This window comes from Microvirga zambiensis WSM3693 (genome assembly GCF_016735695.1).
In the GTDB taxonomy this organism is placed as follows: domain Bacteria; phylum Pseudomonadota; class Alphaproteobacteria; order Rhizobiales; family Beijerinckiaceae; genus Microvirga; species Microvirga zambiensis.
The window spans coordinates 1-186,353 of sequence record NZ_JAERQD010000008.1 but is presented as its reverse complement, the minus strand read 5'-3'; the positions used below and the strand labels follow the sequence as shown (position 1 = coordinate 186,353).

The window sequence follows — 186,353 nt, the reverse complement described above, 5'->3', positions numbered from 1 at the left end:
TGACCTCCATCGAATCTTCGCAAATCCGACGGAATCACAGGGGCTTGAGGCCACTCAACCTTTTTCAGTCAGCCTCTTAGAGATGCTCTTACCGTGAGTTAGAAGAGCATTCGGTGTTGAAAAGCACGTCTCGTGATCTGAACACGATAAACGATGCCCTTGAGGCGGCTTGGACTCGTAACGCTTGAGAAGTCGGCAAAGCATGCGAACGAATGAACATTGACTGTATAAGAATTATGATTGTCGTGTCAGCGGTAAATATCGATAGTTATTATTTCAAAGAATACAAAATAGAAATCTTCTAAAATATGGTAATTTTGATTGTAATAATTAAAAACTAGAGTATTTGACTCGCAGATAAAGGCTCTGATAGGCGGAAAAACATCGTTCTTGTTTTCAAAGGTTATCCGCCGTGCAGCGTCCCCTTGCATTATTGGCATCGACAGCTCTTGTCCTCATCTCCAGTGAAGCGCTCGCGCAATCGAACGAGACGCGAGCCATTCAGCTGGAAGAGGTGACGGTCGAGGGAAGCCAGAACACTCAGACGGGACCGATCACGGCGGACCGCTATGTCGCGACCTCGATCCAGAGTGCGACCAAGACGGATACGCCCATTCTCGAGACGCCGCGGTCGATTTCAGTCATCACGCAGGAGCAGTTGGAGGATCGCAAGCCGCAAACATTGCTGGATGCGGTGGCCTACACGCCGGGGACGCGTGTCGGCAGCTACGGATTCGATCCGCGCTACGACGCGTTCACGATCCGCGGCATCGATGTGACCTATACCGGCGTGTTCCGCGACGGGCTGCGACAGGTCAACAGCCCGAACGGTCTTTTCAGACTGGAGCCCTACGGTCTTGAAGGGATCACGATCCTGAGGGGCCCGGCCTCTTCGATCTACGGGGCGAGCAGCACCGGCGGCATCGTCGACCTGATCTCGAAGCGCCCGACCTTCCTGCCCTTCAGGGAGGTCGAGGTGCAGACTGGATCCTATGGACGCATCCAGGGCAGTTTCGATCTCTCAGGGTCTGCCAACGCGGACAACATGCTGTTCTATCGCCTGACCGGCCTGGTGCGTGATGCCGGAACCGAGATCAGTGCTGTTCCGGACGACCGCGTCTTCATCGCGCCGGCCATCACCTGGAAGCCGACCGATGCGACGACCCTGACGATCCTCGGCGAGTATATGGACTCGACCACGGGTGGCACGGCGGCCTATCTCAACAACTATGCGACGGATGCTGCCGGCAATCCGACTAGCCTGTCGATCGGCGCCACCCGGGTCTTCGCCGGCGACAAGCGCTACAACGATTTCCGCCAGCAGCAGGGCCGCATCGGCTACGAGTTCGAGCACCGCTTCAACGACATGTTCACCCTGCGCCAGCGCACCCGCTTCTCGGCGCTCGGCACCAATCAGGAATATGTCTATGGCGGTTCCGGTCTGACCCGCGAGAACAATTGGGGAGTCGTGAGCGATACCTATCTCGAGAGCCGCGTAAGAACGGGTCCGGTCGATCATACGATCCTGACAGGCTTGGATGTCAGCCGTCTGAGCTATGTCTCCAAGCAGGGCTTCGACGCCGCGATTCCCGTGGGATTGGACCCGGTCCTCTCCTATCGCGAGGACCAGACGCAGACGCTCACGGGCATTTACATTCAGGATCAGCTCAAGTGGCAGAACTGGCGCCTGACCCTTGGCGGGCGCCATGATTGGCTGACGAGCGAATTCAACAGCGCCGGGTTCGCGTTCGACCAAGACGACACCAAGTTCACAGGGCGTGCGGCTCTCGGGTATGTGACCGATTTCGGCCTTGCTCCCTATGTGAGCTGGGGCACGTCCTTCACGCCCAATCCCGGTACCGTGCTGAACGGCGGCGTTGCGCAGCCGACGACGGGCGAGCAGGTCGAGGTCGGCGTGAAATACGATCTGCCCGGCTACAACGCGTCGATCCGGGCCGCGGTCTTCGATATCCGGCAGGAAAATGCGGTCGTGTATCAGGTCGTCGACGGCCTCAACCAGCAGGTTCAGCTCGATCTTCGATCGCGCGGTTTCGAGCTCGAAGGCGTCGCCTCGCTGACGGACGGGCTCAATGTCCTGGCGTCCTATTCCTACACCGACGCCCGTATCCTGCAGCTGACGCCGGAAACCGAGGGCAACCGCCTGACGAGCGTGCCCCAGCACATGGCTTCGCTCTGGCTCGACTACACAGTTCAGGATGGGCCGGCGAGGGGGCTCGGCATTGCAGGCGGTGTCCGCTATGTCGGCGCCAGCTTCGGCGACAACCTCAATCGGCCCATCATCGAGAACGATCCGCGCGCCTATCTCGACGCCGCGATCCGCTATGACCTCGAGAATATCAATCCTAGCCTCAAGGGCTTCCGTTTCCAGGTCAATGCCACGAACCTGCTCGATGAGGACGGTCAGGTCTGCACATCCAACTACTGCTACTTCGACGAAGGCCGCAAGGTCATCGCGAGCCTGCGGTACAGGTGGTAGCGATGGCCGCCGCGAAGGCGCGGATCGGGCGGGGTCTCGGTTCGCCGCTCGCCATCGTCCTGTCGATAGGCGGATTGTATGTCGGACAGAGCATCGTCGGAGGCGTGACATTCACTGCGCTTCCGAGTGTTCTCCGTGATCGGGGCCTGCCTCTCGATCAGATCGGACTGACCTATCTCGCGGTTCTGCCGTGGGTTTTGAAGTTCCTCTGGGCGCCGATGATCGAGCGCTATCGCCTGCCGGAGACTGGGCCGAGCCGTTCACGCTCCATCGTCTTCGTCGGCGGGCTGATTACGGCCATTTGCTTCGTTCTGGCCGCCGGCATCGGTCCGACGAGCTTCGTGTCGCTCATGGCGATCTTCATCGTGGTCGCATTCGCCGCCTCCACCGTGGACATCGCCTGCGATGGCCATGCGGTCGAGAGCCTGTCCGAACGATACCACGGCTGGGGCAATGCCGCTCAGGTGGGCGGGGCCTATCTCGGATCCGCCATCGGCTCCGGGCTATTCCTCGTGCTCGTCGCCAGGATCGACTGGGCGCAGGCGATGATCGTCATGGCGATCATGCTGGTGCTGCTGGGGCTGCCCTTCGTCCGGTCGCCACCGGTCACACCCAAATCCGCGCGCCTGCACAAGCCGTCGCTGCGCGACGCGCTGAACCGCAGCGTGATGCGCAAGGGGCTGGCGCTGTCCGCTCTCTACGCGCTGTCGCAGAAATGGGGCCTGGTGATGCTCGGGCCGTTCCTTGTGGATTCCGGCCTCGACCTGAATTCGCTGGGGATCGTCAACGGAGCCGGCGGCATGATCGTCGGCTTCGGCTGCGCTCTTCTGGGCGGAGCCCTTGTCCGCCTTTGGGGCGCACGGCTGGTCATAGTTCTTTCCCTTGGGCTGCAGGCGATGGCACTGGCAGGGCTGGCGGCGGCGGCGTGGGCCGGAGGAACATCCCAGTGGCTTCTGCTCGCCCTGGCCCTGGCGAGTTCCTCCGCCATTCTGGCCCTCGGCTTCGTGGCGCTCTATGCCCAGTTCATGGGGCTTTCGGACCCGCGCCAGGCTGGCATCGATTTCACCCTCCTGCAATGCATGGATGCGCTCGTCAGCATGATCGGCGGCATCGGTGCGGGCTGGATCGCCCAGAATTTCGGCTACGGCGCCTATTTCGGCCTGGCTGCTTCGCTCATCGTTCTTGCCGCTGCTCCGATCGCCACGCTGAGCCGAGGTGTTTCAGCACCGATCGCTGGGAGGGCGGATGCGCAGCGCCCGCAGCCCCTGCCGCAGCACTCGTGAGCGGGCCGGCTCAGATCTTCCCCCAGGGATGTTCCAGCTACATAATCGGTTTCATCACGGCGTCATAGAAACGCCGCTAGAGACGCTGCGCAGGAGGAATGTCCATGAATTATCTGGCAATATTGGGAGCGGCGGCACTTGGCCTTCCGCTGGCGGCCGGGTCGTCCGTCGCTCAGGAGAAGACGCTGACCGGTGAGCGCACCCTGGTCGTCGCCCATCGTGGGGCGAGCGGCTATCTCCCGGAACATACGCTCGAGGCCTATGCGATGGCGATCGAAATGGGGGCCGACTTCATCGAGCCGGATCTCGTCGTGACCAAGGACGGTGTCCTGATCGCCCGGCACGAGCCGATGCTGAGCGGCACGACAGACGTGGCGAACCGGCCTGAGTTTGCCTCCCGCAAGACCACCCGCAAGGTCGATGGCGTGGAGACGACCGATTGGTTCTCCGGCGATTTCACCCTCGCCGAGATCAAGCAGCTTCGTGCCAAGCAGGCGATGGCGGATCGCGACCAATCGAAGAACGGACAGTTCCAGATCCCGACTCTTCAGGAAGTGGTCGATCTCGCCAAGAAGGAAGCTGCTGCAAGGGGCAGGGTCATCGGCATCGCCCCAGAGACCAAGCACTCGACTTTCCATGCCGCCATCGGATTGCCCATCGAGGACCGGCTGGTCACGCTGCTGAAAGAGGCCGGCTGGGGCGGTGCCTCAGCGCCGGTCGTGATTCAGAGCTTCGAGGTGGCGAACCTGAAATACCTGAACACGCGGATCGACGTGAAGCTCGCCCAGCTCCTCGATGCGGAGGACGTGGACAAGGACGGCAACATCGTCCTCTCGGCACCTTACGCCCAGCCTTACGATTTCGTGGTCGTCGGTGACAAGCGCACCTACAGGGATCTGCTGTCGAAGGAGGGGTTGACGGAGGTCCGCTCCTATGCCGACATCCTGGCTCCCTGGAAGCCGTATATCCTACCGACCAAGCAGCTCGACGCGAACGGCGACGGAAAGCCGGACGATCTCAACGGCGATGGCAAGACGGATGAGCAGGACCGCGTTCTTGCCGCACCGACATCCGTGGTGAAGGATGCCCATGCAGCCGGCCTTCAGGTCTTCACCTGGACCTTCCGCAATGAGCCGAAGCGCCTGGCCTCGTCCTTCAAGGGCGACCCTGCTGCCGAATACAAGGCGTTCTATGCGCTCGGAGTGGACGGATTGTTCAGCGACTTCCCCGATACGGCCGTCAAGGCGCGCTGAAGCGATACATTGTTGCTGACGATTATGTGAGACCCGGCGGAGGAGACTCCGCCGGGGTTTCATTGCAATCGGGATGGGCGGAGGTTAAATATTCCGCTCTAGTCTTGGAAATCCACCTTTAATTTCTGCCGGCATTTGCTCAGATACCGCCAAGCGGTGGCTGGGCTGCGATTGAAAACGAGCCTGATCCAGATTGCTTATGGACGCGGCCTCTGAAAGTCCCCTGGAACCCGACGATGGCCGTTGTCACGTTCAGTAACGCTATGCCATTTGGCCTTCGGCTGCGGGATTTTTTCAAGGGCGTTATTGGCAACGTCGACGAACGTACGGAGGATGGTCGACAGACGGCGACCTTCAGCGTCCAGGCCGGCAACCTTCGGTATGACTCATTCTACGAGGGGGTGGCTGTTTCCGAAGCGGGCGGGCAGGTCTCTTACCTGCGCTTCAGCTCGCAGAATACGTCTTGGCTGACCTATGGTGAACAGGGTGGCGCCATTCTCTTCACCTTTGACAATCTAGAGATGTTCCACCAGCTCGGCGATGCGGCTGCAATTGCTATCATGAAAGGCGACGATCGCCTTACCGGCTCCTCTCATGGCGACTACATGGAGGGGTATGCCGGGAATGACACGCTCGATGGTGGGGACGGGGCCGATACGCTCGACGGTGGGTCGGGCAATGACACGTATTTCGTCGACAACATGGACGACCGTGTAATCGAGGCTCCGGGCGGCGGCCACGACGTGGTGTGGACGAGCGCCAGCTTCGCAATGGCGGCGGGTGCCGAGATCGAGGAACTCAAAGCCGTCGCAAATGCCAGTGCTCTGTCTCTGACAGGCAATGAATTCAACAATCGCATCGAAGGCACCTCGGGCAATGACACGCTCGATGGCAAGGGCGGCGTCGATATGCTGATCGGCGGGGCGGGCGACGATCTCTACATCGTCGACAACGCATCCGACTTGGTCTGGGAAGAAGCCGGGCAGGGCTATGATACGGTCATCGCCAGTGCGTCCTACGCGCTGGGTGCGAATGTCGAGGTGCTGAAGGCCGCAGGGGGGACCTTCGCCATCAACCTGGTCGGGAATGCGCTGGCGAACGAGATCTTCGGCAACCTGGGTGCCAATGAGATCCATGGGCTCGACGGCAATGACAGCCTCTACGGCGACGGCGGGAACGACCGGATCTTCGGCGGCGGCGGGCAGGATCTTCTCTATGGCGGAATCGGAAACGATTTTCTGAGCGGGGATGACGACAACGACAGGCTCTATGGCGATGTCGGAAACGATACGCTCGATGGTGGCGCCGGCAACGATCTTCTCTATGGCGGAACGGGAAATAACCGGCTCATGGGCCAGAGCGGGAACGACACTCTCTATGGTGGAGCGAATGCCGAGACCCTCCAGGGCGGCGACGGCAACGATACGCTCTACGGCGATGCCGGCAACGATTATCTCGACGGCGGCGCAGGCAAGGACACCCTGTATGGTGGCTGGGGAAAGGACTCGTTCGTCTTCAAGAATGCGCTGAATGCGAAGACCAATGTCGATACGATCAAGGACTTCAACGTCAAGGACGATACGATCCGGCTGGAGAACAGCATCTTCAAGAAACTGGGGAAGGCGGGAAAGCTGAACCCGGATTTCTTCACAATCGGCAGCAAGGCGCAGGATGGGAACGACTATCTCATCTACAACAAGAAGAACGGCTATCTGTCTTATGATGCCGACGGGTCGGGGACGAAATACAAGGCGATCCTGTTCTTCAAGCTGAAATCCGGTCTCGCGCTGACCGATAAGGATTTCTACGTCATTTAGCCTATCGCCTACGGCGAATTGCCGAAGCTACTGGCAGACATCGACCCAGTCGGCCCCGACGAGATCCGCCATGCGCTTCGGATCGATGCGCACGGCCGCATGGATCGAGCCCGCCGCCGGCACGACCTCTTCGAAGGCCTTCAGGGAGATGTCGCAATAAACAGGCAGGGGCGTCGCCAGGCCGAAGGGGCAGACCCCACCCACCGGATGGCCCGTCAGGGCGAGGACCTGCTGCGCATCGAGCATCGAGGCCTTGCCGCCGAAAGTGGACTTAACCTTGCGGTTGTCGAGCCGCGCGGTGCCGCTCGTAACTACGAGGAAATTGCGCTCGCCGACACGTGGTGACAAGGTCTTGGCGATCTTCTCGGGCTCGACGCCATGCGCTTCCGCCGCCTGGGTCACGGTGGCGGTGCTGGTCTGCATCTCGATGATCTCGATATCCGGGGCTTTCCGAGCCAGAAACGCGCGGACGGATTCAAGGCTCATGGCCAATGGACTCCCTTAGGTCGATGAAACGCATGATGCAGTGAGCATCCCATGCAAGACGATGCCCCGTGATAGCTCCTATCCCGCGGTCATTGCAAACCGGTTGCTAGCGGTCGCTCTCCGGATAGTCAGCTCCCCGGCTTGTCTCGGCCCAGGCGTCGATCTCGGCAAGCGTCTCGTTCAGCTTTTCCCGAATTCCATCGAGCGCAATGGCGCCCAGCACGAGATGCTTCGGCGGATCTTGCGCCTCCACCGCCTTGACGATCGCCTCCGCGGCCCGCACGGGATCGCCCGGCTGCTGACCGCTGTAGTTCGCCGTCGTTTCAAGCCGCGCGCCGACCGTGTCCCGGTAATCCGCGATCGTCGGGCGTCGCTGCTGCAGGGAACGGCCGGCCCAATCGGTGCGGAACGGTCCGGGCTCGACGCAGGTCACCTTGATGCCGAGCGGCGCAACCTCCTTGGCCAAGGCGTCGGACAACCCTTCGACGGCGTGCTTGGTGGCGGCATAATAGCCGGAGCCCGGGTAGCCGATGAAACCTGCCTGGGATGAAATGTTGACGATATGCCCGCGGCGGCGGGCCCGCATGCCCGGAAGCACCGCGCGCGTCATGGCCGCAAGGCCGAAGACATTGGTGTCGAACTGCGCCCTGATCTCCGCATCATCGCCTTCCTCGATGGAGGCCTGATAGCCGTAGCCGGCGTTATTCACGAGCACGTCGATGGCACCGAAGCGATCTTCCGCCTGCTTGACGGCCTTGGCGATCTGGTCTTGCTTCGTGACGTCGAGCGCGAGGGCGAGGGCCTTGTCTTCGTATCCCTGCGCCAGATCCTGAACCCGGCCGACATCGCGCGCGGTCACCACGGCACGCCAGCCGCGCTTCAGCACGATCTGCGCGAGTTCCCGCCCGAATCCGGTCGAGCAACCAGTGATGAACCAGACGGCGTTGTCGTTGAGCGGCATGGAGCTCTCCCCTTCAGGCGGCTTCGGAACGGGTGGGATATAGGCGGATCCTCAAGGGAGGGAATAGCCATCGCGAGGTGCAGTTTCGGGTGAAAGGGCCGAGATCCGGCCCTTTCACGTATTCACCTCACTTCGCGCCTGCCTGCGGACGCATGACGCCTTTCTCATCCCGGCGCAGAGGCGCGGTCTGCTTCGGCAGAGGGGCTCCCGGTGCATCTGCCACCGTCACACCCTGAGACCAGTCGGCGGGCGCAATGGCGATGTAGCGGGCATAGCCCCCCGTGCCGCCGAGCGGCTTGGCGAAGCCGATGGAGATGAGGGCGCCGGCCTCCGGCACCTTGTCGAGATTGGCGACGCCCTCGGCCTGGGTGTAGTGGTTGTGCAGAAGCCAGGCTTCGCCTTCCAGCGTCGGCGTCGTATCCGTGTCGAGGGGCTCGTGCCCATGGAACAGGATCTTGCGCTCGAGGTGCAGGAACTTGAGCGCGTCGAGGCTGACGCCCGGATGCGGCTTCGATGCGAAGCGGGATGTATCGTTCCAGCCTTTGTACCAATCCGAGCGGACCATCACGACGGCGCCTTCCGGGATCCGCCCGTTCCGGCTTTCCCAATCCCGTATATCCTGAACGCTCATGTGATAGCCCGGATCGGCCGCTACCTTATCCTGGATCGGGATCACCACGAGCGGACGGACGGCGTAGGTGGGCGGAAGATCGCTGATCGTAGCCCCATATTCGTCCCAATGCGCGGGCGGATCGAGCTGCGTGCCGTATTGGTCCGTCGTAAGCGCGTAGCTCGTCGCGACGAACCCGTGCTTGGCATAGGTGTATTCATCGCCCTTCTGAACATAGCCCGGGATATCGGCGCCGGCCGTCGTGGCCTTGAATTCCGCGTGCCCGAAGCCCGGCCAGACCGGTTGGACAGGCGCGAAGGCATGGGTCAGGTCGATATGCTTCGCGCCTTTGATACTTTGTTCATAGATGGACCAGAGCCCCGGCGGCTGCTGTGCGGGCTGTTGTGCCAGTGTGGCCGAAAAAACGAGAGTGCTTGTGAGGAAGACTGCTGATGAGATGGCTTTCGAGATCACGATAGGCTCTCCCTTGATAAGCCACGCGATCATCCATCCGGGAGCCCTCCAGTTCAATGCCCTCTTCGCACCACGGCTGCCTCGTTGTTAGGCATTGCGGAAGTCGATCAGCGGTTCGTCATAGATCGCGGTGAGAAGCCTGCCGTCGTCTTTGACGACGCCGCGATACATGCCGGAGCAGTTGAAGGGCAGGGAAACATGGCCCGCATGATCGACGGCGATGATGCCACCGGAACCGCCCGCCGGCGCCAGCATGTCGATCACCACGGCCCGCGCGGCGTCGTCCAGGGTCTGGCCGGCATAGCGCATGCGGGAGGCGATCTCATGGGCGGCGGCATAGCGGATGAAGATTTCGCCGTGGCCAGTGGCGGAGACCGCGCAGGTCTCATTGTCTGCCCAGGTTCCCGCGCCGATCACCGGGCTGTCGCCGACGCGCCCCGGGGCCTTTGCGGTCATGCCACCGGTCGAGGTCGCTGCCGCCAGATTACCGTTCCGGTCGCGGGCGACCGCTCCGACCGTGCCGTGCTTGCGCGACTCGTCGAGGTCCTCGTCGCCGCCCTGGCGCATGGCCAGCGTCTCCTGCAGTGCCTGCCAGCGCTGCTCGGTGAAGAAATAGGACGGCTCAGCGAAGGCGAGCCCCTGCCGGCGGCAGAATTCCATGGCGCTCTCGCCTATCAGCAGAACGTGGCCGGAATGTTCCATGACGGCGCGCGCGGCGAGAACCGGATTACGCGGCCCGCAGATGCCGGCGACGGCACCTGCGGAGCGGTCGCTGCCATCCATGACGGCGGCATCCATCTCCTGCTTGCCCGCGGAGGTGTAGACGGCGCCGCGGCCGGCATTGAAGAGAGGTTCGTCCTCGAGCGCCATCACGGCGGCGGAAACCGCATCGAGCGCGCTGCCGCCGTCGGCGAGAATGACCCGCCCGGCATCAAGGGAGCGCCGCAGTCCGGCATGGTAGGCGGCCTCCCGCTCCGGCGTCATCTTGCTGCGCAGGATCGTGCCGGCGCCGCCGTGAATGGCCAAAGCGAATTCGCTGCCTGAAGTGTTTGAGTCGGTCATAGGTTATGCGTCCGAGAGTGGGGAGTTCAAAACATCGAGAAGAGCAGGGCGGCTATGTCCGTTGCGGCCGGTCATGGAACCTGCGGCGACGAGTGCATCGAGGACGGCTTCCTGCGTCGCATCGGCCATGGCCTCGAACAGGTGATCGATCCGGCTCTCATTGAGGATGCGGCAGCCGACGATATCTGCCATCTCATCATGTGCGATCACATTGGCGGTGGTAAAGCCGAGCGCGATATCGCCGCTGCCGTGGCCCCAGAACGACCCCAGTCGCGCGAGTCCGACGCCCGAGCGGCGGATGATGCGCTTGAGCTGCCTGTCGCTGAGCGGAATATCTGTTGCCGCAATGATGATGATCGAGCCCTTTTCGGGATCGCTCCGCTCGGCCTGCTTCCTGAACGGTGCGACAATTCTGCCGTCGGGCAAACGCAGGTCGCCCGCGCGGCCGAAATTGGAGAGGACGAGCACACCGAGATGATAACTCTTGTCGTCGAGTTCCAGCCTCCGCGACGACGTCCCGATGCCACCCTTGAAGCCGAACGTGCTCATGCCGCATCCGGCGCCGACCGCGCCGACATCGAATCGGGATGCGGCAGCAGCGATCGCCGCGCGGGCGTGGTCTTCGGTCACGGACAGCGCCTGGATATCGTTCAAGTAGCCGTCGTTGCACTCGAACACCAGCGGGTTCACGGTGGCCGTCTCGCGGCCGATATCCGGATTGTGTTCGATGGCGTGACGCACCAGGGCGGTGCAGCAGGTGCCGACCGACAGGGTGTTGGTCAGGAGAATCGGCGTCTCGATCGTGCCGAGTTCCTCGACCTGCACGAGACCCACACTCTTGCCGAAGCCGTTCAGAACGTGAACCGCGGCAACGGGCTTCTCGCGATAGAGATTGCCTTCGTGCGGGATCACGGCGGTCACGCCCGTGCGAACCTCCCCCTCGATCAGGGTGCGGTGGCCGACGCGCACGCCCGGCACATCGGCGATGCTGTTGAGCTCGCCTGCGGTCAGTGCGCCACAGGCAAGGCCGGCATCCCGAGCGCGGGCAGGGCGCGTCATCAGGCGCACTCCGCCTTCACGAAGGCTGCAATCTCCGCATGAGTGGCGATCCAAATATCCGAGCGCCGCGCGAATTCCTCCAGCAGCTTCTCGAGGATCCAGATCCGTGAACGGTAGCCGGTCACATGCGGATGCATGGTGAGCAGGAAGAGACCGCCTTCCTCGTAAGCCCGCTCGAATTCGCGGAGGAAGATGTCGAAGACTGCCGTTGGCGGCGTGTGCGGCCGCAGGCCGTTGAAGCGGTGCATGTTGAAATACACCGCATCGTCGCGGATCCACTCGACGGGGAGTTCGACGATGCCGGTCGGCTCGCCTTTCTCGACCAGCTCATAAGGATCGTCATCGGCCATGAGGGATGAATCGTAGAGGAGGCCGAGTTCGCGCTCGATCCGAAGGGTGGTGGGGCTGAAATCCCATGAGGGCGTGCGCAGACCCACCGGTCGGACGCCCGTGATCTTCTCCAGAGTATCGGCCGAGCGGAACATCAGGTCGCGCTCGATTTCATAGGGCAGTTGGCTGTTGAGCTCGTGGATCCAGCCATGGATGCCGACCTCATGCCCCTCCGCGACGACGCGGCGCTGTTCATCCGGGTAGAGGAGTGCAGCAACGGCCGGTACGAAAAAGGTTGCCTTGGCGTCGTATTTGGCGAGCGCGCTCAGGATGCGCGGCACGCCCTGGCGGTTGCCGTACTGGCCCTGGGACATGCGCCCGATGGATTTTCCGCCGTCGCGAAGCTCGTTCGTCTCATGGTCAGCGTCGAAGGACAGGGCAACGGCGCAGCGGGCGCCGTTCTTCCACTTGCCCGGCTTCATCGATCGCCCCGCGCGGACGTGATCCACTTTGCTCCGCCACGTCTGCTCGTCCCAGGTCCAGGGCTGGCTGCTCATTTCGTCCATGGTGCTCTAAATTCCTTGTCTCAAATCGTATCGGGGTCGCAATCAGGAACGCCCGCCGTCGGCGGAGATGATCTGGCCGGATATCCAGCCTGCCGCGTCCGAAGCCAGAAACATCACGGCATTCGCGATATCCTGCGGATGTCCGAGCCGCCGCGTGTGAATGCTTTCCACCAGACGCGCCTGACCTTCCGGTCCATAGCTCTCCCATTGCCGTTGGGTGGCGGGGTTGGAGAGCACGAAGCCGGGAGCCACGCTGTTGACGGTCACCCCGAATGGGCCAAGCTCGAAGCTGAGCTGCTTGGTCAGTCCGACAAGCGCATGCTTCGAGGCGGTATAGGCCTGGATACCGGTCAGGCTCGGTCGGAGACCGGCGCCGGACGAGATGTTGACGATACGGCCGAATTTCTGGCGCTTCATATGCGGTGCTGCGGCTTGCGAGCACCAGAAGGCGCCGTGCACATTCGCTTCGAAGAGCACGAGCCAGTCCTGCTCGCTCACCTCCTCAACGGGCTTCGCCACCTGCCCGCGAACGCCGCCGGCGCAATTGACGAGGATGTCGATGCCGCCGATGTTTTCCGCCATCTCGTCGAAGATACGGCCGACTTCGGCACGATCCGCAAGATCGAGCGTACGGGTTGCCTTCGCACCCGCTTCCGCAGCCACACGCAGACCGGCCTCGTCCATGTCGAGCGCCCACACATGGGCGCCCTCTGCCGCGAGGGACTGGACGATGGTGCGGCCGATCCCCTGCGCCGCTCCAGTCACCGCAACGCGGCGGTTGGTGAAGTCGAGTTTCATAGCTTCAACATCTCGTCGAGTGTAGACCAGGACTGTTCGCGCCGCCCGTCCTCGATGTCGTGGATCAGGGCGACCATCCTGTCGATGGCGGGCGTCGGGATTCCGGCCTCCTTGCCTAGGGTGCCGATGATCGCAATCTGTGCATCGACCTCGGTCTTGCGCTTGCGCACCGCAAGATCGCGCCAGATGCCGGAATGGGTCTTGGCGGTATGCCGATTGAACTCCGCCATGTCGGCGACCGAGCGGCGCGCCGCTGCCTCATCCGCTCCTGGCATGAAAGCATCCGGGTCGAAGCCGTTGAAGCCGAGAGGCTTTACGCCGCGCGCCTTCGCCACCGCCATCACCTCCTGACCGAGACGATGATAGACCGGAAAGTGGCGCTCGGAGGCGAGGTTCTCGGACATGGACGCGTTGGTCAGCGCCGTTGCGAAGAGCAGCGAGCCGTATCCGAGCTTGCCCCAGAGATAGCCCCAGATGTTGTCGGTGAGCACCGCCTTCGGCTCGAAGATCGACAGCAGGCGATGATAGTCGCGCACCGCGTCGGTAGCCTTTCCGTCGAGGCCGCCGACGGCCACCGCCGCCCGGTTGCCGAAGAGGATGCGTCCCGGCTCCAGCCAATCCGCGCCGAAATTGACGAAGCAGCCTACAGTCCGGTCGTTGCCGACTTCCTCTGCGATGACGATCTCGTTGAGGCCGTTCTGCGCAGAGAGAACGGTGCCGTTCTCCGCGAGATACGGCTTCAACGCGCGCACTGCATCGCGGGTATGATGAGCCTTGACGGCGAGGATGATGCGCTTGAAACGGCCTGTGACCTCGCCCGGCAACGCAGCCTTCACCGACTGGCGGAAAGTCTCGACGGGTCCTTCGATGAGGAGGCCATCCTTCTTCATGGCCTCCACATGCGGCTCGACGATATCGACGAGGAGCACGTCCTCGCCGGCGCGGGCGAGATAGGCGCCGAGCGTGCCGCCGATGGCGCCGGCGCCCCAGATCAGAATCGTGTTCTCGTTCATCACCAGGTCTCGATCAGCGCGCGGGTTTCGTCGATGGCCACCGACCAGATGGCGTTCATGTCCTCGTCGGAACGCTGGAAATAGCCGCCGAAATTGCCCTCCTGCAGAATCTCGCGGACGCCCTCAGGGTCGAATGTCCGCATGCGCTCGAGGTCAACCATCGGCTTCTGGTGAGAAGGTTGCTCGATGCCGGGCAGGCGGGTCCAGGGGAAGTTCTCCATCCAGGAGGCGTGAGAAGCAACCGGGTCGATCTGCTTCACCTTCTCGAAGGTTTTTGGTGCATTCCACCAATTGTGGAATTTCACCCGGCAGTCCGGATTCGCGCCCATCCACTCGATCGCGGCCGTCTGGCCCGGCGTGTTTCCGCCATGGCCGTTGACGAAGAGGATTCGGCGGAAGCCCGTGCGCTTCAGGGAGTCGAGAATGTCGGTGATGATCCGCAGATAGGTGTCCGCCTTCAGCGAGATCGTGCCCGGATAGGCCATGAAGTAGGGTGTGATGCCGTAGGCCTGAACGGGGAATACCGGAACGCCTGTCGGTGCCGCCGCCTCCGAGGCCACGCGCTCCGCCAGGATGCTGTCGACGGACAGGCTTAAGTAGGCGTGCTGCTCCGTGCAGCCGAGCGGAACGACGGCGCGATCATCCGTCTTCAGGTATTGTTCCACCTGAAGCCAGTTCATCTCACTGATTTTCATGAAGATATTTCCTCTTGCGAAACGATGGATGAGCGCAGGCGCTCGATGACCGGGAGCAGCGTGGCGCGGATCGCATGCGGATCGGGCACGTAGCGGAATTCCATGGCCTGCCGATCCGGCGGCAGAAGTTTCTTGACGGTCGCCTCTGCGCCGCTGGCATAGATCGCCACATCGACCTGAGACAGGAACGCCGCGAGATCGGGCGCGGTGATCAGGCGCACATCGACCTCCGACACGTGAGGCGCAAAGCGCAGCACACCCGGTTTCATCAGGGCCGTGAATTCGGGAAAGATCGAGATGATTCCCACCCGCGCCATCGGATCGATCATCGCCAGCTGCGCACGGGTTTCTTCGGAGGGAATGAAGCTCATTCCCACGACGGGAATGCCGCTCGGGACGAGGTGTTCGACCTCGCCACGGCGATGCGCGAGCGTCACACAGATATCGCAGGGGAGGGGAAAGGATTCTCCCGCGTGCAGCGCATCGACGGTCGTGACGACGATGGTGTCGTCGGAGCCGATATATTCCTGGATTCGATTGGCATATTGCTGCGTCGTCTCGACGAAATTGCCAACCATAACGAGGCGCAGGGGCCGCGTCGGCGTCGGGCCGCGTGCGGCGCGGGCATTCACGAGCGATGAGACGACCGACGGCGCAAGCCCGAGCTGCTCGGCTTCGTTGAAGAGCGTCTCGATCCGACGCTGGATCTTTCGAATCGCGTTGGAGCGCAGCCCATCGCTGTTGTGTCCATCGCCCACATAGGTGCCCGCACCCGGCTTCGCCTCGATGAGCCCGGCCTCGCGCAGTTCCCGGTAGACGGTCGCCACGGTCATATGCGCCACGCCGGCGCGCTCCGCGAGTTCGCGGACCGACGGCAGGCGTTGTCCGGTCGGCAATTCGCCAAGCGCAATTCCGAACTCGATCAGACCGCGCAGCTGCGTGCCGAGCGGCACGGGAAGAGTGCGGTCCAGCGCCCCTGCAAGGCCTGCGAGGATGCGCTCGTCAGGCGTCTGTTCCGTGCCGCTATAACGGATGCCTTCATAAGTGTCAGGAGATGGTTGGGGTTTGGGCACAGCGCTGTTGACTTTTCTTTGCCGGGTGACCTACCGTTCTAATCGATAAGAACACCTTGGACGAAAAGCCAGGGTCTTAGCAAGAGGGGAAGTGAAGTGAAACAAAACTTCAAGCTTGGTGGATCGCTCGTTGCAGCTCTCGTCCTCGGAACCGTCCTTGGCGGCTCGGTTTCGGCACAGACCCTGACCATGGGATTGCGCGCCGGTCCCGATTCCATCGATCCGCATTGGTCGACCCTGGGCAGCCAGGCGGAGGCCCTGCGCCACATCTTCGATACGCTCGTCATGTCCGACGAGAACCTGGGGCTGAAGCCCGGCCTCGCCACCTCCTGGAAGCCGATCGACGAAACCACCTGGGAGTTCAAGATCCGCGAGGGCGTGAAATTCCACGACGGCTCCGAGCTGACCGCCGAGGACGTGAAGTTCTCGATCGATCGCATCCCGGTCGTCACCGGCCCGATGAGCATGACGATCTACACGAAGCAGGTGGCGGAGACGAAGGTCGCCGACAAGTACACCCTGCACGTGAAGACCAAGGCTCCGGCTCCGACCCTGCCGAACGATTTCATCCGTCTCTTCGTGGTGTCGAAGAATGTCGGCATGGAAGCCCGCAACGAGCAGTTCAACTCCGGCAAGGCCGCCATCGGCACCGGCCCTTACAAGTTCGTGTCCTGGGAGCCCAAGGGCGATCTGGTCCTTGAGCGCAACGACAGCTACTGGGGTGCGAAGCAGCCCTGGCAGAAGGTGATCCGCAAGGAGATCCCGAGCGATCCGGCCCGCATGGCCGCGTTGAAGTCCGGCCAGGTCGACCTCGTCAACTACGTGCCCGCGACCGATTACGCCGCAATGCAGAAGGACAAGTCGGTCGACACCTTCGTCGCCGACTCGGTCTACTTCCTGAACCTCACGCCGAATGTGAAGGAAACCCTTCCGCGGAAGGTGAAGGTCGACGGCAAGGAAATCGATGCCAACCCGCTGCGCGACCCGAAGGTGCGCGAGGCCATGGATCTCGCCATCGACCGCAAGACGCTCGTTCGCGTCGTGCTCGAGGGTCTGGGCCGTCCGGCGAACCAGCTGATGCCGTCTAATTTCTTCGGTGGCAACAAGAACCTGCCGGAGCGCCCCTACGATCTCGCAAAGGCCAAGCAGCTTCTCGCCGATGCGGGCTATCCTAAGGGCTTCGAGATCGACTTCCACTGCACCAACAACCGCCTGCCGGGCGATGGCGCGGTGTGCGAGGCGCTCTCGCAGATGTGGGCTCGAGCCGGCCTGAAGGTGAATGCGAACGCCCTCAACGGCACCGTGTTCTTCCCCGCGCAGCAGAAGGGCGAGTTCTCCCTGTGGATGAGCGGCTGGGGTACGCTGACGGGCGAGGCGAGCTACACCTATGGATCGCTGGTGCACACCGCTGATCCGCAGCTCGGCCTCGGCGCCTTCAACAAGCAGGGCTACTCCAATCCGGAAGTGGACAAGCTGCTCCAGGAAGGCGCACGCACCATGGACGACACGAAGCGCCGCGCTCTGTTCGAGAAGGTGACTGAGGTTTCCATGAACGACCGCGCGCTGATCCCGACGGTTCAGATCCAGACCGTCTGGGCTGCGAAGAAGGGCGCAATCACCATCCCGCCGCGCGTCGACCAGGAGACTCTGGCCTACGAGATCAAGCCGAAGAGCTGATCGTTATGAACACGCCGGGCAATGCTGCTCGGCTCATCCGGAGGGAAAGCGATTTCCCTCCGGATGCTTTGATTGAAGAGACTTGCGGAGGTGGGGCGTTCGTGCCCTATGCCTCCATACGCAGCATCCTGCACGAGACAGCATGATCGGTTTTCTTATTCAGCGTGTCCTGCAGGCGCTCATGGTCGTGATCGCCATGTCGATCATCGTGTTCCTGGGCGTCTATGCCATCGGCAATCCGATCGACGTGATGATCGATCCCGCATCAGATCAGGCCCTGCGCGAAGCTTTGATCCACCGCTATGGCCTCGACCGTCCCCTGTACGAACAGTACTTCGTGTTCATGAACAACATGTTGCACGGGGATCTCGGCGAGTCCTTCATCTATCGCCTTCCCGTGCTGAGCCTGATCTGGTCGCGCTTCCCGGCAACCCTGGAGCTGGCGCTCACGGCCATGATGATCGCGACTTGCGTCGGCATCCCGCTTGGCCTGTGGTCCGGCTACAAGCCGGAATCGCTTTCGGCCAAGGCCATCATGGCCTTTTCCGTCCTCGGCTTCAGCGTGCCCAGCTTCTGGGTCGGCCTGCTCCTCATCATGACCTTCGCGGTCGAGCTCGGCTGGCTGCCCTCGGGCGGGCGCGGGCCGACCACCCAGGTGCTCGGCATGAACCTGTCGATCACCTCGCTCGAAGGCTGGAGCTACATCATCTTGCCGGCCTTCAACCTGGCCCTGTTCAAGCTCGGTCTCCTCATCCGCCTGACGCGGGCAGGCACGGTCGAGGTGATGAGCTCGGACTATGTGCGCTTCGCCCGCGCTCAGGGGCTGTCCGAGAGCAAGGTCGTCGGGCTCCACGTTCTGAAGAACATCTCCATCCCCATCGTTACGGTCTTTGGACTCGAGCTCGGCTCCACGCTCGCGTTCGCCGTGGTGACGGAAACCGTCTTCAACTGGCCGGGGATGGGCAAGCTCATCATCGATTCAATTACGGTGCTCGACCGTCCCGTGATGGTCGCTTACCTGATCCTCGTGGTGTTCCTCTTCGTTCTGATCAATCTCGTCGTCGATCTGGTCTACGGCCAGCTCGATCCGCGCATTCGCGTAAAGGCTGCGTCATGAGCAGTTCGCCCGCTCTCTCCCTGCCGACCGAGACGCGTTGGACCCGGTTCGCCAATTTCTGGGCGGATTACCGGCAGAGCCCGGTTGCCGTGGCTGCCCTGATCGTCGTGGTCGTCATCGTTCTCATGGCGCTGCTGGCGCCGCTGGTGGCGCCGCAGGACCCATACAATCAGGGAGCGCTCGACCTGTTCGATGCCCGGCTCGAGCCCGGCGAGGTCGGCTCAGGCGGCTATGTCCATTGGCTCGGCACCGATGCCGCCGGACGGGACCTGTTCTCCGCCATTCTTTACGGTCTTCGCACGAGCCTGATCGTCGGCGTCATGGCCGGCACCCTGGCGCTCGTGCTGGGAACCACGGTCGGCCTGATCGCTGCCTATTACGGCGGACGGGTCGAGGCGATCATCATGCGCATCATCGATCTGCAGCTCTCGCTGCCGGCGATCCTGCTCGCACTGGTCCTCGTTGCCATGCTGGGGCAGGGGCTGATGCAGCTCGTGGCAGCGCTGGTCGCGGCGCAATACGCCTATTTCGCCCGCACCACCCACGGCGCGGCAAGCGCCGAGCGACGCAAGGACTATATCGAGGCCGCTCTCTCGACGCCGCTGCCGGCCCGGCACGTGCTGTTCCGCCACCTTTTGCCGAACGCGCTGCCGCCGCTGATCGTGGTGGCGACGGTGCAGGTGGCGAATTCCATCGCGCTCGAGGCGACGCTGTCGTTCCTCGGTCTCGGACTTCCCATCACCCAGCCCTCGCTGGGCTCGCTGATCTCGAACGGCTTCCAGTTCCTCCTGTCGGGCCGCTACTGGATCTCGATCTATCCCGGCATCGCTCTCATGCTGACCGTCGTCGCCATCAATCTCGTCGGCGACCAAGTGCGCAATGTTCTGAACCCGAGGCGCAGCCGATGAGCGATGTCGTTCTCCGCGTCAAGGATCTCCAGACCCAGTTTCAGACCAGAGCCGGCGTTCTGAAGGCCGTCGACGGCGTCAGCTTCGAAGTCGGTCGCGGCCGCATCCTCGGGCTCGTCGGCGAGTCCGGTTCCGGCAAGAGCGTGACCGGTTACTCGATCCTCGGCCTGATCGAGCCGCCCGGCAGGATCGCCGGCGGTGAGGTGGTCCTCAAGGGCAAGGATCTCACTCGCCTGAGGGGTGAGGCCATGCGCCAGGTCCGCGGCGCTCAGATCGCGATGGTCTTCCAGGACCCGATGATGACCCTGAACCCGGTTCTCAAGATCGGGACGCAGATGATCGCGGCCGTGCGGGCGCATGACAAGGTGTCCCGCAAGGCAGCCCGCGCCAGGGCGCGCGATGCGCTCGCCAAGGTGGGCATTCCGAGTCCCGAGGAGCGGCTCGATGCCTATCCGCATCAGCTCTCCGGCGGCATGCGTCAGCGCGTGGCGATCGCCATCGCGCTCCTGCACAGTCCTGCCGTCATCATCGCCGACGAGCCGACCACGGCGCTCGACGTCTCGATCCAGGGCCAGATCCTCGCCGAGGTGCGGCGTCTCGCGGACGAGACCGGCACCGCATTCGTGTGGGTGACGCACGATCTGGCGGTGGTCTCGAGCCTCGCCGACGACATCTGTGTCATGTATGCGGGCAGGGTGGTGGAAAGCGGCCCGGCGACTGATGTGATCGCGTCGCCGCGCCATCCCTACACCGCGGGGCTTCTTGCCTCCGTGCCGGCCGAGCACGAGCCCGGGACGAAGCTTCCGCAGGTGCCGGGATCGACTCCGTCGCTCGCCAATCTTCCGCCCGGCTGCGCCTTCGCGCCGCGGTGCTTCAAGGCAGGCCCCGCCTGTACGACCACGCCGCCGGTGCAGCAATTCGAAGACGGCCGCACCGCCCTTTGCCATTACCCGATCGAGCCTGTTTCATGCCAGCCGCTCTCCTCGACATCGACCACGTATCGAAGCGCTTCGTAAAGCACCCCAACCTGGGCGAGCGCGTTGCCGGTCTTCTCGGTGCAGGCCCTAAGACCGAGATCGTTCGCGCGGTGACGGATGTCAGCCTCAACGTCGCCAAGGGCGAGGTCGTCGGCCTCGTCGGCGAATCCGGCTGCGGAAAGTCGACGCTCGGCCGAATGATCGCCGGCATCTACACGCCGAGCGACGGCAAGATCCTGTTCGACAAGGTGCCTGTGGCCAAGGAGCAGGGCCGGCGCACGCAAAAGCTCACGACCCGCGTTCAGATGATCCACCAGGATCCTTTCGCGAGCCTCAACCCGCGCATTCGCATCGGCGATACGGTTGCCGAGGGGCCAGTGGCGCACAGGATCGTCAAGCCGCGCGAGGCGGATTCCTATGTGGCGGATCTGCTCGGCCGCGTCGGGCTCGACCCGACCTATCGCCGCCGCTTCCCGCATCAGTTCTCCGGCGGTCAGCGGCAGCGCATCGCGATCGCGCGCGCCCTCGCGATGAAGCCGGATCTCCTGGTTCTGGACGAGCCGGTTGCTTCCCTCGACGTGTCGATCCAGGCGCAGGTGCTCAACCTGTTCATGGATCTGCGCCGTGATCTCGACCTGACCGGCATCTTCATCAGCCACGATCTCGGCGTGGTGCGCCACGTTTCGGACCGTGTTGCGATCATGTATCTCGGCCGCATCGTGGAGCTGGCGCCGACGGCGGAGCTCTATGCCGCGCCCAACCATCCCTATACCCGTGCGCTCTTCGAAAGCGTTCCGAGGGTCGGCGTGGGAAAGAAGAACTTCCGCCCCATCGCGGGAGAGATCCCGTCGCCGCTCCATCCGCCGAGCGGATGCCATTTCCACCCCCGCTGCCCCTTCGCCGGCCCGCGCTGCAAGCGCGAGGCGCCGCCTTTGACGGCCATCGGACCCGGACGTTTCTCCGCTTGCCATCTCAACACCGGCGGCACGGATTGATCTGAAAGCCTCGACACAATGACCCAGCAAGCTTCTCTCGCCGCGCTCCATGAGCGCATCGCCGCCGTCAACGACGTCCTGAACGCCACGTCGTTGCTGACATGGGATTCGCGCACGATGATGCCGGCCGGCGGGGCTGAAACCCGCGGCCAGCAGATCGCAACCCTGACCCGTATTGCGCGCGATCTCCTGCTTGCGCCCGAGACCGAAAAGGCTCTCGTCGAGGCTGAACGGGCGGTCGAGGGGCTGGCAGCCGATGCCGCCGAGAGACGCATGGTCGAGCAGACGCGTTATGCGGTCGAGCACCATCGGCGCGTGCCGGCATCGCTCATCCAGGAGCGCGCCTCGCTTCGCACGGTTGCGCAGGCGGCCTGGATCGAGGGGCGCTCGAAGAGCGACTTCTCGATTTTCGCCCCGCATCTGGAAAAGACCGTCAAGCTCTCACGCTCCTACGCCAATTGCATCGGCTGGACCGAGCATCCTTATGACGCCATGGTGTCGATCTACGAGCCCGGCGAGACGGCGGCGAGCCTCAAGGCGTTGTTCTCCGAGCTGCGGAACGGGCTGCTACCGATCCTCGATGCGGCGCGGTCCCAGCCTCGGCCTCGCTCGGACTTCCTGTTCCGCGACTACCCGGAGGAAGGACAGCGCGCCTTCGGTCTGACTCTCGCCGAAAAGCTCGGATACGATTTCAAGCGCGGGCGCCTCGACACGACGGTTCATCCCTTTGAGGTGTCGTTTACCCGCAATGACGTGCGCATCACCACCCGCTACAACCGGAATTACCTGCCGGCGTCGATGTTCGGCACGGCCCACGAGGTCGGGCATGCGCTCTATGAACAGGGCGTCGACCCCGCCTATACCCGCACGACGCTCGCGACCGATCTCGTCGGCCTCTATGCGGTCGGCGGAACCAGCTTCGGCGCTCATGAATCCCAGTCGCGTCTCTGGGAGAACCATGTGGTCCGCAGCCTGACATTCTGGCAGCGCCACTTCTCCGACCTGCAGCGCCACTTCCCGGATCAGCTCGGCGATGTGACCGCAGAGGAATTCTACCGCGCCGTGACCCGGGTCGAGCCGGGCTTCATCCGCGTCGAGGCTGACGAGCTCACCTATGATTTCCACATCATGCTGCGCGCAGAGATCGAATGCGCACTCATGGACGGTTCGCTTCCCGTGTCGGATCTGCCGGAGGCGTGGAACGCCGCGATCCGGCGTGACCTCGGACTGACCGTTCCGAACGATGCGCAGGGCGTCCTGCAGGACGTGCATTGGTCGACCGGCTATATCGGCTCCTTCCCGACCTACACCATCGGCAATGTCATGGGTGCACAGGTAATGGAGACGCTGCGCCGGCAGAACCCTTCACTCGATCCTGCGATAGAGGCGGGGAATTACGCGGCTTTGGCCGATGAGCTGCGCACGAAGATCTGGCAACACGGACGCCGTTTCACGCGGGAAGAGCTGCTCGTCCGTGAGACGGGCCGGGGCCTCGATCCGGCGCCTTATCTTGCCTATCTGCGCGGCAAATACGCCTGAGATTGTCGTGCGACCCAGGAACTCGGCCGCAGGGGTAAATCCCCCGCGGCTTTTCAATGGTCGACATTGTCGCCCGTATGGCCGGCGCGCCAATAGGCGACGACCTGGTGCTCGGATGTGGGAATCCTCCACTCCTTGCGCAGCAGCTTCTTCAGACAGCGGCAGCTGGTCTGCTCGCAGCCGGCCCAGATGAAGCGTCGGCGCTCGTCCGACGGCAGGGCTATGCCGCGGATGGCATCCTCGATAAGTGTCGTTGTTCCTGCCGGCGCGCCTTTCCGATGGATCCAGCGGATGTCGACAGCGGCGGAGGACCGAAGCGGCTGTTCCTCGGTCTCATCCGCGACCTCCAGCAGCACTGTCGCTTTGCACTCTGCCGGCAGCTCCGCCAGGATGCGGCTGATGGCAGGAAGCGCGGTCTCGTCGCCAGCAAAAAGATACCAGTCAGCCTCAGGAAGTTCGCCGCCACCGGGTCCCATGACGCCGACGATATCTCCGGGCGAAGCCTGCCGTGCCCAGGTGGAGCCCGGCGTGTCGTCGCCCGCGTGAACGACGAAGTCGATAGCGATTTCGCCGCGCTCCACGTCGATCTCGCGGATCGTGTAGACGCGCATGACCGGCCGGTCCTCGCCCTTCGGCCAAACTGGCCGTCCATCTTCTCCCGTGACCGGCCATTGCGGAACAATTCCGGGCTTCGGCGGAAATAGCAAGCGCACATGCATGCCGCCGACGGCGAAGCGCGCGAGATCTGCTCCCTTCAGCCTGACCCGGCGCATGCGCGGCGTAATGTTTTGCGCGCCCACGACGCGCATTTCCCGGAAATAGGGAAGCGGCGCGCCGGCAGCGCCGTCACCCGACCATGAGATGCGCGGCGTTTCGCCGTCGGCAAAGGCCAGGATGTGCTCGGCAAGACTCAATTTGACATAGGCGAGGTTGGTTGCATCGGATCCTTCGGCACGAAGGTAAAGGCCGTCCCGATCCGCCTCCATCGATGCCGTTCCATAGGCGAACTCCAAGCGCGCTGAGCGCTTGGAGCGGTCGACGCTGCCATGCTCGATGAAATGCTCGCAGAGTTTGTCCATCATCTGCACGGGGCCTGCGAGAGAAACCCTGGCTTCGGCACGAAGGAGTGAGGTCATGGCGTGTTCCATCAGAGAGATCGCATCCGTTATCGGTTTCGGTGCAGGAGCCAGACCAGATACGGTCCGCCGATGAGCGATGCGAAGAGACCCAAGGGGAGTTGATAGGGGAAGGTGACGATCCTTGAGAGCCAATCGGCACCCGTCATCAAGCCGGCGCCGATCAGGATTGAGGCGAGCAGATGCTGCCGCACCTGTCCGAAGCCGAGGAGCCGCGCCATGTGCGGAGCGACGAGCCCTACGAGGCTCAATGGGCCGACGACGAGCGAGGCCGCCGCCGTCAAGCCTGCTGCAAAAAGGATGAGAATCGTTTGGCTTGCCCTAAGCGGCAGTCCTAGCGCGCGGGCCTGCCCGCTTCCGAGCGGCAGCACCGCCAGCCAGCGCGTGAGAAGGGGCAGGAGTCCGAGCAGCACCATGGCGACGGCGAGCACGATCCACGCTTCCGTCCAACCGACTTGGCTGGTCGAGCCGCTGATCCAGGCTAGAAGCTGGAAGGCGCGCGCGTCGCCGGTGATCATCGCGGCGTTGACCAGCGCATTGCAGAACGCGCCGGCGGCGAGGCCTCCGAGAAGGAGCCTCTCCGAATTATCCTCCTGGCGCTGGGCGATTGCGAGGAGGGCTACCAGGACCACCGCGACGCCCGCTGTCGCCCCTAAGAGGCGCTCCCCCATGCCCGGTGCGGAGAGGGCGAAGAGAAGCGCCGCCAGGCCGACACCCGCTCCGGCGCTGACGCCCAGCACTTCCGGGCTCGCGATTGGATTGCCGGTCATCCGCTGAAGGATCGTCCCGGCGGCGGCCAGCATGGCGCCGGCTGCGGCGGCGGTAAGGATGCGAGGTGCGCGGAAGGGGAGAAGCGCGTCGAGAAGCGAACCGGCGGCTAGGCTCCAACCATCTGGCCCCCGACCGATGATGAGAGCCAGGGCGATTGTAATCAGAGCAAGCAGTAAAAGCGTGATGAGCGGAAGGACAGGCCGGGTAATCCGCCGTTCCGATGCGGGCGGCAGAGAGGCCGGGGAGCGGCGGAGAAACCTGAGGCGCGGAAGAAGATAGAGAAGCAGCGGTCCTCCGAGCAGCGCCGTCGCCGCGCCCGTCGGGACCATTTCGGCGGAGCCGCCGGCTGCGAGCTGCACGAGACCGTCCGTCAGCCAGAGAAGAACCGCTCCGATCAGAGGAGCGGCAATGAGGGTGTCTTTCTGCCCGCGGGCGCCGAATAGACGCGCGAAGGTCGGGGCCGCCAAGCCGATGAAGCCGATGATGCCGATCTCCGCCGTGACCGTCGTCGCAAGCCATACGGCAATTGCGAGAGCGAGCAGGCGCAGCCAGAGAAGGTTGACGCCAAGGCTCTTCGCACTCGCGTCGTCGAGGCTGACGATCGCGAGCGGTCTGGCCAGAAGGAAGGCTGCAACGAGCGATAGGGCGAGCGTGGTCGCGATGGCCTGCACATGGTCCCAGCCCTGCTGCGTCAGCGAACCGCTGCCCCAGATCAGAAGCGACATCATGTACTCGCCGTTCGCCAGGATCAGCGTCGCGCTCAACGCCATGGCGATCAGGGAAACGACCATGCCTGCGAGAACGACCGTGACCGGCTCGAGCCCGCGCTTCCAGGCAAGAGCCAGGAGGAGGGCGACCACTCCGAGGCCGCCGGCCAGGGCGACGACCTCGCGCGACGTATCCATGAGCGCCGGCGCAAACAAGGTCGCGGTTGTCATGGCGAGCTGCGCGCCGGAGGCGATGCCGAGAGTGGACGGATCGGCGATGGGGTTGCGCAGCACCTGCTGCAACAGGGCTCCCGACAATCCGAGTGCTGCACCGGCGAGGAGGGCGACGGCTGCGCGGGGGAGAACGCTGTTGAACAGGAGAATGCGGTTGAGATCGAAGCCCTGAGCGCCGGACAGCGGGAGCAGGTTCAAAACCTGATACGCACAAAGGCCGAGCGCCATCGCGACCGCAAGGATCCCTGCCCAGGTCGACGGGCGTTGGGTCAGCGCATCAACCATGGATGGGTTTCCCGTTGCCGGAAAAAGCTTCCGTCAGAAGCCGCGCGAAGCGACGCGCTGCGGGAAGAGCGCCGAAGGGATTGACCGGGGCGATCACCGAGACACGTCCCTCGCGCACCGAAGGAAGTGCTCGCCACAAGGGGCTTTGTGCCAGGGTGCTCTGCGCATCCGAAGGAATTGGCGAGACGATGGCGATGGATGCTTCGGGCACTTCCGCCAATGCTTCCAGGGGAACGGGTGCCGCTGCCGCGTAGCTCGTCGGCTTCGACCAGGCATTGGTGAAACCGAGACGCGTGAGCACGTCTCCGAACATGCTGTCGGCGCCGAAGGCGCGGAAATGGCGCGCATCGCCGAGATTGATCAGGTAGACCGGCCGCGCATTCCGCTCGGACAATGTTCGGCGTGCCGTTTCGATTTCGGTCAACGACGCGTCCACATAAGCACTGGCGGGTTCCGCTCTGCCGAGACGCTCGCCGAGTGCCTTCGTCACCTCTTCGGCTGCGGCATAGGGAGGTCGCCCCGGCTCGTAGATCGTGTAGGAGGCAACGGAGGCGATCCGCTCGAGATTGCCGCGCGCCCATGCAAACCACGGCGAGCTGACGATCAGATCGGGATTTGCAAGCTGCAGCATCTCGAAGTTCGGAGAGCCGCGAAGGCCGAGATCGGCAACCTGCGGCGGGACCGACGGCTCGATGGAGATTTTTCGAAACTGCACGAGCTCCGTCGCGGCGACAGGCACCACGTTCAAGGCAAGCAGCGTCTCGAACATCGCCCAGTCGACGACGGCGACCCGATCATATCGATCGGCTTGCGCCTTGCCGATAAAGGTCAGGCTGAGCCCCGCGCCGAGGAGGCTACGCCGGGTCATAGCGAATGCATTGCTTCGATCGGTGGGATGCATCGGCGTATGGCTAACTTGGGGGATGGCCTGCGTTGTTGTGGTATCTTGCTTCGAATACTTGCAAAATAATCGAAAATACTTTTGCGTCGAGCGGTCTTTGCGGCGTCGGTGGGTCGGGCTTTCCGGTTTGGAGCTCGCTCAGGAGTGATCCCAAGCGACACCCGGAATGCGATGTGGTGATGACCGGCAAACTCATCGGCGTCAATGATTATCTTAAAAAATATCTATGATCGTAATAGGTTGGAAAGATTCAAAAGAGCGGTGCTGATCCCTGCACTTTGCGAATACCATCATTGTGCCGCACGCATCTCAACGCCTCTCATCTCCGAAAAGTGGCTTTCCGGTGACACCAAGATAGATATGTCAACTGCCCATGAATTACAGAATAACGCTCGGAAGGCAGATATTATAAGGCAAAATCGCCTCATTATAATCATTACAAAGTGTAGTTTAGAGTAGTTTGAAAACATAAATCTTGCCTCATCTGAGGCAAGCCCATACTCAGAAAATCAAGCAGCGATCAGCTGATAGAGCACGCACGTAGAGCCCCTGCGCCCCGTGCGGCGGATGCCTGAGGACACCATGAATCGTCGTTATGTTTTGAGTATGGGCGTGAGCCTCGTTTCCCTCACCTTGATGGTCGCATCGAGCGGACATGCCTGGGCTCAAACGCAACCTGCTAGCGGAGAGATCGCCCTTGAGACGGTGACCGTCGAAGGGCAGGGCGGATCGGGGATCGGCCCCGTCAACGGCTATGTGCCCAACCGCACGACGACAGGTTCGAAGACCGACACGCCTATCGAGGAGATCCCGCAATCGGTCTCCGTTATCGGCCGCGAAGAGATCGAGGACCGTCAGGCGCAGAAGGTCGACGAAGCCCTGCGTTATACGGCCGGCGTCTTCGCGCAGCCCTATGGCCTGGATTCCGACACAGACTGGTTCTTCATCCGCGGCTTCGATGCCGGACAGACAGGCGTTTTCCTCAACAATCTGCCGCTCTATCAATATGGCTTTGGCGGATTTTACATCGACCCGTTCGTCCTCGAGCGCATCGAGGTGCTCAAAGGACCGTCTGCCGCTCTGTATGGCGGCTCGTCCATCGGCGGTCTCGTCAATCTCATCAGCAAGCGTCCGACGACGGAGCCGCTGCGCTATGTCGAAACCGGGATCAACTCCTGGGGCAACGCCTATGCGGCCTTCGATTTCGGCGGCGCGATCGACAAGGACAAGATGTGGTCCTACCGCCTGACCGGAAAAGTCTCCGGCGGCGGATGGGAGACGGAGATCGCTGACGATTTCCGTGGCGTGATCGCACCTGCTTTCACCTTCCGACCCACCGCCGATACCTCGCTGACCGTGCTGGCCTCCTACCAGCACATGGATCTCATGCATACCGGCGGCTTCCTGCCCTATATCGGCACGGTCGTGCCGGCATCGTTCGGCCGTATCGACCGCCGCTTCTATTACAGCGAGCCTGACATCGATCTCTATCGGCGCGATCAGACCATGATCGGCTACGAGTTCGAGCACGCTCTCAACGACATCTGGACGATCCGGCAGAACTTCCGCTACGCCTATGTGGATTCCAGGGAGCGCGGCCCCTATCCCTACGGCTATCTCGATCCGGTGACCGGGTTCCCGGTCGCCACACCCACGGGGCCGAACAATCTCCTTTATCGCATCGGCTTCCAGCACCACACAGTGGTGAACACGGCGTCTCTGGACAATCAGGCCGAAGCGAAGTTCGACACCGGGCCGCTCAGCCACAAGCTGCTGCTCGGCCTGGACTACAAGTACTACAACATCGATCACATCCAGGAATCCGGCGGCGGCACGCCGCTCAGCGCCACCAACCCGATCTATGGCACGCCGCAGGGCCCGACCGTCCCGTATCTCGACCAGAACCTGACCATGAACCAGGTCGGCTTCTACGCTCAGGATCAGATCCGCTATGATAGCTGGATCGTGACCCTGAATGGGCGCTACGACTACGTGACGACGGAGAGCACCGACAAGGTCGGCAATGCCAATTTTGACGACACCGCGGGAGAGTTCAGCGGCCGTTTCGGTCTGGGCTACGAGTTCGCCAACGGCATGACGCCCTATGTTGCCGTGTCCCGGTCGTTCAATCCCGTTATCGGATCCACTTTCAATGGAGATTCGTTCGCCCCCGAGATTGGGGAACAATACGAAGTCGGCATCAAGTACAAGCCGACCGGGTTCGACGCATTGATCACGGCGTCGCTGTTCGACCTGACGAGGCAGAACACCCTGGCGACCGATCCGATCAATCCCTTCTTCAATGTGCAACTCGGCGAAGTCCGCTCGCGCGGCTTCGAACTCGAAGGGCAGGCCAACATCACCGAAGGCCTGAAGGCCATCGCCGCCTTTACGGCCTATGACATCGAGGTCACCAAGGACACCAATCCGCTGCTGATCGGCAAGCGCCCCAACGTGGTGCCGGAGATCCTCGCTTCCGGATGGCTCGACTACACGGTTCAGGATGGTCCCTTGAGAGGGCTCGGCTTCGGTGCGGGTGTTCGCTATATCGGCTTCTCCTATGCCGACAACCTGAATACCCTTAAGGTGCCGGCCGCAACCGTGTTCGATGCCGGCATCCGCTATACGCGCGACAACTTCACCGTAGCGCTCAACGTCAACAATCTGTTCGACAACGAATACGTTTCGTCCTGCAACACGCAATATACCTGCAATTACGGCGCTGGCCGCGTCGCGACGCTGAAGGCGAGCTACAAATGGTGACTGGAAGGGCGCCGTCTCAGGACGACGCCACCATCACTATATCGAAGACCATGACAATCGTTCTCAGCCCTGCCAGCGCTCCCCTGTTCGACCTGACGGATGTCAGCTTTGCAATCCCGGAACGCACGCTGCTTCAGCCGCTCAGCCTGTCCCTGCCTGCAGGGCGGGTGATTGGTCTGATCGGCCATAACGGCTCCGGCAAGTCGACGCTGATCAAGCTGCTGGCGCGCCAGCAGCCTGCGACCGGCGGTACCATTGCCTTCGAGGGAAAGGCGCTGCCCGATTGGGGCGACAGGCCTTTCGCCAGACGGGTTGCCTATCTCCCGCAGCAGACGCCTCCCGCCTCGGGCATGCTCGTCAGGGAGCTTGTGGCGCTGGGCCGGTATCCCTGGCATGGACCGCTCGGTCGTGTCAGCGCGACCGACCGGGAGAAGGTGGCGGAGGCGATGGCGCTCGCCGATGTGGAGTCCTTCGCCGACCGCCTCGTCGATACGCTCTCGGGCGGCGAGCGGCAAAGGGTGTGGCTCGCCATGCTGGTTGCGCAGGATGCCGAGTTCCTGCTGCTCGACGAGCCGATCTCCGCTCTCGACATCACCCATCAGGTGGAGGTTCTCGCGCTCGTCCAGCGTCTGTCGCGGGAACGCGGGCTCGGCGTGGTCGTCGTTCTGCATGACGTCAACATGGCCGCGCGCTTCTGCGACGAAATCCTTGCGCTCCAGCAGGGGCGGCTGATCGCCCGCGGGACGCCTGAGGAGATTATGACCTCGAGCCGCCTCGAGGCGATTTACGGCATCGCCATGGACGTCATTCCCCATCCCGTCACCGGCCAGCCCGTCAGCTTCGTCCGCTGAGCCTGTGCCCAACCTCCTGCTTGCCGTCTCAGGCGGCGGGCAGTACCTAGTTCCGCCATGCGCTCCCTGCTCAAACGATTTTCCGCCTATTACCAGCCGCATCGCGGGCTGTTCGTGCTGGATTTTTCCTGCGCGGTCGCCTCCGGCCTGCTCGAGCTCGGCTTTCCCATCGCCGTCAAGCTGTTCATCGACACCCTGCTGCCGACCGGGCAATGGGGGCTGATCGCCGTTTGCTCGGCTCTGCTGCTCGTCATTTACGTGCTCAATGCCGGCCTGATGGCGACGGTGACATATTGGGGGCACATGCTCGGGATCAACATCGAGACCGAGATGCGGCGCAAGGCCTTCGATCACCTGCAGAAGCTCTCCTTCGGTTTCTTCGACAACCAGAAGACGGGGCATCTGGTGGCGCGGCTCACCAAGGATCTGGAGGAGATCGGCGAGGTTGCGCACCACGGACCGGAAGATCTCTTCATCGCAGTGATGACGCTGTTCGGCGCCTTTATTCTCATGTTCACGGTCAATGTGAAGCTCGCCATGATCACGGCTCTCGTAGTGCCGCTCACGGCATGGCTGACCACCCGCTACGGCGGGCGCATGACGCGCAACTGGCAGGCGCTCTACGGCCGGGTCGGCGATTTCAATGCGCGCATCGAGGAAAATGTGGGCGGCATCCGGGTCGTCCAGGCCTTCGCCAACGAGGACCATGAACGGCGTCTCTTCGCCGTCGACAATCAGAGCTATCGCAGGACGAAGCTTGAGGCCTACAAGATCATGGCGGCCTCGACCTCGCTCAGCTATCTCAGCATGCGCCTGATCCAGATGGTGGTCATGGTGGCCGGCAGCTATCTGGTGCTCAAGGGCGAGCTCACCGCGGGCGGCTTCGTCGGCTTCCTGCTCCTCGTCGGCGTGTTCTTCCGCCCCATCGAGAAGATCAACTCGGTGATCGAGACCTATCCGAAGGGCATCGCCGGGTTCAAACGTTACCTCACCTTCCTCGATACCCGCCCCGACATCGCCGACCGCCCGGGCGCAAAGGAGGTCGGCAAGCTCAACGGCGACATCGCGTACCGGAATGTCCGCTTCGGCTATACGCCGGGGCGTGACGTGCTCAACGGCCTCGACCTGAAGATCCGGGCCGGCGAGACGGTGGCTTTCGTCGGCCCCTCGGGCGCGGGAAAGACCACGATCTGCTCGCTCTTGCCCCGGTTCTACGAGGTTGACAGCGGCTCAATCACGATCGACGGCATCGACATCCGGGACATGACGCTGCGTTCGCTGCGCAATCAGATCGGCATCGTGCAGCAGGACGTCTTCCTGTTCGCGGGCACGATCCGCGAGAACATCGCCTATGGCCGGCTCGAAGCGACGGAGGCGGAAATCGTGGATGCCGCCCGCAGGGCGCGGCTCGATCAAGTGATCGCATCGCTACCGGCAGGGCTCGATACGGTCATCGGCGAGCGCGGCGTGAAGCTCTCCGGCGGCCAAAAGCAGCGCCTCGCCATCGCGCGCATCTTCCTCAAGAACCCGCCGATCCTCATCCTCGACGAGGCCACCTCGGCCCTCGACACCGAAACCGAGAGGGCGATCCAGCAGGCTCTCGCCGAACTGTCGAAGGGGCGTACGACGCTCGTGATCGCCCACCGCCTCGCCACCATCGTCAATGCCGACCGGATCGCCGTCATCGATCACGGTGTCATCGTGGAGCAGGGCAATCACGGAGAACTTCTGGCGCACGAGGGAAGCTATCGTCGTCTGAGCGAGGCGCAGTTCAGGTGATCTAGCGGCCTGCCGCCTCGGCCCAGAATCCCAGGCTGCGGGCGTTGACGGGAGTGCCGGCCGCGTCGTGAAGCGCGAGGATCGCCTCGTGAAAGCGTCGGGCTTCGTCAGGGCCAAGCAGCAGTCTCAGACTGTGGATGATCCGCGTGATGCGCAGATGGTTGTGATCGAAGCCCGTGAGCCACCAGCGCGTGCTTTCGTAAAACCGGAGCATGCGTTCGGCGGCTTTCGTCAACATTTCCCGCGCCTGCGGGTCATTTCGAATGGCCTCGATCTCGGCCGCACTCAGGACCGGGGATTGGGGCTGGGCGGCGCTGCGGGTCTGCAGGGGGAACAGCCACTGGATATAATCGTGGACCTCTTCCAGCCTGTCGTCGGAGAGGCCGAGCACGTCGCTCGCAAAACGTCCTTGGCCGTCACGTCCGGTGCCGGCGAGATAGGCATGGAGAGGTCCGGCTGTCATGTCGCTGCCTCCGGTCTGTCTTGACCAGCCTGAGGCGCATCGATGGCCTAAGTGAGGACGCTTACGAAAAACCTCGCGCAGACGAGGAGCAGGAAGATGCCGAAGGCGACTTCGAGCCGGCGCTTGGAGAGGCGATGCGCCAGGCGGGCTCCGACGGGCGCCATCCAGGTGCTGGTGGGAATGAACAGCACGAAGCCGAGAAGCGATACATAGCCCAGCGCGAGCGGCGGCTGGAAGGCGAGCACGTTCGGATAATCGGCCATATGCGGCCAGCCGGCATAGATATAGCCGAGCGCTCCGGGGATCGAGATCAGGATGCCGAGGCCGGATGAGGTGGCTACCGCCTGGTGGATCGGGCGGTTGTAGAAGGTCATGAACAGGTTCGAGAGCTGTCCGCCGCCGATGCCCATGAGCGCCGAGAGGATGCCGATGAGCCAGCCATAGGCGATCATGATCGGCTTTGCCGGCATGTCGAGACCGAGGCGCCAGCTGTCCTTGCCGAAGAGCAGGCGGATCGCGGAGACGCCCGCGACGATCACGAAGACCCATTTGAACAGGTCCGCAGGCGCATAACGCGCGATGACGCTGCCGATGGCGACACCGAGCACCACCGGCACGGCCCAGACGCGCAGGATCGTCATGTCCACGGCGCCCTTGGCCTTGTGCGCGGAGAAGGAGCGTAGGGAAGTCGGGATGATGATGGCGAGCGATGTGCCGACGCAGAGCGGCATGCGCACCTCCTCGGGAACCTCGAGGATCCGGAAGAGCTCGTAGAGGATCGGCACGGCTACGGCACCGCCGCCGACGCCGAACACGCCGGCGAGCAGGCCGGTGAGCGCTCCGGCCGCCAAGAGGGCGACCACGAGCCAGGCCAGATCGAACAGGGGGATGCCAAACATCGAAAAAAATCCATCAATCGTCAGCAAGGGGCCGTAGGATCTTTTGGATCCTGCGGCAAGGGGGCTTGCTGCAGGGCAGTGATTCAGTTTTGCTTCCGCTCCGTCATTCCGGGTCGCCGCAGGCGAGCCCGGAACCTATAACCGCTAACGCTGTAGAATAAGGCGGTGAGCATTCAGCCCTCTTCTGTCTCGTGAGCGTTTATGGGTTCCGGGTTCCGCTGCGCGGTCCCGGAATGACGGCGTGCCACTACCTGCTGCAGGGCAGCCCTACACAGAGGCGCTGCCGGCAAGCCGCTCCTGGTATTCGCGCGCTCTCTGGTCGATCCAGGACCGGTCGGTGATGCCGCCCGGATTGGCCCTCGTCGCCATCGCGTCCATGAAAGCCAGGAAGCGCTCATGGGCGACGCCGTAGAGCCGGTGCAGCTCCTCGAGCGGCTCGGGATGATCGTCCACGCGCAGATCAAGGATGGGGTAGGGCTCGTCGCGCCAGATCTTGATCGCCGCGGATTGCTTGCCGCGCTTGTCGCCGCCCTCGGCCTGTCCCGCATCGAGCGCCGACATGAGGCGGTCGGCGAAGGGCAGATCCGAGCGACGCTTATAAGTGTCGAGGGTCGCCTGGATCACCGCAGGCCCCGCCAGCATATTGCCGGCAACGGACACGCCTTCATCCGTGAGATGGCCGCACCAGTCGATGCAGTCGCGTCCCGTATGGGCGGCCGTGCGGCCGTCCCGGTCGATCACATGGAGCTGGCGCGAGTCCCTGCCGGGATCGCCGGCAATGAGCACCGCAACGATCTCCTCGGCGCTGCGCCCCTCGGCCAGGAACCTGATGCCGTCCGTGCCGTAGAGCGGATTGACGAGCGCCTGGGTGGCGAGCGCACCGATGCGCGCCGCGCCGTGGGGGCAGAGCGCGCCCACGGCGAAGAACTTGGTGGTGACCGCGACGCCGAAGGCGCCGGTGCTAGGATCCTTGGCGATGATCGACCAGGTCATGCCATCCTCCTCAGCGCCCGGCCGCGTAAGCCTGCATCAGGCGCGGGGTCGCCGCGCCATGCAGCAGCCCGTCCTTGTCACGGCTTGCCGCCACCAGACGGCCGACCGTCCAGGCCGGTGCAACCTCGACCTCGTGGCCGCGGGCGCGCAGATCGTCGAGCACCTCGGCGCCGTAGGTTTCCTCGGCCATCAGATGCCCCGGCTTCTGCTCGCGCGGATAGAACGAGGAGGGGAAATGCGCCGTGTGCGACATCGGCTGATCGATGGCTTCCTGCAGGTTCAGGCCATGATGGGCATGGCGCAGGAAGAGCAGCAGCTGCCATTGCTCCTGCTGGTCGCCGCCGGGCGAACCGAAGACCATGTAGGGCTCGCCATCCTTCTCCGCCAAGGTCGGCGTGAGCGTCGTGCGCGGGCGCTTGCCCGGCGCGAGGCTCGCAGGCAGGTTCTCCTCGAGCCAGAACATCTGCGCCCGCGAGTTGAGCATGAAGCCGAGCTCCGGAATGACGGGCGAGGATTGCAGCCAGCCGCCCGACGGCATCGCCGCGATCATGTTGCCGAAGCGGTCGACCGCGTCGATATGGACCGTGTCGCCGCGGCGCGCCGAGCGCATGGAGGCAAGCGTCGGCTCGCCGCCCGAAACCTTCTTGTCGGTGGTCGAGAGATCGCGCAAAGCCTTCAGGGTGCGCTCCACCTGATCCTCGTAGCCCTCGACGCGGCCGGGGCGCAGCTCGCGCGATGCCTTTTCGGTGATGAGCTTGCGGCGCTCGTCGTTATAGGCATCCGAGAGCAGGGTCTTCATCGGCACGTCGATGAAGTCCGTATCGCCGTAATAGGCCTCGCGGTCGGCGAAGGCGAGCTTCATGGCTTCGACCACCGTGTGGACGAACTGGCCGCTCGTCGGGCCCATGGCCGCGAGATCGAAGCCTTTCAGGAGCGCCAGCGTCTGCAGGAACACGGGGCCCTGGCCCCAGGGCCTGATCTTGTTCACGCGGTAGTTATGATACTCGTAGGTCTGCGGCGCGTCGTAGGTCGCCTGCCACTTCGCCATGTCGTCGCCGGTCAGCACGCCGCGGTGGCGCGAACCGCTCTGGTCCATGGCCTCGGTCTTGCGCACGAAGGCGTCGATGGCCTCCGCAACGAAGCCCTTGTAGAAGGCGTTGCGCGCGCCCTCGATCTGCGCCTCGCGGTCGCTGCCCTTCGCCTCCGCCTCGCGGATGACGCGCTTCCAGGTATCGGCGAGCTGCGGGTTGCGGAAGAGCTGACGGGGCTTCGGCACCTCGCCACCGGGCAGGAACACGGATGCGGAGGTCGGCCATTCGGTTTCGAAGAATTCCTTCAGGCCCTTGATCGTGTCCGACACGCGCGGCAGCAGCGGGTGGCCGTGCTCGGCATAGTAGATGGCGGGCTCCAGCACCTCTCTCAGGGAGAGCAGGCCGTGGTCGCGCAGAAGCAGCATCCAGGCATCGAAGGCGCCGGGCACGACGGTGGCGAGCATGCCGTTGCCGGGGATCAGCTTGAGGCCTTCGCTCTTGTAATGTGCGATGGTGGCGCCCTTCGGCGCGGTGCCCTGGCCGCAGAGCACTTCCACCTTCCTGGTTTTGGCCGAATAGAAGACGGCCGGAACCTCGCCGGACGGGCCGACCAGATGCGGTTCGACCACCTGCAGCACGAAGCCGGAAGCGACGCAGGCGTCGAAGGCATTGCCGCCTTTTTCCAGCATCGCCATGCCCGCCGCGGTGGCGAGCCAATGGGTCGAGGTGACGATGCCGAAGGTGCCGAGGATCTCGGGCCGTGTCGTAAACATGAATCTGTTTCCAGTTTTGGCGTGTAATTACTGTTCGCGAGGATCGAGCGCGTCGCGCAGGCCGTCGCCGAGGAGGTTGAAGCCGAGCACGATCAGGAAAATCGCGGAGCCCGGGAAGATCGACATCCAAGGCGCCTGATCCATGAAGTTCTTGGCCGTGTTCAGCATGGAACCCCAGGACGGGTTCGGCGGCTGCTGGCCGAGGCCGAGGAAGGACAGGCTCGCCTCGGCGATGATTGCGGCTGCGATGGTAAGGGTGCCTTGCACTAGGATCGGCGGCAGCACGTTCGGCAGAACGTAGCGCAGCATGATCCAGAAATCCGGCAGGCCGATGGCCCGCGCACCCTCGACATAATCCTCCGCCTTCACCGTCAGCACCTGGCCGCGGGTGAGGCGGATGAAGATCGGCATGGCGGAGAGACCGATGGCGATCATCGCATTGGTGAGGCTGGGGCCCAGGAAGGCCGCCAGCGCAATGGCGAAGATGAGGAACGGGATCGCCAGCATGGCATCCGTGGCGCGGGAGATCGCGGCATCGATCCAGCCGCCGAAATAGCCGGCCACGAGGCCGAACGGCACGCCGAGCACGATGGCGATAGTGACCGAGACCACGCCCGCCATGATGGAGGCGCGTGCGCCCCAGAGCATGCGGGAGAAAAGATCACGCCCGAGTTCGTCGGTGCCAAACCAGAACAGGGCCGAGGGCGCCTTGCGGATTGCGGTGAAGCTCGGCTTGATCGGATCGTAGGGCGCGAAGTAAGGGCCGATGAGAGCGACGAGAACGAAGAACAGGACGATGGCGGCGCCAAGCACGGCGCTCTTGTTCTTCAGGAATTTCGCGAGGACGCGGCTGCGCTTCTTCGGCAGGGCGACCTCATCGGCGACAATGGCTGTGGCGGTCATGACGCGTTCCTCAGACGGGGATTGACGAGGACGTAGAGCACGTCGGCCACGAGGTTCATGAAGATGAACCCAACGGCCGTGCAGAGCACGACGCCCTGCACCACGGCATAGTCACGGTTGAACACCGCATCCACGATGAGCTTGCCGAATCCCGGGATGGTGAAGATCTGCTCGGTGAGCACCGCGCCGGCGAGAAGCTCGCCGAAGAGCAGCGTGGACAGCGTCACGATAGGAATGAGCGCGTTGCGCAGGGCATGCTTCAGGATGACCTTGCGCGACAGGAGGCCCTTGGCGCGGGCGGTGCGGATATAGTCCGAGCGCATCACGCCGAGCATGGCGCTGCGGGTGTGGCGCATCAGGCTCGCTGCCAGACCCGTGCCGAGCACGAAAGCCGGCATGAGCATGGTCTTGATGTTCAGCCACAGGTCTTCCGTCGGCGGCACGTAACCGGAGGCGGGAAGGAGACCCCAGCGGACCGATACCAGCATGATGAGCATGATGCCGAGCCAAAAATTGGGAATCGACAGGCCCGAGAGGGCGATCACGTTGGCAGTGTAGTCGACGGCCGTTCCCTTTTTCACCGCCGAGACGATGCCGGTGGGAATGCCGATGGCAAGCGCGACGATCATGGCCATGATGGCCAGTTCGATGGTCACGGGCAGCTTGCTGAGAATGAGATCGAGCACCGGGATGTCGGTGCGAAGCGATATGCCGAGATTGCCGGTCAGTGCCGAGCCGATCCAGGCGAAATACTGAACCGGAATCGGATCGTCCAGGCGGTACTTCTCACGCAGATAGGCAAGAACCTGCGGGTCGCGCTCCTCGCCCGCCATGGTCAGCACCGGATCGCCGGGCAGAAGCTTCTGCAGGGCGAAGACCAGAAGCGACACGATGATCAGCGTCGGAATGGCAATCAGTATTCGTCGTCCGATGTAGCGCAGCATCAGCTCATGGAACCCGTATCGAGGAGAGGGCGTGCCCGGCGAAAGTCGCCGGGCACGCGGTACTTGGTTTTCTTAGGAAGCGAACTTCACGCCCTTCAGGCGGATCATGCCGTCCGGATAGGGCTTGAAGCCCTGCATTTTCTTCGAAAGGACGAAGGGCCAGGGCTGGTAGTAGGTGTAGATGATCGGCAGGTCCTGCTTCAGGATTTCCTGCGCAGAATCGTAGAGCTGCTTGCGCTTGGCCTCGTCGTTGGTGCTGCGGGCCTCGTTCAGCAGCTTGTCCACGTCCGCGTTGCAGTAGCGACCGTCATTGAGGGCGCCCTTGCAGGTTGCGAAGGCATGGATGTTGCCGTCGGGATCGACGCGGCCCGACCATCCGATGATGTTGGCCTGGAAGTTGCCGGCCTGCGCCTCCTTCTGCATGGCGGCGAACTCGGTCGGCCGCAGCGTGATCTCGAAGCCCGCCTCGGCCGCCATGGCCTGGATGATCTCGGCGATCTGCTGGGTCGTGGTGCTGGTGCCGAAGGTGATCTCGAACTTCACCTTCTCGGCGCCTGCTTCCTTCAGGAGCTGCTTGGCCTTTGCCACGTCGCGCTTGTTGGCGGCGAATTTCGGATTGTTATAGGGGCTCGCAGCCGGGAAAGGCTGGCCGGCCGGCGGGTAGATGCCGGCGCCCACCACCTCGTTGATCACATCGCGGTCGATGGACAGCTCGAGCGCCTGACGAACGCGCTTGTCCTGGCCGAGCGGCGTCTTCGCCTTGTCGCCGTTGTTGGTGTTGATGGTGATGCCCTGATAACCGATGCCCGTGACGGGCGCGAAGACCAGGTTGGTGTCGCTCTTCGCGGCGGGAACGTCGCTCGGAGCGAGGCGCTCGAGCATGTCGAGGTTGCCCGATTTGACGTTCGCGAGGCGAACGGTCGTGTCCGGAATGGGCTGGAAGACGATGCGGTCGAAGTTGAAGTTCTTCGCGTCCCAGTGCTCCTTGAAGCGCTCGAGCACGATGCGGTCGTTCTGCACACGCTCGACGAACTTGTAGGGGCCGGAGCAGACCGGCTTCTGGCCGAAATCGGCGGAGGCCATGGCCTTGGGCGACATGATCATGCCGGCGCGGTCGGAGAGCTGCGACAGCAGGGTCGCGTCCGGCTGCGTGAGATTGACCTTCACCGTCAGGTCGTCGACCACGTCGACGCTAGCGACCGATGTCAGCTCGCTCTTGCGCAACGAATCCGGCAGGGTGCGGGCGCGGTCGAGATTGGCCTTCACCGCGGCGGCATCCATCTTCTCGCCGTCGTGGAACGTGACGCCCGGGCGCAGCTTGAAGGTCAGCGACTTGCCGTCGTCGGCCCAGCTCCACTCGGTGGCGAGTTCGGGCGTGAACTTCAGGTCGGGAGTGATGTCGACGAGCTTGTTGCACAGCGAGGTGAACACGATGCGGCCGACGAAGGTGCGGGCGCGGTGCGGATCGAGCACATCCGGGTCTTCGTTCAGACCGATGCGCAGGGTTTGCGCCGAGGCCGCGGTGCTCATCATGAGTCCGGCAGCCGCAGCAAGGAGCAGTCTCTTCTTCATTTCGTAGTCCTCCAATCTTCCTCTGGGTATCGTCCTCTGAGTTCAGGGGCTCGTCGCGACGGGCTTATCCTGCCGTTCGCGCCAAGTTCGGTAGAGCGCCAGGCGCTTGGCGAGCGCCGCGCTTGGGGGCGGAGCGCTGATGGAACCGGCTCCCGCTCCCTGGATCTCGCGCCAGAAATGGCAGGCTACCTGACGCCCGTCAGGCGCCGTCTCCAGCCCAGGGTGCTGTTCCTTGCAGAGCGCACGCGCATGGGGGCAGCGGGTGTGGAAGCGGCAGCCGGAGGGCGGAGCGGCCGGGCTCGGCACGTCGCCCTGCAGCAGCGCCTTCGGCTGGCGGTTCGATGGGCTCGGAACGGGAATCGCCGCAAGCAGCGCCTGCGTATAGGGATGCAGCGGGTTGTCGAACAGCGCGTCCGTATCGGACAGTTCAACGATCTCGCCCAGATACATGACGGCGACGCGGTCGCTCATGTGGCGGATGACGGCAAGATCGTGTGCCACGATCACGAGGGTGAGGCCAAAGCGGTCCTTGAGATCCTCGAGCAGGTTGATGATCTGCGCCTGGATCGACACGTCGAGGGCAGAGACCGGCTCGTCGCCGATGATCAGCTTTGGGTCGCCCGCCAGCGCCCTGGCGATGCCGATGCGCTGGCGCTGGCCGCCGGAGAACTCGTGCGGATACCGGTCGGAATGCGTCGGAAGAAGGCCGACGGTCCGCATGAGATCCGCCACGCGCTCGCGCTTCTCCCGTCCGGATGCGAGATTGTGCAGCCAGATCGGCTCGGCGATGATGTCGCCCACATTCATGCGCGGATTGAGCGACGCGTAGGGGTCCTGGAAGATGATCTGCAATTCACGGCGCAGCCTGCGCAGCTCGTTCTTGTTGAGCGACAGGATCGAGCGGCCTTCATAGCGCACGTCGCCGCCGGTCGGCTCGATGAGCCGCAGCAGCAGCCGGCCCAGGGTGGACTTGCCGCAGCCGGATTCGCCGACGACGGCGAAGGTCTCACCGCGGTTGACCCCGAGGGACACTCCATCGACCGCCCGTACGATCGTCGGAGAGGACAGAAGCCCGCCACCGCCGAAATGCTTCTTCAGGTCGACGCCTTCGAGGATGATGTCGTTTGCTGGCATCACGCTCATCACGCGGCTCCACGGTGAAGTTCGAGAGGGGCGTACCAGCACCGCGCCTTATGGCCCGGTTTGATCTCGGCAAGCGGCGGCGGATCGTTCGCGCAATGAGCGTCGGAGAACGGGCAGCGCGGCGTGAAGCGGCACCCCTTCGGCATCAGCTCTGCCGGAGGAACCGTGCCGCGGATCGTGGCGAGACGACCCTGCCGGCGGCCGAGCGAGGGGACGGAGCCCATGAGGCCGATGGTGTAGGGGTGCTGCGGATCCTCGAAGATGGCTTCGACCGGGCCGCTCTCCACCACACGGCCGGCATACATCACCGCTACTTCGTCGGCGACTTCGGCGACCACGCCGAGATCGTGGGTGATGAGGATCATCGCCGTGCCGGTCTCTTCCTGGAGACGGCGGATGAGCATGAGAATTTGCGCCTGGATTGTGACATCGAGCGCGGTCGTCGGCTCGTCGGCGATCAGGAGCTGCGGGTCGTTGGCGAGCGCCATGGCGATCATGACGCGCTGGCGCATGCCGCCCGACATTTCATGCGGATAGGCGCGCAGACGCTTCTCAGGCGCCGGAATGCGCACCTTCTTCAACATGTCGAGCGCCCGCTCCCAGGCCTCGGCCTTCGAGACCTTGCGGTGCCGCGCAATGCCCTCGGCGATCTGGTCGCCGATGGTGAAGGCCGGGTTGAGCGAGGTCATGGGCTCCTGGAAGATCATGGCCAACCGGTCGCCGCGAAGGTCCGCGCGGTCGCGTTCGGTGAGCGTCAGCAGGTCCCTGCCGTCGAAGTGAGCCGAGCCTGCCACGATCCGCGCCGGCGGCGTCGGCAGAAGACCCATGAGCGCAAGCGAGGTCACGCTCTTGCCGCAGCCGGATTCGCCGACGATGCAGAGCGTCTTGCCCTTGCTCACGGAGAACGACACGTCGTCGACGACGTTGATGCCCTTCGGCGCGCCGTCGAAGCGGACCGACAGTCCCTGGACGCTGAGCAGCGGCTTCTCCGCGACCGGTGAGGCTTTGCTCAGATCGTGAATCTCAGTTGTCGGCTGGCGTGCCGCCTCACGTCCCATGGCGAAGTCTATCCTTGTTATTTGTTGTCACGGGTTCCGGTGGAACGGCTCTGTCGATGCTGTCGGGCAGGGGGCTGGTCATGACCGTGAGAAGGCCGTCCCGCACGAGTTCGAGATGCTCGCGCATCGCCTGTTCCGCCGCATGGGCCTCACGCTGAGCGATGGCGGCGATGACGCGGCGGTGCTGCTCCACATAGATCTGCTGGCGCTCGCCCGAACGCGCCCGCTCGCGCAGGAGGCGCCAGGTCGTGTCCTGCCGGATACGGTCGACGATATCGAAGATCGCAAGCAGAAGGGAATTGCCTGCCGCTTCCGCGATGGTGCGGTGCAGGGCACTGTCCCAGAGCTCGCGTCCGTCGGCATCGGACGTTGCCGCTGTCTTTTCCGCCAGGAGCAGGAGGCGCTCGATATCGCCGTTCGAGGCGCGCATGGCGGCGAGCCGGGCGAGGGCCGGTTCGATTTCCAGCCGCACATCCATCACCTCGAGCGGGTGGGTGCGCTTCGTCAGGTCCGCCAGATCGGTCGGGGTGTGGGCGGGGCGAGAGCCGAGGAAGGTGCCTTTGCCCTGCTGCCGCCAGATCCGGCCTTCCGCCTCCATCACCTCCAGCGCCCGCCGCAGGGCACGCCGGCCGATACCGATCCGGGTCGCCAGCTCGCGCTCGGGCGGCAGCCGCTGCCCGGCGTCGAACGAGCTGTCGTCCAGAAGAGCCCGCAGACGCCCGAGGGCGAGGTTGGAGCTATCCGTCAATGGATCGGGATCGGACATGAAATCCAAGTGCTGCGAACCAATGTTGCTGATGAAGCGCCTTTCGCGACCTCTTCTTGCAGTGTCGAGGTCGTTGGCGAAAGGAAGCTAGCCCAATTGCGAACCAATTTGCAACTGGTTCGCTGGTGGTTCGGTAGTCATCCCCTGTCAAATCCTTGACCAGTCGGGCCGAATTGACTGCCGCCGCGCTTTGCCAGCCGAAGGACTGTTGCCTAAAATTTACGCAGCAGACTGCCTGCCCAATCGGTGGCCGCGAAGGCGGATTATTTGGCCCGAAACTTGCTTCTCCATGCAGAGCCCTGGACCTCTAGAGCAGTGAGAGCTTTCAAGACCTTGTCCAAAGACAGCCAATCCGGTCAGCGGCCTCTTCGCGTTGCGATCATCGAGGAAAACGGCATCAGGGCGGCGATCCTCGTCGACGGATTGAGGGAGGCCGGGATCCTGGACGTGGAGGTCATCGAGACGATGACCAACATGCTCCGGCGCCTGAGCACCATCGACCCGGACGTGATCATCATCGGCATCGAGAACCCGAGCCGGGACGTGCTGGAACAGATGTTCCAGGTCTCGAAGCTCGTCTCGCGCCCGGTTGCGATGTTCGTGGACCGCTCGGACGGATCGATGATCCAGGCGGCGGTCGAGGCGGGCGTGTCGGCTTATGTGGTCGACGGCCTGCGCAAGGAACGGGTGAAGGCGATCGTCGACATGGCGGTGAGCCGGTTCAACGCCTTCGACCGCCTGCAGCGCGAATTGCTGGAAGCCAGAAGCGAGCTGGCCTCCCGCAAGATCGTCGAGCGCGCGAAGGGCATCCTCATGAGAACGCGGCAGCTCTCGGAGGAGGAGGCCTACGCGCTTCTCCGCCAGACCGCCATGAACGAGAAACGGAAGCTGGTCGATATTGCGCAGAGCGTGGTGACGGCCGCTTCCCTTCTGGAGAAGTAAGGACGTGTGGGGAATAACGGATATGAGCGGGGATCCCGTGAGCCGGGCGGGGTCCGTGGACGATACGCCGTCGACGACAAAGGGGCGCCGGGCTCCGGAGCGCCTGGTGCGCGTCGGATTCATTCCGCTCGTCGACATGGCGGTGCTCGTGGCCGCCGCCGAGCAGGGCTTTGCCGAACGCGAAGGCATCCGCCTGCAGCTGATGAAGGACGTATCGTGGTCCAATATCCGCGACCGGCTGGCCTTTCGCCAGTTCGACGTCGCGCACATGCTGAGCCCGATGCCGGTGGCGTCGCAGCTTCATCTCGGCTCCAATCCCTATCCATGCTTCACGCCCTTCGCCCTCGGGCGCGGCGGCAACGCGATCACGCTCTCGCTCGATCTCTATCGCGAGATGCAGGCTTTGGCGGGGCTCGACGGCTCGGAAGGAGCGCTTGCGAACGCGCTGGCCCTGAAGCAGGTGGTCGAGCACAGGCGGCAGGCCGGGAAGAAGCCCCTTGTCTTTGCCATGACCTATCCGTTCTCCTCGCACAATTACGAGTTCCGGTTCTGGCTCGCGGCAGCCGGCATCAATCCCGACACCGATGTCACCATGACGGTCGTGCCGCCGCCCCTCACGGTGGATGCGATGACCGCACGGGCCATCGATGGCTTTTGCGTCAACGCTCCCTGGAACATCATCGCCGTCGAGAAGGGCATCGGGCGCATGGTGGCGACCAAGGCCGATATCTGGCCGTCGGCGCCCGAGAAGGTGCTCGGCGTCAGTCCGGAATGGGCCGATGAAAACCCCGAGACTCTGTCGCGTCTCGTCGTGGCGCTCGATGCGGCGGCGCGCTGGTGCGATGCCCGCGAGAACCATGCCGCGCTGGCGGACATGATGTCCGCTCCCGCCTATCTCGGCGTTCCGTCGGGCCTGATCCTGCAGCTGTTTTCCGGACAGCTCACCGTCGATCCGGACGGGCGCGTGCGGCACGTGGAAAACTACCTGCGGTTCTCCGGGCAGAGCGCGAACTTCCCGTGGATCAGTCAGGCGCTCTGGATCTACAGCCAGATGGTGCGATGGGGCCAGGTTGCCTACAGCGAAGCCGGCCTTGCACAGGTGAAGGCTGCATACCGCCCCGATCTCTATCGACGGATCCTGGCGAGTTCAGGCGCGTCCGTACCGCTCCACGACAGCAAGGTCGAGGGTTTGGACGAGACATTCATCGACGGCCGCAGCTTCTCACCCGACGATATTCAGGACTATGTGGACGGATTCTCGATCCGGGCGGCAGCAAATGCCGCGGTCGACGAATAGGCATTGCAGCGCACACAAGTAAGGCGCAGTGCACAAATTATGACCTTGAGCAGAATATAGGCAGTCTATACCTTTTCTAAGTGAGAGACGGATCGGACAAGGAGGTCTGCGCCACTCTCGAACGACAGGCCGGTCAACGATGACGGGCCGTTGCCTCTCTGAAGAGGCGTTCCCGACAACGACGTCGCTGGATCAGCTGTTTCCGCTCATGTGCGGCATTCAGTTCATCTCGCGGCGTTTTTTGCGTTTCAGGCCGGACCGCATGGTCCGGCAACGGGTGATCCGTGTCTGTTCGAGCGCTGCGCTCCGGGCGGATCCGCCCGACCAGGTTTCAACCGGTCTCGTCCGCGAAAGCGCGACGACAGGAACAGGGGAAGCACGATGCAGACACCGAAGATCACTCGTCGAGACGCGCTCCGCGGTGCCAGCGCCGCCTTGACGCTCGCCGCCGTGAAGTCGGCCTTTCCCGGCGGTGCATTCGCGCAGAGTGCTGAGCCCGAAACGAAGACGGTCAAACTCGGCTACATTGCACTCACCGATGCGGCGGCTCTGATCGTCGCCAAGGAAAAGGGCTTCTTCGCCAAGCATGGCTTGCCGGATGCGGAGGTGCTGAAGCAGGCCTCCTGGGGCGCGACACGCGATAATCTCGTGCTCGGCTCTGAGGCGAATGGCATCGACGGCGCGCATATCCTGACGCCGATGCCCTACCTGATCTCGACCGGAAAGGTGACTCAGGGCAGCGTGCCGACGCCGATGTATATTCTCGCGCGCTTGAACCTAGACGCGCAGGCGATCTCCGTCGCCGCCGAATATAACGGCTTGAAGCTCGGCCTCGATTCATCGCCTCTCAAGGACGCTTTCGCGAAGAAGCGCGCCGCCGGCGGCGATCCGAAGGTCGCGATGACGTTCCCCGGCGGCACGCACGATCTCTGGATCCGCTACTGGCTCGCTTCCGGCGGCATCGATCCCGACAAGGACGTGTCCACCATCGTGGTGCCGCCGCCGCAGATGGTCGCCAACATGAAGGTCGGCACCATGGATGCGTTCTGCGTCGGCGAGCCTTGGAATGCGCAGCTCATCAACCAGAAGCTCGGATACACCGCCGCCAACACCTACGAGATCTGGAACAAGCACCCCGAGAAGGCACTGGGGCTTCGCGCCGCCTGGGTCGACAAGCATCCGAAGGCGGCGAAGGCGCTGCTGATGGCCGTGATGGAGGCGCAGGCCTGGTGCGACAAGCTCGAGAACCGCGAGGAGATGTGCAAGATCGTCGGCACCCGCGCCTGGTTCAACGTGCCCGTCACCGACATCCTGCCGCGCCAGAAGGGCGAATACGATTACGGCATCGACGGCAAGGTCGTGAAGGACTCGCCCGGAATCATGAAGTTCTGGCGCGACCATGCCTCCTTCCCGTTCAAGTCGCACGACCTCTGGTTCATCACCGAGAACATCCGCTGGGGCAAGTTCGAGACGAACACCGACGCCAAGGCGCTCGTCGACAAGGTCAACCGCGCCGATCTCTGGCGCGAGGCGGCCAAGACCCTGGGCGTCGCCGCAAGCGACATCCCGGCGAGCGACAGCCGCGGCAAGGAGACCTTCTTCGACGGCAAGGTGTTCGATCCGGACAATCCGCAGACCTATCTCGCCAGCCTGCCCATCAAGCGCATCGCGTAATTGTCGGAGAACAGGCTCATGGTTCATTCCGCCCGCGTCCTCGCCCTCCCGAATCCCAAGATTCCAGCGCCAACCCGGCAGACCGCGCTGCATCCGCTCGTGCCGAAGCCCGTCAGCGTTCTCTCCCGAGTCGTTCGGCTTGGAACCAGCGTCGCCACGCAGGTCGCGCCGCCGGTTCTGACCATCGCCCTCCTGCTGCTGCTCTGGCAGATGCTGGCGTCGAGCCCGACCTCGGCGCTGCCGAGCCCGCTCAAGGTGATCGACGACAGCTGGGAGATCATCGTCGACCCGTTCAAGGTCGGAAACGGTATCGATCAGGGCCTTTTCTGGCACGTATCGGCCTCCCTTATCCGCGTCGGCTACGGCTATATCCTCGCCGCCATCGTCGGCATCGGGTTCGGTGTGCTGCTCGGACAGTCGACGCTCGCCATGCGCGGTCTCGACCCGGTGTTCCAGGTGCTGCGCACGATCCCGCCGCTCGCCTGGCTGCCGCTCTCGCTGGCGGCTTTCCGCGACGGCCAGCCCTCGGCGATCTTCGTGATCTTCATCACGAGCGTGTGGCCGATCCTGATCAACACCTCGGTCGGCATCCGCAATATCCCGCAGGATTATCGCAACGTCGCCAAGGTCCTGCGCCTGTCGCCCATCGAGTTCTTCACCCGCATCATGGTGCCGGCGACCGTGCCGCACATGTTCACCGGCCTTCGCATCGGCATCGGCCTGTCCTGGCTGGCCATCGTCGCGGCGGAGATGCTGATCGGCGGCGTCGGCATCGGCTTCTTCATCTGGGATGCGTGGAACTCGTCGCTCATCTCCGACATCATCGTGGCCCTGGTCTATGTGGGTGTCGTCGGCTTCCTGCTCGACCGCTCCATCGCCGCCATCGGCCATCTGCTCACCCGCGGCACCGCTGCGCAATAGGGAGGACGGCACCATGGCCTATCTCAAGATCGACCACGTCGGCATCTCCTTCCAGCGCGCAGGCGCAACGACGGAAGTGCTGCGGGACGTGAACCTCTCCATCGAAAAGGGCGAATACGTCTCGATCATCGGCCATTCCGGCTGCGGTAAGTCCACGGTGCTCAACATCGTGGCAGGCCTCCTGCCGCCGAGCCAGGGCGGCGTGCTCCTGGAGGGCAGGGCGGTGGAAGGGCCGGGGCCGGACCGCGCGGTCGTTTTCCAGAACCACTCGCTCCTGCCCTGGCTGACCGTGCGCGAAAACGTGGAGCTTGCGGTCAACAAGGTCTTTCGCGGCAGGAAGTCGAAGGCGGAGCGTCGCGACTGGACGCGGCACAACCTCGAACTCGTTCACATGGCCCATGCGGAGAACAAGCGGCCGCATGAGATTTCCGGCGGCATGAAGCAGCGCGTCGGCATCGCGCGGGCTCTGGCGATGGAGCCCAAGATCCTGCTGCTCGACGAGCCCTTCGGCGCCCTCGACGCGCTCACCCGCGCCCACCTTCAGGATCAGGTCATGGAGATCCACAGCCGCCTCGGCAACACCATCATCATGATCACCCACGACGTGGACGAGGCGGTCCTCCTCTCCGATCGCATCGTCATGATGACGAACGGGCCCGCCGCCACCATCGGCGAGGACATGCATGTCGCCCTCGAGCGCCCGCGCAGGCGCCTCGAGCTGGTCGGCAATTCCACCTACAACGATGCCCGTGCCGCCGTGCTGGAGTTTCTCTATGCACGCCACCGGGCTCCGACACTCGCAGCGTAAGGAGAGTGACGATGCCCAGAAAGCTTGTCGTCATCGGCAACGGCATGGCCGCCGGCCGCGTCCTGGAGGAGCTGTTCGAGCGCGCTCCCGGCGAATACGAGGTCACGATCTTCGGCGCCGAGCCGCGGGTGAACTACAACCGCATCATGCTCTCGCCGGTGCTCTCGGGCGAGAAGGCCTATGAGGATATCCTCATCCACGACGATGCCTGGTACGAGACGCACGGCATCACGCTCCATCGCGGCAGGCAGGTCGTCGCGATCGACCGCTCCGCCAAGCGCGTCGTCGCGGCGGACGGCACCGTCGCGGACTACGATCAGCTCCTCGTCGCCACAGGTTCCGTGCCCTTCGTCGTGCCGATCCCCGGGGCGACGCTTCCGGGCGTCGTCACCTACCGCGATCTCGACGACGTCAACAGGATGCTCGAAGCGGCCGGGAAGGGCGGGCACGCCGTCGTCATCGGCGGCGGCCTGCTCGGGCTCGAGGCGGCGGCCGGCCTTAAGGCGCAGGGAATGGAGGTCACGGTTCTCCACCTCATGCCGACCCTGATGGAGCGCCAACTCGATCCGTCCTCGGGCTACCTGCTGCAGAAGGCTTTCGAGGATCGCGGGATCGCGGTGCGCTGCAAGGCGAACACCCATGCGATCCTCGGCGACACGCATGTGACCGGCGTCCGGCTCGATGACGGCACCGAGCTTGCAGCCGACATCGTCGTGATGGCCGTCGGAATCCGCCCGAATGCTGTTCTCGCCAAAGATTCGGGCCTCGAGACCAACCGCGGCGTGCTCGTCGGCGACGACATGCGCACCAGCGACCCGGATGTGTTCTCGGTCGGCGAATGCGTCGAGCATCGCGGGCTCTGCTACGGCCTCGTCGCGCCGCTCTACGAGATGGCGAAGGTGGTGGCAGCCCAGCTCGCCGGCGACGAGACGGCGGCCTATGCCGGCTCGGTCACGGCGACCAAGCTGAAGGTGACCGGCATCGACCTGTTCTCCGCCGGCGATTTCGGCGAGGCGAAGGACCGGCAGGACATCGTCCTGCGCGATGCGGCGCGCGGCGTCTACAAGCGCCTCGTGCTCAAGGAGAACCGCATCGTCGGCGCCGTCCTCTACGGCGAGACGGGCGACGGGTCCTGGTTCTTCGATCTTCTGCGCAAGGAGGCGGATGTCTCGGAATTGCGCGATACCCTGATTTTCGGCCAGTCCTATGTCGGGGGTGCTCCCCTGGACCCTATGGCGGCCGTTGCAGCCTTGCCGGATGATGCGGAAATCTGCGGCTGCAACGGCGTCTGCAAGGGCAAGATCGTCCAGGCGATCACCGACAAGGGCCTGGGCTCGCTCGCCGAGGTGAGGGCGCATACCAAGGCCTCCGCCTCCTGCGGCACCTGTACCGGTCTCGTCGAACAGGTGATGGCCCTGACCCTCGGCGACAAGTTCGCCAAGTCGGCGGTCGAGCCCATGTGCGGCTGCACCGATCTCGGTCACGACGACGTGCGCCGGCTCATCCGTGCGGCGGAGCTGAAATCGATCCCGGCCGTGATGCAGGAGCTGGGATGGAAGAGCTCCTGCGGCTGCGCCAAGTGCCGTCCCGCCCTGAACTATTACCTGCTCTGCGACTGGCCGGAGGAATACGAGGACGATGGCCGTTCGCGCTTCGTCAACGAGCGCATCCACGCCAACATCCAGAAGGACGGCACCTATTCGGTGGTGCCGCGCATGTGGGGCGGCCTCACCAACCCGCGGGAGCTGCGCGCCATCGCGGATGTGGCGGAGCGCTACAACATCCCGACCGTGAAGGTCACCGGCGGCCAGCGCATCGATCTGCTCGGCGTGCGCAAGGAGGATCTGCCGGCGGTCTGGGCCGATCTCAACGATGCGGGCATGGTCTCGGGCCATGCCTATGCCAAGGGCCTGCGCACGGTGAAGACCTGCGTCGGCACGGATTGGTGCCGCTTCGGGACGCAGGATTCCACCGGCCTCGGGGTGAAGATCGAGAAGTTCATGTGGGGCTCCTGGACCCCGGCGAAGGTGAAGATGGGCGTCTCCGGCTGCCCGCGGAACTGCGCGGAATCGACATGCAAGGATGTGGGCGTGATCTGCGTCGATTCCGGCTACGAGATCCACTTCGCGGGAGCCGCCGGTCTTCACATCAAGGGCACGCAGCTGCTCTGCAAGGTGCCTGAGGAGGACGAGTGCATCGAGGTCATCGCGGCCCTGACGCAGCTCTATCGCGAGCAGGGCCATTACCTCGAGCGGATGTACAAATGGGCCGACCGGATCGGCGTCGATTCCATTCGCGCAAGCGTGGTGGACGACCTGGAGAAGCGGCGGGCCCTCTATGAGCGCTTCGTCATCTCCCAGCGCAATGCGCAGGTCGATCCCTGGGCCGAGCGGGTGGCCGGCCGCGACGCGCACGAGTTCAGGCCGATGGCGAATTTCACCCTGGCGGAGGCCGCGGAATGAGCGAGTGGATCGATATCGGCGCGGTGGAGGACGTTCCGGTTCTCGGATCGCGCGTCGTGCAGGCGCCCGGCGGCGACATCGCGGTCTTCAAGGCGGCGGATGGCACGCTGTTTGCCCTGCGCGACCGCTGCCCGCACAAGGGCGGTCCCCTGTCGCAAGGCATCGTGCATGGCCACTCTGTGACATGCCCGCTGCACAATTGGGTGATCAGCCTTGCGACCGGCGAGGCGCAAGGGGCGGATCATGGCTGCACCAACAAGATCCCTCTTCGCATCGAAGCTTCTCGCATCCTGCTCGCGGCTTCGGCGCTCATGGCGCGGGCCGCCTGAGGAGGGGGGATGGCGAGCGGCAACCCGACCCGGACCACATGCCCCTATTGCGGCGTCGGCTGCGGCGTGGTGGCGACGCCGCAGGACGACGGCTCGGTTGCAATCAAAGGGGATGAGCGGCATCCGGCCAATGTCGGCCGCCTCTGCTCAAAAGGTTCCGCGCTCGGTGAGACGCTCGGCCTCAACGACCGGCTGACGCATCCCGAAATCGACGGACGCCGCGCGTCCTGGAACGAGGCGCTCGATCTGGTCGCCGCGCGATTTGTCGAGACCATCGCCGAGCATGGACCTGAATCGGTCGCCCTTTACGGCTCGGGCCAGCTCCTCACCGAGGATTACTACGTCGCCAACAAGCTGATGAAAGGCTTCATCGGCGCAGCGAACATCGACACGAATTCGCGCCTCTGCATGGCCTCGTCCGTGGCGGGCCACATCCGCGCCTTCGGATCCGACACGGTGCCGGGGACTTACGAGGATCTTGAGGAGGCCGATCTCGTCGTGCTCGTTGGCTCCAACATGACTTGGTGCCATCCCGTGCTGTTCCAGCGGCTGCTTGCGGCGCGCGAGCGGCGCGGCACGAAGATCGTGGTCATCGATCCCAGACGCACGGTGACGGCGGAGGCAGCGGACCTCCATCTGGCGGTCGCTCCCAATTCGGATGTGGCGCTCTTCGCCGGCCTGCTCGATCATCTCGACCGAATGGGGCTATGCGACAGCGCCTATGTTGACACCCACACCTCTGGGCTCGACGCTGCTCTGCAGGCTGCGCGCGAATGCGGCTTTCCCGGAGCGCTGAACGCCACCCGCCTGCCGGCGGAGCAGCTGCGCGAGTTCTATACCCTGTGGAGCCGTTCCGAGCGCGTGGTGACGGCCTATTCCCAAGGCGTGAACCAATCGGTCACCGGCACCGACAAGGTCAATGCGATCATCAACTGCCACATGCTCACCGGCCGCATCGGCCGGCCCGGCATGGGGCCGTTCTCGCTCACCGGGCAGCCGAACGCCATGGGTGGGCGCGAGGTCGGCGGGCTGGCGAACATGCTCGCAGCCCATCTCGACATCAACAGCGCAAGCCACCGCGCGTTGGTTCGCTCGTTCTGGAACAGCCCGCGCATTGCCGAAAAACCCGGCCTGAAGGCGGTCGATCTCTTCCGCGCCGTCGGCGAGGGCCAGGTCAAGGCGATCTGGATCATGGGCACCAACCCGGCGGATTCGCTGCCGGATGCCGATGCGGTTCAGGAGGCCTTGCGCCGCTGCCCGTTCGTGGTGGTGAGCGACGTGGTACGCACCGATACGACGCGTCATGCGCATGTGCTCCTGCCGGCGGCAGCCTGGGCGGAGAAGAGCGGCACGGTGACCAATTCCGAGCGCCGCATCTCGCGCCAGCGCTCATTCCTCAAGCCTCCGGGCGAGGCTAGGCCAGACTGGCGCATCATCTGCGATGTCGCCGCCCGCATGGGTTTTGCCGACGCCTTCGACTATCAATCGCCCGCCGAGATTTTTCGCGAGCACGCCGCTCTCTCGGGCCTCGCCAATGACGGAAGGCGCGACTTCGACATCTCCGCCTGCGCCGATCTGAGCGAGAAGGCATACGATGTGCTCGAGCCGTTCCAGTGGCCGCGCCGGTCGGGCGAGGCGCTCGATGCCGGTACGACCCGCTTCTTCGCCGAGGGCGGCTTCTATACCCCCGACAGGCGAGGGCGGTTCGTTCCGACGCCGCTTGCAGTTCAATCCGTTTCGTCCGACTTCCCACTGGTGCTCAATACAGGCCGCATCCGCGACCAGTGGCACACCATGACGCGCACGGCGAAGACGCCGCGTCTCATGAGCCATTACGCGGAAAGTTTTTGCGAGATCCACTCCGACGATGCCGAGGACGCGGGCATTGCGCCCGCCACCCTGGTGCGCATCGTCACGCCGCAGGGTACGGCGCTCGTGCGCGCTCTCGTGACCGAGCGCCAGCAGAAGGGCAGCATCTTCGCTCCCATGCATTGGACCGACCAGCAGACCGGCAAGGGACGTATCGGCTCCGCCGTTCTTGCCGCCGTCGATCCCATCTCCGGTCAGCCAGCTCTCAAATCCTCCTGCGCGCGCATCGAACCTTTTGAGGCTGCCTGGTACGGATTCGCGGTGCTGCGCAACAAGCCCGAGATCATCCATGCTGATTACTGGGCAATCGCCCGCGCCGAGGGCGGATGGCGCGTCGAGCTTGCCGGCAGTGAGCCGGTCGAGGATTGGACAATCTATGCGACCGACCTGATCCGCAGCGGCGAGGGAACCGAGACCCTGTCGTATATGGATCAGGATCAGGCGAGCTTCCGCCTCGCGACCTTTTCCGGCGACACGCTCGTCGGCGCTCTCTTCATCGCGCCGCAGCCTGTGGCCGTATCGCGGACCTGGGCGGTCGAGCACCTGAAGGCTGACGCGATCACCGGAGCCGAGCGCCTGCGCCTGCTGAGCGGACGGCCCGGCCTCGACCAGCCGGATCCTGGCCCCATCGTCTGCGCCTGCTTTTCCGTCGGCGCGAACCAGATCGCGGCGGCTGTCGAGCATGGCTCTACGAGCGTGGAAGCCGTCGGCGCCGCTTTGCGCGCCGGCACGAATTGCGGCTCCTGCCGCGTTGAAATCAGGAGGTTGATCGATGCTGCAGCCCTTAAGAAAGCCGTCTGAGACTGAGCCGGCACGGCTCGGCCGCCTCGCCAAGCTGCCGGTCTTCTTCGATCTGAAAGGGCGCCGCGCGGTGCTGGTCGGCGGATCGGCGGGAGCTGCCTGGAAGGCGGAGCTTCTTGCTGCTGCCGGCGCCGATGTCGAGATCTACGCCGAAGAGCCATCGCCGGAAATGGAAACCCTGCTGGCGCGCGGCGCTGCGGACGGCTCGCTTACGCTGCACCGTTCGGCATGGTCGGCGGAAATCCTGAAAGGCGCTGCTCTCGCCGTTGCCGACATTGACGACGAGGAGGAGGCCGAAGCCTTTGCGGCTGCAGCGCATGATGCCGGCGTGCCGGTGAACGTGGTCGACAAGCCGGCCGTCTGCGATTTCCAGTTCGGCTCCGTGGTCAATCGCTCGCCCGTGGTGATCGGCATTTCGACCGACGGCGCCGCGCCCGTTCTCGGGCAGGCGATCCGGCGCAAGATTGAGACCTTGCTGCATCCCTCCGTCGCATCCTGGGCCAGCTTCGCCAAACACATGCGCGAGCGCGTGATGCAGCATCTGCCGCAGGGCATGGCGCGGCGCATTTTCTGGGAGCGCTTTTCCGACCTTGCGTTCCGTGGCAAGGCGCCGGAGGCCTACGGCAACACGACGGAGACGGTGCTGGAGCGCATCGCCCGGCAAACGGGAGAGAAGGTCGGGCGCGTCACCCTCGTCGGTGCCGGTCCCGGGGATGCGGAGCTGCTGACCCTGAAGGCGATGCGGGCCCTCCAATCCGCGGACGTGATACTCTTCGACGATCTCGTCTCCGAGGATGTTCTCGAACTCGCCCGCCGCGAGGCGAAGCGTATGATGGTCGGCAAGCGGGGAGGGCGCGCCTCCTGCGCGCAAGGTGACATCAACGAGCTGATGACGCGCCTCGCCTTGCAGGGCAAGCAGGTGGTGCGGCTCAAGTCCGGCGATCCGATGATTTTTGGGCGGGCAGGCGAGGAAATCGAGCATCTGGAGAAGGCAGGAATCCCCGTCGACATCGTGCCCGGCATCACCGCCGGCATAGCGCTAGCCTCGGTGCTCGGCACGTCGCTCACTCACCGCAATCTGGCGCAATCCGTCCGGTTCGTGACGGGCTGCGCGAAGACAGGGCAACTGCCGAGCGGTCTCGACTGGCAGGGGCTCGCCGACCCGAACACGACGACGATCTTCTACATGGCCGGCGGTACGGCAGGCTCCATCGCCGAGCGTCTGATCGCGGCCGGAAGCCCTGCCTCCCTGCCGGCAGTGATGGTGTCGGATGTCTCACGAGGCGACGAGCGCTGGGCCGGTTCCATCGCCGATCTCGGTTGGGCGAGCGAACGGCGCGACGCGACGAAGCCCGTCATCATCGGGGTCGGCCAGGTCTTCGGACGCGTCGCACAGGCAACGGACCGGGAGCTTAAGCCCTGGGTGCGGCTGAGTGCCGAAGCCTGACGGATCGGTGAGGGAACGAACATGCTGGAAGGTCGCCGCGTCGCCGTCCCCGAGAGCCGCGAGCTCGATCTCTTCACACGGATGCTCGAACGCAATGGTGCCGTCGCGATCCGCTGCCCGCTGGTGTCGATCCACGATGCGGAGGACGCAGCACCCGTCGAGGAATGGCTTACCCGGCTCGTCGCCGGCGAGCATGACATCCTGGTTCTCTATACGGGCGAAGGACTGACGCGGCTGCTGGGCTTTGCCGAGCGCAAAGGCATCGAGGCCGACGTCGTCGCGGCCTTGAGCAGGACCTTCATCGTCGCCCGCGGCCCGAAACCGGCAAAAGTCCTGCGCGGCATCGGGCTGGTTCCGAACCTGATGGCCGAGGCTCCTACCACGGCCGGGTTGATGCAGACTTTGTCCACCCTCAATCTCGAAGGAAAGCGGATCGGCGTGCAGCTCTATCCTGGCGGCGAGGAAGTACTGTCGGAGTTTCTGCGTGACGCCGGAGCGCAGGAGGATGCGATCCTGTGCTACCGCTATGCCTCCGATGAGGAGGACGAGCATGTGTTGCACTTCATCGCGACCCTCGTCTCCGGTGAGGTAGATCTCATCGCCTTCACCAGCACGGCCCAGGTGCGGCGGCTGCAGGAGGTCGCGCGGCGCTTCGGCAGGCAAGCGGAGCTCGATGCCGCGATGCAGCGGATCCTGGTCGCCGCTGTCGGCCCCGTCACGGCGGAAGCGGTCGAGAAAGCGGGCTGGCCCGTCGGTGCCATGCCGGAGGACAGCTTTCACCTGAAGCCGCTGGTAACCGCATCGGGCCGGAAACTGGCGAAGGCCTCGGACGTCAGCCCTCCCGCCTGATACCGTCTCCGGCCCTCAACAGCGCGCGGAGCCCTTCGCGATAGGTGGGATAGCGAAGCATTACGCCGAGATCCGTCTTGAGGCGCGTATTCCGGACGCGCTTGTTGTCCGCGTAGAAGGAGCGCGCCATGGGTGTCATCTCGGCCTCGTCGAAGGGAATTTCCGGCGGCGGCTCGCGCCCCAGAAGTTCCGCCCCGTAGGCGATCACGTCCTGCGGCGGCCCCGGCTCGTCATCGGCGACGTTATAGATCGCGTTTTGGCTGGGACGATCGATCGATGCCATCAGAACCTGTGCGATATCTTCCGTATGGATGCGGTTGAACACCTGACCCGGCTTGACGATGCGCCTGGCCGTGCCGTCCGCAACCTTCGCGAGCGCATTGCGGCCCGGGCCGTAGATGCCTGCGAGCCGAAAGACTTTTACGGCGATTGCTTTACGCTCGCCCAGATCCAGCCATTGCCGCTCGGCCGCGATGCGCTGGCGGGAGCGGAGCGTTGCCGGGTTGGGCGGCGTGTCCTCGTCGACCCACCCGCCGTTTGCATTGCCGTAGACGCCGACCGTCGACAGATAACCGACCCAGCGCAGGCGAGGCACTGCGGCGACCGCCTCGGCAAACCGATCCAGCACAGGATCTGTCTCGCCCGGCGGAATCGAAACCAGAAGCGAATCCGCCTCCGCGAGATCGTGGAGGATGCGAGGATCGTGGCCTGTCGCGTCGAATCGATATGCATCGATCCCCGTCGCGGAAATCTCCTCTGCCTTTTCAGGTGAGCGAACCGTCCCCGCGATCCTGGTGAACCTGTCACGGTAGAGTCCGATGAACTGCCGGGCGGAATAGCCGAGACCGAAGACGAAAAGCTTCATGACACAAAGTAACGCTGATCTGTTGAATTGCTGCGGAAAGCTACCGACATCCTCTTGAGGCGGCAACCGCGCGCAACGTGGGCTCTCAACGTTGCAAGCAGCGCTTGCATCGCTTCGGGTTGATCCCGCGAGGGCAGTTGGGCCATAACCTGTGGCCGAGAAGGCCGGATCCGATCGGTCGAGCGACATGTGCTCTCGAAGGTTCCCGGCACGGAGGCGATCCATGGTGCTGACCAACCTGGACATGGTCGAGTTGGTGGCGTTCCGGCACAAGCTCCACCGCATGCCAGAATTGTCCCGCGAGGAAGCGCAGACCGCGCAGGAGATCCGCGCGATGCTGGCGACCACCAATCCGGACCGGCTCATCACCGGCCTCGGCGGTCACGGCATCGCCGCCGTCTATGAGGGCGCTCAGCCCGGACCGACCGTGATGATCCGCGCCGAGCTCGACGGGCTGCCGATCGAGGAAATTTCCGAGATTCCCTATCGCTCCGCCGTGCCTGGCAAGGGACATCTCTGCGGTCATGACGGGCACATGACCATCCTGACCGGGCTGGCTCGGATCCTCGGCCGCCAGCGTCCGCAAAGCGGGCGGATCGTGCTGCTGTTCCAGCCGGCGGAGGAGGATGGATCGGGGGCCGCCGCCGTCGTCGCCGATCCGCGATTTCGCGAACTGACGCCGGATTTCGCCTTCGCCCTCCACAATCTTCCCGGTCTGGCGCTCGGCAAGGTGGCCCTGGCGGAAGGGCCGGTCAATTGCGCATCCCGCGGCATGCGCATCGTGCTCGATGGAAAAACCGCCCACGCCTCGATGCCGGAGACCGGGGTCTCGCCCATGAGCGTGGTCGCGGAATTGATGCCCGCGCTCACCTCGCTCGGACGAGGCGGGCCCCTCGACGACGATTTCGCCATGGTGACCGTCACCCATGCGAAGATCGGCGAGCCCGCCTTCGGCGTCGCTCCCGGACGCGCGGAGATCTGGGCGACCCTGCGCACGCTGACCGATGAGACCATGGAAGAGTTGTGTGCGGGTGCCGAGCATCTCGTCCTGAGTGCGGCAAGACGGAAAGGCTTAAGCGTCGAGATTTCCCACGACGACATCTTTCAGCATTGCGAGAACGCGCCGGAGGCCGTCGCGCATCTGCGCCGGGCGCTCGATGCCGAGGGAATAGCCCATGATCGCGGCGATCTTCCCATGCGCGCCTCTGAGGATTTCGGCCGCTTTGGCCAGAGAGCGCCCGCCGCCATGTTCTTCCTGGGCGCAGGCGAACACCATCCGAACCTGCACAATCCGGATTACGACTTCCCCGACGATCTCATCGGGATCGGCACGCGGGTCTTCATGCGCACGATCAGGAATCTGTTGGGCTAGTTTTCCCTCATCGTCTCTTTATTGGTACGATATATATTTGCTATACATTGCGCCCGTACCGCTTGGGCAGGCCCGCAGACGTCCGCCTGGGCATTTGGGGCTTCAGGCCCAGGCACCAGGGGGGCGTCAAATGGCTTTCACCGTTTATCGCGGCGGCAGCGAGATCCAGGTCAATACCGTCGTCGAAGGCGACCAAACCTATCCCAGCGTCACGACCCTGGCGGATGGCGGATGGATCACCGCGTGGAGCGGGCCGGATGGCGACGGTACCGGCATCTTCATCCAGCGCTTCAACGCCGCGGGCGAGCGCGTCCTCGACAACATCCAGGTGAACACGCAAACGGCCAGCGATCAATACTCGCCGGTGATCGCCGCCTTGCCGTATGGCGGCTGGGTCGTGGCCTGGCATGACACGAGCGACGATGCCTTGCACCTGCAGCGCTTCAGCGATGGAGGGTCTCCCGTCGGGGCGGAACGCACGATTGCGGGCGTTCTCGCCGGCGATCAGAACATATCGATCACCGGGCTCCCCGACAATTCCTGGGTGGTCACCTGGTCGAGCACGACCAGGGAGATCATGCAGCAGCGGTTCAACGACGGAGGTCAGGTGACAGCGGCCACACTCGTTTATCGCAGCCCGGCCACCGACGAGGACTATTCGAGCGTTTCCGCCCTGAAGGGCGCCGTCGAGGGAGAAGTGGCCGGGTGGGTCGTCGTCTGGAGCAGCAGCCGCGACAACGTATCTTATATCGGAGCCCAGACATTCAACGCCAACGGGGCTGCGGTCGGACGGCCCTTCCGCGTGGGACCGGAGGACGGCCGGCAGCATATCCAGCCCAAGGTCGCGGCGCTTGCCGATGGCGGCTGGGTGGTGACCTGGCAGGTGGCCGCGTCCGAAACCGGAAACGACCTCTACCAGCAGGTCTTCAACGGCAACGGAACCCAGCGCACCTTGGCGGCCCTGGTGTCCCACGTGATGGCCGGCGATCAGCACGAACCGAGCGTGACCGCCCTGGCCGACGGCGGCTGGGTCGTCAGCTTCACCTCCGTCGAGGGGATCGTGCAGCGACACTACGATCCTCTCGGCCGGACAATCGGGCCCGACGTCGTGGTAGCGGCTGGGCCGGGCAATCAACGCGCCGGCGTCACCGCCCTGCCGGACAATCGAGGATGGGTCGTCACCTGGGAAAACCAGGACGAGCCGAATTCGGCCGGCATCGCCCAGCGCGTCTTTTCCAAGGCTGGCGATATGACCCTCACCGCGGCGCAGGAGATCGCCGTCGGCACCGACGAGGACGATCTCCTGCTGGTCGAGCCGGGCGGCCTGTCGCGCGACATCGTGACCGGGAACCTCGGCACCGACACGCTCCAGATGGAAGGTGCGGGCCAGCTCGACCTGTCCGACGCCGGCAGCCTTTCCGGCATCGAGCGTCTGATCGGAAGCGATGGCAACGATACCATCCTGGCCGATGCCGACCGTCTCGCGGATGTCACCTTCATCGACGGCGGCCTCGGGACCAACACGCTCGTGCTGAACAGCAACGCGATGCCCTACGAACTCTCGCGGACGACGATCGCGAATTTCAGCCGGATCAACCTCGGCGCGAGGGCCGTCAATGTCCTCGTCGCCGACGCCCAAACGGCGCTTCTCATCCACACCGCCCAGCAGGGCACCATGGTCGAAGTGACGTCGGGCAGCTTCGAACTGGACGAGCGCCTGCAGCTCTTCCGGCAGGGTGTCGACTTCATCGTCGTCGGCAACGAGCGCTACGAGGCCGCTCCGCCCGACATCGGGGGGCTCAACGGCGACCGGGTGACGGTCGCGGGCGGCCATGCGGTCCGCCTCGATCGCGACGGCGATGCGGTGCTGCTCGATTCCGTCGGGCGCTTCGACACGCTGACCGTAGCGATCACGAACCGCGTTGCCGAGGATTCTCTCGGCATCGACGTCGCGAACGGTTCGCCGGTGACCCTGTCGAACGGCCTTGAGATCGACAGCGTGGTTTCCGTGAACGGAACGCGGATCGGCACCATCACCGCCGGCGGTTCCGGCGCGGCCGGATTGGCGGTCGCCTTCGACGATGCCGCCACGATGGCACAGGTGCAGGCGCTCCTTCGGGTGCTCACCTATGCCAACGGCAACCCGGGATCCGTCACGCAGGGAACGCGGGACATCGCGATCACGCTCGCCAACGACGCCGGCCGGGCGAGCACGGTGAATGTGGAAGTCGCCGTTGTGAACGCGCCGCCGGAATTCACGCTCGCCGCCACCTCACTGTCCGGCTTCGACACCGCCCGGCTCTCGCTCTTCGCCGGCGCCGCCGTGAGCGACGACACCCAGGCGATCACGTTGACCGTCAAACTCGACGATAAGGCCAAAGGCGTGCTGATCCCCGGCAGGGGCGGCAGCTACGAGGCCGCGACGGGGGAGTTCACCTTCAGCGGCAGCGCTGCCGAGGTCACGCAGGCGCTTGCCGCGCTGCAATTCGACCCGCGCGATCGCAGCGATCCGGTCGGCTCTGTGGAGCGGACGACCTTCACGGTCACGATCGACGACGGGACGACGGAGGTTGCCAAGACCCTGACGGTCGATACCCGCACCGCCAACCGCACCCCGGCCGTGCCGGATCTCGTCGGCAGCGGCGTGAAGGAGCTGTCCGATCCCGGCACTCCGGTCGGCAAGCTTTCGGCGGGCGATCCCAATGGCGGCGACACGCTCACCTATTCGCTGATCGGCGCGCCGCAGGGCGTGTTCGCGATCAGCGGCGATCAGCTCGTCGTGCAGAACGGCATCGGGCTCGATTACGAGCAGACCCGCTCATACACCTTCACCATCCGCGCCACCGATGCCGGCGGCCTCTTCAACGACCGCGTCGTCACGGTGAATGTCGAGGACGTCAACCCGGAGCGCACCGCCGGCAGCGGCCTCGACGACCGCATCGTCGGCGGCAGCGCGGCGGACGTGCTCTCCGGCGGGGCCGGCGCCGACATCCTCGCGGGCCGTCTCGGCAAGGACATTCTGCGCGGCGATGGCGGCCGCGACGTCTTCGTGTTCGACACCAGGCCCAACAAGAAGACGAATGTCGACACGATCAAGGATTTCTCGGTCAAGGACGATTCGATCTGGCTCGACAACGCGGTCTTCAAGACGATCGGCAAGGGCACGCCGGAGATGCCGGTGAAGATGAAGGCCGGCTTCTTCCATGCCGGCAAGGCGGCCCATGACCGCGACGACCGCATCATCTACGACAAGGCGACCGGAAAGCTCTTCTACGACGAGGACGGCACGGGCCGCAAAGCGCAGGTCGAGATCGCGCTCCTGAAGAAGAACCTCAAGATGACGGCAGCGGATTTCTTTGTGATCTGAGAGGCGCGCGCAACAGGACGAGCGATTGCCGCTGCACCTGCCACGTCATGGCCGGGCCTGTCCCGGCCATCCCGATCAGGAAAAGCGCAGCGCTTCATGTATCGGGATCACCGGCACGAGGCCGGTGATGACGGCGAAAGCGTTACGAAGCAGGGCGCTCTGGCCGGGAACGACACTCTTTCATGTCACCTCTTACGTCTCCGCCTCCCCGGATTAGATCCGGGGATCGGTGCCGGCGATCCCGACGAGATCATCGCGGACGCCAAGCGTTGGATTCGACCCAACAGATGGCCTTACTGTGCCTTCTTCAAAACATAGATGGAAAAAGGAGCGACCGCTGTCTCGTTAAGCCACTCGCACTGATAGGGATCTTCAGGCTGAGCCAACGGCCGTCGTGTCTCAACCAATCGGAGTGGTGTTTCTGCGAAGGTCTCACGGTAGGATTCGTCCGTCCACAAGTAGTCCTCGACCACGCGATCATCACCCAGGTCCTTGATGACGACCCGGACGACATCGCCACTCCGAGCGATCCTGTTCTCAGGAAAGCTCTTCGTGGACCATGACACCCACTCATGGAGATAAAATTCCGGCGATGCCGCAATAAGGATTTTAGTGCCACCGTGCTTCAACACGCGACTGATCTCCCTGAGCGTTCTCACCTTTTCTTCCTTTGTCGGGATACTATCGAACGGCATCGACGAGAGAACCAAGTCAAAAGATCCATTCGGGAACGCGCCAAGATCGCACTCGTCGATCGTCCGGTAGTCGCCGTGAGGGTCTGCCTCTATCGCTTTGACGATCATCTCCTCGGCGATATCGACCCCGACGGTCGAGAATCCATGCTCGCGCAGAAATCGGGTCGAGCGACCCGTTCCGCATCCGAAGTCGAGAGCAGCGCCCGTTACACCATATGTGCTGAATATTTGAGGCAGATCGCGGTATGCGAGGTAGTAGGAATTTATGATGCCGACCTTGCTGTAAGCATCAGCACGCTCAACATCGCGGTAAGGATCGCGTTGGTTCATTGAACTGCTCCCGTATAGGTCGTCCAGGGTGGAGTTCGTGGCGCCATGCTCGCTGTCTATGGAGATGAAGTCCAAGGCTGGTGTCGCTTTGGGCAGCCTCGCCAGATCGAGAGGCGGAATGATACCATGCACCCGTACTGCAGCGCTAACGGGCGCTCCGTCCAATGGCGGCCCATGGCAGGTGGAGGAGCGCAGCCGGCCAATCCCGGCGTCATCCCCGGCGAGCGAAGCGAGGGAAGGGGGAGCCATGGTGCCGAGAATGACACTGTCCTTCATGCCACCCTGAGCCGTCATGCCCGCGCTTGTCGCGGGTATCCACGTCTTCTGCAGCGTAGTGGTTCTCTAGACGTGGGTGGCCGGGACAAGCCCGGCCATGACGGAGAGGGTGGGATTCGAACCTGCTTCTCTAAAGCGGAAGGCTGCGCAGCGCCGACACCGCCTGCATCACGCCCCGGAGTTCCGCGAGGCCGCGCAGACGTCCGATGGCCGGGTAGCCTGGATGGGTCGGCTTGCCCACGTCGTCGAGCAGCTCGTGGCCGTGGTCGGGACGCATCGGGATGCGCCAATGCTTCTCGCCCGCATCCTTGCGGCGCTTCTGCTCCTCGAGCAGGGCGGTGACGAGGGCGACCATGTCCGTGTCGCCGCCGAGATGGTCGGCTTCCATGAAGGAGCCGTCCGGATCCTTCGCCACGTTGCGCAGATGGGCAAACCAGATCCGGTCCGCGAAGCGCTTGGCGATGGCGGGAACATCGTTGACAGGGTTGGCTCCGAGCGAGCCGCTGCACAGGGTGACCCCGTTCGAGCGCGAGGGGACCGCATCGAGGATGAAGGAGAGATCGTCCGCGTTCGAGACGATGCGCGGCAGGCCCATCAGCGGGCGCGGCGGATCGTCGGGATGGATGCACATGCGGATCCCGACCTCGTCCGCGGTCGGGATCACTTCGCGCAGGAAGCGGACGAGGTTTTCGCGCAAAGCCGCCGCATCGATGCCACGGTAGCGGTCGAGCATGGCGCGAAGGCCCGGCACGTCGTAGCGATCATAGGCGCCCGGGAGCCCTGCCATGATGTTGGACAAGAGCTTGCGCCGGTCTCCTTCCGACGAACGCGTGTACCAATCCTTGGCTCTCGCCAGGACATCGGCGGAATAGTCGGCCTCAGCGCCCGGACGCTGCAGCATGTGACAGTCGAAGGCCGCGAATTCATGCAGGTTGAAGCGCAGGGCCGTGGCGCCGCCGGGCAGCGGATGGGCGAGCTCGGTCCGGGTCCAGTCGACCACCGGCATGAAGTTGTAGCAGATCGTCGTGACGCCGCATTGCGCGAGGTTGCGCATGGACTGGCGGTAATTGTCGAACAGAGGCTTGAGGTCGCCTTCTCCGATCTTGATGCGCTCGTGGATCGGCAGGCTCTCGACGACACTCCAGCGCAGGCCGAGGGAGGCATCGGCGGCGATCATGCCTTTGCGCTTCTCGATTTCCTCCACGCTCCAGATCACGCCGTACGGGATCTGGTGCAGGGCGGTGACGATCCCCGTCGCGCCGGTCTGGCGGATATGGGAGAGCTGGACGACATCGTCCGGACCGAACCAACGCCAAGTCTGTTCCATGGAATTGCCTTATCGAAGAAAGCCGAACGCAGTCGTCGGCGGGGCGAAAATTTTCATCGAAGTCACGCGCTGAGCACCTCGGGAAGGGCGTTGGCCTCGGGCTCGAACAGATCCGGATATTGTGCGGCAAGCTCCGGCAGGGTGCGCAGGATCTCGCTGAGATGCTGATGCATGGCCTTTTCCGCGGCAGCCGGATCCGATCTCTTGATGGCGTCGACGATCGTCGCGTGCTGCGCCACGATGAGATGGCGCGGCGTCGCCTGCTTCACGTCGAGATAGCGGACCCGGTCCATCTGCGGCTTCACATCCTCGATCATGCTCCAGGCGGATGGCCGCCCGGCCGTCTCGGCCAGGAGACGGTGAAACTCCTCGTCGAGGGCCATGAAATCGTCGGTGGACATGTTCCGCTGGCCGCGGCGCTGGCGGGCGAGGCTGGCATTGAGCTCCGCCAGCATCACCGGCGTCGCCTTCAGCGCCGCCTCGCGCACGACCGCGCATTCGACCGCCTCGCGGATGAAGCGCGCATCCTCGACGGCGGATCGCGAGATCTTGACGACCTGGGTGCCGCGCTGCGGCAGAACCCGCACCAATCCCGCTTCGCTCAGCTTGATCAGCGCCTCTCGCACCGGCGAGCGGCTGACGCCGAATCGCTGCGCCAGATCCTGCTCGGAAAGCATTTCTCCGGGAGAAAACCGCATGCTGACAATGGCTTGGCGAAGGGCGCGGGTCACCTGCCGGGCCATGGGCTCCCGGCCGAGATCGAGTTTTGCGAGGGATGGTCTATCCGTCATAAGTGGCACACTACCATACTAGTAGACCATTGCAAAGGAGCGAAGATCGGCATAAGGTTCGGCTTGTCAGGTGCTCGAAACCGGCCCGGATAAGGGTTTGGGCGAGGCCTAAGGGAGTGCGCCATGCTGATCCATCCGGACCGGCTGTTTCCTGCAGAGCCCGCTGCCCGCGAGGTGGCGCACAGGCTCTATGCAGACATCCGCGATCTGCCGATCATCTCGCCGCATGGCCATACCGATCCGCGCTGGTTCGCCGAGGATGCGCCGTTCTCGGATCCGGCGACGCTGTTCGTCATTCCCGACCATTACATTTTCCGCATGCTCTACAGCCAGGGCGTGCGGCTCGAGGATCTCGGCATCCATACGAAAGAGGGCGGCATCGTCGAGCGCGATGCGCGCGCGATCTGGCGTCGCTTCGCGGCGAACTACCATCTCTTTCGCGGCACGCCGACACGGATGTGGCTCGACCACACCTTCGCGACCCTTTTCGGCTTCACGGAGCGGCTCTCGGCGGCCAACGCCGACGAGTATTACGACAGGATCGACGCCGCTTTGCGCACGCCGGAATTCCGCCCGCGCGCGCTGTTCGAGCGCTTCCGCATCGAGGCCATCGCCACCACGGAGAGCCCGCTCGATCCGCTGAAATCTCACGAGGCCATCCGCCAATCGGGCTGGAACGGGCGCGTGGTCACGGCCTATCGTCCCGATCCGGTCGTCGATCCGGAATTCGAAGGCTTTCGCGACAATCTCGCGCGCTTCGGTGAGATCACGGGTTGCGATACCTCGACCTGGAGCGGCTATCTCGATGCGCACCGCAAGCGGCGCGCCTTCTTCCGCGAATACGGCGCCACCTCCACAGACCACGGCCATCCGACGGCAAGGACCGCGGATCTTTCGCCGGCCGCCGCCGAGGCTTTGTTCCGCCGCGTGTCGACGGGCGATGCGGGGCCGGAGGATGCGGAGATGTTCCGCGCCCAGATGCTGACCGAGATGGCGCGGATGAGCGTCGAGGACGGCATGGTGATGCAGCTCCATCCCGGCTCGTTCCGCAACCATAACCAGGCACTCTTCCGCCGCTTCGGCCGCGACATGGGCGCGGATATTCCGCTGCGCACGGATTACGTGCGCGGCCTCAAGCCCTTGCTTGACCGCTTCGGCAACGAGCCGAACTTCACCTTCATCCTCTTCACCCTCGACGAGACGAGCTATTCGCGCGAGCTCGCGCCGCTCGCAGGCCATTATCCGGCGCTCAAGCTCGGCCCGGCCTGGTGGTTCTTCGATGCGCCGGAGGGCATGCGCCGCTTCCGCGAGCTGACGACGGAGACGGCCGGCTTCTACAACACCGTCGGCTTCAACGACGACACGCGGGCCTATCTCTCCATCCCGGCGCGGCACGACATGGCCCGGCGGGTGGACTGCGCCTATCTCGCCGACCTCGTGGTCACCCATCGCCTCGACGAGGACGAGGCGCACGAGGTTGCGCACGATCTTGCCTATCGCCTCGCCAAAGAGGCCTACAAGCTGTGAGACCGGACGCGGCCAACGATGAGCCGCGTCGCACAGAACGGGAGGAAGACATGACGAACCTGATCACCAGACGGACCTTCGTCGGTGGCGCCGCAGGTGCCGCCGGCGTTGCGGCCCTTGGCGGGACGAGCTTTGCGCAGGCGACCCTGCCGACGAGCCCCGTCACGCTCAACATCATCGACGTCGCCGGCAACCTGGCGCTGACGCAGAAGGCCATCGAGAACTACCGCAAGGCGAAGCCGAACCTGGTCTCGCGCATCACCTTCACCAAGGCGACGGCGCCGGAGCTCGCCGGCAAGATCAAGGCGCAGCAGGATGCGGGCCGCGTCGACATCGACCTCGTGCTCACCGGCACCGACGCACTCTCCGCCGGCATCGAGCAGAAGCTCTGGGTCGACCTGATCCCCGGTCACGCAGGATCGCTGCCGAAGCTCGACGAGATCTATCAGCCGGCCGCCGCCAAGATGCAGGGCCTCGCCAAAGGCCAGGGCGTCGTCGTCACCTATTATCCGTCGGGCCCGCTGCTCGAATACATGCCCGACAAGGTCAAGACCGTCCCGACCACGGCGGAAGAGCTGCTCGCCTACACCAAGGCCAATCCGGGCCGCTTCCTCTATGCGCGCCCTGCCAATTCCGGGCCCGGCCGCACCTTCATCATGGGCCTGCCCTACATCCTCGGCGACAGCAACCCGCAGGATCCCGCCAAGGGCTGGGACAAGACCTGGGCCTATCTGAAGGAGCTCGGGCAGAACGTCGAGTACTACCCGTCCGGCACCGGCGCGGTGATGAAGGAGCTCGGCGAAGGCTCGCGGGACATGACCGTGTCGACCACTGGCTGGGACATCAACCCGCGCGTTCTCGGCGTCGTGCCGAAGGAGGCGAAGGTGGCGGCGCTCAAGGGCTTCCACTGGGTGGCGGACGCTCACTACATGTGCGTGCCCAAGGGCCTGCCGAACGAGAAGGTCGCGGTGCTGCTCGACCTCATGAACTTCCTGCTCACCAAGGAGCAGCAGGCCTACACCTACGATGAAGGCTACTTCTATCCGGGTCCGGCCGTGAAGGGCGTCACCCTCGACATGGCGCCGCCGGAGAGCCAGGCCGCGATCAAGGAATTCGGCCGTCCCGAATACGAGAAGTGGATCGCCGATAATCCGATCGAACTGCCGCTCCAGCCCGAGCAGATGGTCGTCGCCTTCCGCCTGTGGGACGAGCAGGTCGGCGGCGCCAAGCGCAAGTAACAAGCGCAGTTAAGAACCAAGGACCCGCGATGACCATTGCCCTTTCCCAATTCGACGAAGTCCGGCTCGATCGCGTGAGCCGCGATTTCGGGGCACTCAATGCCCTGCGCGACGTGTCCCTGTCCATCCGGCGTGGCGAGTTCATCGCCCTGCTCGGACCCTCGGGCTGCGGCAAGTCGACGACATTGAACTGCATCGCGGGTCTTCTTCCCGTCACGGGCGGAGCGATCTGGCTCGACAAGAGCCGGGTCGATACGCTCCGTCCCGAGGAGCGCGGGTTCGGCATGGTGTTTCAGAACTATGCGCTCTTTCCCCATCTCAACGTTCGCCAGAACATCGGCTTCGGCCTGAAGATGCGCGGGCGTCCCAAGGCCGAGATCGACCGCAAGGTCGACGAGGCCCTGAACCTCGTCCGCCTGCGCGGACAGGAGAACAAGCTGCCGGGCCAGCTCTCCGGCGGCCAGCAGCAGCGCGTGGCCATCGCCCGCGCCATCGTCATCGAGCCGCCGCTGGTGCTGATGGACGAGCCGCTCTCCAATCTGGATGCCAAGCTGCGTCTCGAGATGCGCGCGGAGATCCGCCGCATCCATAACGAGCTCGGCGCGACCACGATCTACGTGACGCACGACCAGGACGAGGCCCTGTCGCTTGCCGACCGCATCGTCGTCCTGCGAGACGGCGTCATCCGGCAGGTCGGCACGCCGAAGGAGCTCTACGAAGCGCCGGCACATTTCGACGTTGCCGACTTCATGGGCTTCCGCAACAAGCTGAAAGGGCAGGTCGTCGCCCTGGAAGGTGACCGCGCCGTTCTGGACGTGGAGGGCGCGCGGATCAGCGGCGTCGCTCGCGAGCGCGTCACGGTCGGGTCGACGGCCTATGCTGCGATCCGCTCGGACGACCTCGTGGTCGGGGAGGCGGGTTCCAATGGCATCGCCGCGACAGTCGACACCATCGAGTATCGCGGCCGCGAGTTCGTCGGGACGGCGCACTCCGCCGGCGGGCTCGACTTCGTGTTCCGCTCCCATCACCCGGTAGAGCCCGGTTCGAAGATCCATCTGCAGGCGGATGACGAGCGCGTTCTCGTCTTCGCGGAGCCGGTCCAGGGGAGGCATTGATGGACGCTGTCGCCCCGGCCCCGGCGGTCGAGCACGGCCCAAGCCTGCGCCAGCGCATGGCGGCCAGAGGCTTCGATGCCGTTACCCTGCTCATCGTTCCCGCAGCCATCTTCACGCTGCTGCTGTTCGTGTACCCGTTCGCCTTCGGCTTCGTCCTGTCCTTCGAGCCGAAGGCCGGCGGCGATTGGCTCGCGAATTACAGACGGTTCTTCTCGGACCCGTTTCTCTACAAGACGATCGCGAACACGCTCTGGCTCGCCATTCCCGTTACGCTCCTTAACCTGCTTCTCGCGGTGCCGATCGCATTCCGCGTGCGCCTCATGCGGCGCCAGCGGCTTTTGACCACGATCCTCGTGCTGCCGATCACGCTCGGCACCGTTCTCGTGGCCGAGGGCCTGTTGAACTATCTCGGGCCGCAGGGCTGGTTCAACCGCACCTTGCTCACCTTCGGCCTTATTTCTCAGCCCTTGAAGCTCGTTCACAATTACTGGGGCGTCTTCGCTTCGCTCGTGATCACCGGCTTCCCGTTCACCTTCCTGCTGACCCTCTCCTACGTCACGGGAATCGATCCGGCGCTCGAGCAGGCGGCGGCGACGCTCGGCGCGAGTGCGTGGCAGCGCTTCCGGCACGTCTATCTGCCGCTGCTGATGCCGGGCTTCGCCATCACCTTCTGCTTGTCCTTCGTGCAGGCCTTTTCGGTGTTCCCTTCGGCGGTCCTGCTCGGCGAGCCCGCAGGCGTCACCCGCGTCATATCGATTGCGGCTGCAACGGCGGCTTTCGAGGAATACGACTACTCCATGGCCGCGGCGATCGCGATGATCATGGGCTTCGTCCAGCTCGCCATCGTCGTGGCGGTGCTCGCCTCCCGCGGATTGTTCTACCGCGGCCCGGCCTCCGGCGCGAAAGGTTAAAGCCGATGATCCGCGATACCACCCTCGGCTCCAAGCTCTGGGCTGCCGCCATCTGGGCGACCGTCGGCTTCTTCGTCGTCAACCTGTTCGCCATGATCGCCACCGTGGTGACGAGCTCGTTCGCCACCCGCTGGCTCGGCACCTGGCTGCCCGCTGGCTGGACCACACGCTGGTACTCCTCCGCCTGGAGCGAGTTCCAGCTTTGGGACGTCCTGATCGTCACCTTCCAGGTGATCGGGGCGGTGGTCTTCATCTCCGGCGCCCTCGGCGTCACCGCGGCCTACGCGCTCGCCCGCCGGGACTTTCCGGGCAAGCGCCTGCTCGTGCTGCTGTTCCTGCTGCCGCTCCTGATCCCGTCGATGACATTCGGCATTCCGCTTGCGACCGTGCTCTACCAGACCGGTCTCGCGGGCACCTTCTGGGGCGTCGTGGCCGCCAACCTCGTGCCGACCGTGCCCTTCGTGATCCTGGTCATGATCCCGTTCATCGAGCAGATCGACCCGAAGATCGAGGCGGCGGCGCGGGTGTTCGGGGCGAACACGTTCAAGCTCTTCATCTACGTGCTGCTGCCGCTGCTCATGCCCGGCATCCTGGCGGCGCTGCTGCTGGTGCTGGTGCGCACCATTGCCATGTTCGAGCTGACCTTCCTGGTCGCCGGACCGACCAGCCAGACCCTCGTGGTGGCGCTCTACTATGCCGTCTTCGCGGCGGGCGTGCGTGCGGTGCAGTCCATCGACGCCATGGCCGTGGTCTATATGGTGACGACCCTGATTTGGCTCATCATCGCGCTTCGCTTCGTCAACCCGACGCAGATCGTGACCCGGGCGAAGCAGCAGCCCGCGCATTGAGGGCGGGCTCAGAAAGTGAGGCGCTGCGGCTGCCGCAGTCTTACCTCTCCCCGGATCTCGGGTGTTCCCGAGATCCGTTCTTGCTGTGCAAGTCGGGAACACCCGACTTGCATGGGGAGAGGTCGAGCGCAGCGAGGGTGAGGGGGCACAGGTCCTTACGGAGAGGGCACAACCCCTCACCCGCGCCTCCGGCGCGACCTCTCCCTCAGGGAGAGGTAGACCCGCGACATACCCTGCTAGATTATCGCTTGCATTCCCACCCCTTGCCCTCTCCACAAGGGCGAGGCAAGCAGGCGCAATTCATAGACCAGACCCTGAGGACAGAATGTCGGATCGCTTGAACGAAGACTCCCTTGCCGATCTGCCGGAAGGCGTTCGCCGTCCGGCCTATGATCGAAAGGCGATCACGACCGGGATCGTTCATCTCGGCGTCGGGGCCTTCCACCGGGCGCATCAGGCCGTCTACACCGACGATGTGCTGGCCAACGATCCGCGCTGGGGCATCGTCGCGGCGAGCCTGCGCAGTCCGGACACCTATGATGCCCTCGCGCCCCAGGACGGGCTTTATACCCTCGCGGTGCGCTCGCAGGCCGGCGAGGCGCTGCGGGTCATCGGCTCGATCCGACAGGTCATCGTCGCGCCGCGGGAGGTCGAGCAACTCCTCGAAGTCATGAGCGCGCCGCAGACGCGGATCGTCACCCTCACCGTGACCGAGAAGGGCTATTGCCACGACCCGGCGACCGGCGCCCTGAACGAGGCGCATCCCGACATCGTGCACGACCTCGAGTTTCAGCGGACGCCGAAATCGGCGCCGGGCTTCATCGTCGAGGCCCTGCGCCGCCGGCGCGCGGCGGGCGTTCCGCCCTTCACGGTGCTCACCTGCGATAACCTGCCTTCCAACGGGCGCACGGTGAAGCGGGTTCTCACGCGCTTCGCCGAACTGGTCGATCCGGCGCTCGGACGCTTCGTGGCCGACGAGGTGTCCTGCCCCTCGACCATGGTCGACCGCATCGTCCCGGCGACCAGCGACCAGGACCGCGAGCGGATCGGCGAGGCGCTCGGCCTCACCGATGCCTGGCCCGTCGTGACCGAGCCCTTCACCCAATGGGTGATCGAGGATGATTTCCCTCAAGGGCGCCCGGCCTGGGAGAAGTCCGGTGCCGAGTTCGTGGCGGATGTGGAGCCTTACGAGCACATGAAGCTCAGGCTGCTCAACGGCAGTCACTCGACGCTCGCCTATCTCGGCTATCTCTCCGGCTACGAGACCGTTGCCGACACCATGGCCGATCCCGCCTTCGTGCGGCTGGTCCAAGGCCTCATGGACGAGGAGGTCACGCCGACGTTGCATATGCCGCCGGGAGCCGACCTCGCCAGCTACAAGCGCGCGCTGATCGAGCGTTTCCGCAATCCTGCCCTGAAGCACCGCACCTGGCAGATCGCCATGGACGGATCGCAGAAGCTGCCGCAGCGCCTGCTCGGCACCGTACGCGACCGCCTGCGTGAGAGTGCCGGCATCGACCGGCTCTCGCTCGGTGTGGCGGCGTGGATGCGCTACGTCACGGGCATCGACGAGAAGGGCGCGCCTATCGACGTGCGCGATCCCATGGCGGCTCGGCTGCGCGAGATCGCCGACCGGGCAGGGGGCTCGGCGGAGAAGCTGGCGGAAAGCCTGTTCGCCGTCCGCGAAATCTTCGGCGACGATCTGCCGAAGGATGCGCGCTTCACCGGTGCAGTGAAGGAGAACTTGGCGCGTCTTTATGAGAAGGGCGCGAAGCGGACCGTCGCGGAGTTCATGGGCGATTAGCGCAATGACGCTCTTCACGTCATCACCGGCCTCGTGCCGGTGATCCCGATTGTGTGAAACGCCGTGCTCTTCGGATCGGGATGGCCGGGACAAGCCCGGCCATGACGTGAGATGTTACACACCGCTGTCATTCCGGGGCGCCGAAGGCGAGCCCCGGAATGACAGCGCCCTTCCCGCCACCCTCCGTCGTCATGCCCGCGCGTGTCGCGGGTATCCACGTCTGTTGCGGCGTTGCGGTTCCCAAGACGTGGGTGGCCGCAACAAGTGCGGCCATGACGTGAGAGGCATCCCGACTGTCACTCAGCCGCGATCTTCGCCCGCTTGCGCTCGCAGGAGACGCATTTGCAGCCCATCGGCTTGATGAAGGTCTCGAAGTAGTTCTTGCCGTAATTGTACGTGATCTCTTCGCCGGGCTTGATGCGCTTGATCGCCTTGATGCGGATCTTGCCCCTCGATACGGTTGCCTGGGCGTTCGGGCGGCAGCCGTGATTGATGTAGCGCGCCGTGTTCCAGCGTGGCGACCCGTCGACGGTCCAGCGGTTGCTGATCTCGAACAGGTAGCGGGTGTTGCGCCGGCGCTCGACCTCCTCGCTTGTGATCTTCGGGCCGACATATTCGATGATGAATTTTCCCTTTTCGATGACATCGGTGGCAAAGAGACCGAGACCGGTTGCGGATTTTCCAATCCGAAACGGCCCCTCTGACGGTTTGGCTTTCATAACAGGCCGGAACTCCGAGACGTACGAGCAGATTTCGACGCATCCAATAGCGGTTGGGGCGGAGCGATGTAATTGGGACATCGCAGAATCATCTCCAGATCCAGCCTAAGTTTTTTGCAGGGGGGATGAGGCGATCGTCGACGATCGACGAGACCGAGTAATCGGGGAGCTTCGCTTGATGTTTAGACGACTTCCGGCGTGTCCGACGTTCCGGCAAGGGCGTTGCGCAGCGTCGTCGCGAAATTGTCGTAGGAAAAAGGCTTCGACAAGGTCGGGCACGCGCGGAAGCGTTCGGGAAGCGAGCGGAAGTCGTAGCCGGTCGAAAAGATGAACGGGATGCCGCGGAAACGCAGGACGTCGGCAACCGGGAATACGACCGATCCGTCGACGTTGATGTCGAGAAGCCCGATATCGATCTCCGCCTGCAGGGCGAGCGTCAAAGCATGATCAAGACGCGCCGCGGGACCTACGATCTCACATCCGAAGTCGAGTACCATGTCCTCGATCAGCATCGAGATCATGGCTTCGTCCTCGACGATCAGGACACGCTTTCTGCGGCCTTCGAGCATAGCCCCTCCGGTTCGAATTGCAGCTGACAATGCGCCTTCTCAACGCTCTTATACGAATCAGTTACAATCACTATAGTCCAGGCACCGGCGTACCTTCACTATCTTACGTTAGTTACACTTGAAATGCCATCGTAACCCTTGGAGCCGGGCAAAGTAAATAGGCGCGATCGAGCCCGTTATACGGTAGCTTTGCCTGCAATTTCTGCGCGAACGACCGGCGCCACCTTCGTGCCGAGAAGCTCGATGGCGTGCATGATCTGGCCATGCGGCAGCGTCCCGACGCTGAATTGCGCCAGATAGCGGTCATGCCGGAAGAGTTCGTATTGGAGCATGATCTTGTCGATCACCTCCTGCGCGCTTCCCACGGCAAGCGCGCCGCGCGGCCCGCGCAGAGCCTCGAATTGCGGCCGCGTCGTGGGCGGCCATCCCCGTTCGCGGCCGAGCTTGGTCATCACCTGGGCATAGGCCGGAAAGAACTCGTCGGCCGCCTGCTGCGACGTATCCGCGATATACGCGTGCGTGTTGATGCCCACCTTGAGGCTCTTCGGATCGTGGCCCGCGCGGCTTGCGGCCTCACGGTAAAGTGACACCAGCGGCGCGAAGCGCTCCGGCTGCCCGCCGATGATCCCGAGCGCCAGGGGCAGTCCGAGAGCGCCGGCCCGCACGACGGATTGGGGCGTCCCTCCGACGGCGATCCAGACCGGCAGTGGATCCTGAACGGGCCTGGGATAGACCGGCTGATCCGCAAGGGCGGCCCGATGCCGGCCGGACCAACTCACGCGCTCCTCGCTTCGGATCTTCAGCAGCAGATCGAGCTTTTCGGCGAAGAGCGCGTCGTAATCGTCGAGGTCGTAGCCGAAGAGCGGGAAGGACTCGATGAACGAGCCGCGCCCGGCCATGATCTCGGCGCGCCCGCCGGACAGAAGGTCGAGGGTCGCGAAATCCTGGAATACGCGCACCGGATCGTCGGAACTGAGCACCGTCACCGCGCTGGTCAGGCGGATCCGCTTCGTGCGCTCGGCCGCCGCCGCCAGGACGATTGCAGGGGCGGAGACCACGTAGTCGGGGCGATGGTGCTCGCCGAGGCCGAAAACATCCAAGCCGACCTGATCCGCCAGCTCGACCTCCTCGACAAGATCGCGCAGGCGCCGGGCCGGGGAGAGCAGATGCCCGGTGGTAGGATCCTGTGTCAGTTCACCAAAAGTATAGACACCAAGTTCCATCGATCTTCCACTCGAATGCCGCGAATGGGATCGGCTATATCAGCCATGCCGACGGAATGCACCGAGGCCGGGGGTCAGTGGCCGCGCAGCCGTTGGATCAGAGCGTCGGCGGCCTGACTGGTGAGCCCCCATGCGACAGGCCTGTCACCGAGATAGACGGTGAATGTGCCGTCCTGCGTTGCCTGTTTGGCAATGGATGCCATGAGCTGCCCTCCTCATGTGGAATCCGGACCTCGAATCCGTTGTGGATGCATGATGAAATGGAAGGCGCTGCGGCTGGAAGATTAAATTATGGGCAGAGGCACCTCGCCGATGGGGAAAATCCTTGTGAACTAACGGATCCGAGCGCCGTTGCTGTCACGGTGAAGCGGGATCGGTTCATGAAGCTCTTCGAATGTCAGGCCTGCGGGCAGCCCCTCTATTTCGAGAACGGCCGCTGCGAGAGTTGCGGGCGCCGCCTCGGTTATCTGCCCGAGGCCGAGGATATCAGTGCTCTCGAACAGGGCGAAGAGGGGCACTGGCGGGCATTGGCCGTGCCGGAAACACGTTTCCGCTTCTGCCGGAACGCGGAGCACGACGCCTGCAACTGGCTGATCCCCTCCGGAGACGATCATCCGTATTGTCGGGCCTGCAGGCACAACCGGACGGTGCCCGATCTTTCCGGCGAGCAGAATCTCCGGCGCTGGCGCAGTCTCGAGGCCGCCAAGCGGCGGCTGTTCTATACGCTTCTGAAACTGGGGCTGCCGCTTGTAACCCGGGCAGAGGATCCGCAGGGGCTCTCCTTCGATTTCCTGGCCGATCCCGCGGAGAATTCTCCCGAAGGCCCATCGATCCTGACGGGCCATGACAATGGACTGATCACCATCAATATCGCAGAAGCCGACGATGCGGAGCGCGAACGGCGGCGCCACAGCATGGGCGAGCCTTATCGGACGCTTCTCGGCCACCTACGGCACGAGATCGGCCATTATTACTGGAACGTCCTCGTGCGAGACGACCCGAGCCTCGAACGCTTTCGCCTGATCTTCGGCGACGAGCGGCAGGATTACGGCGAGGCCCTGAGGGCTCACTACGCGAACGGCCCGAAGAACGACTGGCAGGAGGAATATGTCAGCTCCTATGCCGCCTCGCATCCATGGGAGGATTTTGCCGAGACCTGGGCACATTACCTGCACATCGTCGATACTCTCGAAACGGCCAACGCCTTCGGGATGAAGGTGCGCCCCAGGATCCGCCGCGGGCCCGAACTCGCCACGGAGATCGACTTCGATCCTCATCGGGAGATCGACCTGAACCGCCTGGTCACCGCTTGGCTCCCCCTGACATTCGCCGTGAATTCCCTGAACCGCAGCATGGGGCAGCCCGATCTATATCCTTTCGTCCTGCCGCCGGCGGTCATCGCGAAACTGTCCTTCATCCACGATCGCATCCATGCGTGTAGCGGGCACCTCGACGGGGAGATGGATAGTCATCATGTCCTAAAGGCGGTGATTGGAGGGCTGAATTCCCGTATCGGAAGCCCACAATCTTCATAAGCTCCATTTGAGACCTTGCATGAAATGTTTAGGTATGAGTAGTTATCATCTTGCCCTCAATGGTTGGGGGCGCTACGCCTAGAGCGTTTACGAAACTTGCGACTTAGAAGGCAGTCCTTATGGGCCGGGGTAACGATCACCGTGATCGTCGACGTCAGTTCGGCGGTCAACCCGAAGATCACTGGGGCGATTTCGCCCCGCCACCAATATCTTATGAACGGCCCATGCGGCAGCCATCCTATGCATCATCGGCTTCGGGACCCGAAACCGAGGCCAAGGTGAAATGGTTCAATCCTGACAAGGGCTTCGGCTTCGTCGAGATGACCGATGGCTCCGGTGAGGCTTTCCTGCACATCCGGCAGGTCGAAGCGGCTGGCCACACGGCACTTGAGTCGGGCACGACCCTCGTGATCAAGGTCGGCGCCGGCCAAAAAGGCCCGCAGGTGCAGGAAATCGTCAGCGTCGACACCAGCACGGCCGAACCCGAGCCCCCGCGTGGCGCCCGTCCGCCGCGTCCCGGGCGTCCGGGTGGTCCCGGCCCGTCCGGCGGCGGAGGCTTCTCGCCCCGTCCGAGCGGTGGTCCGCGCCCCGCCAGCGGTCCGCCGGACGTCCCGGCCACCGTCAAGTGGTTCGACCCGGTGAAGGGCTACGGCTTCGTATCCGTTGAAGGCGAGAGCAAGGACCTGTTCCTGCACATCTCCGTCGTGGAGCGCGCCGGTCTCGGCCAGCTGGGACAGGGCCAGGCGGTCCGCGTCGCCATCGTCGAGGGTCGCAAGGGTCCCGAAGTCGGGGCGATCGAGGTCGCCTAAGGCCTCCAGCCGTTCCTTTCTATAGGAATCGGGGTCCACTGCGTCAGCAGTGGACCTCTTCAAACGCGCGCACCCACATCTCGCAGACCCCGGACCGCACGATATCGTTGAGGGTAAACTCGACGATCGGCACCGGCAGCATCTGCGACTTGATGAGGTGGATGACCGTGCGCAGGCCCGAGGTCTCGCGCAGGTCGCACTGACTCACGTCTCCATTGATCACGACCGTACAATCCTCGCCGATCCGGGTGAGGAACGTCTTCATCTCCGCCGGAGTTGCGTTCTGGGCCTCGTCGAGAAGAATGAAGGCATCCCGCCAGGAGCGCCCGCGCATCACCTCGAACGGCACCATCTCGATATCGCCGTTCTTGACCGCGATCTCGTAGGCGGCCGAACCGATGCGATCCTTGATCGCCTCGATGACGGGGGCTGCCCAGGGGCCGAATTTCTCCTCGAGTGTGCCGGGAAAGAAACCCAACGAGCGGCCGCTCGGCACATTCGGCCTGGTGAGAATGATCTTCCGAATGCGCCGCTGGCGAAACAGGTCCGCCGCGTAGGTGGCTGCGATCCAGGTCTTGCCGGTGCCGGCAGGGCCGAGCACCACGACCTGGGCATTCCGTTTCAGAGCGTCGAGATAATCGTCTTGCGTTGCATTGAGCGGTTTGATGGGAGGAAGGCTGCGTTCGGTTTCGAACTTGGACCCGGTGAGGTCGAAGACCTGCGCTGTTTCAGTGGAGCGGCGGGTCTTGCGTCTCTGCTTCTCATGATGCTTGCTCAATGACCAACTCCGGGTTTGAAACTGCGCATAGAGATCTAGCCAGGCGCCGCGCAGAGGCGTCTGGGGGCAGAACTTGAAAATGGGTCGATGCGAGAGCGAGTGGCGGCGGGCGGTGGATTTCCGCGATCCAGAGTCTGAGGATCAACCTGCCTGCCCATCAAAGCCTGTTCTTCTATCTGCCAGTGGCAAACTATCTTTGATTCTGATGACAGTATTACCGCTGCTACGCCTACCTGCGAGTCAAATGTTGAGGCAGCCTGCTTGGTTCCGGGGCATAACCCCTCTGCTGCCCTGAGGGGAGAAATAGCTGTGGATGTCTCTGAAGGAGCATCTGCAAGGGGGGATCAACCCCGCATTCGCTCGCCAAGGAAGTCTGCCGGATGATAAGGAAGCCGCCTAAAAAGAGGGCAGTGCCATGATCGTCGTCTTCGGTTCCATCAATATGGATCTCGTCGCCAGGGTGGAGCGGATAGCCCGGCCGGGTGAGACCGTCCTGTCGCGCCGGGCAGATAGTTTCTTCGGCGGCAAGGGAGCGAACCAAGCTGTCGCCGCAGCGCGCGCGAGCCGCGGCGGCCCGGTCCAAGTGGCCATGGCGGGGGCTATCGGCGATGACCCGTTCGGCGAGGCCTGCCGCAAGAATCTCGAAGCGAACAGCGTCGACGGTCATGCCCTCCGGGTGACGGACGAGCCAACGGGTTGCGCCTTCATCACGGTCGACGGGAGCGGCGAGAACGCGATCACCGTGGCGAGCGGCGCAAACATGGCGTTGCGCTCCGCCGACCTGCCTGACGTTCTCCTGTCCAAGGCCTCCGTTCTGGTGCTCCAGATGGAAGTCTCCATCGCCGAGAACCTGGACGTCGCCGCCAGAGCCCGCAAGGCTGGCGTGAAAGTGGTGTGGAACTTCGCGCCGGTCCCGGCGATCAAGGAGCGCGCGGCTATCGCCGAACTGCTCGAGGTGACCGACGTGCTCGTGGTCAACGAGCATGAGGCGCTTGCCATCGCCGAGATCGTCGGCGAGCCCGTCGACGGCGACTATCTGAAGGCGGGAACGGATATCGCGAGTTCCTTCGGAGTGACCTGCATCGTGACGGCAGGATCGCGTGGAGCCTTCGCGATCGCGCCGGACGGCTCACGGGTTCACGCGGCGGCGCGGCCGATCGTGCCGATCGATACGACCGGCGCGGGAGACACCTTCGTCGGGGTGCTTGCCAACGGCCTTGCCGAAGGCCTGGAGATCGGGGCGGCCATGGAGAGGGCCTGCGCCGCTGCGTCCCTGTCATGCCTCACGGCTGGCGCCCAGGCGGGAATGCCCGACAGGGAGGCGCTTGAGCGCCACCTCGCTCAGGTCTGAGCAACCGATTCAGGAATGACCTTCGTCAGGCTGCCGGTCGCCGGGAAGAGCGGGATCAGGCAGGCCTGCAGGGCGTGATAGAGATCAGGCTTGCCGGTGAACAGCGTCGTTCCCGGTTGCAGATCTTCTGTCAGTTCGGGCCGCCATCCACCGTCGCGATGGTCGAGGAGCGCACGATCCGCGAAGCCCCAGAGGAACCGATACCACTGCTCGTGGAAATCGCTCGGGCTGTGCTCGTTCAGGAACGCGGCTGCGCCGATGGCCTCGGCGCAGGGCCACCAGAGTTTTTGTGGCAGTCTCGGCTTGTCGTCCCAGTCGAGGGCGTAGAAGAAGCCGCCCTTGTCCTTGTCCCAACCGAGCTCGATGGATTGCCGAAAGAGTTCGCGCGCGGCCTCGGGCATCCATTCATGCCGCTGTCCGCCGAGCGTCCAGAGCTGGAGGACGAGGCGGGCCCATTCGAGCCAATGCCCGGGCGTGGTGCCGTATGGCCGGAACACGTCGTAGCCGCGATATTCCTTGTCGAGGGTCCAATCGGCATGGAAGTGCTCGGCGACGCGATAGCCGAGGGAAGCCGCGTGGCGGCCGATGATCAGGGTCGCGATCCGCTCCGCCTTGTCGAGATAGGCCCGCTCGCCCGTGGCCTCGAAGGCCGCCATCAGGGATTCGGTCAGATGCATGTTGGAGTTCTGGCCGCGATACTGGCTCAGGGGCTGCCAGTCGCGGGAGAACTCCTCGGTCACCGCTCCGTGCTGCTCTTCCCAGAAGCGCTCCTCGATAACCTGCGTGACGTCCTGGAGCAGGCGATCCGCCAGGGGATGGCCCACTACCTTCGCGCTGGATGCAGCGAGCAGGACGAAGGCATGCCCATAGGCCTGCTTGGTGTCGTCCTTCGGCCCGTCATTGTCGAGGGACCAGACATAGCCGCCGTTTTGCGCATCGCGATGGGCATTCCAGAGGTAGCTCATGCCATGATCGACGATTCTATCGCTATCAGGTCGACCGAGCAGGGTGCCGATGGCGAAGCAGTGGATCATGCGGGTGGTGTTGTGGATCTGCCGGACCGGATTGGCGGTCTCGATGGGCTGTCCCGCATCGTCGAGATCGAAGAAGCCGCCGGCCGGGTTGATGATTCCGGCCTGGAAGAAGTCGAACAGGTTGTTGGCCTGCGCGAACAGCCATTTCCTGTGGAACCGGTTGAAGCGCCAATTCGATCCGAGGGGTGGTAGAACGGGGAGGGCATTCGTCATCGTCATATCCAATGCGATCAGGCCCGGGCGGCCATGAATTGTTCGACCTCGGTCCAGGACGGCGGATTGGCACCCCGCCGCGTGCAGACGATGGCTGCCGCCGCCGCCGCGAAATCGAGGGCGGCGATCACCTGCTCGTCGGTGAGCGCCGCAACGCCTTGAGGTGTGAGAAGGTTGTTGGCATCGAGCCAGGAGAGGAGGCCGGCATGGAACGTGTCGCCGGCGCCGACCGTGTCGACAACGGCGATCCCGGGGGCAGGGCGCTCCACGATCCTGTCGCCGAAGGCCGCAAGAGGCCCCTTCTCGCCGCGCGTGACGATGACGAGCTTGGGACCGCGCTGGAGCCAGTTTCGCACCGCGGATGCGAGGTCGTGGGTGGAGTATAGAATCTCGATATCCTCATCGCTCGCCTTCACGATGTCGGCATGGGCGAGCAGACGCTCGAAGCGCTCGCGATAGACCTTGAGATCGCCGACGACGCGGGGCCGCACATTGGGATCGAGGGAGATCACGCGCGATCCCGCCTCACGGCGCAGGAGCGTTTCGATGGCGCTGGCGATGGGCTCGACGCCGAGCGCATAGGAGCCGGCAGCGATAGCGTTCACCTCCGGCGGCAATTGCGCGGGAAGCGCCTCGGGCGTCAGCGCCCGGTCGGCGCTGTTCGGCGCATAGAAGGAATATTGCGGCTGGCCCGAGGCGCTCGTCGCCACCACGCTGAGCGTCGTGTAGTTTGGGCAGCGCTGGAGATAGGCCGGGCTGACGCCGGATTCCGCGAGCTTCTCCGCCAGGAACGTGCCGAAGACATCATCCGACAGGGTGGACAGGAAGGCCGAGGGTCGGCCGAGGCGGCCGATGCCGATGGCGACATTGAATGGGGAGCCGCCTGCGATCGCCTCGGCCGGGAAACCCGCCTGGCCGGGCGCGCCGATAAACAGGTCGATCAGGGCTTCGCCGGAAACCAGGATCATCGGGAGACTCCTGACAGGCAGAGAAGAGGCATTGCGGCATCCAGTATGATGCGCGCTCCCGGCATTCAGACCGGAACGCGCTCGGCGACATCGGGCGGAACGGGCTCAGAGGGAAGAGACGCGATCCGCTTCAGATCGCGCAGTACATGATCCAGCGAAACCGGTCCAGAGATGCCGCCGAAACCGAAATAGAGCGTCCTGTAATGGGCGAAGAGCTGCTCGTAGACCGCATGGGCGGCGGGATCCGGTTCGAATGTGCGGAAGGGCAGGCAGATCGCCGCTTGTGCCGCGTCGAGATCGGGATGCGAACCGGCGGCGACACTGGCAAAAATGCTGGAGCCGAGGCCCGTCGGGATGCCGTTCGGCACCAGCACGGGGCGGCCGAGTACATTGGCATAGACCTGGTTCAGCACTGCATTGTGCTGCGGGATGCCGCCCGCATTGATCACCCGCTCCACCGGCACGCCGCCCTCGGCCATGCGCTCGAGGATGATGCGGGTGTGGAAGGCGGTGCCTTCGATGGCCGCGAAGAGCTCGTCCTGGGCGGTGTGCAGCAGGTTCCAGCCCAGCGTGATGCCGCCGAGATCGGCTTTGACGAGGACCGTGCGGTCGCCGTTGTCCCAGGTCAGACGCAGCAGTCCGGTCTGGCCGGCGCGGTATTGGTCGAGGCCCTTCGAAAGCTCCTTCACGTTCGTGTTGGCGCGCCGGGCGATCGCCTCGAAGATGTCGCCCGTGGCCGAGAGCCCGGCCTCGATGCCGACGAGCTTGGGATCGACGCTGCCCGGCACCACGCCGCAGACGCCCTGGATCAGGCTGGTCTCCTCGGCCATGGCGATGATGCAGGTGGAGGTGCCGACCACGTTCACCACGTCGCCGACGCGGCAGCCTGCGCCGATCGCGTCCCAATGGGCATCGAAGGCGCCGACCGGAATCGGAATGCCCGCCTTCAGGCCGAGCCGTTCCGCCCAATAGGGGGTGAGGCGGCCGGCGACGACATCCGAGGTGACGTATTCGCCGGCGAGCTTATCGCGGATGCCGTCGAAGAGCGGGTCGACTTTGGACAGGAAGTCCTGCGCGGGCAGGCCGCCCCAGCGTGGATTCCACATCCATTTGTGACCCATGGCGCAGATGCTGCGCTTGAGATGGCGGGGATCGGTGACGCCGGTGAGCGTCGCCGCCACCATGTCGCAATGCTCCAGTGCGGTCACGAGCCGATGGCGCTTCTCCGGGTTGTGGCGCAGCCAGTGCAGCAGCTTGGAAAAACCCCATTCATGCGAATAGACCCCGCCGCACCATTGAATGGCCTCGAGCCCTTCCTCGTGCGCAAGCCGGGTGATCTCCTCAGCCTCCGATTTCGCGCGGTGGTCGCACCAGAGGTAATATTCGTCGAGGGGTTCGAGCCCCTCGCCTACCATCACCACGCTCGAACCGGTCGTGTCGATGGCAAGCGCCGCCACGTCCTCGCCCTTCACGCCGGCCGAGGAGAGGGCGCCGTGCATGCCGCCGGCGAGCGCCTCCATGTGATCCGCATGGGCCTGCGTCGCGTAATCCGGGTTCTCGCGCTTACGGTGAAGCGGATATTCCGCCGTGGCGAGGCCGAGCGGGCCCTTGCGGTCGTCGACGAGGGTGACCCTGACGCTCAGGGTGCCGAAATCGACACCTGCTACAACGGCCATCTGTGTCTCCCGGAAAGGGGCAGGCTGTTATTTCTTGGTCTGGCCATAGGTCGCCGTCGCCCCGTGCTTGCGGAAATAGTGCCGGTCGAGCAGGGCCTGCGACACGGCCGGCGGCTCCGGCTGCAAAGTGAACGTATACATCGCCATGCGCGCGACCGCCTCCAGCACCACCGCGTTGTGCACGGCATCGTCGGGATTTCTGCCCCAGGCGAAGGGGCCATGTCCGGCCACGAGCGCTGCCGGCACTTCCATGGGATCGCGGTTGCCGAAAGCCTCCGTGATGGCGATGCCCGTGGCGAGGACGTAATCCTTCTCGATCTCCTCGGAGGTCAGCTGCCGTGTGATAGGCACCGGGCCGTAGAAGTAGTCGGCATGGGTGGTGCCGAGCGCCGGAATCGAACGGCAGGCCTGCGCCCAGGCGGTCGCGTGCTCCGAATGCGTGTGCACCACGCCGCCGATCTGCGGAAACGACTTGTAGAGATGGATGTGGGTGTCGAGGTCGGAGGAGGGACGCAGCTCGCCCCAGACGACCTTGCCGTCAAGATCGGTGACCACGAGATCGTCCGCCTTCATGCGCTCGTAAGGAATGCCGCTCGGCTTGATCACGACGAGGTTGTCCTCGCGGCTGATGCCGCTGACATTGCCGAAGGTGTAAAGCACGAGGCCGCGGCGCACCACTTCCAGATTGGCTTCCAGAACCTGCTCGCGCAGCTGCTTCAACATCGAGGCGCCTCCTGAACGGAAAAACGGCGGCCATCGCTCGCGCCATGGCCGCCGCAGATGGAATGAGGATCAGCGGGCGGCTGTCCAGCCCTTGTAATCCTTGATGTTGTCGGCGGTGATCAGCTTCGGCTCGAGCAGGATCACGTTCTTCTCGGGCTTCTTGCCGTTCACGATGCCCACCGCGAGCTCATAGGACTGACCGGCCATGATGTACGGATCCTGCGAGGCCGAGGCCTTGATCAGGGAATTGCCCGATTTCAGCTCCGTCTCGATGTCCGGTGCGCCGTCGACCGCGGTGATGATGAACTCGTTGCGGTTGAGCTGCTTCGCCGCCAGGTTGATGCCGATGGCGGTGGGATCATTGATGGCGAACACCGCATCGATCTTCGGGAAGCGGGTCAGGAGGCTCTGGCCGACGGCGAAGCCGCCTTCACGGGAGCCCTTGGCGTCCTGGTTGTCGGAGAGGACCTTGATGTCCGGATACTTGGAGAACACGCCCTTGCAGCCGGTGACGCGGTCGACGATGGAGGAGACCTGCGGGCCGTTGATGATGAGCACGTCGCCCTTTCCCTTAAGGTGATCGGCGATGTACTGGCAGGCGAGCTCGCCGGCCTTCACGTTGTCCGTCATCACCGTCACGTCGGCGCCGGCGGCTGCCACGTCGAAGGCCGCCACGATCATGCCGGCAGCCTGGGCGCGCTTCACGGAAGGTTCGATGGCCTTCGGATCGACCGCATTGATCATGACGATGTCGGTGCCGGCGGCCGAGAAGTTGTCCATCTGCGTGAACTGCTTGTTCAGATCGTAATCCGCGGACACGGAGGTGATCTTGGCGGCAGGCGTAACCTCCTTCGCCTTGGCCTCGATGCCCTTGATGGTGGCGACGAAGAACGGGTTGCCGAGCAGGCCGACGGAAATGCCGACGTTCTTGACGTCCTTGGCATAGGCCGGGGCTGCCAGAACTGCAGCGGCGGCAAGGCTCAGCGTGAGACGGGAAAGTGCCATAGGTTCCTCCGAATGTCTTTTGCAGGTGTCTTGTTTCCCCGCGATCTCCGGAACTCGCGCGTACCTCCGGGCGACCGCATATACGAGCGCCCGAACGGGGCGCTGGTATTCTAGTGTCAGGTCCGCGCCGATCCCTTGAGGCGGTAGCGGTCGAGCGCCACGGCCCCGATGATCACGAGCCCCTTGATGATGAACTGCCAGATGTCGGACACGCCCACGAGAATGAGGCCGTTCGACAGGATGGCGATGATGAGCGCGCCGATGAGCGTGCCCCAGATCGAGCCGATGCCGCCCACGAAGCTGGTGCCGCCGAGGATGACCGCCGCGATGGCATCGAGTTCGTAGGATTGCCCGAGCTGCAGGCCGTTGGCGGCGAAGAGGCGGGCGGCCGACATGACGCCGCCGAGACCGGCTGCGAGCCCCGAGAAGGCATAGACGAAGAGCAGGACGGCCCAGACCTTGATGCCGGTGAGCCGTGCCGCATCCGGATTGCCGCCGACCGCGTAGATGTGGACGCCGAGCACCGTTCTTCGGAGGATGAACCAGGAGAGGATCACCACCGCGAAGGCGATCCAGACCAGCCAGGGCAGGCCGAACAGAGTGCCGTTGCCGATGAAGGCGAAGGGCAGCTGCGGGTTGAACTTGGTGGTGTCGTCGCCGATCAGGCGCGCGAGGCCGCGCACGGCGGTGAGCGATCCCAGCGTCACGATGAAGGGCGGCAGCTTCGCGAAGGCGATGAGCACGCCGTTCACGAGGCCGAGCCCCAATCCCATCAGCAGGGCGGCCGGAATGCCGAGCATGCCCCATTCGGGGATCAATGACGCCAGGATCGCGACCATGGCGGAGGCGGCGAGGATCGAGCCGACCGACAGGTCGATGCCGCCGGTGAGGATGACGAAGGTCATGCCGGCCGCGAGCACGGTGTTGATCGAGGCCTGCTGCATCACGATCGACAGGTTCTGGAAGCTCAGGAACCGTCCCGACATGAGCTCGAACACGACGCCGAGGATGATGAGCACCGGCAGCATGCCGATAGCCTGCAGGGTGGAACGCCAGGCCAGACGGCGCTGGAGGCTCTGGGACGCCGAATCGACGCCCTTGGCACCGGTCGTCTGCATGCCTGCGCTGGTCTCGTTCGGGGATGTCATTCGGCCGCTTCCCTTACGCCTGTCGCGATGGTGATGATGTTTTCCTGGGTCACGGGCGGGTGACCGGCGCCGCCGACCTCGCCCTCGAGCCGGCCTTCGCGCATCACCAGCACACGGTCGCAGATGCCGACGACTTCCGGCAATTCGCTGGAGATCACGATGACGCCGACGCCGTTGCGGGCGAGGCTGTCGATGAGGCGGTAGATTTCCGATTTGGCGCCGATATCGACGCCGCGGGTCGGCTCGTCGAGGATGAGCACCTTGGGCTTGGTTTCGAGCAGGCGCGAGAGCAGAACCTTCTGCTGGTTGCCGCCGGACAGGCTGCCGACCGGCACCACGTCCGCAGCGACACGGATGCCGAGCGCCCGGATCGCCTCCGCGGCTCTGCGCTTCGCGGCCTTCATGTTGAGGACGCCGCCCATGCGCGCATCCCGCCCGAGCACGCTGACATTCACGTTCTCGCGCACGGTGAGATCGAGGAAGAGCCCGAGATGCTTGCGGTCTTCGGTCAGATAGACCACGCCGGCATCGATCGCGTCTTCGGGCTTTTGGATCGACAGGCGCTTGCCCAGAAGAAAGACCTCGCCGCTCTTCCGAAGGTCGGCGCCGTAGATGAGACGGGCAAGCTCCGTCCGCCCCGCGCCGACGAGGCCGGCAATGCCGAGAACCTCGCCCTCATGCAGCTCGAACGAGCAATCGTGCACGCGCACGCCGTCGCCCATGTTCCGGACGGCGAACATGACCGAGCCTCGGCTCTGATGGGCGTCATGCTCCTTCTTGTAGAACGAGGACAGGTCGCGGCCGACCATCATCTGCACGAGGCGCTCGGCGGAGATCTCGTCGCCGACGAGGGTGCCGACATAGGAGCCGTCGCGCAGCACGGAGACGCGCTCGGCGAGCTCGTAGATCTCCGCCATGCGATGGCTGATATAGATGATGGCGAGACCCTCGGCCCGAAGCTGCCGGATCAGCTTGAACAATGCCTCGGTCTCGCGGGAGGAGAGCGAGGTCGTGGGCTCGTCCATGACCAGAATGCGCGAATCCGCGATCAACGCGCGGGCGATCTCGACGAGCTGCCGCTCGGCCATGGAGAGTTCGCTGACCTTCGTCGTCGCCCGGAAATGCACGCCGAGGCGCTCGAGGATGGCCTGACTGGCCTTTTCCATCGAGCGCCGGTCGACCATCGGGCCGGATTTGTGCTCGCGTCCGAGCAGCATGTTCTCGGCGACCGTGAGGTTCGGCGCGAGGGACAATTCCTGATAAATGATCGAGATGCCGTGATGCCGCGCGGCGAGCGGGCCGTCGATGGTGACGTGCTGGCCGCTGATGCGGATCTCGCCGCCGGGATCGGCCTGATAGGCGCCGGACAGGATCTTCATCAGCGTCGATTTGCCGGCGCCGTTTTCACCCATCAGCGCATGAATTTCGCCGGGATAGACGGTCAGCGAAACGTTCGTGAGCGCCTTCACGCCGGGAAAGGTCTTCGAGATGTCTTTCATTTCGAGGATCGGGGCGGATCCTGTCATGGGCGTTTCCCTAAAGGCGATTTCTTGAGGCGGAAGTTCTCCGCTCTGGCACTCACAGACTACGCTGCCCCTGATGATCGATCGGATCAAAAGGGTTCGTGATTGCCGTAAATGCTTCAACAAAATCGGGTTTCAATCCCTCCTTTTTAGACTTGAGCGAATGCCCCACAACTTTTCCATGCCGACACGAAATCGTCGTGCGGGTAGGGTAATTACTGGGTGATACAAAGTAACTTCGATGAGGCGCCTCGGAGGCTTTCTCATAGGTCTCTCACCTCATCCTGAGAGGCTGCCCACAGCACTCGACCTCATCCTGAGGAGCCACGCAGTGGCGTCTCGAAGGAGGCTCCAGAGAGCGCTGGAGACGCCCTCGTCCTTCGAGACGGCCTGACGGCCTCCTCAGGATGAGGGCTATGGGGCGGGACCCCTTGTGAGCCAGCCTCTCAGGAAAAGGGCCGGGGAGGACGCTCTTCTCGAGCAGGCTTTCAGGCACGTACGAATTCCGGCTTGAGCGCCCGATAGAGATTGCGGAACGCCTCGATCCGAGGCCGGTAGAGCTCCACGAGCTGCGGCTGCGGCTCGATCGTCTCGAGGATGCTGGGCGCGGTACACACCGCTTCCGGCGCCTCGCCGGTCGCGGCGAGGCGTGCGAGGCGCGCGGCGCCGAAGGCTGGGCCCTTGTCGCTGCCTTGATAGCGCACCATCGGGACATCCAGGACGCTGGCAAAAATCCTGGCCCAGAAAGCGCTGCGCGATCCGCCGCCGATCATGCCCGCATAGGTGAGCGGCGTGCCGGCCTGCTCCAGACATTGCTTCGCATCGGCGAAACTGAAGGCGACCCCCTCCAGCACCGCCTGCACGAGATCGGTCTGCTGCGTCGCCGGCGAGAGCCCGAAGAACACACCGCGCGCATAGGGATCGTTGTGAGGGGTCCGCTCACCCGCGAGATAGGGCAGGAAGAGGACGTTCGACGGGCTGCGATAGGCGGCCTCCGTCTCGCGCAGGAGGTCGCCGATATCCCGCTTCAGAAGGCTCGCGGTCCAGGCAAGGCAGCTCGCCGCATTCAGCATCGCCGCCATCTGAAACCAGCGACCCGGGACCGCGTGGCAGAAGGAATGCACGACGGCCTCCGGCGCCGGGCTGAATTCCTTCGTGGTGACGAAAAGCTGGCCGGATGTGCCGAGCGAGATGAAGGCCGATCCGTCCTCGATGGCGCCGAGCCCGACGGCGCCCGCAGCCGCATCGCCGGCACCGCCTGCCACGACGACATCGCCTTGCAGGCCCCATTGCGCGGCGATCTCGGAGCGCACCATGCCCGAAGGCTGAGAGCCCTCGACGAGGTCCGGCATATGCTGCCGGTTGAGATCAGTCGCGGCCAGCGCCGCGTCCGACCAGTCGCGCCTTGCTTCGTCGAGCCACCACGTGCCCGCGGCATCGGACATCTCCGTCACCGCCGCTCCGGTGAGCTTGAGGCGGATATAGTCCTTCGGCAACATGATCTTGCGGATGGCGCGGAATATATCGGGCTCGTGCCGCGCGACCCACAGCAGTTTCGGCGCCGTGAAGCCCGGCATCGGGATCACGCCCATGGCATGCGAGAGTTCGGGGTGCTTGGCGCCGAGCTCCTGCGCCTCCCGGAATGAGCGGCCGTCGTTCCAGAGAATGGCCGGGCGAAGCGGCCGGTTGTTCTCGTCGAGCAGGACTGCGCCGTGCATCTGGCCCGAGAGGCCGATTCCGCGAATATCGGCGAACGCGGACGCATTCGCCGCACGCAGCTGCTCGATCGCCGTCTGCACGGCCTGCCACCAGGCCTCGGGGTCCTGCTCCGACCAGAGATCGTGCAGGCGGGAAACCGTCAGGGAAACGTCCGCTTCGGCGACGGCATTCTGCCGCTCGTCCGCCAGAATCGCCTTTACCGCCGAGGTGCCGACATCGATACCGAGATAGTGAGGCACGCCCAAGCTCCCTGTTTGCTGCCGGCCATGGATCCCGCGGAAAGGGAGCATATAGCCCAGTCCGGCTGCTTAGGTATCCAGGTGATAAAATCCAGAGGGTCGAGGATGAAAAAATCTCGAAAAAATCTCATGGTCGAAATGTCGCCCGGATATTTAAACGGGAACCGCACGCCCCAAATAATTCGGCATGTCACAGAATGCCAAGAACCAGTCCGAGTTAAATCATCCCGATTCGCCGTCTTCGGCGGCTGCGCTGAGCGCTGCCGTACGCCTGCACCTCGGAAAGCAGTTGCGTGCCCTTTATGGCGATCCTGCGGAGGACAAGCTGCCGCGCGATCTTGCGCGGCTCGTCGACCGCGTCGCCCAGGTCATCCGCGCCCATACGGAGCCCGTCGACCAGGACTTCATCAACGGCGTCATGGATGCCCTGCCGAACCTGCGCGCCTTCGCTCTCTCCCTGACCGGCAAGGTCGATCAGGCGGAGGATCTTGTGCAGGACACGGTGCTCAAGGCGCTAACCAAGCAGGATACCTTCGAGGCCGGCACGAACCTCCAGGCTTGGCTCTTCACCATTCTGCGCAACGGCTTCTATTCGACGCACCGCAAGACCAGCCGCGAGGTCGAGGACGGCGATGGCACGCATGCAGCGAGCATGATCGCGATCCCGGATCAGGAGGACAAGCTCGCGCTGCAGGACCTCTCCACCGCATTGGAGAAACTGCCTCAGGAACAGCGCGAGGCGATCATCCTGATCGGTGCCGAGGGCATGTCCTATGAAGATGCGGCGGAGGCGTTGGGCGTGAAGGTCGGCACCATCAAGAGCCGCGTCAACCGCGCCCGCAACCGCCTCGCCGAACTCATGGGCACCACGCGGTTCGATCACGATCGCGCCGCGACTGCCTGAAGACTGCATTCGCCTCTGTGCATCGGGACCGCTCACCATGACGTGAGCGGTCCCGATGCATTTGTGGGATGCACAAAATATCAGCGCGGTCGGACCGCCCGTTCCTCGAACTTTTGCTGAGGCTTCAAGGTTGAGCTCATAGCTGGGTGGGCTCGCAATCGCTCTTCTGCCAAGGAGGGGAGCATGGAACACAGGCCTCTGTCCGAACTCAGTAGCGTCGCCGACCTGAAGACCCACGAGGAGGTGAAAGCCCCGGTCGTCCTGTCGAAACGGGAGCGGCTGGATCGCTGGGTCGAGCTCCTCGACAGAAATCCCGATTTGGAGCTGAAGACCCTCGATGAGATCGAGTGGAAGCCCAAGGCCGAGCGCCGGGCGCTCCGTGCCGACGGATCCGCCTTGACGATCGCCTATGCAGATCCGGTGCTCCGGACGGCGGGGCTTCTCAGCGACAGATTCGGGGACGCGGTCGATTTCTTCCAGATTTCCGAACACGACGCCCATATCGTCCTGTGCTCGTGCCACGGCGGAGAATCGATGCGCGCCGACGAAGCAGCCCGGCGGGTCCGCGGCATCCGCTCACCCAGCCTCTGGTCGCTCTATTTCGGCTGGTTTCGATAACAACGGCACGGCCCTGGCCCGGACTGTGCCGGGGCCGGCTTTCGTCGAGGTCGCGTCTTCCTGAGGCGTCACGGGCGATTGTTGTACCGCTCGCGCAGGCGCTCCACTTCGCGCTGCAGGGCATCGAGCCCGCGGGCGATATCGCGCCCCATCCCCTCGACCATTCCCGTGTTGGCGGAAACATCCGGACAATCGAGTGTTCCATCCCGGCGGTGGCGGGGAGCGATGCCGCCCTGCGGGGTAAGCAGATAGGCGCAACCCGTGTCCTCGTCCCGCCAGACGACGGGCTGATCCAGGGCGAGGGCAGGGCAGGCAGCGAACACCGCGAAGGCAAGGCCGCACCATCGGACGGTCCTGTTCATAATGTCACCTCCAGCATCGAACCCGTTCGTTCAGGCAATGCCGGCCCGAGCGCCCATGTTCCTGGGAGAAGTCTCGCCTCATTCTGAGGAGGCTGGTCCATAAATCGATCGAGGCGCAGGTATCTTCTCCCTCCCCCTTGTGGGGAGGGCCGGGGTGGGGGTGTTGGCGCTGAACTGGACCAGCGTGGCGCTCACACCCCCACCTCCAACTCCTCCCCACAAGGGGGAGGAGGGTTGCCCGCGCTTTATGACCCCAGACTCTAAGGATAAGGGTTTAGAGAAAGCCAAGCGATGAGCTGGGCCTTGCGAGCCTACCCGCTACCTTCCGTCAATTTGACTTCCCGCCGGGTTTGGAGGACATGACGCGGCTTGATGGACCTGTGCCCGTGGGGAATCCTGCCGGCATGAAGCCTATATGGCCGCCCCCGGAGTGATTGATGGACGGTTCTGTCCCCCAGCAGCGGACGTCGTTACGCCACCTGTCGGTGGCTCAGCTGACGACTTTCGTCGAGCGGAGCCATGCCCGCCTCTGCGCGGTACTCGTGCTGCTGTCGCTCGTCTGCTTCCTGCCGGGCTTCGCCTCCCTCCAGCCCATGGACCGGGACGAGCCGCGCTACGCGCAGGCCTCCAAGCAGATGCTGGAGACGGGGGATTTCGTCGATATCCGCTTCCAGGACGAGGCGCGGAACAAGAAGCCCGTCGGGATCTACTGGATGCAGAGCGCCACCGTCGCCGTCGCGCAGGCGCTCGGCGTGCCGGAGGCGCGAACCACCATCGCGCTTTATAGGATCCCCTCCCTGGTCGGGGCCATTGCGACGGTTCTGCTGACCTATTGGGCTGCCTTGGCCTTCTTCGGAAGGCGAGGGGCATTCCTGACAGCAGCCCTCATGGCGACCTGTATCATCCTCATGGTCGAGGCGCGTCTGGCGAAGACCGATGCCATGCTGACGGCCTGCTCCGTTGCTGTCATGGGCGGCTTGGCCCGAGCCTATCTGAGCCGGGGTGCCGGGACTCTCCCAAGAAGGGCATTGTGGCTCTTCTGGACCGGCTTCGCCTTGGGCATCCTGATCAAGGGGCCGCTGGTGGTGATGTTCGCTGGCCTCGCCGCTGCGGTACTGTCCTACAAGGAGCGTTCAGGCCGCTGGCTGTCGACGCTGAAACCCTGGCAGGGGCTGGCATTCACCCTCGTCGTGGTTCTGCCCTGGTTCATCGCCATCGCAATCAATACGGGCGGAGCCTTCTACGCCGAATCGATCGGCCACGACATGCTCGGCAAGGTCGGCACGGCCCAGACCGTCCATTGGGCGCCGCCGGGCTTCTATCTGATCTCCTTCTTCGCCACCTTCTGGCCTGGTGCGATCCTTGCCGCCATCGCTGTGCCCTTCGCCTGGATCCACCGCCGGGAGGAGCCGGTCGCCTTCGCCCTGGCCTGGATCGTGCCGTCCTGGATCGTTTTCGAGGCTGTGCCGACCAAGCTGCCGCATTACACGCTGCCGCTTCTCCCGGCGGTGGCGATCATCACGGTCATGGCCATTGCGCGGCATTTCGTTGGACCGCATCGGCCCCTGGCCAAGGTTGCGACAATCCTCATTCCGTTCATTCCCGTCGGCCTCACCATCGGCCTCTCGGCGGTCGGCTGGGCCTTCGACGGGATGGTGCCCTTCCGGGCGCTTCCGGCTCTGGTGATCTCCTCGCTTCTCGCCCTGTGGGCCTGGTGGCTCTTCGTGAAGAACAGGATGGTCCCGACCCTGTGGGTAAGCTTCGCCTCGGCCGCCTTCCTCTCCCTCGGCGTGTTCGGCTTCGCCCAGCTCGATCTGCGCTCCCTCAAGGTGTCGGACCGCCTTGCCGAGGTGGCCCGCAACGTGCCTTGCGAAAACCCGCTCGTCGCGACCCTCGGCTACCGCGAGCCCAGCCTGGTGTTCCTGACCGGCACGAATCTCGAGATGGTCGAAACCGGGGCCGAGGCTGCCGCCTTCCTGCAGCCGGGCGGCTGCCGGGTCGTTTTCGTCGAAAAGCGGTTCGAGGGCGAGTTCCGGACCGAGAACGAGCGCCTCAAGCAGCAGCCGGTGCTCTCGACCCGCGTCCAGGGATTCAATATCAACAGCGGGCGGCGGGTCGATATCGCGGCCTATGCAACGGGCTTCTGAAGCCCGGCTCGCCTTCTCTCAAGGGGTGGCCAGCGATGGCCCTTAGCGGATGACCGATCTTACCTCAGGCCCTCGCATCAGCGTCGTGGTGCCCGTCAAGAACGAAGCGCTCAACATCCTTCCCCTGGTGGAGGAGATCGAGCAGGCCTGCGCGCCGCTGGGTCCCTTCGAGGTCGTCTATGTGGACGACGGTTCGACGGACGACACCGTCCAGCAGGTTCTGAATGCCCGCACGACGCGGCCCTGGCTGCGTCTCGTCCGGCATGAGGCGAGCTGCGGGCAGAGCGCCGCGGTCCGGACCGGCGTCCATGCCGCCCGCGGCCCCATCGTCGTGACCCTGGACGGGGACGGGCAGAATGACCCGGCCTTCATCCCGCAGCTGGTGGCGGCCCTGGATGATCCCAAGGTCGCCCTGGTGGCCGGGCAGCGGGTCGGACGCAAGGACGGCGCCTACAAGAAATGGCAGTCCCGCATCGCGAACGGGGTGCGGGGGCGGATCCTGAAGGACGGAACCAGGGATACGGGCTGCGGGCTCAAGGCCTTCCGCCGCGATGTCTACCTGCGGCTGCCCTATTTCGACGCCCTGCACCGCTTCATGCCGGCCCTGATCAAGCGTGAGGGCCACGGGATCGCCCATGTGGACGTGGTCGATCGACCGCGCCATGCGGGACGCTCCAATTATGGTATGTTCGACCGGCTCTGGGTCGGCATCCTTGATTTAGCCGGAGTCTGGTGGTTGATCCGCCGCCGCCGCCGCGTTCCAGCGGCTCAGGAAATCGTCTGATGTTGATGCGCCTTTCCCACGATCTGGGACTTTATTTCTACGATCTGGTGGTCGCCCGGTTCGATCTCTGGGCCGCCTTCGGCGTGATCGCCCAGTTCGTGTTCGGCGCGCGCTTCCTCGTGCAGTGGATCGCGAGCGAGAAGGCGGAAAAGAGCGTCATCCCGGTCGGATTCTGGATCCTGTCGATTTCCGGTGGCCTGATGACCCTGATCTACGGCTTCGCCCGCAGCGACATCGTGATCATTCTCGGCCAAGTCTTCTCGATCTTCATCTATATCCGCAACCTGATGCTGATCGCCAAGGAGAAGAGGAAGGCGCAGGGCGCCGTCGTCTCCGGCTCGGAGGTCGAGGCTTCGGCGGGTTAGAGCATTTTTCGGCAAAGTGGATCCGGTTTGGCGTCAAGAAATGCGGCAAAGCGAAGAAGAGAGCCGGTTCCACGCCAGTGGAACCAGCTCTAGCCGCCGAAGCCTAATCTCTACGCTGCCTCGGCATCCGTCTCCCGGAGCCGCGCGAATCCCGCATCGAGATCCCGCTTCAGATCGTCCATTTCCTCCAGCCCGATGTGGAAGCGCAGGGCGTGGCCGCCCGGCTCCCATTTGGTCGCCGTACGGTAGGTCGCGCAGTTGAACGGGATCACTAGGCTCTCGAACCCACCCCAGGAATAGCCCATGCCGAAGAGGGAGAGGCCGTCGAGCATGGCCGCGAGCGCCTGGTCGGAGCAGGGTTTCAGGATGACCGAGAACAGGCCCGACGAGCCCTTGAAGTCGCGCTTCCAGATGTCGTGGCCGGGATAGCTTTCGAGTGCCGGATGCAGTACCCGCGCCACCTCAGGCCGGGCCTGAAGCCAGCGTGCGAGGTCGAGCGCCTGCTTCTCGTGCTCCCGCAGCCGCAGGGCCATGGTGCGAAGGCCCCTCAGCCCGAGGAAGACGTCTTCGGGCCCAGGGCACATGGCGAAGGAATCGTAGGCGTCGCGCAGAGCCTTGAAGCAGCGCTCGTTGGCTGAGACCATACCCAACAGGAGATCCGACCCCCCACTGAGATACTTCGTGCCCGCCTCGATGGCGATGTCGACGCCGCGCTCGTGCGGCGGGAAGAGCAGGGGGGTCGCCCAGGTGTTGTCCATGAGGACGACGGCGCCGTGCCGGTGCGCAACCTCGGCAATGGCGGGAATATCCTGCATCTCAAGCGATTGTGATCCGGGGGCTTCCGTGAACACGGCCGTGGTGTTCGGGCGGATCAGGGCCTCGATCCCGGCGCCGATGCGCGGGTCGTAATAGGTGGTTTCCACACCAAATTTCTTGAGCATGCCGTTACAGAAATGACGCGTCGGCAGGTAGACCGAATCCGTCATGAGCAGGTGATCGCCGCTCTTAAGGCAGGACATCAGCCCGACCGCAACGGCGGCCAGACCCGACGGCGCCAGGACTGTGCCCGCCGCGCCGGTCAGCTCGGTCCATGCCGTTTCGAGGGAATTCGTGGTCGGAGTTCCTTTGGTTCCATAGGAATACCGGCCGCGCCGATGCAGCAGATCGTCCGTCGTGGGATACAGGACGGTCGAGCCGCGATAGATCGGCGTGTTGACGAAGCCATACTGGTCGAAGGGCTCTCGTCCGGCATGAACGAGACGGGTGCGTTCGGATATATTTTGGGGCTTTGGGGGGAGTTTTGACATTGCTTCAACGGCTTGCTGAGGAGGGCACGATCTGAAACCGGGCAGCCGATGACGTCAAGTCAGGCAATAAATGCCTTCCATCAAGACTTGACCAGTGATTAATCATGGAATGTGATGGGTTTCGATGCCGCCTCGCCGAGGTGGCGCGGAACGGTCAAAAACCGGGTTCGGCGGGGGCTGAGGGGAAATAACCAACTACCGCCGAGCCATGACGTATCAGTGGGAGAACATACCAACATGAAAAAGGCTCTCGTATCGATTGCCTTCGGTCTGACGGCCAGCCTGCTCGCCACGGGCGCCTCGGCCCAGGCGACGCTCAACAGCGTCAAGCAGAAAGGCTTCCTGACCTGCGGCTCGAACACGGGTCTTGCGGGCTTCGGCCAGCCTGACGCGCAGGGCAACTGGACCGGCCTCGACGTCGATCTCTGCCGCGCCATTGCGGCTGCCATCTTCGACGATCCGAACAAGGTCCGCTTCATTCCGCTCGCCGCCAAGGACCGCTTCACCGCGCTCCAGTCCGGCGAAGTGGACGTGCTGTCCCGCAACTCGACCGCGACCATGTCGCGCGACACGCAGCTCGGCCTCGACTTCCCGGCCATCAACTACTTCGACGGCCAGGGCTTCATGGTCCGCAAGAAGCTCGGCGTTGCCTCCGCCAAGGAGCTGAACGGCGCTTCGATCTGCACCCAGCAGGGCACCACCACCGAGCTGAACCTCGCCGACTACTTCCGTGCCAACAACATGAAGTACGAAGTCGTGGCTTTCGCGACCTCGGACGAGACGTTCAAGGCCTATGACGCCGGCCGCTGCGACGCCTTCACGACGGACGCTTCGGGCCTCTATGCCGAGCGTCTGCGCGCCTCGGCTCCGGACGATCATATCGTTCTGCCCGAGATCATCTCCAAGGAGCCCCTCGGCCCGGCAGTGCGCCACGGTGACAACCAGTGGGGCGATATCGTCCGCTGGACCCACATGGCCATGCTGAACGCGGAAGAGCTCGGCGTGACCAAGGCCAATGTCGACCAGATGAAGACCTCCGAAAACCCGGAGATCAAGCGTCTCCTCGGCACCGAAGGCAAGTTCGGTGAGGCCACCGGCCTGACGAACGACTGGGCCGTGCGCATCATCAAGCATGTCGGCAACTACGGCGAAGTGTTCGAGAAGAACGTCGGCGAGGGCTCGCGCCTGAAGATCAAGCGCGGCCAGAACGCCCAATGGACCAAGGGCGGCCTGCAATACGGCATCCCGGTCCGCTAAGCGACCATCGACAATGGGCGTCCGGACATTCCGGGCGCCCTTCAACGATAAGAAGAAATGCCGCCCGTTCATGACGCTCCAAGAGTGCGTGAACAGGGGAGGACGGCCCGGTATAAAATAAGAATAGCCGTCAGAGGTGAACTCAGTGCAGACCGTTGTCAGTCAGACATCGCCCCCCCAGAAATCGTTTCTGTACGATCCGAAGGTTCGCGGAATCTTCTACCAGGTCGTCCTCGTCGCCGCGATCGTCTTCCTCTTCTACGTCGCCGCGACGAATGCCATCGAGAACCTGCAGCGCGCCAAGATCGCCTCAGGCTTCGGCTTCCTGAACAACACCGCCGGCTTCGACATCAGCCAGACGCTGATCCAGTTCAGCGCAGCCGGCGGAACCTATGGCGACGCCTTTATCGTCGGCCTGCTGAACACCCTGCTCGTCTCGGTGATCGGCATCTTCTTCACGACGATCCTCGGCTTCACCATCGGCATCGCGCGCCTGTCCAAGAACTGGATGGTGGCGAAGGTGGCGATGGTCTATGTCGAGGTGCTGCGCAACATCCCGCTGCTGGTGCAGCTGCTGTTCTGGTACATCGCCGTTCTTGGCACGCTGCCGCAGCCGCGCAACTCGCTCGAGATGGGGGCCGGGTTCTACCTGAATTCCCGTGGCCTGTTCATGGCCAAGCCGCTCTACGCCTCTGACGCATGGGTGCTCCTTGCTGCCCTCGTCGTCGGCCTCGTCGGAACCTTCGTCTACCGCCACTGGGCGAGGAAGCAGCAGGAGCAGACCGGCCGGCAATATCCCGTCGGCAAGGTGACGCTCGCGCTGGTCATAGGCCTTCCGATTCTCACCTGGATCGTGCTGGCGCTGGTCGGCGCCAATCCGATCAGCTTCGAGCTGCCGCGCAAGGGCACGTTCAACCTGACCGGCGGCATGCAGATCCTGCCGGAATTCGTGGCGCTGCTTCTCGGCCTCGTCACCTATACGGCCGCCTTCATCGCCGAGGTCGTCCGCGCCGGCATCCTCGCGGTCTCGAAGGGACAGTCGGAAGCCGCGGGCTCCCTCGGCCTCACGCCGGGCCAGACCCTGCGCCTCGTGGTGATCCCGCAGGCCATGCGCGTCATCGTTCCCCCGCTGACGAGCCAGTATCTGAACCTGACGAAGAACTCGTCGCTCGCCGTCGCCATCGGCTATCCTGACCTCGTGCAGGTGTTCATGGGAACGGTGCTGAACCAGACCGGCCAGGCCATCGAGGTCGTCGTCATCACCATGGGCGTCTACCTGACGATCAGCCTTCTGACCTCGTTCATCATGAACGTCTACAACCGCCGCGTGGCGATCGTCGAACGGTAGGAGATCTTATGAGCACCGCCGTCGATATGCCCCGTTTCGTCCGCGCCAAGCAGGTGGATGCGCTGCCTCCGCCGAATCTGGCTCGCGGCCCCATTGCCTGGGTTCGGGAAAACCTCTTTTCCGGCCCCTTCAACACCATCCTGACGCTGGTGGTGTTCTATCTCCTCTACGTCACCGTTCCGCCGCTAGTGAAATTCCTCTTCATCGATGCGGTCTGGTCCGGTTCCGACCGGGCGGCCTGCCGCGCTGATTCCGGAGGCAGCGAGGCCGGGGCCTGCTGGGCCTTCATCTTCGACAAGATCAACTACTTCATCTACGGCTCCTACACGATATCGGAGCGCTGGCGGGTCAACATCTTCTTCGCCCTCTTGGCCATCGGCGTCGCCTGGCTGCTATGGCTGAAGGCCCCGCGTCGCGACCTGGGAGCGGTCTACTTCTTCTGGATCTTCCCGGTCCTCTCCTACATCCTCCTGACCGGCGGCAATGCCGATCTCGGCGCCCGTTTCTGGCTCGGCTTCGCCATCTTCGCCGCGCTGGTGATCGCGCTCTTCGCCTTCGCCGCCGCGATACTGAAGACCTCCATGCGTCCGGCGCTGATCATGGGCGGCGGCATCGTCGCGGTGATCGGCATCACCCTGGCGCTGGTCGATATCGATTTCGGCCTCGCCCATGTGCCGACCTCCCTGTGGGGCGGCATTCTGGTCACCCTGCTCGTGGCCACGGTGGGCATCGTCGTCTCGCTGCCCTTCGGCATCGTTCTGGCTCTCGGGCGGCGCTCGAAACTGCCCATCGTACGCATGGCCTCGGTGATCTTCATCGAGTTCGTGCGCGGCGTGCCTCTGATCACCGTGCTGATCATGGCGAACACGATGCTGCCGCTCTTCCTGCCCGGCGACATCACGGTCGACCGCCTGCTGCGTCCGCTGATCGGCACCGCGCTCTTCGCCTCCGCCTACATGGCCGAGGTGGTGCGCGGCGGTCTGCAGGCCATGCCGAAAGGGCAGTATGAAGGCGCTATGTCGCTCGGCCTCAACTATCCGCAGATGATGACCCTGATCATCCTTCCGCAGGCGCTGCGGATCGTGATCCCGGGCATCGTCAACACCTTCATCGGCCTGTTCAAGGATACGTCGCTGGTCGCCATCGTCGGCATCTTCGATCTGGTGAAGACCATCGAGGCCTCGCGCATCGATCCCGCCTGGGCAGCGCCCACCATCGGCATCACAGGCTATGCCTTTGCGGCCCTGTTCTACTTCGTCTTCTGCTTTGGCATGTCGCGATACTCTCTCGGAGTCGAGCGGCGCCTTGCGGCTGGTCAGAAACGGTAAAGTAAACATCCATGGCAACGACAATGTCAGCTCAACAGATCCGCTCCGTCGACACCGACCCGAATGCCGAAGCCGCCGTGCAGATGATCGACGTGCACAAATGGTACGGCGAATTCCACGTCCTGCGGGACATCAACCTGAATGTCCGGCGCCGCGAGCGCATCGTGATCTGCGGACCTTCGGGGTCCGGCAAGTCCACGATGATCCGCTGCATCAACCGGCTCGAGGAGCACCAGAAGGGCCGCATCATCGTCGACGGCACGGAGCTCACCAACGATCTCAAGCGCATCGACGAAGTGCGCCGCGACGTCGGCATGGTGTTCCAGCACTTCAACCTCTTCCCGCATCTGACGATCCTCGAGAACTGCACGCTCGCTCCGATCTGGGTGAAGAAGATGCCCAAGAAGGAGGCGGAAGAGATCGCCATGCACTACCTGAAGCGGGTCAAGATCCCGGAGCAGGCGAACAAGTATCCGGGCCAGCTCTCGGGCGGCCAGCAGCAGCGCGTGGCGATCGCCCGCTCGCTCTGCATGAGCCCGAAGATCATGCTGTTCGACGAGCCGACCTCGGCGCTCGACCCCGAGATGGTGAAGGAGGTGCTCGACACCATGGTCGGCCTCGCGGAAGAGGGCATGACCATGCTCTGCGTGACCCACGAAATGGGCTTCGCCCGCCAGGTCGCCGACCGGGTGATCTTCATGGATTACGGGCAGATCGTCGAGATGAACACCCCGGACGAATTCTTCAAGAACCCGCAGCACGAGCGCACCAAGCTCTTCCTGTCCCAGATCCTGCACTGAGCCGGATTGAGTGGAAAACAAAAGGCCCCGGGATGATCCGGGGCCTTTTTGTTTTGATTGGGCACTTACCCACGATGTCATGGCCGGCCTTGTGCCGGCCATCCCGATTCTGAAAAGCGCCGCATCTCAGTCAATCGGGATCACCGGCAGGATCCCCGGATCAAGTCCGGGGAGGTGATGACGTCGAGAGGGGTGATGAGCGGCGCTAACCCGTCTTCCCTGGCCCCGTCGCAATCGGCAGATCCTCTCTCGCACCCCATTCGGCCCAGGAGCCGTCATAGATTGCCTGGATCGGGCGGCCAGTGACCTCGAAGGCGACGCCGAGGATCGCGGCCGAGACGCCGGAGCCGCAGGTTGTGATCACCGGCTGGCCGGGATCGATTCCGGCATCCGCAATCGCCTTCTCGAGCCCGGCCTTGTCCTTCAGGCGGCCGTTCTCGATGATCTCGCCGAAGGGCAGGTTGAGGCTTCCCGGAATATGGCCGGAACGCAGGCCCGGACGTGGCTCCGGCGCTTCGCCGCGGAAACGATCCGCGGGGCGGGCATCGACGACCTGGGTCGCGCCCGATTTCAGCGCCGACTGGATCGCCGAGGCATCCGCGATCACGGACGGATTGAAGGAGGGCTTGAAGGTTCGAGGAGCGCGCGACTTTTCGGGCCCGGTCTCGACTGGTCGTCCTTCCGCCTTCCAGGCCGGAAAGCCGCCTTCGAGAATCGAGACGTTGCGCGCGCCGAAGACCTGGAATGTCCAGCGCACGCGTGGTGCCGCGAACAGACCGGCGCCGTCATAGACCACGATGGTCGAATCCTCGCCGATGCCCAGGGCTCCTACCGTTTTCGCGAAGCTCTCCGGCGAAGGCAGCATGTGGGGCAGGGTGGAGGCGGTGTCCTTCACGCTGTCGATGTCGAAGCGGACGGCACCGGGAATGTGGCCGGCAAGATACTCGGCCTGCGGATCGCGGTTCTGCGTGGGCAGATACCAGGAGCCGTCCACCACCACGAGGTTCGGGTCGTTCAGGTGCTCCTGCAGCCATGCGGTCGATACGAAGGGCTCGGACATGGGCAATTCCTTTCTGACGGATAAGTCTTTTCAGTCGGCAAGGGACAGGCGAACGCGGCGGTTCTGCTTGCCCTTCTTCTCGATGTCGGTGATGACGACGGAGCCGATCTCAGCCGTACGCCGCACATGGGTGCCGCCGCAGGGCTGGAGATCGATTCCGTCGATCTCGACAAGGCGCACGCGGCCCGATCCGCGCGGCGGCTTCACCGACATGGTCTTCACCAAGCCCGGATTGGCATCGAGTTCCTCGTCGGTGATCCAGCGCTCGGTCACGGCCGCGTCGCGTGCGATCAGTGCATTGAGCTTTTCCGTGACGTCGGCCTTGTCGAGGCCTGCATCCGGGATGTCGAAATCGAGCCGTCCGTCGCCGTCGCCGATAGAGCCGCCGGTAACGGGATACGGCAGAACGACGCTCAACAGGTGCAGCGCCGTATGGACGCGCATGCGCTTGAGCCGGCGCGGCCAGTCGAGCTCGAGCGTGACGGTCTCGCCCTCCTTCAGGCGGGATGCCGCCTCGGAGCCGACGAGATGCGCGATCTGTGAGCGGTCGGCACCATAGACCGTGTTCGCAATCTCGATTCTCTCTCCCGCCGATGTCACCAGCGCGCCGGTGTCGCCCGGCTGTCCGCCGCCTTGGGCATAGAACACCGTGCGGTCGAGAATGATTCCGCCCTCCGGCGTGATCGCGAGGATTTTTGCCTCGCAGGAGGTGGCATAGGCATCGTCGCGGAAGAGAAGCGTCGTAGCGGCCATGATCGTCCCGTTCGAAAAAGAGGGGCGATGCTGAGGGCAAGGAGGTTCGATGGTCAAGCCATAACCGCCATGCACGGTTCGAAGCGGCGAGAGCGGGCATTCGAACCCGCGAACATCGAACCTGCGATGCTCCTCCTCATGGCTGGCGCATCGTTGAATGCAGAAAACCGACTCCACTTTTCGCTGACGCGGCCCGCTGGGTCCGCACGATGCGCTCGCAGCGTCCAAAAGCCGTGCGTGAACCACCGCCGAAAGCCGCGCCTAGGTTGCGCGGCGTGTTCAGTTTTGTCGGGATGAAGCCAGGGATGAGAAGGTTGGCTCCGGCGGTAGGATTCGAACCTACGACCAACGGATTAACAGTCCGCTGCGCTACCGCTGCGCCACGCCGGAATAAGCCTTAACCTTCGAAGAAGCTTCGCTGTGAGCTTCCCTGAACGCCGCGAGGCCATCGAAAGGCAGCCCGTCGGCGAGGTGGGAGGCATATAGCACGGGTTTCGTTCGTTGCAAGTGCCTTATTGGCGCGGGGGAGCGAAAAGGGGCTGTTGCTCTTTGAGGGGATGGTTGCTATGCAGCAGCCGTCGCGTTCGCGGCACTCCCGGACGGCCTCGTGGCGGAGTGGTTACGCAGAGGACTGCAAATCCTTGCACCCCGGTTCGATTCCGGGCGAGGCCTCCAACAAGTTTCTAAAGGCACTATCCATGGTCGATTTCGCTCAAGCGCGCCGGACAATGGTTGATGGCCAGCTGCGCACTTTCGACGTGAACGACATGCCGCTGCTGGACGCCATGGATAACGTTCCGAGAGAGCTCTTCGTGCTCCCGGGTCGCCAGGATCTCGCCTATATCGACCAGGACATCCTCGTCAGCGACAGCGCCGATCGGCGCTACATGCTCTCCCCGATGGTTCTCGGCCGCCTGATCCAGGCCCTTGGCATCGATGCGGGCGAGAAGGTTCTCGACGTGGCTTGCGGCCGCGGCTACGCCTCCGCCGTCTTCCACAGGCTCGGGGCCCAGGTGACTGCGCTGGAAGCGGACGAGGCCCTCGCCGCCGACGCCCGGCAGAGCCTGAGCGCGGCCGGCGCCGCCGGCGTGGCGGTCGTCACGGGGCCGCTCGAACAGGGCTATGCCGGAAACGGCCCCTACGACGCCATTCTCATCAATGGATCGGTCGATCTTCGTCCCGACGCGCTGCTCGCTCAGTTGGCCGAGGGCGGACGCCTGGTCTGCGTAAAGGGTCGCGGGCGTGCCGCCCGGGCGACGCTTTACGTCCGTTCCGGCGACGCTTTCGGCGAGCGGAGCCTGTTCGAGGCGGCAGCCCCCCTGCTGACGCCCTTCGTCCAAACCCCGGGTTTCACGTTCTAATCCTTTCCAAATACTCAATTTGTCGTGTCGAAAGTGTCGCTTTTTTGCGCCACTCGCCCGCTAAAATCGGTTTGGCCGCAGCCTGTTGTTGCCGACTCGGTTCCCTTGGGTATTGTTGCGCTTTGAGTAGCAGTGGTTTTTGAAGTGGCGTCGATTACGACTGGACCGTCGTTGGATCGCTAGGCAGGTGCGCGTGAACGAAAAGTACTCCAAGAAAACGTATCGCTTGCTCTTTGGGGCAATGACCTCGGTGTTCGTGCTGGCGGGCGCGGCCGGCGCGTCTGCCGAGACTTTGGAGAGCGCTCTGGCGCGCGCCTATGGCAACAATCCCGACATCAACGCTCAGCGCGCAAGTGTCCGTGCGACCGACGAAACCGTCCCTCAGGCCAAGTCCGGCTACCGCCCGCAGATCAACGGCACGGCCGATGTCGGCCGGACCTACACTGAATTCGACAGCGGCACGCCGCGGACGGTCTTCGGCGGCGGCACCACCACGAGCCGGCTGACGCCCCGGGGCTTCGGCGTCCAGATCGACCAGTCGCTCTTCGACGGCTATCGCACCACGAACCGCGTCCGCGCGGCGGAATCCTCGGTCCTCGGCTCCCGGGAAACACTGAACACCACCGAGCAGAGTGTTCTGCTCGACGGCGCGACGGCCTATATGGACGTTCTGCGCGACACCGCGATCCTCGACCTCCAGCGCAACAACGTCGAGGTGATCGACGAGCAGCTCCGGCAGACCCGCGACCGCTTCAACGTCGGCGAGGTGACCCGCACCGACGTCGCCCAGGCCGAGGCCCGCCTCGCTGCCGCCCGGTCCGAGGCCAGCCTTGCCGAAGCCACCCTGCGCAACAGCATCGCGGTCTATCGCCAGGTCATCGGCGTGGATCCTGCGCAGCTGGCTCCCGGCCGGCCGCTCGACAAGCTGACGCCCCGCACCGTCGACGCGGCCCTGAAGGTCGGCCTCAATGAACATCCGGCGATCAAGGCGCGCCAGCATGCGGTCGACGTTGCCGAATTGCAGGTGAAGATCGAGCAGGGGGCGCTTGCGCCGCAGCTCGGCGTCTCTGGCTCCGTGAACCAGCGCTACGACCGGAACCAGGAGGGCGACAATGCCCTGTCCGCCTCCGTAGTGGCTCAGCTGACCGTGCCGATCTACGAAGGCGGCCAGGTCTATGCGGCCACCCGCCAGGCCAAGGAAACGGCCGGCCAGCGTCGCCTCGAGGCCGATTCCGTGCGCGATCAGGTCCGCGCTGCCATCCAATCCTCATGGGGTCGGCTGGAAGCGGCCCGCGCCCAGATCCAGGCGGCCCAGGCGCAGATCGATGCGGCCGAGACGGCGCTCAACGGCGTGCGTGAAGAGGCCCGCGTCGGCCAGCGCACCACCCTTGACGTGTTGAACGCGCAGCAGGAACTGCTCAACGCCCGTGTGAACCTCATCACGGCCCAGCGCGATCGCGTCGTCGCCTCCTACAGTCTCGTCAATGCGATGGGACGGCTGAATTCACGGGCCCTCGGCCTGAAGGTGAATCACTACAGCCCGAAGATTCATTACGATCAGGTTAAAGATCTCTGGATCGGTTTGTCGACGCCGGACGGTCGTTGATAAGTTTTCGGGCCAGGACTTTTTAGTTCTGGCCCTTCTTGTTTTCTTTAGGTTTGCGTAAAATACTTTAACTACATTCATAAGAATGTGATTCTTGCGTTGTTGATTTGGATGCGGCTATGGGTTCGGCGGGCCTGAAGGTTAATGAGCCATCGATGGACGAGATCTTGGCGTCCATCCGGCGTATCATCGCCGACGACCAGGACGATCCGCAGCATTCCGAGCCTGAAGCGCCCGCTTCCTCACCTCTGAAGAATGTGCTCGACATCGCCGAGCTGCACGTCTCGCCCCTTCTCGGAGCGAGCCCCAACGAGCCCGTGCTCGGGCCCTGGAGCCGCGGTGACACAGCCTTTCTGGAAGCCCATATCGAGCCGGATTTCGCCGAGGCTGCGCCGGCCCGTCGGGACCCGGAGTGTTTCGAGCCAGCGCCGATCATCGTCCCCGAGCCTGTCCTGAAGAAGGCCGCGCCGGCGGCCGAGGCTCTCCTGTCGACGGAGGCCGTCGCCTCGGTCAGCGGCGCCTTTTCCCGCCTGAGCGAATCCGTCAAGCCTGCCCAGCCTCAGAGCGTCGAGGATCTCATGAAGGAGATGCTCCGGCCCATGCTGAAGGCCTGGCTCGATGACAATCTTCCTCCCCTGGTCGAGCGCCTCGTCCGCGAGGAGATCGAGCGCGTCGCCCGCCGCCGCGCTTAAGATCGTCACGCCTCTGTTGACTTCGTCCGATCCGTCCGGTTTGTAGCCCTCTTGCTTGCGCGTTCGTCGCGCCAACAGGCCGGTACTCATCATGATGGACAAGACGTTCGATCCCTCCGCCGTCGAGGCACGCATCTCCACCCGCTGGGAAGAGGCCGAGGCCTTCAAGGCCGGGCGTGAGGATCGCAAGGGCGCCGAACCCTACACGATCGTCATTCCGCCGCCGAACGTAACCGGCTCGCTCCATATGGGGCACGCCCTCAACAACACGATCCAGGACATCCTCTGCCGTTTCGAGCGCATGCGCGGCAAGGACGTGCTGTGGCAGCCGGGCATGGACCATGCCGGCATCGCCACGCAGATGGTGGTGGAGCGTCGCCTCGCCGAGCGCCAGATCCAGCGCCGCGACCTCGGCCGCGACGAATTCGTCCGCCGCGTCTGGGAGTGGAAGGAAGAATCCGGCGGCACCATCGTGCGTCAGCTCAAGCGTCTCGGCGCCTCCTGCGACTGGTCGCGCGAGCGCTTCACCATGGACGAGGGCCTGTCCGAGGCCGTGCTGAAGGTCTTCGTCGACCTCTACAAGCAGGGCCTGATGTACAAGGACAAGCGCCTTGTGAACTGGGACCCGAAATTCCAGACCGCGATCTCGGACCTCGAGGTTCAGCAGGTCGAGGTGAAGGGCAATCTCTGGCACATCCGCTACGCCATCGAGGGCATGCCCGACCGCTCCATCACCGTGGCGACCACGCGGCCTGAGACCATGCTCGGCGACGTGGCCGTTGCCGTCCACCCCGAGGACGAGCGCTACAAGGACCTCGTCGGCAAGTTCGCGATCCTGCCGCTCGTCGGCCGCCGCATCCCGATCGTCGCGGATGAATATTCCGACCCCGAGAAGGGCACAGGCGCGGTGAAGATCACGCCGGCGCACGACTTCAACGATTTCGAGGTCGGTCGCCGTCACAAGCTGGCGCTCATCAACATCTTCGGCACCGAGGCTCAACTTGCGCTTGCCGACAACGAGGCATTCCTGGAAGGCCTCGGCCGGACCGATGACCTCAAGGCCGTTCTCTCGCTCGACGGGCTCGACCGCTTCGAGGCTCGCAAGCGCATCGTCGCCATGCTGGAGGAGCGCGAGCTTCTCGTGCAGATCGAGCCGCATGTGCACACCGTCCCGCACGGCGACCGCTCGAACGTGGTGATCGAGCCCTACCTCACGGATCAGTGGTACCTGAACGTGAAGCCGCTTGCCGAGCGTGCGCTCGGCGTCGTGCGCGAGGGCAAGACCAAGTTCGTGCCGGAGAACTGGGAGAAGACCTACTTCCAGTGGCTCGAGAACATCGAGCCGTGGTGCGTCTCGCGCCAGCTCTGGTGGGGCCACCAGATCCCGGCCTGGTATGACGATCAGGGCAACGTGTTCGTTGCGCTCAGTGAAGAGGATGCCAAGGCCCAGGCGCGCGAGAAGAACGGTCGCGATGTGGCGCTCAGGCGCGACGAGGACGTGCTCGACACCTGGTTCTCCTCGGCGCTCTGGCCGTTCTCGACGCTCGGCTGGCCGGACGATACGCCGGAGCTCGACCGCTATTATCCGACCAACACGCTGGTGACGGGCTTCGACATCATCTTCTTCTGGGTCGCCCGCATGATGATGATGGGCCTCCATTTCATGGACGAGGTCCCCTTCGACACGGTCTACATCCACGCCCTCGTCCGCGACGAGAAGGGCGCCAAGATGTCGAAGTCGAAGGGCAACGTCATCGACCCGCTCGACGTGGTCGAGCAGTACGGCGCCGATGCGCTGCGCATGACGCTTGCCGCCATGGCTGCGCAGGGGCGCGACATCAAGCTGTCCGTCCAGCGCGTCGAGAGCTACCGCAACTTCGCGACCAAGATCTGGAACGCGGCGCGTTTCGCCGAGATGAACGAGTGCCGTCGCGTTGCCGGCTTCGATCCTAAATCGGTGAAGGAGACGCTCAACAAATGGGCGCTCAGCGAATGCGCCAAGGCGATCGACGAGGTCTCCGCCGGCATCCAGGGCTACAAGTTCAACGAGGCTGCGGGCGCTGCCTACCGCTTCGTCTGGAACGTGTTCTGCGACTGGACGCTCGAACTCGCCAAGCCCGTGCTGCAGGGTGCGGATTCGCCCGCCAAGGACGAGACCCGCGCCACCATCGCTTTCATCTTCGACGAGATCTGCAAGCTTTTGCATCCCTTCATGCCCTTCCTCACGGAGGAGCTGTGGGCGATCAAGGGCGCGGAAGGACCGAAGCGCGAGACGATCCTCGCACTGACGCCGTGGCCCAATCTCGCACACCTGATCGACGCTGAGGCCGAGGCCGAGATCGGCTGGGTTGTGGATCTCGTCAACGAGATCCGTTCCGCCCGGTCCGAGACCAACGTGCCGGCAGGCGCGCAGATCCCGCTCGCACTGGTCGCTTCCTCCGCCGACGTGCGGGCCCGTACCGGCCGCTGGGGCGATATCGTGAAGCGCCTTGCACGCATATCGGAGATCTCCTTCGTCGAAGCCGCGCCGAAGAGCTCGATCCAGCTCATCATCCGCGGTGAGGTGGCGGCGCTGCCGCTGGAGGGCGTGATCGATCTCGATGCCGAGCGCGCGCGCCTCGCCAAGGAAATCCAGAAGCTCGATGCGGAGGTCGCCAAGATCGACGCGAAGCTCGGGAACGCCGACTTCCTCAAGCGCGCACCCGAAGAGGTGGTCGACGAGCAGCGCGAACGCCGCGAGGAAGCTGTGACACGCAAGGCGAAGATGGAAGAGGCGCTGAGCCGGTTGAAGGACGCGTAAGGGCCGTCAATTCACACACGTCATCACCGGCTTCCTCTCGCCTCGACGTCATCCCCGGGCTTGTCCCGGGGACCCACGTCTATGCAACGTTGTGGTTCTGAAAACGTGGGTGGCCGCAACAAGTGCGGCCATGACGCGAGAGGGTCATCCCCGGCGGCCGCAGGCCGGGAAGGGGATCCACGATCAAGCGCGGCGCTATGGATTCCCTTCCCCTCCGCTATACGTCCTTCCGGGAATGACATCGAAGTCGTTCACCCCAGCACGAAATCCACCAGCAGCTTCACGTTCAGCACCACGATCACCGCGGCGATGATGCCAGCGAAGGCGGTGAGCCAGCGTGGGGTCACGAGGTCGCCCATCTTGCGCTTCGAGGCGGTCATCGTCACGAGCGGGATGACGGCGAAGGGAAGCTGCAGGCTCAAGATCACCTGGCTCAGGATGAGCAGTTTCGCGGTCCCGCTCTCGCCATAGGCGATGGTGACGGCAGCGGCCGGGATGATGGCGATGCCGCGGGTGATGAGCCGGCGCGCCCAGGGCGCCATCCGGAAGTTGATGAAGCCCTCCATGACGATCTGGCCGGCCATGGTCGCCGTGACCGTGGAGTTCAGGCCGCAGCACAGGAGAGACAGGCCGAAGAGCATCGGCGCGATGGCGCTGCCGAGGATCGGCTGGAGAAGCGTATGCGCTTCGCCGAGTTCGGCGATGTCGCTGCGGCCGGTATGATGGAAAGCCGCTGCGGCAAGGATGAGCAGGGACGCGTTGATGGTCAGCGCGAACATCAGCGCGATGGTCGAGTCGAGGGTTGCGAAGCGCAAGGCCTCGCGCCGCTCCGGCACGGTGTCGCCGTAGGCGCGGGTCTGCACGATGCCTGAATGCAGGTAGAGGTTATGCGGCATGACCGTCGCGCCGATGATGCCGAGCGCGAGGTAGAGCATGTCCGGGTTGGTGACGATTTCCGTGGTAGGGGCAAAGCCGCGGATCACGCCCGACCAGTCCGGATCGGCCATGGCGATCTGGATGCCGAAGCACACCGCGATCACCCCGAGCAGGGTGATGATGAAGGCCTCAACCCAGCGGAAGCCGAGATTCTGCAGGTAGAGAATCAGGAACACGTCGAGGGCGGTGATGACGACGCCGATCTCGAGCGGGACGCCGAAGAGCAGGTTCAGGCCGATGGCCGTGCCGATGACCTCTGCCAGATCGGTGGCGCAGATCGCGAGCTCCGCAAGGAGCCATAAAGCCCAGGAGACGGGCTTCGGATAGGCGTCCCGGCAGGCCTGGGCAAGGTCGCGGCCGGTGGCGATGGCAAGGCGCGCGCAGAGCGACTGCAGGACGATCGCCATGATGTTGGAGATCAGCGCCACCGAGAGCAGGGCGTAGCCGTATTTCGAGCCGCCGGCGAGGGAGGTCGCCCAGTTTCCGGGATCCATATAGCCCACAGCCACCAGATAGCCCGGCCCGAGGAAGGCGGCGGCGCGCCGCCAGGTCGATCCCGGCCGCACCGCGATGGTCCGGTTGACCTCCGGCAGGGAGGGCAGATCCCGCGAGTTCCGCCACGCGGCTTTTTGCACAAGGGAGATGGGGGCCGGCTGGTCCATGGCGTCTTTCTGCAGTTGCAAACGATTTGCAATAAGAGGCTAGCAACGAACGGACACTTCAGCAAGAGGGGAAGACGCACAAAGTTGCATCACCGGCCATTCATCCCTCCAAAGGGTCAAGCTCGCCGGTGGAGCGGGGCCGGGCGCTGGAGTTGGTAGTGATTTGAGTTTGAGTTCCACGCCGTCATTCCGGGGCCGCTTAAGCGGAACCCGGAACCCAAAGCCCATAGCCACGACGGCTCGAGATTGAGATGAGCGGCGTTGCGCCGCCTTCTGCAAGGCTGGCGGTTATGGGTTCCGGGCTCGCCTGCGGCGCCCCGGAATGACGGTGTGCCGGCCCCGGCAGAACTCAACCTTCAGTCACTCCCCGGGAGTTCGGGCGTGACAAGAGGCCCGAGGTTTGCTCTAGGATCTGCAAATCCAGACAAGGACGAACCAGGGATGGCCATGCTCGAGAGTGTCCTGATCGCCAATCGCGGCGAGATCGCATGCCGGATCATCCGCACGGCCCGGGAGCTCGGGATGCGCACCATCGCGGTCCATTCGGAAGCCGATGCGGATGCGCTCTTCGTGCAGATGGCGGACGAGGCCCATCTCATCGGCCCGCCGCCCGCCCGCGAGAGCTATCTCCAGATCGACAGGATCATCGAGGTCGCCAGGCGGACCGGAGCGGCGTCGATCCATCCCGGCTATGGCTTCCTCTCGGAACGGGCCGAGTTCGCCGAGGCCTGCGCCAAAAATGGCATCGTCTTCGTCGGCCCGCCCGCTTCCGCCATCAAGGCGATGGGGCTGAAGGACGCGGCCAAGGCCCTGGTGCAGCAGGCCGGCGTACCGGTGGTGCCGGGTTATCACGGCTCCAAGCAGGATCCGGACTTCCTGCGCCAGAAGGCTTACGAGATCGGCTATCCGGTGCTGATCAAGGCGGTCGCCGGCGGCGGCGGCAAAGGCATGCGGCGGGTCGAGAAGGCGGCCGATTTCGATGCGGCCCTCGAGAGCGCCCAGCGCGAGGCCCAAAACTTCTTCGGCGATCCGCGGGTGCTGGTGGAGAAGTACATCCTGTCCCCACGGCACATCGAGATCCAGGTTTTCGCCGACAGCCACGGCAACGTGGTGCATCTCTTCGAGCGCGACTGCTCGCTGCAGCGCCGGCACCAGAAGGTGATCGAGGAGGCGCCGGCGCCGGGCATGACGCCGGAGATGCGCCAGGCGATGGGATCGGCTGCGGTCGAGGCCGCCCGCGCGGTGGGGTATGTCGGCGCCGGCACGGTCGAGTTCATCGCCGACGGGCGCGAGGGCCTGCGGGCCGACCGCTTCTACTTCATGGAGATGAACACACGCCTGCAGGTCGAGCATCCGGTGACGGAGGCGATCACCGGCCTCGATCTCGTCGAGCTGCAGTTCCGTGCCGCGTCGGGCGAGGTGCTGCCGTTCACGCAAGGTGATCTTTCCATCGACGGCCATGCCGTCGAGGCGCGGCTTTACGCCGAGGACCCGGAGAAGGAGTTTTTGCCCTCGACCGGCAAGCTCTGGGCGCTGGAGTTCCCGGAAGGCGAGGGCATCCGCATCGATACCGGCGTCGAGGCCGGGGCCGAGGTGACGCCGTATTACGATCCGATGATCGCGAAGGTCATCGCCCATGGCGCAACCCGCGACGAAGCCTTGGACCGGCTCGCGGCGGCGCTCGGCGAGACGATCGTCGCCGGGCCGAAGACCAACGCCGCCTTCCTGAAGAAGCTCTGCGAGGCGGAAGGCTTCAGGGCAGGGCGGTTCGATACCGGCTTCATCGACCGCAATCTTGAGAGCCTCGGCGTCGGGCCGCAGCCCGTGGACGAGATCGCCGTGTCGTTCGGCGCTTCCGCGTTGATCTCGCGCGAGATCGAGCGGCTGCGCATGGCGGAGCTGCAGAAGAGCGACGAGCCGTCCTCGCCCTGGTCGGCACCGGACGGATTCCAGCTGCTCGGCATCCGCAGCGTCGGCGTGCCGCTGCTGGTCGACGGCGAACGCGTCGACGCGCGCGAGGTGTTCAGCCGCACACATCCCGGCGCCAGCACCGTCGCGTTCGGCGAGAGCGATCCTTGGGCCGAGGACGTGGTCGACCGGGAGGTCGACGCGCCGCACGGGGTCTACATCATCCGCAACGGACGCCAGACGCTTGTGCAGCCCTACGATCCCTTCGATGTCGATCTCGAGCACATGGACGAGGGCGGCGCGGTGAAGGCGCCGATGCACGGCAAGCTCATCGCGGTGTTCGTGCAGCCGGGCGACAAGGTCGAGAAAGGCCAGCGCCTCGCCATCGTCGAAGCGATGAAGATGGAGCACGTGCTCGTCGCGCCCTCAGACGCCGAGATTGCGGAGATCGCCGCCGAACCCGGTGCGCAGGTGGCGGAAGGCGCGCGCCTCATCGTGCTCAAGACGGAGGAATAGCCTGCGGCGCATCGCCGGATTTTTCCGGCGATGCGGACATGGTTGAAACGCACATGGCCCTTCACCTGATCAAACTTTGCGTCGGCTGCGACTCGATCACGGATCTCGAAGAGTGGATCGAGGAGAACCGTGCGCTGCACCGCCGCCTCGGCCGCGACTACGAGCAGACGCATACGACCCGCATGGTGCCCAAGCGTGTCGACGAGCTTCTGGACGGCGGCTCCCTGTTCTGGGTGATCAAGGGCCATGTCGCGGCCCGTCAAAAGCTTCTCGACATCCGCCCCTTCACGGATTCCGACGGGATCGGCCGCTGCCGGCTGGTGCTGGACCAGACGGTCGTCACGATCGAGCCGCGCCCCTATCGGCCGTTCCAGGGCTGGCGCTATCTCATCGCCAAGGACGCACCGCGTGACATCGACCTGAAATCGGGCGATCTTGGCCAGATGCCGGACGAGATGCGGCGCGAGCTGGCCGAGCTGGGCCTTCTGTAACCTATGTGAATTCCACAGAGAGACTCCCATGAGGCTTCCGATCTCCCTGGCCGTCCTTCTGGCCGCCGCCGGCCCGGCTGTTGCGAAGGATTGCCGCATCCCCGACGCGGCGCCCGGTGTTCGCGCGCAGCTTCCGCCGGAATGCAGGAACGGGGTCCAGGCGGGGCGGGCAGATTCCGCGCGGCGGGAGGCACTCCAGGCAAACCAGGGCTTCATCGACCTCGGCAACGGGACCCAGGTGCGGATCGGAGGACGGGTGCGCGTCGAGGCCGGCGCCCGCCGTTAGACTTTTGGTTGGGGATAAACCGGGAACTTCGCCGCCTCGAAACGCATTGGCTCAGCAGTTCAGTTGAGTGGAGGTTCCGATGCTGATGTGTGCATCTGAAGGCCGGCACTGGCGCTACGAGGTCTGCGAGCATGAGGACGGATATCTCGTCCAGATGCGGGATCTCACGACCGGCGAGCTGGACGACGAATTCTCCACGATCTTCCGCACCCTTCCCGTTGCCTTCGCCTATGCCGAGATGTCGGCGGCCTATGAGCGCTATGCGGCCTCGGAACTCGAACATGTGGAAGACGAACTGATCGAGGTCGAGGTCGAGACCACCGAGCGGCATTTCATCGACCTGAGCGACCGGCTGCACGATTCCGGCATCAACGGCATTGTGGTGCAGGCCTGGGAGCGGGAAAACCAGCGCAGCTCGGCCCGCATGCTGCACTGATCGACAACTGAGACAGCTGGCCGCTTCGCGATTGCAAGAAGCGGCAAGCGCACTAGCATCCCTCCATCACGACTCAGCCTCTTGATGGAGTTTCCATGGCCGATCTTTCCGCCTTCCCGATCGCGACCCGCTGGCCGGCCCAGCATCCCGATCGGATCCAGCTCTATTCCACCCCCACGCCCAACGGCGTCAAAGTCTCCATCATGCTGGAGGAGACCGGCCTTCCTTACGAGCCGCATTTCATCAATATCGGCCAGAACGAGACATGGACGCCGGAATATCTGGCTCTGAATCCGAACGGGAAGATCCCCTCGATCATCGATCCGGACGGGCCGGGCGGAAAGCCGCTTCCCCTATTCGAGTCCGGCGCGATCCTTTTGTACCTCGCCGAGAAGGCCGGAAAGTTCCTCCCCTCCGACCCGGCACGCCGCTACGAGACGATCCAGTGGGTGTTCTTCCAGATGGCGTCCGTCGGGCCGATGTTCGGCCAGCTCGGCTTCTTCCACAAATTCGCCGGCCGGGAGATCGAGGACAAGCGTCCGCTCGAGCGCTATCGCAACGAATCCAAGCGTCTGCTCGGGGTCCTTGAGACGCGGCTCGAAGGGCGTGACTGGATCATGGGCGACGACTTTACCATCGCCGACATTTCTCTGCTCGGCTGGGTCCGCAACCTGGTCGGCTTCTATGGTGCAGGCGAACTGGTGGAGTTCGAGAGCCTCAAGCGCGTTCCGGCCTGGCTCGATCGCGGACTTTCCCGCCCCGCCGTCCAGCGCGGTCTCGAGATCCCGAAGCGTCCGGAATAAGACGCAAGGCGATCCGGCAATTTACATCTGCCCCATCCCGGCCCACATGTTGGGATGGGGACGAAAACGATGATGCTGCTTCTTGGAATTGTAGCGGTCGCCCTTCTGTGGTGGCTTGGCAAAAATTATACGCGTGCCGATACGAAAGCTCTGGCGAAGAGTCTCAAGGTAGTCGGCGGTGTCGCCGCGCTTGGCGCGGCCGCGCTCCTCGGCATGCGGGGGCGGTTCGACATGGCCCTGCTGCTCGCCGGCTTCGGAGCCTGGGCGCTGGGATGGAATTCCCTCAACATTCCGGGGCCCTGGCGCAAGTTCCAGCAGGCGACCGGACGGTTCTCGCGCATTCGTTCGGCCATGATCGAGATGGAAATCGATCATTCCACCGGCGCCGTGGAGGGAAGCGTCCTGGTCGGGCCTCTCGCCGGCCGTCGGCTGTCGAGCCTCGACCCGCAGGGGCTGCGCCAACTCTACGACGAATGCTGCGCCCAGGATCCCCAGGGCGTGCCGCTGCTAGAGGCTTATCTTGATCGCCGGTTTACCGGCTGGCGTGAAAACGCTCAGGGTGATCGTGACACGCGGACGCGCACCCATGCGCATTCGGGCGTAATGACGAAAGAAGAAGCCTATCAGATCCTGGGGCTTCAGCCGGGTGCGAGCCTCGACGAGGTCCGCAAAGCGCACCGGACGCTGATGAAGAAACTCCATCCCGACCAGGGAGGGACGGCGTACCTCGCGGCTCGCGTGAACGAGGCGAGAGAAGTCCTGCTGGGCCGACATCGCTGATACTCCACGCGCGATCCGGTTGGTCTGCGAGTTGCGACGGCACAAACACACGCGCCGTCGCAGAGATCTCTACATCAGGTCAGCCGCTCAGCCGCGGGACGCGAAGCAGTTCATGCCGCCCTTCTTGAGCTGCTTGCAGGCATTGGCGGCATCGTTGGATTCGGAAAAGCCGGAGAAGCGGGCGCGGTAGAGGGTGGTGCCGTCGACAGTCACCTTCTCCGTGAAGGGCGCCGCCTTGCCGAGCACTTTGCCGAAGCGGCCGCGGGCGGAATCGAGCATGGCCTTCGCCTTGTCCTCGTCATCCGTCGCCCCGAGCTGGATCACCCAGCCGGACACGGTCTTTTTGGCTTCCACAGGGTCGGCCTTGGGCGTCTCGGTCTTGAGGGCGGCCATCTTGGTTGCCGGCGCCGCGGGTGCCGGTTCGGCGGCTTTCGCCTCGATCTTGGCCTGGAGGGCAGCCTTCTGCGAGGCCGGAATCGGCGTCGGCAGCGCGGCATAAGCCTGCGCGTTCGCGGGCAGGGCCTCGGGGCCCTTCTGCCAGCGCACGGATGAGGACGGGGTCGTGGTCGAGCTCGCGCCTGCAGCGGAGGCTACGACCGGCCGCAAGGCATTGAGATCGAGCGGCCTGCGCTCGGGTGCGGCCTGCGGCGCGGCGGCCTGGGCTATGGGAGCCTGCGGAACGGCGGAGGCGACCTTGACGGCGACGGCTGCGGGCGCCGGCTCGACCGGCCGAGGAGCGGGAGCTTCCGCAACGAGCGCCGGTTGCGACGCGCCCTCGACGACCGGCGCCGTGGTGCGGTTGCCGGCATAGGCGCGGGGCAGGTGGCTCTCGATGAGCGAGGCCATCTTCTGATCGCGCGAGCCGCCCGAGCGTCCGCCGAGCACGACGGCGACGATGCTCCGGGTGTCGGTGTTGACCGAGGTCAGAAGATTGAAGCCGGAGAGACGGGTGTAGCCGGTCTTGATGCCGTCGACGCCATCGACCTTGCCGAGCAGGCGGTTATGGCCGCGGATGGTGCGGCTGCCGTACTGGAAGGAGCGGGTCTGAAAGTAAGCGAAATATTTCGGGAAGCGATCCTGGATCGCACGCCCGAGAACCGCAAGATCGCGAGCGGTCGTGATGTTCGGCGGATCGTGGGGCAAGCCGTGCGGGTTGTAGAAAGCCGTCGAGCTCATGCCGAGCTCGCGGGCCTTGCGGGTCATCATCGAGGCGAAGGCATCCTCGGAACCGGCGATGTTCTCGGCCACCACGACGGAGACGTCGTTCGCGGAGAGGGTCACCATTGCCTTGATGGCGTCGTCGACGTCGATGGCCGAGCCGGGACGCAGGCCGAGCTTTGTCGGGGGCTGGCTGGCGGCGTAGGAGGAAACCGTAAGCGGGGTATCGAGGCGCATGCGGCCGCGCTCGAGCTGCTCGAACAGCAGATAGAGGCTCATCACCTTTGTGATGGAGGCGGGAATCCGGGGTTCGTCGATGCTCTCGCCCTGTAGGACCTTACCCGTCTTGGCATCGACGACAATGGAGGCCGAGAGAGGACCGTATCCGCCGCCGGAGGGCTTCGCCTTACGTCGTGCAGCGTCGGCCGGGGAGGCAATGGCGACGGCAACAGACGCGGCGATACCGATGAGGGCCCATGTCTTTCGGTGTCCCATCCAAACCGAATTCATGTTGAAAAAATCCCTGTTTCGTTTGGTTCTAGGCTTTGCGCCCGGTTCTCTCGAGGGAACCGTTGCCAGCGCGACACATGTCTTGACGGTAAGAGGTTGCGGTTACGGGCGAGTTAACGGGAGCGGATCGAATGACTGGTTTGTTGTGCACTGCACAAATTAACTTGACAAATTTTTGTGCACTGCACATATTGGCTCCGTCAGCTATTCAGCGGCGCCAACTGCACCTTAACGCCTAATTGCCGAGGTTCACAATGCTCCAGTCGTTTACCCAGATTCAGAAATTCGGCCAGGACAACCTGGACGCCACCGTGAAGGCGCTGGGCGCTTTCTCGTCCAACAGCCAGGCGATCGCCAGCGAGACGGCCGATTACGCCCGCAAGTCCTTCGAGCAGACCTCTGCGACCGTCGAGAAGCTGCTGGGCGTCCAGACCCTCGACAAGGCTGTCGAGATCCAGACGGCTTTCGTGAAGGGCGCCTATGACAGCCTCGTCAGCCAGACGGCCAAGATGGGCACGCTCTACTCGGCCCTTGCCACGGAGACGATGAAGCCCTTCGAAGGGCTCCTCTCCAAGGCTGCCTAAAGCCGGGACGCTTTTTCAAGTCTCTACGAAACGCCCGGCTTCGTCCCGGGCGTTTTGCGTTTGGGCAGCCATGCGCGAAGGGCAGGGCCGGCTCGCTTGTGGTCATCGCGAAGGCGTGACCAAGATGTCGCTCTTTCGCCTGGGGCTGCGACCACCCATCTGGTTGATCTGGCGAACCGAATGGAGCGACTATACATTTGGGTGTGAGCCTTTGGCCTGGAGCGGATAAGGGTCGCCGGTCCGGGCCGAAATTAGAAGAGAAGGGGCGGTCGTCCGAATATGCTGCGGTTCACTCAAGGCACTTTGACCCAGTCGGAGTTTCTTCCGATCTCCGCTGCCGGCGGGTCACAGCCCCCTGGAGGCGACGATGGCGGTCGCTCGAACACGGCCATCATCACGAAAACCAAGCCGCGCACGAAACGGCCTAACCTTTACCGCGTTCTTCTCTTGAACGATGATTACACCCCGATGGAGTTCGTGGTGCACGTGCTCGAACGCTTCTTCAACAAGAACCGCGAAGATGCGACCCGGATCATGTTGCACGTCCACCAGAATGGTGTCGGGGAGTGCGGAGTTTTTACGTACGAGGTTGCTGAGACGAAAGTGACGCAAGTCATGGATTTCGCCAGGAAACACCAGCATCCTCTGCAATGTGTAATGGAAAAGAATTAGCCGAGCCCTGTGTCATAAAGGACAAGCCGTTGCCGAGCTTTTCTCGCAGTCTTGAACAAGCCCTTCACCGAGCGCTCGCTCTCGCAGGCGAACGCCGCCATGAATACGCAACACTCGAACACCTCCTCCTGGCCCTGATCGACGACCAGGATGCCGCCGCCGTCATGCGCGCCTGCAATGTCGATCTCGACGTCCTCCGCCGCAACCTGGTCGATTACGTCGACAGCGAACTCGCCAACCTCGTCGCCGATGGACGCCAGGATTCGAAGCCGACGGCTGGCTTCCAGCGCGTGATCCAGCGGGCTGTGATCCATGTCCAGTCGTCGGGCCGGGACGAAGTGACGGGCGCCAACGTGCTCGTCGCCATCTTCGCCGAGCGGGAAAGCCATGCGGCCTATTTCCTGCAGGAGCAGGACATGACCCGCTACGACGCGGTCAACTACATCAGCCACGGCATCGCCAAGCGCCCCGGCCTCACCGAGAGCCGCTCCCCGCGCGGGTCGGAGGAGGAATCCTCCAACGAGCGTCCGACTCAGGAAGAAGGCGATACCCGCCAGAAGAAGAAGGGCGACGCCCTCGATGCCTATTGCGTCAACCTGAACAAGAAGGCGAAGGAAGGCCGCATCGATCCGCTGATCGGCCGCGAGTCGGAGGTCCAGCGCACCATCCAGGTCCTGTGCCGCCGCCAGAAGAACAACCCGCTCCTCGTCGGCGATCCCGGCGTCGGCAAGACCGCCATCGCGGAGGGACTTGCCCGCAAGATCGTGCAGGGCGAGGTGCCGGAGGTGCTGAAAGGCGCCACCGTCTTCGCCCTCGACATGGGCACCCTGCTCGCCGGCACGCGCTATCGCGGCGACTTCGAAGAGCGTCTCAAGCAGGTGATGAAGGAGATCGAGCAGCACCCGAACGCGATCATGTTCATCGACGAGATCCACACGGTGATCGGCGCCGGCGCCACCTCCGGCGGTGCGATGGATGCCTCGAACCTGCTCAAGCCCGCGCTCGCTCAGGGCACCCTGCGCTGCATCGGCTCGACCACCTACAAGGAATACCGCCAGTATTTCGAGAAGGACCGGGCGCTCGTCCGTCGTTTCCAGAAGATCGACGTCAACGAGCCGTCGGTGCCGGATGCGATCGAGATCGTGAAGGGCCTGAAGCCCTATTTCGAGGAGTTCCACAAGCTCAAGTACACCAACGACGCCGTGAAGGCGGCGGTGGAGCTCTCCGCCCGCTACATCAACGACCGCAAGCTGCCGGACAAGGCGATCGACGTGATCGACGAGACCGGCGCGTCGCAGATGCTCCTTCCCGAAGGCCGCCGCAAGAAGACCATCGGCATCAAGGAAATCGAGGCGACCATCGCCACCATGGCGCGAATCCCGCCCAAGACCGTGTCGAAGGACGATGCGGAGGTGCTGGCGCACCTGAAGGACACCCTCAAGCGGGTGGTCTACGGGCAGGACAAGGCCATCGACGCCCTGTCCTCGGCGATCAAGCTCGCCCGCGCCGGCCTGCGCGATGCGGAAAAGCCGATCGGCTCCTACCTGTTCGCCGGCCCCACGGGCGTCGGCAAGACGGAAGTGGCCAAGCAGCTGGCCGCCTCGCTCGGCGTCGAACTCCTGCGCTTCGACATGTCGGAATACATGGAGCGGCACACGGTCAGCCGCCTGATCGGCGCGCCTCCCGGCTATGTGGGCTTCGACCAGGGCGGTCTCCTGACCGACGGCGTCGACCAGCACCCGCATTGCGTGCTCCTCCTCGACGAGATCGAGAAGGCGCATCCGGATCTGTTCAACATCCTGCTCCAGGTCATGGATCACGGGAAGCTGACGGATCACAACGGCAAGCAGGTCGACTTCCGCAACGTCATCATCATCATGACGACGAATGCGGGCGCCGCCGACATGGCCCGCCCGGCCTACGGCTTCACCCGCACCAAGCGCGAAGGGGACGATACGGAGGCGGTGAACAAGCTGTTCACGCCGGAATTCCGCAACCGCCTCGACGCGATCATCTCCTTCGGCCATCTGCCCAAGGAAGTCGTGCAGAAGGTCGTCGACAAGTTCGTCATGCAGCTCGACGCTCAGCTCGCCGACCGCAACGTCTCGATCGAACTCACGGACGAGGCCCGCGACTGGCTGGTCGAGCACGGCTATGACGAGGCCATGGGCGCCCGCCCGATGGGTCGCCTGATCCAGTCGACCATCAAGACGCCGCTGGCCGACGAGGTGCTTTTCGGGCGCCTCAAGGACGGCGGAGCGGTCAAGGTTATCGTCAAGACCGACGAGATCGGCCTCCAGAGCCTCGGCTTCGAATATGTCGAGGGTCCGGTGAAGCCGAAGCCCGAGAAGGTCGTGACGAACGCGGGCAAGAAGAAGCCCAAGGCCAAGGCTGCCTCGTCGAAGACGAAAAAGTCGGTGAAACCGAAGGGATCCGATGGTAATGGAGGCGGAGGTGTCCGCACCGTTCCGAAGGTTCCACTGGTTAGAGCATGACGACCGAGATCCACGAGGGGCCGCTTCCGGCCCAGCCCAGAGAGGCTCCGGCGAAGCTGTCGTGGCGCGAGAAGCGCTACCGCCGCCGCCGGCGCCGCGTCTGGTTCGAGGAGGTCCTGGCGTGGGTCCTGGTGCCGGTCATCGTCATCGGCTGCTACTGGCTGCTGGATGTCGGCCTGAACTTCATGGGCACGTCGCCCGGCGCCCTTCTGGAGGGCCTCGAGGCGGTCATCGCCAGCCTTTGAGGGCGGTCTTCATCGAACGATTTCAGGAAAGCCGCACCGGAGAATATCCGGTGCGGCTTTCGTCTTTTCTGGCTGACTCGAAGCGCTAGTTCTACGATCGATTGATGGATCGTGAGGATATCGTGACGAAGCTGATCGGGATCTCGGGAAGCCTGCGCAAGGCCTCATTCAACACCGCTTTGCTTCGCGTTGCGGCCGGCCTGATGCCTGAGGATGCCGAGCTCGTCGTCGAAACCATCCACGGCATTCCGCTCTATGACGCCGACGTCGAGGTCGAGCAGGGGATTCCGGAGAGGGTCGCGGACTTGAAGGACGCCATCGCGGCCGCGGACGGTCTGCTTCTCGTCACTCCCGAATACAACAACTCGATTCCCGGAGTGTTCAAGAACGCCATCGACTGGCTCTCCCGGCCGGATTCGGACATCAAACGAGTCTTCGGAAGCAAGCCCGTTGCATTGATCGGCGCTTCGCCGGGCAATTTCGGCACGATCCTGTCGCAGAATGCGTGGCTGCCGGTCCTGCGAACGCTCAGAGCCGATTTCTGGGCCGAGGGGCGGCTGATGGTGTCGCGAGCGGGGACCGTCTTCAACGAGGACGGGACGATCGCGGAGCAGAAGATCGAGGAGCAGCTCAGGAAATACCTCGAAGGCTTCGTCGCCTATGTGCGTAAGCAGCGGGACGCCTAGAGCATTTTTCGGCGAAGTGGATCCGGTTCGCCGTCAAAAATGCGTCGAACGAGCTCTAGGCTCCCTGATATCAATCCTCGTCGCGCTGCCTGAACGGCGTAGCCTCGGCCAGTTCATCCGCAGCCTCCGACACATAGAGGCGCTCCTGTTCGAGATAAGCCTGTACCGCCCGTCGCAGGGACGGATCGGCGATGTCGTGGGCTGAGGACGTGATCACCGGCCGATAGCCGCGCGCGAGCTTGTGCTCGCCCTGCGCCCCAGCCTCGACACGGTCGAGACCGCGGGCGATGGCGAAATCGATGGCCTGATAGTAGCAGACCTCGAAATGCAGGAAGGGGCGATCCTCGATGCAGCCCCAGTTGCGGCCGTAAAGCCGCCTGTCGCCGATGAGGTTGATCGCACCGGCGATGTAGCGGCCCTCGCGCTTCGCCATCACGAGAAGCACGCGCTCCGCCATGCGCTCGCCAATCAGCGAGAAGAAGAGGCGATTGAGATAGGGCCGCCCCCATTTGCGCGAACCCGTATCCATGTAGAAGGCGAAGAACGCGTCCCAATGGGCCTCGGTGATGTCGCGTCCCGTGACCCATTCGATGGAGACGCCATCCGCCAGCGCGTCGCGGCGCTCGCGCCGGATCGCCTTGCGCTTGCGCGAGGCCAGCGCTGCAAGAAAATCGTCGAAGCTTTCGTAGCCGTCGTTGAACCAGTGGAACTGCCGGTCGTCGCGCCGCAGGAATCCTTCGGCACCGAACGCGTCGAGGTCGTCCTGTTGCAGAAACGTGGCGTGGATCGAGGAGGCGCCGACCTGCTCCCGCAGCGCCCGCAATCCGGCGATCGCATAGGAGCGGATCTCGGAAGCGCGCGCGCCGTCCGGAACCAGGAGGCGCGGACCCGTCACGGGCGTGAACGGCACCGAGACCTGAAGCTTCGGGTAGTAATGGCCGCCGGCACGGGTATAGGCATCGGCCCAGGAATGGTCGAAGACATACTCGCCCATGGAATGGGACTTGAGATAGCAAGGCACGGCGCCCAGAATCTTTTCCGTCTCGTCCTCGACCAGGACATGCACCGGAGACCAGCCGGTCTTCGCGCCGACGCAGCCCGAATCTTCGAGAGAGGAGAGGAAGGCGTGCGAGACGAAGGGATTGAACGGATCGTCATCACCCGAGCCCGGACCGAGCGCGCAGGCATCCCAATCGGCGGCAGGGACCGCCTTAAGGCCTTGGGCAATTTTGACTTGGATTGTCACCGAGTGGAAGGACCCCGCCGTTCGGTTCTAGAGCTAGGGGCTCGGTGGGGACCTGGCAATATCGGCCTGGTCAGGCGTGCTGCTTTGTCATCCCGGGGCCGCGCGGCGGAGCCCGGGATCCATAACCGCGACAGCACTTTAGCTAGCACCGTCAGCGGTTAGGGATCCCCGCCTTCGCGGGGATGACAGCCGGGTTGATCAGGGAATGAATCCCTCGAACACCATCTGGTCGGCGTGCTTTTCGGCGCGGGCGCGGTCTTCCGGGTTGCGCACGGTCCAGGTCATCACGGGAACATGGCCCATGAGCCTGCTGAGATAGGTCGAGGCGCAGGGAATGTCCTTGACGCGCCAGGACAGGAAATGCGGCTGCGTCTCCGAAAAATGCAGCAGGTTCGCCATCCGGTGCTTCTGCTCGGGCGGCAGGAAGCCGTCCGACTTGGAAGCGTATTCCAGCTCGCCGATGAAGCCGCGCGTAATGTTCGGCGCTTTCTCGCGCAGATAGGCCACGATGTCCGGATCGAAGGATTTGACCACGAAGGGGCCCTGATAATCCTTGAGGACCTCGATCACCCGCTTCGTCAGGCGCATGTCGCCGTTGAACTTGCTCTTGACCTCGATGACGAGGGGCGTGCGCCCGGCGATGGTGCCGAGATAATCCTTGAACGAGGGGATTTTATCGCCGCCCCTGGCGCCTGCAATCTCGATGGCGCTCAAGTCCGAGAGCTTGCGCTCGGCCACGAGGCCGGTCTGGCCGGTGAGCCGGTCGAGCTCGAAATCGTGGAAGACGATGGCCTCATCGTCGCCGGTCAGCTGCACGTCGAGCTCAATGGGAAAGCCGCGCGCGATGGCGGCTTGTGCGGCCGAGACCGTGTTCTCGATGATGCCTTCGGCTTTGTTATGGAGGCCGCGATGGGCGATGGGCTTCGCGACGAGCCAGCTCGGGGTGCTCATTTGACTTCAAACATCCCTTCGACTTCGACGCAGGCATCGAGCGGCAATTCCGCGACGCCGACGGTGGAGCGGGCATGGCGGCCTGCTTCTCCGAGAGCCTCGACCATCAGGTCCGAGGCGCCGTTCATCACGGGCGCAAGGGCTGCGAAGGTCGGGACCGCATTGATGAAGCCGCCGAGACGGACGCAGCGGGTGACCCGGTCGAGATCGCCGACGGCCGCCTTCAGCTGCGCAAGGAGGTTGATCGCGCAAAGCCGCGCCGCTTCCTTGCCTACCTCGGGCGAGACTTCCGCACCGAGCTTGCCCTTGTGGGCATCTGCCATCTTTCCGTCGAGGCCGAGGCAGAGCTGGCCGGAGATAACGATCAGATTGCCGGTGCGGACGAAGGGAACATAGTTCGCGACCGGTGCGGCCGGGGTCGGCAGGGTGATTCCCAGCGACTTGAGTTTCGTGTCGACTGCGCTCATGGAAGCCTCGATGCGTGACATCATCCGGACGGAGTAGTGGCGGATGAGCCGGAAGGACGCAAGCAGGAACATTGCTCTGTCCGCAGGACGATCATATCCTGCAATGGGTGGGATCGGGAGAAGATATGCGTTTGCTTGCTGCGGCCACTGGCCTGTCCATCGCCCTTTTGTCGCCGGCCTTCGCGGAAGCGGCCAAGTCCCCGGTTCAACTGGCTCCCCATAGAGCCGTCTACGATCTTTCCCTCATGCGCTCGGGCGGCTCCAACGGGGTCGACAACGCGAGGGGGCGCATCGCCATGGAATTCGGTGGCGATGCCTGCGACGGCTACACTCTCAAGTACCGTCAGGTCACGATTCTCAACAGCACCGAGACGGGTTCCAACACCCTCGACATCCAGACGGCGACCTACGAGACCGGCGATGGGCGCTCGATGCACTTCAAGTCCACGTCGTTCCGTCAGGGGATGATCAAGGACGGCGAGGTCGACGGCGATGCCAAGCTCACGGCGCAGGGCGACCTGAACGTCGACCTGAAACAGCCGAAGAAGACCGTTTTCGGTTCGACCGGCGAGACCGTATTCCCGACCGAGCACCTCAAGCGCCTGATCGAGGCCGGCCGACGGGGCGACACGACCCTCTCCATCCGGGTCTATGACGGCTCGAACAAGGGCGACAAGGTCTACGACACGCTGGGCCTCATCGGGCGCCGGATCGAGCCCGGAGCGGCTCTGGCATCGGTCGAGGATCCGGCGAGGCAGCAGCTTGCCTCCCAGGCGCGCTGGCCCGTCACCATCAGCTATTTCGAGGGCGGGCAGGGCGATCGCATGCCCGTCTACAGGATCTCGTTCGAGCTCTACGAGAACGGCGTCAGCCGCGACCTGAAGCTCGATTACGGCGATTTCGCCCTGCGCGGCGAGCTGAAATCCCTCGACGTTCAGCAGCCCAGCGCCTGCGAACGCTAGCGCATCGGGTCGACCCGGAAAGCCACGTCAATGAAGCGGATCCACCTTCGGGTCAGATGCATTCATTCCGGGGCGTCGCGGGCGAGAAAATCCATAGCCGCTCCACGATGCAAAGAGGGGTAACGCGGTTCGCCCTTTCTTGAGCCGTCAGTGGCTATGGTTTCCGGGCTCCGCTTAAGCGGCCCCGGAATGACGGTGGTGGGTGTCATTCCGGGGCGCCGCAGGCGAGCCCGGAAACCATAACCGCCAGCCTTGCAGAAAGAGGCACAACGCTGCTCACCTCTTCTTGAGCCGTCGGTGGCTATGGGGTTTTCCGCCTGCGGCGCGGTCCTGGAATGACGGCGGGCCGGCCTCCCTCGGAGCTCGAACTTAAGTCACTGTCCCGATGCTCGGCTCAGATGACGAAGAAGTCTGCGGCGGTCATCTTGAGGCTCTTCTTCAGCGTTGCGATCTCGACCGCCTTGCCCCGACCCGAGCCGTCGGCGTCGTAATACAGCACGCCCTTCTTCTTGTTGTAGATCAGGTAGTCGTCCTTCTCCTTGGCCTTGTCCCCGACGACCAGGAACTCCTTGTTCAGCTTCGCGGGCTTCACGTCCGAGCCCTTCTTGCCGAGTTTCCTGAACACCGCATTGTCGAGCCAGATCGTGTCGTCCTTGACCTCGAAATCGGCGATCTGGTCGAGGTTCGTCGCCTTGTTGGCCTTGGTGTCGAACACGAAGATGTCCTTGCCCAAACCACCGGTGAGCACGTCCTTGCCGAGACCTCCAATGAGCGTGTCGTTGCCGAGTCCGGCCTCGATCCAGTCGTTGCCGGCAAGGCTCGAGAAGTAATCCTGCCCGGCGCCGCCGCGCATGCCGTCGGCGCCGGCGCTGCCGAAGGCGCGCTCGTCGAGCACGTCCTGCACCAGGATGGTGAGGGTCTTGGTCGTGCTGGTGCCGCCGGCATCGGTCATGCGCACGGTGATCGTGTGCGAGGTCGCCTGCTCGAAATCGAGCCTGACGCCATCGGCCACCTTCAGCACGCCGGTCGTCGCATCGATGGTGAAGCGGCCCTCCGCATCGCCGATGAGATCGTAGCGGAACGGACCGCCGGTCTTTGCGGAGGCGAGGAACGAGCCGATGGAGATGCCGGCTGCGCTGTTCTCGGCAATCACGTCGCCGGTGAGGATCTTGCCCACATCGCCGACCAGGCCAAGCAGGCTGAGCTTGCTGTCGGAGAACTGGAAGATCTCGACGTTCGAGATCGTGTCAGTTCCGTCCTTGGCTTGCCGTTTGTCGGTCAGCGTAACGGAGCCGTCCGAGTTCAGGATGACATTGTAATCGGCGCGCGTGCCGGTCAGCACCAGCGTATCGCTGCCGCCGCCGCCGTCGATGCGGTTGGCGCCGCGATTACCGTGGAGCACGTTGCCGATCTCGTTGCCGGTCAGGGCGATGTTGTCTGAACCTGTCGTGGCTGTGAGGATCTCGACATGGGCTCCGGCGGCGAGCGCGTAGGATGCGTAAGCGATCAGGGTGTCGGTGCCCTCGCCGGCGATTTCCGCCACGATGTCGGTGGCATCGACATTGTAGGTGTCATCGCCGCTGCCGCCGGCTATGGTGTCTTTGCCGTCGGCGCCGCCATCGAGTTCGTCGTTGCCGGCACCACCAAGAAGGCTGTCATTACCTTCGCCACCATCGAGGCCGTCGTCGCCGGCGCCTCCGCTGAGCGTGTCATGGTCGGCCTCGCCATAGAGGCTGTCGTTGCCCCCGCCTCCCTCGAGGCTGTCGTTGCCGGTGCCGCCGGAAAGGCTGTCGTTTTCCGTGCCGCCGTCCAGCGTGTCGTGGCCCGCGTCGCCGGAAAGGCCGTCAGTTCCTGCTCCGCCGATGAGACTGTCGTTGTCGATCCCGCCTTCCAGGCGGTCGATGCCATTGCCGCCGTTGAGCGAGTCGTCTCCCGCATTGCCAACGAGCGTGTCGTTGGCGTCATCACCCCAGAAGATGTTGCCCGTGTCGTCGCCGATCAGCGTGTCGGCATGCACCGTGCCGTTGATCACCTCGATGCCGTCATAGGTGTCGTCCGCGGCTGCACCCGATCCTGTGTCTTTGTCCAGGTCGACGGTGACCGCAGTCGCGCCGAGATAGCTCACCGTGTCGCGGGTTCCGGCCCCGCCGCTGAAGCTGTCCTTGCCGCCCGAGGCACCGGACATGTAGTCGTTGCCGTCGCCGCCCTCGATGGTGTCGTCGCCGGCGCCGCCGTCGAGATTGTCGTCGCCCTCGCTGCCCTCCAGGCTGTCGTTGTCGGCGCCGCCCTCGAGCAGGTCGTTGCCGAGGCCGCCGGTGAGCGTGTCGTTGCCGCCATGTCCCTTGAGCGTGTCGTTACCATCGGCGCCCCAGAAGGCATTGCCGGTGCCGTCGCCCTCGATTGTATCGTCGTAGTTCGTGCCGTCGATGATCTCGATCCCGGATATGCGGTCGCTCGCCGCCGCGCCGGCGTTCAGATTCTGATTGTGCAGAAAGATGCCGATGCCGGTCTGATTGGCGTTGCTGACGTTCCAATAGGCGAGCTTGTCCTCATTGCCGGCCCCGCCATTGAAGCTGTCGGCGCCGACATAAACGCCTATCGGATTGGGCGTCTCGTGGGCCATGAACAGGTCGTTGCCGGCGCCGCCGTCGAGGGTGTCGTTGCCGTCGCCTCCGTCGAGCGTGTCGTTGCCATCGCCGCCGGAGAGGGTGTCGGAGGCGCCACGGCCTTCGAGAAGATCCGCTCCATCGTCGCCCCAGAAGGCGTTGTCGAGGCCGTCGCCGATCAGGGTATCGGCATGCCTGGTGCCGTCGATCACCTCGATGCTGTCGTAGAAGTCGCCCGCCGCGGCGCCGGTCTTCTCGCGGGTGGTCAGGTTGATGGTGATGCCGGCACCCGAATCGCGGTAGCTGACCGTGTCCCGGCCCGCGCCGCCATAGAAGCGGTCGTTGCCGCCATCCGAGCCGTCGAGGAAATCGTTGCCGGCCATGCCGTAGAGGCGGTCGTCGCCGGCCCCGCCGTCGAGGTTATCTCCGCTCGCCGCATCGTCCCGGCCGACATATTCCTCGTTGGCGGCGGTGCCGGTCCAGTTGACCGGGCCGGAGCGGGTCTCGACGAACTGCGCCCGCAGCGAGGGAACTCCGCCCTCGAGATTGTCCCAGCCGACCAGGATGCGCCCGTCGCGCATCACCGTGAGCGTCGGCTGCACTTGCTCGCCACTTGTTCCATGAACCGCGATTTGTTCGTTCAGACTACCATCGGCATAATATGCCTGGGTTACTATGTTTTGATCAGATTCCCATGCGAGAACGAAGCCGCCGTCCGGCAAGGCTGCAGCGGCGATATCCCGCCTGCTCGTTGCAGAACTATGTTCGAAGGACTTCGATGTACCGTCATGATTGAAGATCACCGTGCCGTAATCGATACCATCGTGGTAGTAATCTAACCAAGTGACGAGAAGGCGCCCGTCCGCGAGAGCGCTCATAGTCCAATTGTCTACGTCACTGATGTCGATAGTCCATGATGACCGGGTTCCTGAGGCAAGGTCGTATGAGTGGAAAGTGATCCCGTCGGATGTGTCGCCGATTTCGTGGACAGCCGTGACAATCTTGTTTTCAAATCGGCTGCCCGAAGGGGCATTGGGAAAGGTGACGCTCGAAATGCCAAGGATGGTGTGGTTGGGTCGAGGCGGGAGACCGCGAAGGCCGGGATCTTGAAGGATCCCCGATTGATCGTAGAAAGCATTGGCGCCGACGATCCCCGACGCGGTTGAAACCACAAAGCCATCGGCAAGCGCGGCGACGGAAAAGGGACTATATCTGGTGGCACCCTCAACCTGCGCGAAGGCAAAATCGGCCGCTACTGGTTCGCCGGTATCGTGGAAGACACGCCCCATAATCTTCCATTCGGCGTCTGCGCCGTCTCGCCAGGCGATAGCAAAGCCGCCATCGGCGAGGGCGGTGACGAGGGGTTCCCACTGAAGCCCCCTATCAGCGATGTTGACCTTGAATGGCTCTGACTTAGCGGAGCCGTCGGCGTGGAGAACCTGTGCCCAGATGCCGGAATTCGCTCCATCTCCGATCCATGTCGCGACGAGAGACCCGTCTTTGAGCGCTGTGACATTCAACTCACTTGCCGAGGTGGCACGCGCAATATCGATTGGGCTTCCGTGAAGTGAAAGGGGCATAGGGGCAGTCCTCGCAAATTTTATAAATACTATAACGTATCTTAGCGATAGGACAGTTATCCCCTGCGTCAGGTGTGCGCCAGCGCACCCGAAGCCTAGTTCTTCCGCAGCGCGATCCCTTTGAGCACCGCATCCACGCCGAACTTGTCGCGGATCTTGTCGATGGCGGCTTCCATATGGGCCTGGCGCACCACGCTCTGATCCGCGAGGTCGCCCTTGTCGGCATCCACCGCATCGCAGAGATCGGAGGCGCCGATGCCGATGAGGCGGAAGGCGGTGCCGTCGCAGGAGGCTTTCAGGAGCTGGCGTGCCGGGTCGAACAGCCGGGCGGCGAGCTGAGTCGGCGCGAGGCCGGAGCGGGTCCGGGTCAGCAGCCGGAAATCCTTGTCCTTGAGCTTCAGGGTGACGCTGCGGCTGGCAAGCCCCGAGGCCTTGAGCCGACGCGAGACCTTTTCCGAAAGCCGCCACAGAATCGGCTCGAGATCCTCGAAGGAGCGCAGGTCGTGCTCGAAGGTGGTTTCCGCCGAGACGCTCTTCGTCTCCCGTTCGGGGGTGACCGTGCGGCGGTCCTCGCCCCAGGCCAGCCGCGACAGGCGCTGGGCATCGCGGCCAAGCGCCTCGAACAGGGTCTTGAGCGGTATGTCGCGCAGATGGGCGATCTGGGTCACGCCGACCTTGCCGAGCCGGCTCTGGGCCGAGGCGCCGATGCCGGGGATGATGCCGACCGGCTTGTCGGCGAGGAATTCCACGGCGTCCTCTCGGCCGATGATCGAGAAGCCGCGCGGCTTCTGGAGGTCGGAGGCGATCTTGGCGAGGAACTTGTTGTAGGAGAGCCCGACCGAGATGCTGATCCCGATCTCCTTCTCCACCTTGCGGGCGAAGCGGGCGAGGGTGAGGGCCGGGCTGCCGTGATGCAGCCGCTCCGTCCCCGTCAGGTCGAGAAAGGCCTCGTCGATGGAGACCGGCTCCACCAGCGGCGTCAGCTCGCGCATGAGCTGGCGCACCTCGCGGCCCGCCTTGCTGTATTTCTCGCCGTTCGGCTTGATCACCGTGGCATGGGGGCAGAGCTTCAGCGCCTGGAACATCGGCATGGCCGAGCGCACGCCGTAGGTGCGCGCCACATAGCAGGCGGTGGACACAACGCCGCGCTTGCGGCCGCCGATGATGACCGGCTTGTCGGCGAGGCTCGGATCGTCCCGCTTCTCCACCGCGGCGAAAAAGGCATCGCAATCCACATGGGCGATGGCGAGGCTGTCGCGCTCCTTGTGCCTGAGCAGGCGAGGGGAGCCGCAGGCCGAGCACCGTTCCGCCAGGGGGCTGGCGGCGGGGGTCAGGCAGTCGCGGCAGAAGGGCGCTTCGCTCATGGTTCGCTCATGGTTCGCTCATGGCGGGTGGCTATTCGAACTCGGACGGCGAGAGAGTCCAGTGGGCCTGCATGATGTGCTCGGGCTTGGTGTCCAGCTCTTTCGCCAGGGCGATCAGGAGCGGCTCATCGGAGACGACATAGTCGAGAATTCCGGCCAGGAAGCCCGGCGAGGAGGCCGCATCCCGAATCGTGTCCGGGCGCAGGCCGGAGACGGCGAGGAAGCGGCTGAGGCGTTCATCGTCGCTCGTGATGAAGGAAAACGCCCCCACTGCGACATTTTCGGCCTGCTCTCGGGTAACTCTTTTTAAGGGAGTGTTCATGCTGACAATTTGCATTTCATCAATAGGTTTGAACCTAACTATACCATCCGACGAAATTGAGGGCCGGTGAAGTCGGTTTAGGCCCCGGGGATCCCACCCATGAAGAAGACTGTTCTCATTGTTGAGGATAACGAACTCAACATGAAGCTCTTCAACGACCTTCTCGAAGCCCACGGCTATGCGACTCTCAAGACCAGCCATGGAATCGAGGCCATGGAGCTTGCCCGGGCCCACAAGCCGGACCTGATCCTCATGGACATCCAGCTGCCCGAGGTCTCGGGTCTCGAGGTGACCCGCTGGCTGAAGGCCGATGACGAGCTGAAATCGATCCCCGTGATCGCCATCACCGCCTTCGCCATGAAGGGCGACGAGGAGCGTATTCGCGAGGGGGGCTGCGAAGCCTACATGTCGAAACCGATCTCGGTCGCCAAGTTCATCGCCACCGTGAAGACCTATCTCGAGGCCGATGGAACCAAGGTCTGACTTTGCCGAATCCATGGCGGGATCGGGGCCAAAACCTTGCAAAGCCGACTCATCTCTTTGAGATGACTTGGCTTTAAGTTTTTTTGGAAAATGCCGCTTTTTGGCCACATGGGCGCTTGCATCGCCGCATGTTTTCTATACGTTCAGCCTAACTTTCCGCTCGCAGCGGAAGAAATGCCCTACGGATGCTCAGGTCCGCCGCATCTCCTGGGACTTCGTGGGCTCGGCCAGCTCGGGGGCAGATCGTTGCCTCCTCAACGGCTGTCCCCAGCTGGCCACCAACTTCAGCGATTTGCGTAGAGGCGCCGTAAGGCGCCTTTTGTTTTGCACGGATGAGCGCCGACACGCGCAATAGGTTGGAATTCCACGGGAATCTGTCTCCATTCCTGTTCATTCCAAGCTTGGCCTTAAGGAAATATGTCTTTAGGGAAAGTGGCCGGAAAGGCGCGATCCGAGATGCGGTCCAGCATCCGCCCTGCTACCCTTGCCCGGCATCGTTCAAGTGGATGAGGGATCATGGACCACCGCACACCTCCGCTGCCTCCCAAGACGGCTCTGACCCGCTTTTCCGTCGCGCCTCTGTCCACCATGACCCGCAGGCTGGCGGACGTTGCTTCGGGCCGCGCCCCGGCCGATCTCGTGGTCACGGGTGCGCGGGTGCTTTCCACCTACAGCGAGCGCATCGCTCCCGAGCGGGAGGTCTGGATTGCCGGCGGGCGGATCGCCGCCGTGAAGCCCGCAGGTGCCTACAGGCAGGTCAAGGGCCAGCCGGGCCGGATCTACGACGCCAAAGGCGGCATCATCGCGCCGGGGCTCGTCGATCCGCATATCCATATCGAAAGCAGCATGGTCACGGCCTGCGCCTATGCGGAGGCGGCCCTCCTCAACGGCACCACCACGATCTTCTGCGACAGCCACGAGATCGGAAACGTGATGGATGCGGCCGGCATCGAGATGATGCTGGAGGATGCGCGCCACGCGCCGCTCTCCATTTTCCTCACGGTGCCGAGCACGGTGCCGGCCACCACGCCCGAACTCGAGACCGCCGGCGGCGACCTGACGCCGGACAAGATCGCTGCGCTCTTCGACCGCTGGCCGGAAGCGGCGGCCCTCGGCGAGAAGATGGATTTCGTGCCCGTCACAATGGGCGACGAACGAAGCCACGCGATCCTCGCGGCGGCGCTGGAGCGCGGCAAGCCGGTCTCCGGTCATATTTACGGCCGCGATTTCGTGGCGGCCTATGCGGCGAGCGGCGTGACCGATACGCATGAGGCGATCGATCGCGACATCGCCGACGATCTCCTCGATGCGGGCATCTGGATCTTCCTGCGCGGCGGCCCGCCGACGACGCCGTGGCATTCGCTTCCCGAAGCCATCAAGACGATCACGGAGCTCGGCTCCTCGCACAAGCGCATCTGCGTCTGCACCGACGATCGCGATGCGGACGATCTCATGCAGTTCGGCATGGATTGGGTGACACGCGAGGCGCGCCGCGCGGGCATGAGCCGCGAGCAGGCCTGGAGCATGGGCTCGCTTCATCCTGCCACGCGTTTCGGCATGGAGGGCGAGATCGGCGGAATGGGAGGCGGACGGCGCGCCGACATCGTGCTCCTCAACGACGATCTCGAGGTGCAGAACACCTGGTACGGCGGCGAGCTCGTTGTCGAGAGCAGAAAGATCACGCCTGTGCTCGATCAGGCGCTCTCGAACCGCTATCGCTATCCTGCGGAAGCCTATCGCACGGTGCATGTCTCGAAGCGGCCGAAGCTGATTCCGGAGCTGCCCAAATCCGCTTGCACGGCCAACGTCATCCGCGTCGCGCTGCCCGGCATCGTGCTGTTTCACGACAAGGTGCAGCTCCAGCCGGAGAAGGATTGGGATGCGCTCCTCGACAAGCACGATCTCACCTTCGTCTCCGTGATCGAACGTCATGGCCGCACGAAGGGCGACGGCATCGCTCACGGCCTGCTGAAGGATTTCGGCCTGAAGAGCGGCGCGGTGGCGAGCAGCGTCGGGCATGATTCCCACAACCTGATCGTGGCCGGCACGAACGAAGGCGACATGCAGGTCGCGCTCGACGCCATCATCGAGGCGCAGGGCGGCGTGTGCGTGGTGGATCAGGGCAAGGTGATCGCGATGGTGCCGCTGCCCATCGCCGGGCTTCTCTCCGACAAGCGCGTGACGGAAGTGGCGGAGGAGACCCGTGCCTTGAAGGCGGCATGGGAGAAGGCAGGCTGCAAGATTCCCTATATGGGCTTCAACCTCATCCCGCTCTCGGTGATCCCGGAAATCCGCATCACCGACAAGGGCCTCGTCCTCGTGCCGGAGATGGAGCTGGTGCCGCTTTACGAATGAGGTTCAAAAGTCTGGCCCATAAGATTACTGGCCGCACGCGACCAGGTATAGGTGCGTTCTCCCTCCCCCTTGTGGGGAGGGATCAAGGGTGGGGGTGTTTCCGCCACACGCGGATAGGCTATCGCTCACACCCCACCTCCAACTCCTCCCCACAAGGGGGAGGAGGGTTCTGAGGCGCTCCGCTTCATTTATAGACCGACACTGAGGGTGGGATGCCGAGTTGGCTTGTTCACGGCTACTCGACACCGTCCTTCTTTCCAGCCAACTCCTGCGTCCGCGCGAGAAGATCGCCGAGATCCTGCCGGAACTGCTCGAGGGCGAAACTCAGGGCGAAGATCTGTCCGAAGGTCTTCGCCGGCAATGCATGCACGAGCGCATCGGAACGGAGGGCTTCCGCCTCGCTGCCGAAGGCGTTCAATGCGGCCTCCCACGCATCGCTCTCCGGCGCTGCCTTCCGATGCTGGAGAGCTTTCGCGAGATCACCGAGCAGCGCGTCGGTCGTCTGATGCAGCGTTGCGAGCGAGGGGCCGAGACGCTCCAGCACCGCAGCGGGCAGGGGGCTGGAAGCCGCGCGGCCGATCATCACCAGGTCGTGACGCACGCGGTAGAGCGTGCGGATGAGGGGCTCCGGATCAGGCGCTTCGGTCAGGTGGCTCTCGCGCTCCCGCATGGCCTCCTCCGATGCGGCCTCCGCTTTCTTCAGGGCGGAGCGGATCTGCGGATGGAGCTTTGTCAGGGCGGAGCGCCCCTTCGGGCCCGCGGTCAACTCGCCGATGAATACCGCGAACAGGTCCGCGTTGAGGGAGACGACCCTCGCTGCAGCATCGGTCATCAGCGTATGAGCGCGCGCGGGCAGCACGAACAGGGAAACGACGACGCCCACGATATTGCCGAGAGTGATTTCGAGCACGCGGTCGATGGCGGAGGCGAGGGGGCCGAGCGCCTGTCCCGTCGGTGGAATCAGCATGATGAGCGCGGTGATGGGCGCCACGCGGAAAGCCGGCTTGACGGCGGCCAGAAGCGCCAGCGGGAACAGTGCGACGACGATGGCGAGCCCCAGGGTCGCCGGGGACCCGTGGGGCACGAAGGCTGCGATCACGCCGCCATAGATTGCGCCTGCGAGCGTGCCGCTGAAGCGCTCGATTGCGGCCTTGAGCGAGCCACCGACGCTCGCCTGAACCACGACGACGGCCGTGATCACCGCCCAGTAGCCCTGCGGCAGATCGAAGAACTTCGTGACCACATAGGCCAGGGCGCCGGCCGCGGTGACCCGCAGCGCCAGCTTCAGTTCGGCGCGCCGTGCGCCGATCCGGCCGCCGGCCTGTTCGATCCGCTTGAGGAATGCCATGCGATTCTCCGAACGCCGAGCATAAAGCTCGGTTCAGAGGGCAGGCTATGGGGTAGTGACTGGAAGGCTACTCGTTCGGCAGCACCACGAGCTCGGAGCCGCACTCTTCGCAGATGCCGAGCACGGGCGAGGCGATCATATGCTCCGTGCCGCATTGGGTGCAGCCTTTCATGGCCATGCGGAGCGTCCCTTCCATCCGCGGTGCGCCCTGGCGGAACGCATCGCTCAATTCGGCGGTCTTTTCGAACATCGACGCCTCCCTAGCATCGGAGCTGAGGAATGCTGCCCCTGGGGAACCATGCCGTCAATGAAGCTTTCTGGGTAGTTTGGCGCTCGGATTCCGCGCGGCAGCGATATCGGCTCCTTCGCGGCACAAAGTACATTGCTATCCGGTCAACGATAAGTCGCCGAGCGACAATTTTCGCGCGAATACAAAGATTTATGAATAAACATTCAGAAAAGGCGAAGCAAAACGCCGCATCTATCGGTCAAGCTGCGAACTAAGCAGATAGTAACGAATTGTTTTAACGTCTGAGTTTGGTGCAACATTTCAGGGTGTCTGCCATGAAGAAACTTGGTTTGCTTGCAGGCGTCGCATTGATCACTCTCGGTACCGTCGGCACCGCTGACGCTCAGTGGCGTGGGCGAGGCTGGGGCGGCGGAGGTTGGCATGGAGGAGGCTGGAACGGCGGTTATTATCGCGGCGGCGGTTGGGGGAATGGCGGCGCAGTCGCCGCCGGACTGATCGGCGGCGCGGTGCTCGGCGGCCTGATCACGGCTGCGACGACGCCCGCCTACGGCTACGGATATCCTGGCTACGGCTATGGATATGGCTATCCGGGTTACGGCTATCGCTACGGATACGGTTATGGTGGCTATCCCGCGGCCTATAGCTATCCGGCGTATTCCTATCCGGCCTACGGCTATTACTCCGCCCCCGCGACGCAGGTCGTCTATCGGCCGGCTCCGGTCTACGGGACGCGCGTGGTCTATCGCGAGCCGGCCTATCGGACCCGGGTCGTCTATCGCCAGCCGCGCGTGGTGAACCGGGTGGTCTATCGTGATCGCGCCCCCGTCGTCCGCACGGTCCGCCGCGACGTCGTCACCACGGGCGCTATCGGCAACCGGCAGGTCACCCGCGTCCGGGTCGACCGGTACCGCTAAGCATTAAATCCGATCCGCCCAGAAACGCAAAAACCGCCTCGACGAGGCGGTTTTTGTTCAAGAGCAGTGATATACCCGAAAGCTTACTTGATCTTGGCTTCCTTGAACTCGACGTGCTTCTTCGCGACCGGATCGTACTTCTTGAGGTTGAGCTTCTCGGTCATCGTGCGCGAGTTCTTCTTCGTCACGTAGAAATAGCCCGTGTCGGCGGTGGAGACGAGCTTCACTTTGATCGTTGCGGCTTTGGCCATGGTCGGGACCTCTTGTTCGGTTCGGCGCTCCGGCTCGCCCCAGGGCATGGCCGAAACGCAAAGGCCGGGCGAACCCGGCCGGAAAATCGTTGGGCTCCAATGCCCGATTATCGCCGGACAGTCAAGGGAGAAGGGTGCCGCGGGATCGGATTTGTGCCGTTCCTTGCCTCCTGACATCCTCGGCGTCATCCCCGGCCTTGTGCCGGGGACCCACGTCTTCAGACCGGCTTAAAGACGTGGATGGCCTGGACAAGCCAGGCCATGACGAGTTGGAAGAGCATTACAACAATTCCCGCACGAAACGGCCCCGCTGCTGGTGGAAGAACGGCACAGGGAGCTGGTGGCCGAATCCCGCTTCGGTCCTCGCCTCAAGCTCGCCCAGAATCACCGTCGTGATCGGAGGCAGGTCGAGGGCTCTCGCTTGGGTGATGGTGACCCAGGTCAGTTCCACGAGTTCGCTGTCGGGGCCGACGATGCCCTCGACCTCGTCGACGATGGCCGTGCGGTCGACGGCGAAGAATCGGGTGTCGAAGCGGCGGACGCGCTTCGGCGGCGTGATGGCGCGGCCGATGAAGTGCAGGGCTTCCAGATCCGGAAACACGCCGCGTTCCTGAAAGCCCGTCCAGGCCGTGCCAGACGGCACCTTGTCGGGACCGCCGTAATCCTTGGTCCCGAGCAGGAGGCCCGTCTCCTCGAAGGTCTCGCGGATGGCGGCGAGCGCGAGCGCCCGACAGCGCTGGGTCGAGGGCCGGGCAACCTTCGCCATGAGGGCCTGCTCGGCGCGCGGGTGAAGGGCGCCGGTGACGGCCATGGACCGGTCGCCGGCCTCGATCCGCCCGCCGGGGAAGACGAACTTGCCCGGCATGAACTTCAGTCCCTCATGGCGCTTGCCCATGAGCACTTTCGGGACCTTCGGCTTGCGGTCGATGATGATGAGGGTCGCGGCGTCGACGGGGCGGAGCGTCGGGGCTTTGGGGTTGGCTTCAGCGGAAACGAGGCGATCCATCTTCGCCAGGGTTTCGGTATCCGTCACGTGCGTCGTCCTCGTCGGTGCTGTTCTTGGCCCGGGCCGCCCCGAAACCGTGCATCCCTAGCGCGTATTGCAGCCCCACGACAGCGCCTTTGACCGGCTGGAGCAGCACCAGGCACAGGATGAGGGTCAGCGCCGGCCAGATCGCGAGATGGATCCATATGGGCATCTCGAGCTTGGTCTCGGTCATGAGGATGCCATAGCCGATCAGGTGCCCGACGATGAAGATCACGATATAGGGCGGCAGGTCGTCGGCCCGGTGATGATGAAACTCGGTCCCGCAGGCTTCGCAATGGTCGACGACCTTCAGGAAGCGGCCGAAAAGCCGCCCCTTGTCGCAGGCCGGGCAATGGCCCAGGAAACCGCGCTTCATGGCGGGAATCGCCTTCACGTCGTCCGAGCTTGCCGATGCGGCGGTCTCGATCGTCAAAGACATCCTCAATCCTTCAAAACGTCAGGCGCGTCCGCGCCGTTTGACCTTCACGCGCGTCCGGGAGCCGCTGCGCTCGGGCGGGAACGCCTTGCCGGCGCGAGCCCCGCGTGGCGGGTGCTTGGCACCCTTCCTCGCAGGCCCAGTGCGACCGGTAAAGCGGCCCTTGGTGAGAAGCTCGAAGCGCAGCGCGCCGGCAATCGGCGCGGCCTCCACCAGCTTCACCTCCACCTTGTCGCCAAGCCGGTAGGTTTCGCCAGTATTCTCACCCCGCATCGAGTGGGTCTTCTCGTCGTAGCGATAATAATCGTCGCCGATGGTCGCCGCCGGGACGAACCCGTCAGCGCCGGTCTCGCTCAGCTTGATGAAAAGGCCCGCCTTGGTCACCCCCGAGATTTGTCCCTGGAATGTGGCCCCGATCCGGTCGGCAAGGAAGTGCGCGATCAGGCGGTCGATTGTCTCACGCTCCGCCGCCATGGCCCGGCGCTCGGCGGCCGAGATCTTGGCGCTGATCTCGATCAGCTGCGCGCGCGTGGTGTCGGCCGGCAGGCCGTCCTGGCCGAGCTTCAATGCGGTGATCAGCGCGCGATGCACGATGAGATCGGCATAGCGGCGAATGGGGGAGGTGAAGTGGGCGTAGCGGCGCAGGTTCAGGCCGAAATGGCCGTAATTCTCGGCGGCATACTCCGCCTGCGACTGCGAGCGCAGAACCACCTCATTGATGAAGAGCTGATGCTCCGTATCCGCGACGCTGCGCAGGATGCGGTTGAACAATTCCGGCTTGAGCGCGCCCTGGCTCGGAACTTTGAGGCCGATGGAGCCGAGCACTTCGCTTAAGGACCGCATCTTTTCGAGCGAGGGCTCGTCATGTACGCGGTAGATCAGGTCGGATCCCGCCTGCTCCAGGCTCTCCGCGGCGGCGACATTGGCGAGGATCATGAACTCCTCGATCAGCTTGTGCGCTTCGAGCCGCTCGGGCACGAAAACCCGGTCGACGGTGCCGTCGGGATTGAGCGCGATCTTACGCTCTGGCAGGTCGAGGAAGAGCGGCTCGCGCAGATCGCGCGCCTTCTTCACAAGCTCGTAGCCGGCCCAGAGCGGTTTCAGGATCGTGTCGAGGATCGGCTTCGTGACGTCGTCGGGATGTCCGTCGATGGCTCCTTGAGCCTGGGCATAGGACAGCTTTTCCGCCGAGCGCATCATCACCCGGTGGAAGCTGTGACGGATCTTGCGTCCATCGGGACCGACGGTCATGCGGACGGCGATAGCCGGGCGGTCCTCGCGCGGGCGCAGCGAGCACAGGTCGTTGGAGATCCGCTCCGGCAGCATCGGCACGACGCGGTCGGGGAAATAGACGGAGTTGCCGCGCTCCTGCGCCTCACGGTCCATGGCGGTGCCCGGACGCACATAGGCCGCGACATCGGCGATGGCGACGGTGACGATGAAGCCGCCCGCATTGTTGGGATCCTCGTCCGGCGCGGCGTGGACCGCGTCGTCGTGGTCCTTGGCATCGGGCGGGTCGATGGTGACGAGGGGCAGCTCGCGCCAGTCCTCGCGGCCTTCCAGGGAGGCGGGCTTCGCCTTCTCCGCCTCTTCCAGAACGGCCTTGGGAAACTCGTTGGGGATGTTGTGAGCGTAGATCGCGATCAGGCTGATCGCCTTCTCGGATTTGACCGACCCCAAGCGCTCCTTCACCTTGGCGGTCGGAAGGCCGAAGCGGCCGTGCTTTACGACAGAGACCGCAATCAGGTCGCCGTCCTTCGCCTCGCCCTCGTCGCCGGGCCGGATCTCGAGCTCCTGCTCGCGTGCCTTCTTGTCCACGGGGATGAGCCGGCCACCGCCATCCGGCAGGGCCCGGAAGATGCCGAGCACCTGCGCCTGCTTCTTGGCGATGATCTTGGTCACGCGGCCCGAATAGCGGTGGATGTCGGCGGGCTTGAGAGGCTCGATACGCAGCAGCGCGCGGTCGCCGACGCCCGCCACCGGCATGCCGGGACGGGCTTTACGCGGCGTGACGATGACGATGGTGGGAATCGGGCCGTGCTCCGCCTCGTCCCACTCGGTCGGAACGGCGATCAGCTCGCCGTCGCGGTCGCGCTTCGTGATGTCCGCCAGCACGACCGGCGGCAGCTGGCCGGCCTTGTGAACGCTCTTGCCGCGCCGATCGACGACGCCATCCACTTCCAGGCCCTTGAGGATCTGTTTCAGCCAGATGCGGTCATTGCCCTTGATGCCGAAATGCTGCGCGATCTCCCGCTTGCCCACCTTGCCCTGGGCATGGGTGATGAAGGAGACGACCTCCTCGCGGGAGGGCAGGGCGGGGTCAGCTTTCGGACGCTTGGTCAAAGGGGGAGCTCTTCAGGTTCATCAGGTCTTGTCGCATGCGAGCTTGGCTGGGGCTAGAGCGGTGGCATGGGATCTTTAATGACGCTCAGGCCGATCAAGAGATCCAGGCGGAAGCGTTGCAGCCAAAAAATAAGGCCCCGAAATCGGAGCCTTTGAGGGACCGGCCCGTGGGGGCAGAATGAGCCGGTGAGTTCATAAAACGTCCTGGCTCAGGGATGGTTCCGGCAGTTTCGAAAAATTTTTGAAAAAAGTTTTCGGCCGGTCGAGCGCACTCGACGTCATCCCCGGGCTTGGCCCGGGGACCCACGTCTTATGCAGCGTGGTGGATCCCAAGGCGTGGGTGGCCGGAACAAGTCCGGCCATGACGGTGTGGGTGTCATCCCCGGCGGCCGAAGGCTGGTGATGAAAGCTGGACGACTTCCACTGCTGTCATTCCGGGGCGACGCAGGCGAGCCCGGAATCCATAACCACAACGCCTCAAGGAAGGGCGATTCCCGTTCCGCCCCTTTCGCCACCATTAGCGGTTATGGATTCCGGGCTCCGCTGCGCGGCCCCGGAATGACAGTGGCGCACTTATCAAATATCCAGAGCCGCCTCGTCGGCGAAGGCGGCGCGTTCCTGGATGAAGGCGAAGCGGGCTTCGGGCTTGTTGCCCATCAGGCGCTCGACCGCATCGCTGGCTTCCGGCTTGTCGTCGGCTTCCACGACCACCTTCAGAAGCAGGCGCTTCTTCGGGTCCATGGTGGTTTCCTTGAGCTGCGCCGGCAGCATTTCGCCCAGGCCCTTGAAGCGGCCGATCTCGACCTTGCCGTTGCCCTTGAACACGGTCTTCATCAGCCGTTCCCGGTCGGCATCGTCGCGGGCATAGGCCGATTTCGATCCCTGCGTGAGCCGGTAGAGCGGCGGGACCGCGAGATAGAGATGCCCGCCGTCGATGAGGCGCGGCATCTGCCGGTAGAAGAAGGTGATCAGCAGCGAGGCGATGTGGGCGCCGTCCACGTCCGCGTCGGTCATGATCACGACCTTCTCGTAGCGCAGATCGGAATCCTTGTAATGCGAGCCCGTGCCGCAGCCGAGCGCCTGGACGAGGTCGGAAAGCTGCTGATTCTGGTGCAGCTTCTCCTTGCCGGCCGAGGCCACGTTGAGGATCTTTCCACGCAACGGGAGCACCGCCTGGCTGGCACGGTCGCGGGCCTGCTTGGCGGAGCCGCCGGCCGAGTCGCCCTCGACGATGAACAGCTCCGAGCCCTTGGCGCCGGCATTGGAGCAGTCGGCCAGCTTGCCGGGCAGGCGCAGCTTGCGGGTCGCGGTTTTGCGGGCGACCTCCTTCTCCTGGCGGCGGCGCAGGCGCTCCTCCGCCCGGTCGATCACCCAGTCGAGCAGCTTGTTGGCCTGCTGCGGTGCCGCCGCGAGCCAATGGTCGAAGGTGTCGCGGATCGCGTTCTCGACGATACGGCCGGCCTCGACGGTCGCGAGCTTGTCCTTGGTCTGGCCCTGGAATTCAGGTTCGCGGATGAAGACCGAGAGCATGGAGGCGCAGGTCGCCATCACGTCGTCGGTGGTCACCGCCGCCATGCGCTTCTGCTGATTGACGCGCTCCGCATGCTCGCGCAGTGCCCGCAGCAGCGCGATACGCAGGCCGTTCTCGTGCGTGCCGCCTTCGGGCGTCGGCACCGTGTTGCAGTACGAGGTCGAGAACCCGTCCTCGTTGGTCATCCAGGCGACCGCCCATTCGAGCGAGCCGTGGCTGCCGGGCTTGGTGATCTTGCCGGAGAAGATCTGGTCCGTGACCAGCTCCTTTCCCTCGATGTCGTGGAGCAGGTAGTCCTTCAGGCCGTTCGGGAACTTGAAGGTCGCCTCGGCCGGGACATTGTCGACGCCATCGATCAGGGACGCTGCGCATTTCCAGCGGATCTCGACGCCGCCGAAGAGATAGGCCTTGGAACGGGCCATCTTGAACAGGCGGCGGGGCTGGAAATGGGCATCCTTGCCGAAGATCTGCCAATCGGGCTTGAAGCGCACCTTCGTGCCGCGCCGGTTGAGCACGCGGCCCACGGTCTCGAGCCTGCCCTGGGGCAAGCCGCGGGAGAAGATCTGCCGGTAAAGGGTCTGGCCGCGGGCGACCTCGACCTCGAGAATTTCGGACAGCGCGTTCACCACCGAGACGCCGACGCCATGCAGGCCGCCGGAGGTCTCGTAGACCTTCGAATCGAATTTACCGCCGGCATGCAGGGTGGTCATGATGACCTCGAGCGCCGACTTCTTCGGGAATTTCGGGTGCGGATCGACCGGGATGCCGCGGCCGTTATCGGTTACGGAGAGCCAGCCGCCTTCCTCCAGCTCCACCTCGATGAAGGTCGCATGCCCCGCGACCGCCTCGTCCATGGAATTGTCGATCACCTCGGCGAAGAGGTGGTGCAGGGCCTTCTCGTCCGTGCCGCCGATATACATGCCGGGACGGCGGCGGACGGGCTCGAGCCCCTCCAGCACCTCGATGGCGGAAGCGTCATAGCCGGCTTCGCCCGGCGTGCCCTGCTGGGGCGCGGCGCGGGACACCTTGACGGCGGCGTTGCGAGCCGAGGCAGGGGCCGCCCGCTTGGCAGCAGCGCCGCCGAAGAGATCGTCGTTGTCTGTCATAGGGACCTTGGTCCGAGATGATGATTCGCGTTTCTTTACACTATTTCTCATCCCGTTTTTATACGAGAACAAAACGGAAACGTGAAGACGGTTTGTCGCCACAACTCATACAAAGGGAAAGTCAGGTTAGGCCGTAAAGGTTACCAACGGTTTCCCTCTAAAGAATGTCTTCCGGCTGTCATGCGGAACTGTTTAAATTCCATTCACGTTGGAAAGGTTAAGCACGAGCTTAACGGGAGATACGGGCGTGACGACGCGGACGACTTTGGCACCGGCACAGAAGCTTCATCTCGATCGCGCCGCGCGCAACGCGGGCGAGGCCTTCGCCTTCGACGAGCCGGATACCACCCCCGTCACCCACCGATCCTATGGGTCCAGCATCCTGTGGCTGGCGATCGCCGCGGTCGCCGTGATCGGGCTCGGGCTGACGTTCTGATCAGTCGTCGACCGGCTTCTCGCCCCGCGAGAACAGCCGGGTCAGCATGTCCTCGAGAGGCTTTCCCAACGTTAGAAGCAGCAGCGTGACGATGGTGCCGGCAATGGTGATGAACCAGGCTCCGAGGCCTGCCGCCACGCCGAGGCCCGCCGCGATCCAGACCGTGGCCGCAGTGGTCAGCCCATGAACCTCCATCTTGTCCCGGGCACGAAGCACGGCTCCGGCGCCGAGGAAGCCGAGGCCCGTCAGGATGCCCTGGATGACGCGGCTCACCGAATCCTGCCCGAAATGGATGCCCTCGTAGACTGAGCCGGACAGGATGACGATGGCGGACCCGAGGGAGACGAGTCCCAAGGTCCGCATCCCGATAGGCTTGTTGTGGATGTCCCGGTTGATGCCGACCGCCATGCCGGCCATCGTCGCCGCGCAGAGGCGCAGCGACATCTCGACCTGGTTTGGATAGTCGGCCAAAAGCGAGGACAGCCACTCCGTCATCGCTCTCAGCCCGCCTTGGCAGCCTTCTTGGCCGGAGCCTTTTTGACCGTTGCCTTTTTGGCAGCGGTCTTTTTAGCAGCCGTTTTCTTGGGCGCGGCCTTCTTCGTGGCGGCCTTCTTGGCAGCCGGTGCCTTGGCTGCCGCCTTCTTGGCCGGAGCCTTGCGGCCGCGGGCGGATTTCTTCGACGGGCCTGCCGCGCGGCGGGCCTTCAGAAGCTCGACAGCCTCAGCCAGCGTCACCGCTTCCGCGGCCATGGCCCGCGGCAGGGTCGCATTGGTCTCGCCGTCGGTGACATAGGGCCCGAAGCGGCCGGCCTTCACCACGATTGGCTTGCCCGATTCCGGGTCCTCGCCGAGAGGACGGCCGGGGTCGGCCGCGCCGCGGCGGTTGCCCCCACCGCTCTCCTTGGCGACGATCAGATCGATGGCTCGGTTCGCGCCGATCTCCAGCACGTCGTCGCCTGCCCCAAGATTGGCGTAGGTCTTGCCGTGCTGAACATAAGGTCCGTAGCGGCCGATGCTCGCGAGGATCGGCTCGCCCGATTCCGGATGCGTCGCCACCTGACGCGGGAGCGCCAGCAGCTTGAGGGCCTTCTCCAGATCGACCTGCGCCGGGCTGAGCCCCTTCGGCAGGGACGAGCGCTTCGGCTTCTCGCCTTCGCCGAGCTGGACGAAGGGGCCGAAACGGCCGTCACGCAGGGTGACTGTCTCGCCGGTCTCGGGATCCGTGCCCAAGACCTTCACGCCCGGCTGGCCGCCATTCTCGGACGAGCCTTCGCCATCGCCCTCGACGCCGGTGGCGGCGAGCTGGCGGGTATACTTGCATTCGGGATAGTTCGAGCAGCCGATGAAGGAGCCGAACTTGCCGAGCTTGAGCGAAAGCTGGCCGGTGCCGCAGGTCGGGCAGGTGCGCGGATTGGAGCCGTCACCCTTGTCCGGGAAGATGTGCGGGCCGAGGAGCTCGTTCAACGCATCGAGCACCTCCGTCATGCGCAGCTCCTTCGTCTCGCCGATGGCGGCTGAGAAGTCGCGCCAGAAGTCGCGCATCACCTGCTTCCAGTCGATCTCGTTGTTCGAGACCCGGTCGAGCTGCTCCTCGAGATCGGCCGTGAAGTCGTATTCCACGTAGCGAAGGAAGAAGCTTTCCAGGAAGGCCGTGACGATGCGGCCCTTGTCCTCGGGCACGAGCCGCTTCTTCTCGATCTTCACGTATTCGCGGTCGCGCAGGGTCTGCAGCACCGCGGCATAGGTCGAGGGACGGCCGATGCCGAGCTCTTCCATGCGCTTGACGAGCGAGGCTTCGGAATAGCGCGGCGGCGGCTCGGTGAAGTGCTGGGTCGCAGCGATACGGCGCCGCTCCAGGGGATCGCCGGCCTTCATAGGGGGCAGGCGGCCCTCGTCCTCGTCCGCCTCGTCGTCCTTGCTCTCGTTGTAGAGCGTGAGGAAGCCGTCGAACTTGATCACCTGGCCGGTGGCGCGAAGGTCGAGCTTGCGCGGGCCGACCTGGGCCGCGATGTCGGCCGTGGTGCGCTCGAGCTCGGCCGATTCCATCTGGCTGGCGATGGTGCGGGTCCAGATCAGGTCGTAGAGACGGGCCTGCTCGGGCTCCAGATACTTCGCCACGTATTTCGGCAGGCGGCTCATATCCGTCGGGCGGATGGCCTCGTGGGCCTCCTGCGCGTTCTTGGCCTTGGTCGAGTACTTGCGCGGCGCGCCCGGCACGTAGCGGTCGCCGTATTCCTTGCCGATGACCCGGCGGGCGGCCTGCACCGCCTCCGGCGCCATGTCGACGCCGTCGGTACGCATATAGGTAATGAGACCGACCGTCTCGCCGCCGATGTCGACGCCCTCATAGAGCCGCTGCGCGATGCGCATGGTCTGGGCGGGGGCAAGGCCGAGCTTGCGCGAGGCCTCCTGCTGCAGGGTCGAGGTGGTGAAGGGCGGGTAGGGGTGGCGCTTGGCGGGCTTCGCCTCGATCTTCTCGACCGAGAAGGTCGCGAGTTCCAGGTCCTTCTTGAAGGCCTCGGCGTCCTTGCCGTTGCCGATGTCGAGGCGCGTGATCTTCTTGCCGTCGGCGCCGACGAGGCGCGCGTCGAACACGCCGCCGTCCTTTGTGGCGAGGGTGGCGATCAGGGACCAGTATTCGCGCGGCTTGAAGGTCTCGATCTCTAGCTCGCGGTCGCAGACGAGGCGCAGCGCCACCGACTGTACGCGGCCGGCCGAGCGGGCTCCCGGCAGCTTGCGCCAGAGGACGGGGGAAAGGGTGAAGCCGACGAGGTAGTCCAGAGCCCGGCGGGCAAGATAGGCATCGACCAGGGCCTGATCGATCTGGCGCGGCTGGCGCAGGGCCGCCTGCACGGCATCCTTGGTGATGGCGTTGAATGTCACGCGCTCGACCGGCAGATCCTTCAGGACGCGCTTTTCGCGCAGCGCCTCCAGCACGTGCCAGGAAATGGCTTCGCCTTCGCGATCCGGGTCGGTGGCGAGGATGAGCTTTTCGGCGCCCTTGATCGCCTTGGCGATATCGGAGACCCGCTTCGAGCCCCTGTCCTCGAGCGTCCAGATCATGCGGAAGTCGGCATCCGGGTCGACCGAACCATCCTTGGCGGGCAGATCGCGGATATGCCCGAAGGAGGCCAGGACCTCGTAATCCTTGCCGAGATATTTGTTGATCGTCTTGGCCTTGGCAGGCGACTCGACGACGAGGACTTTCATGAACGACTTCCTAAAAGCGGGGACAGGCGAACGCCCCGTTGCCAGGGCGAAGGCGGCGATTGGTCCCAGACCGCCGCAGGGCGGGAATAAGTGGTTGATGATTGGCGACAAGTCAAATCGGACTTATCCGGCCTTTTGCTATATGGCCACGAAGGCGCGCTCCAGCAAGGGATTCACGGCCTCCCCGAGATCGTTGGCCCCGGCCATCCGGGAGGGGGTGGCGAGCCGGGTCAGGGCGTAGGCCTCGGCAATCTCGGCCGGGCCGGAGCGGGCGAGAGCCGCCGTGGCGGCCAGGGCGAAAAGCCTTTCCGCGATGAAACGCGCCCGCGCCTCGGCCTCCGGCGAGTGAAGCGCCATGACGATGTCCCGGGCCGCATCGGATGCGCCCGGCAGGTCCCGGACATCCGCCATGAGGCGCTCCAGCACCGAGGCCGCCACCTCCGGCTCGCGCGTCTCGGCGCGCAGGATGTCGAGGGCGATCACGTTGCCCGAGCCCTCCCAGATCGCGTTGACCGGGGCCTCGCGGTAGAGCCGGGGCAGGGCGCTTTCTTCCACATAGCCATTGCCGCCGAGGCACTCCATGCCCTCGTAGAGGAGGCGCGGCGCCGCCTTGCAGATGCCGAACTTGGCGGCGGGCGTGACGAGCCGGGCATAGGCGGCCTCGTGGGTGTCGGCCTGCTGGTCGAAGCTATGGGCAGCCCGAAGGGCGAGCGCCGTCATGGCTTCGCTCTCCAGGGCGAGATCCGCCAGGACCACCCGCATGGCGGGCTGGTCGATCAGCTTCTTCTGAAACACGCTGCGGTGCCGGGCATGGTGCAGGCTAAGCGCCAGCCCCATCCGGATCAGGCCCGCGGAAGCGACCGCGCAATCGAGGCGGGTCAGCTGCACCATCTCGATGATGGTGCGTATCCCACGGCCTTCCTCGCCGATCCTCCAGGCGAAGGCATCCTCGAACTCGACCTCGGAGGAGGCGTTCGAGCGGTTGCCGAGCTTGTCCTTGAGCCTTTGCAGGCGAAGGGCGTTCAGCACACCCTCAGGGCGGAAGCGGGGCAGGAGGAAGCAGGTTAGCCCGCCGGGCGCCTGGGCGAGCACGAGGAAGGCATCGCACATCGGGGCCGACATGAACCATTTGTGCCCGGTCAGCGCATATTCGTCCCCCGCCTTCGGGACCGCCCGCGTGGTGTTGGCGCGGACATCCGTGCCGCCCTGCTTCTCCGTCATCCCCATGCCGAGGGTGACGGCCGTTTTCTCCCAGAACGGGATGAAGCGCGAATCGTATTCCCGCGACCGGATCTTCGGCAGCCATTCAGCGAGACGGTTCGGAGCGGCTGCGAGGGCCGCCACCGAGGCATGGGTCATGGTGATCGGGCAGACATGGCCGCTTTCGACGCCGGACGCCGTGTAGAGCCGCGCCGCCCGCGCGAGATGGGCATGGCCGGTTGCCGGCTCGTCCCAGGTCGAGGCATGCAAGCCGTCTTCCATGCTCGCCCGCATGAGCACGTGATAGGAGGGGTGGAACTCAACCGCGTCGATCCGGTATCCGCGCGCATCGTGGGTGCGCAGCTTCGGCGGGTTCTCGTTGGCGAGCCGGCCGATATCGAGCCGCTCCGCCGATCCCCAGGCCGCGCCGAAGGCGATCAGCCCCTCCGCCTCCGGATCGCCGCCGCCGGCTTTCAGCGCGTCCAGCAGCGGCTGGTTGGTCGCGACGAGGTTCACGTCACCGAGCGGCGGCGTCTGGTTGAAGACCTCGTGCGTGTCATGGCTCGGCGACATGGCGCGATCCTCGTCGGTGCGGTCCTCCATCGGAAATAGGATTCCCTCCCCCTTGCGGGGAGGGGTAGGGGTGGGGGTGCAGCGAGGTACGAGGCTTCCGAACGAGGCGCAACTCACCTCTCCCCGCCGGGGAGAGGTGAGACGGTAGCAGTCGCGATGCTTTATCGATGACACTCCGAGTTTCGACTTTTCGACCCCCACCCTCGATCCCTCCCCGCAAGGGGGAGGGAAGAAAGTGGCCGAGAAACTCGGCTTGCCGCGATTTCCCAGACCGCCTATAGCCATCGCTTTAAGATGATTGACGCCCCCCGATCCGTTTTTCCGCACCGGCATCTCCTCGGCATCGAGGGGCTGTCTCCCCTGGACATTCAGGCGCTTCTCGACCTCGCCGACAGCCAAGTCGAGGTGAGCCGGCAGATCGAGAAGAGAAAGTCGACCCTCCGGGGCCGGACCCAGATCAACCTCTTCTTCGAAGCCTCCACCCGCACGCAATCCTCCTTCGAGATCGCCGGCAAGCGCCTTGGCGCCGACGTGATGAACATGCAGGTCGGCTCGTCCTCGGTGAAGAAGGGCGAGACGCTGATCGACACGGCGGTGACGCTGAACGCCATGCGGCCGGATATCATCGTCGTGCGCCATCATTCGGCCGGCGCGGTGCATCTGCTCGCGCAGAAGGTCGATTGCTCGGTGGTCAATGCCGGCGACGGCGCGCACGAGCATCCGACCCAGGCGCTCCTCGATGCGCTCACCATCCGCCGCAACAAGGGCCGCATCGAAGGCCTCACCGTCGCGATCTGCGGCGACATCCTGCATTCGCGCGTGGCGCGCTCCAACATGATTCTGCTCGCGGCCATGGGCGCGCGGGTGCGGCTCGTGGCACCCTCCACCCTGTTGCCGCCCGGCATCGCGCGCCTCGGCTTCGAGACCTTTACGAGCATGAAGGAGGGCTTGAAGGACGCGGACATCGTCATGATGCTGCGCCTGCAGCGCGAGCGCATGAACGGGTCCTTCGTGCCCTCCGTGAAGGAGTATTTCCGCTTCTACGGCCTCGACCAGGAAAAGCTCGCCTTCGCCAAGCCCGATGCGCTCGTGATGCATCCGGGGCCGATGAACCGCGGCGTCGAGATTTCATCCGACGTCGCCGACGGTGCGCAATCGCTCATCCGCGAACAGGTCGAAATGGGCGTCGCCGTGCGCATGGCGGTGCTGGAGGCTCTGGCGAGCCATCTGCCGAACAGGTGAGAGGCGTCATGAGCAACCAACCCATCCTCTTCAAGAACGCCCGCCTCATCGACCCCGCCAGCGGCCGCGAGGAGCGCGGCGGGGTGCTGGTGCGCGATGGCGTGATCGCAGCGGTCGGGCCGCAGCTCACGCAGGCCGCCGACGCGCAGGTGATCGATTGCGGCGGGCAGGTGCTGAGCCCCGGCCTCATCGACATGCGCGCCTTCATCGGCGAGCCGGGCGGGCCCTATCGCGAGACGCTCAAGAGCGCCGGCGAGGCGGCTGCGGCCGGCGGCGTGACGACCGTGGTCTCGATGCCCGATACCAGCCCCGCGCTCGACGATCCGGCTGTGATCGACTTCATCGTGCGCCGCGCCCGCGATACCTCGATCGTCAACATCCGCCCGGCCGCCGCCCTGACCAAGGGGCTGGAAGGCCAGGAGATGGCCGAGATCGGCCGGCTCAAGGAGGCCGGCGCCATCGCGTTCACGGATGGCGCGCGCTCGGTGACGAATGCGCAGGTGATGCGCCGGGCACTCACCTATGCCCGCGATTTCGATGCGCTGATCGTCCACCATGTGGAGGATCCCGACCTCGTCGGGCAGGGCGTGATGAACGAGGGCGAGTTCGCCTCGCGGCTCGGGCTGCCCGGCATCCCGCGCGAGGCCGAGACCGTGATGCTGGAGCGCGACATGCGCCTCGTGCGGCTCACCGGCGGGCGCTATCACGCCGCCATGATTTCTTGCGCCGATTCGGCGGAGATCGTGCGTGCCGCCAAGGGACTAGGGCTGCCGGTCACCTGCGGCGTCTCCATCAATCACCTGTCGCTCAACGAGAACGACATCGGCGATTACCGCACCTTCCTGAAGCTCTCGCCGCCCTTGCGCCACGAGGACGACCGGCAGGCGATGATCGAGGCGCTGGTCGACGGCACCATCGACGTGATCGTCTCCGATCACAATCCACAGGATGTTGAGAACAAGCGTCTGCCCTTCGCCGAGGCCGCCAACGGTGCCGTCGGGCTCGAGACGTTGCTCTCGGCGGCCCTGCGCCTCGTTCACGAGGAGCGCATCTCCCTGCCGCGACTCCTCAATGCCCTGTCCACGCGGCCGGCCGAGATTCTCGGGCTTCCGGGCGGAAAGCTGAGCGTCGGCGCCCCGGCCGATCTTATCGTCTTCGATCCCGACGCTCCTTACGTGCTCGACAAGCGCGATCTCAGGTCCCTGTCCAAGAACTCCCCCTTCGACGAGGCCCGCCTGCAAGGGCAGGTCATGCTGACGATGGTGGCGGGCAGGGTGGTCTTTCAGCGCGATACGATGTAACGAGAAATCAATGTCCGACGAAGTCAATCTCCTGCATATGCTGGCCGCGCTCGTTTTCGGCTATCTCCTGGGCTCGATCCCCTTCGGCCTGATCTTCACCCGCATGGCGGGCTTAGGCGATGTGCGCAAGATCGGCTCGGGCAATATCGGCGCCACCAACGTGCTGCGCACGGGGCGTAAAGGCCTGGCGGCCGCGACCCTGGTGGCCGATGCCCTCAAGGGGACGATCCCCGTGCTGATCGCCGGTCTGTGGGGGCCTCAATTCGCCATCGTGGCCGGCCTCGGTGCCTTTCTCGGCCACCTTTTCCCGGTCTGGCTCGGGTTCAAGGGCGGCAAGGGCGTCGCCACCTTCATCGGCGTGCTGATCGGCCTCGAGCCGCTGGCGGCCCTGATCTGCTGCGTGATCTGGCTCGCTGTCGCCTTCGCCTTCAAATATTCCTCGCTGTCCTCCCTGGTCGCGAGTGCCGCGACGCCAATCGTCCTCTGGCTTCTGGGCGAGCCGGGCATGGCGGGCCTCGCCATCATCCTTGCGGCGCTGCTCTGGTGGAAGCACAGCCAGAACATCAGCCGCCTTCTTGCCGGGACCGAGGGCAAGATCGGCCAGAAGGGATAATCCATGATCCTGACGGATGAGCAGCGTCTCGACTGGCTCCGCCTCATCCGTTCAGAGAATGTGGGACCGAGGACCTTCCGCGCCCTGGTCAATCAGTATGGCGGCGCCGGCCCGGCCGTGGACGCCCTGCCGGAGCTTGCCCGCCGCGGCGGACGCCTGCTGCTGAAGGTCTGCAGCCGGGCGGAGGCCGAGAAGGAAATGGCCGCCGCCTTTCGTCTCGGCGTGCGCTTCGTCGCCATGGGCGAGCCGGATTATCCGAAGACCCTGCAGGCCATCGACACGGCGCCGCCGCTGATCGCGCTTCGCGGCAATGCCGAGGTGCTGGCGAAACCCTCCGTCGCCATCGTCGGATCGCGCAACGCCTCCGCCGCCGGCCTGACCTTTGCCGAACGCCTCGCGCGGCAGCTGGGCGAGGCCGGCTATGCGGTGGTGTCCGGGCTGGCGCGCGGCATCGACACCAGGGCGCACAAAGCAACGCTCGAAACCGGCACCGTTGCGGTCCTTGCCGGTGGCCATGACCGGATCTACCCCGCTCAGAACGAGCCGCTGCTCAACGCCATCGTCGAGCAGGGCGGGGCGGTGATCTCCGAGATGCCCATGGGCTGGGAGCCAAGGGGGCGGGATTTTCCGCGCCGGAACAGGATCGTTTCAGGTCTCTCCTACGGCGTCGTCGTCGTCGAGGCTGCACGGCGCTCCGGATCTCTCATCACCGCGCGTTTTGCCCTGGAGCAGGGACGGGAGGTTTTTGCCGTCCCCGGCTCGCCGCTCGATCCGCGCGCCGAAGGCACCAACGATCTCATTCGTGACGGCGCCACGCTCTGCGCCGGCATCGAGCATGTCACGACCGTGCTCGAACCCCTGATCGCCGCCGGCCCGCGCCTGGATCGGCAGGCCGAGGAGCCGCATCATGCGCTCGACTCCGAGGAGCTCTGGGACGAGCTCGACCTGCCGGACATTCTTCGAGCCCCGGTGCGGCCGGTGATGCCCGACGACGGAAGTGACGAGATTTCGGGCGCATCCGATCTCACGGCCTTCCTTGGACCCTCGCCTGTCGCCATCGACGATCTGGTCCGGCAATCGGGTCTTCCGATCCGCAGCGTGCAGATGGCGTTGCTGGAGCTCGAGATCGCCGGGCGCCTCGAGCGCCATGGCGGCAACGCGGTCTCGCTGATCGTGGTAGGCTGAGCAGCCTCAGCCGTCTTTCCCGCTCGACTGAACGACCCGGATCGCTTCGAGGCGGGCCATGTCGAGAAGATAGGCCAGAAGGTCGAGCTTCGCGTGGCGGGCGAGGAAAGCGAGTTCCGCCGAGAATTCCGCAACATATTGCGCCGTCTCCGCCGGCGACATCGCGTTTCGGGGCAGGCCCGCGTCCTTCACCGCCCGTGGCTCCTGGGGCGTCTGAACTTTCAGGGATTGGCGCGGGGCTTTCGTCATCGAGGGGCGACGCTGTCTCTTTGTTGCAATTCCCCTAGATAGCTATACAACCAAAAATAAAACAAGCAGATTCAACACTACTATAAATTGAAAATGATTTTGCGCCCGTCAACTCAGAAGGGAGATGAGCACAGGCATCGAGATCAGGGCGATCAGCGTCTGTAGGGTCAGGATCTCCGCCATGAGCCCGGCATTGCCGCCCATCTGCCGGGCGAGCACATAGGCCGCACTGGCCGAGGGCACCGATGCGGCGACGACCGTGACCACGAGATCGTCGCCGGTCACGCCGATGAGGCGAGCCAGGGTGACCGCCATGACCGGCATGAGCACGAGCTTCAGGACGGCCGCCAGGGCATGCGGCAGGCCGGGGCTTGCGAGCCTGCGGATGTCGAGGCCCGCGCCGACGATCAGCAGGCCCGATGCGAGTGCTGCCCGTCCCATGACGTCGATGTATCCGGCAATCGGCTTCGGCAGCGGCGGCATCAGCAGGTTGAGGGCAAGCCCGATGGCGCAGGACCAGATGAACGGATTGGCGATGAAGGAGCGCAGGATGTCCCAGGGGCTGCGCTGCGGCTGGCCGGCGAAGCGGATGAAGACGTAGAAGGCGAGAAGGTTGAGAAGCGGCACCATGGCGGCGATGGCGACCGCGATCAGGGCGATGCCGCGCTGCCCGAACAGGCTGCCCGCGACCGCGAGGCCGACGAAGGTGTTCCAGCGCGTCGCGCCCTGAAAGATCGAGGTGAAGCTCGGACCGTCGATGCCGAACTGCCGCTCCAGGACCGGCCTCATCGCCAGCACCAGAACCGCCATGGTCAGGATCGAGCCGACCAGCGCGCCGCCGACGCCGAGCACCGGCACGGACGAGAGGTCGGCGCGCGACAGGGTGTCGATGATCAGGGCCGGAAAGAAGATCACGTAGGTGACGCGCTCCAGCCCCGCCCATTGCGGCTCGCTCACGAATTTCGTGGCGCGGCAGAGCCAGCCGGTGGCGATGATCAGGAAGGTCGGGATCAGGCTGGCGAAGATGGCGGACATGAAGAGCCGGTCAGGGGGAAGGTCGTATCGATCGCTTAGGATGGATCGGGGTGCTCGACAAGCGCCGGTTAAGCTTGCATTGGAATTCTGTTCGCCTGCTCCACTTGTTCTGTTCCGTCCCCCGAGGCCCCATGATCCAGGTCACCAACTCCATCGCGATCGACGAAGCGGAGCTTCAGGAGAGCTTCATCCGCGCGTCCGGTCCCGGCGGTCAGAACGTCAACAAGGTCGAAACTGCGGTCCAGCTGCGCTTCGACGTGCGCAATTCGCCGTCTCTGCCGGATTACGTAAAGGACAAGCTCGAAAGGCTCGCCGGCAAAAGGCTTACCAATGACGGCGTGCTGGTCATCACCGCCCAGCGTTTCCGCATGCAGGAGCGCAACCGCGAGGATGCCGTGGCACGTCTCGTCGAGCTGATCCGGCAGGCGACCGAGCGGCCGAAGCCCCGCCGACCCACGCGGCCGACCCTCGCCTCGAAGAAGCGCCGGCTGGAGGCAAAGGGGCGCCGCGCCGAGATCAAGAAGGGCCGCAGCGGCAAGCCCGGATACGATTGAACCTACCCCTGCAGCACGATGCCGTCATAGCCCATCAGGTCGGCGAAGACCGCGAAGATGACCCCGAGTGCGACGAGGGTCAGGCCGGTCAGGAAATACCGGATCGAGCGGTTGTAGCGCTTGAGCTCAAGGGATGTGACGAGCAGCAGGTCCGCGAGCGACTTGACCTGCAGGCCGAGGCCGACGGTGATCAGGGCGACCGAGATGAGATCGGTTGCGCTCCATTCCCCGGGCAGGGCTGACCAGCGGCTGAGGAAGCCGAGGGAGAAGCCGACGACGACGCCGATGGCGGTGATGGAGCCATTGCGGAACGTGGAATCTATGCGCTTGTCCGCGTCGCTCCCGCCGGGTCCAACAGCATCCTTCGCCATCGTCAGGCTCCACTCAAAGTTCGACCCGTAAGGGGTGTCAGCGATAGTATTCAAACCTTGGCGCCGAGGCTGCCGCAGGCGCCACCTCTCCCCGGTGGGGAGAGGTCGAGCGCAGCGAGGGTGAGGGGGTACAGGTCTACCCGGTGAGGGCGTAACCCCTCACCCGCGCCTCCGGCGCGACCTCTCCCTCAAGGAGAGGTGTGCCCGCGCACCGCCTTCATCCGTGATCGCTCACATCCCCATCTTTAATCTCTTGCCACAAAGAGGAGGAACGCAACTGCACTCTAATTCGAACGATGAACCAGACTTCCGAGCAAGTCAGGAGCCTCACAACCCGGCGCGATCCTACCTTAGTTCCCCGCTGCCCGTTTGGCTCCTCACTCCGAGGGAGGATAGGAGTGCTCGCCACCCTTGAAGTCCGACACGGTGTAGCATCCGCCCGTCTCACGGATCGCCTCGGGTCCGATCACGGCCTTTCCATGCCCGCCGGGAATATCGAGGATATAGGCAGGCTGGCAGAGCCCCGAGATCCGCCCGCGCAGGCCCGCGACGAGGGCGCGGCCTTCCTCGATCGAAAGGCGGAAATGGCTCGTGCCGGGGGCGAGATCGGGATGGTGGAGGTAATACGGCTTGATGCGCGTCTCGACGAAGGTGCGCATCAGCGCGGCGAGAATGTCCGGATCGTCGTTGACGCCCTTCAGGAGCACCGACTGGCTGATCATGACGATGCCGGAATCGACGAGCCGGGCGCAGGCTGCACGGGCATCCGCCGTCAGCTCGCGGGGATGATTGGCGTGGAGCGCCACATAAGCCGTCTTGCCGCTCGCCTTGAGGGCCGTGATCAGGTTCGCGTCGACCCGCTCCGGCTCGACCACGGGAACGCGGGTGTGGAACCGGACGATCTTCACGTGATCGATGGCGGAGAGCCGCTGCATGATCTCGGTAAGGCGACGGGGCGAGAGGACCAGCGGATCGCCGCCCGTGAGGATGACTTCCCAGATCTCCGGACGGCTCGCGATATAGGCGAAGGCCTTGTCCATCGCTTCTGGAGAGAGGGTGCCGAGCCCCTGCGGCCCCACCATCTCGCGACGGAAGCAGAAGCGGCAATAGACCGGGCAGACATGCACGGCCTTGAGCAGAACCCGGTCCGGATAGCGGTGGACGATACCCTCGACCGGCGAGTGCGCGAGATCGCCGATGGGATCGGCGCGTTCCTCCGGTCGGATTGTCAGCTCGGCCGCGTCCGGCACGAATTGGCGGGCGATGGGATCGTTCGCGTCCGCCTTGTCGATCAGCGCAGCCATGGCCGGGGTGATGGCCATGGCATAGCGCTCGGCGACTGCCTCGATCCCGGCGAGTTCTTCGGGGGCGACGAGGCCGGCCTCGACGAGCTCGGCCGGCGTGCGGATGGGGCGGATCGCGTTCACCGGCCCGTCTCCGGCACCGGGGCCCAGATCACCTGGTCGATGCGGGACGCGCCGGTGGCGAGCATGACCAGCCGGTCGAAGCCGAGGGCGATGCCACTCGCCTCGGGCATCTGCGCCAGCGCTGCCAAAAAGTCCTCATCCACTGGGTAGCTTTCTCCATAGACCCGCATCTTTTCCGCCATCTCGGCCTCGAAACGGCGGCGCTGCTCGTCGGCGTCGGTCAGTTCGCCGAAGGCATTGGCGAGTTCGACGCCGCAGGCATAGAGCTCGAAGCGCTCGGCCACGCGTGGATCGTGAGCAGTCGGGCGGGCGAGGGCCGCTTCCGCGACCGGGTATTCGTCGAGGATCGTGGCGCGGCCGAGGCCGAGATTGGGCTCGACCCGCTCCACGATGACGCGGCTGAACAGGTCCGACCAGGTATCGTCTTCCGCCACCCGCAGGCCCGCCGCCTTCAGGCTCACGGCGAGATGGTCCCGGTCGGTCGCGCCGCTCCGGTCAATCGAGGCGAGAAGATCGATGCCGGCGAAGCGCCGAAACGCCTCGGCCACGCTCAGGCGCTCGGGCTCCTGGAAGGGATCGGTCTCGCGGCCACGGAAGGCGAGGGTGCGGGTGCCTGCCGTCTCGGCCGCCAATCCTAGGATCTCACCGCAATCCTTCATCAGTCTCTCGTAGCCCTCGCCCGCCCGATACCATTCGAGCATGGTGAATTCCGGGTGGTGCAGGGGGCCGCGCTCTCGGTTGCGGTAGACGTGGGCGAAGCAGGTGATCCGGGACTCCCCGGCCGCCAGGAGCTTCTTGCAGGCGAATTCGGGCGAGGTGTGGAGGTAGAGGGGTGCTCTCGCCCCGTCGAGGCCGATGGCCTCGGTCGCAAAGGCGTGCAGATGCGCCTCGTTGCCCGGCGAAATCTGGAGCGTGGCCGTATCGACCTCGACGAAATCCCTCTCCGCGAAGAAGCGCCGCAGGGCCGCCTGGAGCCGGTTCCGCCCGATCAGAAAGGGGCGCCGGTCGGCATGGACATGCGGCGTCCACCAGGGGGAGAGAGCGGGTGCGGGCATATCCATTCCAAAGGGTTCATTAAGGTCGGGCTGGCGATTTCCACGCAGATAGGCTACTTGCGGCTCCGAAAATGTTTTCGGCGCCACTGGGGGCGGGACGACCCGACCCCCGCGACGCGCCCCTATCTGTCACAAGGAACGCCTCCCGTGAAGGTCATCGCCTCTACGCTCCGCAAAGGCAATGTCGTCGAGATCGACAGCAAGCTCTATGTGGTCCTCACCGCCCAGAACATCCACCCCGGCAAGGGCACCCCGGTCACCCAGCTCGACATGCGCCGCATCTCCGACGGGGTGAAGGTCTCCGAGCGCTACCGCACCACCGAGCAGGTCGAGCGCGCCTTCGTGGAAGACCGCGAGCACACCTTCCTCTACGAGGACGGCGAGGGCTTCCACTTCATGAACCCGGAGACCTACGACCAGCTGGTCGTGCCGGAGGACATCATCGGCGACCAGAAGCCCTATCTCCAGGAGAGCATGGCCGTGATGCTCTCGACCCATAACGGCGTTCCGATCGCCATCGAGCTGCCGGCCCGCGTGACCCTCGAGATCACCGAGACCGAGCCGGTCGTGAAGGGCCAGACGGCGTCCTCGTCCTACAAGCCGGCCATGCTGTCGAACGGCGTGCGCACCCTGGTGCCGCCCCATATCCAGGCCGGCACCCGCGTCGTGATCATGACGGAAGACGGCTCCTACGTGGAGCGTGCGAAGGACTGACCTCCTTACACTCCACCAGATAGCCTCACCCTGAGGAGGTCACGCGAGTGACCGTCTCGAAGGGCGAGGCGTCTCCAGCGCGCGCTGGAACCTCCTTCGAGACGCCTGCTTCCGCAGGCTCCTCAGGATGAGGTTGCGTGAGGGAAGCCCGGTAGGCGAGCCGGTGCGATGGCGCAACAATCCTTGCAGGGCAGGAGGTTTCGGTGGAGGCTCACCGGATTCCTGCCTTTTCTTATGTCCCGGAGTCGAACGGTTTCATGGCGAGCGGTCCTTCAAAATCCATCAATCCCCTCGTCGCCGATGTCGGCAGCCCTCCGATCCCGGAGGCGCAGGCCTGGACGAAGCGCTATGACGGCGCCTTCGGGCCGCTGATCAACCTGTCCCAGGCCGTGCCGGGCAATGCACCGGCTCCGGAGCTGCTGGAACGGATGGCTGCCATCGCCGGCGACGCCGGCGGCTCGCAATACGGGCCGATCAACGGCGATGCGCCGCTCAGGCAGGCCTACGCGGCCGAGCTCTCACGCCTGTACGAGGGCAGGATCGGGCCCGAGGACACTGCCGTGACGGCCGGCTGCAACATGGCCTTCTTCGTGGCAATGATGCTGCTCGCCCATCGCGGCGACGCGGTGCTGCTGCCCACGCCCTGGTACTTCAACCACCAGATGACCCTGGACATGCTGGGCATCGAGCCGCGTCCGCTGCCCTGCCGGGCGGAGAACGGATTCGTGCCGCGCATCGAGGATGCGGAGGCGCTGATCGACGACAAGGTGCGCGCCGTCGTCCTCGTGACGCCCAACAACCCGACCGGGGCCGTCTATCCGGCCCACGTGATCGAGAGCTTCGCGCAGCTCTGCCGAAAACGCGGCATTTATCTCGTGATCGACGAGACTTACCGGGACTTCCTGCCACAGGGCATGAACCGCGCCCACGGGCTTTTCGTTGGCGAGGAATGGCGCGACACGGTGATCCAGCTCTATTCCTTCTCGAAGTCCTACGCGATTCCGGGGCACCGCACCGGCGCGATTATGGCCGATGCCGGTCTGATCGAGCAGGCGGCCAAGATTCTCGACTGCATCCAGATCTGCGCCCCGCGGACGGCGCAGGGCGCGCTGCCCTGGGCCATCGACGGCTTGCGGGATTGGCGCGAGGCCAACCGGGCCGAGATCAACGGGCGTGCACAGGTTTTTCAGGACGCTCTCGCGCCGCTGCCGGAATGGAAGATCGAGTCCGTCGGCGCCTATTTCGCCTATCTGCGCCATCCCTTCCCGGACGCCGGGGCACAGCAGGTGGCCGAGAAGCTGGCGACGGAACGCGGCGTGCTGTGCCTCCCCGGAAGCTATTTCGGCCCCGGCCAGGAGGGACACTTGCGCGTCGCCATCGCAAATGTCGGCGCCGATGTCCTGAGCGGCCTCACGGAGCGCTTCCGCAGCCTGACGCTCTGATACCTCTTCGGGCGAAGCGCCACATTCTGCGATGCCTGCCCTTGGCAGGATGGCGGCGCGATGGTTACTCTTCACGCAACAGGACATCCATCCGGATGCTCGGGGAATCGTTTTGAACGTCAAGGCCGACGTAACAGCAGCTGACGACGACAGGGTCGCCGAACCGCTTCACGGCTCGGCAAACGGATCGTCATGGGGTGCCGACCGTCGGGAATCTCCGCCGCGGCCCGATGTGAGACGGCGTCCGTCGCGCGGCTACGCGGCGCTCGACCTCGGCACGAACAATTGCCGTCTTCTCATTGCCGAGCCTGCGCATTTCGGATTTCGCGTCGTCGATGCATTTTCGCGCATCGTCCGGCTGGGCGAGGGATTGGGTCTCGGCAACCGTCTCAGCGACGATGCGATCGGGCGCACCATCGACGCGCTTCGCGTCTGCCGCGAGAAGATGATCTCCAAGGATGTGCGGCGTGCGCGTCTCGTCGCCACCGAGGCCTGCCGTCTCGCCGAGAACGGCCCGGCCTTCATCGACCGCGTGCGAAACGAGCTCGATCTCGAACTGGAGATCGTCGACCGCAAGACGGAAGCCTATCTTGCCGTCACGGGCTGCGCGTCACTCGTCGATCCGAAGGCGCATTCGGTCATCGTCTTCGATATCGGCGGCGGCTCGACCGAGATCGCGTGGCTCGACGGTCAGGCGCCGCATGCCTTCGCCGATCCCTGCAAGCGCATCCGCGCGTGGGACTCGCTGCCCGTCGGCGTGGTGACGCTGGCCGAGCGCCACGGCGGCATCGACGTGACGCCGGAAACCTTCGAGGGCATGGTCGAGGAGGTCTCCGAACTCCTGCTCGATTTCGCCCTCGTGGCGGCCCAGGCCGGGCGCGCGCACAATTTCCACCTGCTTGGGACCTCGGGAACCGTCACCACCGTCGGCGGGATTCACCTGGGGCTTGCGCGCTATGACCGGCGCCGGGTCGACGGGATGTGGATGCGCAACGGCGAGATCTCGACGGTGATGCAGCGCCTGCTGCATTCCGATTTCTCGCAGCGCGCCGAGAACCCCTGCATCGGCAAGGATCGCGCCGATCTGGTTCTCGCCGGCTGCGCCATCTTGGAAGCGATCCGGCGGGCTTTTCCCTCGGAGCGCCTGCGCATCGCGGATCGCGGACTGCGCGAAGGAATTTTGATGAACATGATGCGCGAGGATTCCGTGTGGCGGGGAGGCGGCCAGCGGTGAGTGCCAAATCCGGTTCCGGCGTCCGCAATCTCAAGCAGCGCGTGAAAACCGCCCACAAGCGGTCGCTGTCGTCGCAGAAATGGCTCGAGCGCCAGCTCAACGATCCTTACGTTGCCCGCGCGAAGCGCGAAGGCTACCGCTCGCGTGCTGCCTTCAAGCTGATCGAGATCGACGACAAATATCACATCCTCAAACCCGGCCAGCGCGTAGTCGATCTCGGCGCCGCGCCCGGCGGCTGGTCGCAGATCGCGGCCAAGAAGGTGGGTGCGAAGGGCAAGGTCGTCGGTATCGACCTGCTGCCCATCGATCCGATGCCGGGGGTGGAGTTCATCGAGCTCGACTTCCTCGACGAGAGCGCGCCGGGCAAGCTGATCGAGATGCTCGGCGGTGAGGCCGACATCGTCATGTCCGACATGGCGGCCAACACCACCGGCCACAAGAAGACCGATCACCTGCGCATCATCGGCCTCGCTGAAGCGGCGATCTATTTCGCCCGTGAAATCCTCGCGCCGGGCGGCGTCTTCGTCGCCAAGGTGTTTCAGGGCGGAACGGAGAGCCAACTGCTGGCTGATCTCAAGCGCGATTTCGCCGTTGTGCGCCATGTGAAGCCCTCCGCGAGCCGGGCCGATTCGGCGGAACTCTACGTGCTGGCGACCGGTTTTCGGGGACGTTCAGGCGAAACACCCGAAGCCTGACGCTTTTGCGCGACATCGGGCATCAGGAGGCACGACCATGGCTTTGCACCGGATCGGCATCATCGGCCTCGGCAAGATCGCGCAGGATCAGCATCTGCCGGTCGTCAAGGCGGATCCCGATTTCCATCTCCTCGCGGTGTCGAGCCAGCGCGGGCTCACCCATGAGGATGCGCGATACACCTTCCTGGATTATCGGGACCTGCTGAAGCTGCCCGAGGTGGAGGCGGTCTCGATCTGCACGCCGCCGCAGGTCCGGCACCAGATTGCCCGCGAGGCGCTGCTTGCCGGCAAGGATGTCCTTCTGGAGAAGCCACCGGCGGCGACCTTGAGCGAGCTTGAGGATCTCAAGGACCTCGCCGCGAAGATGGGCAGGGTCGTCTTCACGACGTGGCATGCGCAGTACAACAAGGCTGTCGACGAGGCGAAGAAGGCTCTCGCCGGCTGGACGATCAAGCGGCTTCTCGTGACCTGGAAAGAGGATGTGCGGCACTGGCATCCGGGCCAGCAATGGATCTGGGAGGCCGGCGGCTTCGGCGTCTTCGATCCGGGCATCAACGCGCTGTCCATCGTCACCCGCATCATGCCGGAGCCGGTCTTCATCAAGAGCTCGACACTGGAATTCCCGGCGAACCGCGATGCGCCGATCGCCGCCAACCTGACATTCTCCATGAGTCACGGGACGGGGAACCTGCAGGCGGTGTTCGACTGGCGCCAGACCGGCCCGCAGACCTGGGACATCGAGGTCGAGACGGATGCCGGCCTGACCCTGAAACTCAGCCATGGCGGCAGCTGTCTCGAGATCGGCGGCCGCGAAGTGGTGAACGAGACGCCCGCCGAGTACCAGGCGATCTACCGTCGCTTCGACGAACTCCTGAACGCCCGCCAGTCGGAAGTGGACATCGCCCCGTTCCGCCTCGTGGCGGACGCCTTCATGATCGGCAAGCGGGTGCAGGTGGACGCGTTCGAGGATTGAGCCGGAGTCTCGGGCGGGAACATATTCGGTCGTTCCGACATGGTTTAAGGACTCGCCTACTGGGCCGCGGCAGGAAGCATTGCCGTGTCGCAATGTGGCCGTGAAGAACGTTGCTCGATCGGCGAGCCCGACAGTACGGGAGGCTGATCATGCAGCGAAATCTGACCGTGTTTGCCATCATGGCCGGGACCGTAGGACTGACCCTGGCTCATCCGACGCCTGCCTCCGCGGTGACGATGCAGGAATGCAGCGCCAAGTATAAAGCCGCCCAGACGGCCGGAACCCTTGGCTCGATGTCCTGGAATGACTTCCGCAAGGCGCAATGCGGCACGACCGCATCGGCGGCTCCGGCGGCTGCCAGTCCTTCAACTCCGGCAACGACGGGCGCCGTCGCACCCCAGAGCCGAACCAACCCGTCCGCGACACGGCCCGTAGCTCCGATGGCACGCGGCAACGCGGTGTTCCCGACCGCCGTTTCGTCGAAATACTCGACTGAATCGGCCGGCAAGGCGCGGATGCACACCTGCCTCGATCAGTACAAGGCCAACGAGACAGGAGGCGGAAACGGCAATGGCGGCCTGAAATGGATCGAGAAGGGCGGCGGCTACTACTCCCAGTGCAACGCCCGTCTCAAGGGCTAGGGATGCCCGACGACCCTCATTCCGGGCAGCCCAAGGCTTGAACCCGGAATGAGAGCGCTGCACCGTTACGCCAAGTTCTTCTTCAGGAACCCGACGGTCCGCTTCCATGCGACCTCGGCCGCGTCCTTGTCGAAGCGGGCCGCGTTGGTGTCGTTGTTGAAGGCGTGGTTGGCGCCCTCGTAGACGTAGATCTCGTAGGTCTTGCCGGACTGCTTCAGGGCCGCCTCATAGGCCGGGATGCCGGCATTGATGCGCTCGTCGAGGCTGCCGTAATGCATCATCATGGCGGCGTTGATCTTCGCCACGTCCTCAGGTTTAGGCTGGCCGCCGTAATAGGCGACGCCCGCATTGAGGTTCGGGTCGTTGACGGCGAGGGTGTTGACCGCGCCGCCGCCCCAGCAGAAGCCGATCGCGCCGACCTTGCCGTTGCCGTCCGGGCGGCTCTTCAGATAGGCCACCGCCGCCTTGCCGTAGGCGATCACATCGGGTGCTTTGAGCTGGCCGATCATGTCGCGGCCCTTGTCCTCGTCGGCGGGCGTGCCGCCCATGGGCGCGAGGTAATCGAGCCCGAGCGCGATGAAGCCCTCGGCCGCCATGCGGCGGGTGACATCCTTGATATGCGGATTGAGGCCCCGGTTCTCGTGGATGACGATCACGGCAGGCAGCTTTCCGGAAGCATCCTTCGGCTTCACGAGATAGCCCTTGAGCCCCTGCGCGCCGGGAATGTCGACGGTCTCGGCGGTGATCCGGGGATCGTTCTCTGGGATGGTCTGGGCCTGGGCGTAATTGTTCTGCAGCACCGTCAGCAGGGTCGTCGCAGCCGCCGTGCTTCCCGCGAGCGCCGCGAGGCGGTCGAGGAAGGCACGGCGGTTCATGCCGCCATGGGTGAAGTCGTCGTAGAGATCGATGATGCGCTGGTCCATGCTCTCTCCTCCCGGCGGGGTCCCGAAAGTGACGTGAGGCCCCTGTTCGTTGCCGGCGAGAGCCTAGCGCAGCCTATCGGCCGGACATACCGTCGCCGAGGCCGCTCGAGGCCGGTTTTTCCTTCACAATCCTGTGTCCGGACATCTCCGCGCCCGCCGTCGGATGCAGACGGGCGAAGATGAAGGCCGCCAGTGCCGAGATGAAAGCGACGAACCAGAAAGCGGGGCCGAAATCCCCCGCCGTGATCGTGGCGTCGCCGTTAAGGCCTGCCACGTATTCCAGCACGAAGGCGCCGACCGCGACGCCGACGCTGAGCGAGACCTGCTGCAGGGCGCTCGCCAGGCTCGTGGCGTAGCTCATCTCGCGGTTCGAGATATCCGCGTAGGCGATGGCATTGATGCTGGTGAACTGCAGCGAGCGGAAGCAGCCGCCGACCAGGAGAAGGATCATGATCAGCCAGTGGGGCGTATCGGGCGTGAAGAAGCCGTTGGCTGCCACGAAGGAGGCGCCGATGACCGCATTGATCGTCAGAACCCTGCGGAAGCCGAACCGCTCGAGGATGCGCTTCGCCATCGTCTTCATGAACAGCGCGCCCACCGCCGCGATGAAGGTGAGGGAGCCGGAGGCGAGGGGGCTGAGGCCGAAGCCCACCTGCAGCATCAGCGGCAGGAGGAAGGGGATGGCGCCAATGCCGATGCGGAACATGAAGCCGCCGGCGACGCTGATGCGGAAGGTGGGGATCTTGAGCAGGTTGAGATGCAGGACCGGATAGGGCGTGCGCCTCGCATGGAAGATGTAGAGGACGAGGCAGATCGCGCCGACGATCACGCAGCCAGCGGAGATCTCTCCCGGGATCAGGTGCCGCCCACCCGAGGCGAAGCCCAGCATCACCAGGGCGAAGCCGAAGCCTGATAGCAGGAAGCCGATGGTGTCGAGGGGCGGGGTGTCATCTTCCTTGATGTTCGGCACGAAACGCAGCGCCATCACGATCCCCAGGATGCCGATGGGAATGTTGATGAAGAAGATCCAGCGCCAGTGAAAAAATGTGGTGATGAAGCCCCCGAGCGGCGGGCCGACGATGGGGCCGACGAGGGCCGGGATCGTCAGGGTCGCGAGCGCCTGCACCACCTCGCTGCGGGGGACGCTGCGCAGGAGGACGAGGCGCCCCACCGGCACCATCATGGCCCCGCCGGCACCCTGGACGAAGCGGGCGATCACGAACCATTCGAGGGAGGTTGAGGCCGCGCAGGCCAGCGACCCCGCCATGAATACGCCGATCGCTGCGGTGAAGATCGTGCGAGCGCCGTATTTGTCCGCCATCCAGCCGGAGATCGGGATGAAGATCGCGAGGCTCACCAGATAGGAGGTGAGCGCCAGCTTGAGGGCGATCGGATCCGTCCCCAGGGTCTCCGCGATCATCGGCAGCGACGTGGAGATGACGGTCGAATCCGTATTCTCCATGAACAGGGCAGTCGCAATGATCAGCGGGAGAAGGCGGGATCGGCGCATAACTCGCAGCACTTAACCCGATGCAACCTCCTTGCAAAGGGCAAAAAGGCGCAAGGCTGGTCTTCTGCGAGCGCGCCGCTCGGCCCTTTGCGAAACGGTGCGCCCGTGCTACGGACCCGTGCCAACTCGCCAAAGCGATATTTCCTCACTCGCACACCCTTTTAGGAGTTGGTCATGGCCTCTTTAATTGCCGATAAGATCATCGAAGGACTGACCTTCGATGACGTGCTGCTCCGTCCCGGCCGCTCCGAAGTCCTGCCAGGCGACGTCGATGTAGCGACCCGGTTGACCCGGACCATCCGCCTCAACATGCCGATCGTCGCCTCCGCCATGGATACGGTCACGGAAGCCCGCATGGCCATCGCCATGGCCCAGAACGGGGGCCTGGGCGTCATCCACCGCAATCTGGAGCCGGAGGCCCAGGCCGAGCAGGTCCGCCTCGTGAAGCGCTACGAGTCGGGCATGGTGATGAACCCGATCACCATCTTCCCCGACGAGACCCTTGCCGATGCGCTCGCCATGATGAAGCATAACGGCATCTCCGGCATTCCGGTGGTCGAGCGCGGGCCGGGCGGCGCCAAGGGCAAGCTCGTCGGCATCCTGACCAACCGTGACGTGCGTTTCGCCAACAATCCCGGCCAGAAGGTCTCCGAACTGATGACCAAGGACCGGCTGATCACGGTCCGCGAGGGCGTGAGCCAGGACGAGGCCCGCCGCCTTCTGCACCAGTTCCGCATCGAGAAGCTTCTGGTCGTCGACGACCATTACCGCTGCATCGGCCTGATCACGGTGAAGGACATCGAGAAGCAGGTCGCCTATCCCAACGCCGCCAAGGACGAGCAGGGCCGTCTCCTTGTCGCCGCCGCCACCACGACGGGCGAGCAGGGCTTCGAGCGGGCCGAGCGCCTCATCGATGCGGGCTGCGACGTGGTCGTGGTCGATACCGCCCACGGCCATTCCGTGAAGGTTCTGGAGAGCGTCACCCGGGTGAAGAAGCTCTCCAACGCCGTCCAGGTGATCGCCGGCAACGTGGCGACGCGGGAAGGCGCAAAGGCGCTCATCGATGCCGGCGCGGATGCGATCAAGGTCGGCATCGGCCCCGGATCCATCTGCACCACCCGCATCGTGGCGGGCGTCGGCGTGCCCCAGCTCACCGCCATCATGGAGGCCGTCGAGGCGGCCTCCCAGGCCGACGTGCCGGTGATCGCGGACGGCGGCATCAAGTTCTCGGGCGATCTCGCCAAGGCGCTCGCCGCCGGCGCGTCCTGCGCCATGGTGGGCTCGCTGCTCGCCGGCACCGACGAGACCCCCGGCGAGGTGTTCCTCTACCAGGGCCGCTCCTACAAATCCTATCGCGGCATGGGCTCGGTCGGCGCCATGGCCCGCGGCTCGGCGGACCGCTACTTCCAGGCGGAGGTGCGCGATACCCTGAAGCTCGTGCCGGAAGGTATCGAGGGCCAGGTGGCCTACAAGGGCCCGGTCTCGGGCGTGCTGCACCAGCTCGCCGGCGGCCTGCGCGCCTCCATGGGCTATGTGGGCGCCGCGACCCTGCCGGAGTTCCAGGAAAAGGCCCAGTTCATCCGCATCACCAGCGCGGGCCTGCGCGAAAGCCACGTCCACGACGTGACGATCACGCGGGAGAGCCCTAACTATCCGACCCGCAGCTAAGCTTCAGTCGAGTACGCGTTCATGAGCATCACCTCAGTTCTCCTCCCGGTCTATGTCCAGGTCGCGCTGACCGTCGTCCTGCTGCTCTGGATGGGCAGCGCGCGGCTCGGCACGCTTCGGGCCGGGGAGGTGAAGGTCAGGGATATCGCCTTGGGCGAGCGCAACTGGCCGACCCGCATCCTGCAGATCTCGAACGCGTACCACAACCAGTTCGAGATCCCGGTGCTGTTCTACGTGCTGGTGGTGCTGGCGCTGTTCACCCGCAAGGCCGACATGCTCTTCGTGGTGATGTCGTGGATGTTCGTGACGAGCCGGCTGGTCCATGCGGCGATCCATGTCACCTCGAACAAGGTGTCCCTGCGCTTCACGGCCTTCGTGGTCGGGGTGCTGATCCTCGCCATCATGTGGATCATCTTCGGCCTCAGGGTGCTGGCGGCGGAGACGGGAGTTTGATGGACGAACGTTAAGCGTCATGGCCGGGACAAGCCCGGCCATCCCGGCAAGGTGAGGCTCGGCGCCTCTCGGATCGGGATCACCGGCACAGGGCCGGTGATGACGTGGAGTGAGTGTCCGGGTCGGACACGCGATACGAGGTCGCTAGACGCTCAGAACTTCTTGCCGCTTTCGAGCTGCGTCTTGGCGTCGGTCTGCTTCATCGGGGGCGGGGCGATATCCGCAGCCGGAGCGGTGGCGCAGGCGGCGATGGTCAGGGTCAGGCCGACGGCAACAAGGCCGCGGGTCAGTCGAGTCAACATGGAAAGTGGCTCCAAAGAGAATCGTGCGATGTGCACGGTTCCAACATCCACTTTCGAACGGGACGGAAAACAGGAAACATTATGTCGTTTCTACGGCCAAGCTTGAGTGTGCTTTTTCGATGACACCTGCAGCCCGCATCTCCGCCGCCATCGAGGTCCTTTCGGATATCGATGCCCGCCGCCGCCCGGCGACCGACGCCCTCAAGGATTGGGGCCTGTCCCATCGCTTCGCCGGCTCCAAGGACCGGGCCGCCATCGCGAGCCTCGTCTATGACGCCCTGCGCCGGAAGGCTTCCGCCGCCTGGATTATGGGGGAGGCGACGCCTCGCGCCCTCGTGCTCGGCATGCTCCGCCTGCAGCGCGGCCTGACGCCCGAGGCGGTTGCGGCGCTCTGCTCCGGCGAGCGCTTCGCGCCGGAACCGCTGTCGGCTGACGAGCGCGGGAGGCTGGACAAGGCCGACCTCAGCGGCGCGCCGGCGCCCATCGCCGGCGATTTCCCCGACTGGATCGAGCCGTCGCTCGCGCGTCTTTTCGGCGATGATCTCGTTCCCGAGATGCAGGCGCTCGCCACCCGCGCGCCGCTCGATCTCCGGGTGAACACCCTGAAGGTGTCATCCCGCGAGGAGGCGCATGATGCCCTGCCGCATCTTAACGCCATCGAGACGCCGCTCTCGCCGTTCGGCCTGCGCATCGCCCCGAGCGAGGACGGGCGCGGCCCTGCCGTGCAGTCGGAGCCCGAGTTCCTGAAGGGCTGGATCGAGATCCAGGACGAGGGCTCGCAGCTCGTGGCACTCCTCTCCGGCGCCAAGCCCGGCGAGCAGGTGGTCGATCTCTGCGCCGGCGGCGGCGGCAAGACCCTGGCGTTGGCTGCCATGATGGAGAACCACGGCCAGATCTACGCCACCGACAACGATGCCCGCCGTCTCGCTCCGATCCACGACCGCCTGACCCGCGCCGGCGTGCGCAACGTCCAAGTCCGCACCCCGCGGGCGAGGGCCGATGCAGTCACGGATCTCGACGGGCGGATGGACTGCGTCCTCGTCGATGCGCCCTGCACCGGAATCGGCACTTGGCGGCGCAACCCGGATGCGAAATGGCGTCTCCGCCCCGGCAGCCTGGAGGTTCGGCGCAACGAGCAGGCCACGGTTCTCGACCGGGCGGCGCAGCTGGTGAAGCCCGGCGGCCGGATCGTCTACATCACCTGCTCGATCCTGCCTGAGGAGAATGACGACGCGCTCTCCGCCTTCCTCGAGCGCCAGAAGGGCTTCAAGCCGGTCTCCCAGGAGGAGATGATGGGAACGAACGGGCTCGGCTTTCTCAAGGATGCCGTGCGCCGGACGGCCTATGGCCTCCAGCTGACCCCGCACAAGACCGGCACCGACGGCTTCTATGCCGCGATCCTGGTGCGAAACCCATGAAAAGCCTCATATTTCGATTGTTGTCCCGACCCGGAAAGCCGTAAGAACCCGCCATGACCCAGACCCACGACAAAATCCTCATCGTCGATTTCGGCTCCCAGGTGACCCAGCTCATCGCACGGCGCGTGCGCGAGGACGGCGTCTATTCCGAAGTGGTGCCGTTCCAGAAGGCTGCCGAGGCGATCCGGACCATGAAGCCGAAGGGCGTGATCCTGTCGGGCGGGCCGGAATCGGTCACCGTCGACACCTCGCCCCGCGCGCCGCAGGAGCTGTTCGAGACCGACCTGCCGATCTTCGGCATCTGCTACGGCCAGCAAACCATGGCGGCGCAGCTCGGCGGCGAGGTCGAGGGTGGGCATCACTCCGAATTCGGCCGCGCCGAGATCGAGATCCTCACCGAGAGCCCGCTCTTCCAGGGCGTGTGGCAGGTGGGCAAGAAGTATCCGGTCTGGATGAGCCATGGCGACCGTGTCACCAAGCTGCCGGAGGGCTTCGAGGTCCTGGCGGCCTCCGAGAACGCACCCTTCGCGGTCGTGGCCGATGAGGAGCACAGGTTCTACGGCGTGCAGTTCCACCCGGAGGTGGTGCATACGCCCCAAGGCGCGCAGCTCATTCGCAACTTCGTCCGCGACATCGCCGGCTGCAAGGGCGATTGGACCATGAAGGCCTTCCGCGAGGAGGCGATCGAACGCATCCGCGCCCAGGTCGGCAAAGGCCGGGTGATCTGCGGCCTCTCCGGCGGCGTCGATTCCGCCGTGGCGGCCGTTCTGATCCACGAGGCCATCGGCGACCAGCTCACCTGCGTCTTCGTCGATCACGGCCTGCTGCGCGCAGCCGAAGCCGAGCAGGTGGTGACGCTGTTCCGCGACCACTACAACATCCCGCTCGTCCACGTGCAGGCGCAGGACCTGTTCATCGGCGCGCTCGAGGGCGTGTCGGATCCGGAGGTCAAGCGCAAGACCATCGGCAAGCTCTTCATCGACGTGTTCGACGAGGAGGCGAAGAAGATCGGCGGCGCGGATTTCCTGGCGCAGGGCACGCTCTACCCGGACGTGATCGAGAGCGTCTCCTTCACCGGCGGTCCCTCCGTCACCATCAAGAGCCACCACAATGTGGGCGGTCTCCCCGAGCGCATGAAGATGAAGCTCGTCGAGCCCCTGCGCGAGTTGTTCAAGGACGAGGTGCGCGTGCTCGGCCGCGAGCTCGGCCTGCCCGACGCTTTCGTCGGCCGCCACCCGTTCCCCGGCCCCGGCCTCGCCATCCGCGTTCCGGGCGAGATCACCCGCGAGAAGCTGGAGATCCTGCGCAAGGCCGATGCGATCTATCTCGAAGAGATCCGCAATGCCGGCCTCTACGACGAGATCTGGCAGGCCTTCGCCGTGCTGCTGCCGGTGAAGACCGTCGGCGTCATGGGCGATGCACGCACCTACGACCATGTCTGCGCGCTGCGTGCGGTGACCTCCATCGACGGCATGACGGCGGATTTCTACCCCTTCGACATGGGTTTCCTCGGCCGGGTCGCCACTCGCATCATCAACGAGGTCAAGGGCATCAACCGCGTCACCTACGACATTACGTCGAAGCCGCCCGGCACGATCGAGTGGGAATAGATGATGGCGGCGACGCTCTACGGCATCAAGAACTGCGACACGATGAAGAAGGCGCGCGCCTGGCTCGACGCCGAGGGCGTGCCTTACGCCTTTCACGACTACAAGGTGGAAGGCATCGATCGTCCGCGGTTGGAGGCCTGGACCCGTGCGGTCGGCTGGGAGACGTTGCTCAATCGCGCAGGCACGACCTTCCGCAAGCTGCCGGACGCCGACAAGGCCGGTCTCGACGAGCATAAGGCGCTCGCGCTGATGCTCGACCAGCCCTCGATGATCAAGCGCCCGGTGCTCGATCTCGACGGAAGCCTGCTCGTCGGCTTCAAGCCGGAGGATTATGCGGAGGCGATGCGTTAGCGGCATCTCGGACAGGGGACGGAAGATGAGAGCTGCAGCCTTCGTCCTTCTCGGCGTCATGGGGGCCGGTCCGGCCCTGGCGCAAGGCGCGGAATGCTCCTTCTATTTCGGTGCCGAGAACTTTGACGCGGATGATGCGGTCGCGCTCGGGCGGATCAATGCGCTCAGCCCGCGCACAAATTTCGTGAAATCGGCTGCCATCCGGAAGGGCTGTCCGGACGGCAGTGCCGCCTGCCGGGACAAGGCCTATCTCGTTCCCGGCGACGAGGTCGTCCTCATCGGCGGCGGCGACCCATTCGTCTGCGCCAGCTTCGTCGGTGCCAAGGGGCAGACGACGGAAGGCTTTCTCCCGCGAGCGGCGGTGACGCTCGTGCCGAACCAGCCGATTGCCGCCGAGAGCTGGATCGGGCGCTGGCGCGGCAGTCCGGAGCAGGACATCGTCATCGAGAAAGGCGCCGGTCAGGACGGCTTGAAGGTCAAGGGCGATGCGACCTATGGCGCGCTCGACCCGGAGCGCGTCAAGCGCGGCGCCGTCAATCTCGGCTCGCTGGAGGGCGAGGCGCCCTTGCGCGGCGCGACCCTGTCCTTCGCCATGGGCGAAAATGGAACCATCGCCTTCGACAAGGGCGACGAATACGAGTGCAAGGTCAGGCTGCGCCGCCTCGGTCCCTATCTGCTCGTCAAGGACAACAACATGTGCGGCGGCATGAACGTCACGTTCACGGGCGTTTACCGGCGCCGCTAAAGCATCGGACCCAAAAGTGGAATCCACTTTTGGGATCAATCCGATGCTTCTTCTCTAAACGCCAATCATCCCCGGAAGAACAGCAGCGTCAGCAGCAGGAAGGTCGGGATCAGGATGCCGCCCGACCAGAGCAGATAGCCGAAGAAGCTCGGCATCTTCACGCCGCCCTCGCGGGCAATCGCATAGACCATGAAGTTGGGCGCGTTGCCGATATAGGAGTTCGCGCCCATGAACACGGCGCCGGCCGAGATCGCGGTCAGCGTCAGCGCGCCGGTCGTCATCAGCTGCGGCGCATCGCCGCCGGCGAGCTCGAAGAAGACGAGATAGGTCGGCGCGTTGTCGAGGAACGAGGACAGGCCGCCGGAGAGCCAGAAATAGGCGGCGTTGTTGGCGCTGCCGTCCGGGTTGGTCACGAGGGCGACGAGCGGCGCAAAGGCCCCGTTCGCGCCGGCCTTCAGCATGGCGAGCACCGGGATGATGGCGATGAAGATTCCGGCGAAGAGCTTTGCCACTTCCTTGATCGGGCCCCAGGAGAATCCGTTCTCCTCGCGGTTCGCCCGCGGCGTCAGTTTCAGGGAGACGATTGTCACCGCGATCATGATGAGGTCGCGCAAGGCGTTGGCCAGCTCGATCTCGATGCCGAACAGATTTGCGCGGCCGAGATCGATCGTGGCGCTCATGAGAATGGCGGCGATGATGACGAGGATCAGCACGAAATTGATGCCGCCGGTGACGCGCACCGGATTGTCGGGCGTCGGGTCCGGGCGGATGTGCCCTTCCTTCCGGTAGATCACTGAATCGGCGATGAAGAACAGGGCGAGCAGAAGCCCGCTGGCGAAAAGCGTCTCGGGCAGAAGATGCGTGGTGGTCCAGAAGAAATCCACCCCGCGCAGGAAGCCGAGGAACAGCGGCGGATCGCCGAGCGGCGTGAGCGAGCCGCCGATGTTGGACACCAGGAAGATGAAGAAGACGATCACGTGCACATTGTGCCGCCGGTCGTCGTTGGCGCGCATCACGGGGCGGATCATCACCATGGAGGCGCCCGTCGTGCCGATGAAGCTCGCAAGCACCGTGCCGATGGCGAGCAGGATCGTGTTGGTGCCCGGCGCGCCGTGGATGTTGCCGCGCACGAGAATGCCGCCGGCCACGGTGAAAAGGGCGAGCAGCAGCAGGATGAAGGGGAGGTATTCGAGCAGCGCCGTATGGGCGAGGGCGTGAAACGCGGTCGCCGGCCCGAAGGCGAGCGCCATGGGAACGAGCACCAGCAGGCCCCACAGGGCTGCGATCTTGCCCTGATGATGCTCCCAGGCATGCGGCGCGAGGAGCGGGAAGAGGGCGATGGACAGCAGGATGCCGGCGAAAGGCAGGGCCCAGGCGGCGCCGAGGCTGGCCCCGTCGAACTCCGCTGCGAGAGCAGCCTGAGGCAACAGGGTCAGGGCTGCAGCCAGCGTGACGCTCACGATGCGAAGCATGTCTTCGTTTCCCCCTCGGGCTGCCGATCCGACCGGCTGTTCTTTTTCTGATGACGCAGCGGTTTTATGGGAAGGATCACTCCGCCGCAATCGCTGGTCCGGCTTTCAAACGAAAGGCGGGCTCAGCGGCCCGCCTTTGCAGTGTTTCGCGCCTGCCGCCCTTACTGAATCTTCGGCGGTTCGTCGAAGTTCAGGCCGGGGAGACCGGGGAGGCCGCCCGGTTCGCTGCCGGGAGCGCCGAGGCCGGGGACGAGGAGCTCGTCGAGCTTCTTCTGCACCGCGGCCGGGTCGACCACAGGACCCGCCGCCTTGTAGTGCATCACGATCTGCGGGAACAGGATCACGATACCCACCATGATCAGCTGGATGATCACGAAGGGAACGGCGCCCCAGTAGATCTGGCCCGTGGTCACCGGCTCCATCTTCTTGCCCGTCAAGCGGTCGATATAAGGCACCTTGGGTGCCACCGAGCGCAGGAAGAACAGAGCGAAGCCGAAGGGCGGGTGCATGAACGAGGTCTGCATGTTCACGCCGAGCATCACGCCGAACCAGATCAGGTCGATGCCGAGCTTGTCGGCGGCGGGCCCGAGGAGCGGGATGATGATGAAGGCGAGCTCGAAGTAATCGAGGAAGAAGGCCAGGAAGAACACCAGGACGTTCACGAAGACCAGGAAGCCGACCTGTCCGCCCGGAAGCGATGTGAGCAGGTGCTCGACCCAGATGTGGCCGTTCACGCCGTAGAAGGTGAGCGAGAACACGCGGGCGCCGATCAGGATGAACAGCACGAAGGCCGAGAGCTTCGCGGTCGCTTCCGTCGCTTGGCGCACCAGCGTCCAGTTGAAGCGCGACGGGTTGTTGTCGAGCTTGCGCTTGATGGCGGCCAGGATCACCGAGCCGAGCGCGCCCATGGCGCCGCCTTCGGTCGGCGTGGCAAGGCCGATGAAGATGGTGCCGAGCACGAGGAAGATGAGCAGGAGCGGGGGCACCATGACGAAGGTGACCTGCTGCGCCATGTTGGACATGAGACGCAGGCCGGTGAAGCGCTCGACGAGACCGACGATCAGGGCGTAGATCGCACCGGCGAGGATCATCTCCATGGCGAGCGCGAGAGCTTCCCGGCCCTGGTTGTGGAAGACCACGTAGAGACCGATGAGCGCGGCGACCAGCACGGCCGAGATGGCGATGCGCTTGGCGCCGAGCATCTTGTTCATCAGGGCGCAGATGAGCGCCACCACGGTCGCGACGCAGATCGTCAGGATGACGAAATCGGCGCCGGCCTTGGTGTTGGTCTGCGAGAGCACGTAGTAGCCGACGAGGCCGGAGAACACGACCAGGATGCCGAGCTGCCACACGCCGCGCGCGCCGTCCGGCTCGCGATAGCCGATCGCTTCCGGCGGAAGGCCGGGGGCCGATTTCGGGAAGAGGATCGACATCAGCATGACGTAGCCGGCGTAAAGGCCGGTGAGGATCAGGCCGGGCAGGAAAGCGCCCTCGTACATGTCGCCCACCGAGCGGCCGAGCTGGTCGGCCATGACGATGAGGACGAGAGAGGGCGGGATGATCTGAGCGAGCGTGCCGGAGGCCGCGATCACGCCGGAGGCGAGGCGGCGGTCATAGCCGTAGCGCAGCATGATCGGAAGGGAGATGAGGCCCATCGAGATCACCGAGGCCGCCACGACGCCCGTGGTGGCTGCGAGCAGCGCGCCCACGAAGATCACCGCATAGGCAAGGCCGCCGCGCACCGGACCGAAGAGCTGGCCGATAGTATCGAGCAGGTCCTCCGCCATGCCGGAGCGTTCCAGCACCAATCCCATGAAGGTGAAGAATGGAATCGCCAGCAGCACTTCGTTCGACATGGTGCCGAAGATGCGGTCGGGCAGGGCCTGCAGGAACGGCCAGGAGAGGGTGATGGTCTCGGGCGCGAGCGGAGCGAGCTCCACCGCGATGAAGAAGAACAAAAGGCCGTTGGCCGCCAGGGCGAAGGCGACCGGGTAGCCGAGGAGGAGGAAGACCACGAGCGCCGCGAACATGATCGGCGCGAGGTTCTGGGCAATCAATGCAGCCATTGATGAAAACTCCGGAAAACTTGGAACAGCGCCGAACGATCAGCTCACGCCGTCGCCGGGCGGTGTTGCGCCGGTGCCGGGGGTGTTGACGGTGCCGATGTCATGGATGAGGCGCTCGGCCTCGGCTTCGACGCTGTGGCCGCCTGCTTCCTCATCGACGAGCTTGCCCTGCATGATCGCGACGCGCTTGATCAGCTCGCTCAGCCCTTGGAAGAACATCGAGATGAAGCCGAGCAGGATGAGGCCCTTGGCGGGCCAGATCAGCAGGCCGCCTGCATTCGAAGAGACCTCGCCCGACCGAAAGGAACTCATGAAGAAGGGGATGCACAGATAGAGCAGCAGCGTCACGAAGGGGAGCAGGAAGAAAAGATGTCCGAACACGTCGATCCCGTCCCGCGCACGCTTCTTGAGCCTGCTCGAGATGATATCGATGCGAATGTGCTCGTTCGATCTCAGCGTCCAGGCGGCGCAGAGCATGAACACGGCACCGAAAAGGTACCATTGCAGCTCGAGCCAGGCATTGGACGAGACGCCGAAGATGCGCCGGATGATGGCATTGATCGCCGAGACCAGGACGGCCACCACGATGGCCCAGGCAGCCACTTTGCCGACGCGTTCGTTGATCGAATCGATGACGCGGGATAGCCCAAGAAGTGCCGTCACCTGTCCCCCCTTAGAACCTGTTGGTTGACTATTGCAGCCTAGCTAAACCGACTTGGACCGGCGTCGCCAGAGCCGTTTTAGTCTAAAGCAAGGTTTGGCGCTCAGTAGCGGGGAAATTTTTATGCTGCAAGATATCCCTTTGTTAAAAGTTTAGGCAGCCCAGACCTTTGCAGGGGTTAGGAAACTTGCGGTAGGAACATCCTGGGGCAGGCGTCGAGACGTCTCCCAGCATTGTTCCGATTGGTTTTCCAGTTTGGAATGGTTATAAGTTCCTATCCTCGGGAGGCCTTCTCAGTGACGCTGCTCATCCTCGGCCTTGTCGTCGTTCTCGGCGTGCATTGCTTCAGCATGGTCAGGGGTAGCCGGGCAGCTCTCATTACGCGGGTCGGGGAGGGACCGTACAAGGGGATCTATTCCCTGCTCTCCATGGTCGGCATCGTGCTCATTGCCGTCGGTTACGGCCAGTATCGGGCGGGAGGCTACATCCCGGTCTGGGATCCGCCGGTCTGGACCCGCCATCTGGCGCTGCTCCTGGTCTGGATCGCCTTCGTCTGCGTTGCGGCGGCCTATCTGCCGGGACGCATCAAGGCCCGGCTGAAGCACCCGATGCTCGCCGGCGTGAAGATCTGGGCGCTCGCCCATCTCCTCGCGAACGGCGATCTCGGCTCGATCCTGCTTTTCGGCTCCATCCTCGCCTGGGCGGTCGCCGCCCGCATCAGCGTCAAGCGGCGAGACGTGGCGGCCCAGCACGGCGGAACGGCTGCGCCGGCGGGCTGGCGCAACGACATTCTGGCCGTGGTCGTCGGCACGGCGATCTATCTCGTCTTCCTCTTCTGGCTCCATCCCTGGCTGATCGGCGTGCCGGCGCTGCCGGTGCGGGCATGAAGCCTCTCGCCTTGCGGGGGAGCCTGTGCTAGCGCATCGAGCGGAAAAGTGGGTCCGGTTTTCCGCGCAAATCGATGCGCTCATCCATGGTGAAGCATCGGATGGTCCCAAAAGTGGGTTCCACTTTTGGGTCCGATGCTTTAACGACCTGCTTCGATTGCAGGAGGCGGCCGCCAAGCCGCATGAGTGAGATTATGGCCCCGAACGACGAGTTCATTCGCGAAGTCGATGAGGAATACCGCCGCGACAAGATCGCCCAGATCTGGAAGCGCTACAACGGCATCATCGTCGGCGTTGTTGTCCTGATCGTCGCCTCCGTCGGCGGCTGGCGCTTCTGGCAGCATATGCAGGAGACCCGCGCGCAGGAGGCTGCGACCCGTTACGAGGAAGCCCTGCGCCTCTCCTCCGAGGACAAGGGGCAGGAGGCGCAGGCCGCCTTCGAGAACGTCGTGAAGGAAGATGGCAGCACGGGCTATGCCATGCTCGCGCGCTTCCGCCTCGCCGGCGAACTCGGCCAGCAGAGCGCGGAGAACGGCGCCTCGGCCTTCGATGCGCTTGCCAACGACGCCTCGGTGCCCGCGCTCTGGAAGGACCTTGCGCGCCTTCGCGCCGCCTGGCTGCGCCTCGACACGGCTGAAGCCCCCGCCCTGCGGCAGGCGGTCGAACCGCTCGCGGTACCCACCAATGCCTGGCGCCATTCCGCTCGGGAACTCTTAGGCTTGTCCGGCCTTAAGGCCGGTGACATGGATTATGCCGGCCGCTGGTTCGACCAGATCGCCGCCGATCGCGAGACGCCGTCCTCCCTGAGGCAGCGCCTTGCCGTCTATACTGCGCTCGTGGCGGGCGGTCCGGTTCAGGCGACGCAGTAGTAGGATAGATAGGACAGGACATGACGGCGACCGTCGCCATTGTCGGGCGGCCGAATGTCGGCAAATCGACTCTCTTCAATCGTCTCGTCGGCAAGAAGCTGGCGCTTGTGGACGACCGGCCGGGTGTGACCCGCGACCGGCGCGAGGGCGAGGCCAAGCTCGGCGATCTCGAATTCCGCATCGTCGACACCGCGGGCCTGGAAGAGGCGACGGAGGAGTCGCTCCTCGGCCGCATGCGTGCGCAGACGGAGGCCGCCATCGGTGATGCCGATGTCATCCTCTTCGTGATCGATGCCCGCGTCGGGATCCTGCCCGCCGACCGCCCCTTCGCCGAGATGGTGCGCCGGTCGGGCAAGCCCGTGATCCTCGTCGCCAACAAGGCCGAGGGCGGCGCCGGCATGGCAGGCGCCTACGATGCCTTCTCGCTGGGCCTGGGCGATCCGATTCCGTTTTCGGCCGAGCATGGCGAGGGACTGGCGGACCTCTTCGAGGCCCTGATGCCCTTCTTCCCCGATCCCAACGAGGACGAGGAGGAAGAGGACGACCCGAACAAGCCGCTTCAGGTCGCCATCGTCGGACGCCCCAATGCGGGCAAGTCGACGCTCATCAACCGCATGGTCGGCGAGGACCGCCTGCTGACCGGCCCCGAGGCCGGCATCACCCGCGATTCCATCTCCCTCGATTGGGAATGGCGCGGGCGCGAGATCAAGCTCTTCGACACGGCGGGCCTGCGCAAGCGCGCCCGGGTCGAGGACAAGCTCGAAAAGCTCTCGGTCGCCGATGCCCTGCGCGCCGTGCGCTTCGCCGAGGTGGTGGTGGTGCTGCTCGACGCCACGATCCCGTTCGAGAAGCAGGACCTGTCCATCGTCGATCTGGTGGAGCAGGAGGGCCGCGCCCTCGTCATCGGCCTCAACAAATGGGATCTCGTCGCCGACCAGAAAGGCCTCCTCGCGGATCTGAAGGAAAAGGCCTCCCGCCTGCTGCCGCAGGTGCGCGGCGCGCCGGTCGTTCCCCTGTCGGGACTCGCCGGCAGCGGCATCGACCCGCTCATGAAGGCGGTGCTCCACGTCTACGAGAAGTGGAACACCCGCATCTCGACGGCGCGGCTCAACCAATGGCTCTCGGAGGCCATCGAGGCCAACCCGCCGCCGGCCGTTTCGGGACGCCGGATCAAGATCCGCTACATGACGCAGATCAAGGCGCGTCCGCCCCATTTCGCGGTCTTCGGCAACCAGCTCGACGCCCTGCCGAAAAGCTACACCCGCTACCTCGTCAACAACATCCGCGAAGCCTTCGACCTTCCGGGCACGCCCATCCGAGTCTCGCTGCGCACGGGCGAAAACCCGTTCGACAAGGGACGGAAGTAGGCTCTCAAATCCTCCACGTCATGGCCGGCCTTGTCCCGGCCATCCCGATACCGAGAAGCGCAGCGCGCTTGGCATCGCGCCCTTGGCATCGGGATCACCGGCACAAGGCCGGTGATGACGTGATGGAGGTTATCTTCACTCTCACCGATACCCCGAAGCCTGCAGCTCGAAGAGCTCCGCGTAACGACCGCCTGAGGCGACGAGGTCCTCGTGCGCGCCGGCTTCCGCCACTTGTCCATTCTCCAAAACGAGAATCCGGTCGGCCATGCGCACGGTCGAGAAGCGGTGCGAGATCAGGATCGCGGTCTTGCCGCGGCTGAGATCGCGGAAGCGCTGGAACACCTCGTATTCCGCGCGGGCATCGAGGGCGGCAGTGGGCTCGTCGAGGATGAGCACGTCGGCCTCGCGCATGTACGCTCGCGCAATCGCGATCTTCTGCCACTCGCCGCCGGACAGATCCGCACCTTCGTTGAAGCGCTTTCCGAGCGGCTGGTCGTATCCTTTAGGCAGGCGGGCGATCACCGGGTCGGCGAGGCTGCGCTCCGCCGCCGAGCGGATGCGGCCGCGATCCGCCGACGCCTCGATCCGGCCCGCGCCGATGTTCTCGGCGGCCGTGAAGTGGAAGCGGACGAAGTCCTGGAAGATCACGCCGATCTCGCTTCTGAGTTCGGTGAGGTCGTAGTCGCGCAGGTCCCGGCCATCGAGCAGGATGCGCCCCTCGGTCGGGTCGTAGAGCCGGGCGATCAGCTTCACGATGGTGGTCTTACCGGCGCCGTTCTCGCCGACGAGGGCGACGACCTCTCCGGGCCGGATCGTCAGGTTGAGATGGCGCACTGCCCATTGCGCGGAATCCGGATAGCGGAAGCCGACATTCTCGAAGGTGATGCCCGACCGCATGGGCCGCGGAAACGGCAGCGCGTTCGGCTGCGAGGCGATCGTGGGTTCGATCTCGAAGAACGAGAACAGGTCGTCGAGATAGAGCGCCTGTCCGGCGACCTGCGAGAAGCCGAGGAGCAGATCCTCGAGCAGGCTGCGCAGCCTCAGGAAGGAGCCTGCCAGGAAGGTCAGGTCGCCGATGCTGAAATCGCCGCGGACCGTGCGCCACACCACGAGCGCATAGGCGAGGTAATAGGCGAGCGACGCCAAGGCCGCGAAGAGCCCGCCCCAGACGGCGCGGCGGATCGCGAGTTGCCGGTTGTCGCCGTACATGCGCTCGGCGAAGCGGCTGAACCGCTCGACCAGGAAGCCGTTCAGCCCGAACAGCTTGATCTCTTTCGCGGTCTCGACGCTGGAGCCGAGATAGCGGATGTAGTCGAGCTGGCGCCGCTCGGGCGTGCGAAAGTAGTTGAGCCGGTACCCTTGGGCGTTGAAATGCACCTCGCCGAGAAAGGCCGGCAGCAGGGCGAGCACGATGAGCCCGAGGAGCCACGGCGCATAGGCCGCAAGCCCAGCCGCAAGGGACAGGATGGTGAGCACGTCCTGAACCTGGCCGAAGAGGAGGGTCAGAAGCGTGGTCCGGCCGGTCACCTGCCGCCGCGCCCGGTCGAGCCGGTCCTGCTGGTCGCTGCTCTCGAATTGTTCGAGATCGAGCATCGCCGCACGCGCCATCAGGCGCACGCTGGCGAAATTGCTGTAGCGCTCGGCGAGCAGGCTGTCGACGAGCGCGCTCGCCCGGCCGAGAAGGTCCGCCGCGATGGCAAGCGCGGCCTCCAGCACGACGAGCGCACCCAGCAGGTTGAGCCGGCCGCTCGCCACCCAGTCACTGATCGTCGGGCCGGCCGAGGCCATTTGGGTCTGGGCGACGACCTCGTCGATGATGAGCTTGCCCACATAGAGCATGAGGATGGGCACGACCGCCCGGACGAGCCGCAGACCGAGGCTCGATGCGGTCAGCGCCGGGCTCGCCTGCCACACCAGACGGAAGAGCGCGGGGATGTGACGGAGAGCGCCGACCCGTTCGCGGAGGGAGAGGTTCGGCACGAGAGCTGCATGGACCATGCCCTAAAGATGGGATGCGCAGGCCCGCCCGTCGAGGCGCTGCCCCTGTTGCTAGCGCGCCTGCGCCGCGTGGGGCTTCGCGAAATGCTTGGCGCCGGCGACGCAGGCGATCACGGCGACGTTGACCGCGATCATCGCCCAGCCGATGGTTTCCTTCAGAAGCAGGGCCGCCAGGATCAGGCCGAAGAAGGGCTGCAGCAATTGCAGCTGCGCGACGCCGGCGACGCCGCCGAGCGCGAGGCCGCGATACCAGAAGACGAAGCCGATCAGCATGGAGAACAGGGAGACATAGGCAAGGCCCCACCAGGCCGGCATGCCGATGCCGCTCCATGTGCCGGGAAGGTTGAGCAGCATGAGACCGGCGGTCAGCGGCAGGGAGAGAACCAGCGCCCAGGAGATGACCTGCCAGCCGCCGAGCGTGCGGGCGAGCTTCGCGCCCTCCGCGTAACCGAGCCCGCACAGGACGATGGCGGCGAGCATGAGCAGGCTGCCGACGGGAGAGATCGAGGAGCCCTGGAGCAGGGCGAAGCCGGCGACGAAGGCCGCGCCTAACCCTGAGAACAGCCAGAAGGCACGCTGCGGCCGCTCCCCGCCGCGCAGGATCCCGAAGGCGGCCGTGGCGAGCGGCAGGAGGCCGACGAATAGGATGGAATTTGCCGTGGTGATGTGCTGCAGGGCGAGTGCCGTCAGCAGCGGGAAGCCGATCACCACGCCCAGCGAGACGACGGCGAGCGATGCCAGCTCGCTGCGGGCGGGAGGCTTCTGACGCAGGGCCAGGAGCAGCGCCAGGCCGAGAAGGCCGGCGATCGTCGCCCGCGCCAGCGTCAGGAACAGCGGATCGATGTCGAGCACGGCGACACGGGTCGCCGGCAGGGAGCCGCTGAAGATCAGCACTCCGATGAAACCGCTGATCCAGCCTTCCGTCGTCCTGTCCATGCATCGCTCCCTCGATGCTCTCATTTCGCCCGGGTGGCCTGGAAAAACCAGAGACAGTCAGGTACAGTTTGCCCGAACTGTCATGGAGCGATGGGCAGTACAGTGGACGATTTCTCGGATCTCGCCTCACATGGAACGCTCGTCGAGCGCGTCATGGATTCGGTCCGCCGGCAGATCGCCGGCCGGTCGCTCGCCCAGGGTGGGAAGCTGCCGTCCATCCGGGCGCTTGCGGGCACCATGCAGGTGTCGAAATCGACCGTGGTGGAGGCCTATGAAAGGCTCGCCGCCGAGGGCGTCATCCGTTCCCGGCCCGGCTCTGGCTTCTACAGCGCCGCGCCATCGGCGCCGCTGTCGCTCGCCGAACTCGCGCCGAGGCTCGACCGGGCGATCGACCCCTTATGGGTCTCGCGGCTCTCCCTCGAGACGCAGCCCGAGGCATCGAAGCCCGGCTGTGGGTGGCTGCCGGCGAGCTGGATGCCGGAGGAAGAGATCCGGCGTGGCCTGCGCGGCCTTTCACGCATGAGGGATGAGACCGCGCTGACCGATTACGGCACGCCGCTCGGCCTTGCCGCCTTGCGCCAGCTCCTGTCGCGGCGGATGGCCGAGCAGGGGTTTCAGGCTGCCCCCGACCGTATCCTGCTGACGGATTCCGGCACCCAGGCGATCGATCTCGTGTGCCGGCTGCTGGTGAAGCCCGGTGACGCGGTCCTGGTGGACGATCCCTGCTACTTCAATTTCCTCGCCCTGCTGCGCGCCCACCGCGTGACGGTGATCGGCGTGCCCTACACGCCGGGCGGGCCAGATCTGGAAAAATTCGAGCAGGCGCTCGCGGCGCATCGGCCCGGCCTCTACATCACCAATTCCGGCCTCCACAATCCCACGGGGGCGAGCCTGTCCATCGCCACGGCGCATCGCGTCCTGAAACTGGCGGAGCAATATGGGCTCACCATCGTCGAGGACGACATCTTTGCCGATTTCGAGACCGAGCCGGCGCCGCGCCTCGCCGCCCTCGACGGGCTCGAGCGCGTGGTGCGGATCGGCAGCTTTTCCAAAACCCTTTCGGCCTCCTTCCGCTGCGGCTACGTCGCCGCGCGGCCGGACTGGATCGAGACGCTCACCGACTTCCGGATCGCCACCGGCTTTTCCAGCAGCCGGATGTCGGAGGAGCTCGTTTTCGCCGTGCTCGGCTCGAGCGGCTATCGCAAGCACCTGGAGACGCTGAAAGCCCGCCTCGCCAAAGCCATGACCACAACGATCCCGCGTCTTCGGGCGCTCGGCATCGAGCCCTGGATCGTGCCGAAGGGCGGCATGCTTCTCTGGTGCCGCCTCCCGCACGATCTCGCCGCCGCCGACGTCGCCCGCCACGCGCTTGCCGACAACCTCGTCCTCGCCCCCGGCAACGTCTTCAGCCCCTCGCAATCGGCCGGAAGCCACATGCGCTTCAACGTCGCCCAATCCGCGGACGAACGAGTGTTCGGGGTGCTGGAGGGGGCGATGAAGCGGGCGGCGAGGGGGTGATGCACCGTTCGCAACCCCACCGTGATGGCCGCACTCGTTGCAGCGGTCCACGTCTTGGGAACCACCACGCTGCTTAAGACGTGGGTCCCCGGAACAAGTCCGGGGATGACGAGGGTAGTCAGTCGTCTCTCACTTGCCGCCCAGGAGGGTATGAAGGGAGATGCTGGGGATGCCGAGGCTCCATTCGCAGGCCACTCCGTCGTTGTCCCCGTCGAGATGGGGCCAATACCCTGGATAGCCGCGCGTGGCCGGTGCGAGGCCCTCTGCGCGGGCCGCCTCGCAGCTTCTGCGAGCAGCGATGTGCTTCGCACGGATCTCGGCAGGCCAAGCGCTCGGCGGAGGTGGCGGGGGCAGGGGCTCGAGGTTCAGCATGCGCCAGCCGAGAAGGCCAAGGCCGGTGACGATCAGGCACCAAACGGTTACTTGGCCGGGATGTTGGCGTATGCGGCGGATGCGTGTGCGTCGCGCTTCGTCTGTCTTGTGTCGAGCCACGAGCGCTTTGTAGCGGCGAAACTCATCGGCGGGATCGTCCCTCGCAAAGACTCGCCAGTCTTTAGGCAGTTTCGCCATGTGTCTCCTATCGCTCATATCTGTTATTACATGGCGTAAGATCCTTTGCTATGGTCGCCTTGATACGTCATCACCTCTCCGGAGTTGATCCGTCTGTTGGTGCCAATGCGGTGAAGCGCGGCACTTCTTCCATCGTCATCCCCCGGACTCGTTCTGGGGACCTCGATTCCATAGGCGCCACGCTCGCCGTGACCGGACCGGGAATGACACCCGCGCCGTCATGCCCGGGCTTGTCCCGGGCACCCACGTCTTAAGCAGCGTGGTGGTTCCCAAGACGTGGGTGGCCGCACCAAGTGCGGCCATGACGGCGCGGGGATGAGGGGTGATGAGGCGAGGTAAGGTGTGATGTTATGTTCTCACTTTGTTCTTGACATCATTCCCAATCTTGGCTATATCGTTGCCTCAAGACCTGCCTCTGA

Annotated in this window: 161 protein-coding genes and 2 tRNA genes; 85 read left to right on the top strand and 78 right to left on the bottom strand. The window is 64.4% G+C overall.

Annotated elements, in window-relative coordinates; all coding sequences use genetic code 11:
- Window positions 1-412: 412 nt before the first annotated feature.
- The 4 genes from JKL46_RS09200 (at window position 413) to JKL46_RS09185 (ending at window position 6,850) form a co-directional block, all read left to right on the top strand.
- On the top strand, window positions 413-2,497 hold the full coding sequence (locus JKL46_RS09200) for a TonB-dependent siderophore receptor (protein WP_201832123.1): 2,085 nt from the start codon (window positions 413-415) through the stop codon (window positions 2,495-2,497).
- Between the two features lie 2 nt (window positions 2,498-2,499).
- A complete protein-coding gene (locus tag JKL46_RS09195; protein ID WP_201832121.1) occupies window positions 2,500-3,780 on the top strand; it encodes an MFS transporter in 1,281 nt (426 codons plus the stop codon).
- Between the two features lie 104 nt (window positions 3,781-3,884).
- Window positions 3,885-5,033: a glycerophosphodiester phosphodiesterase gene (locus JKL46_RS09190; RefSeq protein ID WP_201832119.1), complete on the top strand. Its 1,149-nt coding sequence runs from the start codon at window positions 3,885-3,887 to the stop codon at window positions 5,031-5,033.
- 236 nt (window positions 5,034-5,269) lie between these two features.
- Complete coding sequence (locus tag JKL46_RS09185) at window positions 5,270-6,850, top strand: calcium-binding protein (RefSeq protein WP_201832117.1); 1,581 nt, start codon at window positions 5,270-5,272, stop codon at window positions 6,848-6,850.
- A gap of 27 nt (window positions 6,851-6,877) precedes the next feature.
- Here JKL46_RS09185 and JKL46_RS09180 read toward each other — a convergent pair whose 3' ends face one another.
- The 10 genes from JKL46_RS09180 to JKL46_RS09135 all read right to left on the bottom strand — a co-directional run bounded on the left by JKL46_RS09180 (window position 6,878) and on the right by JKL46_RS09135 (window position 15,977).
- Entirely contained in the window at window positions 6,878-7,336 is a 459-nt protein-coding gene (locus tag JKL46_RS09180; protein ID WP_201832114.1) for a YbaK/EbsC family protein, read from the bottom strand.
- Window positions 7,337-7,442: 106 nt separating this feature from the next.
- Window positions 7,443-8,297 carry an oxidoreductase gene (locus JKL46_RS09175; protein ID WP_201832112.1) on the bottom strand — a complete coding sequence of 285 codons (855 nt, stop codon included), beginning with the start codon at window positions 8,295-8,297 and terminating at the stop codon, window positions 7,443-7,445.
- 127 nt (window positions 8,298-8,424) lie between these two features.
- Window positions 8,425-9,381, bottom strand: coding sequence for a cyclase family protein (locus tag JKL46_RS09170; protein WP_425493245.1), 957 nt, complete (start codon window positions 9,379-9,381; stop codon window positions 8,425-8,427).
- A gap of 87 nt (window positions 9,382-9,468) precedes the next feature.
- A complete protein-coding gene (locus JKL46_RS09165) occupies window positions 9,469-10,443 on the bottom strand; it encodes an isoaspartyl peptidase/L-asparaginase family protein (RefSeq protein ID WP_201832108.1) in 975 nt (324 codons plus the stop codon).
- 3 nt (window positions 10,444-10,446) lie between these two features.
- The gene (locus JKL46_RS09160) at window positions 10,447-11,502 is read right to left on the bottom strand and encodes a DmpA family aminopeptidase (protein WP_201832106.1); all 1,056 of its coding nucleotides are present in this window, start codon (window positions 11,500-11,502) and stop codon (window positions 10,447-10,449) included.
- On the bottom strand, window positions 11,502-12,398 hold the full coding sequence (locus tag JKL46_RS09155; protein WP_201832104.1) for a polysaccharide deacetylase family protein: 897 nt from the start codon (window positions 12,396-12,398) through the stop codon (window positions 11,502-11,504). Before JKL46_RS09155 ends, JKL46_RS09160 begins: the two co-directional genes overlap by 1 nt.
- 42 nt (window positions 12,399-12,440) lie before the next feature.
- Complete coding sequence (locus tag JKL46_RS09150; RefSeq protein ID WP_201832102.1) at window positions 12,441-13,196, bottom strand: SDR family NAD(P)-dependent oxidoreductase; 756 nt, start codon at window positions 13,194-13,196, stop codon at window positions 12,441-12,443.
- Window positions 13,193-14,209 (bottom strand): ketopantoate reductase family protein, encoded by a 1,017-nt coding sequence (locus JKL46_RS09145; protein ID WP_201832100.1) that lies wholly within the window; start codon window positions 14,207-14,209, stop codon window positions 13,193-13,195. Before JKL46_RS09145 ends, JKL46_RS09150 begins: the two co-directional genes overlap by 4 nt.
- Window positions 14,209-14,904: a creatininase family protein gene (locus tag JKL46_RS09140; RefSeq protein ID WP_201832098.1), complete on the bottom strand. Its 696-nt coding sequence runs from the start codon at window positions 14,902-14,904 to the stop codon at window positions 14,209-14,211. The genes JKL46_RS09145 and JKL46_RS09140 overlap by 1 nt, the downstream gene beginning before the upstream one ends.
- Entirely contained in the window at window positions 14,901-15,977 is a 1,077-nt protein-coding gene (locus tag JKL46_RS09135) for a GntR family transcriptional regulator (RefSeq protein ID WP_201832096.1), read from the bottom strand. Before JKL46_RS09135 ends, JKL46_RS09140 begins: the two co-directional genes overlap by 4 nt.
- Before the next feature lie 96 nt (window positions 15,978-16,073).
- Here JKL46_RS09135 and JKL46_RS09130 point away from each other — a divergent pair, with 96 nt between their 5' ends.
- The 6 genes from JKL46_RS09130 to JKL46_RS09105 all read left to right on the top strand — a co-directional run bounded on the left by JKL46_RS09130 (window position 16,074) and on the right by JKL46_RS09105 (window position 23,190).
- The gene (locus JKL46_RS09130; RefSeq protein ID WP_201832094.1) at window positions 16,074-17,654 is read left to right on the top strand and encodes an ABC transporter substrate-binding protein; all 1,581 of its coding nucleotides are present in this window, start codon (window positions 16,074-16,076) and stop codon (window positions 17,652-17,654) included.
- Between the two features lie 142 nt (window positions 17,655-17,796).
- Window positions 17,797-18,771 carry an ABC transporter permease gene (locus tag JKL46_RS09125; protein WP_201832091.1) on the top strand — a complete coding sequence of 325 codons (975 nt, stop codon included), beginning with the start codon at window positions 17,797-17,799 and terminating at the stop codon, window positions 18,769-18,771.
- Window positions 18,768-19,679, top strand: coding sequence for an ABC transporter permease (locus JKL46_RS09120; RefSeq protein WP_201832089.1), 912 nt, complete (start codon window positions 18,768-18,770; stop codon window positions 19,677-19,679). Before JKL46_RS09125 ends, JKL46_RS09120 begins: the two co-directional genes overlap by 4 nt.
- The gene (locus JKL46_RS09115) at window positions 19,676-20,695 is read left to right on the top strand and encodes an ABC transporter ATP-binding protein (protein ID WP_201832086.1); all 1,020 of its coding nucleotides are present in this window, start codon (window positions 19,676-19,678) and stop codon (window positions 20,693-20,695) included. The genes JKL46_RS09120 and JKL46_RS09115 overlap by 4 nt, the downstream gene beginning before the upstream one ends.
- On the top strand, window positions 20,647-21,651 hold the full coding sequence (locus tag JKL46_RS09110) for an ABC transporter ATP-binding protein (protein WP_201832084.1): 1,005 nt from the start codon (window positions 20,647-20,649) through the stop codon (window positions 21,649-21,651). Before JKL46_RS09115 ends, JKL46_RS09110 begins: the two co-directional genes overlap by 49 nt.
- Window positions 21,652-21,669: 18 nt before the next feature.
- Window positions 21,670-23,190 carry a carboxypeptidase M32 gene (locus JKL46_RS09105; RefSeq protein WP_201832082.1) on the top strand — a complete coding sequence of 507 codons (1,521 nt, stop codon included), beginning with the start codon at window positions 21,670-21,672 and terminating at the stop codon, window positions 23,188-23,190.
- 53 nt (window positions 23,191-23,243) lie between these two features.
- Here JKL46_RS09105 and JKL46_RS09100 read toward each other — a convergent pair whose 3' ends face one another.
- From JKL46_RS09100 to JKL46_RS09090, 3 genes are read right to left on the bottom strand one after another with little or no spacing between them, the layout of a single operon-like run.
- Window positions 23,244-24,326: a siderophore-interacting protein gene (locus JKL46_RS09100; protein ID WP_201832080.1), complete on the bottom strand. Its 1,083-nt coding sequence runs from the start codon at window positions 24,324-24,326 to the stop codon at window positions 23,244-23,246.
- A gap of 29 nt (window positions 24,327-24,355) precedes the next feature.
- Entirely contained in the window at window positions 24,356-26,323 is a 1,968-nt protein-coding gene (gene fhuB / locus JKL46_RS09095; protein WP_201832078.1) for a Fe(3+)-hydroxamate ABC transporter permease FhuB, read from the bottom strand.
- Window positions 26,316-27,191, bottom strand: a complete 876-nt coding sequence (locus JKL46_RS09090; RefSeq protein WP_246529215.1) for an iron-siderophore ABC transporter substrate-binding protein — start codon at window positions 27,189-27,191, stop codon at window positions 26,316-26,318. Before JKL46_RS09090 ends, fhuB begins: the two co-directional genes overlap by 8 nt.
- A 615-nt stretch (window positions 27,192-27,806) precedes the next feature.
- Between JKL46_RS09090 and JKL46_RS09085 the strand changes: the two genes are divergently transcribed.
- The 3 genes from JKL46_RS09085 (at window position 27,807) to JKL46_RS09075 (ending at window position 32,617) form a co-directional block, all read left to right on the top strand.
- Window positions 27,807-29,987, top strand: coding sequence for a TonB-dependent siderophore receptor (locus JKL46_RS09085; protein WP_246529214.1), 2,181 nt, complete (start codon window positions 27,807-27,809; stop codon window positions 29,985-29,987).
- Between the two features lie 50 nt (window positions 29,988-30,037).
- The gene (locus JKL46_RS09080; protein ID WP_201832071.1) at window positions 30,038-30,838 is read left to right on the top strand and encodes an ATP-binding cassette domain-containing protein; all 801 of its coding nucleotides are present in this window, start codon (window positions 30,038-30,040) and stop codon (window positions 30,836-30,838) included.
- Between the two features lie 66 nt (window positions 30,839-30,904).
- On the top strand, window positions 30,905-32,617 hold the full coding sequence (locus JKL46_RS09075; protein WP_201832145.1) for an ABC transporter ATP-binding protein: 1,713 nt from the start codon (window positions 30,905-30,907) through the stop codon (window positions 32,615-32,617).
- Between the two features lies 1 nt (window position 32,618).
- Here JKL46_RS09075 and JKL46_RS09070 read toward each other — a convergent pair whose 3' ends face one another.
- From JKL46_RS09070 to JKL46_RS09025, 10 genes are all read right to left on the bottom strand, one after another.
- Window positions 32,619-33,080 carry an opioid growth factor receptor-related protein gene (locus JKL46_RS09070; protein WP_201832069.1) on the bottom strand — a complete coding sequence of 154 codons (462 nt, stop codon included), beginning with the start codon at window positions 33,078-33,080 and terminating at the stop codon, window positions 32,619-32,621.
- A 47-nt stretch (window positions 33,081-33,127) separates the two neighbouring features.
- Entirely contained in the window at window positions 33,128-33,979 is an 852-nt protein-coding gene (locus JKL46_RS09065) for a sulfite exporter TauE/SafE family protein (protein WP_201832068.1), read from the bottom strand.
- Window positions 33,980-34,246: 267 nt separating this feature from the next.
- The gene (locus JKL46_RS09060; RefSeq protein WP_201832067.1) at window positions 34,247-34,972 is read right to left on the bottom strand and encodes a DUF1028 domain-containing protein; all 726 of its coding nucleotides are present in this window, start codon (window positions 34,970-34,972) and stop codon (window positions 34,247-34,249) included.
- Window positions 34,973-34,982: 10 nt separating this feature from the next.
- Window positions 34,983-36,776 (bottom strand): gamma-glutamyltransferase family protein, encoded by a 1,794-nt coding sequence (locus JKL46_RS09055; RefSeq protein ID WP_201832066.1) that lies wholly within the window; start codon window positions 36,774-36,776, stop codon window positions 34,983-34,985.
- A 27-nt stretch (window positions 36,777-36,803) separates the two neighbouring features.
- Window positions 36,804-37,679 carry an ABC transporter permease gene (locus JKL46_RS09050; RefSeq protein ID WP_201832065.1) on the bottom strand — a complete coding sequence of 292 codons (876 nt, stop codon included), beginning with the start codon at window positions 37,677-37,679 and terminating at the stop codon, window positions 36,804-36,806.
- Window positions 37,676-38,623 (bottom strand): ABC transporter permease, encoded by a 948-nt coding sequence (locus tag JKL46_RS09045; protein ID WP_201832064.1) that lies wholly within the window; start codon window positions 38,621-38,623, stop codon window positions 37,676-37,678. Before JKL46_RS09045 ends, JKL46_RS09050 begins: the two co-directional genes overlap by 4 nt.
- A 72-nt stretch (window positions 38,624-38,695) precedes the next feature.
- Entirely contained in the window at window positions 38,696-40,195 is a 1,500-nt protein-coding gene (locus JKL46_RS09040; RefSeq protein WP_201832063.1) for an ABC transporter substrate-binding protein, read from the bottom strand.
- Window positions 40,196-40,237: 42 nt separating this feature from the next.
- Entirely contained in the window at window positions 40,238-41,329 is a 1,092-nt protein-coding gene (locus tag JKL46_RS09035) for an ABC transporter ATP-binding protein (RefSeq protein ID WP_425493247.1), read from the bottom strand.
- Between the two features lie 8 nt (window positions 41,330-41,337).
- Window positions 41,338-42,396 carry an ABC transporter ATP-binding protein gene (locus tag JKL46_RS09030; protein ID WP_201832056.1) on the bottom strand — a complete coding sequence of 353 codons (1,059 nt, stop codon included), beginning with the start codon at window positions 42,394-42,396 and terminating at the stop codon, window positions 41,338-41,340.
- On the bottom strand, window positions 42,386-43,162 hold the full coding sequence (locus tag JKL46_RS09025) for a FadR/GntR family transcriptional regulator (RefSeq protein ID WP_201832054.1): 777 nt from the start codon (window positions 43,160-43,162) through the stop codon (window positions 42,386-42,388). The genes JKL46_RS09030 and JKL46_RS09025 overlap by 11 nt, the downstream gene beginning before the upstream one ends.
- A gap of 333 nt (window positions 43,163-43,495) precedes the next feature.
- Here JKL46_RS09025 and JKL46_RS09020 point away from each other — a divergent pair, with 333 nt between their 5' ends.
- The 10 genes from JKL46_RS09020 (at window position 43,496) to JKL46_RS08975 (ending at window position 56,561) form a co-directional block, all read left to right on the top strand.
- The gene (locus JKL46_RS09020; protein ID WP_201832052.1) at window positions 43,496-44,104 is read left to right on the top strand and encodes an ANTAR domain-containing response regulator; all 609 of its coding nucleotides are present in this window, start codon (window positions 43,496-43,498) and stop codon (window positions 44,102-44,104) included.
- A gap of 22 nt (window positions 44,105-44,126) precedes the next feature.
- Window positions 44,127-45,401 carry a CmpA/NrtA family ABC transporter substrate-binding protein gene (locus tag JKL46_RS09015; RefSeq protein WP_201832050.1) on the top strand — a complete coding sequence of 425 codons (1,275 nt, stop codon included), beginning with the start codon at window positions 44,127-44,129 and terminating at the stop codon, window positions 45,399-45,401.
- A 381-nt stretch (window positions 45,402-45,782) separates the two neighbouring features.
- Window positions 45,783-47,075 carry a CmpA/NrtA family ABC transporter substrate-binding protein gene (locus tag JKL46_RS09010; RefSeq protein ID WP_201832049.1) on the top strand — a complete coding sequence of 431 codons (1,293 nt, stop codon included), beginning with the start codon at window positions 45,783-45,785 and terminating at the stop codon, window positions 47,073-47,075.
- An 18-nt stretch (window positions 47,076-47,093) separates the two neighbouring features.
- The gene (gene ntrB / locus JKL46_RS09005) at window positions 47,094-47,996 is read left to right on the top strand and encodes a nitrate ABC transporter permease (RefSeq protein ID WP_201832041.1); all 903 of its coding nucleotides are present in this window, start codon (window positions 47,094-47,096) and stop codon (window positions 47,994-47,996) included.
- Between the two features lie 13 nt (window positions 47,997-48,009).
- Window positions 48,010-48,804, top strand: a complete 795-nt coding sequence (locus JKL46_RS09000; RefSeq protein ID WP_201832039.1) for an ABC transporter ATP-binding protein — start codon at window positions 48,010-48,012, stop codon at window positions 48,802-48,804.
- Between the two features lie 11 nt (window positions 48,805-48,815).
- Complete coding sequence (gene nirB / locus JKL46_RS08995; RefSeq protein ID WP_201832037.1) at window positions 48,816-51,266, top strand: nitrite reductase large subunit NirB; 2,451 nt, start codon at window positions 48,816-48,818, stop codon at window positions 51,264-51,266.
- A complete protein-coding gene (nirD, locus tag JKL46_RS08990) occupies window positions 51,263-51,595 on the top strand; it encodes a nitrite reductase small subunit NirD (RefSeq protein ID WP_201832035.1) in 333 nt (110 codons plus the stop codon). Before nirB ends, nirD begins: the two co-directional genes overlap by 4 nt.
- Before the next feature lie 9 nt (window positions 51,596-51,604).
- A complete protein-coding gene (locus JKL46_RS08985) occupies window positions 51,605-54,265 on the top strand; it encodes a nitrate reductase (protein ID WP_201832033.1) in 2,661 nt (886 codons plus the stop codon).
- On the top strand, window positions 54,237-55,712 hold the full coding sequence (gene cysG, locus JKL46_RS08980) for a siroheme synthase CysG (protein WP_201832025.1): 1,476 nt from the start codon (window positions 54,237-54,239) through the stop codon (window positions 55,710-55,712). The genes JKL46_RS08985 and cysG overlap by 29 nt, the downstream gene beginning before the upstream one ends.
- A 21-nt stretch (window positions 55,713-55,733) precedes the next feature.
- Window positions 55,734-56,561: a uroporphyrinogen-III synthase gene (locus tag JKL46_RS08975; protein ID WP_201832023.1), complete on the top strand. Its 828-nt coding sequence runs from the start codon at window positions 55,734-55,736 to the stop codon at window positions 56,559-56,561.
- Here the strand turns inward: JKL46_RS08975 and JKL46_RS08970 are convergent.
- Window positions 56,545-57,426, bottom strand: a complete 882-nt coding sequence (locus tag JKL46_RS08970) for an SDR family oxidoreductase (RefSeq protein ID WP_201832022.1) — start codon at window positions 57,424-57,426, stop codon at window positions 56,545-56,547. The two genes, JKL46_RS08975 and JKL46_RS08970, sit on opposite strands and share 17 nt — an antisense overlap.
- 223 nt (window positions 57,427-57,649) lie before the next feature.
- On the opposite strand from JKL46_RS08970, the gene JKL46_RS08965 reads away from it, so the two are divergent.
- Together JKL46_RS08965 and JKL46_RS08960 are read left to right on the top strand one after the other, a co-directional pair.
- Entirely contained in the window at window positions 57,650-58,798 is a 1,149-nt protein-coding gene (locus JKL46_RS08965; RefSeq protein ID WP_201832021.1) for an amidohydrolase, read from the top strand.
- A 130-nt stretch (window positions 58,799-58,928) separates the two neighbouring features.
- On the top strand, window positions 58,929-62,165 hold the full coding sequence (locus tag JKL46_RS08960) for a cadherin domain-containing protein (RefSeq protein ID WP_201832017.1): 3,237 nt from the start codon (window positions 58,929-58,931) through the stop codon (window positions 62,163-62,165).
- 293 nt (window positions 62,166-62,458) lie between these two features.
- Here the strand turns inward: JKL46_RS08960 and JKL46_RS08955 are convergent, their stop codons facing one another.
- The 3 genes from JKL46_RS08955 to JKL46_RS08945 form a co-directional block, all read right to left on the bottom strand.
- Window positions 62,459-63,466 carry a class I SAM-dependent methyltransferase gene (locus JKL46_RS08955; protein WP_201832015.1) on the bottom strand — a complete coding sequence of 336 codons (1,008 nt, stop codon included), beginning with the start codon at window positions 63,464-63,466 and terminating at the stop codon, window positions 62,459-62,461.
- A 130-nt stretch (window positions 63,467-63,596) separates the two neighbouring features.
- Window positions 63,597-64,793, bottom strand: a complete 1,197-nt coding sequence (uxuA, locus tag JKL46_RS08950; protein ID WP_201832013.1) for a mannonate dehydratase — start codon at window positions 64,791-64,793, stop codon at window positions 63,597-63,599.
- Between the two features lie 62 nt (window positions 64,794-64,855).
- On the bottom strand, window positions 64,856-65,584 hold the full coding sequence (locus tag JKL46_RS08945) for a GntR family transcriptional regulator (protein ID WP_201832005.1): 729 nt from the start codon (window positions 65,582-65,584) through the stop codon (window positions 64,856-64,858).
- 123 nt (window positions 65,585-65,707) lie between these two features.
- On the opposite strand from JKL46_RS08945, the gene uxaC reads away from it, so the two are divergent.
- The 6 genes from uxaC (at window position 65,708) to JKL46_RS08915 (ending at window position 73,027) form a co-directional block, all read left to right on the top strand.
- Window positions 65,708-67,111 (top strand): glucuronate isomerase, encoded by a 1,404-nt coding sequence (gene uxaC, locus JKL46_RS08940; RefSeq protein ID WP_201832004.1) that lies wholly within the window; start codon window positions 65,708-65,710, stop codon window positions 67,109-67,111.
- 50 nt (window positions 67,112-67,161) lie between these two features.
- Complete coding sequence (locus JKL46_RS08935) at window positions 67,162-68,349, top strand: ABC transporter substrate-binding protein (protein WP_201832000.1); 1,188 nt, start codon at window positions 67,162-67,164, stop codon at window positions 68,347-68,349.
- A 29-nt stretch (window positions 68,350-68,378) separates the two neighbouring features.
- Window positions 68,379-69,464: an ABC transporter ATP-binding protein gene (locus tag JKL46_RS08930; protein WP_201831998.1), complete on the top strand. Its 1,086-nt coding sequence runs from the start codon at window positions 68,379-68,381 to the stop codon at window positions 69,462-69,464.
- A complete protein-coding gene (locus JKL46_RS08925; protein ID WP_201831996.1) occupies window positions 69,464-70,375 on the top strand; it encodes an ABC transporter permease in 912 nt (303 codons plus the stop codon). Before JKL46_RS08930 ends, JKL46_RS08925 begins: the two co-directional genes overlap by 1 nt.
- Before the next feature lie 5 nt (window positions 70,376-70,380).
- Window positions 70,381-71,223, top strand: a complete 843-nt coding sequence (locus JKL46_RS08920; RefSeq protein WP_201831994.1) for an ABC transporter permease — start codon at window positions 70,381-70,383, stop codon at window positions 71,221-71,223.
- Window positions 71,224-71,548: 325 nt separating this feature from the next.
- Window positions 71,549-73,027, top strand: a complete 1,479-nt coding sequence (locus JKL46_RS08915) for a mannitol dehydrogenase family protein (protein WP_201831992.1) — start codon at window positions 71,549-71,551, stop codon at window positions 73,025-73,027.
- A gap of 127 nt (window positions 73,028-73,154) precedes the next feature.
- Here JKL46_RS08915 and JKL46_RS08910 read toward each other — a convergent pair whose 3' ends face one another.
- From JKL46_RS08910 to JKL46_RS36260, 5 genes are all read right to left on the bottom strand, one after another.
- Window positions 73,155-73,301: a hypothetical protein gene (locus tag JKL46_RS08910; RefSeq protein ID WP_201831990.1), complete on the bottom strand. Its 147-nt coding sequence runs from the start codon at window positions 73,299-73,301 to the stop codon at window positions 73,155-73,157.
- Between the two features lie 22 nt (window positions 73,302-73,323).
- The gene (locus tag JKL46_RS08905; protein WP_201831988.1) at window positions 73,324-73,746 is read right to left on the bottom strand and encodes an SET domain-containing protein; all 423 of its coding nucleotides are present in this window, start codon (window positions 73,744-73,746) and stop codon (window positions 73,324-73,326) included.
- A 182-nt stretch (window positions 73,747-73,928) separates the two neighbouring features.
- Window positions 73,929-74,315, bottom strand: a complete 387-nt coding sequence (locus JKL46_RS08900; protein ID WP_201831986.1) for a response regulator — start codon at window positions 74,313-74,315, stop codon at window positions 73,929-73,931.
- 176 nt (window positions 74,316-74,491) lie between these two features.
- Window positions 74,492-75,538: an LLM class flavin-dependent oxidoreductase gene (locus tag JKL46_RS08895; RefSeq protein WP_201831984.1), complete on the bottom strand. Its 1,047-nt coding sequence runs from the start codon at window positions 75,536-75,538 to the stop codon at window positions 74,492-74,494.
- A gap of 74 nt (window positions 75,539-75,612) precedes the next feature.
- Entirely contained in the window at window positions 75,613-75,741 is a 129-nt protein-coding gene (locus JKL46_RS36260) for a hypothetical protein (protein WP_281399853.1), read from the bottom strand.
- Window positions 75,742-75,918: 177 nt separating this feature from the next.
- Between JKL46_RS36260 and JKL46_RS08890 the strand changes: the two genes are divergently transcribed.
- Both JKL46_RS08890 and JKL46_RS08885 read left to right on the top strand, forming a co-directional pair.
- The gene (locus tag JKL46_RS08890; protein WP_201831982.1) at window positions 75,919-77,073 is read left to right on the top strand and encodes a zinc-binding metallopeptidase family protein; all 1,155 of its coding nucleotides are present in this window, start codon (window positions 75,919-75,921) and stop codon (window positions 77,071-77,073) included.
- 224 nt (window positions 77,074-77,297) lie between these two features.
- A complete protein-coding gene (locus JKL46_RS08885) occupies window positions 77,298-77,882 on the top strand; it encodes a cold-shock protein (protein ID WP_246529213.1) in 585 nt (194 codons plus the stop codon).
- A gap of 43 nt (window positions 77,883-77,925) precedes the next feature.
- Here JKL46_RS08885 and JKL46_RS08880 read toward each other — a convergent pair whose 3' ends face one another.
- Window positions 77,926-78,660, bottom strand: a complete 735-nt coding sequence (locus tag JKL46_RS08880) for a PhoH family protein (RefSeq protein WP_210381314.1) — start codon at window positions 78,658-78,660, stop codon at window positions 77,926-77,928.
- A 415-nt stretch (window positions 78,661-79,075) separates the two neighbouring features.
- Between JKL46_RS08880 and JKL46_RS08875 the strand changes: the two genes are divergently transcribed.
- Entirely contained in the window at window positions 79,076-80,011 is a 936-nt protein-coding gene (locus tag JKL46_RS08875) for a ribokinase (RefSeq protein WP_201831978.1), read from the top strand.
- Here JKL46_RS08875 and JKL46_RS08870 read toward each other — a convergent pair.
- From JKL46_RS08870 to xylB, 8 genes are all read right to left on the bottom strand, one after another.
- Window positions 80,002-81,258 (bottom strand): AGE family epimerase/isomerase, encoded by a 1,257-nt coding sequence (locus JKL46_RS08870; RefSeq protein WP_201831976.1) that lies wholly within the window; start codon window positions 81,256-81,258, stop codon window positions 80,002-80,004. The genes JKL46_RS08875 and JKL46_RS08870 overlap by 10 nt on opposite strands.
- Window positions 81,259-81,275: 17 nt before the next feature.
- On the bottom strand, window positions 81,276-82,226 hold the full coding sequence (locus JKL46_RS08865; RefSeq protein ID WP_201831974.1) for a carbohydrate kinase family protein: 951 nt from the start codon (window positions 82,224-82,226) through the stop codon (window positions 81,276-81,278).
- A gap of 65 nt (window positions 82,227-82,291) precedes the next feature.
- Window positions 82,292-83,902, bottom strand: a complete 1,611-nt coding sequence (locus JKL46_RS08860) for a ribulokinase (protein WP_201831972.1) — start codon at window positions 83,900-83,902, stop codon at window positions 82,292-82,294.
- 27 nt (window positions 83,903-83,929) lie between these two features.
- Window positions 83,930-84,625: an L-ribulose-5-phosphate 4-epimerase gene (locus tag JKL46_RS08855; protein ID WP_281399852.1), complete on the bottom strand. Its 696-nt coding sequence runs from the start codon at window positions 84,623-84,625 to the stop codon at window positions 83,930-83,932.
- A gap of 69 nt (window positions 84,626-84,694) precedes the next feature.
- Entirely contained in the window at window positions 84,695-85,630 is a 936-nt protein-coding gene (locus tag JKL46_RS08850; protein WP_201831970.1) for an ABC transporter substrate-binding protein, read from the bottom strand.
- 116 nt (window positions 85,631-85,746) lie between these two features.
- The gene (locus JKL46_RS08845) at window positions 85,747-86,778 is read right to left on the bottom strand and encodes an ABC transporter permease subunit (protein ID WP_425493244.1); all 1,032 of its coding nucleotides are present in this window, start codon (window positions 86,776-86,778) and stop codon (window positions 85,747-85,749) included.
- Entirely contained in the window at window positions 86,775-88,304 is a 1,530-nt protein-coding gene (locus JKL46_RS08840; RefSeq protein WP_201831968.1) for a sugar ABC transporter ATP-binding protein, read from the bottom strand. The genes JKL46_RS08845 and JKL46_RS08840 overlap by 4 nt, the downstream gene beginning before the upstream one ends.
- Before the next feature lie 485 nt (window positions 88,305-88,789).
- Entirely contained in the window at window positions 88,790-90,259 is a 1,470-nt protein-coding gene (gene xylB, locus JKL46_RS08835) for a xylulokinase (RefSeq protein ID WP_343074031.1), read from the bottom strand.
- A gap of 187 nt (window positions 90,260-90,446) precedes the next feature.
- On the opposite strand from xylB, the gene JKL46_RS08830 reads away from it, so the two are divergent.
- Together JKL46_RS08830 and JKL46_RS08825 are read left to right on the top strand one after the other, a co-directional pair.
- Complete coding sequence (locus JKL46_RS08830; RefSeq protein WP_201831963.1) at window positions 90,447-91,163, top strand: sigma-70 family RNA polymerase sigma factor; 717 nt, start codon at window positions 90,447-90,449, stop codon at window positions 91,161-91,163.
- 183 nt (window positions 91,164-91,346) lie between these two features.
- Window positions 91,347-91,781, top strand: coding sequence for a hypothetical protein (locus JKL46_RS08825; RefSeq protein WP_201831961.1), 435 nt, complete (start codon window positions 91,347-91,349; stop codon window positions 91,779-91,781).
- Window positions 91,782-91,849: 68 nt separating this feature from the next.
- Here JKL46_RS08825 and JKL46_RS08820 read toward each other — a convergent pair whose 3' ends face one another.
- A complete protein-coding gene (locus JKL46_RS08820) occupies window positions 91,850-92,143 on the bottom strand; it encodes a hypothetical protein (RefSeq protein ID WP_201831952.1) in 294 nt (97 codons plus the stop codon).
- Window positions 92,144-92,580: 437 nt separating this feature from the next.
- On the opposite strand from JKL46_RS08820, the gene JKL46_RS08815 reads away from it, so the two are divergent.
- From JKL46_RS08815 to JKL46_RS08805, 3 genes are read left to right on the top strand one after another with little or no spacing between them, the layout of a single operon-like run.
- Complete coding sequence (locus JKL46_RS08815; protein WP_201831950.1) at window positions 92,581-94,290, top strand: ArnT family glycosyltransferase; 1,710 nt, start codon at window positions 92,581-92,583, stop codon at window positions 94,288-94,290.
- A gap of 49 nt (window positions 94,291-94,339) precedes the next feature.
- The gene (locus tag JKL46_RS08810; RefSeq protein ID WP_201831947.1) at window positions 94,340-95,074 is read left to right on the top strand and encodes a glycosyltransferase family 2 protein; all 735 of its coding nucleotides are present in this window, start codon (window positions 94,340-94,342) and stop codon (window positions 95,072-95,074) included.
- Window positions 95,074-95,439, top strand: coding sequence for a lipid-A-disaccharide synthase N-terminal domain-containing protein (locus JKL46_RS08805; protein WP_201831945.1), 366 nt, complete (start codon window positions 95,074-95,076; stop codon window positions 95,437-95,439). The genes JKL46_RS08810 and JKL46_RS08805 overlap by 1 nt, the downstream gene beginning before the upstream one ends.
- Window positions 95,440-95,549: 110 nt before the next feature.
- Here JKL46_RS08805 and metC read toward each other — a convergent pair whose 3' ends face one another.
- Window positions 95,550-96,746, bottom strand: coding sequence for a cystathionine beta-lyase (gene metC, locus JKL46_RS08800; protein ID WP_201831943.1), 1,197 nt, complete (start codon window positions 96,744-96,746; stop codon window positions 95,550-95,552).
- Between the two features lie 237 nt (window positions 96,747-96,983).
- On the opposite strand from metC, the gene JKL46_RS08795 reads away from it, so the two are divergent.
- The 4 genes from JKL46_RS08795 (at window position 96,984) to JKL46_RS08780 (ending at window position 101,479) form a co-directional block, all read left to right on the top strand.
- The gene (locus JKL46_RS08795) at window positions 96,984-98,003 is read left to right on the top strand and encodes an amino acid ABC transporter substrate-binding protein (RefSeq protein WP_201831941.1); all 1,020 of its coding nucleotides are present in this window, start codon (window positions 96,984-96,986) and stop codon (window positions 98,001-98,003) included.
- A 145-nt stretch (window positions 98,004-98,148) separates the two neighbouring features.
- Window positions 98,149-99,351, top strand: coding sequence for an ABC transporter permease subunit (locus JKL46_RS08790; RefSeq protein WP_201831939.1), 1,203 nt, complete (start codon window positions 98,149-98,151; stop codon window positions 99,349-99,351).
- 8 nt (window positions 99,352-99,359) lie between these two features.
- Entirely contained in the window at window positions 99,360-100,679 is a 1,320-nt protein-coding gene (locus JKL46_RS08785; RefSeq protein ID WP_201831938.1) for an amino acid ABC transporter permease, read from the top strand.
- A gap of 83 nt (window positions 100,680-100,762) precedes the next feature.
- Entirely contained in the window at window positions 100,763-101,479 is a 717-nt protein-coding gene (locus JKL46_RS08780) for an amino acid ABC transporter ATP-binding protein (RefSeq protein WP_425493246.1), read from the top strand.
- Window positions 101,480-101,684: 205 nt separating this feature from the next.
- Here JKL46_RS08780 and sseA read toward each other — a convergent pair whose 3' ends face one another.
- From sseA to JKL46_RS08765, 3 genes are all read right to left on the bottom strand, one after another.
- Complete coding sequence (gene sseA, locus JKL46_RS08775; RefSeq protein WP_201831936.1) at window positions 101,685-102,539, bottom strand: 3-mercaptopyruvate sulfurtransferase; 855 nt, start codon at window positions 102,537-102,539, stop codon at window positions 101,685-101,687.
- A 30-nt stretch (window positions 102,540-102,569) separates the two neighbouring features.
- Entirely contained in the window at window positions 102,570-103,292 is a 723-nt protein-coding gene (locus tag JKL46_RS08770; RefSeq protein ID WP_201831935.1) for an alanyl-tRNA editing protein, read from the bottom strand.
- 315 nt (window positions 103,293-103,607) lie between these two features.
- Window positions 103,608-103,682: transfer RNA gene (locus JKL46_RS08765), tRNA-Asn, on the bottom strand.
- 211 nt (window positions 103,683-103,893) lie between these two features.
- Between JKL46_RS08765 and JKL46_RS08760 the strand changes: the two genes are divergently transcribed.
- The 5 genes from JKL46_RS08760 (at window position 103,894) to JKL46_RS08740 (ending at window position 109,751) form a co-directional block, all read left to right on the top strand.
- Window positions 103,894-103,967, top strand: a tRNA-Cys gene (locus JKL46_RS08760).
- Between the two features lie 23 nt (window positions 103,968-103,990).
- The gene (locus tag JKL46_RS08755; protein ID WP_201831934.1) at window positions 103,991-104,653 is read left to right on the top strand and encodes a protein-L-isoaspartate O-methyltransferase family protein; all 663 of its coding nucleotides are present in this window, start codon (window positions 103,991-103,993) and stop codon (window positions 104,651-104,653) included.
- Between the two features lie 241 nt (window positions 104,654-104,894).
- Window positions 104,895-106,259 carry a TolC family outer membrane protein gene (locus JKL46_RS08750; RefSeq protein WP_201831927.1) on the top strand — a complete coding sequence of 455 codons (1,365 nt, stop codon included), beginning with the start codon at window positions 104,895-104,897 and terminating at the stop codon, window positions 106,257-106,259.
- 155 nt (window positions 106,260-106,414) lie between these two features.
- Window positions 106,415-106,951: a PopZ family protein gene (locus JKL46_RS08745; RefSeq protein WP_201831925.1), complete on the top strand. Its 537-nt coding sequence runs from the start codon at window positions 106,415-106,417 to the stop codon at window positions 106,949-106,951.
- A gap of 91 nt (window positions 106,952-107,042) precedes the next feature.
- A complete protein-coding gene (locus tag JKL46_RS08740) occupies window positions 107,043-109,751 on the top strand; it encodes a valine--tRNA ligase (protein ID WP_201831923.1) in 2,709 nt (902 codons plus the stop codon).
- A gap of 251 nt (window positions 109,752-110,002) precedes the next feature.
- Here the strand turns inward: JKL46_RS08740 and JKL46_RS08735 are convergent, their stop codons facing one another.
- Complete coding sequence (locus JKL46_RS08735; protein WP_201831920.1) at window positions 110,003-111,349, bottom strand: Nramp family divalent metal transporter; 1,347 nt, start codon at window positions 111,347-111,349, stop codon at window positions 110,003-110,005.
- Between the two features lie 447 nt (window positions 111,350-111,796).
- Between JKL46_RS08735 and JKL46_RS08730 the strand changes: the two genes are divergently transcribed.
- From JKL46_RS08730 to JKL46_RS08705, 6 genes are all read left to right on the top strand, one after another.
- Window positions 111,797-113,773, top strand: coding sequence for an acetyl-CoA carboxylase biotin carboxylase subunit (locus JKL46_RS08730; RefSeq protein ID WP_201831917.1), 1,977 nt, complete (start codon window positions 111,797-111,799; stop codon window positions 113,771-113,773).
- A 53-nt stretch (window positions 113,774-113,826) separates the two neighbouring features.
- On the top strand, window positions 113,827-114,264 hold the full coding sequence (locus JKL46_RS08725) for a DUF1489 family protein (RefSeq protein WP_201832138.1): 438 nt from the start codon (window positions 113,827-113,829) through the stop codon (window positions 114,262-114,264).
- Between the two features lie 28 nt (window positions 114,265-114,292).
- Window positions 114,293-114,550, top strand: coding sequence for a hypothetical protein (locus JKL46_RS08720; RefSeq protein WP_201831916.1), 258 nt, complete (start codon window positions 114,293-114,295; stop codon window positions 114,548-114,550).
- A 79-nt stretch (window positions 114,551-114,629) separates the two neighbouring features.
- Complete coding sequence (locus JKL46_RS08715) at window positions 114,630-114,986, top strand: hypothetical protein (RefSeq protein WP_201831914.1); 357 nt, start codon at window positions 114,630-114,632, stop codon at window positions 114,984-114,986.
- A 95-nt stretch (window positions 114,987-115,081) separates the two neighbouring features.
- Window positions 115,082-115,789 (top strand): glutathione S-transferase N-terminal domain-containing protein, encoded by a 708-nt coding sequence (locus JKL46_RS08710; RefSeq protein WP_201831912.1) that lies wholly within the window; start codon window positions 115,082-115,084, stop codon window positions 115,787-115,789.
- Window positions 115,790-115,858: 69 nt separating this feature from the next.
- Window positions 115,859-116,569, top strand: coding sequence for a DnaJ domain-containing protein (locus JKL46_RS08705; protein WP_201831909.1), 711 nt, complete (start codon window positions 115,859-115,861; stop codon window positions 116,567-116,569).
- A gap of 87 nt (window positions 116,570-116,656) precedes the next feature.
- On the opposite strand, the gene JKL46_RS08700 is transcribed toward JKL46_RS08705, so the two are convergent.
- Complete coding sequence (locus JKL46_RS08700; RefSeq protein WP_201831907.1) at window positions 116,657-118,237, bottom strand: D-alanyl-D-alanine carboxypeptidase; 1,581 nt, start codon at window positions 118,235-118,237, stop codon at window positions 116,657-116,659.
- Between the two features lie 254 nt (window positions 118,238-118,491).
- Between JKL46_RS08700 and JKL46_RS08695 the strand changes: the two genes are divergently transcribed.
- The 5 genes from JKL46_RS08695 to JKL46_RS08675 all read left to right on the top strand — a co-directional run bounded on the left by JKL46_RS08695 (window position 118,492) and on the right by JKL46_RS08675 (window position 122,919).
- On the top strand, window positions 118,492-118,821 hold the full coding sequence (locus JKL46_RS08695) for a phasin family protein (protein ID WP_201831906.1): 330 nt from the start codon (window positions 118,492-118,494) through the stop codon (window positions 118,819-118,821).
- Between the two features lie 279 nt (window positions 118,822-119,100).
- Window positions 119,101-119,493, top strand: a complete 393-nt coding sequence (clpS, locus tag JKL46_RS08690) for an ATP-dependent Clp protease adapter ClpS (RefSeq protein WP_201831904.1) — start codon at window positions 119,101-119,103, stop codon at window positions 119,491-119,493.
- Between the two features lie 29 nt (window positions 119,494-119,522).
- A complete protein-coding gene (gene clpA, locus JKL46_RS08685) occupies window positions 119,523-121,988 on the top strand; it encodes an ATP-dependent Clp protease ATP-binding subunit ClpA (RefSeq protein ID WP_201831902.1) in 2,466 nt (821 codons plus the stop codon).
- A complete protein-coding gene (locus JKL46_RS08680; protein WP_201831900.1) occupies window positions 121,985-122,233 on the top strand; it encodes a hypothetical protein in 249 nt (82 codons plus the stop codon). Before clpA ends, JKL46_RS08680 begins: the two co-directional genes overlap by 4 nt.
- A 104-nt stretch (window positions 122,234-122,337) precedes the next feature.
- A complete protein-coding gene (locus tag JKL46_RS08675) occupies window positions 122,338-122,919 on the top strand; it encodes an NADPH-dependent FMN reductase (RefSeq protein WP_210381313.1) in 582 nt (193 codons plus the stop codon).
- 70 nt (window positions 122,920-122,989) lie between these two features.
- Here JKL46_RS08675 and JKL46_RS08670 read toward each other — a convergent pair whose 3' ends face one another.
- From JKL46_RS08670 to JKL46_RS08660, 3 genes are all read right to left on the bottom strand, one after another.
- Window positions 122,990-124,165: a GNAT family N-acetyltransferase gene (locus JKL46_RS08670; RefSeq protein ID WP_201831898.1), complete on the bottom strand. Its 1,176-nt coding sequence runs from the start codon at window positions 124,163-124,165 to the stop codon at window positions 122,990-122,992.
- Between the two features lie 198 nt (window positions 124,166-124,363).
- A complete protein-coding gene (locus tag JKL46_RS08665) occupies window positions 124,364-125,116 on the bottom strand; it encodes a glycerophosphodiester phosphodiesterase family protein (RefSeq protein ID WP_201831897.1) in 753 nt (250 codons plus the stop codon).
- Window positions 125,113-125,583, bottom strand: coding sequence for a RidA family protein (locus tag JKL46_RS08660; RefSeq protein ID WP_201831896.1), 471 nt, complete (start codon window positions 125,581-125,583; stop codon window positions 125,113-125,115). The genes JKL46_RS08665 and JKL46_RS08660 overlap by 4 nt, the downstream gene beginning before the upstream one ends.
- Window positions 125,584-125,708: 125 nt before the next feature.
- Here JKL46_RS08660 and JKL46_RS08655 point away from each other — a divergent pair, with 125 nt between their 5' ends.
- Window positions 125,709-126,545 (top strand): cell envelope integrity EipB family protein, encoded by an 837-nt coding sequence (locus JKL46_RS08655; protein ID WP_201831892.1) that lies wholly within the window; start codon window positions 125,709-125,711, stop codon window positions 126,543-126,545.
- Window positions 126,546-126,939: 394 nt separating this feature from the next.
- On the opposite strand, the gene JKL46_RS08650 is transcribed toward JKL46_RS08655, so the two are convergent.
- The 3 genes from JKL46_RS08650 to JKL46_RS08640 form a co-directional block, all read right to left on the bottom strand.
- A complete protein-coding gene (locus JKL46_RS08650; protein WP_201831890.1) occupies window positions 126,940-130,731 on the bottom strand; it encodes a cadherin domain-containing protein in 3,792 nt (1,263 codons plus the stop codon).
- 95 nt (window positions 130,732-130,826) lie between these two features.
- Window positions 130,827-132,095 carry a DNA polymerase IV gene (locus tag JKL46_RS08645; RefSeq protein WP_201831889.1) on the bottom strand — a complete coding sequence of 423 codons (1,269 nt, stop codon included), beginning with the start codon at window positions 132,093-132,095 and terminating at the stop codon, window positions 130,827-130,829.
- Window positions 132,096-132,126: 31 nt separating this feature from the next.
- Window positions 132,127-132,417 (bottom strand): DUF3572 domain-containing protein, encoded by a 291-nt coding sequence (locus JKL46_RS08640; RefSeq protein ID WP_201831888.1) that lies wholly within the window; start codon window positions 132,415-132,417, stop codon window positions 132,127-132,129.
- Window positions 132,418-132,516: 99 nt separating this feature from the next.
- Here JKL46_RS08640 and JKL46_RS08635 point away from each other — a divergent pair, with 99 nt between their 5' ends.
- Both JKL46_RS08635 and JKL46_RS08630 read left to right on the top strand, forming a co-directional pair.
- Window positions 132,517-132,900: a response regulator gene (locus JKL46_RS08635; protein ID WP_201831887.1), complete on the top strand. Its 384-nt coding sequence runs from the start codon at window positions 132,517-132,519 to the stop codon at window positions 132,898-132,900.
- Window positions 132,901-133,416: 516 nt separating this feature from the next.
- Window positions 133,417-135,255 (top strand): adenine deaminase, encoded by a 1,839-nt coding sequence (locus JKL46_RS08630; protein ID WP_201831886.1) that lies wholly within the window; start codon window positions 133,417-133,419, stop codon window positions 135,253-135,255.
- 235 nt (window positions 135,256-135,490) lie between these two features.
- Here JKL46_RS08630 and JKL46_RS08625 read toward each other — a convergent pair whose 3' ends face one another.
- Both JKL46_RS08625 and JKL46_RS08620 read right to left on the bottom strand, forming a co-directional pair.
- Window positions 135,491-136,603, bottom strand: a complete 1,113-nt coding sequence (locus JKL46_RS08625; RefSeq protein WP_201831885.1) for an FUSC family protein — start codon at window positions 136,601-136,603, stop codon at window positions 135,491-135,493.
- A 67-nt stretch (window positions 136,604-136,670) separates the two neighbouring features.
- Window positions 136,671-136,853, bottom strand: coding sequence for a hypothetical protein (locus tag JKL46_RS08620; RefSeq protein ID WP_201831884.1), 183 nt, complete (start codon window positions 136,851-136,853; stop codon window positions 136,671-136,673).
- Between the two features lie 314 nt (window positions 136,854-137,167).
- Here JKL46_RS08620 and JKL46_RS08615 point away from each other — a divergent pair, with 314 nt between their 5' ends.
- On the top strand, window positions 137,168-137,767 hold the full coding sequence (locus JKL46_RS08615; RefSeq protein ID WP_201831883.1) for a hypothetical protein: 600 nt from the start codon (window positions 137,168-137,170) through the stop codon (window positions 137,765-137,767).
- 83 nt (window positions 137,768-137,850) lie between these two features.
- On the opposite strand, the gene rpmG is transcribed toward JKL46_RS08615, so the two are convergent.
- The 5 genes from rpmG to parE all read right to left on the bottom strand — a co-directional run bounded on the left by rpmG (window position 137,851) and on the right by parE (window position 144,461).
- Window positions 137,851-138,018, bottom strand: a complete 168-nt coding sequence (gene rpmG / locus JKL46_RS08610) for a 50S ribosomal protein L33 (protein WP_009491004.1) — start codon at window positions 138,016-138,018, stop codon at window positions 137,851-137,853.
- A 280-nt stretch (window positions 138,019-138,298) separates the two neighbouring features.
- Window positions 138,299-139,024: an NUDIX hydrolase gene (locus JKL46_RS08605; protein ID WP_201832134.1), complete on the bottom strand. Its 726-nt coding sequence runs from the start codon at window positions 139,022-139,024 to the stop codon at window positions 138,299-138,301.
- On the bottom strand, window positions 139,002-139,484 hold the full coding sequence (locus tag JKL46_RS08600; protein ID WP_201831882.1) for a DUF983 domain-containing protein: 483 nt from the start codon (window positions 139,482-139,484) through the stop codon (window positions 139,002-139,004). The genes JKL46_RS08605 and JKL46_RS08600 overlap by 23 nt, the downstream gene beginning before the upstream one ends.
- Window positions 139,485-139,502: 18 nt before the next feature.
- Window positions 139,503-141,824 (bottom strand): ribonuclease R, encoded by a 2,322-nt coding sequence (gene rnr / locus JKL46_RS08595; RefSeq protein ID WP_201831880.1) that lies wholly within the window; start codon window positions 141,822-141,824, stop codon window positions 139,503-139,505.
- 576 nt (window positions 141,825-142,400) lie between these two features.
- On the bottom strand, window positions 142,401-144,461 hold the full coding sequence (gene parE, locus JKL46_RS08590; protein WP_201831876.1) for a DNA topoisomerase IV subunit B: 2,061 nt from the start codon (window positions 144,459-144,461) through the stop codon (window positions 142,401-142,403).
- A 247-nt stretch (window positions 144,462-144,708) separates the two neighbouring features.
- Here parE and JKL46_RS08585 point away from each other — a divergent pair, with 247 nt between their 5' ends.
- On the top strand, window positions 144,709-144,897 hold the full coding sequence (locus JKL46_RS08585) for a hypothetical protein (RefSeq protein ID WP_201831874.1): 189 nt from the start codon (window positions 144,709-144,711) through the stop codon (window positions 144,895-144,897).
- Here the strand turns inward: JKL46_RS08585 and JKL46_RS08580 are convergent, their stop codons facing one another.
- From JKL46_RS08580 to JKL46_RS08570, 3 genes are all read right to left on the bottom strand, one after another.
- A complete protein-coding gene (locus JKL46_RS08580; protein WP_201831872.1) occupies window positions 144,898-145,392 on the bottom strand; it encodes an MgtC/SapB family protein in 495 nt (164 codons plus the stop codon).
- Window positions 145,393-145,397: 5 nt separating this feature from the next.
- Window positions 145,398-148,106, bottom strand: coding sequence for a type I DNA topoisomerase (gene topA, locus JKL46_RS08575; protein ID WP_201831871.1), 2,709 nt, complete (start codon window positions 148,104-148,106; stop codon window positions 145,398-145,400).
- Window positions 148,107-148,244: 138 nt separating this feature from the next.
- Window positions 148,245-149,879: an isovaleryl-CoA dehydrogenase gene (locus tag JKL46_RS08570; RefSeq protein WP_201832133.1), complete on the bottom strand. Its 1,635-nt coding sequence runs from the start codon at window positions 149,877-149,879 to the stop codon at window positions 148,245-148,247.
- Window positions 149,880-150,173: 294 nt separating this feature from the next.
- On the opposite strand from JKL46_RS08570, the gene JKL46_RS08565 reads away from it, so the two are divergent.
- The 4 genes from JKL46_RS08565 to dprA are packed head-to-tail and all read left to right on the top strand — an operon-like array spanning window position 150,174 to window position 154,220.
- Window positions 150,174-151,121, top strand: a complete 948-nt coding sequence (locus JKL46_RS08565; protein ID WP_201831869.1) for an aspartate carbamoyltransferase catalytic subunit — start codon at window positions 150,174-150,176, stop codon at window positions 151,119-151,121.
- A gap of 8 nt (window positions 151,122-151,129) precedes the next feature.
- On the top strand, window positions 151,130-152,422 hold the full coding sequence (locus JKL46_RS08560; RefSeq protein WP_201831868.1) for a dihydroorotase: 1,293 nt from the start codon (window positions 151,130-151,132) through the stop codon (window positions 152,420-152,422).
- Between the two features lie 10 nt (window positions 152,423-152,432).
- Complete coding sequence (plsY, locus tag JKL46_RS08555; protein ID WP_201831867.1) at window positions 152,433-153,035, top strand: glycerol-3-phosphate 1-O-acyltransferase PlsY; 603 nt, start codon at window positions 152,433-152,435, stop codon at window positions 153,033-153,035.
- 3 nt (window positions 153,036-153,038) lie between these two features.
- Window positions 153,039-154,220: a DNA-processing protein DprA gene (gene dprA, locus JKL46_RS08550; RefSeq protein WP_201831866.1), complete on the top strand. Its 1,182-nt coding sequence runs from the start codon at window positions 153,039-153,041 to the stop codon at window positions 154,218-154,220.
- Between the two features lie 6 nt (window positions 154,221-154,226).
- Here the strand turns inward: dprA and JKL46_RS08545 are convergent, their stop codons facing one another.
- Both JKL46_RS08545 and JKL46_RS08540 read right to left on the bottom strand, forming a co-directional pair.
- Window positions 154,227-154,469 carry a hypothetical protein gene (locus JKL46_RS08545; RefSeq protein WP_201832147.1) on the bottom strand — a complete coding sequence of 81 codons (243 nt, stop codon included), beginning with the start codon at window positions 154,467-154,469 and terminating at the stop codon, window positions 154,227-154,229.
- Between the two features lie 108 nt (window positions 154,470-154,577).
- Complete coding sequence (locus JKL46_RS08540) at window positions 154,578-155,504, bottom strand: AEC family transporter (RefSeq protein ID WP_201831860.1); 927 nt, start codon at window positions 155,502-155,504, stop codon at window positions 154,578-154,580.
- A 131-nt stretch (window positions 155,505-155,635) separates the two neighbouring features.
- On the opposite strand from JKL46_RS08540, the gene arfB reads away from it, so the two are divergent.
- Window positions 155,636-156,058 carry an alternative ribosome rescue aminoacyl-tRNA hydrolase ArfB gene (gene arfB / locus JKL46_RS08535; RefSeq protein ID WP_201831858.1) on the top strand — a complete coding sequence of 141 codons (423 nt, stop codon included), beginning with the start codon at window positions 155,636-155,638 and terminating at the stop codon, window positions 156,056-156,058.
- 2 nt (window positions 156,059-156,060) lie between these two features.
- On the opposite strand, the gene JKL46_RS08530 is transcribed toward arfB, so the two are convergent.
- The 3 genes from JKL46_RS08530 to epmA all read right to left on the bottom strand — a co-directional run bounded on the left by JKL46_RS08530 (window position 156,061) and on the right by epmA (window position 158,917).
- Complete coding sequence (locus tag JKL46_RS08530) at window positions 156,061-156,429, bottom strand: hypothetical protein (protein WP_201831856.1); 369 nt, start codon at window positions 156,427-156,429, stop codon at window positions 156,061-156,063.
- 377 nt (window positions 156,430-156,806) lie between these two features.
- Window positions 156,807-157,856, bottom strand: coding sequence for a lysine-2,3-aminomutase-like protein (locus tag JKL46_RS08525; RefSeq protein WP_201831855.1), 1,050 nt, complete (start codon window positions 157,854-157,856; stop codon window positions 156,807-156,809).
- On the bottom strand, window positions 157,853-158,917 hold the full coding sequence (gene epmA, locus JKL46_RS08520) for an EF-P lysine aminoacylase EpmA (protein ID WP_201831854.1): 1,065 nt from the start codon (window positions 158,915-158,917) through the stop codon (window positions 157,853-157,855). The genes JKL46_RS08525 and epmA overlap by 4 nt, the downstream gene beginning before the upstream one ends.
- 141 nt (window positions 158,918-159,058) lie before the next feature.
- Between epmA and efp the strand changes: the two genes are divergently transcribed.
- The 6 genes from efp (at window position 159,059) to JKL46_RS08490 (ending at window position 164,610) form a co-directional block, all read left to right on the top strand.
- Complete coding sequence (gene efp, locus JKL46_RS08515; RefSeq protein ID WP_201831853.1) at window positions 159,059-159,625, top strand: elongation factor P; 567 nt, start codon at window positions 159,059-159,061, stop codon at window positions 159,623-159,625.
- A gap of 257 nt (window positions 159,626-159,882) precedes the next feature.
- Window positions 159,883-161,067: an aminotransferase gene (locus JKL46_RS08510; protein WP_201831852.1), complete on the top strand. Its 1,185-nt coding sequence runs from the start codon at window positions 159,883-159,885 to the stop codon at window positions 161,065-161,067.
- Between the two features lie 112 nt (window positions 161,068-161,179).
- Window positions 161,180-162,301 carry a Ppx/GppA phosphatase family protein gene (locus JKL46_RS08505; RefSeq protein WP_246529212.1) on the top strand — a complete coding sequence of 374 codons (1,122 nt, stop codon included), beginning with the start codon at window positions 161,180-161,182 and terminating at the stop codon, window positions 162,299-162,301.
- On the top strand, window positions 162,298-162,996 hold the full coding sequence (locus JKL46_RS08500) for an SAM-dependent methyltransferase (protein WP_201831851.1): 699 nt from the start codon (window positions 162,298-162,300) through the stop codon (window positions 162,994-162,996). Before JKL46_RS08505 ends, JKL46_RS08500 begins: the two co-directional genes overlap by 4 nt.
- 37 nt (window positions 162,997-163,033) lie before the next feature.
- Window positions 163,034-163,969, top strand: a complete 936-nt coding sequence (locus JKL46_RS08495; protein ID WP_201831850.1) for a Gfo/Idh/MocA family protein — start codon at window positions 163,034-163,036, stop codon at window positions 163,967-163,969.
- Between the two features lie 149 nt (window positions 163,970-164,118).
- Window positions 164,119-164,610, top strand: a complete 492-nt coding sequence (locus JKL46_RS08490) for a hypothetical protein (RefSeq protein ID WP_201831848.1) — start codon at window positions 164,119-164,121, stop codon at window positions 164,608-164,610.
- 65 nt (window positions 164,611-164,675) lie between these two features.
- On the opposite strand, the gene JKL46_RS08485 is transcribed toward JKL46_RS08490, so the two are convergent.
- Entirely contained in the window at window positions 164,676-165,533 is an 858-nt protein-coding gene (locus JKL46_RS08485; protein WP_201831846.1) for a dienelactone hydrolase family protein, read from the bottom strand.
- 73 nt (window positions 165,534-165,606) lie between these two features.
- The gene (locus JKL46_RS08480) at window positions 165,607-167,043 is read right to left on the bottom strand and encodes a DHA2 family efflux MFS transporter permease subunit (protein ID WP_201831844.1); all 1,437 of its coding nucleotides are present in this window, start codon (window positions 167,041-167,043) and stop codon (window positions 165,607-165,609) included.
- 174 nt (window positions 167,044-167,217) lie between these two features.
- Here JKL46_RS08480 and guaB point away from each other — a divergent pair, with 174 nt between their 5' ends.
- Both guaB and JKL46_RS08470 read left to right on the top strand, forming a co-directional pair.
- Window positions 167,218-168,711: an IMP dehydrogenase gene (gene guaB / locus JKL46_RS08475; protein WP_201831837.1), complete on the top strand. Its 1,494-nt coding sequence runs from the start codon at window positions 167,218-167,220 to the stop codon at window positions 168,709-168,711.
- 21 nt (window positions 168,712-168,732) lie between these two features.
- Complete coding sequence (locus tag JKL46_RS08470; protein WP_201831832.1) at window positions 168,733-169,164, top strand: MAPEG family protein; 432 nt, start codon at window positions 168,733-168,735, stop codon at window positions 169,162-169,164.
- A 152-nt stretch (window positions 169,165-169,316) separates the two neighbouring features.
- Here the strand turns inward: JKL46_RS08470 and JKL46_RS08465 are convergent, their stop codons facing one another.
- On the bottom strand, window positions 169,317-169,466 hold the full coding sequence (locus JKL46_RS08465; RefSeq protein WP_173909496.1) for a hypothetical protein: 150 nt from the start codon (window positions 169,464-169,466) through the stop codon (window positions 169,317-169,319).
- A gap of 119 nt (window positions 169,467-169,585) precedes the next feature.
- Here JKL46_RS08465 and JKL46_RS08460 point away from each other — a divergent pair, with 119 nt between their 5' ends.
- From JKL46_RS08460 to JKL46_RS08445, 4 genes are read left to right on the top strand one after another with little or no spacing between them, the layout of a single operon-like run.
- Window positions 169,586-170,884, top strand: coding sequence for an RsmB/NOP family class I SAM-dependent RNA methyltransferase (locus JKL46_RS08460; RefSeq protein ID WP_201831830.1), 1,299 nt, complete (start codon window positions 169,586-169,588; stop codon window positions 170,882-170,884).
- Between the two features lie 53 nt (window positions 170,885-170,937).
- Window positions 170,938-172,494 (top strand): glutamine-hydrolyzing GMP synthase, encoded by a 1,557-nt coding sequence (gene guaA / locus JKL46_RS08455; RefSeq protein ID WP_201831828.1) that lies wholly within the window; start codon window positions 170,938-170,940, stop codon window positions 172,492-172,494.
- A gap of 3 nt (window positions 172,495-172,497) precedes the next feature.
- Complete coding sequence (locus JKL46_RS08450; RefSeq protein ID WP_201832131.1) at window positions 172,498-172,845, top strand: ArsC family reductase; 348 nt, start codon at window positions 172,498-172,500, stop codon at window positions 172,843-172,845.
- A 25-nt stretch (window positions 172,846-172,870) separates the two neighbouring features.
- The gene (locus tag JKL46_RS08445; protein ID WP_201831820.1) at window positions 172,871-173,590 is read left to right on the top strand and encodes a hypothetical protein; all 720 of its coding nucleotides are present in this window, start codon (window positions 172,871-172,873) and stop codon (window positions 173,588-173,590) included.
- Between the two features lie 65 nt (window positions 173,591-173,655).
- Here the strand turns inward: JKL46_RS08445 and JKL46_RS08440 are convergent, their stop codons facing one another.
- The 3 genes from JKL46_RS08440 to JKL46_RS08430 all read right to left on the bottom strand — a co-directional run bounded on the left by JKL46_RS08440 (window position 173,656) and on the right by JKL46_RS08430 (window position 177,791).
- On the bottom strand, window positions 173,656-175,062 hold the full coding sequence (locus tag JKL46_RS08440; protein ID WP_201831819.1) for a sodium:proton antiporter: 1,407 nt from the start codon (window positions 175,060-175,062) through the stop codon (window positions 173,656-173,658).
- A gap of 161 nt (window positions 175,063-175,223) precedes the next feature.
- Window positions 175,224-177,128, bottom strand: coding sequence for a TRAP transporter large permease (locus JKL46_RS08435; RefSeq protein WP_201831817.1), 1,905 nt, complete (start codon window positions 177,126-177,128; stop codon window positions 175,224-175,226).
- Window positions 177,129-177,167: 39 nt separating this feature from the next.
- On the bottom strand, window positions 177,168-177,791 hold the full coding sequence (locus JKL46_RS08430; protein ID WP_201831816.1) for a TRAP transporter small permease subunit: 624 nt from the start codon (window positions 177,789-177,791) through the stop codon (window positions 177,168-177,170).
- A gap of 294 nt (window positions 177,792-178,085) precedes the next feature.
- Here JKL46_RS08430 and JKL46_RS08425 point away from each other — a divergent pair, with 294 nt between their 5' ends.
- The 3 genes from JKL46_RS08425 (at window position 178,086) to der (ending at window position 180,912) form a co-directional block, all read left to right on the top strand.
- Window positions 178,086-178,676, top strand: coding sequence for an NnrU family protein (locus JKL46_RS08425; protein ID WP_201831815.1), 591 nt, complete (start codon window positions 178,086-178,088; stop codon window positions 178,674-178,676).
- A gap of 194 nt (window positions 178,677-178,870) precedes the next feature.
- Window positions 178,871-179,545, top strand: coding sequence for a tetratricopeptide repeat protein (locus tag JKL46_RS08420; protein WP_201832130.1), 675 nt, complete (start codon window positions 178,871-178,873; stop codon window positions 179,543-179,545).
- 20 nt (window positions 179,546-179,565) lie between these two features.
- A complete protein-coding gene (gene der, locus JKL46_RS08415) occupies window positions 179,566-180,912 on the top strand; it encodes a ribosome biogenesis GTPase Der (RefSeq protein ID WP_201831814.1) in 1,347 nt (448 codons plus the stop codon).
- A gap of 141 nt (window positions 180,913-181,053) precedes the next feature.
- On the opposite strand, the gene JKL46_RS08410 is transcribed toward der, so the two are convergent.
- Window positions 181,054-182,910, bottom strand: coding sequence for an ABC transporter ATP-binding protein (locus tag JKL46_RS08410; protein WP_201831813.1), 1,857 nt, complete (start codon window positions 182,908-182,910; stop codon window positions 181,054-181,056).
- A gap of 51 nt (window positions 182,911-182,961) precedes the next feature.
- On the bottom strand, window positions 182,962-183,846 hold the full coding sequence (locus JKL46_RS08405) for a DMT family transporter (RefSeq protein WP_201831812.1): 885 nt from the start codon (window positions 183,844-183,846) through the stop codon (window positions 182,962-182,964).
- 90 nt (window positions 183,847-183,936) lie between these two features.
- Here JKL46_RS08405 and JKL46_RS08400 point away from each other — a divergent pair, with 90 nt between their 5' ends.
- Window positions 183,937-185,364 carry an aminotransferase-like domain-containing protein gene (locus JKL46_RS08400; protein WP_201831811.1) on the top strand — a complete coding sequence of 476 codons (1,428 nt, stop codon included), beginning with the start codon at window positions 183,937-183,939 and terminating at the stop codon, window positions 185,362-185,364.
- Window positions 185,365-185,493: 129 nt separating this feature from the next.
- Here the strand turns inward: JKL46_RS08400 and JKL46_RS35410 are convergent, their stop codons facing one another.
- Window positions 185,494-185,934: an excalibur calcium-binding domain-containing protein gene (locus tag JKL46_RS35410; protein WP_246529211.1), complete on the bottom strand. Its 441-nt coding sequence runs from the start codon at window positions 185,932-185,934 to the stop codon at window positions 185,494-185,496.
- Window positions 185,935-186,353: the final 419 nt, after the last annotated feature.

Excerpts from the sequence above, each read along its gene's own strand:
- JKL46_RS09120 (WP_201832089.1), top strand. The coding sequence starts at position 18,768 with ATGAGCAGTTCGCCCGCTCTCTCCCTGCCGACCGAGACGCGTTGGACC.
- JKL46_RS08915 (WP_201831992.1), top strand. The coding sequence starts at position 71,549 with ATGTCGGATCGCTTGAACGAAGACTCCCTTGCCGATCTGCCGGAAGGC.
- JKL46_RS08640 (WP_201831888.1), bottom strand. The coding sequence starts at position 132,417 with ATGAACACTCCCTTAAAAAGAGTTACCCGAGAGCAGGCCGAAAATGTC.
- JKL46_RS09180 (WP_201832114.1), bottom strand. The coding sequence starts at position 7,336 with ATGAGCCTTGAATCCGTCCGCGCGTTTCTGGCTCGGAAAGCCCCGGAT.
- JKL46_RS09090 (WP_246529215.1), bottom strand. The coding sequence starts at position 27,191 with ATGACCCGGCGTAGCCTCCTCGGCGCGGGGCTCAGCCTGACCTTTATC.
- JKL46_RS08865 (WP_201831974.1), bottom strand. The coding sequence starts at position 82,226 with ATGATCCTGGTTTCCGGCGAAGCCCTGATCGACCTGTTTATCGGCGCG.
- JKL46_RS08540 (WP_201831860.1), bottom strand. The coding sequence starts at position 155,504 with ATGTCCGCCATCTTCGCCAGCCTGATCCCGACCTTCCTGATCATCGCC.
- JKL46_RS09175 (WP_201832112.1), bottom strand. The coding sequence starts at position 8,297 with ATGCCGCTCAACGACAACGCCGTCTGGTTCATCACTGGTTGCTCGACC.
- JKL46_RS09155 (WP_201832104.1), bottom strand. The coding sequence starts at position 12,398 with ATGGACGAAATGAGCAGCCAGCCCTGGACCTGGGACGAGCAGACGTGG.
- epmA (WP_201831854.1), bottom strand. The coding sequence starts at position 158,917 with ATGGATATGCCCGCACCCGCTCTCTCCCCCTGGTGGACGCCGCATGTC.
- JKL46_RS09080 (WP_201832071.1), top strand. The coding sequence starts at position 30,038 with ATGACAATCGTTCTCAGCCCTGCCAGCGCTCCCCTGTTCGACCTGACG.
- JKL46_RS08700 (WP_201831907.1), bottom strand. The coding sequence starts at position 118,237 with ATGAATTCGGTTTGGATGGGACACCGAAAGACATGGGCCCTCATCGGT.
- JKL46_RS08485 (WP_201831846.1), bottom strand. The coding sequence starts at position 165,533 with ATGGACCAGCGCATCATCGATCTCTACGACGACTTCACCCATGGCGGC.
- JKL46_RS08495 (WP_201831850.1), top strand. The coding sequence starts at position 163,034 with ATGGCTTTGCACCGGATCGGCATCATCGGCCTCGGCAAGATCGCGCAG.
- JKL46_RS08890 (WP_201831982.1), top strand. The coding sequence starts at position 75,919 with ATGAAGCTCTTCGAATGTCAGGCCTGCGGGCAGCCCCTCTATTTCGAG.
- JKL46_RS08965 (WP_201832021.1), top strand. The coding sequence starts at position 57,650 with ATGGTGCTGACCAACCTGGACATGGTCGAGTTGGTGGCGTTCCGGCAC.
- JKL46_RS09185 (WP_201832117.1), top strand. The coding sequence starts at position 5,270 with ATGGCCGTTGTCACGTTCAGTAACGCTATGCCATTTGGCCTTCGGCTG.
- JKL46_RS08510 (WP_201831852.1), top strand. The coding sequence starts at position 159,883 with ATGGCGAGCGGTCCTTCAAAATCCATCAATCCCCTCGTCGCCGATGTC.
- JKL46_RS08470 (WP_201831832.1), top strand. The coding sequence starts at position 168,733 with ATGAGCATCACCTCAGTTCTCCTCCCGGTCTATGTCCAGGTCGCGCTG.
- JKL46_RS09015 (WP_201832050.1), top strand. The coding sequence starts at position 44,127 with ATGAGCGGGGATCCCGTGAGCCGGGCGGGGTCCGTGGACGATACGCCG.
- JKL46_RS09060 (WP_201832067.1), bottom strand. The coding sequence starts at position 34,972 with ATGACCTGGTCGATCATCGCCAAGGATCCTAGCACCGGCGCCTTCGGC.
- JKL46_RS08710 (WP_201831912.1), top strand. The coding sequence starts at position 115,082 with ATGGCCGATCTTTCCGCCTTCCCGATCGCGACCCGCTGGCCGGCCCAG.
- JKL46_RS08740 (WP_201831923.1), top strand. The coding sequence starts at position 107,043 with ATGATGGACAAGACGTTCGATCCCTCCGCCGTCGAGGCACGCATCTCC.
- dprA (WP_201831866.1), top strand. The coding sequence starts at position 153,039 with ATGATCCTGACGGATGAGCAGCGTCTCGACTGGCTCCGCCTCATCCGT.
- parE (WP_201831876.1), bottom strand. The coding sequence starts at position 144,461 with ATGACAGACAACGACGATCTCTTCGGCGGCGCTGCTGCCAAGCGGGCG.
- JKL46_RS09150 (WP_201832102.1), bottom strand. The coding sequence starts at position 13,196 with ATGAAACTCGACTTCACCAACCGCCGCGTTGCGGTGACTGGAGCGGCG.
- JKL46_RS08660 (WP_201831896.1), bottom strand. The coding sequence starts at position 125,583 with ATGAGCGCAGTCGACACGAAACTCAAGTCGCTGGGAATCACCCTGCCG.
- JKL46_RS08795 (WP_201831941.1), top strand. The coding sequence starts at position 96,984 with ATGAAAAAGGCTCTCGTATCGATTGCCTTCGGTCTGACGGCCAGCCTG.
- JKL46_RS08945 (WP_201832005.1), bottom strand. The coding sequence starts at position 65,584 with ATGACGGATAGACCATCCCTCGCAAAACTCGATCTCGGCCGGGAGCCC.
- JKL46_RS08400 (WP_201831811.1), top strand. The coding sequence starts at position 183,937 with ATGGGCAGTACAGTGGACGATTTCTCGGATCTCGCCTCACATGGAACG.
- JKL46_RS08785 (WP_201831938.1), top strand. The coding sequence starts at position 99,360 with ATGAGCACCGCCGTCGATATGCCCCGTTTCGTCCGCGCCAAGCAGGTG.
- uxaC (WP_201832004.1), top strand. The coding sequence starts at position 65,708 with ATGCTGATCCATCCGGACCGGCTGTTTCCTGCAGAGCCCGCTGCCCGC.
- JKL46_RS08870 (WP_201831976.1), bottom strand. The coding sequence starts at position 81,258 with ATGACGAATGCCCTCCCCGTTCTACCACCCCTCGGATCGAATTGGCGC.
- JKL46_RS08720 (WP_201831916.1), top strand. The coding sequence starts at position 114,293 with ATGAGGCTTCCGATCTCCCTGGCCGTCCTTCTGGCCGCCGCCGGCCCG.
- JKL46_RS08440 (WP_201831819.1), bottom strand. The coding sequence starts at position 175,062 with ATGCTTCGCATCGTGAGCGTCACGCTGGCTGCAGCCCTGACCCTGTTG.
- topA (WP_201831871.1), bottom strand. The coding sequence starts at position 148,106 with ATGAAAGTCCTCGTCGTCGAGTCGCCTGCCAAGGCCAAGACGATCAAC.
- JKL46_RS08625 (WP_201831885.1), bottom strand. The coding sequence starts at position 136,603 with ATGGCATTCCTCAAGCGGATCGAACAGGCCGGCGGCCGGATCGGCGCA.
- JKL46_RS08715 (WP_201831914.1), top strand. The coding sequence starts at position 114,630 with ATGCTGATGTGTGCATCTGAAGGCCGGCACTGGCGCTACGAGGTCTGC.
- JKL46_RS08705 (WP_201831909.1), top strand. The coding sequence starts at position 115,859 with ATGATGCTGCTTCTTGGAATTGTAGCGGTCGCCCTTCTGTGGTGGCTT.
- JKL46_RS08445 (WP_201831820.1), top strand. The coding sequence starts at position 172,871 with ATGAGAGCTGCAGCCTTCGTCCTTCTCGGCGTCATGGGGGCCGGTCCG.
- JKL46_RS09070 (WP_201832069.1), bottom strand. The coding sequence starts at position 33,080 with ATGACAGCCGGACCTCTCCATGCCTATCTCGCCGGCACCGGACGTGAC.
- JKL46_RS08910 (WP_201831990.1), bottom strand. The coding sequence starts at position 73,301 with ATGGCCGCACTTGTTGCGGCCACCCACGTCTTGGGAACCGCAACGCCG.
- JKL46_RS08560 (WP_201831868.1), top strand. The coding sequence starts at position 151,130 with ATGAGCAACCAACCCATCCTCTTCAAGAACGCCCGCCTCATCGACCCC.
- fhuB (WP_201832078.1), bottom strand. The coding sequence starts at position 26,323 with ATGGTTGATGCGCTGACCCAACGCCCGTCGACCTGGGCAGGGATCCTT.
- JKL46_RS08845 (WP_425493244.1), bottom strand. The coding sequence starts at position 86,778 with ATGACATCCCCGAACGAGACCAGCGCAGGCATGCAGACGACCGGTGCC.
- JKL46_RS08825 (WP_201831961.1), top strand. The coding sequence starts at position 91,347 with ATGGAACACAGGCCTCTGTCCGAACTCAGTAGCGTCGCCGACCTGAAG.
- JKL46_RS08655 (WP_201831892.1), top strand. The coding sequence starts at position 125,709 with ATGCGTTTGCTTGCTGCGGCCACTGGCCTGTCCATCGCCCTTTTGTCG.
- JKL46_RS09085 (WP_246529214.1), top strand. The coding sequence starts at position 27,807 with ATGAATCGTCGTTATGTTTTGAGTATGGGCGTGAGCCTCGTTTCCCTC.
- JKL46_RS09035 (WP_425493247.1), bottom strand. The coding sequence starts at position 41,329 with ATGCCAGCAAACGACATCATCCTCGAAGGCGTCGACCTGAAGAAGCAT.
- JKL46_RS09110 (WP_201832084.1), top strand. The coding sequence starts at position 20,647 with ATGCCAGCCGCTCTCCTCGACATCGACCACGTATCGAAGCGCTTCGTA.
- JKL46_RS08635 (WP_201831887.1), top strand. The coding sequence starts at position 132,517 with ATGAAGAAGACTGTTCTCATTGTTGAGGATAACGAACTCAACATGAAG.
- plsY (WP_201831867.1), top strand. The coding sequence starts at position 152,433 with ATGTCCGACGAAGTCAATCTCCTGCATATGCTGGCCGCGCTCGTTTTC.
- JKL46_RS08615 (WP_201831883.1), top strand. The coding sequence starts at position 137,168 with ATGAAGAAACTTGGTTTGCTTGCAGGCGTCGCATTGATCACTCTCGGT.
- JKL46_RS08860 (WP_201831972.1), bottom strand. The coding sequence starts at position 83,902 with ATGGCCGTTGTAGCAGGTGTCGATTTCGGCACCCTGAGCGTCAGGGTC.
- JKL46_RS35410 (WP_246529211.1), bottom strand. The coding sequence starts at position 185,934 with ATGGCGAAACTGCCTAAAGACTGGCGAGTCTTTGCGAGGGACGATCCC.
- JKL46_RS08895 (WP_201831984.1), bottom strand. The coding sequence starts at position 75,538 with ATGGAACTTGGTGTCTATACTTTTGGTGAACTGACACAGGATCCTACC.
- JKL46_RS08450 (WP_201832131.1), top strand. The coding sequence starts at position 172,498 with ATGGCGGCGACGCTCTACGGCATCAAGAACTGCGACACGATGAAGAAG.
- cysG (WP_201832025.1), top strand. The coding sequence starts at position 54,237 with ATGCTGCAGCCCTTAAGAAAGCCGTCTGAGACTGAGCCGGCACGGCTC.
- JKL46_RS09115 (WP_201832086.1), top strand. The coding sequence starts at position 19,676 with ATGAGCGATGTCGTTCTCCGCGTCAAGGATCTCCAGACCCAGTTTCAG.
- JKL46_RS08735 (WP_201831920.1), bottom strand. The coding sequence starts at position 111,349 with ATGGACCAGCCGGCCCCCATCTCCCTTGTGCAAAAAGCCGCGTGGCGG.
- JKL46_RS08730 (WP_201831917.1), top strand. The coding sequence starts at position 111,797 with ATGCTCGAGAGTGTCCTGATCGCCAATCGCGGCGAGATCGCATGCCGG.
- der (WP_201831814.1), top strand. The coding sequence starts at position 179,566 with ATGACGGCGACCGTCGCCATTGTCGGGCGGCCGAATGTCGGCAAATCG.
- JKL46_RS08665 (WP_201831897.1), bottom strand. The coding sequence starts at position 125,116 with ATGAGCACCCCGAGCTGGCTCGTCGCGAAGCCCATCGCCCATCGCGGC.
- JKL46_RS08675 (WP_210381313.1), top strand. The coding sequence starts at position 122,338 with ATGGATCGTGAGGATATCGTGACGAAGCTGATCGGGATCTCGGGAAGC.
- JKL46_RS09100 (WP_201832080.1), bottom strand. The coding sequence starts at position 24,326 with ATGACCTCACTCCTTCGTGCCGAAGCCAGGGTTTCTCTCGCAGGCCCC.
- JKL46_RS08975 (WP_201832023.1), top strand. The coding sequence starts at position 55,734 with ATGCTGGAAGGTCGCCGCGTCGCCGTCCCCGAGAGCCGCGAGCTCGAT.
- JKL46_RS08405 (WP_201831812.1), bottom strand. The coding sequence starts at position 183,846 with ATGGACAGGACGACGGAAGGCTGGATCAGCGGTTTCATCGGAGTGCTG.
- JKL46_RS08875 (WP_201831978.1), top strand. The coding sequence starts at position 79,076 with ATGATCGTCGTCTTCGGTTCCATCAATATGGATCTCGTCGCCAGGGTG.
- JKL46_RS09010 (WP_201832049.1), top strand. The coding sequence starts at position 45,783 with ATGCAGACACCGAAGATCACTCGTCGAGACGCGCTCCGCGGTGCCAGC.
- JKL46_RS09190 (WP_201832119.1), top strand. The coding sequence starts at position 3,885 with ATGAATTATCTGGCAATATTGGGAGCGGCGGCACTTGGCCTTCCGCTG.
- JKL46_RS09145 (WP_201832100.1), bottom strand. The coding sequence starts at position 14,209 with ATGAACGAGAACACGATTCTGATCTGGGGCGCCGGCGCCATCGGCGGC.
- JKL46_RS08960 (WP_201832017.1), top strand. The coding sequence starts at position 58,929 with ATGGCTTTCACCGTTTATCGCGGCGGCAGCGAGATCCAGGTCAATACC.
- guaB (WP_201831837.1), top strand. The coding sequence starts at position 167,218 with ATGGCCTCTTTAATTGCCGATAAGATCATCGAAGGACTGACCTTCGAT.
- JKL46_RS08810 (WP_201831947.1), top strand. The coding sequence starts at position 94,340 with ATGACCGATCTTACCTCAGGCCCTCGCATCAGCGTCGTGGTGCCCGTC.
- JKL46_RS09025 (WP_201832054.1), bottom strand. The coding sequence starts at position 43,162 with ATGTCCGATCCCGATCCATTGACGGATAGCTCCAACCTCGCCCTCGGG.
- arfB (WP_201831858.1), top strand. The coding sequence starts at position 155,636 with ATGATCCAGGTCACCAACTCCATCGCGATCGACGAAGCGGAGCTTCAG.
- JKL46_RS08900 (WP_201831986.1), bottom strand. The coding sequence starts at position 74,315 with ATGCTCGAAGGCCGCAGAAAGCGTGTCCTGATCGTCGAGGACGAAGCC.
- JKL46_RS08570 (WP_201832133.1), bottom strand. The coding sequence starts at position 149,879 with ATGTCGCCGAGCCATGACACGCACGAGGTCTTCAACCAGACGCCGCCG.
- JKL46_RS08650 (WP_201831890.1), bottom strand. The coding sequence starts at position 130,731 with ATGCCCCTTTCACTTCACGGAAGCCCAATCGATATTGCGCGTGCCACC.
- JKL46_RS08850 (WP_201831970.1), bottom strand. The coding sequence starts at position 85,630 with ATGGCACTTTCCCGTCTCACGCTGAGCCTTGCCGCCGCTGCAGTTCTG.
- uxuA (WP_201832013.1), bottom strand. The coding sequence starts at position 64,793 with ATGGAACAGACTTGGCGTTGGTTCGGTCCGGACGATGTCGTCCAGCTC.
- JKL46_RS08885 (WP_246529213.1), top strand. The coding sequence starts at position 77,298 with ATGCGGCAGCCATCCTATGCATCATCGGCTTCGGGACCCGAAACCGAG.
- JKL46_RS09125 (WP_201832091.1), top strand. The coding sequence starts at position 17,797 with ATGATCGGTTTTCTTATTCAGCGTGTCCTGCAGGCGCTCATGGTCGTG.
- JKL46_RS09040 (WP_201832063.1), bottom strand. The coding sequence starts at position 40,195 with ATGAAGAAGAGACTGCTCCTTGCTGCGGCTGCCGGACTCATGATGAGC.
- JKL46_RS08985 (WP_201832033.1), top strand. The coding sequence starts at position 51,605 with ATGGCGAGCGGCAACCCGACCCGGACCACATGCCCCTATTGCGGCGTC.
- JKL46_RS08620 (WP_201831884.1), bottom strand. The coding sequence starts at position 136,853 with ATGTTCGAAAAGACCGCCGAATTGAGCGATGCGTTCCGCCAGGGCGCA.
- JKL46_RS08530 (WP_201831856.1), bottom strand. The coding sequence starts at position 156,429 with ATGGCGAAGGATGCTGTTGGACCCGGCGGGAGCGACGCGGACAAGCGC.
- JKL46_RS09105 (WP_201832082.1), top strand. The coding sequence starts at position 21,670 with ATGACCCAGCAAGCTTCTCTCGCCGCGCTCCATGAGCGCATCGCCGCC.
- JKL46_RS08490 (WP_201831848.1), top strand. The coding sequence starts at position 164,119 with ATGCAGCGAAATCTGACCGTGTTTGCCATCATGGCCGGGACCGTAGGA.
- JKL46_RS08480 (WP_201831844.1), bottom strand. The coding sequence starts at position 167,043 with ATGCGCCGATCCCGCCTTCTCCCGCTGATCATTGCGACTGCCCTGTTC.
- JKL46_RS09160 (WP_201832106.1), bottom strand. The coding sequence starts at position 11,502 with ATGACGCGCCCTGCCCGCGCTCGGGATGCCGGCCTTGCCTGTGGCGCA.
- JKL46_RS08725 (WP_201832138.1), top strand. The coding sequence starts at position 113,827 with ATGGCCCTTCACCTGATCAAACTTTGCGTCGGCTGCGACTCGATCACG.
- JKL46_RS08420 (WP_201832130.1), top strand. The coding sequence starts at position 178,871 with ATGGCCCCGAACGACGAGTTCATTCGCGAAGTCGATGAGGAATACCGC.
- JKL46_RS08840 (WP_201831968.1), bottom strand. The coding sequence starts at position 88,304 with ATGACAGGATCCGCCCCGATCCTCGAAATGAAAGACATCTCGAAGACC.
- clpS (WP_201831904.1), top strand. The coding sequence starts at position 119,101 with ATGCTGCGGTTCACTCAAGGCACTTTGACCCAGTCGGAGTTTCTTCCG.
- JKL46_RS09165 (WP_201832108.1), bottom strand. The coding sequence starts at position 10,443 with ATGACCGACTCAAACACTTCAGGCAGCGAATTCGCTTTGGCCATTCAC.
- JKL46_RS08820 (WP_201831952.1), bottom strand. The coding sequence starts at position 92,143 with ATGAACAGGACCGTCCGATGGTGCGGCCTTGCCTTCGCGGTGTTCGCT.
- nirB (WP_201832037.1), top strand. The coding sequence starts at position 48,816 with ATGCCCAGAAAGCTTGTCGTCATCGGCAACGGCATGGCCGCCGGCCGC.
- JKL46_RS08905 (WP_201831988.1), bottom strand. The coding sequence starts at position 73,746 with ATGAAAGCCAAACCGTCAGAGGGGCCGTTTCGGATTGGAAAATCCGCA.
- nirD (WP_201832035.1), top strand. The coding sequence starts at position 51,263 with ATGAGCGAGTGGATCGATATCGGCGCGGTGGAGGACGTTCCGGTTCTC.
- JKL46_RS08930 (WP_201831998.1), top strand. The coding sequence starts at position 68,379 with ATGACCATTGCCCTTTCCCAATTCGACGAAGTCCGGCTCGATCGCGTG.
- JKL46_RS08755 (WP_201831934.1), top strand. The coding sequence starts at position 103,991 with ATGGTCGATTTCGCTCAAGCGCGCCGGACAATGGTTGATGGCCAGCTG.
- JKL46_RS08605 (WP_201832134.1), bottom strand. The coding sequence starts at position 139,024 with ATGGATCGCCTCGTTTCCGCTGAAGCCAACCCCAAAGCCCCGACGCTC.
- JKL46_RS09140 (WP_201832098.1), bottom strand. The coding sequence starts at position 14,904 with ATGAAAATCAGTGAGATGAACTGGCTTCAGGTGGAACAATACCTGAAG.
- JKL46_RS08920 (WP_201831994.1), top strand. The coding sequence starts at position 70,381 with ATGATCCGCGATACCACCCTCGGCTCCAAGCTCTGGGCTGCCGCCATC.
- JKL46_RS08780 (WP_425493246.1), top strand. The coding sequence starts at position 100,763 with ATGATCGACGTGCACAAATGGTACGGCGAATTCCACGTCCTGCGGGAC.
- JKL46_RS08630 (WP_201831886.1), top strand. The coding sequence starts at position 133,417 with ATGGACCACCGCACACCTCCGCTGCCTCCCAAGACGGCTCTGACCCGC.
- rpmG (WP_009491004.1), bottom strand. The coding sequence starts at position 138,018 with ATGGCCAAAGCCGCAACGATCAAAGTGAAGCTCGTCTCCACCGCCGAC.
- JKL46_RS08770 (WP_201831935.1), bottom strand. The coding sequence starts at position 103,292 with ATGGCCGCTACGACGCTTCTCTTCCGCGACGATGCCTATGCCACCTCC.
- JKL46_RS08410 (WP_201831813.1), bottom strand. The coding sequence starts at position 182,910 with ATGGTCCATGCAGCTCTCGTGCCGAACCTCTCCCTCCGCGAACGGGTC.
- JKL46_RS08935 (WP_201832000.1), top strand. The coding sequence starts at position 67,162 with ATGACGAACCTGATCACCAGACGGACCTTCGTCGGTGGCGCCGCAGGT.
- JKL46_RS08465 (WP_173909496.1), bottom strand. The coding sequence starts at position 169,466 with ATGTTGACTCGACTGACCCGCGGCCTTGTTGCCGTCGGCCTGACCCTG.
- JKL46_RS08580 (WP_201831872.1), bottom strand. The coding sequence starts at position 145,392 with ATGACGGAGTGGCTGTCCTCGCTTTTGGCCGACTATCCAAACCAGGTC.
- JKL46_RS08970 (WP_201832022.1), bottom strand. The coding sequence starts at position 57,426 with ATGAAGCTTTTCGTCTTCGGTCTCGGCTATTCCGCCCGGCAGTTCATC.
- JKL46_RS08925 (WP_201831996.1), top strand. The coding sequence starts at position 69,464 with ATGGACGCTGTCGCCCCGGCCCCGGCGGTCGAGCACGGCCCAAGCCTG.
- JKL46_RS09050 (WP_201832065.1), bottom strand. The coding sequence starts at position 37,679 with ATGACCGCCACAGCCATTGTCGCCGATGAGGTCGCCCTGCCGAAGAAG.
- metC (WP_201831943.1), bottom strand. The coding sequence starts at position 96,746 with ATGTCAAAACTCCCCCCAAAGCCCCAAAATATATCCGAACGCACCCGT.
- JKL46_RS08435 (WP_201831817.1), bottom strand. The coding sequence starts at position 177,128 with ATGGCTGCATTGATTGCCCAGAACCTCGCGCCGATCATGTTCGCGGCG.
- JKL46_RS36260 (WP_281399853.1), bottom strand. The coding sequence starts at position 75,741 with ATGGCATCCATTGCCAAACAGGCAACGCAGGACGGCACATTCACCGTC.
- JKL46_RS08855 (WP_281399852.1), bottom strand. The coding sequence starts at position 84,625 with ATGTTGAAGCAGCTGCGCGAGCAGGTTCTGGAAGCCAATCTGGAAGTG.
- JKL46_RS08680 (WP_201831900.1), top strand. The coding sequence starts at position 121,985 with ATGACGACCGAGATCCACGAGGGGCCGCTTCCGGCCCAGCCCAGAGAG.
- JKL46_RS08460 (WP_201831830.1), top strand. The coding sequence starts at position 169,586 with ATGACACCTGCAGCCCGCATCTCCGCCGCCATCGAGGTCCTTTCGGAT.
- JKL46_RS09030 (WP_201832056.1), bottom strand. The coding sequence starts at position 42,396 with ATGGGACGTGAGGCGGCACGCCAGCCGACAACTGAGATTCACGATCTG.
- JKL46_RS08600 (WP_201831882.1), bottom strand. The coding sequence starts at position 139,484 with ATGTCTTTGACGATCGAGACCGCCGCATCGGCAAGCTCGGACGACGTG.
- JKL46_RS08955 (WP_201832015.1), bottom strand. The coding sequence starts at position 63,466 with ATGAAGGACAGTGTCATTCTCGGCACCATGGCTCCCCCTTCCCTCGCT.
- JKL46_RS08745 (WP_201831925.1), top strand. The coding sequence starts at position 106,415 with ATGGACGAGATCTTGGCGTCCATCCGGCGTATCATCGCCGACGACCAG.
- JKL46_RS09045 (WP_201832064.1), bottom strand. The coding sequence starts at position 38,623 with ATGCTGCGCTACATCGGACGACGAATACTGATTGCCATTCCGACGCTG.
- JKL46_RS09065 (WP_201832068.1), bottom strand. The coding sequence starts at position 33,979 with ATGTTTGGCATCCCCCTGTTCGATCTGGCCTGGCTCGTGGTCGCCCTC.
- JKL46_RS08830 (WP_201831963.1), top strand. The coding sequence starts at position 90,447 with ATGTCACAGAATGCCAAGAACCAGTCCGAGTTAAATCATCCCGATTCG.
- JKL46_RS09195 (WP_201832121.1), top strand. The coding sequence starts at position 2,500 with ATGGCCGCCGCGAAGGCGCGGATCGGGCGGGGTCTCGGTTCGCCGCTC.
- JKL46_RS08750 (WP_201831927.1), top strand. The coding sequence starts at position 104,895 with ATGACCTCGGTGTTCGTGCTGGCGGGCGCGGCCGGCGCGTCTGCCGAG.
- JKL46_RS08545 (WP_201832147.1), bottom strand. The coding sequence starts at position 154,469 with ATGACGAAAGCCCCGCGCCAATCCCTGAAAGTTCAGACGCCCCAGGAG.
- guaA (WP_201831828.1), top strand. The coding sequence starts at position 170,938 with ATGACCCAGACCCACGACAAAATCCTCATCGTCGATTTCGGCTCCCAG.
- JKL46_RS09000 (WP_201832039.1), top strand. The coding sequence starts at position 48,010 with ATGGCCTATCTCAAGATCGACCACGTCGGCATCTCCTTCCAGCGCGCA.
- JKL46_RS09055 (WP_201832066.1), bottom strand. The coding sequence starts at position 36,776 with ATGTTTACGACACGGCCCGAGATCCTCGGCACCTTCGGCATCGTCACC.
- JKL46_RS08695 (WP_201831906.1), top strand. The coding sequence starts at position 118,492 with ATGCTCCAGTCGTTTACCCAGATTCAGAAATTCGGCCAGGACAACCTG.
- ntrB (WP_201832041.1), top strand. The coding sequence starts at position 47,094 with ATGGTTCATTCCGCCCGCGTCCTCGCCCTCCCGAATCCCAAGATTCCA.
- JKL46_RS08805 (WP_201831945.1), top strand. The coding sequence starts at position 95,074 with ATGTTGATGCGCCTTTCCCACGATCTGGGACTTTATTTCTACGATCTG.
- JKL46_RS08815 (WP_201831950.1), top strand. The coding sequence starts at position 92,581 with ATGGACGGTTCTGTCCCCCAGCAGCGGACGTCGTTACGCCACCTGTCG.
- JKL46_RS08565 (WP_201831869.1), top strand. The coding sequence starts at position 150,174 with ATGATTGACGCCCCCCGATCCGTTTTTCCGCACCGGCATCTCCTCGGC.
- JKL46_RS08645 (WP_201831889.1), bottom strand. The coding sequence starts at position 132,095 with ATGAGCGAAGCGCCCTTCTGCCGCGACTGCCTGACCCCCGCCGCCAGC.
- sseA (WP_201831936.1), bottom strand. The coding sequence starts at position 102,539 with ATGTCCGAGCCCTTCGTATCGACCGCATGGCTGCAGGAGCACCTGAAC.